Here is a 228,511-nt window from a genome sequence, read left to right as displayed (position 1 = left end):
CGAGAGGCCGGCACTGTGCTTCGCTCCCCCGGCGGTCGGCAGCGTGTGGTTGGTCCCCGCCATGCCCTTGTCCGAGTACGCGACCGTGCTCCAGTGCCCGAGGAAGAGCGATCCGTAGTTCGTGAGGGTGTCGTGATACCAGGCGTCGTCGGCGGTCTGGACCTCGAGGTGCTCCGGGGCGAATTCGTCCATGACGGCGACGGCGTCCTCGCGTGATCCCACGAGCACGACGGAACCGAAGTCGCGCCAGGCCGGGCCGCAGATCTCGCGCGTCGAGAGTGTCTCGAGCTGACGGTCGACGGCCTCGATCACGGCGAGTCCGAGCGCCTCGGATGTCGTCACGAGCGCCGCCGGGGAGTTGGGGCCGTGTTCGGCCTGCCCGAGCAGGTCCGCCGCCACGATCTCCGCGTCGGCGGTGTCGTCCGCGATGACCGCGACCTCCGACGGACCCGCCAGCAGGTCGATCGCGACACGGCCGAAGAGCTGCCGCTTGGCCTCGGCGACGAACGCGTTGCCCGCGCCGACGAGCATGTCGACGGGCTGCTCTCCGAGCAGCCCGAAGGCCATCGCGGCAAGGGCCTGCACGCCGCCCAGAGTGTAGAGGTGGTCGACACCCGACAGGGAGGCCGCGTAGGCCACGGCGTCGTTGGGGCGGCCATCCGGTCCGGGAGGCGTGCAACCGATCACCGTGGGAACGCCGGCGACCTTCGCGACCCCCACGGTCATGAACGCGCTCGCCGTGAGCGGGAAGCGACCGGCGGGGAGGTAGGCGCCGACGCGCGAGACGGGGACGTAGCGCTGACCGGTCACGAGGCCCGGCACGAGCTCGGCCTCGAAATCACCGAGGTGCTCGCGCTGGAGTCGGGCGAACTGCTTCGTGCGCTCCGACCCGAGTTCGATGGCTTCGCGCAAGGCCGGGTCGAGGCGGTCGCCGCTCGACGCGAGCCGCTCACGCGTCATCTCGAAGTCCACGTCCTCGAATCGGTCGAGCTCGCGAGCGTAGCGACGCACGGCGTCGATCCCGCCCGCTTCGATGTCCGACAGCATCTCCGACACGCGGGCACGGACCGCGGGATCCGCCTGCGCCGGCGGCGCGTCCACGGCGGGGGCCTTGAGGTGGCGGAGGCGACTGTCGTATTCGGAGAGGAATCGGGTGCTCAATTTCATGGTCTTCACCCTGTCAAGGCACCTCCCCCCAGACAACACCGAATTGGTCTCGGCATCCCATAGGTTTGACCTATGGCGACGACCCCGATGACACTCAACCAGCTGCGTGCGTTCCTCGCCGTTGCGGACCTCGGCACGTTCACCGCGGCGGCCGCTCACCTGCACATGTCGCAACCGTCGGTCTCGGAACTCGTCAAACGGATCGAGCAGGTCTACGGGGTCCAACTCTTCACGCGCGGTCCACGGAAACTCGCCGTGACCAGCGCCGGAGCCGAACTCCTCCCGTTCGCCCGCGAAGCGGTCGCGGCCGTCGACGGCGCCGACGCCGCCTTGCGATCGTCTACCTCGCTGCTCGGCGGCGTCGCGACCTTCGGCCTCCTCCGCAATGCGAACTTCTACTTCCTCAGTCAGCTCCTCGAGACGTTCCACGAGCGATACCCACGCGTCCGGCTCCGCATCATCGGTCAGAACTCCGTCGAGGTCGCGGACGCCGTCGCGTCGGGCGATCTGGAGGCGGGGCTCGTGGTCCTGCCGATCGAGAACGAGGGCCTCACGGTCACCCCCCTCATGCGCGACGAAGTCGTCTTCGCATCCGCCGACCCCGCGAAGACGGCGCGGCCCGTGACCATCGCGGACCTCGGAGCGACCGACCTCGTCCTGTACGACGCCCACTACGGCTGGCGGGACCCCACCCGTCGGCAGCTCGCGACCCGCGCGCACCTCGACGGCGTCGACCTCACGCCGATGCTCGAGGTCGAGCACGTCGAATCCGCGCTCAGCATCGTCGCCCGGGGCGGCGGCGACACGATCGTGTCACGTGCCGTCGCGGCGAGCCGTGTCTTCCCCGAGAACGTGCATACGGTGGGTTTCGCCGAACCGCTCTGGGACGTCATCGCGATGGTGCAGCGGCGGGACACGGTCCTTTCACCCGCCACACGCGAGATCGCGAGGCTCGCTCGCCGCATGCTGCTCGAGCACTGACCGGAGCCGACTCTCGGTCAGCGTTCGACGGGAGCGTTCCAGACCCGGATGGCGGGGCGGCCGTGTTCGAAGCCGAGTTCGCTCAGAGTGGAGGTCGAGAGCGCGAAGATCGTGCCGGCGCTCGGTGGCAGCGCGACCCACGCGATCGCGATCGCGCGCAGCATGTGGCCGTGGGCGAACAGGATGACATCGCCGTGCGGGAACGCGGCGCGGGCACGGTCGAGGACGCGATTCGCGCGCTCGCGGACGTCTGCGGCGCTTTCCCCCGGCGTCGTCCCCGACGGGACGCCCTCGTGCCAGAGATCCCACTGCCGTCCGAGTTCGGCGCTGATGTCGGCCGTCGTGCGGCCCTCATAGGCACCGTAGTCCCACTCGATGAGGTCCGGTTCCACGACGGCCTCGGGGAAGCCGGCGAGCTCCGCCGTCCGGCGCGCGCGGACCAGCGGGCTCGAGAGGGCGAGGCCGAAGTCGCCGGCGTCGAGCACCGTTCCGAGCAGGACCGCCTGCTGCTCCCCCACCTCCGTCAGCGGAAGGTCGGTGGAGCCGGTGTGCTGACCCGAGCGGCTCCACTCCGTCTCCCCGTGACGGACGAGGACGATGCGCCCGGTCCGCTCAGCCGGGGGGACGGCGCTGGTGTCGGTGCCGCGGTCGGTGCTCGTGTCGGTGCCGCGGTCGGTGCTGGTGTCGGTGCTGTCGTTCGTGGGAATCGTCACCCCTCCATCTTGGGCCACAAAGGCGCCGTCGTCGCCCGCTTGCCCTCCGCCTCCTGACGGCCATAGCCGCTCGGCGCCCGGCGCGCCATCCCCGCCGCCCGACCCGTCGTCCTTCCGTCGGCCGCGCTAGCCTCGCTGTTCACGGATGAATCGCGAGGAGTCGCACGATGACGGACAAGAACCTCCTGGGCAAGCCGGATCCCGACCAGCTGGGTCCGGAAGGCGAGCTCCGGCACGATCGACGCCTCGGCTCGCAAGAGCTGACCGACTGGCGCACACCTCTCGGCCGGTTCTTCGCCGTCGTCTTCCACCGGATCAGTCGTGCGCTCGGGCCGAACAAGACGCTCGTGCTCCTCCTCGTGATCGGGGCTGCGATCGCGACGGTCCTCACCTACATCGTCTCCGAGGTCTACGAGGCCGTCACGGAGACGGATGGCGTCGCGCTTCTCGACCAGCCCCTCCTCGATGCCGCGATCGCGGTCAGATCGCCGTGGCTCGACGGGGCGGTGACGCACTTCACCGACATCGCCGGCGTCATCGGGATGCCGGTCCTCGCCGTCGTGACGATGCTCGTCCTCGCGCTCCGACGCCGCTCGTGGACGCCGGTGATCCTCATCTCGGCCGCCGGCGTCGGCTCGCTCCTCATGACCGTGGCCGGCAAGGAACTGATCGGGCGCGCGCGTCCGGAGATCGAGGACGCCGTGCCGCCGTACGAGACGTCGCCGTCCTTCCCGTCCGGACACACTCTCAACGCGACGGTGATCGCCGGAGTCATCGTGTACCTCCTCATCCTGCGTCAATCGAGCGTCGTCGCCCGCGTGCTCACGATCACCGTCGCTGCGGTGTTCGTCATCACGATCGGCGCGAGTCGTGTCTTCCTCGGTCACCACTGGTTCACCGACGTCCTCGCGGCGTGGATCCTGGGACTCGCGTGGCTCGCCGTCGTGATCACGGCACACCGTCTGTACCTGACGACGCGGGAGCGAGACGCGGCGGGAGTCGATCCCGCCCCGACGCGGCGGCGGCGGGCCGACCGCCGCCCGTGAGGCCGACACCGATCCGCTGACCCGCCGTCCTCGAGCGCCCCGCCGTCCTCGAGCGCCGCCCCGCCGTCCTCGAGCGCCCCGCCGTCCTCGGTGATCCGATCGTGATCAGCCCCGCCGAGCCACGCGATAGGCGGGTTCGCGGAGTGCTCGCGTCCATCCGTAGGTCTGCGCTCCGGGCGGAGGTGAGAGCACCGGATCGAACCGGACGTCGGGGCTGTCGACGCGTGCATCGGCGGCGTGCGCCGGATCGTCTTCACCCATGCGCGCGGTGGCGAGCGACACCGTGGCGAAGGGGCGCCAGCGCCCCGTCGGCGTCGCCCACATCAACTCCATCACCCAGGGTGTACGCGCGAGTTCGATGGCGATCCCCCTCGCCGACGCCGACGCCGGCGCCCCGGCGAGTGTGCGGGCGCCGACGAGAACGGGGCCGTCGGGAGAGCGGTACGGCATCACCGTGGTGAAGCGCGCGCCGTGCGGGGAGAGCCGGGGAACGGGGACGAAGCGCCACGGGACACCGAGGTTTCCCACCGAGGAGACGAGGATGTCGCCGAGACCCCCTCCGGTATCGTCCGATCCGTCGCGGAGACGGAGGGCGAGCCCCCAGACGTCCGGCATCGGCACGGGCGTGCCGATGCCGCGCGAGAGCCGTCCGCCGACCTCGAGGCGTCGCGGCCCGTCGATCCAGTCGATCCCGCTCCGCACCGTGCGCTGCAGGATCGGGTCGAGGGTCCCGCCCAGGAGGACACCCGTCGGATGGATCGGCCGCGGTGACCGGACGAGGCGGACTGCTCGGACGAGGGCCGCGATCGACCAGCCGGCCGAGCGAGCCACGAGACCGCCATTCTCGGAGTTCTCCCCGCCCATGTCAGGACCCGAGACTTCCCTCGCGAGCGTCCTTCCACAAGTCGACGCCCCCGTCGGTCGCGTACTGGTCGATCTCCTCGAGCTCGTCGGCGCTGAACGACAGGTTGTCGAGCGCGCCGACGTTCTGCTCGAGCTGCTCCACCGAAGACGCGCCGATGACGAGCGACGTGACGCGCTCGTCACGCAGCGCCCATGCGAGTGCGAGTTGTGAGAGCGACTGCCCACGGCGCTCGGCGATCGCTCCGAGCGCCCTTACGTTTGCGAGCACCTCGTCGGTGAGCACGTCCGCCGAGAACGAGGTCCCCTGCGATGCACGCGACCCCTCGGGCACGCCGTCGAGGTATTTCCCGGTCAGAAGTCCCTGCGCGAGCGCCGTGAATCCGATGACGCCGGCGCCGACCTCCGCGGCCGCGTCGAGTAGTCCTTCGGTCTCGATCCAGCGATTGAGCATCGAGTACGACGGCTGGTGGATGAGCAGCGGAGTGCCGAGCTCGCGCAGTAGACCGGCGAGCGCGCGGGTGTCGTCGGCTCCGTAGGACGAGATGCCCACGTAGAGCGCCTTGCCCTGCCGCACCGCCGTGTCGAGGGCGGACGCGGTCTCCGCGAGCGGCGTAGACGGGTCGAATCGGTGCGAGTAGAAGATGTCCACGTAGTCGAGTCCCAGCCGCCCGAGCGACTGGTCGAGGGACGCGAGCACGTACTTGCGTCCTCCGCCACCCTGACCGTAGGGCCCCGGCCACATGTCCCAGCCAGCCTTCGACGAGATGACGAGCTCGTCCCGGTACGGCGCGAGATCCGATGCGAGCAGGCGCCCGAAGTTGGATTCCGCAGCACCGTACGGCGGGCCGTAGTTGTTGGCGAGGTCGAAGTGGGTGATGCCGAGGTCGAACGCCCGACGGACGATCGCCCGCTGGGTCTCGAGCGGGCGGTCGTCCCCGAAGTTGTGCCAGAGGCCGAGCGACAGCAGCGGCAGGTCGAGCCCGGATCGACCCGTACGACGGTACTGCATGGTCCCGTCGTAACGAGAGGGGGCGGCGACGTAGGTCATTCGTTGTCCTTCCGAAAAGAAAGCACGGGCGGTGGAGCGCGCGCTCCGGCGACGTGTCCCGCGCTCCTCTCTACTCTGGCCGTCCGGCGGGGCCGTCGTCCAGCCGTCGCCCGTTCGAGCGGACCCCTTGCCGCACGGGGGCCGACCTGTAAAGGCCCCGGCGTCCGCTCGTCACGCGGCTATCGTCGCTCACGACACGAAGGAGAACACCCATGGAGAGTCGCACCATCGGAAACCGCACGGTCAGCGCGATCGGACTCGGCGGCATGCCGATGTCGATCGAGGGCCGCCCGGAACGGGAACGGTCGATCGACACCATCCACGCAGCCCTCGACGCCGGGGTGACGTTCATCGACACCGCTGATGCCTATCACCTCGAGGCCGGCGAAGTGGGCCACAACGAAGAGCTCATCGCGGAGGCACTCGGGAGCTACGGGCACGACACCTCCCACGTCCTCGTCGCGACGAAGGGCGGACATCTCCGCCCGGGCGACGGGTCGTGGACGTTGAACGGGGATCCCGAATATCTGAAGGAGGCGGCGAAGGCCTCGCTCGCCCGGCTCGGGGGCGACGCGATCGGGCTGTACCAGTTCCACCGCCCCGACCCGGCCGTCCCCTACGCCGACTCGATCGGTGCCCTCAAAGACCTGCTCGACGAGGGAGTCCTCGAGCTCGCCGGCATTTCGAACGCCTCGATCGCCCAGATCGACGAAGCCCACGAGATCCTGGGCGGATCGCTCGTGTCGGTGCAGAACCAGTTCTCGCCCCGATTCCTGTCGAGCCGGTCGGAACTCGAGCACTCGGCCGCCCTCGGCTTGGCCTTCCTTCCGTGGAGCCCGCTCGGAGGCATCTCGAACGCCGGGGAGCTCGCTTCGAGCCACGCGGCTTTCGCCGAGGTGGCCGAGTCGCGCGGAGTGAGCCCCTACCAGGTGACCCTCGCGTGGGAGTTGTCGCTCGCGCCGAGCGTCATCCCCATCCCCGGCGCGTCGCGACCGGCGTCGATCACCGACAGCGCCAAGGCCGCGGACCTGCAGTTGACCCCGGAGGACATCGCGACGATCGAGGCGTCGCTCGTCGGTTCCTGATCCACGCTGGGCATCAGTACCGACCCAACGCTGGGCATCAGTACCGACCCATGGGGGACGGGGCCTCGATAGCGCCGGAGCGCCGGACCGCCGAAGGGCACAGCGTTGCGCGACGTTGCGGCGTTCTCGGGAGGGTCTACGCGGCAGCCGCGTGCGTCACCGTCTGGGTGAGCTCGAGCTGCTCGTCGATCACCACCCAGTCGCACTCGTCATTCGCGCAACGCGTGACCGCGACGGAGGTCTCGATACCGGGCCAGAAGGCGAGACCGGCGTTCATCGTGTCGTCGCCGCATTCGGGGCAATTCCTGATGTCCATGTCTCAACGGTAGATCGCACCACCGACATCGCCGGGATCACCAGCGGCGAGCCTCTTCGCGCGACCCTGTTCCCCTCGCAACCCGTATCCCCGATCGTCATGGCCGGGGAGAATGGGGTCATGCTCGCCGTCGACGCCCTCAACGAGATCGGGTTCTGGCTCGAGCGGTCCTCGGCCCCGTCCTTCAAGGTCGCCGCTTTCCGCACGGCCGCGAAGATCATCGCCCCGTTGTCCGAGGACGAGCTGGCCGAGCGCGCCCGGAGCGGTCGACTCACCTCGATGAAGGGGATCGGCGGCCGGACCGCCGAGGTCATCACTCAGGCCGTCGCGGGTGACGTCCCCGACTACCTCATCGGCCTGCGGGAGCGGAACACCGAACCGCTCACAACCGAGGGAGCGGGTCTGCTCGCCCGGCTCCGCGGCGACCTGCACGCGCACAGCGAGTGGTCGGACGGTTCGACCACGATCGAGCAGATGCTCCACGGTGCCGAGTTGCTCGGCCGCGAGTACCTCGCCCTCACCGACCATTCGCCGAACCTCACGATCGCGAACGGGCTGAGCGTCGAGCGGCTCACCGAGCAACTCGACGTCGTCACAGAGATCAACGCCACCGGCGGCCCCGTCCGACTCCTGTCCGGCATCGAGGTCGACATCCTCGAGAGCGGCGAACTCGACCAGACGCCGGAGATGCTCGACCGTCTCGACGTCGTGGTCGCGAGTGTGCACTCGAAGCTCCGCTCCGATCGAGAGACCATGACCGCGCGCATGCTCGGCGCGATCCGAACTCCGCGCACCAACGTCCTCGGCCACTGCACCGGTCGGCTCGTCCAAGGCTCGCGCGGGACGCGCCCTCAATCGATGTTCGACGCCGAGACGATCTTCGCCGCGTGCGCGGAGAACGACGTGGCGGTCGAGATCAACTCACGCCCCGAGCGTCAGGACCCACCCGACGATCTGATGAGGCTCGCGCTCGAGGCCGGGTGCCTCTTCAGCATCGACACCGACGCGCATGCCCCCGGCCAGCTCGACTACCTCGCGTACGGCGCCGAGCGCGCCGAACGGAACGGGGTGCCGCCCGAGCGCGTCATCACGACGTGGCCCGTCGAGCGCCTCCTCGAGTGGACGAGAGGCTGAGCGGCTCGTCCGACGGCGTGATTCCTGCGCTTGTGCCCCCGCCCGCCGCCCGCCGCCCGCGCCGACCATCAGCCGAGCAGTCGAGAGAGGTCGGCCGCGAGGCGCAGCGTCGCTTCTTCGAGTCCGCGACGGTCGGGACCCACGGCGTCGGCCCCGCACGTGAGGCACGCCGCCCCGACCACCAAGCCGCTCGCGTCGCGGATCGGCGCGGACACCGAGAGCAGCCCGGCCTCCTCGATCGACTCGATCGAGATGACGCCGTCACGGGCGACGGTCTCCATCCGCGAGAGGAGGGCGTCGAACTCGTGCCGCGCGTGCCGCTTCCCGAGCAGTCTCGCGAGGTCGTCCGGTGCGAAGTCCATGACGAGTGTCGGTCCGCCGTCCGACCCGATGATGGGGTGCGGGCGCCCGAGCCACGGCATCATCACGAGACCGCCGTCCGGGTCGCCGAGTTCCTCGACCACCGTGAAGCTGCGGATGCCGCGCAGGATCGTGATGAAGCCGTAGGTGCCGGTGTCCGCGGCTGCGCGGGCGACGTACTGCCGCCCGCGGGTCGTGAGAGTCGGTCCCGTCGCCGCTCGATGCCAGCCGTGCACGCCCCAGGTGAGCGCCCACGCTCCGCGACCAGCCCATGACTCGACGACTCCCGCGCGGGCGCAGGAGTCGAGGAGTCGGACGACGCGGTCGGCGCGGATGCCCGTCCCTCGCGCGACGCCCGTGACGGAGTCGGGAGTTGCGGCGAGATGCTGCAGGACGCGCACCGTCGCCTCCAACGCGGTCGTGCGTTCGGCACTGTCACTGGTGCCCGATCCCGGATCGGGATCGGCGGCGGGCCCACCTGCCGCGGAGGCGTCGGCCAGGACCGCCTCGATCCGACGCCGCGCGGCCTCGACAGCACGACGCGCGCGCGGCACTCCGCCGCGCGAACGGTTGACCGGCAGCCGGATGGCGACGACCGCGATGCCCTCGCCGTCCGGACCCAGCACCGCGGTCGCGACCTCGATGCATTTCCCCGCGGTCGACTCGACGATCCTCCCGGTCGAATCGCTCGCATCGGTCGTCTCTCCCCTCGAAACGTCCGCCGTGCGGCCCGCCCTCGCGATCGCGCTCCCCTCCGTGATGCGCTCCCCGAGGTCGGCCGGCGCGTGCAGCGTCCACTCGGATCCGACCGTCGCCACGATGTGCATGTGCTCGCCGGAGCGGGCAGCGAGACACGCGGTCTCCCCCGTGTACTGGGCGGCGATCGTGAGCGCGTACCGCACGGCATGGGCGACGGGCGCGGCCGACCGTCCCGAGAGCCTCACGGCCGCGGGCCCGAGCCGGAACGACCCGTATGCCCCGCCCTCCTCGAGGAGCCGAAGACCGACGAGTTCGGCGCACAGTCGCGAGGCGCTGCTCGGCGAGACGCCGAGCGAGCGCGCGATGGCACCCGAGCCGATCGGGGCGGTGGGGTCGGTCCGCTCCGCGACGATCCGGACGGCGCGGAGTCCGGCCTCGACGCGGGCGGTCATCGCGTCGACCTCCTCAGCCGACGGAGATCCCGCAATTCGAGGGACGACGAATTGCACATGACGAGCACTGTAACAGCCGGGCATCACTCGCTGTCTAGAGTGACGACACCCCGCGCGAGGATCGACCGACCGGGGGTGAAACGCCGCTCCGCCCTGCCCGCCCGTTCATCCGGGCGAGTGACAGAGATCCGCCCCTCCCCCTCCATCTGCCCCGCCATTCCGCTCGAGGAGACACCCCATGACCGTCCTCCCCCCGCCCCAGCACCGCCTCTCGCACCCTGCTCTCAGACCACTCCGGTCCGTGGCCGCCTTCGTCGCCACGGCCGGCGTCGTGGCGGTCCTCGCCGGCTGCGCCTCCGACACCGGCGGCACCGGCACCGAGGGCTCCAGCGGCGGCGCCGAGCCGGCGCCCGTCGAGACCATCGGCTCCGACTTCATCGCCGGAACGTTCGACCAGGAGGCGGCGGATCTCCTCCCGGCGGACATCGCCGAGGCCGGCGTCATCCACGCAGCGGGCGGGCCCGGGTACGCACCGCACTTCCTCCTCGCGGACGACGGCACCACGCTCACGGGCAACGACATCGAGCTCCTGCTCGCGGTCGGCGACGTGCTCGGCGTGACGGTCGAGCACGAGGACGTCGGATTCGACGCCATGATCCCGTCGCTGCAGTCCGAGCGCGTCGACATGGCCAACGGCGCCATGAGCGTCACGGACGAGCGCCTCGCCGTCGTGGACTATGTGACCTACTTCGCGGGAGGCACATCGCTCATCGTGCCGACAGGCAATCCCCTCGGGATCGACCTCGAGTCGATGTGCGGCCGTCGGATCGCCGTGCAGCAGGGCACCGTCTACGCCGACAACTACATGCCGGAGTTCCAGAGCGCCTGCGAGGAAGCCGGCGAGGAGCCGATCGACGTCTCGGTCTTCCCGACGCAGCCGGATGCCACTCTCGCGCTCACCTCCGGCCGGGCCGACGCGAGCATGTCCGACTACGGCCCGCTCACGTACGTCGCCGAGCGATCGAGCGGCGCGCTCGAGGTCCTCGAGGAGACCTACGACCCGAGCACGTGGGGCTTCACCTTCCCGCAGGGCTCAGACCTGACCCCCGCGATCGCCGCCGCCGTCAACGTCCTCATCGAGGACGGCACCTACGAGGAGATCCTCTCGAAGTGGGGCGTCACGAGCGGCGCAATCGAGGAGTCCGAGATGCTCACGGCGGACGGCGCGTGATGAGCGGTACGACCGGATCGGACGGGGACGCCGTGCGTGTCGTCCCCGTCCGGCGCTACGGGCAGCGGCTCGCGACCACTGTCGTGCTCGTCGTCGTGGCCCTGATCGTGATCTCCCTGGTCACCAACCCGCGTTACCAGTGGAGCCTCGTCTTCAGCTACGTGTTCAACGCGCAGATCCTCGAGGGCCTCGCGACGACGTTGTACCTCACCGTGATCGCGATGGTGGTGGGCGTCGTGATCGGCGTCGTCATGGCCCTTGCCCGCGAGTCGAGCAACCCCGTCGTCTCGGTGGCGGCCTCCGGCTACATCGCCTTCTTCCGCGGAACGCCGTTGCTCGTCCAGCTCATCTTCTGGTTCAACCTCGCGGCCCTCTACCCGGTGATGTCCCTCGGCATCCCCTTCGGGCCGACGCTGTTCAGTGAGAGCACGAACGTGCTCATCACCCCGTTCCTCGCGGCCGTCCTGGGCCTGGGACTCAACGAGGGCGCGTACATGTCGGAGATCGTGCGCGCGGGACTGCAGTCGGTCGACTCGGGTCAGACCGACGCGGCCCATGCCCTCGGGATGCGGAAGTCGCAGACGTTCCGACGCATCGTGCTCCCCCAGGCGATGCGCGTCATCATCCCGCCGACGGGCAATGAGACCATCTCGATGCTCAAGACGACGTCGCTCGTGAGCGTCATCGCCATTCCCGAGCTGCTCTGGCAGGCGCAGGCGATCTACTCGCGGACCTACCAGGTGATCCCGCTCCTCATCACCGTGAGCCTCTGGTACCTCCTCGTGACCACGGTTTTGAGCATCGGCCAGTACTACCTCGAGCGACATTTCACCCGTGGCGACACCGGTCGACCCGAGCGATCCCTGCTCGGCACGGTCGCGCGTGGGATCGTGCCGAGGCATTCGTCCGTGACCGTGTCGTCCCCGAGCGCAGTGACACCCGGCGAAAGGAGCCGATCGTGACCGGTCACGCCAGACTCGAGACCGCACCCGTGCTCGTCGAGGCGAAGGGTGTGCACAAGCGCTACGGCGGCAACCTCGTCGTCCGCGGCATCGATATGACCGTGCGCACGGGTGAGGTGATGTGCCTTCTCGGCCCGTCGGGATCCGGCAAGAGCACCTTCCTCCGGTGCATCAACCACCTCGAGAAGATCGACGCCGGCACCATCAGCGTCGCTGGCGAACTCGTCGGCTACCGAAGGCAGGGCGATCGACTGCACGAGCTGCGCGACGCGGAGATCGCCGAGCGCCGCAGCGAGATCGGCATGGTGTTCCAGCAGTTCAACCTCTTCCCCCACATGACGGTGCTCGAGAACCTCGTCGAGGCACCGGTCCAGGTGCGGCGGGAGAGCGCGAAGTCGGCGCGGGAGCGCGCGAGGGAGATGCTCGACGTCGTGGGACTCGCCGAGAAGGCCGGCGCGTACCCGCGCTCCCTCTCGGGCGGGCAGCAGCAGCGCGTCGCGATCGCTCGCGCCCTCACGATGCGTCCGAAGCTCATGCTCTTCGACGAGCCGACGTCGGCGCTCGATCCCGAACTCGTCGGCGAGGTGCTCGACGTCATGCGCGGCCTCGCCGATGACGGCATGACGATGATCGTCGTGACCCACGAGATCGGATTCGCCCGCGAGGTCGCGGACACCGTGACCTTCATGGACGGCGGTGTGGTCGTCGAGAGCGGTCCCCCCGATCAGGTCCTCCGTGACCCTCGGCACGAGCGGACGCGTTCCTTCCTCGCGAAGGTCCTCTGAACCCCGCCCCCTCCTCTCCGTTTCCACTCCACGTTTCCACTCCACGTTTCCGCTCCACGTTTCCACTCCACGTTTCCACTCCACGTTTCCGCTCCACGTTTCCACTCCACGTTTCCACTCCACGTTTCCACTCCACGTTTCCACTCCACGCAGACCAGCCACCCGAGCCACCAGCCGAACCACCGCCCCGACCCACGAACGAAGGACACGCACCACATGGAGACATTCGACGTCGCCGTCGTCGGACTCGGCGCTCTCGGAAGCGCCGCCGCCTACCACCTCGCCCGGAAGGGGGTGTCCGTCGTCGCCTTCGAGCAGTTCGACCTCGGCCACGTCCGGGGAGCGTCTCACGACACCTCACGCATCGTGCGGACCTCGTACGGCGCCCCCGAGTACGTCCGGCTCGCGCAATCGGCCTACCGCGATTGGGCGGATCTCGAGGCCGTCACGGGCGAGCGGTTGCTCGACATCACCGGTGGGATCGTCTTCTTCCCGGACGACGGTCCCCACTCGATCGATGACTTCGTCGGGAGCCTCACGGCGTCCGGCGTACCGTTCGAGATCCTCGACGACGTCGCGGTGCACGCGCGCTTCCCCCAGTTCACCATCGCCACCGATGTGCGCGCCATCTACACCGCCGACTCGGGGGTCGCCCACGCCGCTCGTACCGTCGCGACGCTCCAGCTGCACGCGCGGATGAACGGGGCCGAGCTGCGCGACCGGACCGCCGTCGAGCGCATCGACCCCGACGCGGACGGTGTCGTCGTGCACACGTCCCGTGGCGACGTGCGTGCGCGGAAGGTCGTGCTCGCCGCCGACGCGTGGACCAACCGCCTGCTCGAACCGCTCGGTGCCGCGATCCCCCTCACCGTGATGCAGGAGCAGGTGTCCTATTTCGCTCCCGCCGATCCGCAGTTCTTCGACCGCCGCCGCTTCCCCGTGTGGATCTGGGAGGACGTGCAGTGCTACTACGGCTTCCCCACCTACGGCGAGCCGACCATCAAAGCCGCTCGCGACGTCTCGAACAACGTGATGGCGCCCGAGGACCGAACGTTCGTCCCCTCCCCTGCCCTCATCGCACAGCTCGCGAGCTTCATGGCGGGAACGATCCCGGCGAGCGGCGAGGTGCTGCGCACCGTCACCTGTCAGTACGCGCTCACCGAGGACCGCCGCTTCCTCATCGGCGCGCTCGACGAGCACCCGGATGTCATTGTCGCGCTCGGCGCCGGACACGCGTTCAAGTTCACTCCCACCATCGGTCGCGTCCTCGCCGAGCTCGCGGTGGACGGTACGACGAGCGAGGACATCGCGAGGTTCACCGTGACGGCGCCCGTCGACGGAGCGGTGCCCTTCCCCGTCGGCTGACGGAGAACGAGCAGGCGCGGACGGCGGATTCTCAGCGGAGGGAGGACCCGCCGTCCATGAGGAGTTCGGCGCCGACGAAGTAGGACGACTCGTCCGAGAGGAGGAAGAACACGGCCGCGGCGACCTCCTCGGGCGTCGCGAACCGCCCCAACACGGTGTCCTTCTTCCACCTCTCGTGCATGTGCGCCTTCAGGTGGTTGAGCGGCGTGTCGACGTAGCCGGGCGAAACGGCGTTGACGCGGACGCCGCGTGGACCCCACTCCACGGCGAGGGATCGGGTGAGGGCACTCACAGCGGCCTTCGACGAGTTGTACGCGCTCTGCTTCTGCGGCGCGTTGACGATCGCGTTCCCGCTCATCGACGCGATGTTCACGATCGCGCCGCCGCCTCGAGCGAGCAGTTCGCGGCCGAACGCCTGACAGGTGAGGAAGACGCCGCGGATGTTGACGTTGTACACCGCGTCGAACTGGGACGCTGACATCTCCTCCGCGGCGACGTCGTCCTCGACGATCCCCGCGCTCGTGACGAGGTGAACAGGCCGGTCGTCCGTCGCGTACAGCCCGGCGACGACACCCGCGATCGACTCGGGGGACGTCAGGTCCACCCGGTGGCGCGTCACGGCGTCCGGAAGGGCGTCGAGTCCCGCGACGTCGAGCGCCGCGATCTCCGCGCCCTCCGCGAGCAAGCGGTGCACGATCGCCGTGCCGATGCCGCCGCCGGCTCCCGTGACGGCCACTCTCCGTCCGGTCAATGCGTCACTCATGAGTCCCCTCGTTCCTCGGTGGTCCCCGTCGCCGCCGTCGCGCTCGTCGGAACGATCACGGCCTTGATGCACGAGCTGTCGGCGACCGCGGCGAGTGCGTCGGCGTAGTGCTCGAGATCGAAGCGGTGCGTGATCATTCCGCTCGTGTCGACGCGTCCGCCGCGAAGCGCCGCGAGGGACCGGTCGAACGCGAATTGCTGCGCGAACGACCCCTTGATCACGAGCTCGCGCCGGAACACCTCGTACGGCGGGATCGACCAGCGCGCGTTCTCGGCCGCCATCCCGTACACGAGCATCGTGCCGCCGACGCGGAGGAGCGAGATCGTCTGATCGAGGACGCCGACCGATCCCGTCGCGTCGATCACGACGTCGAAGCCGTCGCCGGCCACGGCGCGGAGTCGATCCCCCGATGACCACGGATCCGAACGCTCGATGAGCACGACGTGGTCCGCCCCGCGGGCCGCCGCGAGATCGAGCTTGGCCTGCGTCGGCGCCGCGACCGTGACGTCACCTGCTCCCGAGGCTCTCAGCAGTTGTGCGAGCACGAGACCCGTCGGGCCGGCACCGAAGAGGAGGACCCGGTCGCCGGGCTGCATCGCGAGCACGTCGAGGCCGTGCACGACGCACGCGACGGGCTCCGCGAAGACGGCGACCTCAGGATCGAGGTCACTCACGACGAAGCACCGGTCGGCGTCCGTGAGGACGTACTCGGCGAACCCGCCGGGCGCGTTCACGCCTTGCGCGAGGATGTGATGGCAGAAGGCCGGGCGCCCCCTGCGGCACTCGGGGCAGCGCCCGCACGATGCGGTGTTGTCGAACACGACCCGGTCGCCGACGGCCGGGGTCGACACACCCGCGCCCACCGCGGCGATCACCCCCGAGACCTCGTGACCGGGCGTGAGCGGGTAGGTCGGGCCGAACTCCCCCTCGTGCAGGTGCGCATCCGTCCCGCACACCCCGGCGACGAGGACCTTCACGAGAACCTCCCCCTGACCGGGCTCGGGGACGGGAAGCTCGGCGAGCTCGAAGTGGCGGGGACGGTCGTAGACGATGGCCTTCATCGTCGCGGCGGTCGCGCGTGTCGTGATGGTCACAGTGCTCCTCATCGAGCGGTCGTGGTGAGTGTCAGTGGAATCGGTGGAATCGGTGGAATCGGTGGAATCGGTGGAGATCGGTGATGCGCGTTCAGATGGTGCTGACCTCGAGTCCGAGGACCCCGCCGACGACGCCGAGCCGTCGGGTCAGGTCACCCACGGCGAGGACGGCATGGTGTGACGGCAGATTCTCGACGTAGCGGTACCCGTCCTCCACGCGGAGGATCGCCCCGTTGAGGCAGTCGGAGTCCGCGTACTGCTCGTAGTTCTCGAGCAGCGCCGGAGTGACGGTGAGCGAATCCATCGTGCTCGCGATCTTCACGATCGTGAGGTCACCGAGTGGGAACCGTGCGTCGATCGCGTTCGCATTGGCGTCGACGATCGCGAGCACCGGTTCCCGCAGCGCCCACTCCGTCGACCACGACTGCGGCACGACGCCGAAGAACCCGCAGTGCGCCGTGAGGATGTGGTCCTGAGGCTTCTCGACGGCGGGGAAGTACGGGATCCGCTCGTGCGCGAGCGCCGCCTGCCCCATGAGGAAGGGGTACAGGTTCGTCATCATCGCCGGCGCGCGGAGCGTATTCCACGTGAGGTATTGCGTGATCATCGAGGTGAGGTCGGCCTCGCAGCCCCAGATGAGTTCGCGCTCCTCGAAGAGGAGATTCCAGGCGAGGCACGGTGTCGTCGTCGAGGTCGTGGACTCGTTGAGACAGTTGATGCCGGCGGCGATCACCCCGGGCGTCTCGTCGAGGTCATCCGAGAGCGCGAGTTTCAGCCGCACGGCGTCGAGCCGAGCGCGGGATTGCAACCCGACCATCGGCACCGGGCCCGAGATGCGCACGAGCTCGTCGGCGACCCGTGCGTCCGGGATCGCGAGTGCACGCGCCCACAGGTCCCTGTAGCTGCGGCGATCGACGGTCACGCCGAACGCCGACTGCAGGTCATCGACGCACTCCTCCTCCCACCAGTAGAAGCGCTTGAAGATGTCGGGCTGTTGGCCGGCACCGAGATCATCGAGATAGGCGAGCATGGTGGACTCCCGCAGCGTTCGTTTCACTCCGAGCGCGCGGCAGAGGTCATGGAACTCCTGCAAGGACGTGGGCGCCACGGTGTCGACGCCGCGACGCCGCAGGTAGTCGCGGATCTCCCAGTCCCACATCGACACGGTACCGAACTCGCTCGTGACGACGAGGATCGGCTTCTCGATCAGGCGGAACTCCTCGAGTGACCGGTATGCGAGACCGCTCATGTCCGGGACGATGACGGCGTCCGCCGGGACTCCGGGCACGGCGGAGACGTGCACCGCCGTCAGCCACTCGACGAGCGCCCCGGCGTGCTTCTTCATCGCGTCCATCTGGCGGGTGAACGACGGCTGCGGCGAGTCCTCGAGGTACACGGGGAGCAGGCGCGCCGGAGCCACTGTCCCTGAACCGGGGATCGTCATGATCCGGTCGCGTCCGGGTCGTCAGCGAGCGGCCCCCCGAGGAACCCGGCGAGCCAGCGACCGCTCGTCTTGGGCGTCCGCGCCTGCGTCTCGTAGTCGACGTGCACGATCCCGAATCGTCGGCTGTGGCCCCACGCCCATTCGAAGTTGTCGATGAGCGACCAGACGAAATAGCCGCCGAGCGGGAGGCCGCGCTCGATCGCATCGCGGCATGCAGCGATGTGCTGACGCAGGTACGCGGTGCGCTCGGGGTCATCGACCGAGCCGCCCTCTCCGACGACGTCCTCGTACGCGGATCCGTTCTCGGTGATGTGGAGGGGAAGCTCCGGGGCGATCGCGTGCGCCATCTCGAGGACGTCGACGAGGCCGTCCGGATGGATCTCCCACCCCATGAACGTCTTCTCAGCGCCTGTGTCGACGAACTCCACCGACTCGCTGCCGGGGTAGGCGCTCGCTGCGCCGTCGGCAGCCGGGTGCATGGCCCCACCCGCTCGCAGCGTGTGACGGCTGTAGTAGTTGATGCCGAGAAAGTCGAGAGGGGCCGAGATCGAGGCGAGGTCCGCCGGTGCAGCGTTCTCCGCGAACCAGGCCTCCTCATCGAGGTCGGCGAGGACGTCGGACGGGTACGCCCCCCGCAGGACGGGGTCGAGAAAGAACCTGTTCCCGAGGCCGTCGATCCGGCGAGCCGCATCGATGTCCTCCCCACGGTCGGTGGCGGCGCGGATGGAGTACAGGTTGAGCGTGATGCCGACGTTCGCGTCGGGGACCGCGCGCCGCAGTTCCGGGACCGCGAGGCCATGGCCGAGGAGCAGGTGATGCGCGGCGCGCGCCGCACGTGACCCCTCCTGGCGCCCGGGGGCGTGCGCGCCGCTCGCGTAGCCGAGGAAGGACGAGCACCACGGCTCGTTGAGCGTGATCCAGTTGGTGATCACGTCGCCGAGATTCTCGGCCACGGTGGCCGAGTACTCCGCGAAGCGGAAGGCGGTGTCCCGTTCGAGCCATCCGCCTCGATCCTCGAGCGCCTGCGGGAGGTCCCAGTGGTAGAGGGTCGCCCACGGGGTGATGCCGCGTTCGAGGAGCCCCTCGGCGAGCCGCCGGTAGAAGTCGAGTCCGGCGGGATTCGCGGCCCCCCTCCCGTCGGCCTGGATACGCGGCCACGCGATCGAGAACCGGTACGCGTCGAGGCCGAGGCCCGCCATGAGCGCGACGTCCTCCTCCCAGCGGTGGTAGTGGTCGTCGGCGATGTCTCCGTTCGTTGCATCCGCGATCGCGCCGGGTCGTCGTGTGAGCGTGTCCCAGATGCTCGGCCCCCGGCCGTCCTCGGTCACGGCGCCCTCGATCTGATACGACGCCGTCGCGGATCCCCAGACGAAGGAGTCGGGGAAGTCACTGCGCTGCACGTCACGCCTCCTTCGAGGGGGCGAGCCAGTCGCCGTCCCCGTTCTCGCTCAGCGCGATGAGGATGTCGTCGCGCTTGATCCCGAGTTCGGCGAGACGATCGACGACGAGGGTGGCTCCGCGCTGCTTCACTTCGGGCGAGTAGCCCGTGTACACGAGGATCTGGATGAAGACGATGTCGCTGCGGTCGGCGTCCGGGAAGGTGCGGCTGTAGAAGAGGTCGCCCTTCTCATGGAGCCGGAAGATTTGGAAGAGGTCGTCGGCCGGCATCTCCCACCCCTCGACGAGCGCACTGTGGATGGCGGTGCTCATGGCGGGACGGAGGTCGGCGAGATGATCGTGGATGTCCACGCGGACGAGAGGCATGGTGTGCTCGGTTTCTGTGGTCTGTGGGTATGGTTTGTGGTTCGTTGTCGCGTCGTCGCGGTGGTGTCCCGGTGCGCGCCTGAACTCGGCGACGTCAGCTCGTCGCGTCGAGCCAGTTCTCGGGTGCCGGAACGAGCTCCTCGAGTTCCGCCCAGATGTCTTCGGGCAGTTCGGCGGTCGCGGCGGCGATCGTCGACTCGATGCGCGCGGGTTTGCTGATGCCGACAATCGTCGTGGCGATGCGCGGCTCGCGTGTCGAAAAGCGGATCGCGGCGGTGGCGAGGTCCGTGTCGTACTCCGCACACACCGCACGCATGCCGGTGATGGCCGCGAGGGTCTCCGGCGGCGCCGTCCGGTACCCGTACTGCGTGTTGGTCCCGGTCGTGTCGGCGAGGATCCCGCCACCGAGGACGGCGGCGTTCACGACCGCCATGCCCCGTTCCGTCGCAGCCTCGATGAGTGCGCCGGCGCTGCGATCGACGAGGGTCCACCGATTGTGCACGAGCAGGACGTCGAAGACGCCGAACTCGAGGTAGCGCGCCATCTCCCGCACGTCTCCCCCGGCGAGACCGATGTGCCCGACCTCACCGCGCTCCCGCGCCGCGACGAGTGCGTCGACGGCACCCCCGGGTGCGGTGATCGCGGCGAAGTCGTGGAACTCGGGATCGTGCAGATGCACGACGGGTAACGGCTCGATGCCGAGCCGTGAGCGGCTCTCCTCGAGCGAGCGCCGGACGCGGTCGCCGCTGTAGTCGCCGTCCTTCTGATCGACCTTCGTGATGACGAGCACGTCGTCCGGGAGACCCCCGTATTCGGCGATGCCACGACCGATCCGTTCCTCACTGCGACCCGCCGAGTAACCGTTCGCCGTGTCGATCGTGCGGATGTCACTGTCGAGGACGGCGCGGACGAGCTCGATCGCGTCGCGCTCGGACACCTCATAGCCGAAGTTCTCCGGCATGCTCCCGAGCGGGCCGCCTCCCAGGGTGACCGGGCTGACCTCGAGGCCCGTCCTCCCGAGCGGCCGGAGGTCCCAACGCGTCGTCATGCCGGCGTCACCGTGTGCACGAGGCCGTCCGGGTCGGCGAAGAACTCGACCCCGGCGACGTCGCCGACACGATGCGCCTGACCGGGGGCGCCGCCGTCGAACTCGACGGCGAGGAAGCCGGGAGCGTCGAGCTGCGGCTCACGGTGCGTCTTCTCCGCCTTCTCGTAGGTGAAGATCTCGAGGGAGCTGTCACCATCGCGCAGGAAGTTGATCTCGAAGCCGCGGGAATCGCTCGGCTGGTGGATGCCCGACATGAGCGAGTAGCCGAGCTCGCCGTAGTAGCTCGTCGTGACCTCGAGGTCCTCGACCGTCTCGGCGACGTGGTCGAATCGCGGGCGGGCGGGATCCCCCAGTCCCCAGTCGCGTTCGACCGCGTCCCGATCGTAGACCTCGTGGTACTGCAGCGGTCCCTCGACGAGTTCGAGAACGGTCCCGTCGGGATCGTAGAAGAAGGTGATGCGGACATCACCCTCCGCGTGGATCGGCTCGAGCTGGAAGGGCACCGCCGCCGCGTGCAGCGCCTCGACGCGGGCATCGAGATCCGAGACCTTGAAGCCGACGTGGCGGAAGCCCGCCTGCAGGTCGTCCGCGATCCACGTCGAGGACGCCGAGGCGTCGATGCGTCGGAGTCGAATCGTGGCGGTCACGGCATCGAGCACGGCGTGGTCGGCGTCGACGCTGACGGTCTCGACGTCGAGGAAGCGGGAGTAGAAGTCGGCCGATCGAGCGATGTCGGTGACGTTGATCAAGACGGAGCGAATGGCCACGGTGTGCCAGTCCTTTCAGGTGGGGCGGGCCCGGTGGCCCGCGAGTGGTGCGGAGTCGCGTCCCCGGACGGGAGACCGCGACGGGAGGCTGGGATGCGTCGGCGGAGGTGCGGTGTTCTGCTGTCCTCCCTCAGACCGTCGCCGGACTGTCGGCGCGGACGCTCGTGCGCTCGATCCGCGTGTGCGGAGTGAGGACGTGCTGGAGGGCGAGGGTCGCCGCACCGACGGCCGACGTGTCGAGCCCCGGGTCGGAGAGCTCCACGGTGACGCCGTGCACGGCTCGCGTGCGGGCGGCCCGCCCCACGAGATCGCGGATGGCCGCGACGTAGATCGCTCCCGCGTCGGCGAAGCCGGGTCCGGCGAGGTACAGCCGATCGAGGTCGAGGAGGTTGACGACGGAGAGCACGGCGGCCGCGACGTACCGTGCCGATCGCTCGATGAGCGCGACGCAGCGATCGTCGCCCCGACTCGCGGCGCGGGCGATCGCGTCGAAATCCTGGCGCAGTCGCTCGTCGTCGCCTACGAGCCCGAGCTCGGCGGCGAGGCCGCCGTCCGCGATCGCCTGCGCGATGACCGCGCGAGGCGCGGCGAGCATCTCGAGGCAGCCGCGCGAGCCGCACCAGCAATCGGGGCCGTCGATGTCGACGACCAGGTGGCCGATCTCCCCGACGTTCGAGGACGATCCCCGACTCACCCCGCCGCCCGTCATGAGCCCGAGCCCGAAGCCGCGTGCCATGTACAGCGTCGCGAAGTCCTGCGTGGCGGGGATGCGCCCGACCCAGAACTGACCGAGCGCTGCGCACGCCGCGTCGTTGTCGCGTACGACGGGCAACCCGACGAGCGACTCGAGGGTCTCCTGTACCGGGAAGGCGTCCCACTCGTCGGCGGTGAGGGACAACCGATCCCCCGCCCCGAGGTCGAGGCCGGCTCCGGCGACTCCCACACCCACGACGTCCTCCGTCGGGATGTCGAGCTGGCGGAAGATCTGCTCGAGCTCGTCGGCGATCCGGACGATCTCCGTTCCGGGCGCCGCCTGGCCGATGCCCGGCGAGACGAGTTGCCCGACGACGTTGCCCGCGAGATCCGTCACGACGTAGGTGAGGCGGGCGTCGCCGAGCGAGAGCCCCACGGCGTAGCGCGCATGCGGATTGATCTGCAGAAGGCTGCGGCGTTTGCCGCCCGTCGAGTCGCCGAATCCGGTCTCGGCGACGAGACGGTCGTCGATGAGGGATTTGACGACGCGTGTGATAGAGGTCGCGGTGAGTCCCGACATCTCGGCGAGCTCGATACGGCTCACCGTGCCGCTCGACCGGATCAGATCGAGGATCGCGCTCCGCGTGTTCTCCGACGAGGGCCCGATGCGTCTCTTGGTGCTCATGCCGTCTCCCCCACCACGACGAACGGGCGCGGCGCCCGGTCGTGCGTCCGGTCGTCACCGGCGATGGCGCCGAGGATGCGCTCGCCGAGCAGGACGCCGATCTCGCTGCCCCGTCGGTCGATCGCCGTGATGGACCGACTGGCGCTCTGGCACAGTGCCGAATTCGTCCAGGACACGATCGACACGTCCTTCGGGACCTCGAGCCCCTGCGACCGGAACATCGACAGCGCGGCAGCGGCGTGGACGTCGCTGTCGAAGACGAGGGTCGCCGGCCCGTCGGCCACGGCCGTTGACGCCGCCGCCGTCGCCGCGTCCACCGAGTGCTCGACGTACACGACCTCGAAGAGGCCCCCGAGCGCCGCGTTCTCCGCGGCGACCGTGCGGGCCGAGGTGGTCGATCCCTCCTCGACGGCACTGATGTAGAGGGTCCGGCGTGCCGGACGCTCCGCGAGGAAGGTGCGCAATACGTCGATCGCCGCATCGAAGTCCACCACCACGGCGGGGAAGTCAGCCTCGACGGAGGAGTCGATCACCGCGGCGATCGGGAAGCCGAGCGTCCGCAGCCGCACGATCCGGGCGTCGTCGGGGCGCACCCCGAGGAGGGCGACCCCGGACACGCCCCCGACCTGCGCCCAGTGCTCGTACAGTCGGCGCTCCTCGTCGTCGTCACGGACGACCTTCGTGACGAGGGTCACCCCGTCGCGGATCAGGGGGTCCGGGAGGGCATTCAGCAGCGCCACGACGAAGCGGTCGTCGATCCTGCTCGCGGGGATCGCGAGTCCGATCGCCCGCACCTCTCTCTCACTCATGTCCCGTCCCTTCTCTCGTCCTCGGTCCCGACGGCCCTACTTGATCGCCCCGGCCGCCATGCCGCGCTCGAACTGCTTCTGCAGAGCGATGTAGGCAACGATGGTCGGGATCGCGGTGACGACGGCGGCAGCCAGGATCTTCGGCGTGTCGTCGTTGTACTGCCGGCGGAAGAACTCCGGAAGCAGCGTCACGACGCCCATGTCCTCGCTCGTCAGGAACACCTTGGGCAGGAGATAGGCGTTCCAGGCGTTGATGAGCACGAGCACGATGAGAGCGACCGCCATGGGCCGCGCGAGCGGTACGAGGATCGACCAGAACATCCGCCAGGTGTTGGCTCCGTCGAGTCGAGCCGCCTCGAACAGCGTGTCGGGGATGCCGTCGACGTAGCCGCGGGTGATGAGCACGGTGAATGGGATCTGAAGGGCGGCGATCGGCAGGATGACCGACCAGAACGTGCCCAGGAGGTCGAGTTGCACGGCGGTCGCGTAGAGCGGCGCGATGAGCACGACCTCCGGAAGGGTGAGCGCCGCCATCATCATCCAGAAGTACACCTCTTTGCGGCGCACGCGAAGCTTCGAGAAGCCGAACGCGGCCATCATGGTGGCGATGTAGATGATGATGATCGATCCCCCGGCGACGATCGCCGAGTTGAGGAAGAACCTCGCGAACCCGGGTACCGAGATGACGGCGGCGTAATTGCCCCAGCCCGCGCCCGAGAACGAACGCGAGACCATCGCGTAGATCGGGATCAGGAACGGGACGACGGCGATCGTGACGATGAGCTGCAGAAGGACGCGCGACCGCACGGAACGGGTCTCAAACACGGGGAAGCTCCTCACTGTTGGCGACGCGCTCTCGGCTGCGCGACTGGATGACGACCGACGTGACGACGGCGATGAGCATGAGGATCACGGACAGCGCTGCGGCGTAGCCGAGGTTGCGTGACGATCCGGCCGTCTCGGCGTAGATCATGGTTCCGAGGAACTCCGAAGAATGCGCCGGGCCGCCCTGGGTGATGAGCCAGACGTTGTCGAAGAGTTTGAGCGCCGTGATGAAGTTGAGGATCGCGAGCGAGATGGTGATGGGTTTGAGGTTCGGCAGCACGATCGAGAACAGGATCCGGAGATTGCCCGCCCCGTCGATGCGGGCGGCTTCGAGCATCTCGGGATCGATCTGGGCCATGCCGGCGAAGTAGAGGATGAAGCCGAAGCCGATCGATCCCCAGCAACCGACGAGCGTGACGACGAGCAACGACGTCGTCGACTGGCCGAGCCACCCCTGCACGAGGAAGCCGAACCCGATCGACTCGAGGATCTGGTTGAACGTCCCGTTCGTCTGCCAGACCTGGAGGTGGGCGGGGGCGAGAGTGGCGGGAGCCACGACCACCGGGATGATGATGATGACCTTGTAGACGTTCGCGAAGAGGATCTTCGAGTGCATCGCGGCCGAGAACAGCACGCCGCCGAGCACCTGCACGACGAAAACGGCGACGAAGTAGATGACGGTGTTGCGGACGGCCGTCCAGAACACGGGGTTCGTGAGCGCCTCGACGTAGTTATCGAAGCCCACCGGGATCATCCGGGACCGACCGCCCGCCCAATCGAAGAAGGAGAGGTAGCCGGAGTAGACGATGCTGTAGTAGATCAGCCCGACGGAGATGATGAGGCCCGGGAGGATCCAGACGAACCCTCCGGGAATGAGGCGGGAGGCCGGCTTGCGCCGGGTCCTCCCGCCCGCTCGTGTTTCATCGAGCGAACCCACCGGACGCAGCTCAGGAGGAGCGGTCACGGTCATGATCGAGTCCCCGTCCGTCAGTCGAGGCCGATGTCGGTCGGCTCGGCACCGGCCTGCATCTCGGCGGCGATGTCCTCGACGGACTTGTCGATCGTCGGGTCGAGGATCTGCTGGATGGCGAGCACGATCATGTCGAGGGTGGTCTCACTCGTCTGCCACTGACGCGACTGACCCGCCGCCGCGCTCTCGCTGATGAGTTGCTCGATCGCCGGCCGTTGCACCTCGGTGTCCACGAGTTCGATCGTGTCCCAGTCCGGCGTGACACCCTGGAGCGCGGGGAGGAGGTCGAGCGCGTTTGCGACGTTCTGCTGCCCTGTCTCCGACATGGTCATCCACTGCACGAAGGTCTTCGCCGCACCGATGTTCGGCGAGTCGGCGTTGATGGCGAGACCGTAGTCCGCTTCCCCGAAGTACGCCGACCCGTTGCCCTTCCCTGCGACGTCCGGGAACGCGGCGGGCATCTGCACGAAGCACGTCGGGTCACTCACGCCGGCGGCCTCCATAGCCGCCTTGCAGGATTCGGCTCCCGAGTACTGCGTGTACCAGAAGCCCATCTGGACCATCGCGGCGTCGCCCTTCATGAACTCCTCGTTCGCGAGCGGGTACTGCGTCCCGTCGAGGGCGTTCGTGGCGATGATGCCGTCGTCCTTCATGTCCTGGATGATCTGGAGCGTCTCGACTCCGGCCGGGTCGTCCCACGCAGCCTGGCCCGTCGCCGCTTCGATGAAGAAGTCCGGGTCGACCGAGTTCGCGATCGCGTGGTACATCTCCGTCGGGAACGTGTCCTCGCCGCCGGCGCCCATCGTGAAGCAGGTCTTGCCGATCGCCGTCACCTTCTCGCACGTGGCGACCCAGGAGTCGTAATCGGTCGGCACCTCGGCGCCGGCCTCGTCGAGGATGTCCTGGTTGATCCAGAGGAATCCCGCCGCCATGCCACCGAGCGGGAGGGAGACGAACCGCCCCTCGGAGTCCGTGAGCTGTTCGACGTAGCCGTCGCCGAGCTTCGACTGCCAATCGGAACCGAGCGTTTCCTCCGCGAGGGGCGCGAGGTCGATCGCGTAGGGACCCCACAAGTCGGGCGACCCGCCCGCCGGGGACAGGTCGAAGACGTCGGGGCCCTCGCCGGAGTCGAGTGCCGGCGTGATCGTCGTACGGTAGTCGACGTTCTCGAAGTTCTTGTAGGTGATCTCGATGTCTGGGTACTCCTTGTTGAACTCCTCGATGTAGCGCTCGGCCACCGGGGTGTCGGGCGTCCAACCCCACCAGGTGACTTCGCCGGAGTCCGCCGGCTCGGCCTCTGCATCGCCCGCGCCTCCCGAGCTGCCGCTGCAGCCGGCGAGAACGAGGGCGGCTGCGACGGCGAGCCCCGCGGCCGCCATGTGCCTGTGCGTGGTCATAGTCGTTCCTCTCATCACTTCGTTGTGGTGCGACTCCGGGCGACCGCGCCGGTGAGGGTCGCGGGCCGAGTGCGTCCGACGGAGTGGAAACGCGCCGGATGCTGTGACAGTACTGCCGATCGAAGACTGACGCTAGTACTTACACACGTTTTGTTAGTAAGTTTTCGAGGGACACGGCGCGGTGTGGCAAGGCGCTCCACCGCTCACGGGTGCGCCTTTTCCAGCGAGGCTCACGCGGGTGCAACGGGTTGGCGAAGGATCGTGCGCAGCTTCTCGGGCACCACCCGGCGCGCATCATTGAGGTAGATCTCGTGATGCTTCCCGGCCGGTCGCAGGCCGTGTTCCGGGAGGAATCGCTCGTGAAGCGCTGCGAGCACTCCCGCCTCCTCGTCGTACGAGCCGATGTGGAGGGTCTGCACGCACGCGCGCTCCTCGAGGACATCGAGGCGGACATCGCGGATCCGGGAGGGCTTCTTCCGGGCGGCGACGTCCTCGATCGCCTCGGAGAACAGGGAGGCGGTGACGGCGTCGGGCATCAGGATCATGGCCGTCCACCTCCATCGAGTCTTGTCGCGGCGCGTGGTGAAGGCGCTCATGTCGTCCGACCACCACAGGGCCTCGAGCGGCATGACGACGAAGTCGTCGCCGGCCTCCCGGCGTACCGCGGCCTTGAGCGCGTAGGCGACGGGGAAGAGCGCGGCGATCGCATCGGCGTAGAGCGGCGAGGTGTTGGGGTCGCCCTGCCCGTCGACCATGAGGTATCGGCGCGCCGGCACCTCGACGACCCGGAACTCGCCGCGTCGCGCGCGGTAGTCGTCGAGCGTCTTCTTCCGGTCGATCGCCATACCGTCACCCTGCCACTCGCGATCAGGTGAGGCAACGACCGGCGCGGTCCGTCACCGCGGTGCGTTCGAGCGGCCGCCGTCGTCCGACCGTCCCGCTTCCGCACTTCCCGATCGCAGCGCCTCGGCGAGAGCGGCGATCGCATGCCGGCGCTCCCCTCCACGCCGGACGGCGAGCGAGACGACCCACTCGGGCATGCGGTCGGAAAGCGGGACGACTCGACACCCGACGGCGTCGATGACATCGGGAACGACGGCCACACCGATCCCCGCGGCGACGAAGGGGCCGACGCTCGGCAGGTCCGCGACCTCCGCACTCAGGCGTCGCGTGATCCCCTCTTCGCGGAGCCGGGCGTCGACCTGCACGCGGTTGCCGAATCCCGGGAGGACGTCCACCCAGTCCTCGCCCGCGAGATCCGCGAACGACAGCGTCCGGCGGGTCGCGAGGGCGTGCGACTCCGGGACGACGGCCACGAAAGGCCTTCTGACGACCGCTTCCGCCGCGACCCCGGCGGGCACGGGGAGAGCGACGAACGCGAGATCGAGTCTGCCCTTCACGAGGTCGCCGATGAGGCCCGTCGAGCCGGTCGCCGACGTCACGAGTTGCACGTCGACGCCGGGGTGCTCGAGGCGGAAACGACCGAGGACGCCGGGGAGGTCGAAGACCCTGAGCGCTGCGAACGTGCCGACGCGGACGCGACCGCGCAGCCCGCTCCCCGCCTCCCGGGCCGTCGAGCGCATCGTGTCGAGACCGTCGAGCACGTCGCGGGCGATCGGGAGCAGGTCCTGGCCAGCAGGCAGGAGCGACACCGACTTCGTATCGCGGTCGAAGAGGCGGACGCCGAGCTCCGTCTCGAGGCTCCGCAGACCCGCTGACACCGTCGATTGCGCCACGAAGAGCCGCCCAGCCGCTCGTGTCAGGTTCCGCTCGTCCGCGACCGCGACGAAATACTCCAGCATGCGCGTGTCCATGACGCGATCATAGACCGCCTCGATCGTCATGATCGAGAACATGCGCTTCCATCGATGAATCGGCGAGAGCATGATCGACGCATGACCACCACCGCCTCTCCGTCCGTCGCCCCACACGGTCCTACCGGGACCCGACGCGCCGCGCTCCCCCGAGTTCCCCGCGTCCCCCACCGCGCGGGCTTCTGGATCACCGCCGTCGCCTTCCTCGTCATGATGGCCTTCAACACGGTTCCGACGCCGCTCTACGCTCTCTATGCCGCTCGTGATCACTTCCCGACGGTCGTCGTCACGGTGGTCTTCGCCGCCTACTCGATCGGCGTGATGATCGCGCTGTACCTCGTCGGCCACATCAGCGACCGCGTCGGCCGCCGCCGCATGATCCTCTCCGCCGTCGTGCTCGAGACCGTCTCGGCCGTCCTTTTCCTCGTGTGGTCGACGACACCCGGCCTCATCGTCGCGCGCCTCGTCGCCGGGTTCGGTATCGGCATGCTGACGGCCGCCGCGACCGCGCACCTCGCCGACCTCCGCCGCATCACCCACCCCGCCGCGACGGTCGGCTTCGCCGCCACGATCGCCGGCGTCGCGAACATGGGCGGTCTCGCCATCGGCCCCCTCGTCGGTGGCGCTTTCGCCGAGTGGGCGGACGCCCCGCTCGTCACGCCCTTCGTCGTCTTCCTCGCCGCCCTCGTCGCGATCGGCTTCGCCTATGCCTTCGTGCCGGAGACCGTCGCGAAGCCCGCAGCTCCATCCGCGTACCGCCCCCAGAAGGTGCGCGTCCCCGCGGAGAGCCGCTCGACCTACTGGGCCGCCGGGATCGGGGCGTTCGCGGCGTTCGCGATCACAGGGCTGTTCGGCTCCATCGCCCCGACGTTCCTCGCCCGGATGCTGCACGAGCCCGACCACCTGCTCGCGGGCGTCGTCGCCTTCTCGGTGTTCGGAGCGGCGGCCGCGTCGCAACTCGTCTTCGCCCGGATGGCCGCGCGCCCGCAACTCGTCCTCGGGGTGTCCGCGATGGTCATGGGACTCCTCGTCCTCGGCGCGGCCGACGTGTTCGTGTCCGCCGCGTCCTTCGTGATCGGCGGGGTCGTCGCCGGAGCGGGCGTCGGACTCGTCTTCCGTGGGGCGCTCGCGACCGCGGGGACCCTCGCAGTCGACGGCAACCGCGGCGAGGTCACCTCGGGTATCTTCCTCCTGGCCTTCGCCGGCATGACGATCCCGCCGCTGCTCGTCGGCGCGGCGCTCCTCGTCCTCCCGCTCGTCCCGGTCTTCGGAGGTTTCGTGGTTCTCGTCCTCGCACTCATCGCCTGGGCGGGTCCGCGCATGATCCGCACCACCGCCTGATCACCTGATCCGGCCGACGGCGTGACCGGCCGGACGCTTGACCGCGGACCCTCTGTCCCCGCTCACGCGTCGAGCTGCTCGTGGAGCCAGGTCGCGATCCGCTCCCGCAAGTCGTCGTCGAGGATCGCGAGCGCGTGCCCCGATCCCGCGACCGGCACGAACTCGACCTCGATCCCGGCCTTCTCCAGGCGGGCCACGAAGGCCTCGGCCTGCTCGACGGGGATGAACTCGTCCGTCGAGTGGGCCACGAAGAACGGCGCATCGCTCGCATCGACGCTCGTGACGGGTGAGGCGTCAGCGGCGATCCCGCAGTCGTCGTAGGTGGCGCACCCGAGGTAGTCGAGCTGCACGCGCTGGAAGTCGCTGCCCAGCCCGCCGAGCGCCGTGCCCGCCAGGGTCAGGTCGATCGGTGCGCTCAACTCGACGACCGCGTCGACGCGGGACCCCACCGTGCGTGGTCCCTCACCGCGGGTCCCGAGCAGGGAGACGAGGTTGCCTCCGGCGGAATCGCCGAACGCGCCGAGCCGTGCGGGATCGTGTCCGAATCGCTCGACCTGCGCGGTCTGCCGCGCCCAGTGAACGGCTCGCGACACGTCCTCGATCGCCGCGGGGTACGGGTGGTCGGGAGCGAGGCGGTAGTTCGGTTGGAAGACCACGAAGCCCTCACTCGCGAGCCACGCGCACGTGTCGCGCCACGGCCGCTGCGCCTTGTCGCCCTGGCGCCACCCACCGCCGTGGACGGACACGACGGCGGGCGCGTCCGCCTCGACGTCGTCGGGCAGGCAGACGTCGAGTCGGACTCCCTGCGGAGCTCCGAAGTCCAGGTCGTCGACGAACGTCACGCCGGCGTAGTCGGACGACGGCGGCACGATCCCGGCGACCGACGGGTCCGCGGCGCAGCCCGTGAGCGCCGCGAAGCAGACGGCGGCGCCGGCCGCGACTCGGCGGCCGACGCTCCCGTCGACCGCGGCCCGGCGGGTCCTCACCCGACGTCCTCGAGGTGGGGAGCGAGTCGCGCGGAGAGCGCGCCCGCGAGGGTCTGCGAGAACGTCGCCGTGAGGTGGTGCTCGTCGGAGTAGACGAGAGTCGATCCGATGACGGCTGGACACGTCGACGTGTTGCACAGGTAGTCCGTCAGGTCGACCACGGCTCCGCCGCGGTCGGCGGCCACCGTCCGTTGCGCCTCCCGGATCGCGGGGTTGAGCGCGTCGGAGCGCTCGACCGCGCACACGTCGGCGGCGTCGAGGTGCGACGAGAGGCACAGCACGGGTGAAGCCGCGAACTCGGGTGAGTCCGCGAGGGTGATGACGCGGCTCGAGGCGGGCAACCGGTCGTACAGCTGCGAGAGCCCGTCCACCCAGTCGGCGCTCTGGACCGACGGGTCCTTGCCCGGCGTCGGGCCGAGGTGGTTCGCGAGCACGACGACGTCGGGTGCGTCGGCCGTGATGCGCGCGACCGCGGCCTCCCGCCACGCCGAGCAGGAGTCGTTCTTCGACGACTCCCACGCCGCGGCGGTCTCCTCGGACCGGCACCCCGACTTCGTGTAGGTGTCGAGGCGGTAGCCGAGCGCCGTCGCGGCCCGTTCGAGGGCGGGGAACCACCGCCCGGCGTGGGAGTCGCCGAAGAGGGCCATCGTGCGCGGGGAGTCGAGCGCCCCGAAGGAACACGTCAGCACGGTCGACTCACGCAGGTTCTGCTGACATCCGTTCGTGTAGATCTCCCCGGTGTCGGCTATCGCCCGGTCGAGGGTCGGCGAGAGGTTGGCGGGAACGAACGGCGTCCCGGTGGGGAGCTCACCCGCGGAGCGCTCGGGTTCCGTGCGCGAGGAGGTGAGCGGCAGCACCGACGCTGCCGCGCTCCCGGCGACGAGCCCCGTCACGACCACGAGGGTCGCGGCCGTGGAGGCGACGAGGACGCGACGAGACGGCCCGCGCCAACTGCGTATCGGCGTTTCGACGACCGTGTAGAGCACCCACGCGACAGGAACGGCGGCCGCCGCAATCACGAGACCCACGGGAAGAGCGAGCGGCGAGTCGATGCCGAGGTGCTCGTGCGTCAGGACGAGCATCGGCCAGTGCACGAGGTAGAGCGAGTACGAGATCGCGCCGACGACCTGCAGCGGCCGCGCGGAGAGCGCTCGACCGACTTCCCCTCGCGCCCCGAAGGCGACGACGAGCGCCGCTCCCCCGACCGGCACCAGTGCGGCGACCCCCGGGTAGGCGATGTCCGCCGAGTAGAACGCGCCCGCCAGGAGGATCGTGAGGAGCCCGGCCCAGCCGAGCACGCCGGCGACCACCCCGGGGACACGCGCGAGAGCGGCACCGCACCCCGCGAGGAGCGCGCCGACGCCGAACTCCCACGCCCGTGTGTGCGGCGAGAAGAACGCGAGGAACTCGGACACGGGCGTCGTGAGCACGCTTGCGGCGAACGAGGCGACGGTGACGACGGCGATGGCCGCGAGGAGCACCGAGCGGGACCGCCGACCGACCAGGTACGCGACGAGGAGCAGGACGGGCCACACGATGTAGAACTGCTCCTCGACACCGAGCGACCAGAAGTGCTGGAACGGCGACGGCGCCGTGCCCGCGAGGTAGTCGGTCTCCCGCACGGCGAAGACGATATTCGGGACGTACAGGGCCGACGCGAGGGCGTCGTGCACGATGTCGACGACCCGCAGCGGCGACACGACGAGGAAGCTCGCGATCGTGGTGAGGACGATCGTCACGAGGGCCGCGGGCAGGATGCGGCGGGCGCGTGCGGCATAGAAGCGGGCGAGATCGATGCGTCCCGTCCTGTGCAGGCCCTCGAGCAGGTGACCTGTGATGAGGAACCCCGAGATGACGAAGAAGACGTCGACGCCGACGTAACCGCCGCCGAGGAGCGGAACCCCGGCGTGATCGAGCACCACGAGTCCGACGGCGATGGCCCGGAGCCCCTGGATGTCCGCACGGAACGGTCGACGCGGCGCGCGCTCGGCCGGCGCGCGCGTGTTCAGCCGGTCCTCGACGGTCGTCACCTTCCCACTGTGAGCGACGGAGGCGAACGGCCGGTGAACGGGCTAGCGAGGAGTGCCGCGCCAGGCACCACGACGACCGTCGGATCGCTCCGCGGGGCTCGGATCGCGGCGTGCCGCGCTGACCGGCCGGAGGTCGGGACGACGAGGGACCCGAGGAGTAATTCGGCCTGGAAACACAACATCCCGCCCACGCGCTGCGTGAACGGGATTCTCGGTGGACCTAGGGGGATTCGAACCCCCGACCTCTTCATTGCGAACGAAGCGCGCTACCAACTGCGCCATAGGCCCGAGTGCCTTAAGACACTATCACGATCGGAACGGCCGCTCGGACCGCCCGACGGCTCCCGCCGGGCTCGCCCGAGTCGCACCGACCGACGCGGTGGACGGCCGCTCAGCCGACGAGACGACGACGGCCGAGGAGGTCGGCGGCCGAGATCTCGGACTCGTCGACGACACCCATCCGAGCGAAGCGCGAGTCGACCACTGGCGCCTCCTCGATGGGCGTCGACGCGACAGCCGGGCGCGACTCCGGGGCGGGAGCCTCACGGACGGGAAAGCGCGTCACGGGCGGGGCGAGCTCGGCGGCGCGCTGCGCCATCGCCTCGACGAGGGCTGCGGCACGGAGCCGCTCGTGGGCGTCGGCCTCCGCGATGACGCTCGCGGCGGTCGATCCCTGGGAGAGATGGAGGGGCTTCGGAAGCGCGACCGGCGTCCACGTCGACTCGGGGAAGAGCTCGGCCTCGTACTCGACGAGCTCGGCCGTCGTGTGCACCGCCGTCGTCGCCGGAACGGCCGCAGCCGGGCGAGCGGCTCGCGTCGTGACGCGAGCCATCCGGACGAGCAGCGCGACACACGCGATCGCGGTGGATCCACCCACAGCGAGCACCGGCCACGAGCCGATGGCCGCAAACAGGACGCCGCCCACCGCTGTGACGGCGAGCGACACGAGGAGGACGAGGGTCGTCGTGAGCCGGGCGCGTCGGCGCGACCGCGCGAGCAGCGCGGCGGTTGCCTCCGCGGACCGGACGCGCGACTCGGTCTTGAGCTTGCGAGCGAGCGCCTCGGCCTCCGCCTTCGCGACGGCGGCCTGCTCGGCACGGTGCCTCTTGAGGACGCGCTGCTGCTCGGCCACGCCGCGGGCGTTCGCCTCGATACGGATCTCGTCGGGCACCTGCGCCGTCTCGGCGAGGATGCGCAGGGTCTGCTGGAGACGGACGGCATTGCGTTCGGTCGCGATGAATTCGCTCCGGCGACGCCACGTCGGGATCAGATAGAGGATCCAGAGCGCAGCGGCGATCGCGAACACCACACCACCACTCAGAATTCCACCACCGGCCATGTCCCTAAGGTAAGGGTTGAAGGTTCCCGAAGCCTGACGATGTGATGGGTGTGTTGCGGCGGATCCGGCCGATCAGCCCTCGGGAGTGACGAGAGGGCTCTCGGCGGCTGCACGATCGGCCTCGGGGATCACGGTGGCGCCGCGAGGGACGCGGCCGTCCTTCCACCGCGCGAGCACTCCCCCGGGCACCTCTTCCCGCACGAGGGCGAAGCTGAAGTGGTCTGCCCACGAGCCGTTGATGTGAATGAAACGGCGACGCAGCCCCTCGTAGCGGAAGCCGAGCTTCTCGACGACACGCAGGCTCGCCGCGTTCTCGGGCCGGATGCAGATCTCCATGCGGTGGAGCCCCATCGTGAAGAACACGTGATCGGTCGCGAGCGCCACGCTCGTCGGTGTGATGCCGTGGCCCGCGAATCGCTCCGCGACCCAATAGCCGAGCGTCGCGCTCGAGACCGAGCCGTAGACGATCCCCGAGACGTTGAGTTGCCCCGCGATCTCGCCGCGGTACTCCATGACGAACGGGAGCCCCGTTCCCTGTCGGGCCTGAGACAGCAGGGAGCGGATGCTCCCCCGCATGTCCCACGGCCCGAGCGGCGCGTAGGGATTCGTCGCCTCCCACTTCCGCAGCCAGGGACGGTTCTCCATCAGTTCGCGCTCGACGGCCTTCGCGTCGCGCAATCGGATGGAGCGCATCGAGATGTCCCCATCACGCAGGACGGGAAGCGGCGCCGCCATGGCAGTCCTTCCGCCGGGCCGAGCCGGTGATCAGTCGAGGTTGCCCGCGAAGTCCTTGAGCCACGGGCCGAGGTCGGCGCCGAGGTCCTCACGGTCGAGCGCGAGCTGCACGATCGCCTTGATGTAGTCGAGGCGGTCGCCCGTATCGTAGCGACGGCCGCGGAAGATCACACCGTAGACGCCGCCGGCGATCTCGTCGTCGGCCGCGAGCACCTGGAGCGCGTCGGTCAGTTGGATCTCGTTGCCCTTGCCGGGCTCGGTCTCCTCGAGGACGTCGAAGACCTCGGGTCGCAGAACGTAGCGGCCGATGATCGCGAGGTTCGAAGGCGCGTCCTCCTTGGCCGGCTTCTCCACGAGACCCTTGACCTTGACGACGTCGGGGTCGTCGGTCGCCTCGACTTCGGCCGCGCCGTAAAGGTGGATCGAGTCCGGGTCGACCTCGAGGAGGGCGATGATGGTCGCGTTGCGGCTCTCCTGCTCGTCGAGCATGCGCGTGAGCAGCGGGTCGCGCTCGTCGATGAGGTCGTCTCCGAGGAGGACGGCGAAGGGGTTGTCGCCCACGTGGCTCCGCGCGCGGAGCACCGCGTGCCCGAGGCCCTTCGGGTCTCCCTGACGCAGGAAGTGGATGTCGGCGAGGTCCGTCGACTCCATCACGCGGGCGAGCTTCTTCTCGTCACCCTTGGCGAGGAGATTGTGTTCGAGTTCCGCGACGCGATCGAAGTGGTTCGCGATCATGTTCTTGTTGCGGCCGATGATCATGAGGACGTCGTCGAGTCCGGCGCCCACCGCTTCCTCGACGACGTACTGGATGGCCGGCTTGTCGACGACCGGCAGCATCTCCTTCGGCATCGCCTTGGTCGCCGGAAGGAACCGCGTCCCCAGGCCCGCAGCAGGAATGACGGCCTTTTGCACTCTCTGTCCCATGGTGCCAGCGTATCCGCAAACGGCCAGTCGGCCCCACGCAACTCACAAGGGACACGCCGACGAGACGCCCGAACTAGAATGTCGCCATGACGACCGACACGGAGAACCGCAAACGCGCCCTCCGGGCCGAACTGCGCGAAGGCCGCCGGAACCTCACATCCTCCGAGCAGGAACACGCGTCCGCCGGGCTCACCGAGAACCTGCAGTCCCTCACGCTCGGGCTGAGCGCGCGATCCGTCGCATGCTACCTCTCCGCACCGTCGGAGCCCGATACCCGCCCCTACCTCGCGTGGGCGCGGGCGCAGGGCGTCCGGGTCCTCTTCCCCGTCAGCCGCGAGGACGGCCTGCTCGACTGGACGGTCGGCGAGGACGGTCAGGAGCTCGTCGGCCTGTTCGGGATGCCCGAGCCGTCGGGAGAGCTGCTCAGCCCACTCGCGATCAACGACGTCGACCTGATCCTCGTGCCCGCCGCCGCCATCGGCCGCGACGGCATGAGGATGGGCTGGGGCAAGGGATACTTCGACAAGACCCTCGGCTCGATGGAGAAGTGCCCGCCCGTGTACGCGGTCGTCTACGACTCCGAGTTCGTCGACGAGGTCCCGCGCGAGCGACACGACCAGCCCGTGAACGGCGTCGTCACACCCGATCGCATCATCGACTTCTGACGCTCCGGGCCCACTACGACGACGTCGGTCTCGAGTGGTCACGCCCGCAGCCATGCCCACCAGCACCATTACCAGTACCAGCACCACCGGACGAAAGACACGAATGCCCACCTACGCCTACCGCTGCGCCGAGTGCGGAAACGCCTTCGACATGTACCAGTCCTTCAGCGACGACGCCCTCACCGAGTGCCCCGTCTGCGGCGGTCGACTGCGCAAGGTCTACGGCTCGATCGGCGTGACGTTCAACGGCAGCGGCTTCTACCGCACCGACTCACGCAACGGCACGTCGTCGAGCACAGCCGCCGCGGCTTCGTCCGGCTCCGGGAGCGACTCGGGGTCGAGCTCGTCCTCCGATTCGTCCGCCGGGTCGTCGGGATCGTCCGGTTCGTCCGGTTCGTCCGGCTCGTCCGGCTCGGGTTCGTCCGGCTCGGGTTCGTCGGGTTCGTCCGGCTCCGGTTCGTCCGGCTCGGGTCCGTCCGGCTCCGGGGGCGGCTCGGGTACAACGTCACACTGATCGCCGACCGGCGTTGAGTCCACTCGCGTCAGGGAACGAGGGAACACACATGATCACGGGCTTCAAGGAGTTCATCCTCCGCGGGAACGTCATCGACCTCGCGGTCGCCGTCGTCATCGGTGCCGCCTTCACGGCCGTCGTGACGGCCATCGTCGAGAACCTGTTCAACCCGATCATCGGGGCGATCTTCAACGCTCAGAGCCTGGAGAAGGCTCTACCGGTCGTCATCCCCACCATGAGCGGTGGAGAGTCGATCATGTACGTCGGAGCGATCATCGGCGCGATCCTCAACTTCCTGATCGTCGCCGCGGTCGTCTACTTCGCGTTCGTCCTGCCGATCAACACCCTCAAGAAGCGAGCGGACGACCTTCTCGCCAAGAACCGCCCCGTGGGCGACAACCAGGCCCCGCTCGCTCCCACCGAGGTCGAGCTCCTCGCCGAGATCCGTGATCTGCTCAGCAAGCGCAACGATGAGACCCCGCAGGTGAGGCCGCGACCCGAGGCCTGACCGAGCGAGAAGCCGGGAAACAGAAATCGGGATTCAGGCGACGAGCGACCGGACGGCCCACGCCCGCGAGCGGAGCCGGATCGAGCCGTCCTCGCCGATCGGCAGCTGGCGGTACACCGCCGTCCGAAGGGCGTCGACGGCCGCCGGTTCGAGCGAAGCGACGTACGACGGCGCCGGCCCCTGCCCGCCGAGCAACGGCGACCAGTAGTCGATGAAGTCCCGGAAGGGAGTCTCGATCTCGATCTCGGTGAGTTCGACGTTCGAGAGCCCGGCGGCGCGGAACCGACGGGCGACCTCGTCGGGGCCCCACGAGGCGAAGCGCCGACCCTCATGAAGGCGTCGGGCGACCGGGTCGAGCAGGATGGCGGTATCCCAGAAGAGGCGCATCGCCGACAGTTCGTTCGAGTAGTCCCAGACGTATGCCGCGACGGTCCCCCCGCGGCGCGTCACCCGCCGGCACTCCGCGAGGGCGACGACGGGATCGGCGAGCACGTTGAGGAGCAGGCCCGAGACCGCGGCGTCAACGGATCCATCGGGAAGCCCGACCGACTCCGCTCGTTCGAGGACGAAGTCGACGGTGGCGTCGGGGAGGAGCGTTCGGGCGTACTCGAGGTAGCCGCTCGACGTGTCCGACGCGCGGACGCGGGACGGCCGGGCCTCCGCGACGATCGCCGACGTGAGCGCTCCCGTCCCGCAGCCCGTCTCGAGCCACATCGCCGCCGGGGCGATGTCGAGCCATCGCACGAAGTGCGGAGCGACCCGCCGACTCCAGCGACCGATGTACGGCTCGTAGTGCTCGGCGTTCGTCCACGAGACGGTGGGCGGTGAATGCTGCATCGAACGCGCCTCTCGGGGATGTTCACGTGTGGTCGCCCGTCCCTCACCGGCCGCTGCGCTGTGGGCTGCCCGTGGTGGGCTGCGTCGTAGGCTGCGCGGTTACGACGCACTCACTGTATACACCCGCTCACCAATGCGGGGGAACATCTCGTCGCAAGCGCTCGTCGTTCTCGCCCCGCGGCGCCACTGCGTCGGACGGCGGCGGCGCCTCATCACGCGTGGGGACATCGGGTGAGGGGTCCGTGCCGGGCGCCGGGTCGAGGCGGGCGCGGCGGGAGCCCGCGAGCCGCCGGATGCGCTGGCGTGGAGCGCGAGGATCGTCCGGTACCTGGTCAGGACGCGGCGGCACCCGGGGTCGAGCCTTCCGGGACGGGTGCGCCGAGAATCGACATGATGTTGCGCGCGACGGCCTCGGGGTCCGCGAACAGGTCGAAGCTGTGCACGCGGACGTAGTGCCAACCCAGCCGGCGAAGGACGTCCGGTCGCAGACGGAGGGATTCCCGCAGCGACTCGAGTCCCACCTCGGGGTCAGACTCGATCGCGACCGCCTTCGATCCGTACGCCGCGACCAGGGCGATCGAGCCGCGGTAGCCGATCTCGACGTTCAGGCCGTACCGGTAAAGACGCTCAGCGAGGTCGATGAGCATCGGCTGCGCCCCGTCGGTCGCCGGCGGGCGGGGATCGCGCCGTGGCGGCTCCCGCAGGATCTGCGCGAGAGCGACGATGCCGTACTGCATACGCTCCGGGTCGATGTCGTCCGGCCGGATGCACGAGACGATCACCATCGACCGCCGCGCACGCGTCATACCGACCGCGAGCAGCCGGTCGCCGCCGGGACGGCCGAGCGCGCCGAACGTCGACAGCACACGACCGTGGGGCGTGACTCCGAAACCGAGCGAGAAGATGACACGATCCCGGCTCTCCGCCTCGGACTGCTCGAGCGTCAGCACAGTGAAGGGCTCGGCTCGCTCCCGCAGGATGAACTCCGACAGGTCGCTTCGCCGCGCGAAGGCGTCGAGCACCGCCTGGTGCACCCGGGCGGCGTGCTTCTCGCTCGCGGTCACCACCATCAGGGACTCACGCGGGCGGTTCGTCGCATGCTCGAGCACGAGGCTCACGACGCGGGCGACCTCGGGGTCGACCGACTCGACGGTGCCCGTGACCGGGTCCGGCATGCCGTGCCCGTTCGCGACGTAGTCGAGGGTGAGGGAACCGTGGCCGAGGAACGATCCGGCCCAGGGCATCGAGTCGATCTCCCCGCCGTAGAAGCGCTGGTTGACGAGCTCGGCGAGGTCCTCGCCGCCCGCCCGGTAACTGCGTGTGAGGCCGAGTCCCGGCAGGAGTTCGCCGAGTCGGGCGAACGCGGAACGGGCGGCGAGCTCGTCGACGTCGACGTCGGGCTCGCGCGCTTCGCCGTCGCGCGCCCCGACGGCGATCTGGAACGGCGTGGGGCTCTGCGTCACCGGGTCGCCGAACACGACGACCTGCTTCGCCCGTCGGATGGCCCCGACGTTCTCGGAGAGGAGCGTCGCTCCCCCGTCGAGGAGGAAGACCGCGTCGAAACGGAGCGAGTCCGGAAGCGACGGCACGTCGTACGGCGACATCGCCCAGATGGGCGAGAGCGACCGCGCGAGGTGCGGGGCCGCCCGCTCGACGTCGGCGGGAGTGACCGTGCGGTCGCCGCGGAGCAGCGTGCGCAAGGCGTGAGCCTCGTCCGGCCAGTCCACGAGCCCGATCTTCCACATGTCCGCGAGCATGCCCGCGAGGATCGCTCCCGATGCGGAGGCGTGGGCCTCGTCCACGAGCCGGAAGTCGGACTCGAGCCGGTCGATGACCTGCGTGTTCGCCCCGAGGAGTGCCTTGTCGGTCGAGAGAGCGTTCTCGAGGACCGACTGCCACCACGCGAGCTCGAGTTCATCGGCGACGAGATGCTCGGGCACGTGACGGCTCGAGAGGTCGACCAGGAGGTCGTGCAGACCCTTCTCGCGCAGCTCGGCGATGAGGGTCGTGCGCTCCTGGAGATTGTCCATGACCTGCGACTCTGCCGCGAGACCGGACATCATCCGCACGAGTTCCCGGACCGGAGCAGCCACGAGGCGATCCGACTCGGCTTCCCGCCCGAGGGGAGCGTCGAGCGCGCCGAGGTCGGCGACGACGCGCTGGTAGGCGACCTGGACATCGGCGATGCCGAGGGGAACCTCTGGAGTGACGCCCGCGTCGACATAGCGCTGCCACAGGATGCGCTGCTGCTGGACTCGACGGAGCGCAGCGTTGAGGTCGGAGATGTGCACCCCCGGTCGCACGTACTCCTTCGCGAGCTTCTTGAGTCGCCGGCGGTTCGCCGTCGACATCCCCGGCGACTCTCGCCGCGAATCCGTCGCGGCGATGAGCTCCGCGAGGGACCGGTCGAAGACGGACGGGACGAACTTGTCGAGGGTCTCGCGCACGTCGAGGAGCAGACGCAAGTAGATGCCGAGTTCCTCGAGTGTCTCGAACGGTCGCATGCGCGTCTGCCCGATGAGTTCGTAGCCGCGCTCGAGCAGCCGCGGCAGATCGCTGCGGTTGAGCTTCTTCGCGAGTTCGTGCGTCGCCTTCGCCTCCGCCGTGGTCGCGAAATGCGCGCCGTACCAGGGCGAGTCGCCGGGTCCGTACTGGAATTCGCCGAGGGCAGCGGCGTGTGCGAGGGCCCGAGCCGTCTCGTCACGGCCGTGCGCGAGCCGGACAATGGAGTCCATGCTCAGTCGCGCGGCCGTCGACGGCGGTTCGGGCTTGTTCGCGAGCGCCGTGAGCGCGTCGAGCGCATCGACGACCGAGACGCCGAGCAGGTGGTCGATCGAGACGAGGGACGAGCGGTAGTCGAGCAGGACCTTCCGCAGCCGCACGAGCGCGTCGTCGACGTCGGAGACGCGCGGGGTCTTCGCTTTCTCGTTGCGGGAGATGGCCGTGACGAGGTCGCGGCGCAGCGTCGCCGGATGAGCCGCGAGCCCCGGCAGGCCGACGCCCGTGAACCGGTGCCGCATGCCGTCGAGGCTCGAGCGGCGCGGGCTCACGACGAGCACACGCTTGTGCTTCGAGACGAGTTCACCGAGCGCGTTCACGATCGTCTGGGTACCGCCCGTCCCCGGGAGGGTCCTGACGACGATCGACTGCCCCGCCACGATCTGCGCGATCACGTTCTCCTGCTCGGAGTCGGCGTCGAGGAGGAGCGTGTCGGTCGTCGGGGGTCGCTCGTCCTGCGGGACCGGGTCGACGGGAGAGCTCATGCCCTCGATGAGACGGCGGGAACCGGGATTCCCCGCGAGGGCGTCGAGCACGGGGTGGTCGAGCGAGCGAGCGTCCTGGATGAGGCCGGCGCTCGCGTCCGCGAATGATGAGACGACGAGTCGCGGCTGGACGTTGAACCAGTCGAGGTGGGAGGTGAGGCCGCGCAAGCGGTCGATGACCGGTTGCGGCTTGAAGACGTCTCCCGCGTGGGCGAGGGCCTCGAAGGCCGTCGCGTCGAGCGTGATGCCGAACTGCTCCCGGAGAGACCGCGCGAGTTCCGGGTTCAGGACGGTCGTGCCAGTGAGCTTCAGCTCGAAGTCGTTCCCGTACCGGCGAATGGCGAGGGGGCGCAGGAGGACGGGTGCGCAGAAGTCCTCGCCGTCGTTGCGCCAGTGCGCGAGACCGACAGCGAGGTGCACGGCGTCGATGCCGCGGACGCTGCGCAGCTCGATCCCCTTCGCCGTGATGAGATCCGCGGAGACCTTCGCTCGGCGCAACGCGACCTCGTCGCGGATGAGGTTCGACAGGAGCGTGGACTTGCCGGTGATGAATTGCGGCAGGCCGCCGGGGTGGGTCGCACTCAACTCGATCGCGGTGTGCGCGGCGTCCACGAAATGCAGGAGCGGCGAGCGCCCACCCACCTCGGCGAGTTCGGCTCGCCACTGCTCACGCGTCCGGTCTGCGACATTCGCGACGGTCACCGATGGGTCACCGATGGAGAGGTCGTGCGGCTGGGTCGTGTTGGGACCGAGCACGCCGTCTCCGACGGGGTCCTCGTTCTCGAGCACGCCGTCATCGTTTCGTCGATCTAGCCTCCACACACGGCCACAATAGGCGTGTACTCCTCCGAATCCCGGTAATCCGCGCCGACGCGCGGCCGATTGGGGTCCGGATCAGAGCTCGACGGCGCCGAGAAGGTGCTGAACTCGCGGGGCGACCTCGGAGCCGTACAACTCGATGCTGTGCATGAGGTTCTCGTGCGGCATGGTGCCGTTCGCGTACTTGAGGTCGAAGCGGTCGAGCTCGAGGAGCTTCGCGGCGCGTGCGATCTTCGTCGCGACGGTCTCGGGAGAGCCCACGTAGAGCGCGCCCTCGGGTCCGGCCTCGGCCTCGAAGCGGTCACGCGTGATGGGCGGCCAGCCCCGCTCGCGTCCGATGCGGTCGAGCAGGACGCGGTAATGCGGCCACAATTCGTCCTTCGCCTGCTCGTCGGTGTCGGAGACATGCCCGGGCGAGTGCACGCCGATCGGCTGGAGCGGCTGCCCGAACTGCTCGAGTGCCTGCTTGTAGAGACGTACGAACGGAGCGAAACGGTGCGGTTCGCCGCCGATGATCGCGAGCATGAGAGGGAAACCGTAGTGGGCGGCGCGGACGACCGACTCCGGGCTCCCGCCGACGCCGATCCAGGTCTTCAGGAGCCGGTTCTCGAGCGGCGGGTACACCGATTGGTTCGACAGTGGAGCGCGGGTGTTGCCGGTCCAGGTGATGGGTTCCTGCTTGCGAACCTCGGCGAAGAGTTGGAGCTTCTCCTCGAACAGTTCCTCGTACTGCGACAGCTCGAAGCCGAAGAGCGGGAAGGACTCGGTGAAGGAGCCGCGCCCGAGGATGACCTCGGCGCGACCGTTCGAGACCGCGTCGAGCGTCGCGAAGCGCTGGAAGACGCGGAGGGGGTCGTCGGAGCTCAGCACGGTCACGGCGGTGCCGAGGTGGATGTGCTTGGTCTGCGCCGCGATCGCGGCGAGCAGCACCTCGGGTGCCGACACGGCGAAGTCCACCCGGTGGTGCTCTCCGATTCCGAAGTAGTCGAGGCCGAGGCTGTCCGCGAGCCTCGCCTGTTCGACGAGGTTGCGGAGCACCTGGGCGTGCGGCAACGTCTCACCCGCCGCGTCGACGCTCACGTCTCCGAACGTGTCCAGACCCAGTTCGAGCGTTGTCGTCATCGTCCTCATCCTCTTCCCCGCGCTGGTCGCTGTCCGGCGACCGCGCAAACCTATTCACTTGAATCTATCTGACGGCCACAACCCGGCTCGCACCCACGGTATTCCTCCTGTTTGCTCCTGCTGCCCCCGAGCCCGCGCCGACCTCCGTCACGCGAAGGTCATCCCGCCGTCACCTCCCGTCCTCCTCACGATCACTCCCCCGTCGCACCGACGGCGCATCGTCGAAGCATGCGGATCGCGATCGTCGCCGAATCCTTCCTCCCTCACATGAACGGGGTGACCCACTCGCTGCTGCGCGTGATGGAGCACCTCACCGAACGCGGTGACGAGATGATCGTCATCGCCGCTCGCAGCGGGCATCTGACGCCCGAGGAACACGCCGGAGTGCGCGTCGACCAGGTGCCGTCGTTCACGCTTCCGCGTTATCCGAGTGTGCGCGTCGCCCCCGGCGGGTCGCGTCGCCTCATGACGACCCTCGATCGCTTCCGGCCGGACGTGGTCCACCTCGCGTCGCCCTTCGTCCTCGGATGGCGCGGGCTGCTCGCGGCGCAGACCCTCGGCGTTCCGACCGTCGCGGTGTACCAGACGGAGATCCCCGCCTACGCCGCCCGATACGGCATCCCCTACGCCGAGGAGCTGCTGTGGCAGCACGTCGACCGCATCCACACGCAGTCGACCCTCACGCTCGCACCATCGAGCGCCGCCATCCGGCAGCTCGAGGAGCGCAACATCGATCGCGTCCGGCTCTGGGTACGCGGCGTCGACTCCGAGCGGTTCGATCCCGCACGGCGTTCGGAGAACTGGCGGCGGTCGGTCGCACCGAACGGCGAGCGCCTCGTCGGCTACGTCGGCCGCCTCGCCGCGGAGAAGCAGCTCGAGGACCTCGCGGCGCTCTCCGACGTCCCGGGCACGCGACTCGTGATCGTCGGGGACGGTCCGGTCGGGCCCTCGCTCCGTCGCCTCCTGCCCAACGCGCACTTCACCGGGTTCCTCGGCGGTGACGACCTCGCGACCGTCATGGCGAGCCTCGACGTCTTCGTGCACCCCGGCGAGTCCGAAACGTTCTGCCAGACCATCCAGGAAGCCATGGCGTCGGGGGTGCCGGTCGTGGCGACGGGCCGCGGCGGGCCTGTCGATCTCGTCGACTCGAGCCGCACGGGATGGCTCTACACTCCGGGAGATCTCGCGGAGATGGCGTCTGCCGTCCGGGACCTCGTCGGCGACGACGGGAAGCGGGCGGCCTTCGGTCGAGCCGCGCGCGAGGCCGTTCGCACGCGCACCTGGAAGAGCGTCACGGGCGCTCTCGTGGGTCACTACAGCGACGCGATCGAGTCGGCGTCGGGGTCCCCCGTCCGGATGCCGAAGCGCCGGCGGTCCGGGCGCGCGTAGCTCGGCCCGGGGTCGCGCCGTTTCGTCGGCGCTCCTCCGGGCTGGAAGACTGAACGGATGCGTATCCGTTCGTTCCAGCGTTCCGACACGGAGACCGTCGTGGCCCTGTGGGAGGCGTGCGGGCTCACCCGACCGTGGAACGACCCTCATCGCGACATCGAACGGAAACTCACCGTCCAGCCGGAACTCTTCCTCGTCGGTGAGATCGACTCGGAGAACGGCGCTGGACGGGTCGTGGGAAGCCTCATGGCGGGGTACGAGGGACACCGCGGCTGGCTCAACTATCTGGCCGTCGCTCCGCTCCACCGTGGTCGCGGCTTCGGCCGCCTCCTCGTCGCTGAAGCGGAGACGATGCTCGAGGAACTCGGCTGCCCCAAGGTGAACCTGCAGGTGCGCGCCGACAACACCGAGGCCATGCGCTTCTACGAATCCCTCGGCTACGCGCCCGACGGCTCCGTGAGCATGGGTAAGCGCATGATCCCGGACTGACACCGGCACACACGACTCCTTCATCCGGTTGCCGGAAGCGGTGGTCGTGCCCGTGACTTCGTGACATGCGTCCACTCGTGGTGCCCCGGTCCGCGGACATGGGGGACTCCGTTCGGCATACTGATCCGCCACGGCCCGGAGTCGATGTTCTGGTGGTGTCCCCAACACAAGAGGACGCCGTTGTCGACGTGGGTTCGGCCGCCGTCTCGATAGGGGATCACATGGTGCACTTCGCACCATCCGGCGGGGATGGAGCAACCGGGGATGATGCACCCGCCGTCGCGTCCGATGATCGCCCGACGCTGGGTCCCGTTGAAGCACCGCTGCACCGAACTGAGCGAGAGGATGCGTCCGGTGGGCCCGAAGGTCTCGAGCTGGAAGCCCCCGGTGTCGATCATCCGCTCGATGGTCGCGACGGGGACCGGGGTGTCGAGGCCGTCGATCGATCCGACACCGTTCGGGTCGGCGAGATCGGCCGCCGTGACCGTGACGATGACCGCGGGTGCGGCACCGCCGAGCTCGGGTGCATCGGCGACGCGGGCGGCGGCGTTGATGATTGACGCGAAGATGTCGTGGCGTTTCTGGTCGATGGTGCGCACATCGGAATGGTCCCTGAACGACGCCTCCGGGTCGGCGTCCGGGTCGCTGAACGCCGGGCTGCGCAGATGGGCGTCAATGAGACGCTTCAGTCCGGCGCCGACTTCTGCCTTGAGGTCTCCGCTGATCGGAATGAGGCCGTCCGCCGTCTCCTTCCCGATGTGGAGCTTGCGATGCTTCCGGGCGCGCTCCTCCTTCGGGCGGGCCCCGTCCGGGTCGATGCGGGCGATGAACAGCGCCGCCTGCGCGCGGACGAGGTCGACGCACAGCGGAGGGTGTTCGTCGGCCCCGGCGGCGAGAAGCACGAGGCCGCGTTCTGCTTCCTCGAGGACCTCGGGTGAGACGCGTCCGGCGACGCTGTCGAGTTCGCGGACCAGCAACTCGGCGGCCTCGACACCCAGATGCCCACGAGCCACGGCGTCGGCGATGTGGCGATGGCGTGGGGGGAGTTCGGCGCCGGTGAGGGCGATCGTGGGTGTGATCGCTTCGCCGATGCGGATGCGTCTCTTTGCAGCGACGACGGACACTCCGGTGGCCGCGGCGAGACCGTCCGCCGGTGTGGCGTGTCCGAGCTGGACGAAGGTGTCGATGGGGCCGCCGGAGCGAGACCCGGCGTCGGCGGCGAGCCGGTGTCGGAGCCCGTCTACGAGGCGGCCGAGATCTTCCGCTTCGCGGAGAAGTGTGAGGTAGTCGTCGCCTGACAGGCGAGCGGGGACGAGGGCGTCGAGAGGCTCCGTGAGGTCACCGATCGCGTGTGCGATCGCCGACCTGAGTGCTGTCTCGTGTTCCCCCATAGGAGCAGTGAACACCATGCCACCGACATTCGATCCGGGCGGTGAGTGGCAGTGGAGAACCTGGTGGATGGCGGTTTTGTGGACGACGGGTTGCGTTCTCGAAATGACGCCCTTCGACACGTTGAGGAACCGCCCTTCGACAGGCTCAGGGACCGACATCGGTCGGGTCGCGATCTGCGCGCATGACGTACCGAATTGCATGACACGGTGTTATAGTTGACTGTTGCCAACTATTGACGGGAGTCAGATGTCACGCGGGGATGAGAGCGCGAAGCGCAGTACGAACACACCGGCCACGAGCACCGCGGCCGAGGGCTCGCCCGACGGATCCATGAACCATCGCCAGGTGCTGCAGGCCCTCTCCGGCCTCCTCCTCGGCATGTTCGTGTCGATCCTCGCGGGAACGGTCGTGTCGACGTCGCTGCCGCTCATCATCTCCGAGCTCAAGGGCGATCAGTCCGCATACACCTGGGTCGTCACCGCGACACTGCTCGCCACGACGGTGTCCACGCCGCTGTGGGGCAAGTTCGCCGACCTCTTCAACCGCAAGCTCCTCATCCAGCTCGCCCTCGGGCTTTTCGTGCTCGGCTCGGCGGCCGCCGGGTTCGCCCAGAACACCGACTGGCTCATCGTCTTCCGTGTCTTCCAGGGCCTCGGCGGCGGCGGACTCGCGGCGCTCAGCCAGATCATCATGGCCGACATCATCAGCCCGCGTGAGCGTGGACGCTACGCCGGCCTCTTCGGCGGCGTCATGGCCGTCGGCACCGTCGGCGGCCCGCTCCTCGGTGGGCTCATCACGGACGCGTTCGGCTGGCGGTGGAACTTCTTCGTCGCTCTCCCCGTCGCGATCGTCGCCATCATCATGCTCCAGGCCACGCTGCACCTCCCCAAGCGGGCGAAGCGCAAGGTCACGATCGACTACGCGGGCGCCGTCCTCATCGCCGGCGGCGTCTCCCTCTTCCTCATCTGGATGTCGATGGCCGGCAAGCAGTTCGAGTGGATGTCGCTCGAGACGCTCATCATGGTGACCGGGGCGATCGTGCTCCTCGTCGCCGCGGTCATCGTCGAACTGAAGGCCACGGAGCCGATCATCCCGCTCTCGATGTTCCGCAACCGCACCTTCACGCTCGCGGTCATCGCGAGCATCTCGGTCGGCGTCTCGATGTTCGGAACCGCCGTCTTCCTCGCCCAGTACATGCAGTTGGCCCGCGGAGCGACGCCGACGCAGTCAGGCCTCCTCACCATCCCGATGATGGCGGGCCTCCTCATCGCGTCGGCGGTGTTCGGAGCGATCATCAGCAAGCGCGGGCGATGGAAGGCCATCATGGTGACCGGCGGCGCACTGTCCGTGGTCGGGACCGCCCTGTTGAGCACCCTCCACTACGACACCCCCTTCGTGCTCGTGGCCATCTACATGTTCGTACTCGGCGCGGGACTCGGCATGCTCATGCAGAATCTCGTGCTCGTCGTGCAGAACTCGATCGAGGTGCGGAACCTCGGCGTCGCGACGAGCGCCGTCACGTTCTTCCGCAGTCTCGGCGGCACGGTCGGCGTCTCCGTCCTCGGCTCGATCCTCGGAACGGTCGTCGCCGATGGGATCAAGGACGGCATCGCCGACCTCGCTCCCGAGCAGCAGGCGGTGGCCGCGCAGGCGCTCGGCAGCGGCACGATCCCGCAGGTCAACCAGCTCCCGGAAGCGATCCGCGTCGTCGTCGAGAGCGCTTACGGCACGGGCGTCGGCCAGGTGTTCTTCTACAGTGTCCCGCTCGCGATCATCACCCTGATCGCCGTCGCATTCCTTCCGAACGCCCGTCTCGGTACCATGAATGCGGTGCAGCGACACGGCGCTTCCGAGAACACGGAGGCCGAGAGCGAGTTCGCGGTCGCGGAGGACGCACTCATCGACGCCTCGACCGCTTCGGTCGCCCTCCCCCCGGTCGGCACCTCGCACCCCGACGGTCGGCGGTCCGACGACGAGAGTACTGACGGAGGCCGATCGCGATGATGTTCCCCGAGGTCGACGGCGGCACAAGCCGGGCGGAGCAAGCGGCATCCCCGATCCACGAGGTCGAGGAGCAGATGAGCGTGCTCGCCGGCAAGATCCGCGCGAGCATCCGCAACGCGGCCGCCGCCGTCGACCCGTCGCTCCAGCCGTTCGGGCTCAAGATGCTGCGCATCCTCGAACGCCACGGACCCGTGCACGCGGGAGCGGCGGCGGAGATGCTCTCGGTCGACCGCACCGCCATCAGCCGGCAGTCGCGCCAGCTCGAGGATCTCGGACTCGTCGCGACGCGGTCCGACCCGGAGGACCGTCGGGCGCGCTTCATCGAACTCACCGACCACGGCCGCGAACGGCTCCGGAACGCGGGTCCGACAGGCTTCAACTCCCTCCAGCGTGTTCTCGGCGAATGGAGCGACGACGACCTCCGCCAGTTCGCCGCCTACCTCGCCCGCTGGGTCGAGGGCTGGGACGCCCTCGACGCGGAGTGACGAGGCATCAGCCCCGGAGCGCAGCGGGTGCAGCGGGCGCCAGGCCCCGCCTCAGCTGACCGACTCGATGAGCTCCAGCAGCGCTTCGCCGTACGCCTCGGCGGCGTGGTCGCTCGAGTAGGTGCGCTCCTCGCCATCGATCCGCGCCGTGACCCTGTAGACGGTTCGACCCCGGAGTCCCTCCTGCACGCGCGCGAGTGAGACGAAGGCGCCTCGCAGCAGCTCGCGGAGCTGGTCCTCCCGCGGCAGCCACAATGCGTCGTCGAGGGAGACCGAGTCGAGTGCCCACTCCGTCGTCCCGTTGAAGCCGAGGATCGTGCCGCTCGGATAGTGGTGCGGCTCGATCGTCATGTCGCTGACCGTGAAGACGTCGCCTTCGAAGTCTTCACGGGCGATCTGGAACGCGTCGCCCGACGAGGGCGCCCACGTGAGGCCGGCGGTGCGGAGGCGGGAAGCGAGGGCGGTGGAGATCATTACCCCATCCTGTCGCGTGCCGCGGGGATTCCGCTGAGTCGGCGGTGCGACGCCGACCCAGCGGAAGATCCAGACCCTCACCGAGCCGACGTCGCCGCCCCGAGATCGTCGAAGACGGCCGTGTTCGCGTCGAACGCCGCTCGCGCCTCAGCGACGAGGACCTTGCGCTCCGTCGCGTCGAGCTCCATGGCGTCGAGCGCCTCGCGGTAGCCGCGCTTGTAGGGCACGAGGGGGCCGAGATCATCGAAGCGGAAGAACGACAACTGCTGCTCGGTAGCTCCGTAGTGCCGCCGCAGCATGGTCGCCATGACCTGGCCACCGGACAAGTCGCCGAGGTAACGCGTGTAGTGGTGGGCGACGAGCCGGATCGGTTCGTTTCGGGCGATCGTCCGCAGGTGATCCGCGTACGCGACCGATGCCGGCAGCGCCGGGACCCGCTCGCGCCAGTCTGCGGCACCGAGAGCGGCGAGATCATCATCGATCGCCGACGCCCGGTGGAGTCGGCGGTCCTGGAGCACGGCGGGGTCCGAGGGCACCACGGCTCGCGATTCGAGAGCCGCATAGATCCGTGCGAACTGGCCGAGATAGAGCGTGTAGGCGGCGAGATCGAGTTTCCCGCCCATGAGAGCTGTCATGAACGGACGGGACTCAGCGGCGCGATGCTGCGCGTCGGTGGCCTCACGAAGAAGGGCGGCCACACCAAGCGAGGGAAGCTCGGCGACGAAAGCGGTCCGGGTGTCCATGTCGCCACTCTACGGCAAAGGGTAGGTTTACCTAAGTACTCAATCTCATTAGGGTGGGCATACCTTCCTTCCCTTCCCCGTTCGAGAGATCAGCACCGACGTGACCGCCCTTCGCCGTTCCCCGTTCCTCCCCGTCATCGCCTCTCTCGCCCTCCTGCTCACGGGGCCGGTCCTCGCCGGATGCACGTCCGCGACGGCCGGCGACGATTCCTCCGGGGCGGCCACGCCGCGCCTGGCCGAGGTGACCCCCCTCGACGATCCACGAGCCTGGGAGGGCCCGAGTTCCGCCGTCGCCCCCTCCTCCCCCGTCGACCCCGTCTCGGAGGGCGAGCAGTCCCTCCCCGTAACAGTGACGGACCGGCAGGGCACGACCGTCGCGATCGACGACACCTCCCGCATCCTCGCCCTCGACATCTACGGCTCGCTGTCGCGCACCGTGTTCGAGCTCGGATTCGGCGACCAGGTCGTCGGCCGGGACGTCTCGAGCGACTTCGCCGAGATCGCCGACCGGCCGCTCGTGACGCAGAACGGTCACGACCTGAACGCGGAGGCGATCCTCGAGCTCGCGCCCACGCTCATCATCACCGACACGGGCCTCGGCCCCTGGGACACGGTCCTGCAGATGCGCGACGCGGGAGTCGACGTCGTCGTCGTCGACTCCCACCGCGCGATCGACTCGATCGGCTCGCTCGTCGGAGACGTCGCCGCGGCGCTCGGCGTCCCCGAGCGGGGCGCGCTGCTGGCGGAACGCATCTCGGCGGCGGTCGACGAGACCGTCGCCGAGATCGCGGGCATCACGCCGGCCGACGGCGAGAAACTCCGGATGATCTTCCTGTACGTGCGGGGACAATCGGGCGTCTACTACATGTTCGGTGAGGAATCCGGGGCCGATGCCCTCATCACGGCTCTCGGCGGAGTCGACGTCTCATCGGAGATCGGCTGGTCGGGGATGCGACCGATCACCGACGAGGGACTCGTGGCGGCGAACCCCGATCTCGTCCTCGTCATGACGGGCGGACTGGAATCGGTGGACGGGGTCGACGGCCTGCTCGACGCCGTCCCCGCCCTCCAGCAGACCCCCGCCGGCGAGCACCGTCGCGTCGTCGACATGGCGGACTCCCAGATCCTGAGCTTCGGACCCGACACCGCTCGTGTCCTCGAGGCGCTCGCCGTCGCGGTCTACGCGCCGGACGCGGCAGCCGCCGGCGCCGCGGGATGAGCGCCGCCGCCACCGCACTCGGACCCGCGCGGTCGAGCGCGCCGGTCCGGGTCCACTCGGCCGGTCCGCGGCGAGTGCTCGTGCTGACGCTCGGCGTGGCCACGGTCGTCCTCGCGGTCGTGTCGGCGGGGCTCGGTCAACTGGCGATCTCCGTTCCGGAGATCCTCGGTTCGCTCGCGGCGCACACGAACGACGCGCTCGCCTCGATCGGTTGGTCGGCGGTCGTGCTGCCGGAGGCGGCCACACCGGCACACCCGAACGCCGATGCGACCCTCTGGATGATCCGCTTCCCCCGCATCGCCATGGCTCTCGTCGTCGGAGCGGCACTCGCCGTGGGGGGCGCTCTCATGCAGGGCGTCTTCCGGAACCCGCTCGCGGAGCCCGGTGTCGTCGGAGTGTCGTCGGGCGGGGCCGTCGCGGCCTCGATCGCGATCCTCACGGGGGCCTCCTTCGCCGGGCCCCTCACCTCGCCCCTGTTCGCCTTCGTCGGAGGGCTCGCCGCGACCTTCCTCGTCTACTTCGCCGCGCGTTCCGGCGGTCGCACCGAGGTCGTCACGCTCGTCCTCACCGGTATCGCCGTCAACGCGGTGTGCGGGGCGGGGATCGCGCTCGCGACCTTCCTCTCGACGACGCAGCAGCGGGAGCAGATCGTGTTCTGGCAGCTGGGCTCGCTCAACGGCACGCGCTGGCAGGACGTCGCGATCGTGCTGCCCATCACGATCGTCGGGATCATCGGCGCGCTCACGCTCTCCCACCGCCTCGACCTCCTCGCCCTCGGCGAGCGCCAGGCGCACCACCTCGGCGTCTCGATCGAGAGCACGCGCGTGATCGCGATCGTGCTCGTCGCGGTGCTGACAGCCGCGGCGGTGTCGCTCTGCGGCATCATCGCGTTCGTGGGACTCGTCGTCCCGCACCTCGTCCGTCTCGTCCTCGGGCCGGCACACCGCGCGCTCCTCGCCGTGAGCGCTCTCGGCGGCGCCTTCCTGCTCCTCGCCGCCGACACCGTCGCGCGCACGGCCGTCCCGTACGCGGATCTCCCGATCGGCATGCTCACCGCGCTGGTCGGCGGCCCCTTCTTCTTCTGGCTGCTGCGTCGCGCTCGCGTGCGGTCGGGAGGCTGGGCATGAGCGCCGTCCTCGAGGCCCGCGGTCTCCACGTCCGCTACGGCGAGCGCGAGGTGCTCGCGGGAGTGGACGTCGCGATCGTGCCCGGCGAACTCGTCGCGCTCGTCGGACCGAACGGAGCGGGGAAGTCGACCCTCCTGCACGCGCTCTCGGGCGACATCGACCCGTCCTCCGGAACCGTGGAGCTCGACGGACGGCCGCTCGGGACCGTCCGGGCTCTCGACCTCGCGCGTCGCCGCGCCGTGCTCACGCAGTCGAACGAGGTGTCCTTCCCGTTCACCACCCTCGAGGTCGTCGAGATGGGCCGCGCCCCCTGGCGCGGCCGCCCCGAGTCGGACGAGGACGACGCACGGATCGCCGCGGCCGTCGAGGAGGCCGAGATCGGTACCTTCCTCGAACGCCGTGTCACGGAGCTCTCCGGCGGTGAGCGCGCTCGCGTCGCCTTCGCCCGTGTCCGGGCGCAGGCCTGCGAGGTGATCCTCCTCGACGAACCGACGGTGAGCCTCGACATCCGTCACCAGGAACGCGTCCTCCTCCGCCTCGCCGAGCACGCGCGGTCCGGAGGGGCCGTGATCGTCGTCCTGCACGACCTCGACCTCGCGGCGGCTTACGCCGACCGGGTCGTCGTCCTCGACGGAGGGCGGGTGCGTGCGGCCGGCCCTCCGTCGGAGGCCTTCTCGTCCGAGCTCCTCTCCGACGTCTACCGTCATCCGCTCTCCGTGCGGGTCGTCGACGGCGACGTCCACGTCCGTCCCCTCCGCCCCGTCTCCCGCTCTCGAAAGGAGCACTCGGCGCATGCCTGACCGCCTCCCCCTCGGCCCCCGATCACACCGTCGCGTCGCGCTTCGTCGCGTCGTGCTTCGCCGGCCCGTCGGGCTCCTCCTGGCCGCCCTCCTGGGGTCGAGCGCCCTCGCGCTCTCGCCGCTCTCCGCCGGTCCGGCGTCGGCCGCCGCGCGCGTCACGATCGAGGGGGCCGCGAACGCCTCCCCCGACGCCGCGACGCCGGTGACCGTCTCGGGCTCGGGCTTCCAATCGATCACCGGGGGCTTCGGCGGCGTCTACGTCCTCTTCGGCTGGGTCGCGGACGCCTCGTCCTGGCGCCCGAGCAACGGCGGCGAGGTCGGGAGCGACTACCGGTACGTGCCCGACCAGGAGTCGAAGGAGAACCACGGCTTTCAGCGTTTCCTCGCGTTCCCCGGCAGCGACACTGAGGACGCGGCGAACGCGGTCATGGGAACCGACGGCTCGTGGCGCGTCGACATGGTCGTGCCCGGAGCGACCTTCGAGAGCCAGGACCGCGACGGCGGTGTCAGCGAGGTCGACTGTCTCGAGGTGACGTGCGGGATCATCACGATCGGCGCCCACGGCGTCAAGAACGCCAACAACGAGACGTTCACGCCGATCGAGTTCGCCTCGGCCCCCGCCACGGTCGGCGGCGAGGCGGCGGGCGGAGCCGTGGACGAGGGCGACGGCGCGGTGACGACCACGGGCACCGCCGCGGCCGCTGCACGAGTCGGCTACACGACGACGACCGCCATCCCGGGCCACGCGCTCAGCTTCACGGGCCAGGGATTCTCGCCGGGCGAACTCGTCGTCGCGACGCTCGACGACGGCGTCTCGGCCGTCGGTCCCCTCACTGCCGGGCCGTCCGGTGAGATCGCCGGGGTCCTTCCCCTTCCGGGAGACCTCCGGGTCGGTACGCACCTGCTCACGCTCACGGGCGCGGCGTCGGGAGCGGTCGCCGAGAGCGACGTGACCGTGACCGCGGATCCCGCGAGCGTGGCGACCACGGCGACGGCCGTCGCCCCTCCGACGTGGCCGTACGTGGTGCTCGGGGTGTCGATCCTCGTGGCCCTCGTGCTCGTGCTCCTCAGCATCGTGACGTCGATCCGGCGCGCACACCGCCGGCGGGCGCTGCGTGGCACGGAGGTGGCGGCGTGAAGCGGCGCGGTACGGGCCGGCGCACGCTGTCCCGGCTCGTGGCGGCCCTCGTCGTCGCGGGGACCGTCGCCGTCGCGACGGCGCTCTCCGCGGGCACGGCCGTCGTCGCGTCGACGGATCCCGACGACGACGGCGTCCCCATCGACGTCCGGGTGCCGGAGGCGACCGAGCCGCCGACGCCCGGCGACGCGACGGTCGACGACGCGCAACTGCGTTGGGGGTTGAGCCGCGAGGCGAGCGGCGGCGCGTTCGCGGGCGGCTGCAACTTCCTCTCCGCCGGCGTCGCGGGCGATTCCGGCGGAGCCCGCGTGTGGGGCGCCGACGACGGACTCTACGCCTCGCGCTCCGGTGACGTCACGATCGTGAAGGCGACGTCCGGCGGCGAGTGGGAGGAGGCGTCGTTCGCGACGAAGTGCCTCGACGCCGCCGGCAACACCGTGACGGCGGCGTCGCTGACCTCGTCGACCGATTCCCAGGTCGTCTTCTCGGGCGGCACCGGCACGATCGGCGACGACCGAGTGGACCTGCGCTGGACCGGTGCGTTCACCGTCGCCTTCTACGGCGGGATGACCTACTGGAGCGCGAGCGACCCGATCCTCACGGTGGACGCGGAGGGCACGGGCCGACTCACGGCGACCCTCAGCGGCTACGGCACGAGCATGGAGGACATGTCGAAGTGGGAGCCGATCCCCGGCCGCACCGTCGTGCTCGCCGAGCTCCGCGACGTGCCCCTCGCCGACGGCGGCTTCCAGATCCTGCCCGAGTACCTCGGCGTGGCGGCCCCCGGAGCCGGGCAGGTCGAGCGCACCGACGCCAACGCACCCTTCTGGGGGTCGTTCCCGGCGAGCTTCCTCGGCTTCCAGAAGCTCACGGGGCAGACGGGCTACTGGCTGACCTCGGGCGGGCAACGCGACCCCGCCAAGCCGGCCACCCTCCTCACCATCAACGCGGATGCGAGGGCTCCGGCGATCGTCCCGACGACGGGAGGCTCGGGGGGAGGCAGCGGGACGACGAGCGGCGGAACGACGACTCCACGGAACGGTGCGACCATCGCCCCGGCCGCAACGACGGGCGCTCCGGAGGCGGTGGCACTCGGTCCGGCGCAGGCGCCGTCGACGGTGCAGCGGTCAGGAGCCGCACTCGTGCCCGCCGCGACCGACCCGCTCGTCCCGCTCGTGCTCCCGCTCGGCGGCAGCGTCCTCGCGGTACTCGTGAGCATCCTCGCGTCCCTCCACCTCGGTGGTCGGCTGCGGTTCCCCTGGTCGCTCGCCTGAGCCGGAACTGCCCGCGCGGCGTGCGCTGAGGACGCCCCCAGACGATCGAGCGCTACCGATGCAGCCGAGCGCGCCACGAAAACGTGGCGCGCTCGGCTGAGGGTGTAACGCTCGAGGCCCGGTCAGACGGCGGAACGGGAGCGGCGGGAACGGCGGACGAGGAGGACGGTCGCGAGAGCGACGAACGCCAGTCCGGCCAGGACGAGCAGCGTCGCGACGGGGACCGCGGCGGTCCCGAACGGCGCGACGACCGTGTCGAGCTGCGCGGCACCGATGCCGACGCTCGTCGGGATCACCGTGATGGCGCCGCCGAGCCACGCGAGGGCCGCGACGCCGTCGAGCAACTGGCGCACCTCCACGGTGGATCCCGGCAGCACCTCGGGAAGCTGTTCCGCGCCCGTCGTCACGGGCGCCACCCCGAACGGGCCGTGCACCGTGCTCGCGCCGACCGCGGCCACGCGGGTGTCACCGGTGTTCTCGAGCGTGTACGAGATCTCGAGTCGGCCGAGCGCGAGTGGATTCCACATCCCCTCGAAGGAGACGGTCGGGTCGGAGACGGTCACGGACGGCGCGAGCTCCCCCGCCACCCGCACGTAGAGCCGGCTGCCGAGCCGACGATCCACCTGCACCTGGGCTTCGGCATCCTCCGATAGCAGCGATGTGACGATCCCGGCCGGGTGGTCTCCCGGCCGGGCATCCGTCGGCACGGTGAGGGTGAAGGGGACGAGGACCGTCTCCCCGGGTTCGATGCTCACATCGGACCGGTCGAGCTCGACCCAGGTGCCCGAATCGACCGACTGCTCGCTCGCGGGGAGGAGGTCGATCGTCCCCTCACGCGTCGTGAACGCGTCGGCCGCGTACACGCGGAGGGTCAGTGCCCGGGCGCCGTCGTTGCGCACGGCGAACGCGTCCTCGACGGTCGCGCCGGGATCGAGCTCGTACTCGAAGAACGGTCGTCCACTCCTGCGGGGGCCGTCGGCGGGACCGGCGCTCCAGCTCGCACCGTCGGTGGCGGCGATCGGCGCGACGGTCCCGGAGATGCCGGCGAGCGTCGACGCCGACGCGAGGGCAGGACCCGAGGGAAGCAGGACGGCCGCGACGAGAGCCGCCGCGGGAAGGACGAGGGAAAGGAGCGGGCGGGCCATGACGGGTTCCTCGGGACGGGCGTTCGATCGGATGGGGGCTGGGCAGATGGGGGCTGGGCAGATGGGGGCTGGGCAGATGGGGGCTGGGCAGATGGGAGGCTGAGCAGATGGGAGGCTGAGCGGATGGGAGGCGCGGAGGAGTCAGCGCGGGGCACGCCGCGCCCGGAGACGCGACGAGGCGGTACCGGGCTCGAGGCCCGGTACCACCTGGGGATCACGCGAGGATCAGCCGAGCGCGGTCACCGTGAGGGTCGCACGGTAGTCGCCGGTCGGGGTGTCGCTCGGGATGACGAGCTCGAGCCCGGCGTCGATGTTCGCGCTCGCCGCGGCGGTGCTCGACGCGAGGGTCGCGGACGTGCCGAGCCCGGCACCGCCCGAGAGTGTCGAGGAGACGGGTGCGCCTGCTGTGACGCCGGCTCCCGCGTCCGACACGCTCGGCGTCCAGCCGAGGTAGCCGGCCGAGAAGTCGGCGGCTCCGGAGCTGAACTCCGAGATGCTGCCCGAGATGCTCCAGGTGTACGCTGCGGCGCCGCCGGACCGCGTGTCGGTCACGGCGATCGTGTTGAGGCTGCCGTCGGCCGTAAAGGTGCTGCCGGCCTGGACGGCGGTGCCGAGGTTCACGGCGTCGGCCGAGGTGAAGGCCCAGCCGAAGCTGCCCGTCTCGGGCTCGGGCGCCGCGGGCACCGTCACGTCGATGTCCTGCTGACCCTCGCCGGGCTCCTCCTCGCCCGGGTCGGTGCCCGGGTCCGTGCCGGGGTTGGTCGCGAGTGCGTACGAGACCGTCAGCGGAGTCGTCGGCTTCGCCGCGTCACGCGAGCCTCCCGAGCTGTACCAGTAGCTGCTCTGACCCGTGAGCTGCTGGAAGTCGACGAAGCTCTGCGGGAAGGATCCCCACGTCGCACCCGTCGTCGTCTGCGGCGTTCCCGACGTCGTCACCGTCTCGCCGAGGTAGTCGGGGGTGACGGTGAAGCCGTCGTCGTCCGCGTCGGCTCCCGAGATATCGGCGAGCACGATCTCGCGGCCGGCCACGGGGACCCACTGGGTCATGTCCTCCATGCTCGTGCCGTATCCGGAGGCGGTCGCGGTGAGCTGTCCGTTGCCCGCGGCGTCGAGGGTCAGCACGGGATCCGTCGCCGACCAGTAGGTGAGCCCGCCGTAGAAGGCGACCGTGAAGGAGCCGGTCCACGCGATCTCCGTCGAACCGTCGGCCGCGACGGTGCCCTCTCCACCGTCGAAGACGACGGCGTTCTTCGAGAGCGACGTCGTGGAGGCCGCGGAGACGGGCGTCCCCTGAGGAGTCTGGCACCTCGTGGCCCACGTCGGCCGCGCGAGGGTGCCGTCGGCGGTCGGCTTCACGATCGTGACGTTGCCGGCGGACGTGGAGTAGAAGCCGTCGGCCTCCGTCCACAGCCGCGAGCTGCCCGTGTTCCCCGCCGTTCCGGCGCTCAGGAAGTTGCAACCGCCGAAGAAGGCGCCGCCACCCGCTTCGCCGCTGAGACCCCACGTGAACGAGGCGTCGGTGATCTGCCCGGCCTGGGGGGCGGCGGTCGCGGCGGTCGTCGTGCCGAGAGCGGCGCCGAGCGAGAGCGCCGCTGCGGCGACGATCGCGGCGGTGCGACGGGCGGCTGAGCCGCCCCGGCGCGGTACTGCTGAATCCACGGGTTGTCCTTTCGATTGCGAGACCCCCTCGAGCGGGCGCGGCTGTGCCGGGTCCGAATCGAGGTGGTTAGGTAATCCTTAACTTACTTAGGACAGGCTTACCTTTGCAATCATCACTTTCCGTGGACGACGACGGCCGCGAGGAAGTCCTCGACGGAGAGGGTCGAGACGCGATCGGCGACGGCCGCGGCGAGCGCCGCGTCCGACACCACGAGGACGTCCGCCTGGAGCATCGCGACGGCCACGTACTCGGCGGAGCCGATGTCCGCCCAATCGAGCTCCGCCGCGATACGCCAGGCCGTCGCCCGGGAGACGCGATCGCCGAGCAGCCGGATCTTCACGGCCGTCACGGCGTCGAGCAGCTCGCGCGTCTCCGCCTCGGAGCGGCGGCCCGCCCGCACGTCGCGGTAGAGGATCGACAGCGCCTGCGAGCGGAGCACGTTGGGCGCGACGAGCGGGTGACCCGTCGCCACGGGCGCACCCCGTTCGACGAGTTCGATGACGGAGGGGGCGTCGACGGCGAAACGGGTCATGCGACCAGTGTCGTCCGTGCGACGCCCCCGCACAGAGTGCGCGAGCGGTCACTCCCGCACGCGACTCCCCGCCTCCCCCACCACGCCCGGAAGGCGCTCGGCCTCGGCTTCGAACTGCTGCACGAGCGACGACTCACGACCCATCTCGCGCTCGAGCTCGTGGGCGAGGGAGTCGAGTTCCGCTCCGCCCGCCATGAGGCTCGTGAGCTGCCCGAGCGTGATCTCCTTCTTCTCGAAGTTTCCGAGACTGCTGCCGCGGTTGAGCAGCAGGAACCGATCGCCGACCGGGTAGGCGTGGTGGGGATTGTGGGTGATGAACACGACGCCGAGTCCACGATCACGCGACCGGGCGATGTACTTGAGCACGACGCCCGACTGCTTCACGCCGAGAGCGGCCGTCGGCTCGTCGAGGATGAGGACGCGAGCGCCGAAGTAGACGGCGCGGGCGATCGCGACGCACTGCCGCTCACCGCCCGAGAGCGTACCGATCGGCTGGTCGACGTCGCGGAGATCGATGCCCATGTTGTCGAGCTCGGTGTACGTGATCCGCTTCATCTCCTTCACGTCGAGGCGCCGGAGCGGCCCGACGCCGCGCGTGAGCTCGGACCCGAGGAAGAAGTTCCGCCACACGGGCATGAGGGGCACGACCGCGAGGTCCTGGTAGACCGTCGCGATCCCGGCGTCGAGCGCGGCGCGCGGCGACGAGAACCGGACGGGTTCCCCGTCGAGCAGGAGCTCCCCCTCGCTCGGCGTGTGCACCCCCGCGAGGATCTTGATGAAGGTGGACTTGCCGGCTCCGTTGTCGCCGAGCACGCACGTCACCTCGCCGGTGTTCACGGTCGTGGAGACGCCCGAGAGGGCGTTAACGGGACCGTAGCTCTTGCCGATCTCGCGCACCTCCACGATCGGCGTGGTCGATCGTGCGGTACCCGTCGTCTTGTTCGTCGCGCTCATCGGGCGCCTCCTGCCCTGGTTCGAACGAAGTGGTTGAGGAAGACGGCGAGCAGGAGCATCGCGCCGAGGAACGTGCGCAGCCAGTTCGTGTCCCACTGGGCGAACGTGATGCCCTGGAAGACCATGCCGTAGATGAGGGCGCCGAGGGCTGCACCGATCGCGGACCCGTAGCCTCCTGTGAGGAGGCACCCGCCGACGACGGCGCAGATGATGTAGATGAACTCCTGCCCGACACCCGTGTTCGCCTGGACCGTCGAGGTGCGGAAGAGCGAGATCATGCCGACGAGCCAGGCGGCGCCCGCCGTCGTCATGAAGAGTCCGACCTTCGTCTTGAGGACGGGGACGCCGACCTGCCGTGACGAGTTCAACTGACCGCCCACCGCGAAGATCCAGTTCCCCGCCCGCGTGCGCAGCAGCACCCACGTCGCGAGGATCGTGGCGGCGAACCACCACAGCACGGAGACGTAGAACGTGCCGCCACCGATCTGGATCGATGACCCGAAGAGCGGCTGCACCGAGTCGTAGAACGGCACCCGGGTCATGCCCTGGATGGCGACCTGGCCGGTGATGAGCTTCGTGACGGCGAGGTCGATGCCCGCGAGGACGAAGAAGGTCCCGAGGGTCACGATGAAGCTCGGCAGTCCCGTCCGCATCACGAGGAAGCCGTTGAGCGCTCCGACGGCGAGGGCCGCGACGAGCGAGATGAGCACGGCGACCCAGATGTTGAGGCCGTAGTGGCTCGTGAGCACGCCGACGATGAGGGCGGTGAACCCCGTCATGACCCCGGCGGAGAGGTCGAACTCGCCGCCGATCATCAGGAGGGCGACGGCGACGGCCATGATGCCGAAGGTCGAGGCCGACTCGAGCCAGACGCCCGCGCCCGAGAGCGTCATGAAGTTTGACGTGTAGACGGAGAAGAACAGCATCACGGCGAGGGCGGCGACGAGGGCGCCGATCTCGGGTCGGGCGAAGATCTTGCGGAGGGGCCGTCGTTCGAGCCGCGGACGGTTCCCGACCGTCACGATGTCGGTCGTGGTCATCGCGGGCTCCGCCCCTTCCGTCGCGTGGGAGTGAGCTTCGTCATCGTTGCTTCCTTTCGTGCCGATGGTGGGGCGAACGCGTCGCCCCACCATCGAGCGTCGGTGACTAGCGGGTGCCGTTCTTGGCGTACTCGGCCACCTCGGCGGCGTTCTCCTCGGTGACGAATGCCGGACCGGAGTAGACGGGCTGGCCGCCGCCGATCTGGTTGCCGTTGATCGAGTCGAGGTAGAGCGCCGTGACGCCGAGGAAGCCCTGAACGTACGGCTGCTGGTCGACGGCGAAGAGAATCGTGCCCTCCTCGATGTTGCTGACGACGTCCTCGGAGAGGTCGAACGTCGCGACGGTGGCCTCGCTGCCCGATTCGTCGACGGCGCCGACGGCGTCGATCGCGTACTGGCCGCCGAGGGTCAGGATCCCGTCGATCGACGAGTCCGCCTGCAGCTTCGACTTGATCGTCGCCTTCACCTCGGCGTCGTTCGTCCCGTCGACCTGGAGGTTCTCCATGGAGCCCGTGAAGGTGGACGCCGCGGAGCCGCAGCGCTCCTCGAGGCCGACGTTGCCGGCCTCCTGGATCACGCACAGCACGTTCGTGAGTCCCTCGTCGCTCAGGCGGTCGCCGACGGCCTCGCCGGCCACCGTCTCGCTCTGACCGATGTGGGTGAGGGCGCCGAACTCGGCCGAGCGCTCGATGCCCGAGTTGATCGTGACGACCGGGACGCCCGCGGCGACGGCCTTCTCGATGCTCGACTGGAGGCCGTCGGGGTTCGCCATCGAGACGACGATCCCGTCGACCTCCTGCGCCACGGCGTTGTCGATGAGCTGCGACTGCTTCGCCGGGTCCGGGTCGGCGTTGTACGTCACGTTCACGCCGTAGTCGGATCCGGCGCGTTCGGCTCCCGACTTGACGCGGTCCCAGAAGGCGTCGCCCGGTCCCGAGTGGGTGACGACGGCGTAGGTGAGGTCGAGCGAGGCGGAGTCGGAGCCGCCGCCGGAACTGGCCTGGGGCTCCTGCCCCGTTCCGGAGCAGGCGCTGAGGAGAAGAGCCGCAGTGGCGGCGATTCCGAGCCCCACGAGGAGTTTCTTCGTCATTGAGGGTTCCCTTCGGTGCGGATCGTCTCGTCGTCGAGTCGTCCGGGGTGACGTCGGTGTCGAGTCGAGTTTCCGCCACCGGAGAGGGTTTGTCAATACATTCTGTCATCCGTTATATTCGAGAGCACTCAGCGCCGAGGAAGGGCACGTCATGCCAGCACAGCAGCACATCGGAGTTGGACTCGTCTCGGTCGGGTGGATGGGTCGCGTGCACGCCCGCGCCTACGGGGCCGTCCGCGTGCACTACCCTGACTCCCCCGCCGTCGCCCGCCTCGTCTCCGCGGCGGACGTGAGCGACGACGCGCGCGCCTACGCATCGGAGGCCCTCGGCTTCGCCCGGACGACCGCGGACTGGCGCGAGGTGATCGCGGATCCGGAGGTCGACGTGGTGTCGATCTGCACGCCGAACTTCCTGCACCGGGAGGTCGCCCTCGCTGCCGCCGCGGCCGGCAAGCCCTTCTGGATCGAGAAGCCCATGGGACGAGGCGCGACCGAGTCCGCGGAGATCGCCCGAGCGGCGACCGAGGCGGGCATCGTGACCTCGGTCGGCTTCAACTACCGGCACGCACCGGCCGTCGCCCGAGCGCGAGAGCTCGTCCGCAGCGGCGCGCTCGGCCCGATCACGAACGTGCGGGTCTCCCTGCTCGCGGACTACTCCGCCGATCCGCGCGGAGCCCTCACGTGGCGGTTCCAGACGGGGCTCGCGGGGTCCGGCGTCCTCGGCGACCTCCTCTCGCACGGCGCGGACCTCGCCCAGTACACCGTCGGCTCCATCGAGGAGGTCTCGGCCCTCACCGAACGGTTCATCCGGGAGCGCCCGCTGCCCACGGACGCCGCCGCCGGCCACTTCTCCCTGGGCGCCGAGTCCGGCCCGACGGGGACCGTCGAGAACGAGGACTACGCCGCCCTGCTCGTGCGCTTCGCCTCGGGGGCCGTCGGGGTCATGGACTCGAGCCGCGTCGCCGTCGGCCCCCACGCCGAGTACGCCCTCGAGATCTACGGCACGCTCGGTTCCGTGCGGTGGGACTTCCAGCGGCTCAACGAACCGCAGATCGCCAACTCGCGCGAGGGCTACCGGACCGTCATGGCGGGACCGGACTTCGGCGACTTCTCGAGGTTCCAGCCCGGTCAGGGCACGAGCATGGGCTTCGACGACCTCAAGACGATCGAAGCGCAGCTCTTCCTGCGGTCCGTGGTCGAGGGGCGCCAGCTCGCACCGTCCGCGTCGGACGCCTGGAGCGCGGCCGAGATCGTCTCCGCCGCGCTCCGCAGCGACGAGTCCCGGTCCTGGGAGAGCGTCGCCCGGGTCGAGGGGTCCACCACCCTCGACCTCTGAGGCGGCGACCGAGCCGGGCCTCGGAGCCGCCCTCCGACCGGCCGTCCGAGCGCGATGCGACGGGACGCTCAGCCCGTGAACGCGGCCCGGAAGGCGGCGAGCGCCGCGTCGTCGTCGCCGCTCGCCCAGGCCTCGAGTCCGACGACACCGTCGTAGCCGAGCACCCGCAGTTCCGCCGCGATCGCCTCGAAGCGGATCTCGCCGGTCCCGGGTTCGCACCGCCCGGGCACGTCGGCGACCTGGATCTCCCCCACCCAGGGCAGCGCGTCGCGGACGAGTTCGACGAGGTTCCCCTCGCCGATCTGGGCGTGATAGAGGTCGAGGTTCAGCCGGAGGCCCGGATCGTCGACCGCGCGAACGAGCGCGAGCGTGTCGGCCGCCCGGGCGAACGGTGTCCCCGGGTGGTCGACCGCGGTGTTGAGGTTCTCGAGCGTGAAGACGCGCCCGGCGCGGCGCCCGAGGTCCGCGAGGCGCGCGAGGGTGTCCCGTGCCCGCAGCCAGTCGTCGCCCTCGACGACTCCGCGGGGGCGGACGGGCAGCCCGTCGGGGTCGAGTCCCGTCCCGTGGAGGTTGAGCCGCGGGGAGTCGATGACCTCGGCGGCCCGCAACGACTCCTCCGCCGTGGAGAGGAGCGCCGCGATCCCGTCGAGCGTCGTGAGATCGCCACGCAGGTAGCCCGTCATCGACGAGAACCTCGCGTCCGTGGCGGCGAGGGCGGGAAGGTCTTTCGACGACCAGTCCCAGATCTCGACCTCGAACCCGAGCTCGTCGATCCGGCGGACGCGATCGACGACGGGGAGGTGCCGGTAGAGCATCTCCGCCGAGGCGGCGAGGCGGTAGGCCATGGCCGGACTCAGCCGAGTTCCACGGCGACGGCGACGTGTTCGGTCGCCGAGCGCTGAGCGGCGTCGGCCAGCAGGAGGGCGGCCCGCCCGTCCTCGAAGGTCGGACTCGTCGAGGGTTCGCCTCGGACGAGGCGCACGAACTCGCGCAGCTCCGCCGCGTACGCCTCCGCGTACCGCTCGAGGAAGAAGTCCTGGTAGGGCGGCCGTCCCTCGACGACGGTCGCGGTCGAGAGGCTCACGAGGCTCGTCGGCGCGTTGGCCACCTGGAGGATGCCGCGCGGCCCGAAGGCCTCGAGCCGCTGGTCGTAGCCGATCGCGCTGTGCCGCGAGTTCGAGATCGAGACGATGGCCCCCGACGAGGCGCGCAGCGTCGTCACGGCCGTGTCGAAGTCGCCGTGCTGCCGGGCGCCGGGATCGAACACCGTCGACCCCATCGCCGACACCTCGACGATGTCGGGCAGGAAGAAGCGCGCCATGTCGAGATCGTGGATCGTCATGTCGCGGAAGATCCCGCCCGAGACGGCGATGTAGGCGGCCGGTGGCGCGGCCGGATCCCGACTCACGATGCTGAGGTGCTCGAGGTCCCCGATCTCCCCCGCGGCCACGCGAGCGCGCACGCTCGCGAACGCCGGATCGAAGCGTCGGTTGAATCCGAGCGCGATGGGCACACCCGATGACCGGACCGTCGGCAGCAGCGCGTCGACGCGCGCGATGTCGAGGTCGATGGGCTTCTCGCAGAGCGCCGGGATGCCGGCCTCGATCGCCGCGGCGATGAGGTCGACGTGCGTCGCCGTCGGAGACGCGATGAGGACCGCGTCGACCTCTCCCGAGGCGAACACGGCGCTTGCGTCGTCGGTCACGGTGCCGCCGAAGCGATCCGCCACGGCGCGGGCGCCCTCGACGAACGGATCGCACACCCATGCGAGCGTCGTGTCGGGGTCGGCGGCCATGCTCGCGGCGTGGACCTGGCCGATGCGGCCGGTCCCGATGAGGCCGAAGCGGAGGGGCTGAGTGGTCACGATCGTTCCTGTCTTCTCTGACGGCGGGTGGTGGGGGCGGTCGGGCCGTGGGAGGCGGCCAGGGTCAGACCCAGGCGCTCAACGCGTCCCGGTTCCGCCGCTGGTCGTCGGCTCGTTGGGAGCGGAAATCGGCGATGGACACGTCGTCGCCGTTGAGCACGTCCTGCTCCACGACGATCCAGCCGTCGAAACCGCTCGCGTCGATCGCGGTCATGATGGCCGACAGGTCGATGTCGCCGCGCCCGAAGGCGACGAACGCACCGGACGACCACACCTCCCGCATCCCGCCGCCGGCGGCGAGCACCCGCCGGAGCTCGGCGAGGTCGACGTCCTTCAGGTGCACGTGATTGGTGCGGTCGCCCCATCGTCCGACAGCCGCGAGTGGATCGCCGCCCGCGATGAAGAGGTGCCCGGTGTCGAGCGTGAGGTCGACGTCGACGTTCGCGAGGAAGCGGTCGATCTCGTCGGGCGACTCGATGAACGTCCCGGCGTGATGGTGGAAGGTCGGCTCGAACCCCGCGGCGCGGATACGCTCGGCGGCGCGCTCGGTGTTGCGGAGCAGTCGGCCCCACCCGCCGTCGTCCAGCGGGTCCTCGGTGGCGCCCCGCCCCGGCGCCGAGCGGCGGAGCGCTGATCCGTCGTCGGCGAGCGTCGGGAGCGGGAGCCGGGCCGGCGCGGCCTCCGCGGCCTCCGAGAAGACGCGGAGGGCGGCGTCGAGCGACGGCAGCGCCACCTCGAAGCCCGCGTCGTCGCTCAGCGGCAACTGCACCCAGCCGCCCGCGAGTTCCAACTCGAACCGCTCGAGTCGCCGGCGGAGCTCCCTCCCCTCCCCGAGGAACCCGAGCGGACCGAGGTCGACGCCGCGATAGCCCGCCTCGGCGAGGATCTCCAGCATGTCGTCGGGAGCCACCGTCTCGGCGCCCTCGGGGGTCAGCTCGAAGACGCCGAAGCTCACGGGGGCACCCGCGATCGAGGCCTTCACCGGTCGTTCCCACCGAGGAGGGGACGCTGGGCGGTGCGCTGCCGCTCGTACTCCGCGCGGGCGCGGCGGGTCGACTCGAGCGTCGACTCCTCCGCGACGGGTACGTCCCACCATCCTTCGCCGTCGGGCCCGTAGAGGAGCGGATCGCTCTCGATGTGGATCACGGTGGACCGGTCGGAACGCTTCGCCGCCGCGACGGCCTCCCCCAACCGGACGGTCACGTCGGGGCCGGGAGCGATCTCGACGACGTCGAGCCCGTAGCTGCGCGCGTTCATCGCGAGATCGATCGGAAGGCGCTGCTCTCCCTGGAAGTTTCCCTTCTCCGGATCGAGCGCGCGGTACTGCGTGCCGAAGCGGTCGGAGCCCACCGTCTCCGAGAGGTGGCCGATGCTCGCGAAGCCGTGATTCTGGATGAGCACGACGACGATCTTGATGCCCTCCGCGACGGCGGTCACGAGCTCGGAGTGCATCATGAGGTAGGAGCCGTCCCCGATCATGACGACGACGTCTCGGTCGTCGCCCGCGGCGTCGAAGGCCCTCTTCGCGCCGAGCCCGCCGGGGATCTCGTAGCCCATCGTCGAGTACGCGTACTCGACGTGGTACCCGAGCGGGTCGCGCACGCGCCACAGCTTGTGAAGGTCGCCGGGCAACGAGCCGGCCGCCTGGACGACGACATCGACCGGGTCGGTCGCCGCCTGCACGGCACCGATGATCTCGGACTGGCCGGGCAGATCGCGCCCGGACGGGGCGAGTGCCGCATCGACCGTCGCGTCCCACTCCGTTTTCTCGCGGTCGATGCGCTCGGCGTAACCGGGGGCGACGTGGAAACGTCCGAGCCCGGCGGCGAGCGCCGTGAGCGCCTCGCGCGCGTCGGCGATGACGGGCGACGACGTGCCGTGCTTGTAGGCGTCGAAGGCCGCGACGTTGATGTTGACGAACCGCACGTCCGGATTCTGGAATGCCGTGCGGGACGCCGTGGTGAAGTCGCTGTAGCGGGTTCCGATTCCGATGACGACGTCGGCCTCCGCCGCGAGGCGATTGCCTGCCGTGGACCCCGTCGCGCCGACGCCACCGACGTACTGCGGGTGGTCCCACGCGAGAGCACCCCCACCGGCCTGCGTCGTGCCGACGGGGATGCCCGTCGCCTCGACGAGAGAGCGGAGAGCGTCCTCGGCGCTCGAGTAGAGCACGCCGCCGCCCGCGACGATGAACGGGCGCTCCGCCGAGCGGATCGCCGCGAGTGCACGCTCGAGCGCGCCCCGTTCCGGGAGGGGGCGCCGGATGTGCCACTCGCGATCGCCGAGGAACTCCTCGGGTACGTCGAGCGCCTCGGCCTGGACGTCCTCGGGCAGCGCGATCGTGACGGCGCCCGTCTCCGCCGGGTCGAGGAGCACCCGCATCGCCGACAGGGCGATCGAGTAGAGCTGTTCCGGCCGCTGCACGCGGTCGAAGAACCGCGACAGCGGACGGAAGGCGTCGTTGACGGTGAGGCCGATGTCCCACGGCTGCTCGAGCTGCTGGAGCACCGGGTCGGCGACGCGGGTCGCGAACGTGTCGCTCGGCAGGAGGAGCGCCGGAAGCCGGTTGGTAGTCGCGAGGGCGGCTCCCGTGAGCATGTTCGTGGCTCCCGGGCCGACCGACGCGGCCGACGCGTACGTCGCCCGGCGCCGCCGCATCCGGGCGAAGCCGACCGACTGGTGCACCATGGCCTGCTCGTTGCGCGCCTGCAGATAGGGCATCGCTCGGGAACCGTCGGCGTCGAGCTGCGCGAGCGCTTGCCCGATCCCGGCGACGTTGCCATGACCGAAGATGCCGAACATCCCCGGGATGGTGCGTTCGCGGTGGTCGCCGTCGACCGTCCACTGGTGGGCGAGGAACTCCACGAGCGCCTGGCTGACCGTCATCCGTCTCGTCGCCATCAGTTACGTTCCTTCCGTCGGGTAGGGCAGTCGGGGATCCATCCCCTGCTCCGCCCAGTCGTTCCGCACCCAGGCGTGCCGGGGGTCGTCGGTGATCCGCCATGCGCGTTCCGGGTCCGGGCCCGCCATGACGTTGAGGTAGTAGAGGTCGTAGCCCGGTGCGGCGACGGCGGGGCCGTGGTAGCCGAACGGGACGAGGGCGATGTCGCCGGTGTGCACCATCGCGTTGATGTCGATGTCACCCGCGGGAGAGGAGTAGGTGCTGAAGACGCCGAACGCCGCGTCGGGGTCGACGTCGGGGCCGCTCCCGCTCACCGGCGCCGCCTCGAAGTAGTAGATCTCCTCGAGGCGCGACTCGGTGCCCTCGACGTGCTCGTCGTGCTTGTGCGGCGGGTAGGACGACCAGTTCCCCGCGGGCGTGACGACCTCGCACACGATGAATCGGGCGGCGTCGAGGGCGTCGGGGGTGCCGAAGTTGTGCACCTGTCGGCTTGCCGCTCCCCCGCCGCGAAGCTCGACCGGGGTCTCGGACGCCGCGATGCGACGCGTTGGGAACACGTCCGTCGTGGGCGACGAGGCGACCGCCACACGAGCGGAGCTGTCGCCGGTCGCCGTGATCTCGATCGTCGCGGTCGACGACACGTAGAGGACGTCGCTCGGACCCGAGAACACGGAGGCTCGCCCCTCGAGCGAGAGGACCTCGCGCGTTTCCGCTCCGTCGACCATCACGTCGATGGCTCCGAAGAGCGGTACGACGAGCCTCTCCTCCCCCGCCTCCCCCAGCGCGAGCGTCTCACCGGGAGCGAGCTGCGCGACGCGCAGGCCCGTGTGCGACCAGCCCGGCAGGGTCGCGTCGACGACGCTCTCCCAGCCGTCGCGGGACAGCTCCCCCCGGCGGCGGAACCAGCGTCCTTCGTCGTTGCTCACAGTCGTTTCCTCGTTCCGCGGCGAGCGCCGCTGCTCAACTCCATCGTGCCGTGCCGTGCCATCTCGTGTCGTGTCGTGTCGGGCAGTGTCGTCCTGGATCAGGACGTCGACCCGGCGTGGACGAGTCCAGCCGCGATGTCGACGGCCGCGACCACATCACCGTCCGGCGGGTACAGCAGCGTGCGTCCCACGGTGAGTCCGCGCACACCCGGAAGCGCGAGGGCGTCCTGCCACGAGGCGAACGTGTCGTCCGGGTCTGCTCCCGAATCGCCGCCGAGCAACAGCGTCGGGAGTGTCGTCGCCGCCATGACCCGCGCCATGTCCTCGACGACCGGGAGCTTCATCCAGGTCGAGGCACTGCTCGCTCCGAGGCCCGAGGCGATCGCGACGGAGAGGACGACGGCGTCGGTCGACAGGTCGTTGACGACGCGCCCGTCCGCCCAGCGGCTCATGAACGGCTCGAGCATGATCGGTAGCCCTGCTCGAGCCGCGTCGGTGACGGCGCGAGCCGTCGTCTCGAGCGTCGCGGCCGTGCCGGCGTCGTCGAGATTGACCCTCATGAGGGTCTTCGCGAAGTCGATCCCCGACTCCACCATGGTGGGAACGTCGTATGCCGTGAAGCGGTCGTCCATCTCGAAGCGCGCGCCGCGCAGACCGCCCCGGTTCATCGACCCGACGACGATCTTGTCGTCGAGCAGCCCGAGGAGGGCGAGGTCGTCGATGATGTCCGGCGTGCCGAGCACGCCGTCGACACCCGGGCGGCTGAGCGCGATGGCGAGGCGCCGGAGGAGCTCGTCGCGGTTCGCCATGGCGGTCGGTTCCTGCCCGACGGCGAGCGCTCCGCGTGCTGGGTGGTCGGCCGCGACGATGAAGAGGCGTCCATCCCCGCGCAGCACCTCACGGCGTCGTCGCCCGGCGAGCGCCGCGCGGATGGCGCCCGGCGCCTCCGCCCGCACTCGACGGAGGCGAGCGAGGTCGTCGACGCCCAGGCCACTCGTGGCGGTCATGCCGTTGTCCTTCCCGCCAGCAGGCCGTCGACCTCGGTGGAGGTCGGCATGGCCGTCGAGCACTCGCGACGCGACGCCACGATGGCTCCGGCGACGTTCGCGAACCGCAGGATGTGGTCGAGGTCCCACCCGGAGAGGAGGCCATGGCACAGTGCGCCTCCGAAGGCGTCGCCGGCGCCGAGGCCGTTGACCACCTCCACGGGGAACGGCGGGACCTCGACACGCTCCGAGCGCGTCTTGGCGAGCACACCCTTCGGCCCTTGCTTCACGATCGCGAGCTCGACGCCGCGGTCGAGCAGCGCGTCCGCGGCGCGATCCGGATCCGTCTCGCCGACGGCGATCTCGCACTCCTCGCGATTGCCGACCGCGACCGTCGCGAATTCGAGGGCCGCACTCGCGTGCGCGGTCGCCTCAGCGGGCGACGCCCAGAACATGGGCCGGTAGTCGAGGTCGAAGACGGTGATGTGCCGTCGAGCGCGGATCGCCAGCGCGGCTTCATGGGTGGACCGGGTCGGCTCGGCGCTCAGGCCCGTCGCGGTGAACCAGAAGACCCGGGCGTCGCGGATGGCGTCGGCGTCGAGGTCGTCCGCCTCGATGTTGAGGTCCGGCGCCTTCGGCTCCCGGTAGAAGTAGAGCGGGAAGTCGTCCGGCGGGAAGATCTCGCAGAACGTGATCGGCGTCTTCAGGACAGGGTCGGCGGGCACGAAGCGCGCATCGACGCCGAGGCGCTCGAGTTCCCGCGTGAGGTAGAGCCCGAACGGGTCGTCACCGACGCGAGAGATGAGCCCTGACCGACGCCCGTGTCGAGCGGCGGCCACGGCGACGTTCGCCGCGCTTCCCCCGAGGTACTTGCCGAACGTCGAGACGTCCTCGAGACCGACGCCGTCCTGCAGCGGATAGAGGTCGACTCCGAGTCGGCCGACGGCGAGCACGTCGAGTGGGGTGTTATCGGTCATACGTCTCTGTACAACTTTCTGGAGGCGGACCGGCGCGGTTCCGCGCCATGTCCTGACAATATCACAAGGTCGACACCGCGAACCGGACGTGACATCGCTCTCGGCAGGTCATATTGTCGTCACATGGCGCACGCCGCGCTCGGAGGGAGACACGTGGCCGACGATCGCACCTATTGGCCGGACGAGCTCTTCGCGGACCTCGACCGCACCGGTCCCGTTCCGCTCTACTTCCAAGTGTCGAGCCGACTCGAGGCCGCCATCCAGTCCGGCGCCATTCCCCCGGGTGCCCGGCTCGAGAACGAGATCTCGATCGCGAGCCGCTTGGGGCTGTCTCGACCCACCGTCCGCCGGGCGATCCAGGAGCTCGTCGATCGTGGACTGCTCGTGCGGCGCCGGGGCATCGGGACGCAAGTCGTCCAGGGCCAGGTCACGCGACCCGTCGAGCTCAGCAGCCTCTTCGAGGACCTGCAGAGCACGGGGCACGAGCCCGGGACCGTCATCCTCGCGCACGAGGTCGTGCGTGCCGACGAGAATCTCGCCGGCCACCTCGGCGTCGCCGTGGGAGACGAGATCGTCCGGCTCCGCCGACAGCGCACCACGGACGGCGTGCCGGTCGCCGTGCTCGAGAATTTCCTGCCCGCGGAGTTCGCCGACATCACGAGCGGGCAGCTCGAGAGCGCCGGCCTGTATCAGGTGCTGCGCGCCCGAGGGGTCGCAATCCGCATCGCGAAGCAGAAGATCGGCGCCCGACGGGTGCAGGGCGACGAGAGCGACCTGCTCGGGATCGACCGCGGGCACCCTGTGCTCACCGTCGAGCGCGTCGCCTTCGACAACTCGGGCCGCGTCGTCGAGTTCGGACACCACTGCTACCGCCCCGACATGTACAGCTTCGAGACGACCCTCGTCGCGAAATAGCGGTGCAGCCGCCGGGCGGACAGGCGGAGGAACAGCCGACCCTCGTCAAGGGCCTCGCACGAGACCCGCTCAGGTGATCGAATAGTGCTCGACGATCGAGGGATGGTTCTGTGAACGAAGAGATGTCGGACGACGTCCAGTTGGAAACCGGTTCGAGCAACGGGATCGAGGCGGAAGCCGAGACCGAAGCAGCGGAGATCACCTACGACGAACAGCGCTACCCCGCACGGCCGCGACGGTTGCGCCCGCGCACCAATCTGCGCAGTGGGAGTCTGCGGCGCTCCTTCTCGGACCCGCGGGCGGCGAACGGCCAGAACCCGGCGTACGTCGAGTGGCTCGTGCGTCACTCGATGCTGAAGGACGCCGATGTGCTGAGCCGCCAGCTCTCGGGGCAACCGAGCATGTGGCGCCACCCGTACGCGCGCCCTGACGCGCGCCGTGCCGTCTCTACCGCAGATGTGTGGTTCACCGCCTATCCCATCTCCGTCATCACGCGCGAGCACGAGACGTACATCGGTGCCCTGGCCGATCCCGCCCTGTGGAGCGCCTTCCAGGCCATTGGCATCAACGGCGTGCACACAGGACCCGTCAAGCGCGCGGGCGGCATCTCGGGGTGGTCGGAGACGCCGAGCGTCGACGGTCACTTCGACCGCATCAGCACCCAGATCGACCCCGTCTTCGGCAACGAGGAGACGTTCCTGCGGATGGCGGACGTCGCCGAGGAGCACGGCGGCAGCATCATCGACGACATCGTGCCCGGCCACACCGGCAAGGGGGCCGACTTCCGCCTCGCGGAGATGGCGTTCAAGGACTACCCCGGCATCTACCACATGGTCGAGATCCCGCCGGAGGAGTGGGACCTCCTGCCGACCGTCCCGGGCAACCGCGATTCGATCAACCTCGACGCCGCGACCGAGGCTGCTCTCTCGGAGCGGGGCTACATCATTGGCGAGCTGCAGCGCGTCATTTTCTACTCCCCCGGTGTGAAGGAGACGAACTGGAGCGTCACGGCTCCCGTCGTGGGCGTCGACGGCGTCACGCGCCGCTGGGTGTACCTCCACTACTTCAAGGAGGGCCAGCCGTCTGTCAACTGGCTCGACCCGACCTTCGCCGGGATGCGCCTCGTCATCGGCGACGCCCTGCACTCGCTCGGCGACCTCGGGGCGAGCGCCCTGCGGCTCGACGCGAACGGTTTCCTCGGCGTCGAGAAGAGCGCGGAGGGCCTGCCCGCGTGGTCCGAGGGCCACCCGCTCTCGCAAGCGGCGAACCACATCATCGCGGGAATGGTCCGCAAGGTCGGCGGCTTCACGTTCCAGGAACTCAATCTCACGGTCGACGACATCCGCGACACCGGCGCCGTCGGCGCCGACCTGTCGTACGACTTCATCAACCGGCCCGCCTACCAGCACGCTCTCGCGACGGGCGACACGGAGTTCCTGCGGCTGACGCTCCGCACCTCGCTCGAGTTCGGCGTCGAGCCCGTGAGCCTCGTGCACGGCATGCAGAATCACGACGAGCTCACGTACGAGCTCGTGCACTGGTCGACGCTCCACCGCGATGACGTCTACACGTATCGGGGCGTCGAGACCAACGGCCTCGCGATCGCCGACTCGATCCGCGCGGAACTCACCTACGTGCTCACCGAGATCGCCGACTACAACCTCGTGTTCACTCAGAACGGCATCGCGTGCACGACGACGTCGCTCATCGCCGCGTCGCGCGGGCACCAGACGCTCGACTCCATCCGTGACGCAGACATCCCGGACATCCGCGAGGCGCACCTCGTGCTCGCCGCGTTCAACGCGTGGCAGCCGGGCGTGTTCGCGCTCTCCGGGTGGGACCTCACGGGAGCACTCACCATCCCGAAGGAGCAGGTCGCCGACCTCATCGCCGACGGCGACACGCGCTGGATCGAGCGTGGGGCGCACGACCTCGTCGGCTCAGCCCCGGAGGCGACGCGCTCGGCCTCCGGTATGCCGCGAGCCCGGTCTCTCTACGGGACGCTGCCCGACCAGCTCGAGCGGCCCGACTCGTTTGCGAGCCTCCTGCGCGACATGCTCAGGATCCGGGCAGACAACGGCATCGCGACGGCCCGCCAGGTCGACATCCCCAACGTCGCGCAACGCAGCATGCTCGTCATGGTGCACGAGATCGACGACGACGAGGGCGAGGAGCCCGTCACACAAGTGACGGTACTGAACTTCTCCGGCGAGCCGATCGACGGCGCCGTCCTGTCCGAGGCCATCCCGCCGCGTGCTTCGGTCGTCGATGTCGCCTCGGGCGAGACGATCGCGAAGGTGGACGACCTCCACAGCTTCCCGATCCACCTCGAGCCCTACGGTCGGGCCTTCCTCATGCTCGAGCCCGGACCGCCCGAGCCCCCGACGGCGACGACCGCGATCCCCATCATCACGAGTGCGATGCCCATCATCCAGCCGTAGGTCGTGTGACCGATGGGCGAGGCGGTCACCGAGACGAGTGCGGCGAACGAGAGGGTCGTTGTGTCGCTGTTGTCGAAGATGGCCGGATGAGCAGGGGCCGACCGTAACCCAGCCGGCCCCTCCTGGCCACCCCGTGCGACACGCCGCCCGGTTGCAGGACAGTGAAGGACATGATCGCGCACTCCGAGGATTCCTCGCCCGGTCGTTCGAGCGGCGTCGTGGTCGTCGGACAGGCCGCGCGGGACCTCGTCCTCCGCACCGAGCACCTCCCCGAGCCGAACGGCGATGCGGCGGTGGCCGAGACGATCGAGACGCTCGGCGGGAAGGGCGCGAACCAGTCCGTGGGACTACGCCAACTGGGCGCGTCCGTGCGGCTCCTCGCCGTCCTCGGCACCGACGCAGCGGGAGACGACGCGGCACGGACGGCGACGTCGGACGGGATCGACCTGGACTGGCTCGTCCGACGCGGGACGACCGCACTCCTCGTCGACGTGGTCGACGCAGACGCATCCCGCTTCCTGCTCGAGCGTGTCCCGGACGACTCGCTCGTCGTCGAGGACGATGTCCGTGCGGCGGTCGCCGCCGGCGTACTGGACGGCTGCGACACAGTGGTCCTCCAACTTCAACAGCCTCCCACGACGGTGCTCGAGGCGGCGCGGGCGGCACGGGAGCGGGGGCTCCGTGTCGTGATCGACGGCGGCCTCGAAGGTGGTGCTCGAGACGAGGCGCTCGGGCTCGCCGACGTCGTGCGCGCCGACGCGACGGAGGCGCGCATGCTGACGGGCACGTCGCTCTCCTCCCCCGATGAGGCCCGCGCGGCCGCAGCGTCGATCCTGTCGGCCGGGGTCTCGGTCGTCGCACTCACCGTCGAAGGAGAGGGAGATCTGGTCGCCTGGCCGGACGGCGACGCGTTCTTCGCCTTCGGCGATGCGCACGTCGTCGATCCGACCGGAGCGGGCGACGCCTTCGTCGCGGGTCTCGTGACGGGCCTGCGACTCGAGCTGCACCCGGGAGCGGCCGGCGAACTCGCTCACCGCGCAGCCGCTGCGACGGTCGGACGCGTCGGTGGTCGCCCCGATCTGCGCCACATCGCGCCGGGAGCCTGAGAAGCGTCGGTTGCCCGACCGACTCGTCACCGACAAGGGGTTGCCGCCCGTCGGCCCGGTTTCGTTGACTCGAGACATGAGTAGCGTTGCGATCTTCGCGCCGTCACCCACGTTGACGGTCACGGTCGAGGAACACGAGTCCGGTGACGAGATCCACATCCACGCGGGCGGACAGGGCGTCTGGCAAGCACGCATGCTCCGGACGCTCGGCGTCGACGTGACACTGTGCTGCGTGATCACCGGCGAGAGCGGTTCAGTGCTCCGACACATCCTCGAGGACGAGGGCGTCGATGTCGCAGTGGTCGAACGTGCGGGGCGGGGAGCGGCCTACGTCCAGGACCGCCGCGAGGGCCACCGCGAGGTCCTGGCGGAGGAAGACGGCGATGCACTCGACCGCCACGAACTCGACGAGCTCTACAGCCTGACGCTCCGCGAGGGACTCACTGCCGGACTCGCGATACTGAGCGGGCCGAACGCGGATTCGGTGCTCGACGCGGACACGTATCGTCGACTCGCCTCGGACCTCCGCGCGGGCGGCGCCCGAGTCGTCGTCGATCTCGCGGGCGACCGGTTGCGCTCCGCGCTCGAGGGCCGAGTTGACGTGCTGAAGCTCAGCGACGAAGAGCTCGTCGCGGACGGATTCGCCGCCGACGACGAGGTCGCCTCGATCCGCGCCGCGATGCGCCGCCTCCGGGAGGACGGCGCCGACACCGTCATCGTGACACGGGCGCCCGAGCCGTCGCTGCTGCTCGACGCCGACGGATTCCTCGAGGTCACGCCGCCGTCACTCGAGACCGTCGACACGCGAGGCGCGGGCGACTCGCTCACGGCCGGTGTCGTGTCCGCGATGACGCGCGGCGAGAGTGCCCGGGAGGCGATCACGCTCGGCGCGGCCGCCGGCGCGCTCAACGTCACCCGGCACGGACTCGGGACGGGCGACGGCGAGGCGATCCGGCTACTGCGCGAGACCGTGTCGGTGAGTTTGCTCCCGGACGCCGATGAGGGCGTCTCGAATGAGGAGGACGGCCGATGACGCGCATTCTGGTCACGAACGACGACGGGATCGACGCCCCCGGCTTGCACGCGCTCGCCCGCGCGGTCCGCGACGCGGGCCACGACGTGACGATCGCGGCGCCCGCGCTTCAGTCGAGCGGATCGAGCGCCTCGATCATGGCGGCGGAGGACGACGGCGGGATAGCCGTCGAGCGCCGCGCCGTCGACGGGCTCGACGACGTCCCGTCGTTCGCGGTCTCCGGAGGGCCGGGGCTCATCGCCCTCATCGGTGCCCGTGGGGCGTTCGGCGCACCGGCGGAGGTCGTGTTCTCCGGCATCAACCACGGAGCCAATGTCGGTCGGGCGATCCTTCACTCCGGCACCGTCGGTGCGGCGCTCACCGCGGGGCTCAACGGCGCGCGCGCCGCGGCCATCTCGCTCGATGTCGGCTTCCACCCCGCGGAGTTCCACTGGGACGCTGCCGCCCGGGCGGCTCTGTCGCAGCTCGAGCTGCTCCTGAGTCACGGCGCAGGAACGGTCATCAATCTCAACGTGCCGAACACGCCGGCGCATCGCGGCGTCATCGAGGCATCGCTTGCGCCGTTCGGCATCGTCCAGACGACGCTCGGCGAAAGCGACGAGCATCACGTGCGTCTCGCCGTCGAGGACCTGCCGAACACTCCGGACCCCGGGACGGACGCCGCCTACCTCGCCGAGGGGTGGGTGACGATCACCCGCCTCGACCCCGTGTCGCACATCCCACTCGAGTCTCCGCCGCGCTGACGCTCTCCGACTAGCGCCGGAGCTGGGCGAGCAGTTCGTCGTCGGTCGAGCCGGTGTACTCGGTGATGCGCCCGTTCGCCACGCGGTAGATGCCGAACTCGGCGACATTGGCGTGTGCGCGTTTCGCGGGGATTCCGCGGAACTCACCGACGTGCGTGCCGCTTCCCCGCAGATGCGCGGCGATCCGGTCGTCCTCGACGACGAGTTGGATGCGCCGCCACCGCCAGTCGGGGAACGCCTCGAAGAGCGTGGCGAGGTCCGCGATCCACGCCTCGACGCCTCCCGGCAGGTGCGCGCGCTTCACGCGCTCGTCGACGAACTCGCGGATCGCCGCGAGGTCGTGCCGGTTGAGCGCGTCGAGGTAGTCCCCGAACCACCCGTGCACCTCCCACGACTCCACCGGTCCATTATCGCGTGTGGTGGCGGGTGAGACCTCGGGTCGCCGACGTCGGCGCTCCTGGGAACCCTCGCGGGTGTCAGTCAGTGGGGCGCTTTCGCAGCTGCTTCGTCTGGCTGCGCTTCTGGTTCGCCACGACCCGTCGCTTCTGCGCGCCTTTGCTGGGCTTGGTGGGTCGGCGCGGTGCCGCGGGCGGTCTCAGCGCCTCGGCGACCACCGTCGCGAGCCGGGTGAGTGCGGCCTCCCGGTTGCGGAGCTGCGCGCGCTGCTCCGAAGCGGCGATCGTGAGCACGCCGTCCGCGAGCCGGCCGCTCAGCCGCTCGAGGACACGCTCCTTCTGGACGGGGGCCAGTGCGCTCGATGCGGCGACATCCCACACCAGCTCAACGCGTGAATCCGTCGTGTTCACACCCTGCCCACCCGGCCCGGACGACCGCGAGAACCGCCACGACAGCTCGGTGTCGGGGATCGTGACCCCCGACGTCACGCGGAGGCCGGGGCGGTGAGGGGTGGCCATGGATCGATCATCCCGCATATCACCCCGCAGGTGGATGCCGGGAAGGGTCGCAGCGGATGGCGGCCGGACCACGGACACGGGTGTTCCGCGCCGCGGTCCGACCGCCCTCGACTAGCGCACCGACGGGTCGAGCGTGAATGTGACGGTCGTGGCATTGCCCGCCACGTCGTACACCACGAGCGTGTTCGCGCCCGCGACTGCACCGAACGCGCCCGGTTTCACCGCGTTCAGATCCGACCACGCGTTGTCCGTCAGATCCTTCACGACCCCGTTGAGGGTGAGCCGGTCGATCTTCTGCGCATCGTGCAGCTTGAACGAGACCTTGCTGTAGACGCCGTCGCGACCCACGGTGAACTGCTCGCCCGTCTTCACCGTCACCGCGGGAGCGGCAGCATCGAGCGTGAACGTGACGGTGGTGGCGTTGCCCGCCACGTCGAACACCACGAGCGTGTTCACCCCCGCGACCGCACCGAACGCGCCCGGTTTCACCGCGTTCAGATCCGACCACGCATTGTCGGTCAGATCCTTCACGACCCCGTTGAGGGTGAGCCGGTCGATCTTCTGCGCATCGTGCAGCGTGAACGAGACCTTGCTGTAGACGCCGTCGCGACCCACGGTGAACTGCTCGCCCGTCTTCACCGTCACCGCGGGAGCGGTGACGTCGGCGGCGGTGGCCGTGGCGGTGAGGTCGCGGAGCCGACCGATGTTGTCGAACGAGCCGAAGCCCACTCTGCCGTCGCCGAACGTGTCGTCGTTCGCCGTCATCAACGGGGTGTCGAGACCATCCACGTAGACGGCGATGTCGCCGCTGTCCGCACATCGCACGACGCGCACATCGTGCCATTCCTCATCGGTCACCGCCGGAGGTGCGCCCACCGCTCCGTCCCACTGGTCGTCGATCCGCTCGCGGTCCGCGCCGTTCACCTTGAAGATCCCGTTGTGGGCGTAGATCGTGTTGTCCTGGGACAGGTGGGCGTAGTAGTACTCGGTGTCGGACTGCCAACCGAACACGATGATGACGTCCCTGTTGTTCACCGATGCCGGTTCGTCGAGCCGGACCTGCGCCTCGAGGTCGAACGAACTCAGCTCCGGCCCCTCGGTGAGCACCGCGTACTCGAACGGCCGACGGATACCGTCGTCCGGGTTCGTGCCCGCTTCGCTCAGCACGACCTCGTCGCCCGGGAACTCCCACTTGGACGGCGTCCGAGGCGCCCAGTCATCCGACGCCATGACGTCGGTGACGACCGTACCCGACGGTGTGCACGACGGCGGTGCGGGATCCTCCGGCGGGACGGACCCGAACAGCCCGTACTGGGCGGCGATCTGCTCCGCCGTCGGAGCGACGTCGAGAATCATCACGTCATCCATCCGCCCGTTGAAGGGGTTGGCTTCACGCGTGTTCTGCGGGTAGCTGCCGCCGATCTTGATCCCTGCCGGTAGGGAGGGAGACGTCGCCCCCTCTCCCCAGGGGTTCGCCGCCGTGTAGTCGCCCTCGAGCTCCTCGCCGTTCATGAACAGGCGCATCTCGCCGCCCGCGAAGTCGAACGTCGCCGCGAGGTGGACCCAGCGTCCCTTCTGGAGGATCTCCTGCCAGGGCAGGTCGGCGGCGAACGTCCACGAGGCCCCGCCGTCGACGCGGCGGGCGAGGGCGACGAGCTTCAGCTCGCCGTCCACCGTGATGACCTCGAGCAACGCTCGCACGGCGTGGCCGTCCGAGGTGCCCGTGAGGACCCCGGCCAGACCGATCGCGTTGTACTCGTCGTCCGGGTTCGCGGTTGCCGAGTTCGGCGCGGGGTGGTCGCCGGTCGGTTTGAACCAGCCCATCACCGCCGTCTCATCCGTGTCCGCGAGCGGCCGCAGGGAGTCCACGCCGGAGGAGTCGTACACACCGGCCTTCCAGTCGTCGTTCGACGCGGTTCGCGGACTCATCTGTTGGGTCTGGAGCGCCTCACCCGCACCGGGGTACGCCCGATCGGCGACGCGCATCTCGACCCCGCCGTTCACGAGCGAGATGTCCGTCCCTGACCAGCCTTGGTCCACCTCCGTGGTCGCGTCGCCCGACGCCGGGTGATCGAAGTCGTAGTGTGCCACGAGGCTCGGCGCGAGCTCCGGGAGCGCGAACGGCGACGAGGCGGCGACGTACCGCGCGCCCGTCACCTTCCAGATCTTTCCGTTGGCCTTGGCGACGAGGTAGAGCTCCCCATCGGCGTCGGAGCCGAACCTCAGGTCCACGCGGGCATCACCCACGAGTTCCTGGAACGTCGTCTCCGACCCGTCGTGGAACACACGGAGCTCCTCGATGGGTGCCAGGTCCTCCACGTCACCGTCGCCCCGAACCATCCGGTCGGCCTCCGTCGACAGTACCCAACCGCGAACGAGATCGGTGAACAGATAGCGCCCGCGGAGTTCGGGGATGTCGCCCCGGTAGACGAAGCCACCGTTGACGGCGACACCGGCGTCACCCGTCTGACCCGGGTCGCGGTTGTGGTCGTACGCCGCCACCGGGTAGGTGAATCCGAGTTCGGCGTCGTTCTCCGGAAGAGGGAAGATCTGGCGATTGTCGGCGAGGAAGGGACCTTCGCGCTCGGACCAGCCGAAGTTGTCGCCGGGCTCGACGGCGTAGATGGACTCGACCTGCCATTCGCCGATATGAGCGAGATACATCGTGTGGTCCCCTGCCGGGTCCCAGCTGATGCGATGCGGGTCCCGCAGACCGACGGCGTAGATCTCCGGCAGCGCCCCGGCCTCGTCGACGAACGGATTGTCGGTCGGCACGCCGTACGCGCCGTTCGCGCTGTCGTCGCCGGTCGGATCGATCCGCAGGATCTTTCCTTGCGGTGTCGCGAGATCCTGCGGGTTCCCGTTGCCCACGCCGTTGCCTCCGTCGCCGACGAGGACGTAGAGGTTGCCGTAGTCGTCGTCTCCCGGCGCCACCGTCGGGTTGAAGGCGATCTGCTGCACCGTGTGCACACGCCCCGCGAAGGGGATGCGGGCGATCTCCCGGTGCGAGCCCGCGAAGGTCTCGGCCGATGGATCGTCGGCCGTCCATTCGGTGATCACGCTATGGAACGCCGTGTTCCCGAACGCCGGGAAGTCGGGGGTGTCCTCGGTGAGGGCCGTGCCGGCCTCCGTGTGAACGGTGTAGAAGAGCCCGTTCTCGCCGAAATCGGGGTGGAACTCCGCCGCCCCGAGACCCGTGCCGAGTCCCGCACTGTTGTGAAAGTTGTCGATGAACTCGTCGCGGACATTGAGATAGGAGACGTACTCACCCGTCTCCTTGGAGACGAGATAGAGAATGTCGTTGTTGTCGGGAACCATCAGTCGACCCGAGGAGTCCGGCACCTCGTCGAGGTGGGTGATCCTGTTGTGCCGCACGAGACGCTGATCCTGCGTCGCGGGTGTCGTCTGCGACTCGGGCAGCTGAGCGAGTTCGGTCACCTCGATCCCGAGCGCAGAGCGAGGCGGGTCGGGAAGCGGGTTGATGAGCGGCTCGTCGGCCGTTGCACCGGGAGCGCAATCTCCGGGGTTGCCGGTCGCGATGGCGAGGTTCTCCCCGCTGTTGTCGACGGCGACGTCGTCGAGCATGAGCCGCCCCGCACTGGACGCTCCGTTCTTCCAGAAGAAGCGGTCGAGGGCACCGTTCACCGCCTGACGGAAGCCGAACTCCTGCTCGGCGCCGTCGGGAAGTCGGGTGAGCTGCGTGTACGGGCCGCCTTGACTGTAGACGGATACCCGGTCGTCGGCGTTGTCGGCAACGATCCAGACGCATTGCCAGGCGTCGCGGGACCAGGTGCCGATGGGCGTGAACGATCCGGCGTCGCGGACGAGCATGACATCGCTGTTCTGGTTGTTGACGTACGCGCGGCTGTTCGGGTAGTCCGACGGCGCATCCACGTCCGTGAGCCCGAAGGAGGTGTCGACGCTCCCGGTGCGCAGAAAACGGAAGAAGAGCGTTCCCGTGTCGCCGTCTGCGATCTCCGGGATCGCCCGGAACGACTGTTCTCCACCGCCGACGGATTCGACCACTTGATTGTTCCCGTTGAGGGGATCGGCGATCACGCGGGGCGCGGCGGAGGAAGTCCAGCCGTCCTGTCCGTCGAGCGCGGTCCGCTCGTATTGTTCGAAGTCGATGACCTCGGTGAAGGGTTCGGCCGCCGAGGCGGGACCCGCCGTCAGTAGACCGGCCAGGACGGCCGAGGCGGCGACCACCGCCGTGGTGCGCCGTCGGCCCGGAGAGCCGGCGCGAGCCGGCCTCTGCTCGTCGGCGGTTCTCATCCTTGGCATGGTTCGTGCGTGCATCAGATACCTCTCAACGTCGTCGTTGGTGGTGTCGTGCCGATGGAAAAGGTCGTGCCCTCGTCCCGGGGCGGCACTGCAGCGGGGAGGTGTGAGGAGCGGATCGCGGAGACGTAAGCGCTTTCGTAATCGCTTTCGTCAGAATACCGCGGGGCGGAGGACGGGGCAAGAGATGGGACACCTGCCGACGGTCACTTGCCCGACGGGATCCGTCGGAGGGACGGCGAGACGGCGGCGGTGAAGGCGTCCACCGTCCGTTGCACGACGTTCTCGGGTGAGTCCGCCCAGATCTCGGCGTTGAAGATCTCGACCTCGATGTCACCCTCGTAGCCCGTGGCGACGACCGCCGACGCCAGACCGGCGAGATCGATGACGCCCTCTCCGGGATAATGGCGGCTCAGAAGCACGTCGGCCGGAAGCGGCGTCTTCCAATCACACACCTGGAACGTCGCGATCCGACCGTCGCGACCGGCCCGGGCGATCTGAGTGAGGACGTCGGGATCCCAGAAGATGTGGAAGGTGTCGACGGCCGCGCCGACGACGGCGGCATCGAAGTCCGCGGCGATGTCGAGCGCCTGACCGAGTGTGGAGACGACGCAGCGGTCCGTGGCATACATCGGATGCAACGGCTCGATCGCGAGCGTCACTCCGGCCGCCGCGGCCGAGGGAGCCAGGTCGGCGATCGCGTCGCGAACACGCTCACGCGCCCCGGAGATGTCCCGCGATCCCGCGGGAAGCCCTCCGGCGACGAGAACGAGCACAGCAGTCGACCCGGGTGCTCCCGCCGCCGCGAGCGCTGCCGTCTCCTCGATCGCGGCGCGATTGTCGTCCATCGCCGCTCGGCGGGCATCGCCGTCGGGAACCGTGAAGAACCCACCGCGACAGTGCGTCGTGAAGCGTAGACCCGAATCCGCGAGCATCGACGTCGCGGTGGCGAGCCCCACGGCGTTGACCGGCTCACGCCACAGCCCGATGGCCTCCACGCCCGCCCCGCGCGTGACGTCGAGCGCCGTGCGCAGGTCCGCTCTCCTGATCGTCGCCTGGTTGATCGACAGACGGGGGTCCGGCGCGCTCATACGTCGACGCCGTTCACGCGGAGCAACGCGTGCCAGCGCTCGGCGGCGAGCTCCGGCCGCTCGAGCGCTCCGCACGCATTGGCCAATTCGACGATGCGCGACAGATGCGGCAGGCTCCGCGCCGAGTGCAGGCCACCCACGAGCTGAAAGGCGCGCTGGTGACCGTTCAGCCACGCCATGAAGGCCACGCCGGTCTTGTAGTAGAAGGTCGGCGCGGCGAAGATGTGTCGACTCAGTTCCTCCGTGGGAGCGAGGATCTCGAGGTACCGATCGGAGTCGCCGGCGTCGAGGGCCTGGATCGCCGCGGAGGCCACCGTCGTGAGGGCGGCGAAGGCGCCGAGGAGCGCGTCCGAATGCTGTCGAGTGGACGTCGGGTCGCGCTCGGGCTGCGGAGCGCTCGGGACGTCAGCTCCTCCGATGAGTCCGACGTAGTTGAAGTCGTCACCCGTGAACATCCGCACACCGTCCGGCAGGCGCTCGCGGACCGAGACCTCCGCCGCCGCGTCGAGCAGGCTCATCTTCACGCCCGCGACCTTGTCGGCGTTCTCGCCGATGATCTCGACGAGGACCTCCGCCGCCGCTCGCCAGTCCGTCGACCCGAAGTACCCCTCGAGCGCCGGGTCGAACGCCGTGCCGAGCCAGTGCAGCACGACGGGCGTCGTGGCGGCGCTCAGCACGTCGCGGTAGACACGCCGGTAGTCCTCGGCCGTCGACGCAGCGCGGGACAGATGACGCGACGCCATCAGAACGGGCCCGGCCCCCTGATCCTCCGTGAAGTGGAGCTGCGCCTTGTACGCGTCCGTCACGGCCCCGATCGAGATCCGCTCGTCCTCGACGTGGTCGGTGTTGACCCCCACGACGACGGAGCCGCCCTCCTCGCGAGCGACCTCCGCGGACCGCTCGATCAACTGACGCGTCGCGGCAGCGTCGAGGCCCATGTTCCGCTGCGCGGTGTCCATCGCGTCCGCGACTCCCAACCCCCACGAATACGCGTGGCGTCGGAAGGCGAGGGTCGAATCCCAGTCGATCACTGCGGGACTGCCCGGGGTGTTGTCGGCCGAGATCGTCGGCACGACGTGCGCTGCGGCGTACGCGACGCGACTGCGCAACGCCCCGTCCGGCCGGGAATGTCCAGGGGCGTCGGCGAGATCGACGGCCGATGTGCTGCCGTCGGGCGAGAGGAGGGTGAGGCGAGTGAGGCGCGACATGGCGACTCAGTCCAGCGAGAGCGGAGCGAGTGCGATCTTCCGCCCCTCGCGCGCCGAGCGCAGCCCCGCTTCGGCCAGTTGCATCCCCCGGGCACCGGCGAGGAGATCGTACTCGTACTCGGTTCCGAGCACGCACGACGCGAGGAACTCCTCCCACTGCTGCCGGAAGCCGTTCAGGAACACATCGTTCGACGGCACCGGAGCCCAGTCGGCCTCGTAGTCGTGATCGTCGGCGAGGTCGGGATTCCACACCGGCTTCGGTGTGGCGTTCCGGTGCTGGATCTTCGCACCGAACAGTCCCACCACGGCTGAGCCGAGGGTGCCGTCGACGTGGAACTGCACCAGTTCGTCGCGATCCACCCGAACGGTCCACGACGAGTTGATCTGCGCGACCACGCCGCCCTCGAGCTCGAAGATGCCGTATGCGGCGTCCTCCGCGGTGGCCGCGTACGGTTCACCGTTCTCGTCCCAGCGCGTGGGGATGTGCGTCGACGCGTGGGCGTAGACCGTCTCGACCGCACCGAACAGGCCCTCGAGCACATAGTTCCAGTGCGGGAACATGTCGACGATGATCCCGCCGCCGTCCTCGGCACGGTAGTTCCAGCTGGGCCGTTGCGACGGCTGCCAGTCGCCCTCGAACACCCAATAGCCGAATTCTCCGCGAACACTGAGGATCCGGCCGAAGAAGCCGGAATCGACGAGTCTCTTGAGCTTCTGCAGGCCTGGGAGGTACAGCTTGTCGTGCACGACCCCCGTCTTGACCCCGGCGTCGCGGGCGAGACGGGCGAGTTCGAGAGACTCCTCGAGCGATTCGGCCGTCGGCTTTTCTGTGTAGATCGTCTTGCCCGCTGCGATCGCCTTGCGGATCGCAGCGGCTCTCGCCTTCGTGAGAAGGAAGTCTGCGTAGATGTCCCAACGTGGGTCGGCGAGAGCCGCGTCGAGGTCCGTGGTGTAGTCCTCGATGCCGTGTCTTTCGGCGAGTTCGGCGAGCTTCGTCTCGTTCCGTCCCACGAGCAGTGGTGTGACGGTGACCTTCGTTCCGTCGGCGAGTTCGAATCCGCCCTGGTCGCGGATCGCGAGGATCGATCGCACGAGGTGCTGGCGGTAGCCCATGCGGCCCGAGACGCCGTTCATGATGATGCCGAGCTCGCGCGTGGCGGGAGTCGTAGCCTCGGTCGAGGCGATGGTGGGGAGGGACATCTTCGTTCCGTTCTTCCGTCTGTGTGATCGATGGTGCGGCAGCGTCCGCGCGGCTCAGGAGCGCGTCGACGCGTCCGTGCCGGAGGAGGGCTGACCGCCCAGATAGAGGTCGGCGAGAGTCGGATCCGCGAGCAGTTCCGCAGCCGGGCCGGAGATGTGCACGCGACCGAGGTCGAGCACGCAGCCGATGTCGGCCGTCTCCAGGGCACGCCGTGCATTCTGTTCCACGAGGAGTACCGCCGTTCCGGCGTCGCGCATCCGCGCCACCTGCTCGAAGACCTTCGCCGTCGTCTTGGGGTCGAGACCCATCGAGGGTTCGTCGAGCAGTACGACCTTGGGACTGACCATGAGGGATCTGGCGAACTCGACCTGCTTCTGCTGGCCGCCCGAGAGCAGGCCGGCCAGCTGCTTCCACCGCTCCCCCACGATGGGGAAGAGGTTCTGGACGAACTCGACGCGTTCCCGCACGACCTTCTCATCGGAGACGGTGAAGGCACCGAGCATGACGTTCTCACCCACGGTCATCTCCCGGAAGACGCTGTGTCCCTGGAGGACGTGCGCCAACCCGTTCTGCAGCATCCGTTGCGGCCCGTCCCCGGTGACGTCCCGCCCGTCGATGCGGATGCTGCCCGACCGCGGAACGAGCATCCCGCTCGCCACCTTCAGCACCGTCGACTTGCCCGCGCCGTTGGGCCCCACGAGGCACACGACGGAGGACGGCGGCACGACGACGGACAGACCGCGGAGGACGAGGGCTGCGCGCCCGTATCCGGCCTCGATGTCGTGCAGTTCGAGGAGGTTCTTCGATTCAGACTCCAAGGTAGGCCTCCAGGACTCGCGGGTCGCGTTGAATGATCTCGGGAGCGCCCTCGGCGATCGGTCGACCACGATCGAAGACCACGACGTGGTCGCAGAGACTCATGACCATCTCCATGTTGTGCTCGACGATGATGAAGGTCTTGCCCTCCGCATTGAGCTCCCGCACGAGGGTCGAGATGCGCCCGATGAGCGCGGGGTTCACGCCGCCGGCCGGTTCGTCGAGCATGATCGTGTCGGGCTCGCCCATGAGGACTCCCGCGAGTTCGAGGAGCTTCTGCTGGCCGTAACTCAGGTTGCGCGCCTCAGCGTGTTCGAGGTGGTCGATGCCGACCCGACGGAGCCAGCCGCGTGCGCGCTCCAGTTCCTCCTCGTCCCGGGCCGAGCGCAACTGCCGCCCGATGCTCGTGTGGCGGACGGCGACGAGCAGGTTCTCCATGACCGTCATCCGCGGGAACACCCGGCACAACTGGAAGCTCCGGCCGATCCCGGCACGCGCGATGCGGTCGGGGGACTGACGCGTGATCGTCTTGTCCCGGTAGAGGACGCTTCCCGAATCCGGTTTGATCATGCCGGTCACGCAATTGAAGAAGGTCGTCTTGCCCGACCCGTTCGGGCCGATCAGCCCGTTGACCTTGCCCTCCTGGAATTGCACGGAGGCACCGTCGACGGCGGTGACGCCTCCGAAGGTCTTGGTCATGTCGACCGTGCGAAGGTTGTCCACCGCGGTCGCGCCGTGGTCTCGCTGGGCGTTCATGGGGTCTCCTCTCCGGACGCGTCCGGACGTCGTGGTGGAACCGTCTCCGCACTTCGCGCCCGGTTCTCTTCGAGCAGTTCTCCGGCGGTGACCTCTCGGATCGACGCCTGGTTCGACGACCGGGTGAAGAGCGCCTTGACCGCGGGGATGATGCCGTCCGGCATGAAGAGCACGACGACGCCGAGCAGGATTCCGGTGGCGATGAGATGGAACTGTGTGTCTCCGAACTCGAGCTTGAAGTACTCGAGGGCGGAACCGACGACGACGGCGCCGAGCAGCGGGCCGAACAGGTTGCGGACCCCTCCGAGGAGCGCCATGAGCACCATGTAGGAGCCGATGAGGATCGAGAACTGGAAGATCGGGTCGAGGTCGCCGAACCAGAGCGCGTACAGCCCGCCACCGAAGGAGACGAAGACGGCGGACAGGACGTAGGCGATGAGTTTGTACTGGGTCGTCGGGACGCCCAGGGACTGGGACTTGTCCTCGTCCTCTCGGATCGATTTGAGCGCCGTCCCGAATTTCGATCGGTCGATGATCCACCAGACGGCGAGCGCGACGGCGAGCAGTGCCGCGAACAGGTAGTAGAACACGCGGTGGTGCTCGGGCCTCAGAAGGTCGGGGAACGGGCGCGGAACGGTCAATCCCTCGGAGCCCCCGGTCACGTCACGCCAGCTCTGGAAGACCAGGAGCAGGATGAGGACGAAGGCGATCGACACGATCACGAACGACGCACCGCGGACCCGGAGAGCGGCGATCCCGACGGGGATCGCGATGATCGCCACGAGCAGGGCCGCCACGAACCAGGCCAGGAAGCTCGGCAGCGCGAAGTTCCTGATCAGCAACGCGGTGCCGTATGCGCCGAGCCCGAAGTAGGCGGCGTGCCCGAGGGAGATGTACCCCGTGAAACCGCCCATGAAGTTCCATCCCGTGGACAGCACGGCGTAGTTCAGGATCACGACGCCGGCGGACAGGATGTACGGGTTCGGCGCGATCGTCGGGAAGGCGAGCACGAGCGCTGCTCCCACGACCAGAAGTGTGATGCGGACCCACTTCGACCACGACGGGCGGACGGGGGCGGACGGGGCGACCACGATCGTCTCGGTGATCACGGGGCCGGGGTTAGAAGCGCTTGGCAAGTCGACCTCCGAAGAATCCCTGCGGGCGGAACATGAGGGTGAGGAACAGAGCGATGTAGAACACGGTCTGCGCCCACGTCGGACCCATCGGAAGCTGCAGGAGACTCTGGGCGACGCCGAGGACGAGCGCCGCGATGGCTGCTCCCGGGATGCTGCCGAGTCCGCCGACGACGATGATCGCCATGAGCGGTCCGATCCAGTGCCAGTGCAGCGACGGATAGATCGTGGCGTCGAGCGAGAGCGCGGTGCCACCGATCGCCGCGGTGGCGAGCCCCAACCCGAAGCCGTAGCCCGCGACGCGGTCGGTGTTGATTCCGACGAGCCGGGCGGCTTCGGGATGCTGGATCGTGGCACGCAGCGCCTGACCGAACCGCGTGTACTTCAGCAGGAGGAACAGCAATGCGAGCGACAGCGCCGCCAGACCGAAGGCGATCAGTTTCACCACCGGCACCTGCGCGCCGAAGAGGTTGAGACTGTCGCTGGCATAGGAGAGCGGGATTCGGCGCTGGGTGCCGGTGAAGAGGAAGCCGAGTCCTCCCTCGATCACGAGGGCGACGGCGAAGGTGAGGAGCACCGACATCATCGTCAGGGTGAGGGGCTTCAGACGCGAGACGAGCAGTCGCTGTATCAGCACCCCGATGACGAAGAAGAGCGGGACGGTGACGACGAGGGAGAGGAGAGGATCGATGCCCATCTCACGATTGATCCACCACGCGAGGTAAGCGGCGAGGACGAGGAAGGCGGCGTGCGCGATCATCACGACGCGCATGATCCCGAAGTAGAGCGTGAGGCCCGCCGCCAGGAGGGCGTAGAGCCCTCCCAGCAGCACGCCGAGGATGACTGCCTGCAGCAGGAGCGATGCACTCACGATGGGCGGATCACCACGCCGGCTTCGGGAAGAGGAAGTCGGCCTCCTTGACGTCCTCGGGGAGGACGATCAGGATCTCCCCGCCGATCCACTGCTGGATCAGGTGCGCGCCGGTGGGCTTTCCCGTCTCGTCCCAGCTGAGGGGTCCGACGACCGTGTCGACCGTGTTGTCTCGCAGCCAGTCGATGAGCTCCTGCTGGCATTCGCCCTGCTCGGCACAACCGACGGCCTCCACGGCGGCGGCGACGACCTGACCGGTCGTGTACGCGTTCGCCTCGTCCTCCGACGGCGGGTTGCCGTGCATCTCCGTGTACTTCTCGACGAACTCGACGTTGCTCTCGAACTCCGACTGTGGCGAATAGCCGGTGGGAGCGAGGATGCCCTCTGTCGCGTCTCCGATGGCTGCGGCGAACTCGGGGTTCGTGGGGGCGGTGGAGAACGCGGCGAGCTCCGGCTGGTAGTCGAGCTGCTGGAGCGCGATGATCAGGTTGACCGCGTCCTGATACTGGGTGCCGCCGATCACGATGTCGGCGTCCGCTTGCGCGATCTTCGCCGCAATGGTGGAGAAGTCGGTGGTATTGGGCGGGTAGACCTCATTGACGAGCACCTCGACACCGCCCGCTTCGAGCTTGTCCCTCAGACCGTAGGCGGTTCCCTGGGCGAACGGATCGTCCATTGACGCGACGGCGGCGGTCTCCGGGCGGTCCTCAGCCGGGAGAGCGAGCAAGTAGTCGGCGAGATTGTTGTAGTGGTCGTTGGCGACCGCGGGGGCCGCGTAGAAGAGGTTGTCGAACCCCTGCTCGAAGACTTCGGCGGCGGCGCCGGCCGGTTCGACGAACAGCATCCCGTACTCCTGCGCGACGCGGGCCGACGGCACCACGAGGCGGGTGGAGAACGGGCCGAACACGAGGTCGACGCCGTCCTGGGCGATGAGCGACTCGTAGTCCGAGACGACTCGGTCGGAATTGGACTGGTCGTCGAGGATCTTCAACTCGACCTGTCGGCCCAACAGTCCGCCGTTCTCGTTGACGATGTCGCGCCACGCCTCGTAGCCGCGCTCCACGCCCTTCCCGGGCTCGGAGAAGTCTCCGGTCAGGGGGAGCGAGATGCCGATGACGATCGGATCGTCCGATCCTCCCCCGCCCTGGCCGCCACCGCCTCCCGAGCAACCCGAGATAGTGATGGCGGCGATGGATGCCATCGCTATCGCCCCGACGATCCGTGAACCGTACTGTGGTGCAGGCATCGTTGCCCTCCTACGTCATCGTAGCGGAAGCGCTTTCGTAAGCGCTTCCGCCACTATAGTGGGAGGTCTGGAACGAGAGCAACAGGAAGCGCAACTGCAGCTGCGACTCTGTTCGGCGGGCGGAGGAGAGCATGAAGCGAGCAGGTCTGCCGCGACTCGTCGATGTGGCCGAGGCCGCCGGGGTCTCCCTCGCGAGCGCGTCGCGCGCGATCAGCGGAGGTTCGGGTATCTCCCCCGATGTCGCCGCCCATGTCCGCCGCGTCGCACAGCAGCTCGGGTACGAACCCAACATGCATGCGCGTGGGCTTGCTGGCGGGCTTGTGCCGACGATCGGCCTCGTCGTGCACGAGATCGGTGATCCGTATTTCGCCGACATCGCCAGCGGCGTGATCCGCAGCGCCTCCCTCGAAGGCCGCTCCGTTCAGATCGCACAGGCGGAGCGCACCCCGGAGAACGAACTCGCCCAGGTACAGGCGCTGCTGCGGCAGAGGATCGGCGCGATCATCATCGCCGGCTCCGGGTACGCCGACACGACTCGCGAGGCCACCATGGCGGAGACTCTGGCGGAGTTCACCCTCGGGGGCGGTCGGGCCGCCGTGATCGGACGCCACCACCTCCCCGTGGATTCCGTGCTCCCCGACAACCACGGTGCCGGCGTGACGATGGGACGTCACCTCGCCGAACTCGGGCACCGCCGTGTCGGCGTCGTCGCCGGCCCGCTCGACCTCAACACCGTGGCCGATCGCGTCGCCGGTCTCCGCGCGGGCCTGAGCGACGCGGGCGCGACGCTGACCGTGGTCTCCCACCCATTCACGAGGGAAGGGGGAATCGCCGGCGCGCGCGATCTCCTCGACCAGGACGTCACGGCGATCGTCGGACTGAACGATGCGATGGCCATCGGGATCCTCGGCGAACTCCGGAACAACAGGATCCGCGTGCCCGAGGACATGTCGGTCGTCGGATTCGACGACATCGCCGTCGCCGCGGACGTCGCCCCGGCGCTCACGACGGCGCGCATCCCGATGTTCGAGATGGGACGGCACGCCGTCGCCCTGATCCTGCGGCCGCCGATCGACGAGCCGCGAACCATCGCCACGACGCACGAGCTCATCGTCCGAGCGTCATCGGGCCCGCCGCCCGCGTCCTGACCACGGGCTACGGGAGCCTCGTCGGCGGGATTGCGCGGAGCGACGCCCACATTCGGCTCTGGGTTCTCGAGACGAACATTTGGTGCCCCTGGAGGGACTCGAACCCCCAACCAACTCCTTAGGACGGAGGTGCTCTTCCATTGAGCTACAGAGGCCGGCGTCCTCGAGTCTATCGGACGCGTTCCTCGCCACCATAAGTCCGCGGTCGCTCGCGCGCCGCCGTCCTCGGTAGTCACTTTGAGCGGTTTGCGTCGCGTCTACGAGGCGTAAACCGCTCAAAGTGACTACCTCACATGGCGGCAGAGCCGCGGATCGAGCGCGCACGCCCGGATGATCCCCTCCACGTACCCGGCGTTCACCCACGGGACAGGTGCGGGCGCGACGCGGGTCACGCGGGGTTCACGGCGAGCCGGAAGCGTTGGCACGTTCCCATCGGGAGCGCTCACCTCCACTCGACACACTCCGAAGGACACCCCTGTGCATTCATCCCCCTCCGCCCACGTGGGCGGATCCGGTCGACGCCGGCTCGCGGCTCGCGGAACCGCGGCAGCGGCCGCTGGCGCGGTCGCGCTGAGCCTCTTCGCCGCGGCCCCCGGCACCCCCGCCGTCGCCGCTCCGGAAGACCTCGCGTCGCGCTTCACGTTCGCCGTGCTTCCCGACACGCAGTTCTACTCGCGCTACTCCTCCGACCAGTTCGTGCCCCGCTACGGCACCGACCCGTTCCGTGTGCAGACCGAGTTCCTCGCGGAGAACGCCGACGCGCTCAACATCCCGTTCGTCGCGCACCTCGGCGACGTCGTCGACCGCGTCGGCACGACGCGTGAGTGGGAGGCAGCCGACGTCGCGATGCGCACGCTCGACGAGGCTCCGCTCCCCTACTCGATCCTCCCGGGCAACCACGACGTCCGGAACTCGAACGACCAGTTGAGCGACGTCGACTACGACCTCGCCAACGAGCCGTTCCTCGACTGGTTCGGGCCGGACCGCGCCGCGGGCGTCTCGACGTTCGAGGGCAGCGACCCGACGGGACTCAGCCAGTACCACGTGTTCGAGGCCGAGGGCCAGGAGTTCATGGTGCTCGCCATGACGTGGCGTGCGTCCGAGCAGACCTTCCAGTGGGCGCGTGATGCGATGGCGGCGCACCCCGACGTGCCGGTCATCCTCACGACCCACTCGCTCCTCAACATCGACGCCGACCAGGAGACGCCGCGCGACACCGAGTACGGCGACAAGCTCTGGACGGACCTCATCGCACCGAGTGACCAGATCTTCCTCACGCTCAACGGCCACTTCCACGGCGCGACGAAGCAGACGAAGATGAACAACGCCGGTCACCCCGTCACTCAGGTCCTCATGGACTACCAGATGGCGTACGAGGGCGGGAACGGCTACCTCGGGCTCATGGAGTTCGACCTCACGGGCAACGCGATCAACGTGCAGACGGCCTCGCCGTGGGTCGTCGCGAAGCCGCAGGAGACCCTGACGAGCTACGACCAGCCCTTCCTCGAGGCGCCGGGTCAGCAGTTCACGATCGACATCGACTTCGCGGAGCGTTTCGCCGCGTTCGACCCCTCCTTCACTGCGGGTGAGCCGACGCAGCCGAAGCTCACGCAGGTCGCGCGGGACATCCTCCTCGACGGTTTCGAGGGCCCGGACCCCGTCTCCACGGAACTCCCGGGCAACTCCCTCGACTACCTCGAGGCCGACGGCACCGTCGCGCACTGGCGCATGGGCTCGCTCGACGAGGGCGTGCTGCCCGAGGGCGGCGTCGTCCCCGACGTCGCGAACGGCAACGACCTCACCCGGGCGACCCTCGAGGAGTCCGGCTCCACGACCGCCGAGGTCGGCGACGTCACGATCGTGAAGGACGACGTGCACGGGTACTCGTCGGACGGAGCGGCGATGTGCTTCTCGAACGCCGACCAGGCCGCCGGTCGCTTCAGCTACCTCGAGACGGCCGTCGACGCCCCCGCGAACGATGAGACCTTCGAGGACGGCTACACCCTCGAGACCTTCCTCAAGCTCGACGACAGCTGGACCGCCGACAAGAACGGCTGGTCGAAGGCCATTGTCCGCTCGGGCAACCGCTCCGAGCTCCCCGGCATGCCGTGGTCGCAGTGGGATTTGACCGCGTCCCCCGCCGCGCTCGGCATCTCGAACCTCCGCGAGTTCCAGTACACCGAGGTCCCCGTCGAGACGACGAAGGGCGACCGCACCGCGTGGTCCGGCGAGATCATGACGGAGAGCTGGGCTCACGTCGCGATCGTCAACGACCCCGGCACGAGCACCACGACGATGTACGTCGACGGCGCCCCCGTGCTCCGCAACGCCACCGACACGCTCGGACAGTCGATCAACGAGAACACGACGTGGCTCTTCGGCGCCGACTTCGTCGACAACGCCGCCCGCAACGGCTGGAACGGCTGCATCGGCGAGACGCGCGTCCTCGACCACGCGACCGGCCCGGCCGAGTGGCTCACTCAGCGCGCCGATCTCAGCACCCTGAGCGTCGACGCGCCCACGGGCACCCTGCCGTGGGATACGGAGCTGACGGAGCTCTCGGGCACCGGTTTCCCGGGCGCCGAGGTCACGATCGCTGACGCTCCCGTCGACGCCGCGGCCCGCGCCGCCGGCGACCTCATGGGTTCGACGACGGTCGCTGAGGACGGGACCTGGACGGTCTCGTTCGCCGGCCCTCTCGCCGCCGGAGACTACGACGGTTCCGTGTTCCAGGCACTCGGTGCGCGCGCATCGGACGCCGTCGCGCTCGACTTCGCGATCGCCGCGGCGCCCGCCGAGCCGACACCGGAGCCGTCTCTCCCGGGAACGGGTCCGGACGGCCCGACAATTCCGGGAGACTCGGACGGCGACTCCCCCGCCGACGGTGACGACGCGGCCGGAGACTCCGCCGGCGACGACCTCGCCGTCACCGGAGCGACCGTCGCGCCCTGGCTCGTCGGCTCCGCGATCGCCCTCCTCCTCGCAGGAGCGGTCATCGTGATCGCTCGCGCACGTCGCGAGCACACCACGGACTGACGTCCCGCACACGAACGCCCCGCCCAGCCCCGGGCGGGGCGTTCGTCGCGTCAGGCGGCGAAGCCGACGTCGAGGTAGCGGTCCCAGACGGGAGTCGTCCGTTCGACGCCGCGCACGGCCCACGTCGGCCCGTGCGGCGTCTTCGGCGTCAGTCGCAGCTGCCACCCCATCTCGGCCGGAGTCCGGTCGCTCTTGAGGTTGTTGCATTTGAGGCAGCACGCGACGAGGTTCTCCCACGAGTCCTCGCCCCCGCGGGAGCGCGGCAGGATGTGGTCGATCGTGGTCGCCGTCTTGCCGCAGTAGCCGCAGTGATTCCCGTCCCGGCGGAGGACGCCGCGTCGCGTGACCGGCACGCGCCGGGCGTGCGGGATGCGCACGTAGCGCGTCAGGACGATCACGCTCGGCCGATCCCACGACCCGGAGGCCGCCCACACCGGGTGACCGGTGTCGACCTCCACGACGGTCGCCTTGTCGTTCATCACGAGCATGAGGGCCCGCTTGAACGACACCACGGCGAGTGGTTCGTATCCTGCATTCAGCACCAGTGTGCGCATCGGTTGTTCCTCTCGAACGGCCGCTTGGGTTTCCGGTAATTCGAACTGCACCGACACGAGACGAGGGGACGGGGATTTCAGGCAACAGAAAAGGGCACCGTCACGTAGACGGCGCCCTTCATTCGCTCGGCTCGAGACCGAGGCACAGTTGGCTGAAATGCTTCAGGACGTACAGGCCGCGCGCATCCGTGGGGTGGATACCCGTGACCCTGTCCATTCGGCTCCCCTTCTCCTCGAGAAGTGTCAGAGCATCAGAGTACCCCCGAGGGGGACGGAAACCGAACGGAACCCGTCGAACGTCGACGTGTCGTCACGCAGTGTTCACGGGGTCCGCGCGACCGCACGCGCGTCAACCGGCGATACGGACGATCGAGTAGTCACTCGTCCAGATGGGGCGCATCTGGACGACCTTGCCCGGCCGCGGCGCGTCGAGGATCATTCCGTTCCCGGCGTAGAACCCGTCGTGGCCCGACATCATCACGAGGTCGCCCGGGCGCGCCTCCGACAGTGGGATGCGCGTGCCCACCGCGGCCTGACCGCTCACCGAGTGCGGCAGGCTGATGCCGAACTTCGCGTAGACGTACATCACGAACCCGGAGCAGTCGAAGCCCGAGGGCGTCGAGCCGCCGAAGACGTACGGAGTGCCCCGATACTGCAGGGCAGCCTGGAACACCGCGTCGAGGCTGAAGGACGGCGTGGGCACGGAGCCACTCGCGACGGATCCGGAACCCGTCGAAGCGGACCCAGACGAGGACGACGCCGCAGCCGCGGCGGCCGCCTGGGCGGCGGCTTCGGCGGCTTCGGCGGCTTGCTCGGCCTCAGCGGCCGCCCGTGCCGCGGCGAGCTCTTCCGTGCTCGTGGCGCCGTAGCCTCCCGCGTCGGCTCCGGCGAGATCGGCGCCGCCATCGAGCGTGAGCGACTGCGTCTCGAGGCGCGCCGACTCGAACGTCGTCGGCGTCTCAGGCCCTGGGCCCGTCGCGAAGGCGGGAAGCGCCGTCGTACTGAACATTCCGGCGACGATGGCCGCACTGATGGCGCGGGCGCGGAGCTTCTTCACTCGCGATGCTGCCCGGAACCGGCGCTCGACGTCTCGACGAGCCGCGCGTGAATCGGCGAGCGGCGGCACCGGGCGGCGGGAACGGTGGGAGTCGGAAAGGCTCACGAGTGATTCTCCACTGCCCGCCCGGAGCGGCTCGAGCCGACCGCCTCGTTGTGTGGTTCTCGGGTCGATCACCGGGACGAGGAACGGGCACCCGGGTCGCGGTTCGCGCGTCGGGAGGCGCGCGAACTCGATCAACCTTAGGCGCCGACCACGGCCGCGTCGAATTGTCGAGCGTGATTGGTCACGAAACCGTAACGATTCTCAGCAATCATGAAGACTCGCGAGACGATCGGCGACGCCGTCGCGCCGGACTGGGTCAGGCCGCGCCGTTCGCGCGGAGCCAGGCCATCGGGTCGACGAGCGAGCCGTTGATCTTCACCTCGAGGTGGAGGTGGTTGGCCGTCGATCGACCGGTGCTTCCGACCTGTCCGATGATCTGGCCGGCACTGACCTTCTGACCGACCTGGACGGCGCGCGTGCCATAGGTCATGTGAGCGTAGAGGGTGCTGACCGTCTGCCCGTTGATGACGTGGTCGATGACGACGGCGACTCCATACCCGAAGTAGCTCTCCGTCGAGATGCGGACGGTTCCGTCGGCGATCGCGCCGATGGCCGTGCCCCCAGGGCACAACATGTCGACACCGTTGTGAGCGCCGCCGCGCGAACCGAAACCGTCGCCGATGGTCGCCGTGACGGCAAGCGGGTAGCGCACCTGGCCTGAGCCGGCGATCGCGCCGAAGATGGCCGAGCCTCCGGAGCCACCGGAGCCACCGGAACCGCTCGTGAGGCCGGCCTCCGCGGCGGCCTTGCGCGCGGCCTCGGCCGCCGCAGCCGCCTTCTTGGCCTCTTCGGCCGCCTTCATCGCCGCGATCTCCTCAGGGGTCGTAGCGCCGTAGACGTCGCGATTCACGGTGAGTGTCTGCGCTGCCGACGAGACGACGAGGGTCTGCGCCGATTGCTGCGCGTACGAGTGCACGCTCTCGGTCGTCGCAGCGTCGGGGGCGACCGCGTACGCGGGAAGGGCCACGGTGGCGAACAAGCCGGGGACGACGAGGGCAACGATGGCCGTCGAGCGGAACGACTTGCGCGCCGGGCTCTGCTTCACGGCCGAGGCGGGAGCGGTGCGGGCGGGGACACGCCCAGAGGCGCCCGAGCCGGCCGGAGCCGACGCTCGCGCGTTCACCGACGGGACCGAGGGGGCGGAGCGCTGCTGCCGGGTCGACGTGGTCGCGGGGACGTCACGACGCAACGAGCGACGCGAGGGGAGCTCCGGAGCATCACGGTCGTTGCGAATCGCGTCGTCCGGGTTGCCTGGCGTCGAGGGAGCTGACAGGACCAATAGGGTGACCTCCGGCGTCCCGAGCCCGTGAAGGGCAGCTCTCGTCACGACCAAGGTGGTGGCTTCTCCCCACGAGGTGACGAGTCTCGGGACGACTCGCAGGGGGTCCGTCGGTCGGCTTCTGACCTTTGGACTTCACCGAGAATACGCGACGATCAGCGGAAACGCACGTCCTCCCGGACACCATTAACGCGAAGGTAACGGAAAGATAACAACGAATCTCGCCGTGACCAGGGCTTATTCGGCCGTGATGGGTGAGAGGACCGCGACGTAGATGTGGCCGGCCACCTCGGCGGGGAGCTCGAGGCCGTCTCCGTGCCCCTCCACCCGGACGAGGACGTAGGAGCCCGACGGCGAGAAGGTGGCGGTGGCCCCCGGCGTGACTCCGGCCTGCTTGAGCTGGAGGAGGAGTTCCGGCTCGAACTGCACCGGCTCGGCGAGACGCCGGACCGTCGCGAGAACGGGACCGGTGGCCGAGCGCACGACGTCGACGACGTTCGAGAGACCCTCGGTGAAGACGGCCGCTCGCGGGCCTCCGAGCTCCTCGAGTCCCGGGATCGGGTTGCCGTACGGCGACTCCGTCGGGTGGTCGAGGACCTCGAGGAGCTTGCGCTCCACTTGCTCGCTCATGACGTGCTCCCAGCGGCAGGCCTCCTCGTGCACGAACTCCCACTCGAGCCCGATCACGTCGCTCAGGAGCCGCTCGGCGAGGCGGTGTTTGCGCATCACGTGCACCGCGCGTCGGCGCCCCTGCTCGGTCAGTTCGAGGTGGCGGTCGCCCGAGACGACGACGAGGCCGTCGCGCTCCATCCGACCGACGGTCTGCGAGACGGTCGGTCCCGAGTGACCGAGACGCTCCGAGATGCGCGCGCGCAGGGGGACGATGTTCTCCTCCTCGAGATCGAGGATCGTGCGGAGATACATCTCCGTTGTGTCAATAAGGTCGGTCATCGACATCCCCTTCGAATTCACGCATGCGACCCCCAGCCTACTGTTTCGACGGGCCGCTCCTGCGCACGTCACGAACCGCGACGCACAGCGCCTCGGCCCTAGAATCGAGCCATGCCTGAGCTCGTGATCCCCCGTGACCTCCTGCCCGCCGACGGACGATTCGGCTGCGGCCCCTCGAAGGTCCGCCCGGAGCAGATCGCCGCGCTGCAGGACGCGGGCACGCTGCTCCTTGGCACGTCGCACCGCCAGGCGCCGGTCAAGTCGCTCGTCGGTGACGTGCGTCGGGGGCTCGCGGACCTCTTCCGCCTCCCCGACGGCTACGAGATCCTCCTCGCGAACGGCGGCTCGACGTCGTTCTGGGACGCCGCGGCCTTCTCGCTCATCGAGCGTCGGAGCCAGAACCTCGCGTTCGGTGAGTTCGGCCAGAAGTTCGCGACCGCCGCCGCCGCTCCGTGGCTCGAGGCCCCCGACGTCCGGAAGGTCCCGGGCGGGAGCCTCGTGGCCTCCGAGCCGGTCGAGGGTGTCGACGTCTACGCCTGGCCGCACAACGAGACGTCGACGGGCGTCATGGCACCCGTCCGCCGAGTGAACGGCGATGCCGGCGCGCTCACGGTCGTCGACGCGACGAGCGCCGCGGGTGGTCTGTCCGTCGACATCGCCGAGACCGACGTCTACTACTTCGCGCCGCAGAAGAACTTCGCCTCCGACGGCGGCCTCTGGTTCGCCGCCGTATCCCCCGGGGCGATCGATCGCATCGAACGGATCGCGGCGAGTGACCGATACATCCCCGAGACCCTGTCGCTCGCGAACGCGGTCTCCAACTCCCGTCTCGAACAGACCCTCAACACGCCCGCGATCGCGACGCTCGTCATGCTGCGGGCGCAACTCGAGTGGATCAACGGCAACGGCGGGCTGCCGTGGGCGAGCGAGCGCACGGCGACGTCCGCGGCGACGCTCTACGACTGGGCCGAGCGGACCGCTTACACGACGCCGTTCGTCGAGGAGCCCGCTGCGCGCTCGAACGTGGTCGTCACGATCGACTTCGACGAGTCGGTCGATGCCTCGGCGGTCGCGAAGGCGCTGCGTGCGAACGGGATCGTGGACACCGAGCCCTATCGGAAACTCGGGCGCAACCAGCTGCGCGTCGCCACGTTCGTCGCGATCGAGCCTTCGGACGTCGAGCAGCTCGTGCGTTCGATCGAGTTCGTCGTCGACGCCCTCTGAGCATGGGGGAATGAGAACGGGCCGGTCGCATCGCGGCCGGCCCGTTCCGCATCCTCAGCGTCAGCGTCGACGACCGTCGTACTCCTCGGTGTCGTCATCGTCATCGTCATCGTCATCGTCGGTGTCGTCATCGTCATCGTCATCGTCGTCGTCATCGTCGTCGTCGTCGTCCGAATCCGCGTCGTCGATGTCCACCTCGTCGATGTCGAGATCATCGTCGGCCACGAGATCGGACTCGTCTACCTCGTCGTCGTCTACCTCGTCGTCGTCCGCCTCGTCGCTCTCGCCGATCGCCTCATCGGAGACCGCAGGCTCTTCCTGCGAGGCGCGCCAGTCGGCGAGTCGCTCGGACCACGGGACCCAATCGGGAGCGACGAGAGCGCCCTCCCCTGGCAGCAGCGACACCTCGAGCACGGTCGGATCCGCGTCATCCACTCGGGCGATCGTGACGGTCCAGAACCAGCCGACGTAGCCGTCGAGCCTGCTCGCGAACCGCACCGAGAGCACATGCTCGGCCTCGACGATGTGTCCGGCGTCCTCTCCGACCGTCTGCTCCGGCGTCGTCTCGATGAGTGCGGCGCGAGCCAGCGCGCGCGCACCGACGAGCACCTCGTCGGCGACGATCTCGCGCGACCCGAGTGCGTCCTCCGTGGCCGACTCCGAGGGCGCCTCCCCCGCGGCCGCCGTGTCGGCGTCAGACATCGAGCTCGTCGGCGACGCGGCGGAGCACCGCCGCGACCTTGCGCGCGTGGGGACCGTCGGGGTACCGCCCCTTGCGGAGACCGGCTCCGAGGCCATCGAGAAGCTTCACGAGGTCCTCGACGATGATCGCCATGTCGTCCGCGGACTTGCGCTTCATCTTCGCGAGGCGCGGCGGAGCTTCGAGAAGGCGGACGGAGAGTGCTTGCGCTCCCCGCTTGCCGTCGGCGATGCCGTACTCGAGTCGCGTCCCCGTCTTGACGCTCGTGACGTCGGCGGGCAGAGCCGACGCGTGGAGGAAGACCTCGTTTCCGTCGTCTCCGGCGATGAAGCCGAAGCCTTTGTCGTCGTCGTAGAACTTGACCTTGCCGGTGGGCATGGGGGAACCTCGCTGTGGATCGAAACGCCGATCGTGTCGGCGTCGGGGGGTGTCACCCCTGGATCATCCCAGGAGCGGACGACGCTCACGCCGCCCTCCCAGTTTAGTCGGGCGGTGGCCCGAAGTCCCGCGGTCGCACGCGACGCGATGGGGAGGTCGGCCCCCGAGCCGGACGCGTTGGGCATATCCTGACAGCGTGACCCCTCCGACGACGCCGAGCCCGACGCGTTTCGAACGCATCCTGACGTTCATGCTCGTCGGCGTCTCCCTCGTCTCCGTCGTCTGCCTCGTCGTCGTGCTCATCGCCACGTGGGTCGGGACCACCGATTTCGGCGGCAGCGTCTGGCCCGTCGTCGCCATGACGCCGTACTTCGGACTCCCGGTCGCCTTCCTCATCCTGTTGACCCTGCTCATCGTCGCGACGGTTCGCCGGGCCCGAACGGCGCGTCAAGCGGACAGCGAGCGGAGTTGACCATGCGTGTGCCGGCGAGCAGGCCGGAGTGACCGACACTCTCGCGCTCGCGGGCGCACTCCGCCGCTGGGACGACGACAGACTCTCCGCCCTCCTGGCCGCTCGCGGCGTCCCGGACGACGCGCACATCTCCGACCTGTTCGATCTCGCCGAGTACCTCCTCGACCGGTCCCGACTGGAAGCCACCGTCCGGCGCCTCGACCGCCGAACCCTCGTGGTACTCACCGCCGCCGCCGAACTGGCGCGCCCCTTCGCGTTCGAGGAACTCATCGCCCTCGTGGATCGACGAGGGGGTGACGTGCAGTGGGACGCCGACGACCTCGCGGCGGCTCGGTCGCGAGCCGAGACCGCCGGCCTTCTCCTCGTCGAGGACCTGGACGTCCCGATCGATGCAGTGGGGGCAGCCCTGCACGCCGTCGACGACGGCTCCCTGGCCCTCGACGCGCTCCTCTCCGCGCCCCGACCGAGCGCGATCTCGCCGACCGCCGATGCGGCGACCGTCTCCGCGGTCGCCGTGGAACGAGCGTTCCTCGCCTCGGCGCGAACCGGCGACCTCCTCGATGCCCTACTGCGCCACCCCGCCCGCGAACTCGGGCGGGGTGGACTCTCCCTCCCGGACGCTCGATATCTGTCCACGGTGATCGGGGCGGACGTCGACGCGGTCGGACGTCTCATCGAGCTCGCCGGCGCAGCGGGCCTCGTCGCGCTCGAGGACCGCTCGTGGCTCGTCACCAGGACCGGTCTCGAGTGGCTCCGTCTCGGGATCGGCGAGCGCTGGCGGACGCTCGCCGAATCGTGGCTCTCGAGCATCTCCCCCGAGATCCTCGCCGTCATGACCTCGACGCGGCATGGTCAGCTCGGAGAACGGCTCGAGGCGTTCGCGCGGTGGTGGTTCCCCGCAGGCGGCGACTGGCTCGCGAGCCGCGTCGAGCGACTCGCTGCCCGTTCCGACATCCTCGGGCTCACCGTCGGTGGCGTGTGGAGCCCTGTCGCGATCGCTCTCCTCACCCGCGGAGTCGGCGCGGCGACGGCCGTCCTCGCGCCGGACCTGCCCGGCGAGGTCGACAAGGTGTACGTCCAGAACGACCTCACGATCATCGCGCCGGGCCCACTCGTCGCGGGACTCGACCGAACACTCCGGACGATGACCGACCTGGAGTCACGCTCACACGCCTCGACCTACCGGTTGTCGCCGCAGAGCGTCGGTCGGGCCCTCTCAAACGGTTCCACCCGGGACGAGATCCTCGGATTCCTCCGTTCCGTCTCCCTCTCGGGAGTCCCTCAGCCCGTCGAGTACGTCGTGTCGGAGGCCGCGTCGCGTCACGGTCTCATCCGCGTGGGTCCGTTCTCGCCCCATGATGGCGCGAATGCGACCGGGACGTCCTACGTCCGCTCGTCCGATCGCGACTACCTCGCCGCCATCGGCGTCGATCAGGCGCTCTCACCCCTCGCACTCCGGACCCCGTCTCCCGGGGTGACGGATCGCCTCGAGACGACGTTGCCACCGGACGTCGTGTTCTGGGCGCTCCAGGACGCCCGCTACCCCGTTGCTCCGGAGAGCCTCGACGGCTCGATCGTCCTGCTCGGCCGGGAGCGACTCGCGACGGAACGGTCGAGGACGTCCGCGGAAACGGGCGGCCTTCTCGAACGCTTGCGATCGTCGAGGGGCGCCGAGGGCGAGGCCACCGACGCCGCGTGGCTCTCGCGGCAACTCGACGAGGCCGTGAAGCGACGCAGCACCATCACGGTCGTCGTCCGCTTCCCGGACGGGTCCGATCGTGAGTTCCGACTCGAGGCCACGGGACTGTCAGGGGGTCGCTTGCGGGGGCGGGACGCGAAGGCCGATGTGGAGCGCACCGTTCCCGTGCGCAGCATCGTCTCGGTTCTCCCGAACTGACCGTCGAGGTGTGTACGACCACACCCCTCCACCGGCCGCTCGGCCACTCCCGTGCACCCACGACCCGCAACGCCGCCTAGACTTGACCCTCATGTCCGACGGCCCGCTCATCGTCCAAAGCGACCGCACCGTACTGCTCGAGGTCGCCCACCCCCAGGCAGACGATGTGCGCCACGAACTCGCTGTCTTCGCCGAGCTGGAACGCGCGCCGGAGCACGTCCACACCTACCGGATCACCCGGTTGGGGCTGTGGAACGCACGCGCGGCGGGACACGAGGCCGCCGACATGATCGCCACCCTCGAGCGCTTCTCGAAGTTCCCGTTGCCGCAGAGCGTCGTGATCGACATCGAGGACACCGTGTCCCGTTATGGCCGCCTGGTCATCGAGCGCGGCGACGACGGAGCTCTCGTCCTCCGCTCGACGGATGAGGCCGTACTCGCCGAAGTCTCACGCGCCAAGCGCATCGCCCCGCTCCTGATCGGGCACCCCGCGCCCAACGTCTTCCTCGTCGACGCGTGGGCCCGCGGCCAGCTCAAGCAAGAGCTCGTGAAGCTCGGATGGCCCGCGGAGGACCTCGCCGGCTACACGCCGGGGACTCCGCACGCGATCGACCTCGCGGAGTCGGGGTGGTCGATGCGCGACTACCAGTCGCAAGCGGTGTCGAGTTTCTTCGACGGAGGCTCCGGAGTCGTCGTGCTGCCGTGCGGCGCCGGCAAGACGATCGTGGGAGCCGGTGCCATGGCGACGGCCGCCACGACCACGCTCATCCTCGTCACGAACACCGTGTCGGCTCGACAGTGGCGCGACGAGTTGCTCCGTCGTACGAGCCTCACCCCCGAGGAGATCGGCGAGTACTCGGGGGAGACCAAGGAGGTGCGACCGGTGACGATCGCTACCTACCAGATCCTCACCGCCAAGCGGAAGGGCGAGTACGCCCACCTCGCTCTCCTCGACGCCCTCGACTGGGGCCTCGTGATCTATGACGAGGTGCACTTGCTCCCCGCCCCGGTGTTCAAGCTGACGGCCGAACTACAGGCCCGCCGACGACTCGGCCTGACCGCGACGCTCGTGCGCGAGGACGGCCGGGAGGGCGACGTGTTCAGCCTCATCGGGCCCAAGCGCTTCGATGCGCCCTGGAAGGAGATCGAGGCCCAGGGCTACATCTCGCCGGCCACGTGCTACGAGGTCCGGGTCGATCTGCCCGCGAGCGACCGGATGAGTTACGCCGCGTCCGCCGACGACGAGCGATACCGGCTCGCCGCGACCGCTCCTGCGAAGCTCGACGTCGTGCGGCGCCTCATCGACCGGCACGACGGCGAGCGCATCCTCGTGATCGGCCAGTACCTCGATCAGATCGACGAGATCGCGCAGACGCTCGGTGCGCCGAGCATCACCGGCTCGACCCCCATCGACGAGCGGGAGCGGCTCTACCAGGCCTTCCGGGTCGGGGAGGAGAAGATTCTCGTCGTCTCGAAGGTCGCGAACTTCTCAGTCGATCTACCGGAGGCCACGGTCGCGATCCAGGTCTCGGGATCGTTCGGGTCCCGCCAAGAGGAGGCGCAGCGTCTCGGCCGACTCCTGCGGCCGAAGGAGTCGGGCATCCCCGCGAGTTTCTACACCCTCGTCGCGCGCGACACGGTCGATCAGGACTTCGCCCAGAACCGACAGCGATTCCTCGCCGAGCAGGGCTACAGCTACACGATCCTCGACGCGGACACGATCGCCGCCTGACAGACCGGTTGGCCGTGGTCGTGGCCCGGGTCAGGATCCGGAGCGGACGTAACGCAGGAGCAGTGCTCCGTCCGCCTCGACGACGTGGGCGAGCCTCAGCGCCCGCGGCACGTCGGGCACAGCGCCCGACGCGATGCGGCCGGCATCGCCTCCCGCGAGCAGCGGCGTCACGGTGAGACAGACCTCGTCGACGGCGTCGCTGCGGATCAGTTCGCCGAACAGCGCGGGGCCGCCCTCCGAATGGATGCGACGGAGGTCGCGCGCCCACAAAGCACGACGCAACTCCGCTCCATCGACGTTCTCGTCCCCGCATTCGATCACGTCGGCGACGCGCTCGAGTGCGATGGCCTTTCCCCGGTCCGCGGCCCGCGACGTCAGGACCAACGGGCGTACGGGGGCGTCGCGGAAGATGCGGTCGTCAGGATCGAGATCGAGCGAGTTCGAGACGATGCCGAAGCGCGGCTGAGCCGCGAATCCGAGCGATGTACGCAGGCGCGAATGGTGATCGTCGACGACGAGGGGGCCGTAGCCCTCGGCACGGACCGTTCCGGCCGCGACGACGACGACATCGCACGCCACCCGCAGGAGATCGAAGACGCGCCGATCGGCGGCGGACCCGAGGCCGCCCGAGAGGCCGTCGACCGTCACGGCACCATCGACGCTCGAGACGAAGTTCACCCGCAGCCAGGGAGCGCCGTCCGTCGGAACCCGTTCCTCGTACCAGCCGAGCACGTCGTGGTCGCCCGTGTCCCGCCCGATCGAGCCGCCCGGAGACCAGACCCGGTCGAGAGCCGCCTCACTCATTGGCGTCTCCCGTGTTGTGCCGCAGCACCGCCGGTTCCCGGAACCCGAGGATCGCCTCGGTCATCCTCACGGCCGCGACGGCCTCGGCGACGTTGTGCATGCGGACGATCCGGGCTCCCTGGGCGATGCACAGCACCATCGCGGCGAGGGAGCCCTCGAGCCGTTCGCTCTTCGGCGCGTCGATGCTCTCCCCGACGAAGTCCTTGTTCGACACGGCGACAAGTGTCGGCAGCCCGATCGCGGTGATCTCAGCGAGCCGGCGAGTGAGCTCGAGACTGTGCAGCGTGTTCTTGTTGAGGTCGTGCCCGGGATCGATGACGAGCCGCTCCTCCGGCATCCCGCCGGTCATCGCTCGGTCCACGCGGTGCTCGAGGAACGCCGCGACCTCGCGCACCACGTCGTCGTAGCGGGGGCGGGGGTACACGGTGCGCGGCGCGGCGAGGCTGTGGGTGATGACGAGCGTCGCGGCGCTGTCGGCGACGACCGGCACGATCTCGGGGTGGTACAGACCCGTCGTGTCGTTGATGACGTCGGCACCCGCCGCGATACACGCACGAGCGACCGCGGGAAGGAACGTATCGACCGAGATCACGACGTCCGATCGCTCGCGGACGGCCGTGACGACCGGAAGGACCCTGTCGAGTTCGTCCTCAGCGGACAGCGGCGGACCGGGTGCGAAGGGGACACCACCGATGTCGATCCAGTCGGCGCCCGCCGCGACGGCCGCCTCGCACGCGTCGACGGCGCTCTCGAGCCCGAAGGTGCGGCCGCGATCGTAGAAGGAGTCGGGGGTGCGGTTGACCACCGCCATGACGGCCACGCTCGACGAGAAGTCGAACGTCCGGGCGCCGATCCGGCGGACGGGAGCGCGACGAGCGGCCCCCTCCGCGAGCGACGAGAGAGCTGCGGACGCGGAGGGCATGGGGCCATTCTGCCGCCCTCGGCACCACGCGCGTTGCGGCGGCCGCGCCCATTCAGGAAGGTTCCAGGGAACGTGCAGATAATGGCCTCATGACCGGCCCACGCATCCTGATCGTCGACGACGAACCCAACATTCGCGACCTCCTCACGACGAGTCTCCGTTTCGCGGGATTCGCCGTGCGCGCCGTCGGAAACGGCGCCCAGACCATCTCCGCCGTCCTCGAGGAAGAGCCGGACCTCATCATCCTCGACGTGATGCTTCCCGACATGAACGGCTTCGGCGTCACCAAGCGACTGCGTTCCGCCGGATACACCGCCCCCATCCTCTTCCTGACCGCCAAGGACGACACGGAGGATAAGATCACCGGCCTCACCGTCGGCGGCGACGACTACGTCACGAAGCCGTTCAGCCTCGACGAGATCGTCGCCCGCATCAAAGCGATCCTCCGTCGCACGATGCAGGCCGACGAGGACGCCGTGATCCGCGCTGGCGAACTCACGATGGATCAGGACACGCACGAGGTCCTCGTCGGGACGACGCCGGTCGAGTTGAGCCCCACCGAGTTCAAGCTCCTGCGCTACCTCATGCTCAACCCCAACCGAGTGCTCAGCAAGGCGCAGATCCTCGACCACGTCTGGGAGTACGACTTCAACGGCGACGCCGGCATCGTCGAGAGCTATATCTCCTACCTGCGCCGCAAGCTCGACCAGTTCTCGGCCGAGCCGCTCATCCAGACCAAGCGCGGCTTCGGTTACATGCTGAAGACCGCAGCGGCGAAGCCCTGAATCGCGGCCCCGGCGTGACGGAGGCCACCCCCAAGCGCGACTCCTGGACGGCTCTCGTCGAGAAGTCCGGTGACTGGTGGAACGGCATCTCACTCCGCACGAAGATTACCGGCGTCACGGTGCTCGTCCTGACCTTCGGCCTCCTGATCGCCGGCATCGGCACGATGGCGATCCTGAAGCCCGCTCTCGTGACACAAGTCGAAGCGCAACTCAGCACGATGACCGAGAGCAAGGTCAGCGCTTACATCGACGGCGACTCGAGCGCATTCGCTATGGCGTCCCAGAACGACCTCTACATGGCGCTCTACTCGTCGGACGGCACCCTCGTCGACCGGTCCTGGAGCAGCGACGACCGTCTGGCCCCGCGTATCTGGGACCGGATCCAGTTCGACAAGGCGCTCGCGAGCGCCGACGCGGGCACGATCGTGACGACGCCGAGCGCCGTCGGCAGCGGCACCGAGTTCCGCGGCCGCTTCGTCTCCGTCTACGCCCCAGGCTGCGACTCGTGCGCCCTCGTCTACGTGGCGGCGTCGATGCGTGGCACGGACACCATCGTCGCGACCTACCTCACGATCTTCTTCGGGCTCGGACTCGGGGTCATCGTCCTCGGGGCGCTCCTCACGCGCGTCCTCGTGACGAACACCTTCCTGCCACTGCGCGAGGTCGAGCACACCGCCGCTCGCATCGCCGACGGCGACTTCAGCCAGCGTCTCTCCGGGGCGACGCCGAACACCGAGGTCGGCCGGCTCAACCGCTCCCTCAACACGATGCTCGCGCGCATCGATCGGGCCTTCCGCGATCGAGCACGCGCGAACGAGCAGATGCGCCGCTTCGTGGGCGACGCGAGTCACGAGCTGCGCACGCCGCTCGTCACGGTCCGCGGCTACGCCGAGCTGTACCGCATGGGCGCGCTCCAGAAGCCCGACGACGTCGCACAAGCGATGGAGCGCATCGAGAAGGAGGCCATCCGGATGGGCGGGCTCGTCGAGGACCTTCTCGAACTCGCCCGCCTCGATGAGACCAAGCCCTTGCGCCTCGAACGCGTCGACCTGACACCGATCGCGCGAGACGCCGTCATGGACGCTCGCGCGGCGTCGCCCGGGCGTGACATCCGCGTCGTCATCGACTCCCCTCCCCCGCGGATCTCACCCGCCCGATCGCCCGAGGCCACCCCCATCCAGGCGCCGCCGCCTCCGACGATCGCCAAGCCGCGCAACGGCACGTCGACCGCCACGGGGCCGATGGCCCTCGCTGCCGGCACCCTTGCCCGGCTGCGCTCACGACGCCCGCGGAAGGGGCAGGAGGACGACGAGCAGCAGCTGACCCTGAACCCGACCGTGCACTTCACGGGGCCCACCCCGGACGTTCCGGCCATCGTCTTCGCCGAGGAGAACAAGCTGCGTCAGGTCGTCGCGAACCTCATGGGCAATGCTCTCCGCTTCACTCCCCCCGACTCGCCCCTCGAGGTCGGCGTCTCGGCGGATCCGATCCTGGGCCGGGCGACGATCGCCGTCATCGACCACGGGGAGGGGATCCCGCTCCAGATCCGGGACAAGATCTTCCAGCGCTTCTGGAGAGCGGATTCATCGCGTACCCGCGAGACGGGCGGCAGCGGTCTGGGGCTCTCGATCGTCGCGTCCATCATCGCAGCGCACCACGGCACGGTCACGGTCGTCGAGACGCCGGGTGGAGGTGCGACGTTCCGCGTCGAGCTCCCCCTCGCTCCGCCGCCGCTGCCCGATGACGGTCCCCTCGCCGTTCCCGTCCACGATGCCTCGGCGGACGCCCAGCGCTCGGACGAGGACTAGGCGACCCCAGCCCTCCGTTTCGCTCACTCGTCCACACAGCAGCCCCTGGACCGCCCCGCGCGCGTGAGACGGACCTACCGTCGGCGTGTGCATGCACGTCGCATGCACACAACCGAAAGGGGTGTCATGACGAGGTTCCAGGTCGACAGCGAGGCCGCAGCCAGGGTCGCAGCGAGCATGCGCGGCACGATCGAGCGGGTGCGCTCGGAGTGTGCATCGCTCCATGCGCAACTCTCCGAGCTTCAGTCGTCGTGGACGGGCTCCGCCTCGGCGGCGTTCCAGGGCGTCGTCGGCGAGTGGCGCTCGACGCAGCAGCGCGTCGAGGAGTCGCTCACGAGCATCAACACGGCGCTCGATCGCTCCGTGCAGAGCTACGTCGACGTCGAGCAGCAGAACGCCGCACTCTTCCGCTGAGGCGCGCGAAAAGACGGCGGGGCGCCTCCCGAAGGAGACGCCCCGCCGTCGTGCGTGGTGCGGTGTGCCCTGACTCGCAGAGCGTTCGGACTAGAAGTCCATGCCACCCGTGGGGTCGGCCGGGGCCGGAGCGTTCTTCTCCGGCTTCTCGGCGACGACGGCCTCGGTCGTGAGGAAGAGGCCGGCGATCGACGCGGCGTTGAGCAGCGCGGAGCGCGTGACCTTCACCGGGTCGTTGATGCCCGTCGCGAGCATGTCGACGTACTCACCGGTCGCGGCGTTGAGGCCCTGACCCGAGGGCAGGTCGCGCACCTTGGCGGCGACGACGCCCGGCTCGAGGCCAGCGTTGAGGGCGATCTGCTTGAGCGGGGCCTCGATGGCCACGCGCACGATGTTCGCGCCCGTCGCCTCGTCACCCGTGAGCTCGAGCTTCTCGAACGCGGTCTTGCCGGCCTGGATCAGGGCGACGCCACCACCGGCGACGATGCCCTCTTCGACGGCGGCCTTCGCGTTGCGAACCGCGTCCTCGATGCGGTGCTTGCGCTCCTTGAGCTCGACCTCGGTCGCGGCACCCGCCTTGATGACGGCGACGCCGCCGGCGAGCTTCGCGAGGCGCTCCTGGAGCTTCTCACGGTCGTAGTCGCTGTCGGTGTTCTCGATCTCCTTGCGGATCTGAGCGACACGGCCGTCGATCTGCTCCTTGGTACCGGCGCCCTCGACGATGGTCGTCTCGTCCTTCGTGATGACGACCTTGCGAGCACGACCGAGCAGGTCGAGCGTGACGTTCTCGAGCTTGAGTCCGACCTCTTCCGAGATGACCTGTCCACCCGTGAGGATGGCGATGTCCTGGAGCTGAGCCTTGCGGCGGTCTCCGAAGCCGGGGGCCTTGACGGCGACCGACTTGAAGATGCCACGGATCTTGTTGAGGACGAGGGTCGCGAGAGCCTCGCCGTCGACGTCCTCGGCGATGATGAGGAGCGGCTTGCCCGAATCGATGACGAGCCCGGCGATCGCCTGGATGTCCTTGATGTTCGAGATCTTGGAGTTGGCGATGAGGATGTAGGGGTCCTCGAACACCGTCTCCTGACGGTCCGTGTCCGTGACGAAGTACGCCGACAGGTAGCCCTTGTCGAAGCGCATGCCCTCGGTGAGTTCGAGCTCGGTGCCGAAGGTGTTCGACTCCTCGACCGTGACGACGCCTTCCTTGCCGACCTTGTCGATCGCGTCCGCGATGATCTCGCCGATCTGGATGTCGGCGGCGGAGATGGCGGCGGTGGCCGCGATCTCCTCACGGGTCTCGATCTCCTTGGCGGAGGAGAGCAGCTCGGCGCTGACCGCGGCGACGGCCTTCTCGATGCCCTTCTTGAGGCTGATCGGGTCTGCACCGGCCGCGACGTTGCGCAGGCCCTCGCGGACGAGCGCCTGAGCGAGGACGACCGACGTGGTCGTGCCGTCACCGGCGACGTCGTCGGTCTTCTTGGCGACCTCCTTGACCAGCTCGGCGCCGATCTTCTCGTACGGGTCGTCGAGTTCGATCTCCTTGGCGATGGACACACCATCGTTGGTGATCGTGGGGGCGCCCCACTTCTTCTCGAGGACCACGTTGCGGCCGCGCGGGCCCAGCGTGACCTTGACGGCGTCAGCGAGCTGGTTGAGTCCACGCTCGAGGCCGCGTCGGGCCTCTTCGTCGAAAGCAATGATCTTTGCCATGCGGTTTTTCGTCCCTCCCGGACGTTGTGAACGTTTTTAGCACTCAGATAACGCGAGTGCTAACACGATTCTGGCACTCTCGATCGGCGAGTGCAAGCCAGCGTGGAGGGTGATCGCCGCGCCGCGTGGCGCGCCGGAAACGACGAACGCCGCCGATCGGGGTCGGCGGCGTTCCGGGACGTGAGCCCCGTCAGTGTCTACGCGAGACGGACCGACTCGGCCTGGGGACCCTTCGCGCCCGTCCCCACCTCGAAGACGACCTGCTGGCCCTCCTCGAGGACCTTGTAGCCGCTCATGTCGATCGCGGAGTAGTGGACGAAGACGTCCTGCCCTCCGCCGTCCACGGTGATGAAACCGTAGCCCTTCTCAGCGTTGAACCACTTCACGGTTCCGTTCGCCATGCCTTACTCCCATGTTGCTGTGTCTCACGGCACGCGACTGTTGCCTCTGCCGGGTCTGCCGCCGAGCGACGATCATGCGTGCGGCGCCGTCGTCGAACGGGGATGCAGCATGTGCGACCACTTCCAGATAGTAGCCATCGAGGGTCTCCGCGTACACGAGAAATCCGAAATGGTTACAGAGGCTCAGCACCCCGGAAACGTGCGGGAAACACGGGGCGACGGATGGCCGGTCGAGCGTCGTCCTCCGAACCTGGTCAGAGCCGACGCCGAGCTCAGCCGGCGTCCGGCGGAGTGTAGTCGGCGCCGAGGACGACGACGAGTTGGAGGATCGGCTCCTCCCCCTCTCCGACCGGGATGGTGAACTCGTCGGAGAGGGTGATGCTGCCGACCCCGAGACCCTCGGCGAGCCCGCGGGCGGCACCCTCTTGCGACGGGTCCTGGTAGTAGACGGTCGTGGTCTCGACCGTGTCGTCATCCGCGTTGCTCACGGCGATGTTCTGCGACCACCCCGCCGCGGCGAGTTGCTCCACGGCCTGAGCGGCGAGGCCGCTCGTCGACGTCCCGTTGAGCACTGTCACGAGGGCGTCCGGATCGACGGCGGCGGGCGACGGGGCCGCAGTGGACGGAGCGTCCGAGGCTTGCGCGTCCCCTTGCTGCGGGAACACGGCGTCGAGGTCCAGCCGGTTCGTGATGAGTTGGAGCCCGACGATGCCCACGACCACGAGGACGACCGTCGCGGCGGCCGCCCACGCGAAGGCCCGCCAACCCCGACCGGCGGGCTCGGGTGCGCGATGCGCACCGATGCGCGCGGGTCCCGAGGGACCCTTCACGTCGAAGCGGTCCTGGGGGTGGTTGCGGCTCATTGCGTTGGCGACATCTTCCGGTTCTTCGTCCTCGGGCCGTCAGCTCGAGGAACGGGGAGTGGAGCGTGCTGCTCGGGCGGCGGATCGCGCGTCACGCAGACGCTGAAGTCTCTTCACGAGCATCGGATCGTATACGAGGGCCTCGCGCCGGTCGATGAGCGCACCGAGCACCTGATAGTACCGGGCGGACGACAGGGAGAACTCTGAACGGATCGCGTCTTCCTTCGCCCCCGCGTGCTTCCACCACTGCCGTTCGAAGTCGAGGATGGCCCGCTCGCGATCGTCGAGAGCGCCGGCGCCGTGCTTCTCACCCCGTCCGTCGGACGTCCCCCTGGCTGCCATGACACCCCTCCTCTCGGCCACATCCTAACCAGGCGACGTGTCCGGCAGGTTTCCTCCCCGCGGCCCGTCGCCGACCCCGCGTCATCCTGCGACCTCCGGGGAACAACACGGCGTCGGTGCGGTTGAATGGAGGAGGACACGATGGAAGGACTTCCGATGGCGCATGACGTGAAGAAGAGCGACGCCGAGTGGCGAGCGGAACTGAGCCCCGAACAATACGCGGTGCTCCGCGAGGCCGCGACCGAGCGTGCCTGGACGGGTGAGCTGCTCGACGAGAGCCGCGCCGGCCTCTACACCTGCGCGGCGTGCGGCGCCGAACTGTTCAAGAGCGGTACGAAGTTCGACTCCGGCTGCGGGTGGCCGAGCTTCTACGAGTCGGTGGACCCCGAGGCCGTGACCCTGATCGAGGACACCTCGCTCGGGATGGTGCGCACCGAGGTCCGATGTGCCGCATGCGACTCCCACCTCGGGCACGTCTTCGACGACGGGTTCGGCACTCCGACCGGCGACCGCTACTGCATGAACTCCCTCGCGCTCGGCTTCACGCCCGCCGAGTGAGCACTCCGCCGGACGACTCGACGCGCGAGCACCGCACGGCGCGGTTCGAGACCGTCCTCGAGGCCGTCGCGTCACGGCGGTCGTGGTCGAGCGTGACCGACGACGCCCCCACGCACGAGGAGCTCGCCCGGATGGTGGCGGCCGCCGGTCGTGTCGCCGACCACGGGTCGCTGCGACCATGGCGCCTCATCGAGATGCGCGGCGACGCCCGGCGCCGCCTCGGCACGGCCATCGCGAAGGCCTCGAAGGATCGGAAGCCCTCGGACAAGCCGCTTCGGGCACCTCTCCTCATCGCCGTCGTCGTGATCGAGCAGAAGTCGCACAAGGTCCCCCGCTGGGAGCAGGAGGCCGTCGCCTCCGGCGTCGCGCACAGTCTGAGCCTGCTGCTCGACGCCGCGGGCTGGGGTGTCTTCTGGCGGACCGGTTGGTACACACGGAGCAAGGCGATGCGGAAGGCGCACGGTCTCGCGAAGAACGAGGAGCTCCTCGGCTGGCTCTACGTCGGAGGCATCCCGGAGCGGAAGCGCTCCGGCTCGAGACGGCCCATCGACCCCGACCCGTTCCTCACGGTCCTCTGACGTCGATCCGGGTCCCGTTCACGAGACCGGATTCCGTCAGTGACGACGAATGCTCGCGACCGCGACGGCGACGAGGGCGAGAGCCGCTCCCGCAATCGTCGTCCAGTGCACTCCCCCTGCTCCCGGCACCACGATGTCGAGCACCACCGCACCCACGAGCTGACCGGCGACCGTGCCCAGTCCGAGGACGAGCAGCCCGGTATGCGCGACGAGGAAGGCGGAGACCCCGATGAAGACACACCCGATCGCTCCGCCGACGTAGAGGACCGGGTCGGTCGGAAGGGTATCGGGGAGACCGGCCGCGACGAAGTGGACGAGCATCGCCACGACGAGCACGGCCGTTCCGACGCTGAAGTTGATGAACGTCGCGGTGAGGGCGCTCGACGACAACTGACGCACGCGGCCGTTCACGGCTTGCTGCCAGCCGATCCCGATGCCGCCGAGCAGCGGCATGATGAGAAGGAGGACGGGCTTGTCGCCGCCGAACTCGGTCGAGACGGCCCAACCGACGGCCACGAGGGCGAGCACCGATCCGATCACCCGGGCGGGCTCGAAGGGGACCACCCCGTGAGGTCCGAACCCGATGCGGTCGAGCAGGAGCGACGAGAGGGTCTGGCCCGCGACGATCGCCACCGTGAACAGCGCCACCCCGAGGGCCGCCGCCGCGAGGCCCTGGGAGAGGACGAGGAAGGCCCCCGCCGCGCCGCCGGCCACGGTCCACCAGGGCACGGTCCGGTCGCGCAGCCCCTCGACGACACGAGCGAGCCCGCGCCGTCCGTGTCGCGAGAAGACCATGATCACCGAGAGGATCACGAGACCGGACCCGAATGACACCGCGGCCGCAGCGAATCCATCGTCGAGGGCGGTCCCGAGGGACCCGTTGATGCGTGCCTGGACGGCGACGAACGTACCCGTGATGACGGCGAGGACGAGGCCCAGCCACTGCGGGAACGCCCGCTTCACACCGTCGGCCATGCGTCGACCGCCCGTCCTTTCCTCATGAGCACGCTCCGGCTCGCGACCGCGGCCGTGCGTCAGACCACGGGAGCGCGCAGCTCTCCCAGCAGGCGCTCGACGCGGGCCTTGATGTCATCACGGATCGCCCGCACGTCCTCGAGGGGCTTGCCCTTCGGGTCCGCGAGTTCCCAGTCCTCGTAGCGCTTGCCCGGGAAGATCGGGCACACGTCCCCGCATCCCATCGTGATGACGGCGTCCGACTCCTTGACCTGCTCCGTCGTCATGAGCTGCGGGACGGCTTGCGAAATATCGATCCCCACCTCCGCCATCGCGGCGACGGCGACGGGGTTGATGCTGTCCCCCGGCTCGGATCCTCCCGAACGGACCTCGACGGCCCCGCCCGACAACTCGCGCATGTAGCCTGCGGCCATCTGCGACCGCCCGGCGTTGTGGATGCAGACGAAGAGGACGACGGGCTTCTCGGGCATCGTGCTGATCCTCACTCGAAGGGGTCCGCGATCGGACATGGAGCCGACTGCGGGACTCGAACCCGCAACCTACGCTTTACAAGAGCGTTGCGCTACCAATTGCGCCAAGTCGGCCGACGACCACCCATCCTAGCCACTGCCGGGTGGGTGGGACGAACGCCGGATCAGCCCTCCTGCTCCTCGGACGGCGCCTCGGCGGGTGCCGACTCCGTCTCCGTGGGCGTCGGCGTCGACGTCGAGTACGACTCGCTCGACGCCTGGAGCACGAACGCCCGGAACTCCTCGGTGTCCTCGAGAGCACCCGTGTACCGGCGCTCGTTCACGAGGATCGTGGGTGTCTCGGTGACCTTCGGGATGCTCGCATTCGGCAAGGGACCGGTCGTGGCGCGGTCGGTCGCCGACTGCACCCAGCCGGCGAAGTCCTGGTCCTCGATGCAGTCCTCGACGTCGGCGGCGCCGGCGGACTCCGCGAGTCCGATGAGTTCGTCGTCGGTGAGGCCCGGCGTGCCTTCGGCGGGCTGGTCCGCGAAGAGGGCCGAGTTGAAGGCCCAGAAGCTGTCGGGAGCGGAGTCGGCGACACACGCGGCCGCGTTGGCGGCGCGCAACGAGTACTGCGTGCCGGCGGAACGGCCCGCGAGGATCGCGATGGGGTGGATCTCGATCGTCGCGGCGCCCGACTCGAGGAGCGACTCGATCTGATCGGCGTTCGCGCGCTCAAAATCGCCGCAGAACGGGCAGAGGTAATCGACGTAGACGCGGATCTGCGCGACGGACGGGTCTTCCGCGGTCGGGACGGGGTCGGCACCCGCGGCGAGCGCCGCGGTCGGCTGGGCGGCGAGGCCCTGGCCGATGACGATACCATCGCTCGCCATGTTCGCGGGGCCGTTGGACGGCGGACGGATCGACGACACGACGATCGTCGCCACGACGGCGACGACCGCGAGCACGGCGACGATGATGCCGCCCTGCAGCAGGACGCGGTTGCGGATCTCCTTCCGGCGCTGGGCGGCGCGGAGCTCCTTCGCCTTCTCGCGTGCGGCTTCGCGGCGATCGTTCTTGCTCAGGGCTGTATCGGGACCGGCAGGTTCTCCGGTGGTCATGGATCCTCGCTTTGACGGCGTGACAGAGATGCGCGCCGATGCCATTCCGGACCCGACGCTCCTCTCGATAGTAGGCCCGTGTCCTGAGTGCCGGCCACGTCGTCCCTGGGCGACCGCTCGGTTCGCGGAGGCCGGCGCGTCCACCGTGACGGCATCGTGTCCCCTCACCGGGGGAAGCGTGACATACTGGGTTCGCGTGTCGAAGACGACGCGTGCGTTGCCGTACCCGGTCCGAAGTTCACGCTCCGCCGGAGGTCGCGCTTCCATTCACTCGGATCGTCCGGCACGTACCTGCCGGTGAAGGAGAAGACAGAACATGTCATCAGTCACGTTCGACAACGCCACCCGGTTGTACCCCGGTGGCACCCGCCCAGCCGTCGACAAGCTCAACCTCGACATCGCGGACGGTGAGTTCCTCGTCCTCGTCGGCCCCTCCGGCTGCGGAAAGTCCACGTCGCTGCGCATGCTCGCGGGTCTCGAAGAGGTCAACGACGGCCGTATCCTCATCGGCGACCGTGACGTGACGGACGTCCCGCCGAAGGACCGCGACATCGCGATGGTGTTCCAGAACTACGCGCTCTACCCGCACATGACCGTCGCCGAGAACATGGGCTTCGCCCTGAAGATCGCGGGTGTCGGCAAGGAGGAGCGTGCGACGCGCGTCCTCGAGGCCGCGAAGCTCCTCGACCTCGAGCAGTACCTCACGCGTAAGCCGAAGGCGCTCTCCGGTGGTCAGCGTCAGCGTGTCGCCATGGGTCGCGCGATCGTCCGCCAGCCCCAGGTCTTCCTGATGGACGAGCCGCTGTCGAACCTCGACGCCAAGCTCCGCGTTCAGACCCGTACCCAGATCGCGTCGCTCCAGCGCCGTCTCGGCGTCACGACGGTCTACGTCACCCACGACCAGACCGAGGCCCTCACGATGGGCGACCGGATCGCCGTACTCAAGGACGGCCTCCTCCAGCAGGTCGGAACGCCCCGCGACCTGTACGAGGCGCCGCAGAACGTCTTCGTTGCCGGCTTCATCGGCTCCCCCGCGATGAACCTCTTCACGGCGGACCTGACCGAGGGCGGCGTGACGTTCGGCGCGAGCGTCGTGCCCGTCGACCGCGAGGTCCTCAGCTCCGCCTCCGGCAAGCAGGTCACCGTCGGTGTGCGCCCCGAGGACATCGTGGTCTCGACCGACCCCGGTGCCGGCCTCGAGGTCGTCGTCGACCTCGTCGAGGAGCTCGGCGCGGACGGTTACCTCTACGGCCACTCCGAGGTCGACGGCAAGCGCACGGACGTCGTCGCCCGTGTCGACGGCCGTCTGCACCCGTCGATCGGCGACAGGGTGCACCTCATCCCGGCGCACGACCACATCCACGCGTTCGACGTGGAGTCGGGCGAGCGCCTCAACAAGGCCATCGTCACCGCCTGACGCTAGGCTGTACGGAACGACGCCGGTCGGCGCGGCTCAGGCCCGCCGACCGGCGTTCTCCGTTTCCCGACGTCCGTCCCTGTACTCCACGAAAGCGACGCCCTGGCCATGAGCGCATCCCTCAGCATCACCTCCGCGACCGTCGACCCCGCGCTCCTCGACCTGCCGTGGAACCTCCCGCTCGACGAGTGGCCGAGTGAGACGATCGCCTCGCTGCCGAAAGGCATCTCTCGCCACCTCGTGCGATTCGCCTACCTCTCCGGCTATGTGATCGCCGTGAAGGAGACGACCACCGAGATGGCCAAGGGCGAATACGACATGCTGCGCACGCTGCAGCGGCTCGACGTACCCTGCGTCGATCCCGTCGCGGTCGTCGCCGGCCGCATGGATGACGACGGCGACTCCCTCGCATCCGTGCTCGTGACGCGCCATCTCAGGTTCTCGCTCCCCTACCGCGCGCTCTTCTCGCAGATGCTCCGACCGGACACCGCGACACGGCTCGTGGACGCCCTCGCCGTCCTGCTCGTCCGGCTGCACATCGTGGGGTTCTTCTGGGGCGACGTCTCCCTCACGAACACGCTGTTCCGTCGTGACGCCGGCGCCTTCGCCCCGTACCTCGTCGACGCTGAGACCGGCAAGCTCTTCGACGGCGGTCTCTCCAACGGCCAGCGAGAGAACGATCTGGAGATCGCCCGCGTGAACATCGCCGGCGAGCTCATGGACCTCCAGGCCGGCGGCCGCGTCGAGGACGAACTCGACCCCGTCGAGGTCTCGAACGGCATCGTCGCGTCGTACCGGTCGTTGTGGAAGGAACTCACGGGCTCCGAGGTCTTCGCCTCCACGGAGCGGTGGCGCATCAACGAGCGGGTGCAGCGGCTCAACGAGTTGGGATTCGACATCGAGGAGCTCGCCATCCGCACCGACGAGGGAGGGACCACGGTCAGGATCCAGCCCAAGGTCGTCGACGCGGGACACCACCAGCGCCGTCTCATCCGGCTCACGGGTCTCGACACGGGCGAGAACCAGGCCCGGCGTCTACTCAACGACCTCGACTCCTACTCCGCGACCGTGGCGCGCGACGGCCAGGAGGTCGACGAGGAGCAGGTGGCGCACGAGTGGCTGATCCGCGTCTTCGAACCCGTCGTCACGTCGATCCCGCGGGATCTGCGAGGAAAGCTGGAGCCCGCCGAGGTCTTCCACCAGCTCCTCGAGCACCGCTGGTTCATGTCGCAGCGCGAGCAGCGCGACGTCCCGCTCGCGGAAGCGCTCACGTCCTACGTGAACGACGTCCTCCGTCACCGTCGCGACGAGGCCACCGTCATCAACCCGCCGACGGAGTCCATCACCTTGCCGGTCGACGTCGTCGACGACGAGGACGACGTCGACTGGCGCGAGCGCGTCTGACCTCGACGACGAATCGCCCGGGCACTCGATCATCGAGAACCCGGCCGATTCGTCGCTTTCGAGAAGTACTCAGCCGGCGGCGCGAGCGCGAGCCGTCGAGATCTCGTAGAGGGTGACGGACGCGGCGATGCCCGCGTTGAGCGACTCCGTGTCGGCGCCGATCGGGATCGAGACGATCGCGTCGCAGGTCTCGGTGACGAGCCGTGACAGTCCCTTGCCTTCGCTCCCGACCACCACGACGAGCGGGCGGTCCGCGAGGTCGAGACCCGGCAGGTCCACATCGCCACCCCCGTCGAGCCCGACGACGAAGACACCCGCCTCCTTGAAGGCCTTGAGCGTCTGCGTGAGGTTCGTCGCCATCGCGACGGGCACCCGCGCCGCGGCACCCGCCGACGTCTTCCACGCCGACGCCGTGACGCCGACCGAGCGGCGCTGCGGGACGATGACACCCTGACCACCGAACGCCGCGGTCGAGCGAATGATCGCGCCGAGGTTGCGCGGGTCGGTGATGCCGTCGAGCGCGACGAAGAGCGGCGTGCGTCCGGAGTCGATGACACTCTCGAGGAGGTCGACGGGGTGCGCGTACTCGTACGGCGGGACCTTGAGCGCCACACCCTGGTGAACACCGTCGGGGCCGGCGAGTCGGTCGAGCTCGGGTCTCATGACCTCGAGGATCGGGATCCCGCGCTTCGTCGCGATCTGGAGGATCTCCTTGACGCGATCGTCCACCTCGATGCGAGCGGCGACGTGGAGCGCGGTCGCGGGGATCTTGGCGCGCAGCGCCTCGACAACGGCGTTGCGCCCGGTCACGATCTCGACGTCGTCCTGCTTGCGCGCCTTGCGCTGCTGGTCCTGGCGGCGCGACTGGGGTGAGTTCGTCGCCGAACCCGCTCCCCGTGCGGCACCACCGCGGCCGCCGCGCGCTTGCTCGAGACGTTCCTGAGCCGCCTTGCGCTTGCCCGCGGGGTGGTAGGGCCGGTCCACGGCCTTCGGCGTCGGCTTCTTGCCCTCGAGAGCCTGCCGGCCGTTGCCACCCGTGCCCTTGAGAGGGCCCTTCTTCGTCTTCCGCACAGCACCTGCGCGGTTCTTACCTGCTGCCATCGATGCTCCAGTGTGTGCCTGAGGGGGTGTCTTCGATCACGATGCCGACGGCGGACAGATCGTTGCGGATCCGATCGGCCGTGGCGAAGTCCTTGTTGTTCCGCGCGGCGCGGCGTTCCTCGACGAGACGCATGACGAGGGCGTCGAGCGCCCGCTCCGTCGAACCGTCACCGCTCGCCCCTCGCCACTCGGGCGCGTGCGGGTCTATCCCGAGCACGGCGGTCATCGCACGCACTTCGGCCTCGGCGACCGCGGCGGCGTGGACGTCGTCGGCGTCGATCGCCTGATTGCCGGCCCGTATGGTGTCGTGGAGCACGGCGAGTGCTTGCGGCACTCCGAGGTCGTCGTCGAGCGCGTCGGCGAAGGCCTGCGGCACCGCGGGGAGGACGCTCCCCTCGAAGCGTGTGCCGGCGACGCGTCGCTCGGCCCGCTCGAGAAAGCTCTCGATGCGGTCGATCGCCGCCTCCGCGTCGGCGAGGGCGCCGTCGTGGAAGTCGATCGTCGAGCGGTAGTGCGCCGCGCCGAGGGCGTAGCGCACGGCGATCGGGCGAGCGGAACCGAGGAGGTCAGCAGCGAAGACCGAGTTGCCGAGGGATTTCGACATCTTCTGACCGCCGACGTTGACGAGCCCGTTGTGCACCCAGTACCGCGCAAATGCGAATCCCGCCGCCGTCGACTGGGCGAGCTCGTTCTCGTGATGCGGGAAACGGAGGTCGAGTCCGCCGCCGTGGATGTCGAACTCGTCGCCGAGGTAACGACGCGACATCGCCGAGCACTCGATGTGCCAGCCCGGGCGGCCGTCGCCCCACGGGCTCGACCAGGTCGCGGAGGCCGGCTCGCCCTGCTTCGCGCCCTTCCAGAGGGCGAAGTCGTGCGGATCGCGCTTGCCACGCGGGTCGGCGTCGGTCGCGGCCTCCATGGCTTCGACACGCTGCCGGGTCAGCTCGCCGTACGCCGACCAGCTCGTGACGTCGAAGTAGACGTCTCCGGAGCCGTCACTCGCCGGGTACGCGTGCCCGCGTTCGACGAGTCGCGCGATGATCTCGTGCATCTCGGGGATGCTCGCGGTCGCTCGCGGCTCGTAGGTGGGGGGAAGGATTCCGAGCGCTCGGTAGGAGGCGGAGAACTCGAGCTCCATCCGATAGGCGAGCGCCCACCACTCCTCGGACTCGCTCGCGTTCTGCAGGACCTTGTCGTCGATGTCCGTGACGTTCCGCACGAGGGTCACGGCGTAGCCGGAGGCGCTCAACCAGCGACGCAGCAGGTCGTAGACGAGCGCGGAGCGCAAATGCCCGATGTGGGGTGAGGACTGCACGGTGGGTCCGCACACGTACATCCCGACCGAGCCGGGGACGAGCGGGACGAAGTCGCGCAGCGTCGCCGTGCGCGAGTCGTGGAGTCGGAGTGTCACGACCCCAGCCTATTCGAGGACGCCGCCGCGCTGTGATCGGACGAGCGCCGACGCGATCGCCATGACGCCCTCACCACGACCGGTGAAGCCGAGTCCGTCCGTCGTCGTGGCCGTGATGCTGACGGGCGCACCGACCATGGCGGACATCGCGCGTTCGGCTTCGGTACGGCGGCTCGCGAATCGCGGGCGATTGCCGATGAGCTGCACGGAGACGTTCACCGGCGCGAACCCCGCCCGTCCGAGGGCGTCGACGGCACCCCGCACGAAAACGCCGCCGTCCGCACCGGCGAGCGCCGGATCGTCGGTGCCGAACATCGCGCCGATGTCTCCGAGCCCGGCGGCCCCGAGAAGGGCATCGACCACTGCGTGCGCGACGGCGTCCCCGTCGCTGTGGCCCGAGAGCGCGGGTTCGCCCGGCCACTCGAGTCCCGCAAGCCGCAGGGTCCCCCCGTTCCCGACGGCGTGGACGTCGACCCCGACTCCCGTCCGCGTCCCGGCGGCACCGAGCAGCAGCTCGGCGCGGCGGAGGTCCCACGGCGTGGTGATCTTGAACGCCCGCTCGTCGCCCGACACGATGCGAACGGCACCCCCGACGGCCGCGACCGTCGCCGCGTCGTCGGTGCGTTCGGCCACGTCGTCGGCATAGGCGCGTTCGAGCAGGCCGCGCGGGAACCCCTGCGGGGTCTGGACGGAGCGGAGGCGGTCGCGATCGACGGTGCCGAGTACGAGGTCGTCACCGCTCACGTCCTTCATGGTGTCGACCACCGGGAGCCCCGGGATGACGGCGTCGCCCGTCGCTTCCACCGCCTCGACGACGGATTGGATCAGGGACACGGGAGTGAGTGGCCGGGCCGCATCGTGCACGAGCACCGTCGCGACACTCGGCAGCAGCGCCTCGAGCCCGGCGCGCACCGAGGCCGTCCGCGACCCTCCACCGGCGACGACCACGAGCGCGTCGATCGCCGCGCCGACGGCACGTTCGGCGCTCTCCCGCGTCTCCCCCACATGCGCCGGTGGCGCCACGACCACGATCTGCGCGGGGCGAGGGAGTGACAAGACGCCGTGCAGGGCCCGTTCGAGGATCGTCGGCCCGGCGAGCGGGACGAGAGCCTTGGGACGCCCGGCGGCGAGGCGCGTGCCGTCTCCCGCGGCGACGATGACGACGGCGATATCCGGCTCGAAGCTCATGGTCCGACAGTACTCGCGCGCCGGGTCCGGCCATCCCCAGAGGCCGGGCCTCGCCGAGCCGGGCACGACCGCACGATGTGACCGGTTAAACGCCATCGCCGCCGGCGAACCGGCGGCGATGAGGAGGTCAGGAGGCGAGGACCTCGTCGAGAACGGTCGAGGCCTTCTCTTCGTCGGTCTTCTCCGCGAGAGCGAGCTCCGACACGAGGATCTGCCGCGCCTTCGCGAGCATGCGCTTCTCGCCCGCGGACAACCCGCGATCCTGGTCGCGGCGCCACAGGTCACGCACGACCTCGCTCACCTTGATGACATCGCCGGACGCGAGCTTCTCGAGGTTCGCCTTGTAGCGCCTCGACCAGTTCGTGGGCTCCTCGGTGAACGGCGCCCGCAGCACGTCGAAGACGCGCTCGAGACCCTCCTTGCCGATGACGTCTCGCACGCCGACGAGGTCGACGTTCTCGGCCGGAACCTCGATGACGAGGTCACCCTGCGTGACGTGGAGCTTCAGATAGAGCTTCTCCTCGCCCTTGATGACCCGAGTCTTCACTTCCGCGATCGTCGCGGCTCCGTGGTGGGGGTAAACGACGGTTTCGCCAACCTCAAAAAGCATGGAATAGTATCCCTTCAGCGTCTACCAGGATACCACAGGCGCCTCGGGGTAAGGTCCGCCTAACCGCCGTCGCCGCGCGGCGACGGTAGGCTGTGTCCAGAACCGATCCTGCAGCGCGCCGGCCCGTCCCGCGCTGCGTCCCTTCCGCTGGAGGCCCCCTGTGAGAACTCGCGCCCGCGTCGTCGCGTCGATCGTCCTCGCGGCGGCCGTCGCCCTCGGCACCACGTCGTGCAACCTCTTCGCCCCGCAGGCGACGCTCAAGGTCTACGACCCGAGCGACGGCGTGAGCGCGACCGTCGGCGACATCGCCGTGCGCAACGCGATCGTCTTCGCCGACGGCGAGGACACCGGCTTCCTGCTCGCGACCGTCATCAACAAGGGCGACTCGGCCCACGTCGTCTCGATCCAGGTGGGATCCGGCGAGGACCGCCAGGAGTTCACGGTCACGGTCGACGGCGGGACGACGACGACGTTCAGCGCCGGTGACGAACAGCGACTCGAGCTCGACCCGCTCGGCGTCGAGCCGGGCGCAGTCGTCCCCGTGTTCTTCACCTACGGGCGCGAGGAGGGTGACGAGGCCGCGGTTCCGGTCCTCGATCAGGACACCTTCTCGGAGTACGCGACGCTCACCCCGTCGCCCGCACCCTCGGAGTAGTCGGCCCTCATCACACGGCGGGGATGGTGCGCGTCTTCACGCATACCATCCCCGTCGTCGTTCCCGGGCCCGTCCCGATCAGGGCTCGAAGCGGTAGCCCAACCCACGCACCGTGACGAGCATGACCGGCTCGGAGGGCGTCTCCTCGATGCGCGAGCGGATGCGCTTGATGTGCACGTCGAGGGTCTTCGTGTCGCCGAAGTAGTCGCTCCCCCAGACGCGATCGATGAGTTGACCACGAGTGAGCACGCGGCCGGCGTTGCGAAGCAGGAGCTCGAGGAGTTCGAACTCCTTGAGCGGCATCGAGACCTCCTGACCACGGACGGTCACGGTGTGCCGGTCGACGTCCATCTGGACACTCCCCGCCTCGAGGACGGACTCGGTTTCGTCGATGTCGGGACCACGCCGACGGAGCACGGCGCGCACCCGCGCCAGCAGTTCCCGCGTCGAGTACGGCTTCGTGACGTAGTCGTCCGCTCCGAGCTCGAGACCCACGACGATGTCCACTTCGGAGTCCTTGGCGGTCAGCATGATGATCGGGACCGACGAGACCGCGCGGATCTGCCGGCACACCTCCGTGCCCGGGATGCCGGGAAGCATGAGGTCGAGGAGCACGAGGTCCGCACCGTGCGTGACGAACTCGTCGACCGCCGTCGGGCCGTCCGCCGCCACCCGCACCTCGTAGCCCTCGCGGCCGAGCAGATACGCCAGGGGTTCGCTGAGGGATTCTTCGTCCTCGACGAGCAGGATGCTGGTCATCGCGACACCTTTCTCTTGGATCGTCCGCCGGAGACGGTGGGCTCCTGCGGGGCTTGCGGCAGGCGGATGGTGAAAGTCGATCCGCGACCGAGCTGCGACCACACCTTCACCTCGCCCCCGTGGTTCTGGACGGTGTGCTTGACGATCGCGAGACCGAGGCCCGTGCCGCCGGTGCGCCGCGATCGCGCCTCGTCGACGCGGAAGAACCGCTCGAAGACCCGCTCCTTGTCCTCGTCGGCGATACCGATGCCCTGATCGGTGACCGCGATCTCGACGGCGCCATCGACACCGCGAGCCCCCACGCCGACGCGCCCGCCCGGCGACGAGTACGCGATCGCGTTGGTGATCAGGTTGTGCACCGCGACGATGAGCAACGGCTCGTCGCCGTACACGGCGAGACCCTTCGCACGCGCACCGACGAGTTCGATCCCCGACGACTCCGCGAGGACCCTGCTCTGGTCGATGGCGGCCGCGAGGATGTGATCGACGTCGATGAGTTCGGGCCGGGCCAGGGCGTCGGCTGCCTGCAGACGGGACAACTCGATGATCTCGGCGGTGATCTTCGCGAGCCGCGCCGCCTCCGCGCTCATCTTCGTCGCGAAACGGCGGACCTGGTCGGGATCGTCCGCGGCGGACTGCAACGCCTCGGCGAGCAGCCCGACGGCGCCGATCGGCGTCTTGAGCTCATGACTGATGTTGGCGATGAAGTCGCGGCGCACCTCGTCGAGTCGCTTCGCCTCCGTGATGTCCTCCGCGAGGACGAGGATGAACCGGGTCCCGAGTCGAGCCGCTCGAACCCGGATGGTCGCGTTCGCCTCGCCGAACCGCCCCTTGCCGAGTTCGAGCTCGACGACGGCCCGCTCCCCCGTCGATCGGACGGAGATCGCCAGACGATCGATCTCCTCGTGGACGAGCACGCCACCACGGACGAGGCCCATCGCGACGGCGCCCGGAGACGCCTTCACGACGTTGGCCGAGGGATCGAGCACGATGCCCGCGCTCTCGAGAGCATCGAGGATCTGGTCGACCCCGTCGGGGACTTTCGGTGATGCGACGTTCGCAACGCGTTCACTCCGGCGGAACGCCAGGTACACGAAGCTCGTGAAGGCTGCGCCCATGAGGGCTCCCAGAGCCACTGCGGCGAGCACCACCCAGGGGGACTCCATGAGACTAGATTAGAGGCACGCCGAGACGGCGGTCGGACCACGGCCCCCGGAATTGCGAGGGCCGTCCTGGAGTGTTCATCGTCCCGGCACCGTCCGTTAACCTTCCGACGGCATCGTTGAGACGACGGCGTGGCCGACGATTCGAGCGTCAGCGCCCGCACCCGAACGAGAGAGTGATCCTTTTAATGCGCGAAGTGTTCCAGCAGGAGCTGCACGAAGTCCAGCACCGCCTCGTCGAGATCGCGGAGCTCGTGGCCATCTCGATCGAAGGCGCCGTCCACGCCTTCAACGAGTCCGACGTCGCGCGAGCCGAAGAGGTCATCGAGAACGACAGCCGCATCGACGGCCTGACGGTCGAGCTCGACGAGCTCGCCATCACGATCCTCGCTCGTCAGCAGCCGGTGGCCCGCGACCTCCGGATCGTCGTGAGCGCGCTGCGCATCAGTGCGTCCCTCGAGCGCATGGGAGACATGGCCGAGCACATCGCCCAGCTCGCCCGTTCCCGTTTCCCGGAGCGCGCCGTTCCGCGCGGTCTCCGCTCGACCTTCGCCGAGATGGGCCGGCTCGACGTGGAGATCGCACGCAAGCTCGCGGAGCTCCTGCGCACGGAGGACACCCGCATCGCCGAGGAGATCCGCGACGAGGACGACCTCATCGACGACCTGCACTTGAGCGTCTTCGACAAGGTGCTCGGCGAGACGTGGAAGGGCGAGACCGCCGCGACGGTCGACGCCACGCTCGCGTCGCGCTACCACGAGCGATTCGCCGACCACGCCGTGTCGATCGCCAAGAAGGTGCAATACCTCGCGACTGGCGATTGGGCTCCGGAGAGCACGGCACCGACGCACGCCTGACACGTCAGACCACACGTGCGGGCTTCGGTCCTCTCCCCGATGGGATGAGGGACCGAAGCCCGCACTTTCGCGTTGTGGGAGCGGCTACTTCTTGCCCTGGGCGGCGACGGCCGCGGCGCCGGCGGCGGCGGCCTCCGGGTCGAGGTATCGGCCGGCGCCGATGGGACGGAAGTCGGCGTCGAGCGTGTAGACGAGCGGGATGCCCGTGGGGATGTTGAGCTCGGAGATCTCATCGTCCGAGATGTCGTCGAGGTGCTTGACGAGCGCACGCAGCGAGTTGCCGTGAGCCGTGACGAGCACGGTCTTGCCGGCCGCGAGATCGACGGTGATGTCGGACTCCCAGTACGGCAGCATGCGGGCGATGACATCCTTCAGGCACTCCGTCGCCGGGACCTCGCCGTCGATGCCGACGTAGCGCGGGTCGTTCGCCTGGGAGTACTCGTCATCGCCGGCGATCGGGGGCGGTGGGACGTCGAACGAGCGACGCCACGTCATGAACTGCTCCTGGCCGTACTCGGCGAGGGTTTGGGCCTTGTCCTTGCCCTGCAGTGCACCGTAGTGACGCTCGTTGAGGCGCCATGAGCGCTTCACGGGGATCCAGAGCCGGTCGGCGACCTCGAGCGCGAGGTTGGCCGTCTGGATCGCGCGGGTGAGCACGGACGTGTAGAGAACGTCGGCCTCGATGCCCGCCTCGACGAGCAGGTCGCCGGCGCGCTTCGCCTCGGCGACGCCCTGGTCGCTCAAGCGGACGTCGACCCATCCCGTGAAGAGGTTCTTCTGGTTCCAGTCGCTGTTACCGTGCCGCAGCAGCACGAGGGTGTAGGGCTCAGACATGGCTCAAGCCTAGCGGTGGAGGCCTCGGGAATCGCGCCCGTAGAGCGGCTCCGGTCGGCGGCCTGAGAGAATGGGCACATGCCCATCGGGGAGATCACGCGCGGGACGACCAACACGAATCGTCTCCGCCGCGTCGATCGCTTCATCGCTCGGCACCGGTCGTTCACGCGAGCCGCAGCCCCCCTCGTCGTCGACCTCGGTTTCGGCGCGAGCGGGGTCACCGCGTTCGAACTGGCCGCCCGACTGCGCCGCGCGCGTGCCGACGTCAGGGTCCACGGACTCGAGATCGATCCTGCACGCGTCGCGACGGCGCGCGCGCAGCTCGCTGAGGTGCGTTCCGGCGGGACGTCGTTCCCGTCGGACCTCGCAGTGACGATCGGTCTCGGCGGGTTCGAGACGCCGACGCCCGACGGCTCGCCGCCCGACGTCATTCGCGCATTCAACGTCCTACGGCAATACGACGAGGCCGACGTGACGGACGCATGGCGGCGGATGTCCGCGCGCCTCTCGCCCGCGGGAGCGCTGATGGAGGGCACGTGCGACGAGCTGGGACGGATCGCCAGCTGGGTGACGATCCCCCGGGACGGGCACGCGACGTTCTCGCTGTCACTGCGGCTGACGGGGCTCGAGCGGCCGTCGATCGTCGCCGAGCGGCTCCCCAAGGCGCTCATTCACCGGAACGTCCCCGGCGAGCCGGTGCACGCTCTGTTGGAGGAGCTCGACCGACAGTGGCTGCGAAACGCTCCTCTCGGCACCTACGGTCCAGTGCAGCGGTTCGTCGCAGCGATCGACGGACTGCGCTCCTCGGGTCGCACCGTGATCGGCGGGCGAGACCGGTGGAGACTCGGGGAGTTGACCGTGCCGTGGGCCGACGTCGCGCCCGTCGACGGCGCACGGCTCCCCTGACCCTCACTCGTCAGGTCGGCGGCAGCAGTTCCTGCGCCTCCCGGAGCGGAAGCCCCGTCGCGACGAGCAGATCCACGATGAGGGGCCGGACCGCGATCACGACGGATTGCTCCGACACGGACTCGCGCGCCCCGACGACCTCCTCGGGACGGACGTGGCGCGCGAGTTCCTCGAGCGCACGGCGCGCGATCGGGAGCTGCTCGATGTCGTCGAGGCTCGCGGACAGCAGCGTCACCGCGGTCACGACGCGAGCGAGCACGTCGGCGATCCCCGGGCGTCGGCTTCCGTCTCGACTGAGGTAGTCGATGCGACGCGCGATCACTCGGAGGTTCCGCGTCGCCAGATCCATCCCCTCGAGCATGGCCGCCTGCCGCTCGAGCTCTCCGCGATGCCGCCTGACGAGCGGAGAGACGCGCACGATCGCTCGCGCCGACTCGAGCGATGTGGTCCAGGCGTCGAGGAGCGGCTGCGTCCCTCGAGCGCGGGCGAGGGCACGGTCCGCTTCGGTCCGGTCCCCGAACCGCGCGGCCGTCACGAGCGAGGCGGTGACGGCGAGGAACTCGTCGAAGACCGCTCGCGCCTCCCGCACGGCGGTCCGGCGGGGGTCACGCGGGATCACTGCGGTCGCGAGCAGCGCCACCGCACCACCGACGACCCCGTCGACGACGCGGATGAAGGGGCCCCCGTCGGGAGCGGGCAGGAGCACCACGAGGATCGACTGGATCGCCGCAGCGATCGCGAAGGCTCCCGCGGGCGAGAGCGCTCGTGCGACGACGAGCGTCACGGCGAGGACCACGGCGAGCTGCAGCACTCCCTGACCAAAGGTCAGCACGATGACCTCGGCGACCGCGATGCCGAGCGTCATGCCGATCGCGGTCTCGAGGACGCGCGCCGGCCGTGCGTCGCGCACGAAGCCGAGACTCGAGAGGGAGACGGTCACCGCGAGCAGCGGGACGTCGTGCCCGAGGACCTCTCGCGCGAAAACGTATGCCGCGACCGCCGCGAGAATGATCTGCAGGATCGCGGGGAGCGACGTGCCCGCTCGGCGGAGCGAGACCGTCGACGTGATGCGGGTCCGCACGCGCGCGCGACGCCCGCGCGGATGCGCTCCCTCACCGGTGGGAGCGCGACGGTCCCTCATGGGGTCAGCGACCGAGCCGGGGCAAGCGGGCAACGTCGGCCGTGGCACCGGCGCCTTGCGGCACGATCGTCTGCTGCGCGGCTGCGACCACCGTGTCGTCGGCGCGGATCGACAGGACGAGCTCGGACGGCACGGCCCGCTTGATCACGGCGAGCGCTACGGGCCCGAGGTCGTGGTGGATGGCGGAGGACGTCACATGACCGACCTCGCGCTCCACTCCGTCGCGCTCCGCGGTGACGACGGCGCCGTGGGGCGGAAGCACGGCGTCGCTCCCGTCGAGGTGCAGCATGACGACCCGGCGCGGCGGGTGGCCGAGGTTGTGGACCTTCGCGACCGTCTCCTGGCCGCGGTAGCACCCCTTCTCGAGATGGACGGCGGTGCGCAACCAGTCGAGCTCGTGCGGGATCGTGCGTTCGTCCGCCTCGGCGATCTGGCGGGGACGCCATGCCGCGATGCGGAGCGCCTCGGCCGCGAGTGACCCCGAGGCGGCGACAACGCCGGCGTCGACGAGCGCGACGACCTCGGGGAGCCGGTCGCGCTCGACGATCGACTCGATCCATGTGCGCTGCGCGCCGGGATGATCGGAGACCGCGTACTGCCAGCCGCCCGCGACGACGGCGGCCCACGGGTCGTGCCAGTCGAGGCGCACACCCGACGGGGCGGCGACCGGCAGGTCGTCGATCACGCGCGTCGACGCCACGACCGCGTATTCCGACGTGCGATCGGTGACCTCGACGCGCAGCATGAAGCGCATCCGGTCGAGCCACGCGGCGAGCGGCGCGGCGTAGCCCGGGTCGAGGATCAACCAGGTCGTCTCGCCGTCGTCGAGCACTCGTGCGGCGTACTCGACGCGTCCGTGAGGATCCAGGACGAGCGTCTCGGCAGACGCGCCCGGAGCGAGCCGCGCCAGGTCCTGCGACGTGAGGGAGTGCAGAAGCTGGAGTCGGTCGTCGCCTGCGAGCGACACGATCCCGAGATCGGATTCGTCGACGACGGCGCGACCGCCCTCGAGTGCGCGCTGCTCCCGGATCGGGTCGCCGTAGTGGAAGGGGACGCGGACGACGTCGGGCCGGTCGTCGACGGACTCGGGGAGGACGGCCCCCGGGAGGGAGGAGAAGACGGAGTCCGCCATCAGTCGACCTTCGCGAGTCGCGCGGACGCATGCGTGCGCAGGTCCTGCCCGAGCGCGGCGACGTCCCACGCCCACAACAGGTGCGCGTCGACGAGGCCGTAGAGACGCGTCGCGGCCGCGTACGGCTTCGACCCGGCGGTTCGCATGACCGCGTCGGTCGCGAGGTCGATGCGGGGGCCCTTGACCTGCCCGAGGTACAGCTCGCTCACGCCACCCGGGTGCACGAGCGCCACCTCGAGATCGAAGCCGCCGTCGGAGTTCCGCAACGTCTCGACGGACTCAGCCGTGGTGAAGGGCCTCGGGGCGGTCGGCGGGAGCATCGCGGGGCCGGGGTCGCCCTCGAGTTGCGAGCGATGCAACCGCCAATAGCCACTCTCGGCGACGAGCGGAGTGCGGTCCTCGTCGTCGAGCCACGTGTACGACGTGTAATTGAGGTACGGCAGGCCGTCGTGGCTGAACGAGATGCGCTGCCCGAACTCGCGGGAGACGGACCCGTCACCGATGGCGTAGTCGATGACTCCGGAGCCCTCCCAGACGCCGATGAGCCAGGACAGCGGGACGAGTTCGGCCGGGAGGCCGACCGGGATCTCGATCACGATGCGAGGACCGTCAGCGCTGACCGCGGTAGAGGTTGTAGATGACCACGCCGGAGACGTAGGCGATCGCGAGGCTGGCGAGACCGAGAAGACCGAGGTAGAAGAGTTCGAGCGCGAGCATGCGTCGAGTCTACCCGCCGTACCGCCCCGGACGGCCGCCGAACCCGCGTTCAGCGGCGATCAGCCGGAGGATCCGAGTGCACTCTCGGAATGCGGTCGCGGAGAGCGGCCTCAGCGGGCGAACAGAGAGGCGATCGCGATCACGATCGAGCTCAGCACGAGGACGACGACGGTACCGCTCACACTGATCGAGACGCGTGTGAGGTAACCGGCCGTGATGCCGCCCGCGAGTTGGATGCCGAACGTCAGGAGCACACTTCCGGCGAGGGCGACCCCGAGCCAGGCGAATTGCGTGTCGGGTTCGGCGAGGACCCCGATCGCGATGGAGGCGACGAGAGCCGTGACCCAGACCGCGACGACGCCGATCCAGGATCGATCCTGCACGTCCATCGACCGCTCGCTCATGCCTCCATGATGCCTGATGGCACGGGCGGCCGTGACCACTGGCATAGTATTGTCGCAGTCACGATCCGGAGGACACGCTTGGCGCAGCTACTCATCCTGACATCGGCCGTCGGCGCGGAGGTGCTCCCGTCGCTCGGACTGCTCAGTCACCGGGTCCGCCAGATCCCCGCACAGCCCGCCCAACTCGTCAACGCTCCGGGCAGCGACCTCATCCTCGTCGACGCCCGCCGGGACCTCGCTGCCGCGAAGTCGCTCTGCAAGATCCTCACGACCACAGGGATCGCGGTGCCGCTCCTTCTCATCCTCACCGAGGGCGGACTCACAGCGGTGAGCGCCGATTGGGGGGTCGACGACGTCGTGCTCGATTCGGCGGGTCCCGCCGAGGTGGACGCCCGCATCCGGCTCGCGATCGGACGGCAGGCGCAAGAGCAGTCCGCGAGCAAGATCCAGACCTCGGGCGTCGTCATCGACGAGGCGAGCTACTCCGCGAAGGTCCAGGGTCGTCCCCTCGACCTCACGTTCAAGGAGTTCGAGCTCTTGCGTTTCCTCGCGACGCACCCCTCCCGCGTCTTCACGCGGGAGCAGCTCCTCAGCGAGGTGTGGGGGTACGACTACTTCGGGGGGACGCGGACGGTCGACGTACACGTCCGTCGACTCCGCGCGAAGCTCGGCGATCTCGAGCAGCTCATCGGCACGGTGCGCAACGTGGGGTACCGCTTCAACGTGTACGAGGACGACAACGCCCCCGCCCCCACCCCGAGTCCGTGACCTGAACGAGGACGATGATGCGCCGGCTCCGACTCCGAGTACGCGATCTGAACGATCCCGAGGTCGCGGAAGACGTCCGCACGCTCGAGAGGCGGGCGCAGTCCGTCGACGGCCAGCCGCCGTTCAACGACCAGGCCCGGCTCGATGCCCGATCGGGCTCCCGGACGTTCATCGCGGCGATCGCCCCGAGCGACGAGGACGACTCGGAGACGATGATCGGAGCCGCGATCCTCGGGCAGGGCGAACTCGAGTTCACGATCGACCCCGAATGGCGGTCGTACGGGTACGGAGACGCGGCCATCACGGCCCTCGTCGGGAGCGCTCCTCCGAACCTGTCGGCGTGGGCGCACGGCGACCATCCGGCGGCCTCCGCCCTCGCGTCGCGCCACGGCTTCGATCGCGTCCGGACTCTCCTCCAGCTCCGGATGCCTCTCGACGGACGCATCAGGTCGACGGCTCCTCGCCGCTCCGACGTCGTGATCACGCCGTTCGTCCCCGGCCACGACGAGGCCGACTGGGTGGCCCTCAACGCGCTCGCGTTCGCGACGCACCCGGAGCAGGGCAGACTCACGATCGACGATGTGCTCGCACGTGAGCGAGAGCCCTGGTTCGACGCGGAGGACCTGCTCCTCGCCCGGGACGATAATGGCGACCTCGTCGGCTCCATCTGGCTCAAGGTCGACGGGGGCGTCGGCGAGGTGTACGCCGTGGGCGTGCATCCAGATCATGCCGGCCGGGGCCTCGGTCGCACCCTCATGGAGGCCGGCCTCGACCGGCTCGAGCGGTCCGGAGTCGAGACGGCGGCGCTCTACGTCGAGGCGGACAACGAGCGCGCGACACGGCTCTACCGGTCGTTGGGCTTCGCCGATCACACGGTCGACGTACAGTACCGGCGCCGGGCGCGTTAAGGGGAAGTTCACCGCCTCGGTCGAATCCGGTGCGGCGCTGATGACAAGATGTGGGGATGGTTCCCGAGACATTCGCCACCGACGCCGGCCTCGACCGCGACGACGACGACTTCGACCCCGTCTTCGAGGAGGAGGACCCGGCTCTTCCCGATCACCGCTACCTCGACCGTGAGCTGAGCTGGCTCGCCTTCAACAAGCGCGTGCTCGAACTCGCCGAGGACGACTCGTTGCCCGTCCTCGAACGAGCCAACTTCCTCGCGATCTTCGCCTCGAACCTCGACGAGTTCTTCATGGTGCGCGTCGCGGGCCTCAAGCGCCGCATCGCGACGGGCATCGCCGTGCCGACGAACAACGGGGTGTCGCCGAGCGACGCCCTCGATGACATCCTCGTGGCCGCCCACGAGCTGCAGTCACGGCACGCCGCCGTCTGGCACGATCTGGTGGCCCCCTCGCTCGCCGACGCCGGCATCACCGTCGTCACGTGGGACACCCTGGCCGACGACGTCAAGGCCGACCTCGGAGAGTACTTCTCGTCGCAGATCTTCCCCGTGCTCATGCCCCTCGCGGTCGACCCGGCGCACCCGTTCCCCTACATCTCCGGGCTCTCCCTCAATCTGTCGATCCGCGTTCGCAACACGAAGACCGGCCGCGAGGAGTTCGCCCGCCTCAAGGTGCCCCAGATGCTGCCGCGGTTCGTGCCCGTCGACACCGCGAAGTCGCCGGAGGCCGTCCGCTACATCACCCTCGAGGACCTCATCGCCGAGCACCTCGACTATCTGTTCCCCGGCATGGAGATCCTCGAACACCACGTCTTCCGCGTCACACGGAACGAGGACATGGAGATCGAGGAGGACGAGTCGGAGAACCTCATCCAGGCCCTCGAGCGCGAGCTCCTCCGTCGCCGCTTCGGACCGCCCATCCGGCTCGAGATCACCGAGGACATGGACGACGTGACGCTCGGATTGCTCGTGCGCGAGCTCGACATCACCGATCGGGAGGTCTACCGGCTCCAGGGGCCCCTCGACCTCGGCGGCCTCTTCTCGCTGTCGGCGCTCGACCGCCCGGACCTGCGCTACCCGAAGCACGTCCCCTCGACGGCGTTGCAGCTGCAGCCGAACGAGCCGAACGGCAAGGCGGACATCTTCCAGGCCGTCTCGAAGCGCGACGTGCTCGTCCACCACCCGTACGAGTCCTTCGCGACGAGCGTGCAGGCGTTCCTCGAGCAGGCGGCGGCCGATCCGAACGTCCTCGCGATCAAGCAGACCCTCTACCGCACCTCCGGCGACTCCCCCATCATCGAGGCGCTCATCGACGCCGCCGAGGCCGGCAAGCAGGTCCTGGCCCTCGTCGAGATCAAGGCGCGCTTCGACGAGGCGAACAACATCACGTGGGCGCGCAAGCTCGAGAAGGCCGGCGTTCACGTGGTCTACGGCCTCGTCGGGCTCAAGACGCACTGCAAGCTCGCGCTCGTGATCCGTCAGGAGGGCAACACCCTCCGGCACTACTCCCACATCGGCACGGGCAACTACAATCCGAAGACGAGCCGCATCTACGAGGACTTCGGCCTGTTCACCGCAGACGATCAGGTGGGCAAGGACCTCACGCGCCTCTTCAACGAGCTGTCCGGCTATGCGATCGAGAAGAAGTTCAAGCGCCTGCTCGTCGCGCCCCTCCACCTCCGCAAGGGCCTGCTCAAGGCCATCGACACCGAGCGGCGCAACGCCGAGGCCGGTCGGCCGTCGGGGATCCGCATCAAGGTCAACTCCATCGTCGACGAGGCCATCATCGACGGCCTGTACCGCGCGAGCCAAGCGGGCGTCCCGATCGACATCTGGGTGCGCGGAATCTGCAGTCTGAAGCCGGGCGTGCCCGGAATGAGCGAGACGATCCGGGTCCGGTCCGTGCTCGGCCGCTATCTCGAGCACTCCCGGATCTTCAGCTTCGTGGGCGACGGCGAGCAGAAGACGTACATCGGCAGCGCCGACATGATGCACCGCAACCTCGATCGCCGCGTCGAGGCTCTCGTGCGCCTCACGGATCCCAACCACTTGGCCGAGATCGAGGGGCTCTTCGACCTCGCGATGGACGAGGGCACCATGTCCTGGTACCTCGATGCAGACGGCACGTGGACGAGGCACGCCGTCGACGGCGACGGGCGCCGCCTCGTCGACGTGCAGGAGAAGGTCATGCGAAGCGTCGCCACGCGACGCCGATCACGGTCGCGCCGATGAGCCACGACCACTCCGCAATCTATGCCGCGGGCGCGGTCTGCTGGCGGGTCGTCGACGGCAAGGTCATGGTGCTGCTTGTGCACCGCACGGCCTACGGCGACGTCACGATCCCGAAGGGCAAAGTCGATCCGGGCGAGAGTCTTCCGCAGACGGCTGTGCGGGAGATCAAGGAGGAGACCGGTCTCTCGGTCTGGCTCGGCGTCCCGCTCGGGGCGGCGCAGTACCGCGTGCACTCCGGTCGCGAGAAGATCGTCCACTACTGGGCCGCCGAGGTGACGGAAGCGGCGGTGCTCGCCTCGACTTTCGTGCCGAACGCCGAGATCGCCGCGCTCGAGTGGGTGTCCGTGAAGCGGGCCCTCGCCTATGCGAGTTATGACCAGGACGTCGAGATCCTCCGCCACTTCGCCAAGCTCCTCGACGAGGGCGTCACGTCGACGTTCCCGATCATCGTCCTCCGGCACGCCAAGGCGACGGCCCACAGCGAGTGGAGCGGCTCCGACGCCTCCCGTCCCCTCACCGCCCGCGGCGTCTCCCAAGCGGCGTCGATCGTGCCGTCGCTCCTCGCGTGGGGACCTCGCCGCATCGTCTCAAGTTCCGCGACGCGGTGCATCACGACCGTCGCCCCGCTCGCGGCGGCCCTCGGACGGAAGGCGCGAGTGACCGACGATTTGAGCCAAAACGCCTACGAGGCCGGTGAGGCGGACGTGCGCGCGGTCATCGGCAAGAGAATCGCGTCGGGCAAGCCGGCCGTGCTCTGCAGCCACGGTCCTCTGCTGCCGCTCATCCTCCGTGAGATCGCCCTCGCGACCGCGACCCCGGCCGGATCGTACCTCTCGAGCGCCGCCGATCTCGATCCCGCCGCGTTCTCCGTCGTGCATGTCTCCGCGACGGCGCCGGCCTCCGGCATCATCTCGATCGAGACGCACGAACCTCGCGTCTGAGCGCCGTCGCCCGCGCGTCCGCGGGAGGGATGCGGAGCGGACAGGAGCCGTTCACCTGTTGTTTACCAACGTGATGGAGGCTCGTAAGGCCTCGGACCTAGCGTGAGGGCGGGCCATGCACCGGCCCTCCCCCATCCCGAAGAAACGGACATCACGTGAAGTTCAACACGTTCGGTCGCACCGCGGCCGTCACAGCACTCGCAGCACTCGCCCTGTCCGGGTGTGCCGCGAACGAAGGCGGAACCGCTGGTGGAGACAGCTCGGAGAGCGCGAGCGAGCTCACCGGCACGCTCGTCGGCGCCGGCGCGTCGTCGCAGCAGTCGGCCCAGGAGGCGTGGACCACCGCCTTCCAGACGGCCAACCCCGACGTCACCGTCGAGTATGACCCCGCCGGTTCCGGCGCGGGCCGCGACACCTTCATCGCCGGCGGATCGGCGTTCGCCGGCTCTGACCGCGCGTTCAACGACGAAGAGGTCGCCGCCGGCGAGTTCGGTTCCTGCGCGACCGAGAACATCATCGAGATCCCCGCCTACATCTCCCCGATCGCCGTGGTGTTCAACCTCGAGGGCATCGATTCCCTCAACCTCGACGCCGCGACCATCGCGAGCATCTTCCGCGGGGACATCACGATGTGGAACGACGAGGCCATCGCTTCGCAGAACCCCGACGTCGAACTCCCGGACACGACGATCACGGCCGTGCACCGTCAGGACGACTCGGGCACGACCGAGAACTTCACGGAGTACCTCAACGCCGCCGCTCCCGACGTCTGGACGGACGAGGCCGACGGCGTGTGGCCGCTCGAGGGTGGCGAGGCCGCGTCGCAGACCTCCGGCATGATCGACGCGCTCACCGGCGGCACCGGCACCATCGGTTACGCCGACGCATCGCGCGCCGGTGACCTCGGTACCGTCGCCGTCATGGTCGGCGACGAGTACGTGCCGTACTCCGCCGAGGCTGCTGCCGCCATCGTCGACGCTTCGCCGCTCGTCGAGGGCCGTGGCGAGGGCGACCTCGCCCTCGAGCTCGACCGCACCTCGGAAGAGGCCGGCGTCTACCCCGTCGTCCTCGTGAGCTACCTCATCGCGTGCGAGGAGTACACGGACCCGGCGAGCGCCGAGCTCGTCAAGGCGTACTTCACCTACATCGTGAGCGAAGAGGGACAGCAGGAGGCCGCTGACGCCGCTGGCTCCGCCCCGATCTCCTCCGATCTGTTCGACAAGGCCTCGGCCGCGATCGAGATGATCAAGTAGTTCCCCCAGAGGGTGTGTCCGGTGGTTTCTCACGAAGCCACCGGACACACCCTCGTCCCACGCTCCGCCCCGACCCGACCGAGAGAGCCCGTTCATGACCGCTCCAGCCACCACCGCGCTGATACCCGCGAAACAGCGGCCCGGTGACCGCATCTTCTCCGGCAGTGCGCTCGTGGCCGGCTCCCTCATCCTCGCGGTACTCGCAGCGGTCGCCGCCTTCCTGGTACTTCAGAGCGTCCCTGCCGTCACGACGGACCCGGAGGACATCTCGATCCTCCGCGGCGAGAACCTGCTCGAGTACGTCTGGCCCCTCGTCTTCGGCACGCTGTGGTCGGCGACGATCGCCCTCATCCTCGCGGTGCCCGTCGCCATCGGCATCGCACTCTTCATCAGCCACTACGCGCCCCGCCGCCTCGCCCAGGGCCTCGGTTACGTCATCGACCTCCTCGCGGCCGTCCCATCGGTGGTCTTCGGTCTCTGGGGCGGCAACGTCCTCGCCCCGGCCGTCCAGCCCTTCTACACGTGGCTCGAGCAGAACTTCGGGTGGTTCCCGCTCTTCGCCGGTCCCGCTTCGGGCACGGGCCGCACGATCCTCACCGCGTCCGTCGTCCTCGCCGTCATGATCCTCCCGATCATCACCGCCATCTGCCGCGAGGTGTTCCTCCAGACGCCCGTCCTCCACGAAGAGGCGGCACTCGCCCTCGGAGCGACGCGCTGGGAGATGATCCGTATGGCCGTGCTTCCCTTCGGCCGCGCCGGCATCGTCTCGGCCGCCATGCTCGGCCTCGGACGTGCGCTCGGCGAGACGATGGCGGTCGCCATGGTGCTCTCCGCCTCCGGGGGCGTCACCTTCAACCTCATCAGTTCGAGCAACCCGAGCACGATCGCGGCGAACATCGCGTTGAGCTTCCCCGAGGCCTACGGCGTGAATGTGAATGTACTCATCGCCACGGGCCTCATCCTCTTCGCGATCACCCTGCTCGTGAACACGATCGCGCGCATCGTCGTGAACCGCCGCAAAGACTTCTCTGGAGCGAACTGATGTCCCAGCTCACCGCACCTCCGAAGACAGACGCTCCCGCGGGAGCGATGCCGAACTCGTACGCGACCGGCCGGCTCCCCCGCTTCGTCCCGTGGACGATCCTCGGCGGCTCGTTCATCATCATGATCGCCGTCTTCGCACTCTTCGCATCGGCGGACCCCGAGGGCGGCTTCAACGCGCCGGGCACCGTTTTCCTGTCCGTCGTGCTCTACGGGATCGTGATCTACTTCGTGGCCCGCATGATCGAGGGCCCACGCCGGGCCAAGGACCGCCTCGTGACGACACTCGTCACGCTGGCCTTCGTGATCGCCCTGCTCCCCCTCGTCTCACTGCTCTCGACGGTCGTGCTGAACGGTACGGCGCGTCTCGATGTGACCTTCTTCACCAACTCGATGCGCAACGTCGTGGGTGAGGGCGGCGGCGCGCTGCACGCCATCACGGGCACACTCCTCATGACCGGTGCCGCCGCGATCATCTCGATCCCGATCGGACTCCTCACGTCGATCTACCTCGTCGAGTACGGCCGCGGCCGCCTCGCCCAGGCGATCACCTTCTTCGTCGACGTGATGACCGGTATCCCGTCGATCGTCGCCGGTCTGTTCGCCTACACGCTCTTCGTCATCATCTTCGGTCCGGGCATCCGCCTCGGCATCGCCGGCGCGATCGCCCTCGCCGTACTCATGATCCCCGTGGTCGTGCGCTCGAGCGAGGAGATGCTGCGACTCGTGCCGAACGAGCTCCGGGAAGCGGCCTTCGCTCTCGGCGTGCCGAAGTGGCTCGTCGTCCTGAAGGTGGTCCTGCCCACCTCGATCGCCGGACTCACGACAGGCATCATGCTCTCGATCTCCCGCGTCATCGGTGAGACCGCTCCCCTGCTGGTCGCCGCCGGGTACACGAACAACATGAACTACGACCTCCTCGAGGGCCGGATGCAGAGCCTCCCCGTCTTCGTCTACAGCTCGTACGTCAGTCAGGGCACCGAGGCGCAGGCCTACCTCGACCGCGCGTGGACCGGAGCGCTCACCCTCATCCTCATCGTCATGGCACTCAACCTGCTGGCTCGCTTCATCGCCCGCGCGTTCTCGCCGAAGCTCAGCCGCTAACCCGACCCGAAAGACCACACACGTGTCCAAGCGCATCGAAGTCAACGACCTCAACGTCTACTACTCCAAGTTCCTCGCCGTGGAGGGCGTGAGCCTCACGATCGAACCCCGCAGCGTGACCGCCTTCATCGGCCCGTCCGGCTGCGGCAAGTCCACGTTCCTCCGCACGCTCAACCGCATGCACGAGGTCATCCCCGGCGCTCGCGTCGAAGGCGAGGTCCTCGTCGATGGGGACGACCTGTACGGTGCGGGTGTCGACCCGGTCCTCGTCCGTCGCCAGGTGGGCATGGTCTTCCAGCGACCGAACCCCTTTCCGACGATGTCGATCCGTGAGAACGTCCTCGCTGGCGTGACGCTCAACAACCGGCGCATGTCGCGCTCGGAGGCGGACGAGCTCGTCGAGAGTTCCCTTCAGGGCGCGAACCTCTGGAACGAGGTGAAGGACCGCCTCGACCGACCGGGGTCCGGCCTGTCCGGCGGCCAGCAGCAGCGTCTCTGCATCGCTCGTGCGATCGCCGTCTCCCCCGACATCCTCCTCATGGACGAGCCCTGCTCGGCTCTCGACCCGATCTCGACGCTCGCGATCGAGGACCTCATCGAGGAGCTGAAGAAGGAGTACACGATCGTCATCGTGACCCACAACATGCAGCAGGCGAGCCGCGTGAGCGACCGCACCGCCTTCTTCAACATCGCGGGCACGGGCAAGCCGGGCAAGCTCATCGAGTACGACGACACGAACACGATCTTCACGCAGCCGTCCGTCCAGGCGACCGAGGACTACGTCTCGGGTCGCTTCGGCTGATCCCACTCCGAACCGGGGAAAGATGCAAGCCGCGCCTCTGTTCGAGGCGCGGCTTGCGTCTTTCCCGGCCCGCCGCACCGTGGGAGGACCTCCCGATACGAGAATCCCCCGATCGGATACGAATCGTCGTATCCGGTCGAGGGATTCTCGATCAGTCGGAGAAGCGTCAGGCCGGTTCCACCACGAGGACCGGGTCCGTCGTCGGGGTTCCCCCCGAGCCGCCGGACTTCTCGATCGTGACGGCGACGACGTCGCCCGCATCCATTCCGCCGGCGAGTACGCCCCAGCCGGTGCCGTCGGCACCGGTGTCGAAGATACCGGCCGAGACCGGTCCCGCCTCATCGATGTACCAGAGCTCGTAGGTCTTGTCGCTCGGCAGCTGCGGGAGTCCGTTGACCACGAGTACCGACTTGCCGAGTGTCCCCGACCAGACGAGGGTCGCCGTTCCCCCCTCGCCATCGACCTCTACCGTCGTGCGCTGCACGTCCGAGGCGGAGTTCACCTCGGCGAGGGCGACAGCCTGCGGGAGCTGGTTGCCGTTCTCCACGAGGCCGACGAACATGCTGGACCCGACGATGACGGCGCCGACGGCCGCCGCCGCCACGGCGTAGGAGAGCGGCTTCGAGTACCACCGGCGGTTGGCGCGCTCTTGCGCCTTCCGGATCTGACCGGGCGTGAGCTGGGAGCGCCGATCCGTCGTCTCGGCGACGGGCGCGGCGTCCTCGTCGCCCGACGGCACGGTCGTGAGCACCGGGGCCGGGGCCTGGGGTGCTGGACCACTCGAGGAGCCGACGGCGTGGCGCGAGCTCGGCTCCGCAGACTGCTGCGGGGTCACCGCGATCCGCGCCATGAGAGCAGCCTTCAGATGGGCGGGCGGCTCGACGGGTTCGAGACCGAGACCGAGAGCCGCAGAGACATCCTCGAACGACTCCAACTGCTCACGAGCGGCCGGAGACGTCTCCAGCTCCGTTTCGAACGCGGCCGATTCGTCGGCGTCGAGTCCCCCAGCGGCATACAGGCTCGCGTCGAACCCGGGATCGTTCGAGCTGCTCATGATGCCACCCCCATTTCGTCTCTCAGACGGATCATTCCGTCGCGTATTCGTGTCTTCACGGTGCCGAGCGGCACTCCGAGCATGTCGGAGACCTCGCTGTGGCTGTACCCGCCGTAGTAGGCGAGGGTGACGGCCTGGCGCTGCAGGTCCGTGAGGTTGTGGAGCGCACGCTCTACCCGTTCGTTCTCCAGGCGGAGCTCGGCGGCCTCGGCCACGCTGTCGTAATCGACCGCGTGGTCACGGATCCCCACACGGAGGTCCCGCTCCCTGCTGGCTTGCGAGGCCCGCACACGGTCGACGGCACGACGGTGCGCGATCGTCATGACCCACGTGGTCACTCCACCCTTGTTCGGAGCGTAACGCGGAGCGGTTTGCCAGAGTTCGACGAAGATCTCCTGCATGACCTCCTCCGATTGGGAGGGATCGACGAGCACACGGCGGACGATCGCGAACACCCGGGGAGCGAGCCGGTCATAGAATGCGCCGAAAGCAAGTTGGTCGCCGGCGGCGATCCGGGAGACGAGGAGCTGCAGCTCCGCCGCGGCCGTATCGGCCGTCTGCTTCTGCTGGGCTCGCGCCTCGGTGCTCGTGTCTTCGCTTGCCACGGACTCAAGCATGCCAAACAATCCGGAGAACTCCGGCATCCACTCGCCCGTGGGGGCGGCACCGTTACGCGAACGTGGCGGAGCGATGTCCGTCCTCAGCATCGTCCCTGTCCTTCCGAGCGCCGTTCTCATCGGGTGCGCTCCACGCCGCATCGGTTCAGCCGATCGTCCGCGGGTCGACGACGCCATCGAGAACGGTTCGAGACGGTGCCACGATCGGGTTGGTCCCACGGCGACCCGCTCGGCCTTCTGCCGCCGCCACCTCACGGATTCGATCCGATTCGAACTTTCTGCATATAGAGGGACGACCGCAGCGTCCCGGAGCCGATATTGCAAGAAAGTCCAATCCCCTCCCGTCGAGGTTCCGAATGCCCCATCGAGAGCCGCGGTACAGCGGCCACGCACGCCGACTGACGTCGGCCTCACAATCACAAGGAGTGTTCTCATGCGAGTGAAGAAGCGCAATCTCATGGCTGTCCTGTCCCTCAGTGCCGTTGCGACGTTCGGCCTCGCGGCCTGTTCGACGGGCACCTCGTCCGGCGACGCTGCGAGCGAGGGGCCCTCGATGACCGAGGAGACGACGATGCCGCGCACCGACACAATGGACCCGGCGGCGAACCTCGTCGGCCCCGGTTGCGCCGACTACGCCGAGGCCGTCCCGGACGGCGACGGATCGGTCGCCGGCATGGCTGAGGACCCGGTGGCCGTCGCCGCCTCGAACAACCCCCTGCTCACGCAGCTCACGGCAGCCGTCTCCGGCCAGCTGAACCCCGACGTCGACCTCGTCGACACGCTCAACGGCGGAGAGTTCACCGTCTTCGCTCCCGTCGACGACGCCTTCGCCGCGCTCGACGCCGCGACCGTCACCGCTCTTCAGGGCGACGCGGACCTGCTGACGAGCATCCTCACCTACCACGTGGTCCCCGGCCAGCTGGCTCCCGACGCGGTCGCCGGCGAGCACGCCACCGTGCAGGGCGGCATGGTCGAGGTGACCGGCGAGGGTGACTCGCTCATGGTCAACGACGCGAGCGTCATCTGCGGCGGCGTCACCACCGCGAACGCGACGGTCTACCTCATCGACGGCATCCTCATGCCGCCGACCGAGTAATCTCGCATCATCCCCGAACGCGCTCCGGCGCGATCACCACGAAGCGGTCATGGTTCACGCCATGGCCGCTTCGTCGTGTCCGCATGGTCGCATGTCGCCGTGCACCGCGCAAGCGCTGAGGACTGCTCAACTTGGTCCTAGCCATGTCCCCCGTGCGGGGGACATACTGTCAAGAATGAGTGTTCCTCGGAACACGCATTTCCCGGACCATCCCGCCTCCTCTCGATGACCGCCGACAGCCCCGCGCGAGATTCGACCGAGCGAGGCTCGGACATGAAAGCAGCCGATGAGCAGCTCTGCACGACACCTGGCCCCGAGACGCCTCCTCTCCCCGCAACGACTCCTCGCCGCGATCGGCCTCGTCGGCCTGATAACCGCATCAGCCCTGACGACCACCGTGGCGACCGCCGCCCCCGACGCCTGCTCATCCATGCGGCAGGACGTCTTCCAAGCCGTCAATCCCGACTCGAGCCAGTCGATCCTCACGCTGAGCGAGCGTGAGACCGTCGTCGCGGCCGACAAGTGGGGCTTCGACAAGGCCCGCGGCGCCGTCTTCGAGGCTTCTCCGAAGCAGAAGGACGGACTCGTTCCCGTCTACCGTCTCTACAACGATGAGCGCTTCGTCTGGATCCCCGAGAAGCGCGGCTTCGACGAGATCGAGCGGGCGCAGTCGGTCCACGGCTGGGACCTGCAGAAGATCGACTTCTGGGCGTCGCCCACCGCCATCGATTGCGGTGTCGGTGTTCACCGACTGTGGAACGAGGAGCTCCAGACGTTCCGGATGGAGACCGACCAGGGGCGCATCGGCTCCCTCGTCGACGCGGGCTGGCTCGATCAGGGGCCCCGCTTCTGGGCCGCCCCGAACGACGACGGCTCGGGCGCGCCCACGGCACCCTCGCCGTCGCCCTCACCGTCCGAGCCGGCGCCCTCTCCGAGCCCATCCGAGCCCGAACCGACACCGACACCCGCACCCGCACCGACACCGACACCGACACCGACACCGACACCGACACCGACGGAGCCTTCTCCGCCGCAGATGCCAGCTCCGGTCCCGCCCGGCGAGTCCCCCGAGGATGCCGACGGCACCTTCTCCATGGCCATCATCCCCGACACGCAAATGGAGATGGGCAACACGACTCGCTTCGCCCAGCGCAACGGATGGCTCGTCGAGAACAAGGACGAGTTCGACCTCCGGTACGCCCTCCACACGGGGGATGTCACCAACTGGGGCGAGAAGGATCCCGCCCAGTACGAGGTCGCATCCGACGCCATGAAGGTGCTCGACGACGGCGGCATCCCCGCGGCGATCGCGATCGGCAACCATGACACGAGCGCAGTCTGCCCCGGGGGCTCGGCATGCCCGGGCAAGAACCCGTCGATCACCGTCCGGGACACGCCCGTCTTCAACGAGACGTTCCCCGCCACGCGCTACACGAACATCTCTGCGGTCTACGAGACGGGCCGAGTGGACAATCAGGTGCAGTTGTTCTCGGCGGGCGGCGCCGACTTCCTCATCCTCACCCTCGAGCTGTGGCCGCGGGCGGAGGTCGTCGAGTGGGCGAAGGAGATCGTCGCGTCCCACCCCGACCACAACGTCATCGTGAACACGCACTCGTACCTCGAGGGCGACGGATCGATCATGCGGAGCAACGGCGGGTACGGTGCGACCTCGCCGCAGTACCTCTACGACGAGCTGATCTCGCAGTACGCGAACGTGAAGATGGTTTTCTCCGGCCACGTGGGCATGTCGAACCAACGTACGGACGTGGGCGTGAACGGCAACACGATCGCCTCGTTCCTCGGCGGTTTCCACAGCCCGCTCAACCCGGTCAAGCTCGTCGAGGTCGACGTCGACGCCGGAACGCTCACGGCCGAGGTCTTCATCCCGCAGACGAAGCAGCACGAGTCGCAGTACGACGTGACGATCGACGGGATCGACTTCATCGAGTGATGTGGTGAAGCAGCGGCCCGCCTGCGCTCCCGAGCGCAGGCGGGCCGCTGCTTGTGCAGTGTGGACATCCGCCGCTCGCGAGCGGGCATGAAAAGGGCCGGGCCGCAGAACGCCTCTCGGCGCGAGGCCGCTCGGAGCGGCTAAATGTGGAGCCCGGGGTTACTGCGGCCCGGCCGTGATCCAGTGTAACGGGGTCCCGGACCGGTTCATTCCGTGTTTGCGCTGCGCGAACACGGGGTGACGCGCGCGGGTGCCGTCGCTACCCTCCGGCTGCTGAGGCGGCGCCGTCGAGTGGCGCCGGCCGAGTGACGTGTCAGTTCAGTGGTGCGTCAGTCGAGGGACTCGGCGCGCCACAAGCGCGCGCACGACGTGAGTTCCCCGGCGATGCTCGAGTAGCGCAAGGCGCGGCGGGTGAGCTCCGTGGAACGCTGCGGCTCCGTGACGTCGAGGTCATCCGCGACCGACGTGCAGCCGGATCCTGTGACGCGGCAGAACGCGGCGGCACGATCGAGCGCCACCGCGAAGTCGCCCTCGAAGAGCCCGCGCAGGATCTGGTCGGCGAGCGCCGTGATCTCGTCAGGTCCCGTCGGGGCCTCAGCGCCGGCGACGATCGGGTCGATCGTCGAGCTGACGGCGACGCCGCGCTCGAAGTAGAACGACGTCGAGACGGGGTCCTGCCGGATGAGGACGCGCAGCAGGTAGATCCGCCAGAGCGCACCGGGGAGGCTGCGAGGGCTTGCCCGCGACCACAGTTCCGCGATCGCGTCGATGCCGTGCTCGTCCGTGTAGGCGACGAGGCGGTCGACGATGTCGGCATCCGGGTCCGCGCGGACCCGGGACAGCAGGGCGTGCGACGTCTCGTGAGCGATGCGGCTCGACTCGGCGGGGTCGACGCCGCCCTGGTACGCCTCGAAGACGGCACTCGGGAACATCGTCGGCTTGTGGAACTCCTCGGCCATCGCTTCGCCCTCTCGACTCGCACGACACGTACCCATCAACGCTACCCCCGCTCGCGCGGCGTTCTCCCCGTGGGCCTCGCACGGTATCCTTCCCGGTGGTCACCACGTCGAAGGCTGGGAGCCCGCGAAAGGGCCAGTCGGGGCAAGGATGTGGAGTCTCTGCAATTGAGAGGAGCGTCTGCGGTGCGGACCAGGAGGACGGCAGCTCTGCTCGGGACGGCAAGCGTAGTCGGTGTGCTACCCATCGCTAGCGGAGTTTGGTGGGCCGTCACCGTGACCCAGGCCGGACAGCTCGCCGACGAGTCGTCGATCGGTGGCAGTCCACGTGACTTCGAGCGTCTAGAGGCGCTGGGAGTGCAGGCCGATTGGCTCGCTGCGGTCACCGTGGCTTGCCTTCTTCTCGCAGCGGTCCTGATCTTTCAGATTCTGAAGCGCGCGAACCGCGGTGGCTGACGCACGGGAGAGCCGTGCCGACAAAGCGGCTCTCCCGCGCGTCGTCGCCAACCTCACGAGCGGCGCACCGGCTCCTCCCGGTGCAGAGCGGGTCGACCGCACGGTAGATTAGGTGCTCGCGGGCCTCTAGCTCAGTCGGTAGAGCAGCGGACTTTTAATCCGTAGGTCGTGGGTTCGAGCCCCACGGGGCCCACCGTCCACTCCCCCGAAATCACGCGGGCGACACCCGATCACCGGGCGTCCGTGGCAACGCGGTGGCAACAACGGCCGACCGAGCAGCCTGATCCAACGCCGTGGCAACAGCGTCGAGGTCGTCGTCGAACAGGTCCGCATACGTGTCGAGCGTCATCGCCGCGGACGCGTGACCCAGCATCCGTTGCACGGCTTTCACGTTGGCGCCCGAGCTGACCGCGAGCGACGCCGTCGTATGTCTCAAATCATGAGGTGTCATCGGTTCGAGCCCGCTCACCTTCGCCATCGTGTTGATCGGGCTCATTGTCTGGTTCAGCATCCTCTGGGCCGTGATCCGGAGCTCCGTCCTCTCTGCGCTCGCAAGCACTCGGAAGAGCAGCGAACAACTGGACGGGGGATCGGGTGACCGCCACGAGGAAGACGCGACACGCGGTCTAGCGAGGACGTGCAGATATTCGTCATTCACGGCACAGTTAGAAGTAGAAGCTGGAACAACCAGCCCGAAAACGCCCCCGACCCGCTTTTCCGGTTCGGGGGCGTTTCGGTGCTCGTCACAGCTGAATGATCCACTTCTGCAAGGGCTGCTCCGAATCGTCGAGGAAGCGCCATGAAACGGTGAGCTTGCGGGCGCGAATACTAAGGCGACTAACCGCCATGAAGTCGAAGGAATCGCCTGTCTCGTAGACCCCGTTCTCCGGACCGCTAACGCGCACAACTTCACCGCCTCGTCGGGTTCGACGTCGAGGCTGTCGATGAAGATCGTGCGGCCGGACGAGTTGATCACGGAGTACAAGTCGCCCGACACGTGACGAGGGGCAGACCACGTCGGCGAGGCCAACTCGGCTTCTTTCAGAGCGTTGGCCCGCTCCTGGGCCACAGCCTGTCGTCGGAACGCCTCGTTAGCTTCAGTCGCAAGTCGGACGCTCTCGTCACGGGCCTCCCGTGACTCGTTCCGCGCAGTGGCGGCTTCTCTTCCGCTAGGGGGCGTACGACTGGGTTGCCGACAGAAAATCAACATCGCCGGGAGCTGAGATAAAGCCGGATCGAAAGCGTTGGTGGCGCGGGAAGTAGGTTTGCAAGGACGCGCACAACTCGAATGAGCGGGGACGGCTCAGAGTTCTCCGACCAGCCCCCGCCTGCCTATCGCCAGAGTTGGTCATTGTTGGCACTCTGATGGGGGATGCCATCGTGCGTTCGTACATCGATACGGTCGGATCGTCTGCTGACGAGGGGATCGATGTGCGGAGACTCGTTGGGCTGGCCATGACGGCGGGCATCGTACTCGCTGGCCTAGTGGGAACGCCTGCCGCAGCTGCGGAAGCAGCACCGACCCTCACGATTGCCGTCAACTCGTTCGACAGGGACTTGCGAACCGGCCAAGTGGCAATCGATATGTCGATTGTGGGGACGAAGATCTTCTCCGGTTCGGGCTACATCTGCCGAGGCTCATACTGCGAACTCGAGGTGGAGTCGTCGGGGTCTCAGATCCACTCGATCTACATTCAGGATCACCCTCGGGACGCCGCGGGCGGTCTCAACATGAACCTCTCTTTCGAGACCACTTCGATCGTGAGTGAGGTTCGCAGCCTCCGCGTATACATACGGAACGGGCTCTACACCTCACCGATGGGCATCGTCAGCAACGACGTCTTCATCGATGACACGTCCTACCCAGCAGGTCCGTATCTATCCGCTGCTGTTGACACATTCTTGCGGTCTCAGGACGGGTCTCGCATCACATTCGACCTCACAATTCTCGCTCGGTACCATCAGTGGCCCGGAGCTCAGTGCTCAGGCAACTGCACAGTTCGCGTAGAGGCAAGAACTAAGGGCACCAACGCCGTCACCAGCTTGCCGAGCTCAAGCGTCAATGCCAACACAGGCGCTCTTCCCCTCACGGCGCGGGTCAGCGGCGAGTTGCAGTTACAAGCGACAGGACCCGGCGTTGACGCTCTTCGCGTTGTTGCGGACCCGTATAGCGTGTTCGGCTCGAACACCTACGGGGCGTGGATCCCAGTGTCGATGGACATCTCCGGCGGCTACAGCATCGACGAATCGGTTACCGCCCTGGTGCTCGCACTGGCTTCCTCGCCAGCACCCTGCATCGAGCTTTTCCCCGTCGGGACGCACACGAATCCCTCAAGCCTCAACGATCAGCAACTCGAGTGCACCGCTGCTATGCAGAACGGGAAATCGCTTGGAGCGTTCGTTCGTGCCTTCATCGAGGTCAACGGAGCGAGTCAGCTCGCGACGATGTTCGTCGGCGCCGGTCTCGCGCAGGATAAGACCACATTGCAGCGCTACCCGTGGTCGAGCTCGGAGGCGGAGATAAACGAGATCATTCAGAACCCGCCGAACGGATTGGTGTGCAAACACGTACCAGTGCTGTCTTTCAGCTGCGTTCGTGAAGCAGAGGAGCCGGATGTCTTTCGTCTCCCCTCGGCGCCCCCACCCTCAAACCCCACGTGGGAGCGAAACCAAATCGAGAAGATCCGCCAGGCCGACCCCAAGCCCAAGCTGCCGCCAATACCCGCACCGGTCGCGGAACCCGGGCCGTGGACCGGCGCGTCGGAAGATGACTACATCAGGACCATTCTTCGGCAGTGCCAGAAACAGATTGTGTTGGCTCCGGAGGCTGGACTGCCGAAGGACGCGTGCAGCACTATGCCGATCTTCGCGACGGGCAGTGATGTTAAGCAAGCGACTGATCATGACATGGCGGCACTCAAGTCGCATCCGACTTGGCTTGTGCTGACATATGCGAGCAACGCGGAAAAGCTCGCGGACGGATTCACACGCTCATGGTGGAGTTCCACTCATCCGTGCGCAACTGGCCCCGTGGGGAATTCTTGCGACGAGTTCCCGTACTTCGCAACCGATCAGGGGGGCGCCAACGGGCAGAGCGCAATGCAGCCGTCCCTTAGGTCCATCTCGAGCGCGCACAACTCCTTGCAGGGCACCCACTACGGGAACTTCGCGACGAAGAAGTGCAAGCTCGGGTCCGACCCGCGTGGCGCTCCGGAACGGGATTTTTTGGTCGTTCCTGTGCCCTACATGACGACGAGCTACTGGTGCGGTGACTGAGTGTTTGATTACGTCGACACGCCTTGGGGGCCGTCGGTTGTGGATGCAGGGCCCGGCTTGCTGGCTGAGCTACTGCCGCAGTACGAGGACGAACTGATCGCACGACTCCCAGAGCCTTCGCTTGTTCAACGCCCTGGAACGGCTCGCGCCAAGACGGCCGCTCTTCTTCGTGACGTCGGTCTAGGCGCTCCCGACGAACTCCTTGTGTGGTTCGAGTGGACGGAGGGGGAACCCCACGTCACGCCCGCTCGTCCATACCCATTCATGAGTCCCGTGTCGGCCGCATGGACGACGGAGTCATACGCACTTCTACGAGCCGGTGATGCTGAAGCGGCAGCCCAGCTCTCAGAACTGACTGAGGAGGAGTGGGGCTGGGGAGCGCCGGCCGGGTGGCTCCGTTTAGAGCGCGAGAACACGTCGCTCGCCATGTTCTGTGGTGATGTGCCCGGCAATCCCGCGCCCATGCGATACGCGACTCCGTTTTTCGGCACCAGCGATACTTTCGGATCGAATCAGTTCCTGTCCCTCTCGACGCTGATCGCTTGGAGCATTGATGCCATTCGATCCGGGGCGGCCTGGTGGGCGGAGGATCGGTGGGAGCGAGACCTCAATAAGCTTCCTGCGTCACAGATCGCAGCTGGCATCGTGGGCTAGTGTCTCCGCAGTGTGCTGGAGGGTCTAGCCGCTAGAGCGCCAACGTTTCGGGAGGGCGCTCCAGCTGGTGACGGGACCAGCCCGGCGTGTGTGTGCACTCTCCGTCGGACGACGGAGGCGGGCGGCGGCGGCGATCCCTACGCTGGACACATGACCGATGCCGCTCCCGACTCCGTCGTTCCCGATCCCGCCGTGCCGGAGACTCTCGCACCCTCCCCCGGATCCGCACCGCCGATCGCGGTGCCCGCGCTCGAGATCCGTGGGTTGCGGAAGGCCTTCGGTGCGAAGGTCGCCGTCGACGGACTCGACCTCACCGTGCCGACGGGGTCGTTCTACGGTCTCGTCGGACCCAACGGGGCCGGGAAGACGACGACACTGTCGATGGCGACCGGCTTGCTACGGCCGGACGCCGGCACGATCCACATCCTCGGCACCGACGTGTGGCGCGACACCGTCAAGGCGAAGTCCCTCGTCGGCGTGCTGAGCGACGGCATCGCGCTCTTCGACCGGCTCACGGGTGAGCAACTCATCACGTACCACGGGCTCCTCCACGGGATGGATCGTGAAACCGTCGCGCAACGTACCGGCGAGTTGCTCGACCTCCTCGACCTGCGCTCGGCGGGAGGCACGCTCGTCGTCGACTACTCGGCGGGAATGACGAAGAAGATCGCCCTCGGTGCTGCGCTCGTGCACGCCCCACGCCTCCTCGTGCTCGACGAGCCGTTCGAGTCCGTCGACCCCGTATCGGCGGCGAACATCCGTGACCTGCTCGCCGGATACGTCCACGGCGGCGGCACGGTGATCGTCTCGAGCCACTCGATGGACCTCGTGCAACGCATGTGCGACCACGTCGCGATCATCGGCTCGGGACGCCAGCTCGCGGCGGGGACGACGGACGAGGTCCGGGCGGGCTCGACGCTCGAGGACCGCTTCGTCGAGCTCGTCGGCGGCCGCCACCACTCGGAGGGACCCTCGTGGTTGCGCACCTCCTGAGGCTCCGGTTCCGGCTCCTCCTCAACGGCTTCACCCGCAGTACCTGGACTCTCGTGTCCACCGTGATCGGCGCCGCGTGGGGGCTTTTCGTACTCGTCGGCCTCGTGATCGGCATGATCGCGCTGTCGTTCACGGAGCCGCTGTGGGTATGGACGGTGTCGGTCATCGCCGGTGCCGCCGCGGTGCTCGGCTGGATCGTGATCCCACTGCTCCTGCGGGGGATGGACCAGTCGCTCAGCGTCGAGAAGCTCCGCATCTTCCCCCTCCCGCCCCGTCGCCTGCTCGTCGCCCTCCTCGTCGTGGGACTGCTCGGCGTGCCCGGGCTCGTGACGCTCGTCGCGGGGCTGTCGACGACCCTCAGTTGGATCGGCGAGCCGGTCGCCCTCATCGCCGCTCCGTTCGCCGCCGTCCTCGGCGTCGCGACGTGCGTCACGGCGTCGCGGGCCTTCGAGTCCGTGGGGGCGTCCCTCGCCGCCGGTCGTCGTTACCGCGAGGTCATGGGCGTGCTCGTCTTCGTGCCGCTCATCCTGCTCGGGCCCATCATCGGCATCGCCGGGTCGTCGATCGCGACGCTGTCGGAGGATCTCCCGGGGATCGCACGAGGAGTGTCCTGGACGCCACTCGGCGCCGCGTGGTCCATCCCGGGCGATCTCGCGCTCGAACGCCCGCTCGAGGCGCTCGCGAAGGCCGGCATCGCGGTGGCCACCCTCGCCGTCCTCCTGCTGCTCTGGCGGCACAGCCTCGCGACCCTGCTCGTCACGCCCGCTCGGACGTCGAGCGGATCGGGTTCGGCGAAGGGACTCGGCCCGTTCGCGTGGTACCCGGCGACCCCGACCGGCGCCGTCGCAGCCCGCACGACCGTCTACTGGATGCGGGATCCGCGCTATGGCGGATCCCTCATCATGCTGCCGCTCCTCGCCGTGATCGCGGTCTTCCTCGCATTCACCGGCTCCGACTGGTTCCTGTCGGCACTCGGTCCGATCATCGCCGCGACCCTCGCGATCACCCTCTGCGCCGAAGTGTCCTACGACGGCACCGCGTTCGCCTCGCATCTGTCGAGCGGAGTGAGCGGCGTCGCCGATCGCGCCGGCCGCGTCGTCACGCTCGGACTCATCGCCGTCCCGCTCGTGGTCGTCGCGACCGTGGTCCCGCTCCTCGTGCTCGGGCGTGGCGACGAGATCCCGGCGCTCCTCGGCATCGGGCTCGGCCTCCTGCTCACGGGCTTCGGGGTTTCGAGCATCGCGTCAGCGCGCTTCCTCCTGCCCGTGCCCGCCGCGGGCGAGAGCCCGTTCAAGACCCCGCCGGGATCGACGTTCACGTCGCAACTCGGGATGTACGCGGCGTGGCTCGTGGTCTTCGGGCTCGCCGCACCCGAGCTGGCGCTCGGGATCGCGGCCGTCGTCACGGGCAACGTGATCCTCGGAGTCGCGGCCCTCGTGGTCGGGATCGTGCTCGGCACCGTGTTCATGCTCGTCGGCATTCGTCAGGGCGGCGCCCTCCTCGAACGCCGTGGCCCGGAGCTGCTCGCGAGCCTCATGCAGGCCCGCGGAGCGTGACGGTGAGCCTTCCTCTCTACCGGGAATCACGTCCCGCCGTAAACGCCGAAAGCGAGCCCTGCTCGCCTTGCCTACGCTCGTGGTCGTGACTGAGGGCGCGGTCGGCTCTGACCCCCTTGTCGTCCCGCCACACCTGAAGCGGCGGAGGGGGTCCGGGAGAGCGCGTCGGGCGCCCTTCGGGACCCCCTGTCACGTCATCGACCGACAGTCACACGGTCATCCCCTCGTGATTGCGTACGCAACGGACGTCCGCGGGTGAGATTCCACCCGCGGATGTCCGTTGCGTACGCAAAGTGCCCGTCCGCGCAGCCCTCACGCGGTTCGGGCCACCACCCGGTGGCGTCAGCCGGCTGACGCGGCGCGAATGCTCGCGTAGAACGTCTCCGGCTCGGCCGTCAACCCGGACTTGATGAACCGCGACCAGTCGTCGACGAGCACTTCGGCCGATCCCGCCTCGATCCCCGCGAGGGCCGCCTCGACGACCTCGCTCGTCGACGACTTGGGGCCGTCGTAGCCGCGCATCATGTCGGTATCGGCCGCACCGAGGTGGATGCCCGTGACGGTGGTGCCCCGACCGGCGAGTTCCCCGCGCACGCTGTTCGTGAGAGCCCACTCGGCGGCCTTGCCCACGTGGTAGGCGCCGGCGCCCGGAGCGGTGAACCATGAGAGCGCCGAGAGCACGTTCGCGATCGCACCGCCGCCGTTCGCGGCGAGCACCGGAGCGAACGCCCGGACCATCGAGAGCGTGCCCCAGAAGTGCGTGTCGAGTTCGAGGCGGATCCTCTCGAGGTCGCCCGAGACGAGGTCGTTCCCTGTCGTGATGCCCGCGTTGTTGATGAGGAGGGTCACGTCGGTCGCGACCGCCGCCGCCGCGGCGACGCTGTCGGGATCGGTGATGTCGAGCCGGAGCGGCCGGGCACCCTCGAGGTCGATCGACTCAGGGCGACGCGCGGTGGCGTACACGGTGGCGCCGCGTTCGACGAGCACGCGGGCGAACTCGCGACCGATACCGCGGTTGGCTCCCGTGACGAGGGCGACGGAAGTGCTGATGTCCATGACATGGGTCCTTTCGAAGACTGACTCCCCTACGGTAGAAGCTGACACCAGTGTCAGGGTCAAGTGAGGAGCAGGATGCGCATCGGAGAGCTCTCGGAACGGACGGGCGCGAGCGTCCGCTCCCTCCGCTACTACGAGGCGCAAGGACTCCTGCGGTCGGAGCGCACGCCGAGCGGCCAGCGCCTCTACACGGAGGACGCCCTCGACTATGTGCACCTCATCCGCGTCTTCCTGGCCGCCGGACTCTCGAGTCGCCGCATCCTCGAGATGATGCCGTGTATGCGCTCCGGAACGACGACGCGAGAGCAGCGCGAGATGCTCGACGGCGAGCGCCGGCGGATCGACGAGCAGATCGCAGAACTGACGACCGCACGGAATCGACTGTCCCTCGTGATCGAGGACGCGGTCCGGCGCGGCGAATCGCGTGCCGCGTCCGTCGAACGGGCGGCGTAGCCCGCCGAGGAGCAGGGCCGGCGAGTCGTCGGCCCCCGCGAGCCGGGGGTGAGGGATGCTCGGTGACGCCGAGTCCGGGCGCGCGGGTGGTTGCTGGACGCCATCAGGGTGAGATCCCCGTCGACTTCGCAGAGCGCTTCGGCGGCGAATCCAAGGCGAGCCTCGTCCAGGGATTCCGCTTCCTCATGCAACTCGCGATGCTGCGCTTCGGCCGACTTTTCTCGGCGATCGCCTCGGAGCGGAGCGACGCCGTCGAACCGGAGCGGCTCGCGAGCTGACCGCGTTCGGCGGAACGCCTCACGACGCGGCGGCCGCCGGCTCCGCGATTCCGCGCGCTCGACGGTTGCTGAGAACCGCCCCGGCGCTCGCGATCACGACGAGCCCGATCGCGACGAGCTGCAGCGGGCCGAGCCGCTGACCGAGGATGAGAAGCCCGGCTGTCGCGGCGATCGCCGGGGCGAGACTCATGAGGATCGAGAACGCCGCGGCGGGCAGCGAGCGCAATGCGCGGAGCTCGAGGGCGTACGGGATGGTCGAGGACAGCAGCGCGACCGCGAGACCCAAGCCGAGGACCGACGGCTGGAGGAGAACCGCGCCGGCGCTCGCCACACCGAACGGCACGACGAGAACGGCGCCGACCGACATCGCGATCGCGAGTCCGTCGAGGCGGGCGAAGGCGCGTGACGTCCGCGCCGACAGCAGGATGTACGCCGCCCACATCGCGCCGGCCCCGGCCGCGAAGACGACCCCGAGGGGATCGAGCTCGGTCAGCCCTCCTCGCCCGAGCAGCACGACTCCCACGAGGGCGAGCACCGCCCACACCCAGCCGCTCGCGCGTCGCCCGACGACGACCGAGAGGATGAGCGGTCCGACGACCTCGATCGTGACTGCCGCCCCGAGAGGCAACCGCTCGAGCGCCTCGTAGAACAGGAGGTTCATCGCGGCGAGCGCGACGCCGAACCCCAGGACCGTGATCCAGGCACCGTGGGCGTGCCCCCGCCAGCGGGGACGGCAGAGCACGAGCAGCACCGCGGCGGAGAGGACGAGCCGGAGGGTGACCATGCCGGCAGCGCCCGTCTGCGGGAACAGCAACACCGCGATCGATGCGCCGACCTCCTGCAGGGCGAGCCCGAGCAGCACGAGGCCCGCTGCAGCGACGGGCGATCCGACGGGCTGAGTCGCATCGGAGGTGGCCACATGCCGACGATAGGGCCGCCGGCCGGAGTGACGAAATCGGGGCGGGAGCGTGGACGTCCTCGAGTCCAGCCGGTGCGTCGCGAAGGACTCTCTGGGAGACTCGATACATGTCCACGCCGAACGATCCCTCCGACCCGAACCCGTCGACGCCCGAGTCCCCGGACGGCGCACCGCGGAACGAACAGCCCGGCCCGGCGGAGCCGTTCGCGACTCCCGGCCCGTCGGCCCCGCCGCCGTATGGATCGCAGCCCTACGGATCCCCTCCCGGGTACGGAGCTCAGCCCGGGTACGGAGCTCAGCCCGGGTACGGGGCTCAGCCCGGGTACGGAGCGCAGCCCGGGTACGGGTCCCCCTCCTCGTCCGGTTCCGGGTCGCAGCCGCCGTATCCGCCGAGCGGCGCCGACACGAACGGAGCGCCCGGGAAGAACGGCTTCGGGCTCGCCGCCCTCATCGTCGGCGGCGTCGCGCTCGTCCTCTCCTTCGTCCCCGTCGTCAACTACGGCAGCGGGATCATCGCTCTCGTCGGTCTCGTCCTCGGCATCGTCGGACTCGTGCTCAAGAACCGGACGAAGGGCCTCGCGATCGCCGGGACCATCGTCTCCGCGATCGCCCTCGTGCTGTCCGTGGTCCTCGCCGTGGTCTACACGATCGGCTTCACCAGCTGGATCGTCAACGACGTGACCGAGCGGTTCCCCGACTCCTCCGCCTTCCCGTCGGACGGCTCGAGTGAACAGCGCGACGTCGAGGTCGTCTACGAGGTCTCGGGCGACGGCACGGACGTCTCGATCGTCTACTTCACCTTCTCCGACGGCGCCGACAGCGATGTCCAGACGAGCGAGGGAGAGACGCTCCCCTGGACCGAGGAGTTCGGTGCGACGATCGGCGGAGACTTCGACTTCTCCACCTTCAGCGTCACAGCGACGAACGGCGCGGAGGACACCGGAGAGATCTCCTGCACGATCACGGTGGACGGTGAGGTCGTCGCCGAGGACACGTCGGACGGCGAGTTCGGCACGGTGACGTGCCTCGCGAGCAACGTGCTCGACTAGGGGCACCGTCGCCCCGCGGATCATGACGCTCGGATCACGACGCTCGACAGGAAAGACGCCCACGCCATGACCTCCCCCGACGAGGACGCCTTCACCACCCGCCCCACTCTCCGCGGTTCCTTCGGGATGGTGGCCTCGACGCACTGGCTCGCCACGGCGAGCGGACAGGCCGTCCTCGAGCGCGGCGGTAACGCGGCCGATGCCGCCGTCGCAGCGGGATTCGTCCTCCACCTCGTCGAGCCGCATCTGAACGGCCCGGGCGGCGACATGAACGCCATCGTCGCCGTCGCCGACCAGGAGCCGCGTGTCCTCGTGGGGCAGGGCCCCGCTCCGAAAGGGGCGACGATCGAGCACTACGTCGGCGAGGGTCTCGCAGAGGTGCCCGGCGCCGGCGCCCTCGCCGCAGCAGTGCCCGGGTCGGTCATGGCGTGGCTTCGGCTGCTCGAGGACCACGGCTCGATGGAGCTCACCGACGTGCTCTCGTTCGCGTTGCACTACGCGCGCACCGGCCACGCCATCAGTGCCACGGCGGCGCGCACCATCGACCGGATGAGCGGGCACTTCCGGGAGCACTGGGCGGGGTCGGCGGCGCTTTGGCTGCGCGGCGGTCGGGCGCCCCGCGCGGGCGAGGTCATCACGTATGCCGCGTGGGCGGACGTGCTCGAGCGCCTCATTGCCGCAGGAGGGGCGGCGACGACGCGAGACGGCCGCATCCAGGCGGCCCGTCGAGAATGGGCGCAGGGCTTCGTCGCGGAATCGATCGCCCGATTCGTCGAGACGCCGCATCGGCACTCGAGCGGCACGGACCACGCCGGGGTCCTCACCGTCGCCGACCTCGCCGCCTTCGATGCGGGCTACGAGGCTCCCACGGTGTTCCGCTTCCGCGGCGTGGACGTCGCGAAGACGGGGCCGTGGGCGCAAGGTCCCGTCCTCTTGCAGGCCCTCGCGATCCTCGACGGGTTCCCCGACGAGCGGCTCGATCCGGACACGGCCGAGGGCGTGCACACGATCGCGGAGGCGTTGAAGCTCGCCCTCGCCGACCGCGACGCCTGGTACGGCGACCCCGCCGAGGCCGGGACCGTGCCGCTCGATCGTCTGCTCTCCCCCGAGTACGCTGCCGAACGCCGTGCCCTCATCACGGATTCCGCATCACACGACCTGCGTCCGGGCGCGGTCCCCGGACGCTCCGCATGGGTGGTGCCGTCCGTGACGGCTGCCCCTGAGAGCGCCCGAGCGGCGGGAACGGGCGAGCCGACGGTGCGCTCGGACGACGCGATCGTGCCGGACGAGGATGCATCCGGCTACACTCGCGGCGACACGTGTCACATCGACGTGGTCGACCGCTGGGGCGGCCTCGTCTCGGCGACGCCGTCGGGCGGCTGGCTGCAGTCCTCGCCGACCATCCCGGAGCTCGGCTTCTGCCTCGGCACGCGCCTCCAGATGACGTGGCTCGACGACGCATCGCCGTCCGCGCTGCGTCCCGGACGGCGCCCGCGGTCGACGCTGTCGCCGACGATGCTGCTGCGGGACGGCGCGGGCGTCGAGGCGCTCGGCACACCGGGCGGCGACCAGCAGGACCAGTGGCAGTTGCTCTACCTGCTCCGGACCATCGTCTTCGGTTACAGCCAGCAGCGGGCCATCGACGCCCCGGCTTTCCACACGACCTCGCACGTCAGTTCCTTCTGGCCACGCGTGTGGGAGCCGGGCGGCCTCGTCGTCGAGGATCGTATTCCGGACGATCTCGTGGACGACCTGCGGTCGCGCGGGCACATCGTCTCTCGGGTCGGAGGGTGGTCGCTCGGGCGGTTGTCGAGCGTACGCCGGGATCCCGACACCGGCGAACTCTCCGCCGCCGCCAATCCCCGCGGCATGCAGGGCTACGCCGCCGGTCGCTGACCGGATGCCGTGGCACGGGTGCCACGTCGTGCGCGACCCCCTCGGCACCGTCGCTCGTGCGACGTAGGATCGCGCCATGGCTACCTTCGCAATCGCGGGCGGACACGGCAAGATCGCCCTGCTCCTCTCCCGCACGCTGTCCAGCGCCGGCCACGACGTCCGCGGCATCATCCGCAATCCGGACCAGCGCACCGACCTGCACGCCCACGGGGCGACCGACATCCTGCTCGACCTCGAAAAGACCGACGTCGACACGCTCGCCGAGGCCCTCAAGGGCGTCGACGGCGTCGTCTTCGCCGCCGGCGCCGGGCCGGGCAGCGGCGCCGACCGCAAGCTCACCGTCGATCGCGACGCCGCCGTTCTGCTCGGGAAGGCCGCCGTCGCGGCGGGCGTGCGTCGCTACGTCCTCATCTCCTCCATCGGAGTCACCACTCCACTCGACGAGGTGGAGGACGAGGTGTTCCGGGTGTATCTCGAGGCGAAGCGTCAAGCGGAGGAGGGCGTCCGCGGACTCGACCTCGACTGGACGATCATCCGCCCCGGCAGCCTCACCGACGACGCGGGCTCCGGGTCCGTCACCCTCCCTCTCGAGGACACCCGCGGGCCGATCCCCCGAGGCGACGTCGCGAACGTCATCGCGGCGGTGCTCGACCGCGGCGACCTCGCGGGAGTCACGTTCACGGCCCTGTCCGGCGAGACGGCGATCGACGCGGCGCTCGACGCCCTCGCACGATAGCCGGAGAAATCCGAGAAAAAAGTTCCTCCGGCCGTCGATCCGCGTCCACTACGTTCGACGCAGAGGTGAGGGCCCACGTCGGGCCTCATCGACGAAGGAGAACACCATGAAGTACATGCTCATCATGCGGTCGGACGATGCAGCGGTCGAGGCCTTTAAGGACATCCCGTTCGAAGAGGTCATCGAGCGCATGGGCCGCTACAACGAGTCGCTCATCGACGCCGGCGTCATGGCAGGGGGCGAAGGGCTCACCGACGCGTCCGAGGGGGTCGTCGTGGACTTCTCGTCGCAGCCCCCGGTCGTGACCGACGGCCCGTACGGTGAGACGAAGGAACTCTTCAACGGATTCTGGATCCTGCAGGTCTCCAGTAAGGAGGAGGCGATCGAGTGGGCGAGCCGATGCCCTCTCGGACCCGGCTCCAAGCTCGAAGTGCGTCGTGTGACCGAGCTCGAGGACTTTCCGCAGGACAACGAGTGGATCCAGAAAGAGGCCCAGTGGATCGCCGACGCCGAGGCGGCGAAGAAGGCCGAGTCGGCCAAGAAGGGCGACTAGGCCCTCCGGGGCGAGCGAGACGACGGACGATGGACGACGCGGAGGCGGTGAGCCGCCGGGTGGCGGCGGTCTGGCGGATCGAGTCCGCTCGGATCGTCGCGACCCTCGCCCGATACGTCGGCGATGTCGGCCTCGCCGAGGACCTCGCCCAGGAGGCCCTGGTCGACGCGCTCCGGCAATGGCCGGCCCAGGGCGTGCCCGCGAATCCGGGCGCGTGGCTCACGGCCGTCGGAAAGCGCACGGCGATCGACGCGTGGCGTCGTCGGGAGCGACTCGACCACCGCTACGCGGCGATCGCGCACGACCTGGAGAACGGACTCGATCCGGACGCGGCCCCGTGGGACCCCGACACGATCGACGACGACGTGTTACGGCTGATCTTCATCTCCTGCCACCCCGTCCTCGCCCGCGAACAACACGTGGCGCTAACTCTGCGCGTCGTCGGGGGCCTCACCTCCGAGGAGATCGCGCGCGCCTTCCTCGTGCCCACGGCGACGGTGCAGCAGCGGATCGTCCGTGCGAAGAAGACGCTGAGCGCCGCCCGCGTCCCGTTCGAGGTGCCGGAGCGCGCCGAATTCCCCGAGCGCCTCTCCTCCGTTCTCGGGGTGCTGTACCTGATCTTCAATGAAGGCTACGCCGCGAGCGCCGGTGAAGAGTGGATGCGACCGGAACTCGCGCTGGAGGCGCTCCGGCTCGCTCGGTCGCTCGCCTCGTTGGTGCCGCGCGAACCCGAGGTACACGGGATCGTGGCCTTGTTCGAGTTCCAGGCGTCGCGCTTCGGTGCGCGGACGACGCCGGCCGGCGAGCCGATCCTCCTCCCTGACCAGGACAGATCGCGATGGGACCACACGTTGATCACGCGCGGGTCGGCGGCCCTCGCCCGCCAGGACGCGCTCGGTCGAGGGCGCGGCTACTACGGCCTGCAGGCGGCGATCGCGCAGTGCCATGCGACGGCTCTCCGCGCGGAGGACACGGATTGGGAGCGCATCTCGGTCCTGTACGAAGCTCTCGGCCGACTCGCCCCTTCACCGGTCGTCGAGCTCAATCGCGCGGTCGCCGTGTCGATGTCGGAGGGACCGGCCACCGCTCTTCGGATCGTCGATGGTCTCGTCGCCTCCGGCGCCCTTGCGGGATATCACGTGCTGCCGAGTGTGCGGGGCGAGCTGCTCCATCGGCTCGGTCGGACGGAGGAGGCGAGGTCGGAGTTCGTCGCGGCCGCGCGCCTTGCCGGGAACGATCGGGAGCGCGCCGTGCTCCGGCGGAAGATCGATGACGTGGACGCCGCGAGCTGACGGTGAAGGGTGCGACACCGAAGGCGGCAGTTCGGTGTCGAGGGCGGGAGGAGGACATGGCGCCCTCGTGCGGGTGTAGCTCTGTGGGTCAGTGGATGTCGGGTCAGTGGAAGTCGCGGGAGGTGGTGCGTGCGGCCATCGTGAGCCACTCCATCCGGTCGGCCACGACGTTGATGACGCCGTCGGGCGAGCGTTCGAGCACACCCCGCACGATCATCGCCGGGGCCTCCCGGGCGACACGACGGTACCGCCCCCAGACGCCGACGCTGCACACGACGTTCACGAGCCCCGACTCGTCTTCGAGGTTCATGAACGTGATGCCGCTCGCGGTCGCGGGGCGCTGCCGGTGCGTCACGACCCCAGCGACCTCGATCCTCCGGCCGGGCTCTGCGGTACGGAGGGCTTCGACCGGGAGTACGCCGCGTTCGTCGAGCGGCGAGCGCAGATGCCGCATGGGGTGGTCGTCAGGAGAGACCCCCGTCGACCACAGGTCGGCGACGAGGCGCTCCGCGTCGGTCATCATGCCGAACAGCGGCGGTTGCACCGTGACCTGTGTGCCCGCGAGCTGATCGGGACGCTCGGCGGCGGCGTGCGCGGCACCCCACATCGACGAGCGCCGAGACTCGCCGAATCCCTCGAAGGCACCGGCGGCGGCGAGAGCCTCGAGCTGCGGCGTCGTGAGTCCCACCCGGCGGGCGAGATCCGACATGTCGAGGAACGGGCCACCCCGTTCACGTTCCGCGACGATCTGCGCCGCCTTGCGCTTCCCGAGCGACCCCACCTCCGCGAGACCGAGCCGGACGGCGTGGTGACCGTCACGCCGGTGGTCACGCGTGTCGAACGGGGCGTCCCGGTCGAAGGGACCGACCGGGGGCTGCTCGCCACTGACGCACGTATCGGGTCCCGTATGACCGACGACATCGGGATCGAGCGGTTCGAGCCCCGCCTCGACCCCCGAGAGCAGGATGTCGGGGCGCAGCACCGTCACGCCGTGCGCGCGTGCGTCGGCGACGAGGCTCTGCGGCGAGTAGAAGCCCATCGGCTGCGCTCGGAGGAGGGCGGCGAGGAACGCAGCCGGGTAGTGCAGCCGCATCCACGAACTCGCGTAGACGAGCAGGGCGAAGCTGATCGAGTGGCTCTCCGCGAAGCCGAAGTTCGCGAACGCCTGGATCTTCGAGTAGATGGTGTCGGCGTCGTCCCCGACGATGCCGTTGCCGGCCATCCCGACGTAGAGCTTCTCGCGCAGGGTCTCGATCTTCTCCTGGCCGCGCTTCGACCCCATCGCCCGGCGGAGCAGGTCCGCGTCCTCACCCGTGCACCCGCCGACCGTCATCGCCATCTGCATGAGCTGCTCCTGGAAGAGCGGGACCCCGAGGGTGCGCTCGAGCACCGGTTCGAGCAGCGGGTGCAGGTAGGCGACGGCCTCCTCCCCCGTGCGACGCCGGATGTACGGGTGCACGGCGCCGCCCTGGATGGGGCCGGGGCGTACGAGCGCGACCTCGATCACGAGGTCGTAGAACCGCCGCGGCAGCAGTCGCGGCAGTGTGCCCATCTGGGCGCGGCTCTCCACCTGGAAGACGCCGATCGAGTCGGCGCGGCACAACTGGTCGTAGACGCCCGGCTCCTCCTTCGGCATCGTCTGGAGGTCCCAGCGCTCCCCGCAGTGATCGGCGGCGAGGTCGAACGAGTACTGCAGGGCCGCGAGCATCCCGAGGCCGAGGAGGTCGAACTTCACGAGTCCCATCCACGCGCAGTCGTCCTTGTCCCACTGCAGGACGGTGCGCTTCTCCATGCGTGCGTTCTCGATGGGGCACACCTCGCCGACCGGACGATCGGTGAGCACCATGCCGCCCGAGTGGATACCGAGGTGCCGGGGGAAGCCCATGACCTCGTGCGCGAGACCGATCACGGCGTCCGGGATGTCGTGGTCCTCCGTCGAGGTGAGGGCTCCCCACCGTTCGACCTGGCGGGACCACGCGTCCTGCTGGCCGGGACTGTGCCCGAGCGCTTTCGCCATGTCGCGTACGGCGCCCTTCGGGCGGTAGGTGATGACGTTCGCGACTTGCGCGGCGTTGAAGCGGCCGTACTTCTCGTAGACGTACTGGATGACCTCCTCGCGGCGGTCGGAGTCGAAGTCGACGTCGATGTCGGGCTCCTCGTCGCGCATGCTCGAGAGGAAGCGTTCGAACGGCAGTCCGTAGCGGATCGAGTCGACGGCCGTGATGTCGATGAGGTAGCAGACCGCGGAGTTCGCCGCCGATCCCCGGCCCTGGCAGAGGATGCCGCGCTTCCGGGCGAACTGCACGATGTCGTGCACGATGAGGAAGTAGCCCGGGAAGTCCTTCTCCTCGATCACCTGGAGCTCACGTTCGATGCGGATGCGCTTCGCCTCGTCCATGTCCGGATAGAGCCGCTCGGCCCCGCGCCAGGTGAGCTCACGCAACCAACTCATGGGGGTGTGGCCGGTGGGGACCTCCTGCTTCGGCAGTCCGGGTTTGAGGCTGCGCAAGCGGAAGCCGAGCTCGGCGGCGTAGTCGACGGTGCGCTCGACGGCGCCCGGGTAGCGCGCGAACCGCGCGGCCATCTCCGCTCCGCTGCGGACGTGCGCCGTGGGGGCCGCCGGCAACCACCCGTCGAGTTCGTCGAGGCTGCGCCGTGCCCGCACGGCGGCGAGCGCCGTCGCGACCGGGAACTCGCGCGGGGTCGCGTAGTGCACGTTGCCCGTCGCGAGGACGGGGAGCCGCAATCGGGCCGCGATCCGCGCGAGCGCATCGTTCGCGGTGCTGTCGACGGGGTTGCCGTGGTCGATGAGCTCGACGGCGACGTTGTCGCGACCGAAGAGGTCGAGCAGCGTGCGGACCTCACGCTCGGCGCCCTCCGGTCCCTCCGTCTGAAGCGCGTGCCGGACGGCGCCCTTGCGGCAGCCGGTGAGGATCTGCCACGTGCCGTCGGATGCCGAGGCGAGATCGTCGAGGTCGTACACAGGACGCCCCTTCTCCGCTCCCCCCGCGAGCTGCGCCGACGTGATGGCCGCGGCGAGCCGGTGATAACCTTCCTGCCCGCGTGCGAGCACGAGCAGGTGCCGCCCCTCCGGATCGGGTACCCCGTTCTGCGGGGCGCCGAGACCGAGCGACAGTTCCGCCCCGAACACCGTGCCGAGTTCCGGGGCGTCTCCGCGCGCGGCGTTGTGCGCCTCCGCCGCCTCCGCGAGTCTCACGACCCCGTAGAGCCCGTCGTGATCGGTGAGCCCGATCGCATCGAGGCGCAGCCGCGCGGCCTCCTCGACGAGCTTCTCGGGAGGCGATGCGCCGTCGAGGAAACTGAACGTCGAGTGCGCGTGCAGCTCGGCATAGGGGATGCGTGGGCCGGCGGGTTCGAGCGGCTGCGGCTCGTCGGGGACGTACGGCGAGCGCTTCCTCGACCATGCCGGAGCGTCGCCGCCATCCGCTCCGACGGGCGGCGTGCCGGGGCGGCGGTCCGACAGTTGCTTCTCGAACTCCGACCACGGGATCGGCGGGTTGCTGTAGCCCATCAGTCGTACACCGCCTCGGCCCACCAGCGGTGGGCGACGAGCACGAGCAGCCACGCCCGGCCGGCCTCGTCGACGAGTTGCACGCGCTGCAGGCTCCGCGCCGCGCTGTCCCACCACCGCTCCGAGACGGGCCAGGGACCGGCCCACGCGCTCACGGGTGATGTGCGCTCCGGCTTCTCGCCGATCCCGAAACGCACGGGCGGCGTGGTGAAGGCGCCACGATCGTCGACCTCGACGGAGAGACCGTCCGGCCCGATGACGACGACGGGGCGAGGTTCGGGGAAGACGACACTCGGAGCCGGCCCCGGGATCGCCCCCGGCCACGGCAGCGTCACCGACTCGGCGACGGCCTTCTCCCCACCCGGCGGGCGGTCGCCCCACGGCACGAGCACCTGACGCTGCCCGGGCATGCGGCCCCCCGTGAGGCGCGCGGTGAGCACACCGTCGTGACCGACCATGCTCTGCACACGCGAGAGCCCGTGATGCACACGCTCGTCGGAGCCCGTGCCCCAGAGCCCCTGCTCGTGACGCGACATGGCGTCGACGCTCTCGGGCTCGACGCGGATGCTCTCGACCGCCGCTTCGAGTCCCTCCGTTCGTCCGTTGCCCTGGATCTGCCAGCGCACCCGGTCGACGATGTCGGACGCCGTGAACCAGCGCGGGTGCAGCCAGGACCGCTCGCGCACCCCCACGTCCTCGAGTCCGATCTCGACGCGGATCGCCGTCGTGACGAGCGTCGCGGCGCGCAAGCGGCCGACGATGTCGTCGGCGACCTGGCGGAAGGCGAACGCGATCTGGTCGACCCGGTCGAGGGCGGTCTCGAAGACGATCTCGCCCCCGAGGTCCGGCGGCGGGGTCCGCGTCTCGACGTCGCGCGGGTCCCGACCGGACGAGAGTGCGTGCAGCCGCTCGCCGTCCTCGCCGAAGCGATCACGCACCTCGACCGCGTCGAGGGCGGCGAAGTGCCCGAGCGTGTCGATTCCGAGGCGACGGAGCACCGTCGTGAGCTCGGGGCGCTCGAGCACCGAGAGCGGCAACGGCGCGAGGAACTCGCGCGTGCGACCGGGTGGGACGACGCGCACGACGTCTTCCGGACCACGCATGCGCGCCTTCGCGAGCTGCTCGGCGGCGAAGAGGGAGTCCGCGACGCCCACGCGCGCGATCACCCCCGGCGGCACGACGCCGTCGGCGCCGTCGGTCCTTTGTCCTGCCGGGTGAGCGGCGGCCACGACATCGAGCACTGCTTCCGCGGCCTCCACCTCGCCGCCGTAGTACCGGCTCGGACCGCGCGCCTTGACCGCGAGGGTGCCGGGGCGCACGAGCTGGGCGCCGGGCACGATCGCCTCGACCGCCGAGATGACCGGTTCGAAGGCGCGGTGGTCGAGGTCGGCGTCGTACGGGAGCACCATGAGTCCCGGGCAGCGCGCTTGCGCCTCTCGCACCCGGAGCCCGCGCGCGACGCCCTCCCGCCGCGCCGATGCCGAGCACGCGAAGATCTCGCCCTTCACGACGAGGGCGAGCGGAGCGGACGGCGGCAGCCCGGCGGCCTCCGCCGCCGCGATCACGGGCCAATCCGGGCACCACAGGAGGAGGACCCGCGGGGGAACAGCCGCCGGCGCGCTTCCCGACGATGTCGCGGATCGACCCCGCGCCATCAGGCCACCTCGCACATCAGGCCACCTCGACCGGGCGCAGGTGCCGAGGCGGACGAGGGGGCTCAGCGTCGGAGCGGTCGGACACGGAGCGCTCGGCCACGGAGTGGTCGAGCGGCGAGACGGCGGCCGGCTGGGCGGCGGCGCTGATCCCGGCCGTCGCGTCGGGCAGCCAGAGGGTCGCGCTGAGGGGACGGCCTGTGCCCCGGACCTCCGACGTCACGGTGACCTGGCGAGCGGCGAGGTGCCCGTGGCCGTGGCCGATCCCCTCCCAGGACGCTCCGGACACGCGCAAAGTCGCCTCGCTCTGCGGCCAGTCCCCGAGGACGACGAGAGCGGCACCGCGCTGCCGGAGCCGCGCCGTGAGCCGTGCGAGGTCTCCCGGGTTCACGCGGCCGGGCGGACGGGTGAGGACGACCGTGACGACGTCGGCCATCGCGGCGGTGACGGCGAGCCACTGCTCCCCCGGATCCGGCACGAGGACGAGGCGGTCGAGGTCGATGCCGAGACCCGCAGCGGCCTCGGCGCCGAACGTCGGCATCCCGACGACGGCACACCATGACCCCGCGGCGCTCGGCCCCGCGAGCAGAGCGAGCGCGAGCAGAGCGGACCGGTGCACGGCGTAGCTCGACCCCGCCCGTAGCGCCCCGCCGGGGAGGAGCGGGCTGAGTGCCGACACGGTCGGCAGGGCGCGGGCGTCGAGCTTCGTCTCCTGCATGCCGGTGATGCGCGCTTGCAGTTCGAGGATGCGATCGAGGGACGCCCGCGCATCCGCGACGGCGTCACCCCCCGTGACGGAGGAACCCCCGAAGACAGCGGGGCTGTCGGGCACAGCGTCGGAGGCCGACCCCATACTGGAGTCGCTCGAGATCGCCGCCCATGCCATGGGTTAAATATTCGAACACATGTTCGAATGTGTCAATCCGGCTGCGGCGCGTCGCGAACCCGCCCTCAGCCCATCCGCCTCACTCCGCGAGGAGGGCCAGGGCGTCTTCGGCCTGCCCGAAATACAGCCCCTGGTCGACGAGCGCGGCGGGGTCCTCCGTCGATGCCTGCAGCGAGATCACGTAGGCCTCATCGCCCGTTTCGACGTACCAGCTGCCGGCGAGCACGCCGACGGAACTGCCGCCCTTGAACGCGACGTAATCCCAGCCTTCGACGACGGAGGGCGCGAAACCGGGGTTCGCCGAGAGGATGTCCCGGACCGGCTCCCCCGCTTCGGTCTCGGCGAGACCCTGCAACGCGAGGTGCGCCGCGACGAGGTCGTCGGGCGTCGCGAACCAGTCGATGCCCTCCGTCCACACGGCGCCGACGAGGTCCGTCGCCTCGACCTCGATCGGGCCGCCGGGGAGAGCATCGAGGATCGCGCGGCGTTCGTCCGGTGAGCCCGAGCTCCACGGCTCCCGCAGAGCGCCGTCGTCGCCCCACCCGATCTGGAAGAGCGCGCGCGTCGAGGGGAACGGCGTGTTGAGGGCGGGCTCCGAGTGCCCCATGTCGACGAGAGCGTGTTCGGCGGCCTCGCGACCGACGGCGGCCATGAGCATGTCGGTCGCCGTGTTGTCGCTGATCGCGATCATCTTCTCCGCGGCATCCCGCACCGTCACGGTCGTGCCGTCCTCCTCGTTCTGAAGCTCGCCGGAGGGGAGGCTCTTAAGGTCGGCGGTGATCTCGAGCTCGTCGTCCCACGTGAGCCGATCCTCGTCGATCGCGGTCACGACCGCCCCGAGCACGTAGAGCTTGAAGATCGAGCCGAGGGGCTGGGCGCCGTCGTCACCGACGGCGAGCACGACGTCGCCCGCCGTCCCATCGCTCACGTCCGTCACCTGCAGGCTCGTGGGTGCGTCGAGGGCCGCGACGTTCTCCTCGAGCTCGTCCCAGTCGGCGGCCGGCGTGCGCTCGGCGGGAGTGGGGGTGAAGAGAAGCCCGGAGAGGAGGCCGTCCCCGTCGACCGATGCCTGGACGTCGAGCGAACCCTGCGAGCCGCTCTCGATCGTCGCGGCAGCCTGTGTGTCGGTACCCTCGTACGCGGTCGGCACCCAGGGCTTTCCGGCCCCGAGCTGGTCGAGGATGTCGACGAGTTGCTCCCCCGACACCGCGTCGAGCATGTCGGCGTTGAGCCGCTCCTCGACATCCGCTGCGGTCACCTCGACCTCGCCGTTGAGCGCGTCGACCGTCCAGGAGATGTGCTCACCCACGACCGTGTCGGCGATCACGACGGGCGTCGCGGTGTCGTCGGGCGCTGGGGTCGCTCCCGAACCGCACGCGGAGAGCAACAGCGCGGTCGCGGCGGCGAGCGCCCCGGCCACGGAGAGCCGCCGGGATCGCTGCGAGAGGCGGGCGCTACCCGAACGGGCGTCGGTCGATGGTCCGGCTGCGAGGGACGTCATGCTTCCATCGCACCAGGAGGACCGTTCCGGCGCATCCGCCACCCGACGGACATTCTCCCGTCCTCCCTCTCCCCCTCGCGGAGGTGGGAGGAGAGGGGAGGCCGGACCGGCTCAGAAGCCCTCGGGGTCGCGCGGCACGTACATCGCCTCGAGCGCCGCGATCTCCGCCTCGGTGAGCTCGATGTCGACGGACGCGACGGCGTCCTCCAGGTGGCCGAGCTTCGTGGCCCCGACGATGGGAGAGGTCACGGCGCGCTGCTGTCGCACCCACGCGAGTGCGACCTGCGCGCGCGAGACCCCGCGCTCCTCGGCGACCCACGCGACGGCCTCCGAGACGGCACGATCGCTCTCCTCGCGCTGGCCATAGAGGCTGCGGCCGAAGACGTCGGTCTCACTGCGGCTGGTGGAGTCGTCCCAGTCACGGGTGAGCCGACCGCGAGCGAGCGGCGACCACGGAAGCACCCCGACGCCCTGGTCCAGGCAGAGTGGGTGCATCTCGCGCTCCTCCTCACGGTTGATGAGGTTGTACTGGTCCTGCATCGACACGAAGCGCGTGAATCCGCCGAGATCGGCGGTGTACTGAGCCTTCGAGAACTGCCACGCCCACATCGACGACGCCCCGATGTAGCGCGCCTTCCCGGCGCGGACGACGTCGTGGAGCGCCTCCATGGTCTCCTCGATGGGCGTCTCCGGGTCCCAGCGGTGGATCTGGTAGAGGTCGACGTAGTCGGTTCCGAGACGCCGCAGGCTCGCATCGATCGCGGACAGGATGTGGGCCCGCGAGAGCCCGCCCCCGTTGGGGCTCTCGCGCATTCGCCCGTGGACCTTCGTCGCGATGACGACGTCCTCGCGCTCGGCGAACTCGCCGAGCGCGCGACCGAGGATCTCCTCGCTCGTGCCGTCGCTGTAGACGTCCGCGGTGTCGAAGGTCGTGATGCCGAGTTCGAGGGCCCGCCTGATGAACGGACGACTCTCGTCCTCCGGGAGGCTCCACTCGTGCGAACCGCGACCGGGTTCGCCGTAGCTCATGCACCCGAGTGTCACCGCGGACACCTTCAGCCCGCTCCGACCCAGCCGGACATACTCCATGGCCACTCCTCGCCTCCGATGCGTCGATCGCCCCGATCGACACACTCAGTATCGCCCCTCCGAGAAGTCAGCGGATGGGGAAGACGGGGCGTGCGGCCTCCGGACGCGCCGACTCGAACCAGGCGGTCGCTCGCAGCACCCCGAGGTCGTCGTGGCGGCGGCCAGCGATCTGCAGACCGATCGTGCGCCCGTCCCGTGTGAAACCGCTGTTGATGCTCGACGCGGGCTGACCGGTCATGTTGTAGGGCACGCAGTACGCGATGTGCGCCATCCCTTCGTCGTCATCGCCGAACGGCATGGGCCATTCAGCAGGGAAGGCCGCGACCGGTGAGACGGGCGAGAGGACGAGGTCGAACGGCTGCGTCGCCGCCACCGTCTCCGCTCGCATCGACTGAATCGTGTCGTACGCCTCGAGCACCCTCCGACCGGCCACGTCGGCGCCGCCGGAGCACCACTGCACGATGAACGGCAGTACCCGTTGCCGATCCGCGACGGAGAGTTTCGAGTAGGTGTTCCAGAAGCGCACGCGCCAGAAGAGGTCGACCGCGTCGAGCATCTCGGGAGTGAGCGCGGGGGCGAGCTCGACGACCTCGGCACCGGCGGAGGCGAAGAGGTCAGCCGCGGCCCGCACAGAAGCTGTCACCTCCGGGTCGACCGCCATGCCCGCCCCCGGATCGAGCTGCAGAGCGACGCGCAGGCCCCGCACCTCTCCGTCGAGTGCGGTCCAGGGCACGTCTTCCGCGGGGAGCGAGGTGTAGTCGCGCCAGTCCGGGCGGGCGACGGCGGTCATGGCGAGGGCGACGTCGGCGACGGTTCGCCCGAGAGGTCCGAGGGAACGCCCGAAGTACGGCGTGTCGTGCGGGATGCGCCCATCGCTCGGCTTGAGCGCGACGAGGCCGGCCCACGTCGCCGGGAGACGCACCGAGCCTCCGATGTCACTTCCGATATGGATCGGTCCGAACCCGGCGGCAGCGGCGGCTCCGGCACCACCGCTCGACCCGCCGACGGTCCAGGCCGGATTCCACGGGCTGCGGGTGATGCCGTGGAGACTCGACACTCCCGAGGACAGCATGCCCCAGTCGGGCATGGTCGTCGAGCCGACGATGACGGCACCGGCCTCGAGCAAGCGCTCGACGGCCGGGTTGTCCGACACCGGGAACTCCGGCGTCCCGGCCGCCGTTCCCGATCGATACGCCACACCACGGCGGTGCATGTTCTCCTTCACCGTGACGGGTACGCCGTCGAGGGGACCGAGTTCGGCACCGGCCGCCCACCGGCCGGCACTCGCCTCCGCGTCGGCGACGACCTCGGCGGGCGCATACGAGGCGAAGACGTTGAGCTCCTCGTTCCGCGCCTCGACCGCATCGATCACGTCTCGTGCGACGTCGACGGGGGTGAACGCGCCCTCCCGGTAGCCGGCGACGATGTCGGCGGCGGCGAGCGCTCCGAGTCGAGTGGTGGTCGAGGCTTTCACGCGTGCTCCAATGTGTGCTGAAGGGTCGGTGTCGCGAGGACGAGTTGACGGGTGTAGTCGTGCGTCGGGGACTCGTAGAGCCGTTTCGTCGGCCCCGTCTCGACGATCTCCCCGTCGCGCATCACAGCGACCCGATCGCACAGGTGGCGGACGACCCCGAGGTCGTGGGACACGAACACGAGGGTGAGCCCGTATTCGTCGACGAGGTCGGCGAGCAGGTTGAGGACCTGAGCACGGACCGAGACGTCGAGGGCGCTCACGGGCTCGTCGGCGACGAGGACCCGCGGTCGGCAGACGAGGGCACGAGCGATGGAGATGCGCTGCCGCTGTCCACCCGAGAACTCGTGGGGGAAGCGCTCGACGGAGGTCGCGGGCAGACCGACGTGGTCGAGCATCTCGGCTACCAGCCGTCGGCGTTCTGCGGGGGACGCCGCGAGGCCGGAGCGCAGGTTGGCGGGATTGAGAAGGGGCTCCGCGACGATGTCGCCGACGCTCATCCGCGGGTCCAGCGATCCCATCGGATCCTGGAAGACGATCTGCAGGGCCCGCCGCAGCTCACCAAGGTCCTTCTCCTTCGCCCCGCGGAGGGACGTCCCGACGACGTTCACCTCGCCCGAAGTCGGCTGGTCGAGACCGGAGAGGATGCGCAGAAGCGTCGACTTACCGGATCCGGACTCTCCCACGATGCCGAAGCGCTCCCCCTCGTGGATGTCGAAGTCGAGACCACGGAGGGCATCGACACGCGCGGCTCGACCGAACAGACCGCTGCGGGAGCGGACGTAGGTCTTCGTCAGTCCCCGCACGCTCACGATGGGAGCGGGTGAGGCCGCCGACTCGGTCGTCGGTCGATCCGGAGCGGGAGCGGCGACGCCGAGCACAGCCGGCTGCTCGTCGACGCCCGGTTCCGACGCGCTCAATCGCGACGGGTCGTATCCCGCAGCCGTCGCGATCGTGAACAACCGGCCGTCGGCATCCGTCGCGGTGAGGTCGGACGCCGCGAGCAGGCCACGGGTGTACGGGTGCTTCGGCCGGGTGAAGACGGTCTCGATGGGGCCCTCCTCGACGACGACTCCGCGGTTCATGACGAGGACCCGCTCGCACACACTCGCGACGACGGCGAGGTCGTGCGTGATGAACAGGAGCCCCGTCCCGCGCTGCGTCACGGAGCGGAGGACGAGATCGAGCACCTGCTTCTGCACGGTCACATCGAGCGCCGTCGTGGGTTCGTCGCACACGAGCAACGCGGGATCGTTGGCGAGGGCCATCGCGAGCATCACGCGTTGTCTCTGACCGCCGGACAGCTGGTGAGGATAGGCCATGGCCGACTCGGCGGGATTCGGGAGGCCGACGTCGGCGAGGAGCTCCACGGCGCGACGGCCTGCCTCGGAAGCAGACGCGGTGCCGTGGATCGTCATGATCTCCGCCACCTGCCGCCCCACGCGCATGAGCGGGTTGAGCGCCGTCATCGGTTCCTGGAACACCATGGACATGGCGGATCCGCGGAGCTTGGCGAGGCGCGCGTCGCTACGGCCGAGGAGATTGTCGTCGGAGCCCGCGACGGTCACGCTGCCGCTCGTCGTCAGGGTGTCGGGCAGTAGGCCCATGACGGCCGTCGACGTCACCGACTTGCCGGAACCGGACTCGCCGATGAGGCCCACCTTCTCACCGGGGGCGATGCGGAAGGTCACGTCGTCGACGAGGGTGGTCGCTCCGGCGGCGACCGTGAGGCCGCGGACGTCGACCGCGAAATCGGTGGAGGTCATCGGTTGCTCCTCATCTTGGGGTCGAAGCGGTCGCGGAGGCCGTCTCCGAGGAGATTGAAACCGAGCACCGCGACGGCGATGGCGATTCCGGGGGCCATCGCCAGGTAATCGTGCGAACCGAGGAACTGCTGCGACTCCTGCAGCATCCGACCCCATGACGGGGTGGGCGGCATGGTGCCGAGCCCGAGGAAGGACAGTCCGGCCTCGGCGAGCACGGCGATCCCGAAGTTGACGGAGCACTGGACGACGATCATCCCGCTGATGTTCGGGAGGACGTGCCGCAACGCGATCCGGAACTCCGAGCGATTCGCGGCGCGCGCGGCGAAGACGTAGTCCGTCTTCATGACCTGGAGGGTACCGCTGCGTGCCACACGGGCGAACGCGGGAATCGAACCGATGCCGAGCGCGACCATCGCTGTGACGGTTCCGGCTCCGAACACGGCGCCGAAGACGATCGCGAGGAGGAGACCGGGGAACGCCAGGAGGATGTCGTTGCCCCGCATGACGAGGTTCCCGAGCCGTCCGGGCCGCATCCCCGCGAGGATACCGAGTGGCACCCCGATGACGACCGCGATCCCCACGGCGATGAAGCCGACGATGAGCGTGATCTGCGATCCGACCATCACGGCGGAGAACACGTCGCGACCGAAACGGTCGGTGCCGAACCAGTGCGCTGCGCTCGGGAACTGGAGCCGATCGGAGGCGACCGTCGCCACCGGGTCGTACGGCGTCCACACGAGAGAGACGAGTGCGACGAGTGCGACGAGAGCGATCAGGGCCGCTCCGACGATGAGCTGGGTCCCGGGACGGTTCCGGCGGCGGCCGCCTCCCGGGACCGACGGGGCGGGCACGGGCATACCTACGGAGTCGGTGGTGTCGAGGGATGTCACCATCGTCACGCCGCCTTTCTCAGCCGGGGGTCGAGCACGGTGTACGCGAGGTCGACGAGGAGGTTGATCACGATGACGAGCAGGACGAGTACGGCGACGATCGCCTGGACCGCGAGGAGATCCCGATTCCCGACGGAGTCGACGAGGAGGCTCCCGAGGCCCGGGATCACGAAGACCCGCTCGATCACGACGGAACCGATGAGCATGGCCGCGAGTTGGACGCCGACGATCGTCACGACGGGCACTCCGGCGTTCCGCAGGCCGTGCCGGACGAGTGCGGCCCCCTTCGTGAGCCCCTTCGCACGCGCGGTGCGCAGGAAGTCCTCGCGCATGATCTCGAGAACGGCCGAGCGGACGTATCGGGTGATGATCGCGGCCTGGACGCTTCCCAACGCGATCACGGGCAGCACGAGGCGCCGCAGGAACTGGACGGGGTCGTCGGACGGCGCGACCCATCCGCCCGACGGGAACCATCCGAGGTGCACGGCGAAGACCGCGACGAGGAGGACGCCGACGAGGAAGTTCGGGACCGCCACGCCCACTTGTGAGATCCCGGAGAGGACGACGCCGGACGGGTACCGATGCCGGACGGCCGCGAGAACGCCGAGCGGAACGGCGACGAGGAGCGCGACCACCATCGAGAGGCCCACGAGGATGAGCGTCACCTGGACACGGTCGGCGATCAGGGGCGACAGGTCCTGCGACGTCACGTAGGACGTGCCGAAGTCGCCACGGACGAGTCCCCCCATCCACTGCAGGTACTGCAGAGCCAGGGATTGGTCGGTACCGTACTCCGTCCGCCACTGCGCGAGGGCTTCGGGGGTCGCGTTGATGCCGAGCGCCACGACGGCCGGGTCACCCGGCATCACTCGCAGCATCACGAAGATGAGCGCGGTCGCGACGAGCAGTGTGGCGAGGAACTGTCCGAGGCTGCTGAGCAGTCGTCGTGCCATTCTCGCTCTCCTTGTCTCTCGGGGGTCGTACATCGGTCGTCCGAGGTGCCCGGACGGGGGCGGGCCGCCTTCGATCAGTCGGTCCAGGTCAGCCCGGACAGCACGAGCGATTCGGTCACCGCGTTCGCGGCGATCCCGCCGAGTTCCGCCTTGGCGACGACGAGGTTCGGGAACAGGAACAGCACGTCCGAGGCGGCGTCCTCGGTGATCGTGCGGACGACCTCCTTCATGCCGCTCACGTACTCCTCAGGGGTGCCCGAGTCGGCCGCGATGACCTGATCGGCGATCTTCGCGTTGTCGTAGCCGATGTAGTAGTCGGGGTTGTTGAAGGTCGCGAGTACGTCGCGCGCTTCGACCGCCAGGATGACCGACATCTGGTAGTCGGCCTGCGTGAAGACCTTGTCGAGCCAGACGGCGGGGAACTCGGACGACTGGATGGACGCGTCGATGCCGACCTCGGCGAGCTGCGACACGACGATCTCGGAGACGGCCGTGGCATAGGGGCGCGTGGGCACGTCGAAGGTGATCGAGATGTTCTCGGCGCCGGCCTCCGCTAGGAGCTCACGAGCCTTCTCCGGATCGTACGGGTACAGGTCGGTGAGATCCTCGTAGTACGGGTCGGTCGGGGCGACCATGGCACCGATCTCGGTGCCGTAGCCGGCCCAGGCCGCGTCGATGACGGCCTGACGGTCGATGGCATACATGACGGCCTGACGTACCCGGACGTCGTCGAAGGGAGCGACCTTGTTGTTCATCGAGAGCAGGATCTCCCCGTTCGACGTGCCCTCGATGACCTGGAAGGCCTCGTCGGACTCGAACTGGCCCATCAGGTCGGGCGCCTGCATGTTGTAGACCATGTCGACGTCCCCGGAACGGAGCGCGTTCGTACTCGCGACGGCGTCGGCGAAGTAGCGGAGCGTGACGTCGGTGATGTCCGGCTCCTCGCCCCAGTAGTCGTCCCGGCCGGCGAGAGTGATGCGGTCGCCGCTCACGAAGCTCTCGACCGTGTACGGGCCGGTGCCGATGGGCTCCGTGGCCAGGTCGTCGACACCCGTCTCGGAGAACATCGCACCGACGTAGGTGCCCATGTCGAAGAGCCATGCGTTACTCGGACGGCTGAGGGTCACGCGCACCTCCGTGTCGGAGACCGCCTCGACGGAATCGACGACGTCCATCTTGGACTTGGTGCCGTTCAGCCAGGCGTCGCTCTGGACGCGCTCGATGCTGAAGACGACGTCGTCCGCCGTGAAGTCCTCGCCGTCGGAGAACAGCACGCCGTCCTGCAGGACGAAATCGTAGACGGTACCGCCCTCGCTCACCTCCCAGCTCTCGGCGAGTTGGGGTTGGAGCTCCCCGTCCTGGTCGATCGTGACGAGCCCCTCGTAGACGTTGTTCATCACGACCTGAGGAATGGCGGCACCCGATGTCGTCGTGAAATCGAGGTTCACGGGTTCTCCGGTGAGACCGATGACGACGGCATCCGACGTGGCGCTCCCTCCCCCGGACGAGCTTCCGGCCGAACAGGCGGACAGGGCGAGGATGGAGGCCGCAGCGACGGCTGTCGCCGCGACGAGGCGATGGGGGATGCGGGCGTTCATGGAACTCCTTCGGGAGTCGGGGGAGAGTCGAGGAGACCGGCAGGGAACGGGCGCCGGGTTACTGGTCAGGCCAGTAAACGACACGCTAGGCTGACGCCGAAGAGAGCGTCAAGCACGGAAACAAAGATGTAACAGTTTCCCCGATCCTCCTCCCCCTCCAACCGCCGGCGCCACCGAGAGGCAGAGCGATGAGCTTCACCCCCGTCCAGAAGATCAACGCCTACGAGATCATCGTCGATCAGGTCGAGCAGGCCATCTCCGATGGCACCTATGGCGCCGGAGACAGGCTCCCGAGCGAACGCCAGCTCATGGCGGATTTCGGCGTGAGCCGGGCGACCGTGCGGGAAGCGATGCGTGTGCTCCAGGCGACCGGGGTCATCGAATCGCGGCCGGGCGACCCACGCGGTCCCGTGGTGACCGCGTTCTCCCCCCGAGTGCTCGAGAAATCGATGGCGAAGCTCGCCCAGCTCGACTCGGTGTCGCGAGTCGAGCTCCTGCAGTTCCGCCTGTTGCTCGAGGGGCACGCGAGCCTCCTCGCCGCGACGGAGCGCACAGACGACGAACTCGCCGAGATCGCGCGGCGCGGGGAGGACATCGCGGACCTCGCCGACCAGCCCGACGTCCGATTCGGCGAGCGCGTCAATCGGTTCCATCAGGCCATCCGCCGGGCCTCGCACAATCAGATGCTCGAGATCTGCGGGAACGTCGTCGGTGGGGTGATGGCCGAGATGATCGATCGCCGGCTCACGAGCGAGACGGACCGCAGCTCGCGGGTGCGCACAAGCGCCCACGACGCTCGCGCGCTCGTCGCCGCGATTCGCGACGGTCGCGCCCAGGAGGCGGCCGCGATCTCCACCGGGAACATCTACCGCTACTACGCCGACGACCTGTCGTCGGAGGAGACGAGACGTCTCGCGACGATGATGGAGTCGTACGGGGCGCAGATGTGACCGGACCCCGCACGACCCCGCGGGTCCCGCGTCAGTCGAGCGTGACGGCGGTGACGGTGCCGCCCGTGAGGCGGACGAGGTCGTCGAACGTCGTCGGGAACACCGTGTGCGCGTGGCCGGCCGCCGCCCAGATCACCGGGAACGCGGCGAGAGCCGTGTCGACCCAGGTGCGGAGCGGCGCGGGATGCCCGACGGGGGCGACGCCCCCGATGACCTGACCCGTCGCCGCTTTCACGGTGTCGGCGTCGGCACGTTTCAGTCGACCACCGATCCGTTTCCCGAGGAACGCCGTGTCGACGCGGTGCGCCCCGCTCGTCATCACGAGCACCGGCTCGCCGTCGAGCGTGAAGACGAGTGAATTCGCGATCGCGCCGACGGGGCAGTCGAGCGCGGTGGCCGCTGCGACGGCCGTGTGTGCACCCTCGTCGAACCAGACGACCTCGACGGGGGTGCCGGCCGCGGCGAGCGCCGCCTCGACCCGCTCGACCGACGGGTGGCTCCGCCGCACGCTCACGACGACCTACGCTCTCTCGGCCGATTGCACGACGTTCGAGACGAGGAGCGCCCGCGTCATCGGACCGACTCCGCCCGGGTTCGGTGACAGCCAGCCCGCGACCTCGGCGACGCCGGGGTCGACGTCGCCCGAGAGCTTCGCCTTGCCGCTCTCCGTCGTGCCGACGCGGGTCACTCCGACGTCGACGACGGCGGCGCCCGGCTTGATCCAGTCGGCGGTCACGAGGTGGGGCACGCCGACCGCGGCGACCACCACGTCGGCACGCCGGACCTCGGCGGCGATGTCGGGCGTTCGCGAGTGCGTGAGGGTGACCGTCGCGTCGATGCCCTTCCGGGTGAGGAGCAGCCCGAGCGGACGGCCGACCGTGAGGCCGCGACCGATCACCGTGACGTGCTTGCCGGCGAGTGCGACGTCGTTCCGCCGCAGCAGCTCGACGATGCCGGCCGGCGTGCACGGCAGCGGCGACGTGAGCTCGCCCGCCACACCCAGGACGAGTCGACCGAGGTTGGTCGGGTGGAGGCCGTCGGCGTCCTTGTCCGGGTCGATGGCCTCGAGGATCTCGTTCTCGTCGATGCCCGCGGGGAGCGGGAGCTGCACGATGTACCCGGTCACCTCGGAAGCGGAGTTGAGGTCACGCACCGCGGCGAGGACGTCCTCCCGCGACGCCGTCGCCGGGAGGTCCACGCGGATGGACTCGATGCCCACCTCCGCGCAGTCCCGGTGCTTGCCCGCGACGTAGCTGCGCGACGCGGGGTCGTCTCCGACGAGCAGCGTCCCGAGGCCGGGGACGACGCCCCGCTCCCGGAGGACGTCCACGCGGTCGCGGAGTTCGGACTTGATGGCGGAGGCGGCCGCGAGGCCGTCGAGCTTGAGAGCCGTCATGCCGGCGCCTACTGCTGGAGGCCGGGGTAGAGCGGGAACGCGTCGGCGAGAGCCGCGACACGGCCGCGCAGGGCCTCGACGTCGGCGCCCGGGCGCAGCGCGAGCGCGATGACGTCGGCGACCTCGGTGAACTCGGTCTCGCCGAAGCCGCGGGTCGCGAGCGCCGGGGTTCCGATCCGCAGTCCCGACGTGACCATCGGCGGACGCGGGTCGAACGGCACGGAGTTGCGGTTCACGGTGATGCGGACCTCGTGCAGCACGTCCTCCGCCTGCTTGCCGTCCAGCTCCGAGTTGCGGAGGTCGGCGAGCACGAGGTGCACGTCCGTTCCGCCCGTGAGGACGTCGAGGCCCGTGGCCTTCGAGTCGTCGGCCGTGAGGCGTTCCGCGAGGATCTGCGCGCCGCGGATGGTGCGCGCCTGGCGGTCCTTGAAGTCGTCGGAGGCCGCGAGCTTGAAGGCCGTCGCCTTCGCCGCGATCACGTGCATGAGCGGCCCGCCCTGCTGGCCGGGGAAGACGTTCGAGTTGAGCTTCTTGGCGAGGTCCGGCTCGTTCGTGAGGATGAAGCCGGAGCGCGGGCCGCCGATCGTCTTGTGCACGGTCGACGAGACGACGTGCGCGTGTGGGACGGGCGACGGGTGGAGGCCGGCGGCGACGAGACCGGCGAAGTGCGCCATGTCGACCCAGAGCGTCGCGCCGACCTCGTCGGCGATCTCGCGGAAGAGGGCGAAGTCGAGCTGGCGAGGGTACGCGGACCAGCCGGCGATGATGACGCGCGGCTTGTGCTCACGGGCCTTCGCGCGCACGTCCTCCATGTCGACGAGCATCGTGTCGGCGTCGACACCGTACGCGACGGCGTTGTAGAGCTTGCCGGAGAAGTTGAGCTTCATGCCATGCGTGAGGTGGCCGCCGTGAGAGAGCTCGAGGCCGAGGATCGTGTCGCCGGGCTGGGCGATCGCGGAGAGAACGGCGGCGTTGGCGCTCGCGCCGGAGTGCGGCTGGACGTTCGCGTACGCGGCACCGAAGAGGCTTTTCGCGCGCTCGATCGCGAGCGACTCGGCGACGTCGACGAACTCGCAGCCGCCGTAGTAGCGGCGGCCGGGGTAGCCCTCGGCGTACTTGTTCGTGAGTACGGAGCCCTGCGACTGCAGGACGGAGACGGGGACGAAGTTCTCGCTCGCGATCATTTCGAGATAGTCGCGCTGACGGCCGAGCTCCTGCTCGAGGACGGCGGCGATCTCGGGGTCGACTTCGCTGAGCGGGGCGTTGAAGAGATCCTGGGACGTGGTCATGAGGCTGACTCCTTCTGACAGCGGCGGACGTGAGGGTGCTCCGTATCGGCCCAGGCGTACGGCCGAATCCGTGTCAGTCGCTCCCCGATGGTGACCATCTTCAGTCGGATGCAGAGCATCCGTCATACGCCAGTTGCGACGCGGTCAGCATATCAGGGAGGAGACGCCGGATCACTCGATCCGGACGCCGAGGGCCGCGGCGAACAGCGGACCGAACTCCGCGAGCTGGTGCTCGCCGATGATCGCGCCGCGGAGGCTGTCGAGTCCCCGGACAACGGAGAACTCCCCGCCGCGGAGGTCGACCTCGGTCAGCGTCGCGCGTGTCACGTCGAGGGTCCCGATCCGGCAGTCGACGAGGCGCAATCGCGTCGCCGTCGCTCCCCCGAGGTCGAGTTCCTCGATCGAGCAGCCCTCGATGAGGAGGTCGGTGACACGCGCGCCACGGACGTTGAGGTAGCCGAGCTTGCTCTCGGTGATCCGCACCGCTCGCAACTCGGCGTCGTAGAGGTCGGCCGAACCCGAGCGGGAGGAGCGGATCTCGATGTCGCGCCAGAACGTCGAGGGGGCATCGATCACCGGCGCCTCGAGAGCCGTGATGACGCAGTCCATGAGCCGGGCCCCCCGCAGCGCCAGAGCGTCCGTGCGTATCCTCTCGAACCCGCAGCCCGAGAACTGGACGTCGGCCAGGTCGATGCCCGAGGTATCGAGATCGGCGAATCGAGCGGCATCGTGGTAGTCCGCGCTGCGCAGGTCCTCGATCGTTCCGTCATGGAGGCCCGCGAGCCGCACGGGAGTGACGCGAGGGGCCGGGGAGGACGACGAGGGGCGCTGTCGCGGGGAGCGGGGCATGCCCCCAAGTGTGCCGCAGGGCACCGACGGGGCCCGTCCGGTAGGCTGGCACCCTCGGTTTTGCACGGGTTGTTCACCTATCGAAGGGCGCCGATGACGACTCTCGACGGAGCAACCGGAACCGACCCCGGGACCGCAGCGGCCGAGCCGCTCGGACTCGTGTGGGCCGGCGGCCCCGAGACCGCGCGGGAGGCGTACGCGCGCCCGGACGGGATCGAGTGGTCATGAGGGACGCGACGATCATCCACTCCGCTCGCCTGATCGACGCGGGTCGGGAGACGCTCGACGCCTGGGTGCTCCTGGCGGACGGAGTCGTCCTTGAGCGCGGCACGGGCACCTCGTGGGAGCGACTCGTGGGCGGGGACGACGGGACGCGCGTCGTCGACGCGACCGGCGGTGTCCTCACACCCGGATTCATCGACCTCCACGGACACGGTGGCGGCGGAGCCTCCTTCGATGACGGTCCCGACGCGGTCAGGACGGCTCTCGCGACGCACCGCGCTCACGGCACGACCCGGAGCGTCATCTCCCTCGTCTCCACCCCCGTCGACCGGCTCGTCGAAAACCTCGCGATCGTGGCGCGACTCGCCGATGAGGACCCGACCGTGCTCGGGGCCCACCTCGAGGGCCCTTTCCTCTCGCCGGACAATCGTGGCGCGCACGACCCCGCAGCCCTCACGACCCCCACGGCCTCGGACGTCGAGCGCCTCGTGACGGCGGGGCGCGGTCGCCTCGTCCAGATCACGATCGCGCCGGAGCTGCCCGGCGCTCTCGAGGCGATCCGAGCGTTCCGACGAGCCGGTGTCGTCGTCGCGATCGGCCACACGGTCTCCGACTTCGCGGGGGCAGCCGAAGCATTCGCCGCGGGCGCGACGCTCCTCACCCACGCCTTCAACGCGATGCCGGGTATCCACCACCGCTCTCCTGGTCCCATCGTCGCGGCGATGAGCGAGCCGTCGGTCGTGCTCGAACTCATCGCCGACGGCGTCCACGTGGATCCGGCCGTCCTCGCCCTCGCCTTCGCGGGCGCCCCGGGTCGCATCGCCCTCGTCACGGACGCCATGGCCGCCGCGGGGTTCGGCGACGGCGCCTACGAACTGGGCGGGCTCGCGGTGAGCGTCGACCGGGGCGTCGCCCGGCTCACGGACTCGGGCGTCATCGCCGGTTCCACCCTCACTCAGGACGCCGCCCTCAGCACCGTCGTCACCGCGGGCGTCCCGCTCGCCGATGGCGTCCGTGCTCTGACGGAGACACCGGCCCGGGTCGTCGGGCGACCCGAGCTCGGGTCGCTCGGGGTGGGAGCGGTCGCCGACGCCGTCCTCTTCCGCGACGGCCTCGACGTGTCCGAGGTGTGGATCGGCGGGGCGTCGCTCGGATAGCGCGTAGCTCCCGCTCAGTCCGTCTCGTGCGCCCCGTCGTCACCGCCGCCGAGGCGGTCGTCGTCCCGCCGGTCGGATCGCCGCGAGGATCGCTCGTCGGCGCGACTGACGGCGTCGGCGAGCTCGTCCGTCACGAGCAGGTCGCGCCGCAGATGATCTCCGCGGTAGGCCGCCCTGCCCACCATGTGCGCGGAGATCGGCGCCGTGAGCCCCTGGAAGAAGAGGATCGCGATCGCGAACGCGATCGTGGCGAGACTGATGTTCGACACGGCGACGTCGACGACGATGAGCCCGAGTCCGAGGATCTGCGGCTTCGTCGCGGCGTGGAGCCGTGACAGGACGTCGGGGAAGCGCAAGAGGCCGATGCCCGCGGCACCGCACAGGAACGCCGCGATGACGATGAAGGTCGCGGTGAACGCCTCGCTCCATTCGGCACTCATGTCGAATCCTGCTTCGCCATGAATCGCGCGATGCTCACGGAGCCGATGATGCCGAACATCCCGAGGACGAGCATCACGGGCAGGGTGTCGGTGTGGTGGTTGACGGCCATCTCGGCTCCGATGACGCACATGATCGTCACGACGAGCACGTCGGAGGCGATCACCCGGTCGAGCAGGCTCGGCCCGGTGACGATCCGGTAGACGGCCGCGAGCGCGCCGATCCCGAACATGACGCCGGCGACGACGAGGGCGATCTGCATCAGCGGTCTCCTTCTGTTCCGGGTGGAGTGGGGTCGGCTGCGGGAGGCTGTGCCGTTCCTTGCACGAGGGCGAGGTCGTGCGCCGATCCGAAACCGCGGACGATGCGCTCCTCAGTCGCGAGGACACGCGATCGCGCCGCCTCGACGTCGCGATCGTGGTCGGTGTCGAGGACGTGCAGGTAGAGGATCGACTCGCCGCGGTCGAGGTCGACGACGATCGAACCGGGGACGAGCGAGAGGGATTCGGCCACCCACATCGTGATGAGGTCCGAACGTGTCCGCAACTGCACCGCGACGATCGAGTTCTGCGGGACGACACCCGGGCGCAGCACGATCCAGGCGACCTGGAACGACGCGATGACGATGTCGAGGAGCAGTCGGAGGAAGAAGTAGACCGTGCGCACGGGGTCGAGCCGCCGCGAGAACTGGATCGCCGGCAGGTAGAAGACCAGCGTCACGATGGTCGCGATCGCGACCCCCGTGAGGAGCGACAGGACCGTGAACTGCCCCCAGAGCATCGCCCACAGCAGGACGAGGCCGAGGAAGAGCAGAATCCGACTGCCGAGACTCGCGTGCTCGCGCTGCTGCATCAGGGCACCTCCACGGGGAAGACGGCCCTGACGTAGGTCGAGGGGTCCTCGATGTTCACGGCCGCCCGGTCGGCGAGCGCGAAGAGCGGTCCGGCGAAGACCGTGAGAGCGACGGTCAGGACGACGAGGCCCGCCGTCGCCGACACCATGAGCGGCGAGACGGTCTTCAAGGAGACGCGGCCGTCGTCCTCCGGGTTCTCGCTCAACGACGCGAGCAACGATGAGGAGTAGCCCTCGACCTCGCGCCGACCACGCCAGAACGCCATGTTCCAGACCCGGGCGAGGGCGTAGAGGGTGACGAGCGACGTCGCCGCTCCCGCCCCGATCACGACGAAGTCGAGCGGAGTGCCCGACTCGACGCCGGCCCGGAAGAGGCCGACCTTTCCGAGGAAGCCGGAGAACGGCGGGATCCCGCCGAGGTTCAACGCGCCGATGAAATACAGCACCGCGACGATCGGCGCCGCCGACAGGAGGCCGCCCAATCGGCTGATGGAGGTCGAGCCCCCGACGCGCTCGATCAGACCGGCGACGAGGAACAGGGCCGTCTGCACGACGATGTGGTGCACGACGTAGTAGATGGTCGACGTGGTCGCCGCCTCGCTGCCGATCGCGATGCCGAAGACCATGTAGCCGATGTGGCTGACAAGCGTGAACGAGAGCAGCCGCTTGATGTCCGCTTGGGCGACGGCGCCCAGGATGCCGACGATCATCGTCACCGCCGCCACGATGAGCAACGGAGTCTGGAGCGGCACGTCGATGAAGAGCACCGTGTCGGTGCGGATGATCGCGTAGATGCCGACCTTCGTCAGGAGTCCGGCGAAGACGGCGGTGACGGGCGCCGGTGCCGTGGGGTACGAGTCGGGAAGCCAGAACGACAGCGGGAAGAGTGCGGCCTTCACGCTGAAGCCGACGAGGAGGGCGAGACACAGCACGAGCTGTACGTCGGGCGGGAGGTCGCGGACTCGCTCGGACACGAGCGCGATCGTCACCGTGCCGGTCGCTCCGTAGATGAGCGCGATCGACGCGACGAAGATGATCGACGACATGAGGCTCACGACGATGTACGTGACCCCGGCCCGGATGCGCGCGCCCGTCCCGCCGAGGGTCAGGAGAACGTAGCTCGCCGCGAGCAGCATCTCGAATGCGACGTAGAGGTTGAAGAGGTCCCCGGCGACGAAGGCGTCGAACACCCCGGCGGCGAGCACGAGGTAGGTCGGGTGGAAGATCGACACCGGCGGCGGGTTGCTGTCCCGGTCCGCGATGCCCTGCCCGACCGCGAAGAGGAGGACCCCGAGAAGCATGAGCGACGACACGACGAGCATGATCGCGGCGAGCCGGTCGGCGACGAGCACGATCCCCCAGGGCGCGTCCCAGCCGCCGACGTGCACGACCACCGGTCCCGTCGAGTCGACGTGGATGAGGAGAGCGATCGACAGCGCTGCGACGACGGCGAGCACCATCGTGCTCACGGCGATCTGGATCTGCGGGTACTTGCCGAGCGTGAGGGCGACCGCGGCTCCGAGGAGCGGCAGCATCACGACGAGGGGAACGAGTGCGGTCATCCGCGGTCCTCCCCGGTCGTATCGTGCGTCCTGTCGTTCGGTGTCGTGCGGTGCGAGCCGCCGGGCGCCGAGGACTCGTCGTCGCCGGGTCGCTCGTCGCTCGCCCGCAGCACCTCCTGGACGGCGGCGTCGTCGAGGTCGAGAGGGTCGAAGCTCGACTCGGTCTCGGCCTCCGTCTCGCCCTCGTGCTCGTCGGGAAGGGTGTCCCCCTCCTCGCCCAGTTGTGCCAGCCACCAGGAGCGGTAGATGAGCGCGAGGAGGAAGGCCGTGATCCCGAAGTTGATGACGATGGCGGTCAACATGAGCACTTGCGGGACGGGATCGACCATCGAGTCGTCCGCCTCCGTTCCGGTCACGAGCGGTGGCGACCCGTTGCCTCCGCTCATGAGGAAGATGAGGATGTTGGTCGCGTTGCCGACGAGAAGGAAGCCGATGAGCACACGGGTCAGGCTGCGCTCGAGCATCACGTAGATCCCGACGGCGTACATCGCCCCCATGAGGACGACGAGGGTGAGGGACGCGCTCATCGACCCGCCCCCACCGTCGAGAAGTCGTCGTGGGCGTCGGGATCGAGCTCGGCGTCCTCCTGCTGCCGATCGATCTCGCCGCCGAGACTCCGGAGGATGTCGACCGTCAGTCCCACGACGACGAGGTAGACACCGAGGTCGAAGATCGTCGAGGTTCCGATCGAGAGGTGTCCGAGGACCGGCACGTCGGCCTCGAGATAAGCGGACGTGAGCGCGTCGGCGCCGAAGAGCAACGAGCCGGTCGCCGTCCCCACCGCGAGGAGGATGCCGGAGCCGAGGAGCTTCCCGGCGTCGATCGGAACGGCCTCGGCGAGTTCATATCGGCCGCCCGCGAGGTAGCGTGCCACGAGGGCCAGCCCTGCGAGCAGACCCCCGGCGAATCCGCCGCCCGGCGTGTTGTGGCCCGTGAAGAGCAGGAAGACCGACACCACGATCGCGGGGTGGAACAGCAGCCGGACGAGGACCTCGAGCAGGAGCGAACGGTTCTCGTCCCGGATCGTGCGACCCGCGAGGAGCCAGGACTGCCGCGCGCCCGACGCGAGTCGTTCCTCGGGGGTCGCGGTGTGGGCGGCGGAGGGCTCGTGGGCCTCGGCCTCGGACAACTGCGGATGAGAGCCCGTGTCGTCGTGCGCCTCCTCGGCGGCCGAAGCGTCCTCGCTCGCGATCGTGGCGGGCGACTCTTCTCGAGCGCTGAGCCCCGTCGACGCGCGCACGTCGGCGGGCACGGCCCGCCGGTTCGCGCGCTGTCGTCGCGCTCCGGGCAATCGCTGCGGCGTGCCCGAGCGGCCCGACACGAAGAGCAGACTCGCGATGCCGGTGGCGACGACGACGAGCACCGCGATCTCGTTCATCGTGTCCCAGGCACGGATGTCGACGAGCATGACGTTCACGATGTTGCGGCCGTGCCCCTCCTCGAAGGACAGCCGAGGCAGCTCCGTCGCGATGCTCTCCGCTTCACGAGCGGACAGGGCGACCGCAGCGGCGACCGAAATCGAGACTCCGAAGAGGACGCCGATGACCGCCCGCCGCACCTTCCGGACGGGTTTGTTGTGCTGAGCGATGGCTTGCGGCAGACGACGCAAGACGAGGATGAAGGTCACGATCGTCGCGAGCTCGACGAGCGCCTGGGTGAGCGCAAGGTCCGGAGCGCCGTGCAGGGCGAACAGTGCGACGAGCCCGAAGCCTGTGACGCCCGCGAGCAGGACGGCCGTCATCCGCTGCCGCGCCCGCGCGGCCACGATCGAGGCGACGATCATGCACGCGGCGATCACGACCTGGAGGGGATAGTCGAACAGCCGGATGTCGGTCGGCCACGTCCCGGTCAGCAGGAGCGTCCCGCCCACGGCGATCACGAACACGACGACGATCGTCATGAGGTACTGGGGCAGTCCTCCGCGCTGCGCGAAGAGCGTGAGGTGCGCCGCGGCGCGGTCGACGGCGTTCACGGTCGTCCAGTAACCCCGCGACGCGTCGATGAGGGACGGCACCGTCGACTGCGCGCGGGCGACCGCTCGCCGAGCCGCGAAGAGCACGACCCCGAGGGCGATGACGACCGTCGAGAGGAAGAGCGCCGGCTCGAGTCCGTGCCAGAGTGCGAGGTGGTACTCCCCGTCACCCAGGGTGTCGGCGTAGGCGGCGAGGAGCGGATCGATGAGCGGCACCCCGATCCCGAGGACGATGCCGGCGATGGCGAGAAGGAGCGGAGCCGCGACGATGGCTCCGCTGTCCGCATGGACGGACACGGGTTCCGTCGTCGACCTCCGGGCGAAGGCCCCCCAGAGGAACCGCGCACTGTACGCGACCGTGAGGACCGAACCGACGGCCGTTCCGACGAGGGCGATCCACGCCCAGAGATCTCCGTGGAGCCCCTCCTCGATGAAGGCGGTGAAAACGGCCTCCTTGCCGACGAACCCGATGAGCGGGATGACCCCCGCCATCGACGCCGTCGACAATGCGGCCGCGACCGCGAGGACCGGCATCGCCCGGCCGAGACCGGACAGCCTCCGCCAGTCGCGAGTTCCGGTCCGATGATCGATGATGCCGACCGTGAGGAAGAGCCCCGCCTTGTAGATCGCATGCGCGAGAAGCATCGCCGCACCGGCCAGCGCCGCGTCACGTGTTCCGAACCCGACGATCACGAAGAGGAACCCGAGTTGGCTGACGGTCCCGTACGCCAGGACCAGCTTGAGATCGTACTGACGGAGCGACCTCCATGCCCCGACGAGCATCGTCAGCACCCCGAAGCCGACGACGACGGGGGTCCAGGCGGGCGAGTCGGCGAACCCGGGGGCGAACCGCGCAACGAGGTAGATTCCCGCCTTCACCATCGCGGCGGCATGGAGGTACGCGCTCACGGGGGTCGGTGCCGCCATGGCGGCGGGAAGCCAGAAGTGGAAGGGGACGATGGCCGACTTCGACATCGCCCCGACGAGGACGAGGACGATCGCGACGGCCGGGAGCACACCCTCGTGGGGAGCGGCGATGAGTTCCGAGATGCGGGTCGTCCCGGCGTCCACGCTCAGCATGACCACGCCCACGAGCATGACGAGGCCACCGAGGGTCGTGACGAGGAGGGCCTGGAGCGCCGCTCCCCTGCTCTCCTTCCGTCCGGTGTAGTGGCCGATGAGGAGATACGACAGCACGCTCGTGATCTCCCAGTACATGAACATGACCATGACGTCGTCGGACGTCACGAGACCGTACATTGTTCCGGCGAAGCCGAGCAGCAGACCCGCGAACCTCCCAAGGGAGGGCTCGTCGTCGTCGAAGTACGACGCGCAGTACAGGAGGACCAGCGCGCCGACCCCCGTCACGACGAGCGCGAGCAGCCATGCGAGGGCGTCCATCCGGAACGCGAGGGCCAGGTCGAGTTGCGATATCCACACCCACGACTCGGTCGCAGCGCCGTCGGCTTCGGCGATGAGACCGGTGTAGGCGAGGGTGTGCACGAAGGCGGCGAGGGGCACGAGCGCCAGCAGGAGGAACGCGCGGCGTCCGAGGAGTCGGACGAGGAGTGGGGCGGCGAAGGACAGCGCAGCGAAGAGCACCGTCATGATCGCCATGGGGTCTCCCGGGGGGTGGTCGGCCTCTGTCCCTATTAATCTATCAGCCGTTTGCGGCACGTCGTCGTGGATGCAGCGCCGGGGACCCCTGCATGCCCGAGGCGGCATGCGTATCGACGCGCATGCTCGCTCGATGCGGGGCTCTCGCGGCGATGGCGACGGAGAGTGCGGGTGCGGACTCCCCCGAGTCCGCACCCGGCGTGAACCGCGCCTCCGCTGATCGCGTCCCCGAGGCCCGGGTCCTGCGTCCCCGACAGGGACTGCGCAGGTGTCTGTGCCGGCGAGGCCGAATGGTGCCGGCAACCGTCGTCGCGAATGCACGAACTCAACGACGGCCATCGCCCGCACCCGCGGGAGCGGAGGTGCAATGGCGATGTCATGGTGAGAGAGCCGCGTCGCAGCGGATCATGACGCCGCTTCGCGAAAATCGTTCCCTGCTCGTTCCGACGGGTTCTCCACAGATCACACGGGGCCCCCCACGACGGAGACGCAGGAGAGGAAGATCACGAAGAGGCGTCATGAACCACGTCTCCGTGCATCTCTCAACTCGAAGCCATCACACCCCCAGCGAAACCGGAGAAGCCGTGCACGACGAGAGCGCCGAGCCGAACACCCGCCCCAGCGATCCCCTGGCGAGCCAGGGCGGAGTCCCGTCCTCTTCACCGCCGTCCGGATGGGACGACGCGTCGGACGCCGATCTGATCATGTTCACTCGAGCGGGCGACGGAGCGGCTTACGGCGAGTTGTGGCGCCGGCATTCCCGAGCCGCCCGCACCGTCGCGCGCTCGTTCACCTCGTCACTCGATCCGGATGATCTCGTCCAGGAGTCGTTCGCGAAGATCTATCAGGCGTTGCAGAAGGGCGGAGGGCCGACCGGCGCGTTCCGTCCCTACCTGTTCACGACCGTCCGCAACACCGCCTCCGCGTGGGGGCGCGCCCGGCGTGAAGCGTCCATCGACACGCTCGAGTCGTTCGAGGACCCGGCCTCGCGCGACGAGGAGACCATGGCGGCTCTCGATCGGAGCCTCACCGCTACGGCCTTCCGGAGTCTTCCGACCCGGTGGCAGGAGGTGCTGTGGTACTGCGAGGTCGAGCGGATGACACCCCAACAGGTCGCTCCGCTCCTCGCGATGAAGCCCAACGCTGTCGCAGCGCTCGCGTATCGAGCACGCGAGGGCCTACGTCAGGCCTGGATCCAGGCCCACATCGCGGCGGTTCCGGAGGACTCCGAGCATCGCTGGACGATCGAGCGCATCGGCACCTACACCCGCGGTTCGCTCGGCAAGCGCGACGCCGCCAAGCTCGAAGCCCATCTCGACTCCTGCGCCCGGTGTACCATCGTCGCCGCCGAGGCTCGAGAGGTCGGCTCGCGCATCGCTCTCGTCCTGCTTCCTCTCGCGGCCGGGACCGCTGGAGCCACGGGTTACCTGGCCTGGATGCAGACGGGCGCCCACACCGCTGTCGCCACGGCAGCCATGCCCGCCGCCGTCCTCGGCGGCCACGGCATGGGAATCGGCGCGGGCATCGACCCGTCGGTCGTCGCGTCGCTCGTGTCGGCGGGAGCGGGATCCGGAGGGGTTGCGACCGGCGCGGCAGGGTCGGGGGCGGGCGCGACGACATCGGCTGGTGTGGCCTCGGCCGGAGCCGCGACGAGCGCCGGCGCGACGGCGGGCGCCGCGTCCGCGGGGATCGTGACGACGGGGCTCGTCTCCGGAGCGATCGCCCTCGTCGCGGCGTCAGCCGTAGCGGCGACCCTCGCCCTCGGGCCGACCTTCGTCGCTCCGACGCCCACGAACATCGTCGTGGCGGAATCCGCGCAGGAATCCGAGGCCCCGTCCACGCCTCAGCCCGGGCCCACGACCATCCCGACGCCTCCTGCTCCCGAGAGCACGGAGACCGCGCCGGTTCCGGAAGCGACGGAGCCCGATCCCGTACGGGGTCCGACGCCGACGAGCGCGCCGGTCTCCCCACCCGCGTCCCAGCCGGCGCCTCTTCCCCCGACCCAGCCGCAGCAGCCCGTCGACCCGCAGCAGCCCGAGGAACCGCAGCAGCCCGAGGAACCGCAGCAGCCCGAGGAACCGCAGCAGCCCGAGGAACCACAAGAACCACAGGAGCCCGAGAAGCCGTCGCAACCCCTCGCGTACACGTTCGACCAGGGCGGATACGGCCAGCTGTACCCGATCGTCTCGGGAGTGGCCGTGCCCGGAGCAACCGTGACGTTCTTGCGGGACGGTCGGATTCTTGCGGAGACACTCGCCGATGACCGGGGTCGGTGGTCTTCACCGATGCTGATGGACACACCGGTGGGCTCCAGCACCGTGACGATCCGCCAGACCACCCCGACGGGTGTCGTGGAGGAGCGCACGGAGCCCGTGCACCTCGCGGCTCCTCCGACGATCGTGTCGCCGACGGACGGCGCCACCGTGTCGGCATTCGATCTGAGCATCGAGCTCGAGGCGATCCCCGGCACTCAGATCCACGGGCGGATCGACGGGGTTCCCGCGTTCCTCTGTGACATCGCGACCGGGAGCGGTGACGTCGCGTGCGAGTGGATCACCGACTGGACGAGCTTCGGCCTGGGTGAGCACACCGTTGAGGTGTCCTACGGGGAGCAGGGCGGCCTCGAGCTCGAAGCGCCCTCCCGCTCCATCCGGGTCACAGTCGTCCTGGCTCCCGTCGCACCGGCTGTCCAACCGTCTGTCGACGACCGCCGAGGATCTCCGTCGGACGCGGCCCTCACCCGTGAATCGTCGACGGCTGAAGCCGCGGCCGGGCAGTCAGGCGAAGCGGACGATGTTCGGGCCGACGACGAATCCGCACCGGTCGCTCCGGCGGCCGACACCCCCGAGCGGATCGACCCCGAGTGGATCAACCCCGAGCCCACCAAAACAGAGCCCACCGAAACCGAGCCCACCGAGATCGAATTGACCGCGCCGACCGAGACCGAGCCGACCGATGGAGCGCCTCTCCCGAACGTGTCCATGGGATCGACAGGGCCCGACGGCACCGACGCCGGCAGGGCGGGCGCAGTTACGACGCCGGAATCCCCTGCTCAAGAGGCATGAGGACGAGAGTCCGCGCCCGGGCGCTCACCGACCGTACGTTCGGTGCTTCCATCACCCGGCGGATCGCGCGGCGCGGCGTCCCACGAGGAAGACGATGACGGCGCTCAGCGTCATGAGCACGATCTGCGTCGGGGGCAGGGATCCGAGGCCGCCATTGTCGAGAAGCCAGGCGCCGACGAGCGCACCACCCCCGATTCCGACATTGAAGGCGGTCGTGTAGAACGCCGCGGCGGTGTCGCGGATTCGAGGACTCGCGAATTGCAGGACGCGCGTCTGCAGCAGGGGTGGGATCATGCCGAACGCGATCCCCCAGAGGATCACGGCGACGATCGCGACCACGACGCTGCCGGAGGAGAGCGACGCGATCGAGACGAAGACGGCGGAGCCGGCGAGTGCGACCACGAGCCCTGCGCCCGGACGGCGGGCGAAGACGGTTCCCGTCAGCACGAGACCGATAGCGCCCGCGACGCCGTACGCGAAGAGCACGACGCTGAACCAGGCCGTCGGCACGCCGATCCGTTCGACGAGGAAGGGGGCGATGAACGTGTAGAGCGCGTAGTGGCCGATCATGGCGATCGCCGTCGTGATGCACACGAGCGCGACCGGGAGGGTCGACGGGTCGACGGACCGTCGGCCGCTCACCCCCCGCTCGGGCGGCCGACGGTCCACCGGCGGGACGGCGGGCAGGAGGATCCCGACGGCCACGACACCGACCGCGAAGGCGCCCGCCACGGCCGCGAAGCCCCAGCGCCAGCCGATCGCGGCGCCGAGCGCCGTCCCGAGCGGCACTCCGAGGACGAACGCGAGGGTTCCCCCGGCGATGGTGATCGAGACGGCGCGAGCGATGAGTGCCGGGGAGACCAGGCGAGCGGCGTACGCCGGCACCGTCGCCCAGAACAGACCGTGCGCCACTCCGCCGAGGATCCGGCTCGCGACGACGAGCGAGTAGTCGGGAGCGAGCGCCGTGAGGAGGTTCGAGAATCCGAGGACGGCGATGACACCGAGGAGGAACGGCTTCCGCGGGATCCGCAGCGTCAGCGCGGTGAGGGGTGCGCTCGAGACGACGACGGTGAAGGCGAAGACCGTCACGAGCAGCCCCACCGCTGCAGGAGTCACGCCGAGATCGGCACTCATCTGCGGCAGGAGCCCCGTCGGCATCATCTCGCTCGTCACGGAGAGGAACGTCGCCACGGACAGCGCGATCATCCCCCACCAGGGGAAGCGGGCAGGGGAGGCGATCGGCCCGGTCGCGGGCAGGGAACGGTCGGGGGACAGGGTCATGGCAGCGCACACACAATCGAGGAGCTCGCGGGCGGACGACCGCACGGCGCGAGGAGGACGGACTCGAGCATCATCGGGAGACGGGATCGTCGGCGTTCACTCGACTCGGGCGACACGCTCGCGAGCGGAGTTCGGCTGCGCGCCGATGTGCGCGCCCAGGGCCGGAGCGGACCTCACGACCACGGGCAGTTTATCGCACCGGGTGGCAATACCCTAGGACGGTGAACGTCGCCATTCCGACCCGCAACCACTGGGTCCTCTCCATCGTCTGCCCCGACCAGCCCGGTATCGTGCACGCCGTGAGCGGCGCCGTCGTCGCGGCCGACGGCAACATCACCGAGAGCCAGCAGTTCTCGAGCGCCGACACGGGGCGCTTCTTCATGCGGCTCCAGGTCGAGTCGTCGGTCGATCGCGAGGCGTTCTCGGCGGCGCTCGCGCCCGTCGTCGACACCTACGGGATGCAGTGGCGGCTGGATGTCGTGGGCCGTCCCCTCAAGACACTCGTCCTCGCCTCGACGGCCGCCCACTGCCTCAACGATCTGCTGTTCCGCCAGCGCGCCGGCCAACTCGCCGTCGACATCCCCCTGGTCCTCGCCAACCACGGCTCCCTCCGTGACCTCGCGAACTTCTATGGCGTGCCCTTCGAGTCCGCACCGGTCACGAACGCGGAGGAGAAGGCGGCGTTCGAGCGTCGCATCGTCGCCGCCGTCGAGGAGCATGACATCGAGCTCGTCGTCCTCGCCCGCTACATGCAGATCCTCTCTCCCGAGTTGTGCGAGCTGCTCGCGGGCAAGGCCATCAACATCCACCACTCGTTCCTCCCCGGATTCAAGGGCGCGAATCCCTACCGCCAGGCACACGCTCGCGGCGTCAAGCTCATCGGCGCCACCGCCCATTTCGTCACGAGCGACCTCGACGAGGGCCCGATCATCGAGCAGAACGTCGTTCGCGTGGACCATTCCCGCTCCCCCGCCGAGCTCGTCGCCATCGGTCAGGACGAGGAGAGCCGGACCCTCACTCAAGCCGTGAAATGGTTCTCCGAGGACCGCGTCCTCCTCGACGGAGCGCGGACGATCATCTTCCGCTGACGTCGGCGGCGGCGCTCCCCCGCGGCGTCGACGCGTAAAATCGAGGAGTGACCGCTTCAACGACCTCCCGCACCATCGGTGTCAACGACGTCCTCCGGCTCGTCCTCGAGCTCTTCGCCTTCGTGACGCTCGGGGTCTGGGGATTCGTGGCGTTCGCCTTCCCGCTCAACATCGCCGTCGGCATCGGCGCGCCGATGCTCGCGATCCTCTTGTGGGGGCTCTTTCGCTCGCCACGCGCCGTGTTCTCGGTCGACGTCTACGGCAAGTCGCTCGTCGAACTGCTCGTCGTCGCGGCGGCGACGCTCGCGTGGCTCGATCTCGGACAGCCGATCGTCGCGGCCGTGTACGCCGTCGTAGCCGTGGTGAGCGGAGTCATCGCCGGTCGCCGGGAACTCGCTCGATGACCGCTCCGGCGGGTCCTGCCGACGGGTCCGCCGTGGTCTCCGCGCTCCGCGAGGCCCTCGGCGACGCCGTGGTGACGACCTCGGCGCGACTCGAGGCGGTGCGCGCGGACAAGTCGGGGCACCGCTCCGCGAGTCGTCCGCTCGCGATCGTCGACGCCCGTTCGGTCGAGGACGTCCAAGCGACGATGCGGATCGCGACGTCCACGAGGACCCCCGTCGTGACCCGTGGTGCCGGAACCGGTCTCGCGGGAGCCGCGATGGCCGGGGCCGGGGAGATCGTCCTCTCAACCCTCATGATGGACCGTGTCCTCGAGATCGATGAGGACGACCTCCTCGCCGTCGTCCAACCGGGCATCCTGAACGGCGTCTTCAACGACCTGCTGGCCGACCGCGGCCTATGGTTCGCCCCCGACCCCGCGTCGCGGGCGATCTCGACCGTCGGAGGCAACATCGCCACCGGTGCCGGCGGACTGCTCTGTGCGAAGTACGGCGTCACCCGCGACGCCGTCCTCGGGCTCACGGTCGTCCTCGCCGACGGACGCGTCATCCGGACCGGTCACCGCAGTGTGAAGGGCGTCACGGGCCTCGATCTCACCGCACTGATGGTCGGCTCCGAGGGTCTCCTCGGCGTCGTCGTCGAGGCGATCGTCCGGATCCGACGCCGCGTCGCGGGCACGGTCGCGACCGTCGCGTGCTTCTTCCCCGACGCGGCGAGCGCCGCTCGCGCATCCTCGGCGATCACGGCGGCCGGAGTGCAGCCGGCCGTCATGGAACTCATGGACGCCGCGTCGCTCCGCGCCGTGGATGCGCTGCTCGGCACCTCGATGGGCGGAGCGGGAGCGGCGCACCTCGTGGTGCAGACCGACGGCCCGGCCGCCGGCGAGGAGGCCGCAGCGGCCCTCGACATCGTGCGATCACTCGGCGGCACGGCAGAGCTCACGACCGACCTCACCGAGGGCGAACGCCTCCTCGCGGTGCGACGCGCGATGCATCCCGCGATGGAGCGACTCGGCACGGCGCTCATCGAGGACGTCTCCGTCCCGCGGAGCGCGCTCCCCGCGATGTTCGCCGCGATCGCCGAGATCGAGGAGCGCTTCGGCATCACGATCCCGACGGTCGCGCACGCCGGGGACGGGAACCTCCATCCGAACTTCGTCGTCGAGGGGGATTCCGTCCCGCCGCACATCTGGGATGCCGCGGATGCGCTCTTCACGGCGGCGCTCACCCTCGGCGGGACCCTCACGGGAGAGCACGGCATCGGGGTCCTCAAGCGACGCTGGCTCGCCGACGAACTCGGTGACGACCAGGTCGAGCTCCAGCGCGGCGTCAAGGCGGTTTTCGATCCCCTCGGGATCCTCAACCCTGGGAAGGTCTTCGATCCCCTCGTCGTCGCGTGACCCGTACCGCCCGCTCCGTGGCGTGTCCCGGAGAGCAGCCGACGGAATAGAGGATAAACTCCTTACAAATTGGACCACACACTGATCCGACACGCGCTCGTCGTCGACGGCACCGGAGCACCGGGCCGTGCGGCGGACGTCGTCGTGCAGGGCGATCGCATCGCGTCAATCACCCCCGCCACGTCCCTCGCCACCTCCCCCGGCTCGATCGACGGCTCGGGCCTCGTCCTCGCACCGGGATTCATCGACATGCATGCGCATTCCGACCTGGAGATCCTGCGCGAGGGCACGCACGATGCGAAGCTCCTCCAGGGGGTCACGACCGAGGTGATCGGTCAGGACGGTCTCGGATACGCCCCCGTCGACGACGGCGTGCTCGCCGACATCCGTACCCGCATCGCCGGATGGAACGGCGACCTGAGCGACGATGACTTCTCGTGGCGCGACGTCGCGGGGTACCTCGGCCGCATCGACGGCGGTACTCCGACGAACGCCGCGTTCCTGGTCCCGCAGGGCAACCTGCGCATGATGACGGTCGGGCACGACGCGCGGGCCGCCACCGCCGCGGAGCTCGATCGGATGCAGGGACTGCTGGCGGACGGGATGCGAGCGGGCGCCTTCGGCATGTCCAGCGGATTGACGTACGCACCGGGACTTCACGCGACGACCGACGAACTGGCCGCATTGTGTCGCGTCGTCGCGGCACACGGCGGCTATTGGTCCCCCCACACCCGCGGTTACGGCGGCGGCGCGCTCGACGCGTATCGCGAGGTCATCGAGATCTCGCGACGAACCCACTGCCCGGTGCACCTCACCCATGCGACGATGAATTTCCCGTCCAACCGCGGCCGTGCCGGGGAACTGCTCGAATTGGTCGATGCGGCCGTCGCCGAGGGCGTGGACGTCACGCTCGACGCCTACCCGTACCTCGCCGGCGCCACGACCCTCGCCGCACTGCTGCCGAGTTGGGCGTCCGCGGGCGGGATGGACGCCACGCTCGAGCGGCTCGCTGACCACGTCGAGCTCGGCGGTATCCGTGAGGCGCTCGAGGTGACCGGCTCGGACGGCTCCCACGGTGAACGTATCGACTGGTCGACGATCACGATCGCCGGAGTCAGCGATCCCGCGCTCGAGCCCTGCGTCGGGCGTCTCGTCTCGGACCTCGTCGGGCTGCCGGCTCTCGGCGGGCCGGCGACGGCTTTCGACGCCGCGGTCGCGATCCTGCGGCGGGACCGGCTCCGCACGAGCATCCTGATGCACGTCGGCGACGAATCGAACGTCCGCCGGATTCTCGCACACCCGCGGCACATGGGCGGGAGCGACGGCATCCTCGTCGGTAGCCGGCCCCACCCCAGAGGATGGGGCACGTTCCCCCGCTACCTCGCCGCCTACGGCGACCTCATGCCGCTCGAGGAATGGGTGCGTCACCTGACGGGGTCGCCCGCTTCGCGACTCGGGCTCGAGGATCGAGGTGTGCTCCGTGAAGGCGCTGTCGCCGACCTCGTCCTGTTCGACGCGACCCGCATCGCCGACGCATCGAGCTACGAGCGCCCGCGCACGACGCCCCGCGGCATCAGTGATGTCTGGATCCGCGGCGAGCGCGTGGTCGCCGCGGGCGTTCCGACGGGAGCACGCGCGGGTCGCGCGCTCCGTCACCCCGGCTGACGCGGGAGGCTCTCAGAAGATCGTCGTCACGAAATCCACGACGGCGGCGTCGGGCGACGAGCCGTCGGTCACGATCGGGATCAGCCGCCACTTGTCGAACGCGGTGCAGGGATGGCTGAGTGCCAGCCGCACCCGGTCCCCGACGGCGAGCGGCAACTCCGCATCGGCGCGGACGTAGGCATGCTGGTCATCGACCGCGGTGACCCGCAGCGGCGAGACGCGCTCTCCTCCCACCTGGTCGATGACGGGCAGATGCTGGTCGTACGGCACATCGCGGCGCCCTGCGTCGAGGATCGCGAGCCCGGGTTCCGGGCGCGCGAGCACGTGCGCCCACACGTGGATCGCCGGGTGCAGCTCCTCGGTGGTGCCGACGAGGGGCGACAGCTCACGGTAAAAGCCGGAGTCGTGGGTCTGAACCGCGCCGGGCCGGAGCAGCACGGTCGCCTCTCCCACCAACGGCGCCAGTTCCGCTGCGACGACGTCGAAGTAGAGGCTGCCGGACGCCGTGACGATCGGGGCTCCATCCGCGGCGAAGAGGCCCGCGGCAACCGCCTCCTCGAACACCCTCGTCAGTTGTCCCGTCCACGAGCGGACCGCGTCGATCGACGCCGAGTTCCGATCATGGGCCAACGCACCCTCGTACCCGCCGACACCGCGGAGCTCCAGATGTGGATCGTTCGCGACGGCGCTCGCCAGTGCGAACGCCTCGTCCCCACTGCGGACGCCCGCGCGGCCGCCGGCACCGCCGAGGTCCACGATCACACCGAGCCGTGCGCCCGCCCGCCGGGCGGCCGTAGATGCCCGGGTGGCCCCCTCCACCGAGTCGACGAAGAAGACCACGTCTGGCGCGGTCTCGGCGAGAGCGTCGAGCGCCACCGGATCGATGATCTCGTTCGCCACGAGGATCCGTTCGACACCGGCCGCGCGAGCGACCAGCGCCTGCCATCCGGTCGCGACCGTGATTCCCCACGCGCCGGCGTCGAGTGCGCGCCGCCACAGCTCAGGAGACATCGTGGTCTTCCCGTGCGGGGCCCACGAGACTCCGCGCGCAGCCATCCACCGTTGCATCGTCCCGGTGTTGTGCTGCAGTGCGGCCTCGTCGATGACGAGCACCGGCGTGGCGAGGTCGGTCAGCCGGATGCCCCGCGTGCCGGCCTCGGCGATCGTCGAACCCCACAGTTGCGGCGGAATCGACTTGTGCTGCGGACCGATCGTGACTGACGAGTCGGGCACGGTCGCGCTCACGCCAGCACGGCGCGTCGCTCGAGCAGCCGGCGCAACGGCACCAGCTTGCCGACGGCGTCGTCGAGCCCGCCCGGGCGTGATCGACGCAACCACAGCGTGCGCTGCTCGGCGAGGAGCACGTCGAGCCGATCGCGCAGGCGCAGCGCGGTCTCGGGGTCGAGCTCGGCGAGTGCGCCGTGGCCCAGGTCGAGGACGTCGGCGGCGAGGAGCGCGAACCGGATGGCGTGGTCGAGCTCGGAGACGGCCAGCTCGCCATCGGCGGCTTCGGGCTCGGCACCGACGAGCAGCGCACGTGCAGTCTCGAGCTTCGCTCGTGCGGCCGCGACGCCGGACGGTGTCGGCCACGATCCCGGCGGGATCTCGCCGGCCCGCCACAGCACGGTGAAGAGCTGGCTCGCGTTGAGCAGTGGCGATCCGAGCGCATGGGCGGCGCCTCCGGCCTCGACGGTCGCGCGACCGATCCGGCCGGTGCGGTCGAGCAGCGCGACCGTGTCGACGAGGGTCGCGAGGTCGAGATCGGCGTTGGAGTCCAGGCACCAGGAGACGGCACCTCCGAGCAGCAGCGGGCCGAAGCTGACGACCGGCGGCTCGAGCGAGCCGTGGTCGCCCCATTGAGTGTTGACGTAGCCGCGGGCGCCCGTGTCGAGCCCGGTCCTCGCGACGTCGACGAGGTTGTCGACGGCGTTGTCGGTGCGACCGACGAAGGACTGCCAGGTGCTCGTGCCGGGCGCGAGCCAGAACGGCTCGCCGGACTCGATGAGCGCTGCGGCACGACCGCGCGCACCCTGCCGCGTCGCCTCGACGTCGAAAGCGATCGCCTCCCATTTCGCGCGCAACTCGTCGTCGGCGCCGTCGATCACGGCGGCGCTCAGGACCGGACCGTCGTACTGCCACACGACCGGGACGGCCCCCTGGGGCACGCGGCCCATGAGTTCCGGGTGCTCGGCGAAGATGTCGGCCCAGAACTCGACCTGGTAGCCACGCTCAGTGAGCCGCTCGAGCAGGTGGCGGACGTACTCGAAGTACACCTCGCCGCGTCCTCGCTCGGCGACGGCATCGGCTGAGGCGCCCTGACCGAGCTCGAACGGCTCGTCGGCACCGATGTTGATCTTGCCGCTCGACGTCGTCTCGGCGATCTCGAGCAGAAGCCCGAGGGTGAAGTCGGCGTTCTCCCGCGTCGGCTCGAGGGTCGCGGCGGCACGATTCTCGAAGCCCCAGACGTAGCCGTCGGGGGTTTCGGAGCGGTCCTTGTACGCCGGGTGCTTGAGCCAGCGCTCCATGTGACCGAGGCAATTCACCGACGGCACGAAGTCGATGCCGCGGGCGACGCACTCCGCGTCGAACCATCGCAGGTCCGCGACCGTGAAGGGCGAAGCGTCCTGCCAGACCAGGTCGTGACCCTCGTACGCGAACGTGTGCTCGATGTAGAGCTCGAAGTGGTTCAGCCGCGCCCGCTCAGCGAGGTCGAGATAGCGCAGCAGGGTCGCCCGCGTCGGCACGCGGTCGCGGCTCACGTCGAGCATGTAGCCGCGGACGGCGAAATCGGGGTGGTCCTCGATGTCGACGACCGACGTCGTGAAGTCGGGGTGAGCGCGGAGCTGATCGAGCGTCGCGAGGGCGTAACGCAGGCCACGGGCGTCGGCGTACCGCACCTCGATCCCCGAGGCATCCGCACGGAGCCGAAATCCTTCGGCAGGCAGCGTGTCGTCCAGCGACGTGCGAGGTGCCGCACCGCGGCTCGGGCCCTCGCCCGTCGTGATCGTCGCCACCCGTGGCCGCGGGAAAAGGGATCCCAGCAGGTCGGTCATCGTGCTCCTCTGTCTGGACGGGGACGCAGCCCGTTCAATTTGTATGGACTCCTGCCATACTAGGGAAATGTCCGGTCCCACGGAAGTCTCCGTCGACATCGATCCCGCAGCCCACGCCCGGTTCGACCATGCACGGCTCGGCATGTTCATCCAGTGGGGGCCGTACGCAGTCGCCGCGCGCCACGAACAGGTCATGCTGCGGGCGACGATGGCACCGGAGCACTACGAACGCTACGGCGACTACTTCGACGCCGACCTCTTCGACGCAAACGCAGACGCACTCGCCGACGCCGCGTGGAACGCGGGGATGCGATACGCCGTTCTGACCGCGAAGCACCACGACGGATACTGCCTCTGGCCATCCGCGCTCACGGACTGGAGCGTCTCACGCACCCTCGGCGGCCGCGACCTTGTACGCGAGTTCGTGAACGCGTTCCGGGCGCGCGGGCTCCGGATCGGACTGTATTACTCGCTGCTCGACTGGCACCACCCCGACTTCACCATCGACGGGGTTCACCCGCAGCGCGGCAGCGACGTCGATGCGCTGAACATCGGGCGCGACATCGCACGCTACCGCGCCTACCTCCACGGGCAGGTCGAGGAGCTTCCGACCGGTTGAGGTCTGTCAGACACTGTCGGGCAGTTGGGGGTCCGGTCGTCCACGATGGTCGCGGTGAACGGATCGGTGCGCAACAGACCCGGGGCGTCACCGACGAGCTTGGTGTCGACGTGCGCGCAGAACATGAGGGTGGGGCCTCCGCCGACCCCCGGTATCCGGGCGATCAGGCTCGGCCGGCCCCGGACCGGCTCCATGATCGTGCGCTCGGTGAACCCGTCTCGTTCCAGCACTCCGTCGAGATGGGCGATGATCGCCCGCTCGTCGCCGAACGGCGGGATCTGACTGTCGATGCCGATGAGCCGCTCCGTCAGGGCGAGCAGCGCATCGTCGTGACGGTCGAGGTAGTCGTCCGTGCCGGTCATACCGCGCCCAGGCGCGCGGCACCGCGCGCCGGCAGGTCCGCGACGTCGGGCACGAGACCGACCCGCTCCGGCATCCGCAGTGCAAGGAGGAAGGGCGAGTCGCGCTCGCCCTTCGCGACAGCGTCGAGGACGGCGTCCAGGAGGGGGGTACCGACGCTGGCGAGCCCGCCCATGAGGAAGATGCGCTCGGGGTCCATCGACAGCGTGACGAACCGGATCGCCACCGCGAGCGCTTCCGCTACGGTGTCGACGATGTGCCGCGCGGTCGCGTCGCCGGCGGTCGCGGCGGCGAAGATCTGCTTCATGCGGGGCGGCGGCGAACCCGGACCGAGCATGCGGGCGATCGCCGTGCCCGACGCGTAGAGCTCGAGGCATCCGCGCTGGCCGCACTTGCAGATCGGCCCTGTCGGGTCGACCGAGATGTGCCCGATCTCGCCAGCGGCGCCGCGATGCCCGCGCCACAGCCGCCCCTCCACCACGAAACCCGCGGCAAGGCCGGTGCCCGAAGAGATCACCGCAACCGAGTTCGACCGCAGCCCGAGCGCCTCGGCCACTCCGAGGGCTGCAGCATTGACGTCGTTCTCGAGGTGCACCCGTCCGTGGACGCCGAGACGGTCACCGAGGGCGCTGGCGATATCGAACGGGTCGTGGATACCGAGATTCACTGCGTGGGAGATGACACCCGCGGCGGGGTCGACGACGCCGGGGACGCCGAGACCGACCCGTTCGACCGCTGCGATGTCGATCGCAGCGTCGGCGACCAGGTCGTCGACGACGGAGCCGATGGTGTGAAGCACGCCATCCACGCCGGCGCGGGTGCGCTTCCGGGCGCCCGCCACGATCGTGCCGTCGGCGTCGGTCACGACGCCGCGGACCTTGGTGCCTCCGACGTCGAGGCCGATAGAGAAGGAGGCGTGCGAGGCGGAAGCCGCAGGTCGCCCCGCGGCGGTAGTGAGATCGACCATCAGCCCTTGACCGCGCCCCCGACGAGCCCCGTCGCCATCCGCCCCTGCACGATGAGGAACACGATGATGACGGGGATCGCGATGAGCGCGGAGCCCGCCATGATCCCGCCCCAATCGGTCGCCTCGTAGCTGACGTTGAACCGACGCAGCCACAGCGGCAGCGTCGCGAAGGCGTTGTCCTTCATGATCACGAGCGCGAGGGTGTACTCATTCCAGGAGGACAGGAACGCGAAGATGCTGGATGCCACCAGCCCCGGCGCCAGCAGGGGAAGCGTGATGTGGCGGAACGCGCCGAAGTGCGAGAGCCCGTCCACCTGACCGGCCTCTTCGAGCTCGTACGGCACGCCGTCGATGAAGCCCTTCAGCATCCAGATGGTGATCGGGATGCTGTGACCGGCGTACAGCAATGCCAGGCCGAGCGCACTGTTGATGAGGTCCCAGCTGTCCATCATCCGGTACTGCGAGATGAACATCGCCTCGGCGGGGATCATCTGGATCACGAGGATCACGAGGATGACGGCACCCCTGCTGCGGAACCGGAATCGGCTCACCGCGGCGGCGGCCGCGATCGCGGTGAGCACCGCGACGACGACCGCCAGTGCGGTGACGGTCGCGGACATGCCCATCGCTCTCCAGAACGACTGGTCGGCGATGACGCGCTCGAAGTTCCCGGTGAACAGGTCGGTGGGGAAGAGCGTGAGCCCCGAGCCGTAGAGCTGCTCGTCGGTCTGCAAAGACGAGTTGAGCATCCAGTAGATGGGGAACACCCACACGAGGGCGAGGGCGACGCCGATCACCGCGAAAACGGACGTCGATCTTGTCGATCGGCGGCGGCGGGGCTCGGTGGTACGGCCTCGAGTGACGACGGTCTTCGGTGGTGCGGAGGTCGTGGTCATGACTGATTCGCATTCTTGAGCAGCTGTCGCACGTACCCAGCGGTGAGCACGAGGGTGAGCACGAGCATGATCATCGCGATCGCCGAGCCCTGACCGTAATCACCCTGCCCGAGACCGATCTGATAGATGTACGTGCCGAGCACGTTGGTGTCGCTCGTCACACCGCCAGCATCCTGCAGTACCGAGATCTGGGTGAACACGCGAAGATCCCAGATGATCTGCAGCATGCCGACGAGGAACAGCACCGGCGCGATGATCGGCATCGTGACCGAGAAGAAGCGGCGGAACGGGCCTGCGCCGTCGAGCTGGGCGGCCTCCATGATCGACTCGTCGACCTGCGTCACCGAGGCGTACACCATGAACATCACGAGGGGCACGGAGCCCCAGATGACGACGGCACCGGCGATGACGAAGAAGGACGCGGGATCGAGCAGCCACGCGTATCCGCGGAACTGCTCGAAGCCGAGAGCGACGAGGACGGTGTTGACGACGCCGTTCCGGGTATTGAACAGCCACTGCCAAACCGTGAGCGATGACAAGTGCGGCATCGCCCAGGCGAGAAGCATCGAGACCTGGAGGGCGACACGGATGACGGTGGGAAGCTTGGTCATCAGGAGCGCGGCGAGGACGCCGATCACCATCGTCAGCCCGGCGACGACCGCACCGAACACGACCGAGCGGACCATGACCCCCCAGAAGACGGGGTCGGTCATCACTCGGATGTAGTTGTCGAGACCGATCCACTCGGCGGGCTGGCCGAACTGCTGGGCGAGGCCGAACTCTTGGAACGACATGATGATCTGCGTCACGAGCGGATAACCCTGCGTGACGATGACGACGATGATGGCAGGCAGACCCAGCCACAGTGGAGCGGCACGACGGAGCACGGATGCCCGGCGAGGCGGCAGCGGGCGGGCGCCCGTCGCCGGTGGAGCGTCGACGGTGAGCACCATGTCAGCTTTCCCTTCTGGAGCCGTCACCGGTGACGGACCGTGTGGTCCGTCACCGGTGGTGGGTGATCATTCGTTGAGCAGCGACGTGATGATGGCGTCGTACTCCTCGGCGAGCGCAGTGACGTCGCCGCCCTGGGCCACCTCGGTGAAGAGGTTCCGCATGACGTCGTTGCTCTCGATGACCCCCCAGCCGGGAGCGAGCGGCGTCATCATCGAGTTCTCGACCGCGGCGACCTGCGCCTCGGCCGCCGGGTTGCCTTCAGCGGGCACCGAGTACTCCGTATTTCCGGGCACCCACCCGCCCTCCGTCGCGAAGTACTCCTGGAACTCGGGTTCGAACATCATCGCGAGCAACTCGCGCGAGTGCTCCTGGTTCGGCGACGCCGCCGCGATGCCGATGTTGGAACCGCCGGCCAACGCGTGGCCGATGTCGCCGGCATCGGTCCCGGGGAGCGCGAAGGCCCCCGTATCCTCCTGCAACTCGGGCGAGATCTCGTCCCACGCGTTCGGGAGCGACGAGAACATCGCGGCGCGGCCCTCGTTGTAGGGGACGTACGGGGTGCGGGTCTCGTCGACGGTCGCCGTGGCGGCTGTCGACATGCCCTCGGTGTAGATCCGCTGCAGTGCCTCGAGCGCCTCGATTCCCTCGGGGGTCGAAAGCGTGCCGACCCACTGGTCGCCATCCTGTTCGGCGATCGGCGTGCCGTAGGTGAAGAGCCAACCGAGGTTCGAGCCGAGGTCCTTGGCCGCGGTGAAGATGCCTTCGAAGTTGGCGACGTCGCTGTTCGCCTCCTTCAGCGCGACGGCGGCGTCTCCGAGTTCGTCGATCGTCTCGGGCACCTCGATGCCGGCCTCTTCGAGCATCGACTCACGGTAGAAGACCACCCTCGAGCCGGCGAAGAAGGGAGCGGCGTACAGCGTCTCGTCGATCGAGCCCGCCTCGACGAGCGAAGGGATCAGCGTGTCGCCCCCGATCTCCTCCTGCAGGTCGGAGATGTCCGACAGGGCCCCGACGCTCGTGAAAGTGCGCACCTGCGTGTTGCCGAACTCCACGACGTCGGGGGTCTGCGACTCGCTGGCGAGCGAGGTCTGGAGCTTGGTGACGATGCCGTCCCAGTCCTGGATCTCGATCGTGAGTTCTGCGCCGTCGTTGCGCTCGGCCCACTCGCTGGCCAACCACTCCTGCGCCGCGTCGGGCACGTCGCCGCGCATGAACCACACCGTGAGGTTCGGGTCCGATTCCTCCGCCGACGACTGACCGCCGCCCGAAGCACATGCCGACAGTGCGAACGCTCCGACGAGGAGCGTGCCAACGGCCAGCCACCTGTTCATTCTCATTGCTCTTCCCTTTTCCATCCTTCGTCGCGCTGCACGACGATTTCGACGCTGAATCAATGTGTGGGGGTACTTCGTGAGTACTTCATTATGGTGTTATGCATATGCTCCACACAAACTTCTTGCCCCGTCAGTCTGTGGGCGGAATGTTTCGACCGCATGTCGGGCACGAAAAATCAAGGTACGAATGACGACGGATCTCGTGGTCATGCTGGCGGCTAGGCGTTTAGGTATAGGTTGTTAACAAATCTGCCATTCACGCGTCCTGGGGAGATGACATGCCTTCCGACACCGCCCGATTCACACCCCGCGGCCCGGTCGACGTCGACCGTCCCGACGACCTCGATGCCTTCTGGAACGAGGCGCTCGCCTACCTGGAACACACGGCGCCCGCTGCCGCGTTCGTCCTCGATGAGACGATGTCCGGCGACGGTGTCGACGTCTTCGCGGTCACGTACTCGTCCGCGGGAGGCGTCCGCGTCGGCGCGTGGTACACCCTGCCTGAAGGCGCCGCGCCGGACGCCGACCTTCCCGGCATCCTCTTGATCCCGGGATACATCTCCGATCCGACGGTCGCGAAGTCGTGGTCGTTGCGCGGGTACGCCGTCCTCAGCGTCGCTCCGCGTGGAAAGGTGCGGGCGCGCGACCAGATCGACCCGGGATACCCCGGTCTGCTGGTCGACGGTGCCAACGACGCCCGCTCAGCCACGTACCTCGGCTTCTACCTCGACGTCGTCCGCGGGCTCGACCTCCTTGCGGACCGCGACGAGGTCGACCGGACTCGCATCGGCGTGCACGGCTCGAGCCAGGGCGGCGGCCTCGCCGTGGCCACCGCAGCGCTTCGACCGGACCTGGTCCGCTGCATCAGCGCGGGCGCCCCGTACCTGTGCGGCATCATGTCGAGCGTCCGGCTCACGCTGACGTACCCGTACCAGGAGATCCGCGAGTACCTCCATATCCACCCGGAGCAGCGGACGGCGCTCGAGACCGCCTACTCGTATCTCGACGTGCTCAACATCAGCGAGCGCGTCGCGTGTCCCGCGCAGGTCTACATCGGACTCGGTGACGACGTCTGCCCACCCGAGACGGGCTTCGCGCTCGTGGAGCGCCTCCCCCACGTCGAGCAGTTCCTGACCTACCAGGGGTGCGCGCACGGCGCGGGACTCCCCTGGGTGAATGAGGAGATCGACGCGTTCCTCGAGCGGCACCTCTCCCCTTCGCCGGCGGCGGCGCGCGAGCACGACCTCATCGGAGGCAACGCATGACCGTGGACTATTGGGACGACCTCGACGCCGACCTCGCGACGGTGCCGACGAACCTCGTCCTCACGCCGGAGCCCTCGCGGACGACGCCCGACTGGACGTTCTCCACCATCACCTTCTCGTCCATCGGCCACCGCGGCTCGAGCCGCTATCGTGCCGCCGGCTATCTCAGCATTCCCACCCGGCCCGGCCCGCACCCCGGCGTGCTCGAGATCCCGCGGCACGGAAGTGTCAATCACACCCCGCACAGCAACGACCGCGCCCGCTACGCGATCCTCACGCTGATGCACCGAGGCCAGCGACTCGCCGACGCACCGTACCGCGCCCCCTATCCCGGCCTCCTCATCGACGGCATCGTCGACGCTTCCGAATACGTCTACCGTGGCGTCGTCGCGGACTGCCTCCGGGCGGCCGAGATCCTTCACTCACACCCGGGTGTCGACAGCGCCCGTCTCGCCGCCGTCGGCGAAGACCTCGGGGTGCTGACCGCCGCACGCCGCCCGTTTTTCCGTGCGCTCCGGGTCGACGGCCTGCTGCTCACCGATCCCTGGCGACGTGCCGAGTCCACCCGCGCGTACCCGTTGGAGAGCCTCAACGACTTCCGCCGCCACAGCACCGACGACGAACTCGCCGCCGCCCGGTCGACGACGGCGCTGTACGACCCGCTCGCGCTCGCCGGTGACGTCACGGCCGCCGCACTCGTCAGCGACGGCTCTGCCTCGGGTGCCGCGCTCGCCTCGAGGCTCGGAGGCACGACGGATACCCTCGTCCCGACCGGTCATGACCGCATCGACGACGACGCGCGCGACGCCTGGCTCGCCGCGCAGCTCGGCGCACCCGCGATGAGCCGGTACGTCGACGCGATGATCCCGCTGCCCGGGGAATGACGCCGTGATCGTCAACGCGGCAGCGACACTCACGGCGCTCGGCGGCTCCATCATGCCGGCGCCCGTTGTGGCGGCGATGCTCCATGCCGCACAGTCGTGGGTCGATCTCCCACACGCGTACGACGAAGCGGGCGCCCGCATCGCCGCGCTCACCGGCAACGAAGCGGCCGCAGTGACGACCGGGGCGGCCGCCGGTCTCACCCTGACCGTGGCATCGCTCCTCACCGGACCCGAGCCGCCGTCGCTCGAAGTCTTCCCGCTCGTACAGCCACGACACCTCGTGATGTTCCGTGGGCAGCGCAACGGCTACGACTATGCGATGCGACTGCTCGGTGTGCGGATCGACGACGTCGCCCACGACGAGATGGCGCTCGACCGTGCGCTCGCGTCGGATCCGCTCGCGGTCGTGTGGTTCGCCGGAACCCAGTATCCGGTCACCGAGGTCTCGCTGCAGCGGGTGATCGAACGTGCGCACGCCGGGAATGTGCCGGTCATCGTCGATGCGGCTGCGCAGATCCCTCCCGTCGCGTCGATGTGGGACTTCACTCGCGGCCTCGGTGCCGACGTGGTCGTCTTCTCGGGAGGAAAGGGGCTCGGCGGCCCGCAGGACAGCGGCCTCGTCCTCGGGCGCCGCGACATCGTTCGCGGCGTCCGAGCCCACGCCGCCCCGCATCAGGGGATCGGCCGAGGGATGAAGGTCACCAAGGAGTCGCTCGCGGGGATCGTCGCCGCTGTGGAACACGCGCTCAGCATCGACGAACCGGCAGTGCTCGCTCGCTACGAGTCGGTCGTCACCGCGTGGATCGATCAGGCCAGGGCCGCGGGGCTCCCCGCCGACCGCGGGTTTCCGAGCGAGGCGGGACAACCTCACAGCCGCGCGCTGGTCGGTCTGGGTTCGGTGACACGCGCCACCGAGGTCCGCGACGCGATGTGGAGGCAGGAACCACGCGTCGCCGTACTCGTCGCCGGAAGCGCCGTCGCCCTCAATCCACAACCCGTCCGCCCCGGCGAAGAAGATGTCGTCATCGCAGCGCTTCTGCGTGCGTGTGACATCATGTAGTCGGGTGGCCCCATGACTCACGCCCGCATCGGGGAAGGACGGAGTTTGGCGATGGTTCTGCCGGACCCGTGGACTCGCTCCGACTCGAAGAAGCTGCTGCCGACCGACGCCCGTGCACACAACCGCACCCTCGTCCTGCGCACGGTCCTGCGCACACCCGACGTGAGTCGCGCCGACGTCGCGCGCATCACGGGGCTCTCGCGCATCACGGTGTCGGACCTCGTCGGCGGTCTCGTCGGAGACGGCCTCCTCATCGAGACCGGCGCCCGCGAGTCGAAGGGCCGTCCGGGAAAGCCCGCCACTCCCCTGCAGGTCAATCCGCTCGCGTTCGCCATCATCGCCATCGACCTGAGCCAGCCCCACCGCTTCCACGGCGCCGTGCTCTCCATCACCGGGGAGATCCTGCACCGAGCCGAGGTCCGCGGCGATCTGACGGGCGGAGGGGCGCTGACCGCCGTCGTGAACCTGATAGCCCGTCTGCAATCCGCCACAGCCCCCCGGATCGGCGGGATCGGCATCGGCTCCCCCGGCATCGTCGACGGCAGCGGAACGGTCGTCGAGTCCACCAATCTCGGGTGGCGACGGCTACCGCTCGCGACCCAGGTTTCCGAGCGATTCGGTGTGCCGACGATCGTCGAGAATGACGCGAACGCTGCGGTCACCGCCGAATTGAATGTGGACGGCAGTGAGGATCTGCTCCTCGTGCGCATCGGCACCGGCCTCGGAGGCGCCGCCATCGTGAACGGTCATCTCGTCCGCGGTGCGAACAACGCAGCCGGCGAGCTCGGCCACATCACCATGCCCGGTCCGGGTGACTCTCCCGTGACGGTGGAGGCGACGATCCAGCACCTGCTCGAGCAGGGGGGCGACCTTGGCCTCCTGCAGAGGGTCGGCGCGGTGCTCGGCGAGCAGCTCGCCCCCGTGGTCGCGATGCTCGACGTGCCCGAGATCGTCATCGAGGGGCCACACGACCTGGACGTCGCGGCGATCGCCGCCGCCGCGGAGACGGCGATCGCCGGTCTCCGACGAATCGGAACCGGGCACCCGTGCCGAGTGCGTCCGGGCTCGCACGATGAGGACGTCGTCCTCATCGGCATGGCCGATCTCCTCCTCAGCCGGACGATCGCGACGATCTGATCGGCGAGCGGCCTCGCCGAGCGGGAGGGCCCTTCGGATCGTGCCGCCTTTCACGATTGCGTATGGCGCAACGCCTGTTGCAGTGTCCGCTCATTCCCCCTACGATTGTCGAGTGTCCGACCCGACTCCCCACCCCGCTCCGGTGTGCGCATGAGCCAATCGCTCGAGCGCTCCCTCGACGCCTTGGACCTCGTCGCTGAGGGTTGCGGTTCCCTCGACGAGCTCGCCGCGAGGCTCGAGGTGCACAAAACGACGGTGCTCCGCCTGCTGCGGGTGCTCGAGGCGCGAGGCTACGTCACGCGCGACAGCCAGCACCGCTATCGCATCGGCCCGACGCTGTACCGCTTCTCGCACAACGCCCCCGAGACGGACGACGTCCGCGAGGCTGCTGCGCCGCACATGCGGGCGCTGGCTCGGCAGATCGGGCAGACGGTGCACCTGGCGGAGTACCGCGACGGCGTGGTCACCTACGTCGACAAGGTCGACTCCGGGCACAAGCTGCGCATGTACTCTCGAGTCGGACTTCCCGCCCCACTCCATGCCACCGCCGTCGCGAAAGTGCTGCTCGGCGACATTGATGACGACGAGCGTCGTCATGTACTGGGAGCGCACGATTTCACCGCCTACACGGGGCGCACCGTGCGGGAACGACAGACGCTGGAGGCGGCCATCGCCGAGGCCGCCGAGCGCGGGTGGGCCGTCGACCACGAAGAGCACGAGACGTTCATGAATTGCATCGCGGCGCCGGTGCGTGCGGCAGACGGCCGAATCGCGGCCGCCATGTCGGTGTCGGTGCCGAACATCCTGCTTTCCTACGACGAGGTGCTCGGTCTGCTCCCGGAACTTCTCGACACGGTCGCCGCCGTCTCCGCCGATCTCGGTTTCCACAGCCCGCAGACGTTCATCCCCCCGACCCCCGACGAAAGCGAAACCGTATGACCGACCGTACCGCCATCTCCACCGCCGACGCCCCCGCTCCCGCACACACCTTCTCGCAGGGCGTGCGCCGCGGCCCCTTCGTACAGGTGTCGGGTCAAGGCCCCGTCGACCCGGCCACCGGCGAGTACCTGCACCGCGGCGACGTCGCGGCCCAGACCGTGCGCACCCTGCTCAACGTCGAGGCCATCCTCACCGCCGCGGGCGCGAGCTTCGACGACGTCATGATCCTGCGCGTCTACCTCACGACCCGCGATGACTTCGCGGCGATGAATGACGCCTACGGGTCGTTCGTGTCGGACCGCTGCCCCTCGGGCGTGCTGCCGTCCCGCACGACGGTGTTCACCGGGCTCCCTCGCGAGGAGATGCTGGTGGAGATCGACGCGCTCGCCGTCACGGGCTGATGCTGCCCCTGCCCTCGCACCGGCTGGTGCCGCTGGCCTCCATCGGCGACCCCGACCACATCGACGCGATCGGCGACGGCCTGACCGCGGGCGGGCTGCCGGTCGTGGAGGTCGCGCTGCGAGGTGCCCACGGCATGCCCGCCGTGAAGCGCCTCGCGGCCCGCGGCGATCTGCACGTCGGAGCGGGTACCGTGCTCAGCGTCGACCTCGCGCGCCGGGCTCTCGACGCCGGCGCCACGTTCGTCGTGACCCCGGGCCTCGATCCCGAGGTCGTCGGCTACGTCAGCGATGCCGGCTTCCCGGTGATCCCCGGAGTGCTCACCCCCACCGAGGTACAGGCTGCCATGGCTCTGGGTCTCGACCGACTGAAGCTCTTTCCCGCCGGCGTCTTCGACGGCCTCGCACTGCTGGACGCCTACGGTGATGTCTATCGCGGCGTGCGGTTCATGCCGTCGGGTGGCGTGCGCCCGCAGAACCTCGCCGCACACCTCGCGCATCCCGCGGTGTTCGCCGTGAGCGGCAGCTGGATCACCGCCGCGGCACCGCAGGGCGCCGGCGCCGTCGCGTCCGCCGTACGCGCGGCCCTCGGCATCGCCGATGGGCGTAATGCGGCGTGAAGCGCGAACTGGACGTGCTGTCGATCGGTGAGAGCCTCGGGCTGCTGGTCACGACCCGCAACGGTCGCCTCGCTCATGCCCGCGACATGCGGCTCGGCTTCGGCGGCGCCGAGAGCAACGTCGCCATCGGGGTCGCCCGCCTCGGCGGCACGGCCGGATGGATCGGCAAGGTCGGCGCTGACGGCGTGGGGGACCTCATCGTCCGCGAGCTGCGCGCCGAGCGCGTCGAGACCCATCCGCTGGTCGATGCGCATGCCGCCACCGCCCTGATGCTGAAGGAACGGCCGACGCCCGGCACGAGTCGCATCACCTACTACCGCAGAGACCACGCAGGCAGCCACTTGGTGCCCGACGAGATCGCACCCGGACTCGTCGAGCGCGCGCGGGTGCTGCACATCACCGGCATCTCGGCCGGCCTCGGCGGCTCGCTGCTGACCGCGGTGCACGCTGCGATCACCCGAGCACACGCCTCCGGCGTGGTCGTGTCGTTCGACGTCAACCACCGCAGTGCCCTCTGGGCGGACGGCACGGGCGCCGCCGTCGCCTACCGCGCCCTCGCAGAGCGGGCCGACGTCATCTTCGCCGGCGTCGACGAGGCCGAGATCCTCACGAACGAGACCGCTCCGGCGCGCCAGCTCGACGCGCTACGGCGCCTCGGACCGCGCTGCGCGGTGGTCAAGCGCGGTGCCCTCGGCTCACTCGCGGAGGACGACAGCGGGCGCGCCGACCGAGAGGCCCTGCGTGTGGACGTCGTCGACACGGTCGGTGCGGGGGACGCGTTCGTCGCGGGATGGTTGGCCGAGACGGTGCGCGGGTCGTCACTTGAGGACCGCTTGCGTGTCGCCACGGAGTGCGGGGCCTTCGCGTGCACCGTCGACGGTGATTGGGAGGCCGCACCCACTCGCGAGGATCTCCGCCGTCTCCACCTCCCCGCGCACGAGCCGGTGCAGCGGTGAGTCGCCTTCTCACCGCTGCCGACGCGATGAGTCATCGAGCCGGTGACTCGTTCGGGCGCCCCGGTCGGGCCGCGCCAGCCCCCTGGCGCGCTCGCCGCCCGCTGTTAGGGTCGGGGACGTTGCTCACTCACAGAACGGGGACCCCATGACCATCACCACCTCCCTGCGCGCGCGACGCGCCGTCGTCGGCCTCGTGGCGGCCGGCGCCCTGCTCCTGACCGGCTGCACGGCCGGACAGTCGAAGGACGAAGCCTGCACGCAGCTCAACGAGGAACTCACCGCGGCGAGTGAGGAGCTCAACTCGAGCATCTCCACTCTCGCGACCGACCCCGAGGGCGCCGTGGAGGCGCTCGAAAGCTTCCGCGACACGTTCGGCGAGACGGTCGACGGCATCAGCAACGAGGAAATCAAGGCCCTCGCCGAGGACACCGAGGATTCCCTCGGCACCTACGTCGACGAGGTGTCCGCGGCCGCCGGCGACCCCGCGAACGCCGACAGCGAATCCGTGATGGCGTCGGTCACCGACTTCCAGGAGAAGGCCGCGGCCATCCAGGAGGCGTGCGGCTGATCCGCCTCCGCGCACGGAACGGCCCCGCATGATCCGTCATGCGGGGCCGTTCCGTCTGGTGGGCCTGCTGCTAGAAGATGACCACGACGAGCCGCTTGGGGCTGGTCGCCGCCTCGTGCGTGGCGTCACCCTCGTAGGCTGCTCGCACCGTGTGCACTCCCGAGCCGAGCTTCGGCAGCTTCACGGTGGCGGTCCCGTTCGCATCGAGCACGGCCTCGACCGACTTCCCTCCGGCCGTGATGACGACAGTCCCGGTTCCGGGGGCGTCCGAGTCGCTCGTCACCCTGACCGTTGCGGTGCGGGTCGACCAGCTGAACCCGACCGTCGGCGAGACCGAGAGCGAGACCTTCGAGACGAACGCGACGACGACTCCCGCCGACGTGGCGGCGCCCGGAGCCAGACCCTCGGCCGTCGCCGTCACGACGACGGTGATGGTCTTGCCCTGGTCGGCCCTCTTCACCTTGTAGGTCGCCTTCGTGGCTCCCGGGATGTCGACGCCGTCCGCCTGCCACTGATAGGCGAACGCGACCCCCTCGGTGTCCCACTCCCCTGGGTCCGCCGTCAGCTTCTCGCCCACCTCGGGCGTTCCGCCGATGGTCGGGGGAGTCGTGTTGACGGGAGAGTCGGGAGCGGGCGCCTCTCCGCTCGCGACGGACACCACCGTCGCCTCCCCTGTGTCGCCGTACACGATGACACCGACGTAGTCCGAGAGCGGTGCGAGGCCGGTCCACGAGACGGTGTAGGCGATCGGCTCGCCCTGCACGCCCTCGAGCTCGGTCGGATCGACCGCGAAGCCGCCCTCACCCGCCCCGGGGACCACGGAGGCCGTCTTCACGTCGAACGCCGTCGTACCGCTGTAGACACTCGCGACGACGAGGTAGTCGCCCGCCTCCGGCGCCCAGATGTCGACCTGCTCGTCGGCCGATCCGGTCGCCGACTGCCATCCCGCGACCGGCTCACCGGCCGCATCGAGTTGATAGACGACCAGATCGAGGTCGGCCGTCTTGTCGACGGCGATGAGCGAGAATCGCGCGAAAGACGCCCCGTCGGCCACCGAGACGGGGTAGGTGAACTCGTCACCACCCGATCCGGACCCCGTGTGGCCCTCCGCCGAACCGTCGCCCTCCACGAGGATCGCCGGCGCGAGGCCCTGAGCCGAGAGCGGAATCGCACCCGAACCGCCCGGGGTCACCTCGATCTCGACGGAGCCCGAGACGCCCTCACCCGCGACCTCGTCGGGAGCGACGATCGTGACCGGCTGCACCGCGATCGGCGAGCGCACCGTGGTGCCGTCGTCACCCTCCCAGACGAGCGACCCGGTCGCGAACTCGTCGAGGGGAGCGTCCGTCCGCGTGAACGTCACGGTGTACGAGACGGACTCGCCCTCCGCGACGGTGAACGACGACGGCGTCACCTCGGCCGTGATGCCCGGGATGTCGATCGGCCGAGCCGTGTACGTCCCCGCCGTGGTCGCGGTCACCGTCCGGGTGACCGTCTCCGGAGCGGTGAGCGCTCCGATCGCGATCGAGGCCAGATTGAGGCTCGACGGATCGATCGGTTCGACATCGGGTGACAACTCGAAGCCGACGCCCTCGATGTAGGACTCCCAGTCGTCGACACCGTTGAGGTACAGCAGACCGGTGTCGAGGAACGATCCGGGCTCGACCTGCCCGGCACCCTGGACGAAGGGATCGCTCACGTCGTGACCCGCCGCATCGACGGTGTCCGACGCGGTCGTCATGAGCGCCGACTTGATCTCGGCGGGAGCGGCGGTGGGGTGCACGCCGAGATAGAGCGCACCGAGGCCCGCGACGTGCGGTGCCGCCATCGACGTCCCCGACAGGAACTTGAAGGTGGGCTCCGCGCCTTCGGCGTTCGCCCCTCCCGCGAGGATCGCGACGCCCGGAGCGGAGACGTCCGGCTTCAGAATGTCGCTTCCGTCCGCGAGCACGGGTCCGCGGCTCGAGAAGCCCGCGACCTGCGGGGTCGGCGGTGACGGGTAGTCGGACACGTTGTCCGGCAGGAAGGTCGCCGTGGCTCCCTCGGTCTGCGCGTACGCGACGATCGCGTCGCGGAACTGCACGTCGACGTGGACCGTGGGCACGCTGTGCTCGTCGAGATCGATCGAGCCTGCGACGGGGTTGACGAGAAGCATGCCGATGCCCCCGGCCCGTGCGACCTCTGCCGACTTCGCCGTGCGATCGTACGTTCCGCGATCACACACGACGATCATGCCCTCGACGGCGGCGGGATCGAGCGAACCCGGGCCGCAGAGGTTGGCGTCCGCGACTCCCTCCGCGGCGACGTCGTCGGCCCAGACGAGCGGCCCGGTGAAGGGTGTCGCCCCCTCGGAGCGGTCGACCGTGATGGAGGCGCCGGGGTAGGCGGAACCGTCACCCAACTCGACGGTGGCCTCGTAGCTCGGGATGGTGGAGGCCGCGACCGTCGTGATCCACGGCGACGCATTGTCGAGGGTCGATTCCCCGGGGCCGTCGTTCCCGGCCGAGGCCGAGACGAAGATCCCCGCCGCCGCGGCACCGAAGAACGCGTAGTCGGTCGCGGAGACGGTCGTCTCCGCGGCGCCGCCGCCGATGGAGTAGTTGATGACGTCGACGCCATCGGTCACGGCCTGCTCGATGCCGGCCAGGAGGTCGGTCGTCGCGCAGCCGTCGTCGGTCGTCACGGCGGGATCCGGCCCCGACCAGCAGACCTTGTACGCCGCGATCTTCGCCGCCGGGGCGACCCCGGAGATCTGCCCGTAGCCGACTCCCCCGACGCTCGCGTCGACGGCGTGGTTGCCGGCCGCCGTGCTCGCGGTGTGGGAGCCGTGGCCGTCGCCGTCACGCGGCGACACGTACTCGCCGACGCTCGCGTCGCCGATGCGGTCGGCGCCGAAGCCGTCGACGTAGTACCGCGCGCCGATCACCTTCGTGCTGCACGAGGAGGCGGCGAACTGCTCGCCCTCCTCGCACACGCCTCGGAATGTGCCGCCGTCGCCCTTCGAGAACACGATCTCCTCGCCGTCGAGGAAGGGTGCGTCTCCCGGGGTCGTTCCGAGCGACTCACCGGCGAACGAGGGGTTCTCGGGTGCGATGCCCGTGTCGAGGACGCCGACGACGACGCCGGCACCGGCCGCATCGACTCCGCCGACGCTCTCCCACACGCCGCCGTCGCCCGAGAGGCCGAGGAAGTCCGTCGAGGACTGGGCGGTCGTGTGCAGGATCTCCTCCTCCTCGAGGGAGATGACGCGCTTGTCGGCGGCGAGCGCGCTCGCCTGTTCGCTCGAGAGGTCGGCGGCGAAGCCGTTCACCGTGAGCGTGTAGGAGTAGTCGATCGTCGCGTCGACCTCGGCCGCGACGTCCTCCTGCTCGGCGGCGAGGTAGTCCGTGTATTCCGTGACGTCCGTCGCGCCGGGGTTCAACCGACCCCCCGGGTCCGGCTTCGTGGCATCGAAACCCGAGACGCCGCCGTCGTAGGTGGCGGCCGGGTCGTCGGCGAGGGTCACGACGTAGCGCCCCGCGTCGAACGTCGTCTTGCCGCTTTGCGCGAACGGCGTGGGAGCGGCCGTCGCGGTGCCGCCGGTGAATGCGATCGCGGAGATCGCGAGTGTTGCGGTGACTGAAGCGGAGAGCACTCGGCGTGCCCCCGCTCCGCGTGCGTCGCCCCGTGGGCCACGCGGAATGGAATATCTCACGGATACCTTCCCCGTCTCGTGAACTGACGACGCCGATCAATACGGCCTCGTATTGCGCGGGCTTCGGGTACCCGGGAACGAAACTAGCGCACAAGTGGCCCCCGAGCGAGGGCCACGTGTAAACGTCGCGTTACGGCCGTTCGTGTGTCGGGTGAATGGCGGACACGCTCTCGGAACGCACAACGACGCGCGAAAAAGGCCGGATGACGCTCCACTTCGGCGCGGGGACACGAATGGCGCGACGATCGCCCACGGCGAACGTGAAATCTGGCACTCGGCCCACGAGAGTGCTAATCTGATCTCAGGTTGAGCGAACCCCACTCAACTCTGGAGAACCGTACATCCGGCCGCCCAGCGGCCCCGACGAAGGAGAAATCGATGGCCATGAACTTCGACCCATTCCGCGAGCTCGACCGCGTCGCCGGTGCGTTCCTCGACACCCGACGGGGACCCCGCCTCATGCCGATGGACCTCTACCGCGACGGCGACCACTACGTGATGGCCGCAGACCTGCCCGGCATCGACCCCGGCTCCGTCGACATCGACATCGACGGCCAGCTCCTCACCATCCGCGCCGAGCGCACCCTCACGCAAGGCGAGGGCGTCGCGTGGCTCGCCAAGGAGCGCGAGTCCGGTTCCTTCCTCCGCCAGCTGAACCTCGGCCAGGGCGTCGACACCGAGAACATCACCGCGAACTATGCGAACGGCGTGCTCTCCGTGACGATCCCCGTGAGCGAGAAGGCCAAGCCGCGGAAGATCGCCGTCGGCTCCGGAGCCGAGCAGTCCGACCAGGGCCAGGCTCTCGACCAGAGCTCCACGCTTCAGGTCAACGAAGCGTCCTGATCGGCATGACGCACGAAGCCCCTCCCCGCATCAGCGGGGAGGGGCTTCGTGCGTCATGCCGAGGATCAGGCGCCGGCCATGCGCTCCTGCAGGTTCGCGTCGAGCGTCGCGAGGAACTCCTCCGTCGTCTGGTACGGCTGCTCGGGGCCGACGAGGAGCGCGAGGTCCTTCGTCATCTTGCCCGACTCGACCGTCTTGATGACGACGTCCTCGAGGGTCGCCGCGAAGTCGATGAGTTCCTGGTTGCCGTCGAGCTTGCCGCGGTGCGCGAGTCCCCGTGTCCACGCGTAGATCGAGGCGATCGGGTTCGTCGACGTGGGTTTGCCGGCCTGGTGCTGGCGGTAGTGCCGCGTGACCGTGCCGTGGGCGGCCTCCGCCTCGACGACCTTGCCGTCCGGGGTGGAGAGCACGCTCGTCATGAGGCCGAGCGAGCCGAAGCCCTGAGCGACGGTGTCCGACTGGACATCACCGTCGTAGTTCTTCGTGGCCCAGACGTAGCCACCCTCCCACTTGAGCGCCGACGCGACCATGTCGTCGATGAGGCGGTGCTCGTACGTGAGGCCGGCGTCGTCGAACTGCTGCTTGAACTCGGCCTCGAAGACCTCCTGGAAGATGTCCTTGAAGCGGCCGTCGTACGCCTTGAGGATCGTGTTCTTCGTCGAGAGGTAGACCGGGTAGTTCCGGGCGAGACCGTAGTTGAGCGAGGCACGGGCGAAGTCGCGGATCGACTCGTCGAGGTTGTACATCCCCATTGCGACGCCGGAACCGGGCGACTGGAAGACCTCGAACTGCTGCGGCTCCGAACCGTCCTTCGGCGTGAAGGTCATCGTGAGCGTGCCCTCGCCCTCGAAGCGGAAGTCGGTCGCGCGGTACTGGTCACCGAAGGCGTGGCGACCGACGATGATCGGCTTGTTCCAGCCCGGGACCAGGCGCGGGATGTTCGAGATGATGATGGGCTCGCGGAAGATGACACCGCCGAGGATGTTCCGGATCGTGCCGTTCGGCGACCGCCACATCTTCTTGAGGCCGAACTCCTCGACGCGGGCCTCGTCCGGTGTGATGGTCGCGCACTTCACACCGACGCCGTGCTTCTTGATGGCCTCGGCCGCGTCGATCGTGATCTGGTCGTCGGTCTCGTCCCGCTTCTCGATACCGAGGTCGTAGTACTCGAGGTTCACGTCGAGGTACGGGTGGATGAGGGTGTCCTTGATGGCCTGCCAGATGATGCGGGTCATCTCGTCGCCGTCGAGCTCGACGACCGTGCCTTCAACCTTGATTTTCGACAAAACAACTCCTGTAGGGAATACGGGCGGATCTCGCCGCACCAGCTTACCGCGCGCCCCAGTTGTCTCGACGTCGAGACAACTGCGGGTGATGCCGCCCGCGGGGGCTCCATCCTTCCCTGCCGACCGCCTCGACCGGTAGCCTGTTGACATGGCTGAGCTGAGACTCGAGGAACTGTCGGCGTCCACAATCGTCGCGGTCAACACGCTCACGCTCAAACCGGGCCAGGAGCAGTTCGTCGCCCCCGTCTCATACGCCGTCGCCGCAGCGGTCGTCGACCCGACGACGAGCTGGCAACGCGTCATCCTCGACGGCGATGAGGTCGTCGGCTTCATTCAGGGCAACTTCGACCCGAACGCCGAGCAGGAGGAGTTCCGCAGCATCCTCTGGCGGATCAACGTCGACGCCGACGACCAGGGCCGCGGCATCGGCACCTTCGCTGTCGAGGCGCTCCGGTCCGAGGCGCGGGACCGAGGGTTCAACCACCTCGATGTGATCTACGAGCCCGGTGAGAGCGGTCCAGAGGCATTCTTCCTCCGCGTGGGATTCGTGCCCGTCGGCGAGACCTCGTACGGCGAGACCGTCGCAGAGCTCGCCCTCTGAACCGATGCGGGTCGATTCGTCCCAGTCGCGGGACGGCGAGCCGAGCGGTCCTCCCACCGGTGACGACTTCGTCGAGGAGGTCCTCGCAGTCGCCGCGGCGATCCCTCCCGGTCATGTCATGAGCTACGGCTCCATCGCCGCGGCGCTCGGGTCGCGGTCGGCCCGCGGAGTGGGCCGCGTCATGGCCCATGCCGGGCACTCCGTTCCCTGGTGGCGGGTGGTGCGCTCGGGCGGACTCCCGCCCATCGGCCTCGAGGTCACGGCTCGGCCCCACTACGAGGAGGAGGGCACTCCGCTCGTCGACACGCCGACCGGCTACCGGATCGCCCGCTCCGCGTGGATCTGACCACCCGCGACCCGCGAGTCGTGCTGCAGGATGAGACGGTTCCCTCCGCAGGCTGACGACGTGGCACCGCGATCCCGTGAGGCTTGGTTCATGGTCTCCCGCCCCGTCCGTCTCACGGCCTTCGTCGCTCTCGCGGTCCTCGCCGCCCCGTTGCTCGCGTCGTGCTCCAGCCTCCAGCTGGCGTTCGGATCGACGACAAGCGCGGCCTACGGCAGCATTGACGAGTTCCGCACCGACACCACACTCCCCGCGCCCTCGTGGGTACCGGATGACGCGACCGACATTCGGTACACGACCGACCTCGCCGACGACTCGTCGATCCTGACCTACCGCTCGGCCTCGCACTTCGCGAGCGGAGCTTGCGACACCGACGCCCGGACGCCGAACGTCTCGGAGTCGGAAATCGTTGCGGAGGCTCCCCTCGAGGACACCTGGTGGCCCGAGACCCTCCCCGCCACGCTCGTCACGTGCGACGCCGGGTGGACCGCCTTCGTCGACGGCGACGTCGTTTACGGCTTCACCCCCGGAGCCTCCGATTCCCCGACGCAGGGATCCTCCGGCGTCGGCGCGACGTCCGAGAACCCGCCATCCCTCCCCTGAGAGACGGCGGGGTGCCGGAGGACTTCGGTCCCCCGGCACCTCGGCGTCACGAGCGCGGCAGGTCAGACGAGGGAGTCCCTCCACGCCGCGTGCATGCGCGCAAAGCGACCCGACCCGCTAATGAGGTCGGCGGGGGTGCCGTCCTCGACGATTCGACCGTGCTCCATCACGAGCACACGGTCGGCGATCGCGACCGTCGAGAGTCGGTGCGCGATGATCACGGCGGTGCGGTCGGCGAGAAGCGTCTGCAACGCCTCCTGGACGAGCCGCTCGCTCGGGATGTCGAGCGACGCCGTCGCTTCGTCGAGAATCAGCACCGACGGGTCGGCGAGGAACGCCCGCGCGAACGAGATCAACTGGCGTTGACCCGCCGAGACGCGACCGCCGCGCTTGTTGACGTCGGTGTCGTAGCCCTTCGGCAACGCGTCGATGAACGTGTCCGCTCCCACCGCTTGCGCGGCACGCTCGATCTCGTCTCGACTCGCTCCGGGCTTGCCGAGCGCGATGTTGTCCGCGACCGTGCCGGAGAACAGGTACGCCTCCTGCGTGACCATCACGATCGCACGCCGCAGATCCTTCGGATGCAGCTTCCGGAGGTCGACGCCGTCGAGGAGGACGCGCCCGTCGGTCGGATCGTAGAAGCGCGAGATGAGCTTCGCGAGCGTCGATTTCCCCGCCCCCGTCGTCCCGACCAGAGCGATCGTCTGCCCGGCAGGGATGTCGAGCGTGAAGCTCGGCAGCACGACGCTGTCATGGTTGTAGGCGAAGCGCACGCCCTCGAACGAGACGTGCCCCCTCGCCTGCCACAGATCGATCGGGCTCGTCGGATCCGGCACACTCGGTCGCTCCTCGAGCACCCCGGAGATCTTCTCGAGCGCTGCCGCCGCCGACTGGTAGGAGTTGTAGAACATCGCCATCTCCTCCATCGGGTCGAAGAAGCGACGCGTGTAGAGCACGGCGGCGAGGAGCGCACCGATCTCGATCGCGCCGTCGACGACACGGAATCCCCCGACGAGCAGGACGGCGGCGACCGTGACGTTCCCGATCAGCACGAGCCCGGGATCGAAGAACCCGAACAAGCGGATTGCCCGGGCGTTCGCGTCGCGGTAGTCCTCGACGAGAGCACCGTACGTCGCCTCGTTCCGCTTCTCCTTTCGGAACGCCTTCACCGCCCGGATTCCCGTCATCGTCTCCACGAATTGCACGATGACCCGCGCGGACGTGACACGCGTCTCGCGGAACACGGACTGCGACCGCTTCTGGAACCACCGGGTGAGGATGAGCAGCGGGATGAGCGAGACGAGCAGGACGAGCCCGCTCGTCCAATCGAGGAGGAAGAGGGCGATGCCCGTGAAGGTCATGTAGAGGAAGCCCGAGACGAGCTGATTGATCCCCGAGTCGAGAAGCTCCTTGATGGAGTCGAGGTCGCTCGTCTGGCGCGAGATGATGCGGCCTGAGGTGTAGCTCTCATGGAACTCGAGACTGAGCCTCTGCGTCTGGAGGAACACGCGCTTCCGCAGGTCGATGAGGATCGCCTGACTGATGCGCGCGCTCAGGACCGTGTACCACGCGATGAGGACCGCACCGATGAGACCCGTCACGAGATAGATCGCGACGATGAGGACGATCGGCATCCAATCGGCTCGTTCGAGCACCGCCGGGAGGCCCGTGTCGATCCCGAACGCAATGAGGGCCGGCCCCGCGACCTGCGCGGCCGTCGAGACGACGACCACGAGCATCGTCCAGAACACGCGGACCTTGAGCGGACCGAGCAGCGAACCGAGAAGGCGAAGCGAGCGCCGGCGGATCTGCCGCGATTCCTCCTTCGAGAAGTCGTCGCGCTCCTCACCGCTCACGCCGAGGACGGATGCCGAGCTCATGAGGTAACCTCCTGTCGTCCGTCGCCCTCGGTGGGGACGAGCGGGTCGTCGTCGTCGAGGCTCGAGATGACGAATCGGTAGTGCTCACTCGACGCGAGCAGTTCGCTGTGGGTGCCGACGGCCGTGATGCGGCCGCGCTCGAGGAGTGCGACACGATCGGCGAGCATGACCGTCGACGGGCGGTGCGCCACGATGAGCGCCGTCGTGCTCGCGAGCACGCGGCGCAAGGCGGCCTCCACGAGCGCCTCCGTGTCGACGTCGAGCGCGGAGAGCGGATCGTCGAGCACGAGGACCGCGGGCCTCGCGGCCACGGCACGTGCCAGCGCGAGTCGCTGTCTCTGCCCGCCCGAGAGGCTCAGCCCCTCCTCCCCGACGGTCGTCTCGATGCCGTCCGGCAGCTCGCGCGCGAACCCCGCTTGCGCGATGTCGAGGGCCTCCTCGAGAGCTGCGTCCGCCTCGGGCGAGTGCAGATCGATGTCGTCGCGGCCGAGGAGCACGTTCTCCCGGATCGTCGCCGAGAAGAGCGTCGCGTCCTCGAACGCCATCGCGATGTGCCGACGGAGTTCGAGCCGTGAGAGGTCCCGGACGTCGACACCGTCGATCGTGATGCGTCCCCCGGTGACCTCGTAGAGCCGAGTGGTCAGCGCCGTGAGAGTGGATTTGCCGGACCCCGTGATCCCGATGAGCGCCATGGTCTCGCCCGGCAACAGTTCGAGCGAGACCCCGTCGAGCAGGTCGGGCTGACCCTCCGCGGTGTCCTGGAACCGGAAGTGCACGTCGTCGAACACGAGGCGTCCCCGCGGCTCGTCGACGCTCGCGGGCTGCGCGGGATCGGTGATGGTGTTGACCTCGTCCATCACCTCGAAGAACCGGTCCGTCGCGGTCCGCGTGTCGAAGGTCATCGCGAGCAGGAACCCGATCGACTCGATCGGCCAGCGGAGGATCGCCGCCGTCGCGAAGAACGCGAAGAGCTGCGCGACCGTGAGTTCGCCCGACGCCGCAAGCCACACCCCGCCGAAGAGGCACAACGCGAACGCGATGTCGGGGAGGAGGAGGAGCCAGTACCAGATCCCGGCGATGGCCTTCGCCTTCTCGATCTCGGTCCCGCGCAGGCTCTCGGCCTGCGAAGCGAAATTCTCGAGCGCGTGCTTGCCCCGACCGAACGCCTTGAGGACACGGATCCCGTGCACCGACTCCTCGACCGCCGTCGCGAGGTCTCCGGCCTGGTCCTGGCTCCTCCGGGCGATCCGCGAGTACTTCTTCTCGAAGACGAAGCCGTAGATCCAGATCGGGACGGCGCAGACGATGAAGATCGCGCCGAGCAGGGGGCTCCACGTGAACAGGACGACTCCGCCGACGACGATCGTCACGGTGTTGACGACGAAGAGGACGAGACCGAAGGAGAGCCACCGGCGGATGAGGCTGAGGTCGCTCATCGCACGTGACAGGAGCTGACCGGACTGCCAGCGATCATGGAAGGCGACGGGGAGGTCCTGCAGCTTCGCGTAGAAGGAATTGCGCAGTCGCGCTTCGACGTGGGTCCCCGGCGTCAGCACGAACCAGCGGCGGAGCGCGATCATCACGGCCTCGAGTACTCCGAGGCCGAGGACGAGGAGCACCGCCGGCCAGATGTTGGCGGACTCGCCCGTCTCGAGCGCGTTGTCGACGAGGTTCTCGAGGACGAGCGGGATCGACAGGGCGACGAGTGCAGCGACGAGAGCTGCGACCATGCCGAGGGCGATGCTCGGGATGGCCGGCTTCGCCCACGGATAGATGCGCCAGAGCGCCGCAGCCGTGCTGAGCCGGCGGGGCGGAGTCGAGGGGGAACGGTCAGGCATGAGGAGCTTCCTTGCGCGTGCGGACGGCGCGGAGTCGCGACGGAGACGTCGACGAGAGTCAAGCGGAGGAGCCGGTGCGGCCCGTCGCTGAGTGAGAGGAGCGGGGGCGGCGATCCGCACGGGGCGGCGAGGCAGGGGCGTGAGGGTGCGGTCGGCAGGTCTACCCGACGAGCGACGCGCTCGAGACGGAGCGGAACCCGCCGGCCGGGTCCGTCGGCATGCCCAGTCCCGTTTTCGGCGCGATGACTGTGTTCATGTGACCCTCCCCTGTATCGACGACTCGTGAGCCGCGCGGGGTGACGAGATCACGACGCACGCAGCCTTTCAGGATATTCACAGAGCAGCGCGCGGTGCAAGAGCGATGTCGACGTCCGTCGGTGAACATGTCGCGACGGAGCGACGCGGTCGACCGAGTCGGGCCGACGAGGACTCAACCGAGTCGGACCGACAAGCAGGTGACGCAGCCCTCGAGCTTCTCGAACTCGGAGATGTCCACGGTGACCACGTCGTACCCGAGCTCTCGAAGCAGCTCGGCCGTCTCGGGGGCGGCCGCCGACATGAGGAGCGTCTCGGGGTCGAGAGCCACGACGGCGACGCCCTCCCTCTCGGGCACCGGGAGGAACCGCGCGAAGAGGCGCGGCTCGTCGACGAGGTCATCGCGACCGATGACCGTTCCGTCGGGAAGGGCCGTGACGGTCGACTTCAAGTGGAGGGCCCTCGTCACCGGCACTGCGACGACCTCGAAGCCGCGCGCAACGAGCAGGGCGCGGAACTGGGCGATCCCGTCGGCGTTGGTGCGGCTCGACCGGCCGACGTAGACCGTCTTCCCCACGACGAGCACGTCGCCGCCGTCGAGTGTCCCCGGGTTCGAGATGCGCTCGATGTCCAGGCCGCGGGCGGTGAGCACCTCTTCGACTCCATCGGTCTCGCCCCGCCGCGCCTCGCTTCCCGACCGTGCGATGATCGCGAGGTCGTCGATCACGACGACGGCGTCCTCGACGAAGACCGAGTCCGCAAGCCGCTCGGCGTACGGCACTTCCTGCGTCGTCCAGCCGTGCTCCGTGAAGGCGGCGACATACGCGTCCCACTGCGAGTCGGCCAGGTCCGTGTCGATCGGGGACCGTTCGAGATGCGTCGTCTGCCCGTCGGCGAGGTTCTTCGCCGGCAGCCGCACGAGCGCCACGCGCGTGGGGGCCTCGTCGGTGCCGCCCCCGCCGACGACGGCGCGGTACACGAGGCGGCCGACCGTCGATACGACGGCGACGGCCGCGACGAGGAAGCCGAAGTTGACGGTGAGCAGCGTCGCGGCGATCGAGGGCACGAACGTGTCATCGATCGGTACGCCTTGCGTGACCACCTGGAGCGAGGTCCCCGCGAGCGGCGCGATGATCCCCGCGGCGACTCCCGCGACGAGCGCTCCCCACCAGCGGTCGAGGAGACCGAAGACCCCGAACGCGAACACGACGACGAACGCGATGAGCGACGCGCTCAGGAAGTACTGGTGCGCCGCCCCGATGATCGCCGGGTTCGAACTGTCGGCGATCCAGAAGGCCACGAGCATGGCGAGGTGGACGAGACCGGCCGATGCGACACCACTGAGGACGGAGGCGAGGAGGCGACGGCCCCAGGATACGGACATGGCTTCGAGCCTATCCGAGAGGGACACCCACCCGAACCGAGACGCACACCCACCCGAGCGAGGCGAGTCCCCGTGCGGCCGGACCTCGCCTCGCTCGGACGGTGCAGACTCGCGCTCAGTGGAAGAAGTGCCGCTCCCCCGTCGTGTACATCGTGACGTTCGCCGCGCGCGCCGCGGCGAAGACCTCCTCGTCGCGCACCGACCCCCCGGGCTGCACGACAGCGCGGACGCCGCCGTCGATGAGCACCTGGAGGCCGTCAGCGAAGGGGAAGAACGCGTCGGAGGCCGCGACGGAGCCCGTCGCGCGGTCACCGGC

Annotated in this window: 206 protein-coding genes, 4 tRNA genes and 1 riboswitch (2 of these 211 only partly in view); of the genes, 86 read left to right on the top strand and 124 right to left on the bottom strand. The window is 69.2% G+C overall.

All coding sequences use genetic code 11. From position 1 onward, the window contains the following. Positions 1-1,167: the 5' portion of a histidinol dehydrogenase gene (gene hisD, locus ELQ92_RS07510; RefSeq protein WP_128498368.1), read on the bottom strand. Its footprint begins 153 nt before the window's first position; 1,167 of the gene's 1,320 nt are visible here — the first part of the coding sequence; its start codon is at positions 1,165-1,167; its stop codon lies off the left edge, out of view. A 72-nt stretch (positions 1,168-1,239) separates the two neighbouring features. Between hisD and ELQ92_RS07505 the strand changes: the two genes are divergently transcribed. After that, the gene (locus ELQ92_RS07505) at positions 1,240-2,148 is read left to right on the top strand and encodes a LysR family transcriptional regulator (protein WP_128498367.1); all 909 of its coding nucleotides are present in this window, start codon (positions 1,240-1,242) and stop codon (positions 2,146-2,148) included. Between the two features lie 17 nt (positions 2,149-2,165). Here ELQ92_RS07505 and ELQ92_RS07500 read toward each other — a convergent pair whose 3' ends face one another. Next, positions 2,166-2,861, bottom strand: coding sequence for a histidine phosphatase family protein (locus ELQ92_RS07500; protein ID WP_243694918.1), 696 nt, complete (start codon positions 2,859-2,861; stop codon positions 2,166-2,168). 167 nt (positions 2,862-3,028) lie between these two features. Here ELQ92_RS07500 and ELQ92_RS07495 point away from each other — a divergent pair, with 167 nt between their 5' ends. Further along, a complete protein-coding gene (locus tag ELQ92_RS07495; RefSeq protein WP_128498366.1) occupies positions 3,029-3,907 on the top strand; it encodes a phosphatase PAP2 family protein in 879 nt (292 codons plus the stop codon). A 105-nt stretch (positions 3,908-4,012) separates the two neighbouring features. Here the strand turns inward: ELQ92_RS07495 and ELQ92_RS07490 are convergent, their stop codons facing one another. Then, a complete protein-coding gene (locus tag ELQ92_RS07490) occupies positions 4,013-4,771 on the bottom strand; it encodes a hypothetical protein (RefSeq protein WP_128498365.1) in 759 nt (252 codons plus the stop codon). Position 4,772: 1 nt separating this feature from the next. Continuing rightward, positions 4,773-5,819, bottom strand: a complete 1,047-nt coding sequence (gene mgrA, locus ELQ92_RS07485; RefSeq protein ID WP_128498364.1) for an L-glyceraldehyde 3-phosphate reductase — start codon at positions 5,817-5,819, stop codon at positions 4,773-4,775. Positions 5,820-6,031: 212 nt separating this feature from the next. On the opposite strand from mgrA, the gene ELQ92_RS07480 reads away from it, so the two are divergent. Further along, positions 6,032-6,904 (top strand): aldo/keto reductase, encoded by an 873-nt coding sequence (locus ELQ92_RS07480; protein ID WP_128498363.1) that lies wholly within the window; start codon positions 6,032-6,034, stop codon positions 6,902-6,904. Between the two features lie 136 nt (positions 6,905-7,040). On the opposite strand, the gene ELQ92_RS07475 is transcribed toward ELQ92_RS07480, so the two are convergent. Beyond that, a complete protein-coding gene (locus ELQ92_RS07475) occupies positions 7,041-7,220 on the bottom strand; it encodes a hypothetical protein (protein ID WP_128498362.1) in 180 nt (59 codons plus the stop codon). 120 nt (positions 7,221-7,340) lie between these two features. On the opposite strand from ELQ92_RS07475, the gene ELQ92_RS07470 reads away from it, so the two are divergent. Then, a complete protein-coding gene (locus ELQ92_RS07470) occupies positions 7,341-8,354 on the top strand; it encodes a PHP domain-containing protein (protein ID WP_128498361.1) in 1,014 nt (337 codons plus the stop codon). 68 nt (positions 8,355-8,422) lie between these two features. On the opposite strand, the gene ELQ92_RS07465 is transcribed toward ELQ92_RS07470, so the two are convergent. Next, positions 8,423-9,865, bottom strand: coding sequence for an IclR family transcriptional regulator (locus ELQ92_RS07465; RefSeq protein WP_166426733.1), 1,443 nt, complete (start codon positions 9,863-9,865; stop codon positions 8,423-8,425). A 238-nt stretch (positions 9,866-10,103) separates the two neighbouring features. Between ELQ92_RS07465 and ELQ92_RS07460 the strand changes: the two genes are divergently transcribed. From ELQ92_RS07460 to solA, 4 genes are all read left to right on the top strand, one after another. Continuing rightward, positions 10,104-11,096: an ABC transporter substrate-binding protein gene (locus tag ELQ92_RS07460; RefSeq protein ID WP_128498359.1), complete on the top strand. Its 993-nt coding sequence runs from the start codon at positions 10,104-10,106 to the stop codon at positions 11,094-11,096. Next, positions 11,096-12,058, top strand: a complete 963-nt coding sequence (locus ELQ92_RS07455) for an amino acid ABC transporter permease (RefSeq protein ID WP_128498358.1) — start codon at positions 11,096-11,098, stop codon at positions 12,056-12,058. The genes ELQ92_RS07460 and ELQ92_RS07455 overlap by 1 nt, the downstream gene beginning before the upstream one ends. Further along, positions 12,055-12,843, top strand: coding sequence for an amino acid ABC transporter ATP-binding protein (locus ELQ92_RS07450; RefSeq protein WP_279432159.1), 789 nt, complete (start codon positions 12,055-12,057; stop codon positions 12,841-12,843). The genes ELQ92_RS07455 and ELQ92_RS07450 overlap by 4 nt, the downstream gene beginning before the upstream one ends. A 216-nt stretch (positions 12,844-13,059) precedes the next feature. Next, positions 13,060-14,208 (top strand): N-methyl-L-tryptophan oxidase, encoded by a 1,149-nt coding sequence (solA, locus tag ELQ92_RS07445; protein WP_128498357.1) that lies wholly within the window; start codon positions 13,060-13,062, stop codon positions 14,206-14,208. Positions 14,209-14,239: 31 nt separating this feature from the next. Here the strand turns inward: solA and ELQ92_RS07440 are convergent, their stop codons facing one another. The 14 genes from ELQ92_RS07440 to ELQ92_RS07375 all read right to left on the bottom strand — a co-directional run bounded on the left by ELQ92_RS07440 (position 14,240) and on the right by ELQ92_RS07375 (position 28,281). Continuing rightward, a complete protein-coding gene (locus ELQ92_RS07440; protein ID WP_128498356.1) occupies positions 14,240-14,971 on the bottom strand; it encodes an SDR family NAD(P)-dependent oxidoreductase in 732 nt (243 codons plus the stop codon). Then, a complete protein-coding gene (locus ELQ92_RS07435) occupies positions 14,968-16,065 on the bottom strand; it encodes a zinc-dependent alcohol dehydrogenase family protein (protein ID WP_208004269.1) in 1,098 nt (365 codons plus the stop codon). Before ELQ92_RS07435 ends, ELQ92_RS07440 begins: the two co-directional genes overlap by 4 nt. A 91-nt stretch (positions 16,066-16,156) precedes the next feature. Beyond that, the gene (locus ELQ92_RS07430; protein WP_128498355.1) at positions 16,157-17,509 is read right to left on the bottom strand and encodes a hypothetical protein; all 1,353 of its coding nucleotides are present in this window, start codon (positions 17,507-17,509) and stop codon (positions 16,157-16,159) included. Next, positions 17,506-18,909, bottom strand: coding sequence for a GH1 family beta-glucosidase (locus ELQ92_RS07425; protein ID WP_128498354.1), 1,404 nt, complete (start codon positions 18,907-18,909; stop codon positions 17,506-17,508). The genes ELQ92_RS07430 and ELQ92_RS07425 overlap by 4 nt, the downstream gene beginning before the upstream one ends. A gap of 1 nt (position 18,910) precedes the next feature. Further along, entirely contained in the window at positions 18,911-19,273 is a 363-nt protein-coding gene (locus ELQ92_RS07420; protein ID WP_128498353.1) for a tautomerase family protein, read from the bottom strand. A gap of 94 nt (positions 19,274-19,367) precedes the next feature. Further along, positions 19,368-20,321, bottom strand: coding sequence for an aldo/keto reductase (locus ELQ92_RS07415; RefSeq protein WP_128498352.1), 954 nt, complete (start codon positions 20,319-20,321; stop codon positions 19,368-19,370). After that, on the bottom strand, positions 20,318-21,088 hold the full coding sequence (locus tag ELQ92_RS07410) for a VOC family protein (protein WP_128498351.1): 771 nt from the start codon (positions 21,086-21,088) through the stop codon (positions 20,318-20,320). Before ELQ92_RS07410 ends, ELQ92_RS07415 begins: the two co-directional genes overlap by 4 nt. Positions 21,089-21,218: 130 nt before the next feature. Continuing rightward, positions 21,219-22,466 (bottom strand): ROK family transcriptional regulator, encoded by a 1,248-nt coding sequence (locus tag ELQ92_RS07405; RefSeq protein ID WP_128498350.1) that lies wholly within the window; start codon positions 22,464-22,466, stop codon positions 21,219-21,221. Next, the gene (locus ELQ92_RS07400; protein WP_128498349.1) at positions 22,463-23,275 is read right to left on the bottom strand and encodes a substrate-binding domain-containing protein; all 813 of its coding nucleotides are present in this window, start codon (positions 23,273-23,275) and stop codon (positions 22,463-22,465) included. The genes ELQ92_RS07405 and ELQ92_RS07400 overlap by 4 nt, the downstream gene beginning before the upstream one ends. Positions 23,276-23,311: 36 nt before the next feature. After that, entirely contained in the window at positions 23,312-24,100 is a 789-nt protein-coding gene (locus tag ELQ92_RS07395; RefSeq protein ID WP_128498348.1) for a carbohydrate ABC transporter permease, read from the bottom strand. After that, positions 24,093-25,070, bottom strand: coding sequence for a carbohydrate ABC transporter permease (locus ELQ92_RS07390; RefSeq protein ID WP_128498347.1), 978 nt, complete (start codon positions 25,068-25,070; stop codon positions 24,093-24,095). The genes ELQ92_RS07395 and ELQ92_RS07390 overlap by 8 nt, the downstream gene beginning before the upstream one ends. 17 nt (positions 25,071-25,087) lie before the next feature. Next, positions 25,088-26,467, bottom strand: coding sequence for an ABC transporter substrate-binding protein (locus ELQ92_RS07385; protein WP_128498346.1), 1,380 nt, complete (start codon positions 26,465-26,467; stop codon positions 25,088-25,090). 230 nt (positions 26,468-26,697) lie between these two features. After that, positions 26,698-27,312: a GyrI-like domain-containing protein gene (locus ELQ92_RS07380; RefSeq protein WP_128498345.1), complete on the bottom strand. Its 615-nt coding sequence runs from the start codon at positions 27,310-27,312 to the stop codon at positions 26,698-26,700. 51 nt (positions 27,313-27,363) lie between these two features. Further along, positions 27,364-28,281, bottom strand: a complete 918-nt coding sequence (locus ELQ92_RS07375) for a LysR family transcriptional regulator (protein ID WP_166426732.1) — start codon at positions 28,279-28,281, stop codon at positions 27,364-27,366. Between the two features lie 81 nt (positions 28,282-28,362). Here ELQ92_RS07375 and ELQ92_RS07370 point away from each other — a divergent pair, with 81 nt between their 5' ends. After that, entirely contained in the window at positions 28,363-29,622 is a 1,260-nt protein-coding gene (locus tag ELQ92_RS07370; RefSeq protein WP_128498343.1) for an MFS transporter, read from the top strand. Between the two features lie 62 nt (positions 29,623-29,684). Here the strand turns inward: ELQ92_RS07370 and ELQ92_RS07365 are convergent, their stop codons facing one another. From ELQ92_RS07365 to galU, 6 genes are all read right to left on the bottom strand, one after another. Further along, positions 29,685-30,608 carry an alpha/beta hydrolase gene (locus ELQ92_RS07365; protein WP_128498342.1) on the bottom strand — a complete coding sequence of 308 codons (924 nt, stop codon included), beginning with the start codon at positions 30,606-30,608 and terminating at the stop codon, positions 29,685-29,687. Beyond that, the gene (locus tag ELQ92_RS07360) at positions 30,605-32,638 is read right to left on the bottom strand and encodes an acyltransferase family protein (protein WP_128498341.1); all 2,034 of its coding nucleotides are present in this window, start codon (positions 32,636-32,638) and stop codon (positions 30,605-30,607) included. Before ELQ92_RS07360 ends, ELQ92_RS07365 begins: the two co-directional genes overlap by 4 nt. Before the next feature lie 215 nt (positions 32,639-32,853). Next, a tRNA-Ala gene (locus ELQ92_RS07355) sits at positions 32,854-32,926 on the bottom strand. A gap of 103 nt (positions 32,927-33,029) precedes the next feature. Further along, positions 33,030-33,977, bottom strand: coding sequence for a hypothetical protein (locus tag ELQ92_RS07350; protein ID WP_128498340.1), 948 nt, complete (start codon positions 33,975-33,977; stop codon positions 33,030-33,032). Between the two features lie 72 nt (positions 33,978-34,049). Then, positions 34,050-34,712, bottom strand: coding sequence for a GNAT family N-acetyltransferase (locus tag ELQ92_RS07345; RefSeq protein WP_128498339.1), 663 nt, complete (start codon positions 34,710-34,712; stop codon positions 34,050-34,052). Positions 34,713-34,742: 30 nt separating this feature from the next. Beyond that, positions 34,743-35,636, bottom strand: coding sequence for a UTP--glucose-1-phosphate uridylyltransferase GalU (gene galU, locus ELQ92_RS07340; protein ID WP_128498338.1), 894 nt, complete (start codon positions 35,634-35,636; stop codon positions 34,743-34,745). 86 nt (positions 35,637-35,722) lie between these two features. Between galU and ELQ92_RS07335 the strand changes: the two genes are divergently transcribed. The 3 genes from ELQ92_RS07335 to mscL all read left to right on the top strand — a co-directional run bounded on the left by ELQ92_RS07335 (position 35,723) and on the right by mscL (position 37,323). Next, positions 35,723-36,301 carry a 5-formyltetrahydrofolate cyclo-ligase gene (locus ELQ92_RS07335; RefSeq protein WP_128498337.1) on the top strand — a complete coding sequence of 193 codons (579 nt, stop codon included), beginning with the start codon at positions 35,723-35,725 and terminating at the stop codon, positions 36,299-36,301. A gap of 103 nt (positions 36,302-36,404) precedes the next feature. Continuing rightward, positions 36,405-36,815, top strand: coding sequence for an FmdB family zinc ribbon protein (locus ELQ92_RS07330; RefSeq protein ID WP_128498336.1), 411 nt, complete (start codon positions 36,405-36,407; stop codon positions 36,813-36,815). Between the two features lie 49 nt (positions 36,816-36,864). After that, positions 36,865-37,323, top strand: a complete 459-nt coding sequence (gene mscL / locus ELQ92_RS07325) for a large conductance mechanosensitive channel protein MscL (RefSeq protein ID WP_128498335.1) — start codon at positions 36,865-36,867, stop codon at positions 37,321-37,323. A gap of 33 nt (positions 37,324-37,356) precedes the next feature. On the opposite strand, the gene ELQ92_RS07320 is transcribed toward mscL, so the two are convergent. From ELQ92_RS07320 to ELQ92_RS07305, 3 genes are all read right to left on the bottom strand, one after another. Further along, positions 37,357-38,160: a class I SAM-dependent methyltransferase gene (locus ELQ92_RS07320; RefSeq protein WP_128498334.1), complete on the bottom strand. Its 804-nt coding sequence runs from the start codon at positions 38,158-38,160 to the stop codon at positions 37,357-37,359. 332 nt (positions 38,161-38,492) lie between these two features. Next, entirely contained in the window at positions 38,493-42,212 is a 3,720-nt protein-coding gene (locus ELQ92_RS07310) for an AAA family ATPase (protein ID WP_243694917.1), read from the bottom strand. Between the two features lie 105 nt (positions 42,213-42,317). Further along, positions 42,318-43,364: an LLM class flavin-dependent oxidoreductase gene (locus ELQ92_RS07305; RefSeq protein ID WP_128498332.1), complete on the bottom strand. Its 1,047-nt coding sequence runs from the start codon at positions 43,362-43,364 to the stop codon at positions 42,318-42,320. Positions 43,365-43,592: 228 nt separating this feature from the next. Between ELQ92_RS07305 and ELQ92_RS07300 the strand changes: the two genes are divergently transcribed. Both ELQ92_RS07300 and ELQ92_RS07295 read left to right on the top strand, forming a co-directional pair. Further along, complete coding sequence (locus ELQ92_RS07300; protein WP_128498331.1) at positions 43,593-44,753, top strand: glycosyltransferase family 4 protein; 1,161 nt, start codon at positions 43,593-43,595, stop codon at positions 44,751-44,753. Between the two features lie 57 nt (positions 44,754-44,810). Beyond that, a complete protein-coding gene (locus ELQ92_RS07295; RefSeq protein WP_128498330.1) occupies positions 44,811-45,242 on the top strand; it encodes a GNAT family acetyltransferase in 432 nt (143 codons plus the stop codon). Positions 45,243-45,262: 20 nt separating this feature from the next. On the opposite strand, the gene ELQ92_RS07290 is transcribed toward ELQ92_RS07295, so the two are convergent. Beyond that, a complete protein-coding gene (locus ELQ92_RS07290) occupies positions 45,263-46,633 on the bottom strand; it encodes an HNH endonuclease signature motif containing protein (protein ID WP_166426731.1) in 1,371 nt (456 codons plus the stop codon). Positions 46,634-46,964: 331 nt separating this feature from the next. Between ELQ92_RS07290 and ELQ92_RS07285 the strand changes: the two genes are divergently transcribed. Both ELQ92_RS07285 and ELQ92_RS07280 read left to right on the top strand, forming a co-directional pair. Next, positions 46,965-48,638: an MDR family MFS transporter gene (locus ELQ92_RS07285; RefSeq protein ID WP_128498328.1), complete on the top strand. Its 1,674-nt coding sequence runs from the start codon at positions 46,965-46,967 to the stop codon at positions 48,636-48,638. Next, on the top strand, positions 48,635-49,123 hold the full coding sequence (locus tag ELQ92_RS07280; RefSeq protein WP_243694916.1) for a MarR family winged helix-turn-helix transcriptional regulator: 489 nt from the start codon (positions 48,635-48,637) through the stop codon (positions 49,121-49,123). Before ELQ92_RS07285 ends, ELQ92_RS07280 begins: the two co-directional genes overlap by 4 nt. 51 nt (positions 49,124-49,174) lie before the next feature. On the opposite strand, the gene ELQ92_RS07275 is transcribed toward ELQ92_RS07280, so the two are convergent. Together ELQ92_RS07275 and ELQ92_RS07270 are read right to left on the bottom strand one after the other, a co-directional pair. Then, the gene (locus ELQ92_RS07275; protein WP_128498327.1) at positions 49,175-49,597 is read right to left on the bottom strand and encodes a hypothetical protein; all 423 of its coding nucleotides are present in this window, start codon (positions 49,595-49,597) and stop codon (positions 49,175-49,177) included. A gap of 77 nt (positions 49,598-49,674) precedes the next feature. Further along, positions 49,675-50,340, bottom strand: a complete 666-nt coding sequence (locus tag ELQ92_RS07270; RefSeq protein WP_128498326.1) for a biliverdin-producing heme oxygenase — start codon at positions 50,338-50,340, stop codon at positions 49,675-49,677. A 100-nt stretch (positions 50,341-50,440) separates the two neighbouring features. Between ELQ92_RS07270 and ELQ92_RS07265 the strand changes: the two genes are divergently transcribed. Genes ELQ92_RS07265 through ELQ92_RS07245 form a run of 5 tightly spaced genes read left to right on the top strand, consistent with a single transcriptional unit; the run spans position 50,441 to position 55,898 of the window. Next, the gene (locus tag ELQ92_RS07265; protein WP_243694915.1) at positions 50,441-51,559 is read left to right on the top strand and encodes a heme/hemin ABC transporter substrate-binding protein; all 1,119 of its coding nucleotides are present in this window, start codon (positions 50,441-50,443) and stop codon (positions 51,557-51,559) included. Beyond that, positions 51,556-52,686, top strand: a complete 1,131-nt coding sequence (locus tag ELQ92_RS07260) for a FecCD family ABC transporter permease (protein ID WP_128498325.1) — start codon at positions 51,556-51,558, stop codon at positions 52,684-52,686. The genes ELQ92_RS07265 and ELQ92_RS07260 overlap by 4 nt, the downstream gene beginning before the upstream one ends. Continuing rightward, on the top strand, positions 52,683-53,486 hold the full coding sequence (locus ELQ92_RS07255; protein ID WP_128498324.1) for a heme ABC transporter ATP-binding protein: 804 nt from the start codon (positions 52,683-52,685) through the stop codon (positions 53,484-53,486). Before ELQ92_RS07260 ends, ELQ92_RS07255 begins: the two co-directional genes overlap by 4 nt. Then, positions 53,479-54,624: a hypothetical protein gene (locus ELQ92_RS07250; RefSeq protein WP_128498323.1), complete on the top strand. Its 1,146-nt coding sequence runs from the start codon at positions 53,479-53,481 to the stop codon at positions 54,622-54,624. Before ELQ92_RS07255 ends, ELQ92_RS07250 begins: the two co-directional genes overlap by 8 nt. After that, entirely contained in the window at positions 54,621-55,898 is a 1,278-nt protein-coding gene (locus tag ELQ92_RS07245) for a hypothetical protein (protein WP_128498322.1), read from the top strand. Before ELQ92_RS07250 ends, ELQ92_RS07245 begins: the two co-directional genes overlap by 4 nt. Before the next feature lie 122 nt (positions 55,899-56,020). Here ELQ92_RS07245 and ELQ92_RS07240 read toward each other — a convergent pair whose 3' ends face one another. The 6 genes from ELQ92_RS07240 to ELQ92_RS07215 form a co-directional block, all read right to left on the bottom strand. Further along, a complete protein-coding gene (locus ELQ92_RS07240) occupies positions 56,021-57,043 on the bottom strand; it encodes a WxL protein peptidoglycan domain-containing protein (protein ID WP_128498321.1) in 1,023 nt (340 codons plus the stop codon). Positions 57,044-57,268: 225 nt separating this feature from the next. Further along, complete coding sequence (locus tag ELQ92_RS07235; RefSeq protein ID WP_128498320.1) at positions 57,269-58,702, bottom strand: hypothetical protein; 1,434 nt, start codon at positions 58,700-58,702, stop codon at positions 57,269-57,271. A gap of 113 nt (positions 58,703-58,815) precedes the next feature. Continuing rightward, positions 58,816-59,235, bottom strand: a complete 420-nt coding sequence (locus ELQ92_RS07230) for a PIN domain-containing protein (RefSeq protein WP_128498319.1) — start codon at positions 59,233-59,235, stop codon at positions 58,816-58,818. A gap of 48 nt (positions 59,236-59,283) precedes the next feature. After that, complete coding sequence (locus ELQ92_RS07225) at positions 59,284-60,189, bottom strand: ATP-binding cassette domain-containing protein (RefSeq protein ID WP_128498318.1); 906 nt, start codon at positions 60,187-60,189, stop codon at positions 59,284-59,286. Then, positions 60,186-61,229, bottom strand: a complete 1,044-nt coding sequence (locus ELQ92_RS07220) for an ABC transporter permease (protein ID WP_128498317.1) — start codon at positions 61,227-61,229, stop codon at positions 60,186-60,188. The genes ELQ92_RS07225 and ELQ92_RS07220 overlap by 4 nt, the downstream gene beginning before the upstream one ends. 106 nt (positions 61,230-61,335) lie before the next feature. Next, entirely contained in the window at positions 61,336-62,319 is a 984-nt protein-coding gene (locus tag ELQ92_RS07215) for a sugar ABC transporter substrate-binding protein (protein WP_128498316.1), read from the bottom strand. A 151-nt stretch (positions 62,320-62,470) separates the two neighbouring features. On the opposite strand from ELQ92_RS07215, the gene ELQ92_RS07210 reads away from it, so the two are divergent. Next, positions 62,471-63,655, top strand: coding sequence for a Gfo/Idh/MocA family protein (locus tag ELQ92_RS07210; protein ID WP_128498315.1), 1,185 nt, complete (start codon positions 62,471-62,473; stop codon positions 63,653-63,655). Positions 63,656-63,723: 68 nt separating this feature from the next. On the opposite strand, the gene ELQ92_RS07205 is transcribed toward ELQ92_RS07210, so the two are convergent. From ELQ92_RS07205 to iolC, 7 genes are all read right to left on the bottom strand, one after another. After that, a complete protein-coding gene (locus tag ELQ92_RS07205) occupies positions 63,724-64,500 on the bottom strand; it encodes a TIM barrel protein (protein WP_128498314.1) in 777 nt (258 codons plus the stop codon). Between the two features lie 8 nt (positions 64,501-64,508). Continuing rightward, entirely contained in the window at positions 64,509-65,519 is a 1,011-nt protein-coding gene (iolG, locus tag ELQ92_RS07200; RefSeq protein ID WP_128498313.1) for an inositol 2-dehydrogenase, read from the bottom strand. A 64-nt stretch (positions 65,520-65,583) separates the two neighbouring features. Then, positions 65,584-66,501, bottom strand: a complete 918-nt coding sequence (locus ELQ92_RS07195) for a TIM barrel protein (RefSeq protein ID WP_128498312.1) — start codon at positions 66,499-66,501, stop codon at positions 65,584-65,586. Beyond that, a complete protein-coding gene (gene iolD / locus ELQ92_RS07190) occupies positions 66,498-68,420 on the bottom strand; it encodes a 3D-(3,5/4)-trihydroxycyclohexane-1,2-dione acylhydrolase (decyclizing) (protein WP_208004268.1) in 1,923 nt (640 codons plus the stop codon). Before iolD ends, ELQ92_RS07195 begins: the two co-directional genes overlap by 4 nt. A 3-nt stretch (positions 68,421-68,423) precedes the next feature. Further along, complete coding sequence (gene iolB / locus ELQ92_RS07185; RefSeq protein WP_128498310.1) at positions 68,424-69,347, bottom strand: 5-deoxy-glucuronate isomerase; 924 nt, start codon at positions 69,345-69,347, stop codon at positions 68,424-68,426. A 98-nt stretch (positions 69,348-69,445) separates the two neighbouring features. Beyond that, complete coding sequence (locus ELQ92_RS07180; protein ID WP_128498309.1) at positions 69,446-70,354, bottom strand: class I fructose-bisphosphate aldolase; 909 nt, start codon at positions 70,352-70,354, stop codon at positions 69,446-69,448. Continuing rightward, positions 70,351-71,310, bottom strand: a complete 960-nt coding sequence (gene iolC / locus ELQ92_RS07175; RefSeq protein WP_128498308.1) for a 5-dehydro-2-deoxygluconokinase — start codon at positions 71,308-71,310, stop codon at positions 70,351-70,353. The genes ELQ92_RS07180 and iolC overlap by 4 nt, the downstream gene beginning before the upstream one ends. A gap of 123 nt (positions 71,311-71,433) precedes the next feature. Here iolC and ELQ92_RS07170 point away from each other — a divergent pair, with 123 nt between their 5' ends. The 5 genes from ELQ92_RS07170 to surE all read left to right on the top strand — a co-directional run bounded on the left by ELQ92_RS07170 (position 71,434) and on the right by surE (position 77,548). Further along, positions 71,434-72,225, top strand: a complete 792-nt coding sequence (locus ELQ92_RS07170; protein ID WP_128498307.1) for a GntR family transcriptional regulator — start codon at positions 71,434-71,436, stop codon at positions 72,223-72,225. 122 nt (positions 72,226-72,347) lie between these two features. Beyond that, positions 72,348-74,666: a maltose alpha-D-glucosyltransferase gene (gene treS / locus ELQ92_RS07165; RefSeq protein WP_128498544.1), complete on the top strand. Its 2,319-nt coding sequence runs from the start codon at positions 72,348-72,350 to the stop codon at positions 74,664-74,666. Between the two features lie 170 nt (positions 74,667-74,836). Beyond that, positions 74,837-75,772 (top strand): PfkB family carbohydrate kinase, encoded by a 936-nt coding sequence (locus ELQ92_RS07160; protein ID WP_128498306.1) that lies wholly within the window; start codon positions 74,837-74,839, stop codon positions 75,770-75,772. A 76-nt stretch (positions 75,773-75,848) separates the two neighbouring features. Further along, on the top strand, positions 75,849-76,805 hold the full coding sequence (locus ELQ92_RS07155) for a 1-phosphofructokinase family hexose kinase (RefSeq protein ID WP_128498305.1): 957 nt from the start codon (positions 75,849-75,851) through the stop codon (positions 76,803-76,805). Further along, a complete protein-coding gene (surE, locus tag ELQ92_RS07150; RefSeq protein WP_128498304.1) occupies positions 76,802-77,548 on the top strand; it encodes a 5'/3'-nucleotidase SurE in 747 nt (248 codons plus the stop codon). The genes ELQ92_RS07155 and surE overlap by 4 nt, the downstream gene beginning before the upstream one ends. Before the next feature lie 10 nt (positions 77,549-77,558). Here the strand turns inward: surE and ELQ92_RS07145 are convergent, their stop codons facing one another. From ELQ92_RS07145 to ELQ92_RS07095, 11 genes are all read right to left on the bottom strand, one after another. Continuing rightward, positions 77,559-77,948 carry an ester cyclase gene (locus tag ELQ92_RS07145; RefSeq protein WP_128498303.1) on the bottom strand — a complete coding sequence of 130 codons (390 nt, stop codon included), beginning with the start codon at positions 77,946-77,948 and terminating at the stop codon, positions 77,559-77,561. Between the two features lie 76 nt (positions 77,949-78,024). Then, entirely contained in the window at positions 78,025-78,462 is a 438-nt protein-coding gene (arfB, locus tag ELQ92_RS07140) for an alternative ribosome rescue aminoacyl-tRNA hydrolase ArfB (RefSeq protein ID WP_128498302.1), read from the bottom strand. A gap of 111 nt (positions 78,463-78,573) precedes the next feature. Continuing rightward, positions 78,574-82,737, bottom strand: coding sequence for a PQQ-dependent sugar dehydrogenase (locus ELQ92_RS07135; RefSeq protein ID WP_243694914.1), 4,164 nt, complete (start codon positions 82,735-82,737; stop codon positions 78,574-78,576). A gap of 212 nt (positions 82,738-82,949) precedes the next feature. Next, a complete protein-coding gene (locus ELQ92_RS07130; protein ID WP_128498300.1) occupies positions 82,950-83,834 on the bottom strand; it encodes a sugar phosphate isomerase/epimerase family protein in 885 nt (294 codons plus the stop codon). Continuing rightward, on the bottom strand, positions 83,831-85,042 hold the full coding sequence (locus tag ELQ92_RS07125; RefSeq protein ID WP_128498299.1) for a dihydrodipicolinate synthase family protein: 1,212 nt from the start codon (positions 85,040-85,042) through the stop codon (positions 83,831-83,833). Before ELQ92_RS07125 ends, ELQ92_RS07130 begins: the two co-directional genes overlap by 4 nt. Before the next feature lie 6 nt (positions 85,043-85,048). Further along, positions 85,049-86,242, bottom strand: a complete 1,194-nt coding sequence (locus tag ELQ92_RS07120) for a Gfo/Idh/MocA family protein (protein WP_128498298.1) — start codon at positions 86,240-86,242, stop codon at positions 85,049-85,051. A 54-nt stretch (positions 86,243-86,296) separates the two neighbouring features. Continuing rightward, positions 86,297-87,061 carry an ABC transporter ATP-binding protein gene (locus ELQ92_RS07115; protein ID WP_128498297.1) on the bottom strand — a complete coding sequence of 255 codons (765 nt, stop codon included), beginning with the start codon at positions 87,059-87,061 and terminating at the stop codon, positions 86,297-86,299. After that, on the bottom strand, positions 87,051-87,815 hold the full coding sequence (locus ELQ92_RS07110) for an ABC transporter ATP-binding protein (RefSeq protein ID WP_208004267.1): 765 nt from the start codon (positions 87,813-87,815) through the stop codon (positions 87,051-87,053). Before ELQ92_RS07110 ends, ELQ92_RS07115 begins: the two co-directional genes overlap by 11 nt. Further along, positions 87,812-88,951, bottom strand: a complete 1,140-nt coding sequence (locus ELQ92_RS07105; protein WP_243694913.1) for a branched-chain amino acid ABC transporter permease — start codon at positions 88,949-88,951, stop codon at positions 87,812-87,814. Before ELQ92_RS07105 ends, ELQ92_RS07110 begins: the two co-directional genes overlap by 4 nt. Next, the gene (locus ELQ92_RS07100) at positions 88,935-89,819 is read right to left on the bottom strand and encodes a branched-chain amino acid ABC transporter permease (RefSeq protein WP_128498296.1); all 885 of its coding nucleotides are present in this window, start codon (positions 89,817-89,819) and stop codon (positions 88,935-88,937) included. The genes ELQ92_RS07105 and ELQ92_RS07100 overlap by 17 nt, the downstream gene beginning before the upstream one ends. 10 nt (positions 89,820-89,829) lie before the next feature. Next, entirely contained in the window at positions 89,830-91,065 is a 1,236-nt protein-coding gene (locus tag ELQ92_RS07095) for an amino acid ABC transporter substrate-binding protein (protein ID WP_208004266.1), read from the bottom strand. Between the two features lie 131 nt (positions 91,066-91,196). On the opposite strand from ELQ92_RS07095, the gene ELQ92_RS07090 reads away from it, so the two are divergent. Further along, entirely contained in the window at positions 91,197-92,213 is a 1,017-nt protein-coding gene (locus ELQ92_RS07090) for a LacI family DNA-binding transcriptional regulator (protein ID WP_128498295.1), read from the top strand. A gap of 80 nt (positions 92,214-92,293) precedes the next feature. Here the strand turns inward: ELQ92_RS07090 and ELQ92_RS07085 are convergent. Next, a tRNA-Arg gene (locus tag ELQ92_RS07085) sits at positions 92,294-92,368 on the bottom strand. A 322-nt stretch (positions 92,369-92,690) separates the two neighbouring features. On the opposite strand from ELQ92_RS07085, the gene ELQ92_RS07080 reads away from it, so the two are divergent. Next, positions 92,691-95,249, top strand: a complete 2,559-nt coding sequence (locus tag ELQ92_RS07080; protein ID WP_208004265.1) for a LamG-like jellyroll fold domain-containing protein — start codon at positions 92,691-92,693, stop codon at positions 95,247-95,249. 50 nt (positions 95,250-95,299) lie between these two features. On the opposite strand, the gene ELQ92_RS07075 is transcribed toward ELQ92_RS07080, so the two are convergent. The 4 genes from ELQ92_RS07075 to ELQ92_RS07060 form a co-directional block, all read right to left on the bottom strand. Further along, positions 95,300-95,803 carry an HNH endonuclease gene (locus ELQ92_RS07075; RefSeq protein WP_128498293.1) on the bottom strand — a complete coding sequence of 168 codons (504 nt, stop codon included), beginning with the start codon at positions 95,801-95,803 and terminating at the stop codon, positions 95,300-95,302. Between the two features lie 349 nt (positions 95,804-96,152). Then, entirely contained in the window at positions 96,153-96,965 is an 813-nt protein-coding gene (locus ELQ92_RS07070) for a C40 family peptidase (RefSeq protein WP_128498292.1), read from the bottom strand. Between the two features lie 256 nt (positions 96,966-97,221). Continuing rightward, entirely contained in the window at positions 97,222-98,292 is a 1,071-nt protein-coding gene (locus ELQ92_RS16250; RefSeq protein ID WP_243694912.1) for a M23 family metallopeptidase, read from the bottom strand. 189 nt (positions 98,293-98,481) lie between these two features. Then, on the bottom strand, positions 98,482-99,195 hold the full coding sequence (locus tag ELQ92_RS07060; RefSeq protein ID WP_128498291.1) for an iron-dependent transcriptional repressor DtxR: 714 nt from the start codon (positions 99,193-99,195) through the stop codon (positions 98,482-98,484). A 111-nt stretch (positions 99,196-99,306) separates the two neighbouring features. On the opposite strand from ELQ92_RS07060, the gene serC reads away from it, so the two are divergent. Continuing rightward, complete coding sequence (gene serC / locus ELQ92_RS07055; RefSeq protein WP_128498290.1) at positions 99,307-100,419, top strand: phosphoserine transaminase; 1,113 nt, start codon at positions 99,307-99,309, stop codon at positions 100,417-100,419. A 60-nt stretch (positions 100,420-100,479) separates the two neighbouring features. Here the strand turns inward: serC and ELQ92_RS07050 are convergent, their stop codons facing one another. Both ELQ92_RS07050 and ELQ92_RS07045 read right to left on the bottom strand, forming a co-directional pair. Continuing rightward, a complete protein-coding gene (locus ELQ92_RS07050; RefSeq protein ID WP_128498289.1) occupies positions 100,480-101,121 on the bottom strand; it encodes a DUF3027 domain-containing protein in 642 nt (213 codons plus the stop codon). After that, positions 101,114-101,497, bottom strand: coding sequence for a cold-shock protein (locus ELQ92_RS07045; RefSeq protein WP_128498288.1), 384 nt, complete (start codon positions 101,495-101,497; stop codon positions 101,114-101,116). Before ELQ92_RS07045 ends, ELQ92_RS07050 begins: the two co-directional genes overlap by 8 nt. A 196-nt stretch (positions 101,498-101,693) precedes the next feature. Here ELQ92_RS07045 and ELQ92_RS07040 point away from each other — a divergent pair, with 196 nt between their 5' ends. From ELQ92_RS07040 to ELQ92_RS07030, 3 genes are all read left to right on the top strand, one after another. Further along, positions 101,694-101,969: a multidrug ABC transporter ATPase gene (locus tag ELQ92_RS07040; RefSeq protein WP_128498287.1), complete on the top strand. Its 276-nt coding sequence runs from the start codon at positions 101,694-101,696 to the stop codon at positions 101,967-101,969. Between the two features lie 28 nt (positions 101,970-101,997). Continuing rightward, positions 101,998-103,866, top strand: a complete 1,869-nt coding sequence (locus ELQ92_RS07035; RefSeq protein ID WP_128498286.1) for a helicase-associated domain-containing protein — start codon at positions 101,998-102,000, stop codon at positions 103,864-103,866. A gap of 91 nt (positions 103,867-103,957) precedes the next feature. Beyond that, positions 103,958-105,598, top strand: a complete 1,641-nt coding sequence (locus ELQ92_RS07030) for a DNA repair helicase XPB (protein ID WP_128498285.1) — start codon at positions 103,958-103,960, stop codon at positions 105,596-105,598. 30 nt (positions 105,599-105,628) lie between these two features. On the opposite strand, the gene ELQ92_RS07025 is transcribed toward ELQ92_RS07030, so the two are convergent. Together ELQ92_RS07025 and folP are read right to left on the bottom strand one after the other, a co-directional pair. After that, positions 105,629-106,402, bottom strand: coding sequence for a pyrimidine reductase family protein (locus tag ELQ92_RS07025; protein ID WP_128498284.1), 774 nt, complete (start codon positions 106,400-106,402; stop codon positions 105,629-105,631). After that, positions 106,395-107,324, bottom strand: coding sequence for a dihydropteroate synthase (gene folP / locus ELQ92_RS07020; protein ID WP_128498283.1), 930 nt, complete (start codon positions 107,322-107,324; stop codon positions 106,395-106,397). Before folP ends, ELQ92_RS07025 begins: the two co-directional genes overlap by 8 nt. Before the next feature lie 89 nt (positions 107,325-107,413). Here folP and ELQ92_RS07015 point away from each other — a divergent pair, with 89 nt between their 5' ends. From ELQ92_RS07015 to ELQ92_RS07005, 3 genes are all read left to right on the top strand, one after another. Then, positions 107,414-108,109, top strand: coding sequence for a response regulator transcription factor (locus ELQ92_RS07015; RefSeq protein ID WP_128498282.1), 696 nt, complete (start codon positions 107,414-107,416; stop codon positions 108,107-108,109). 14 nt (positions 108,110-108,123) lie between these two features. After that, positions 108,124-109,917: a sensor histidine kinase gene (locus tag ELQ92_RS07010; RefSeq protein ID WP_128498281.1), complete on the top strand. Its 1,794-nt coding sequence runs from the start codon at positions 108,124-108,126 to the stop codon at positions 109,915-109,917. 126 nt (positions 109,918-110,043) lie between these two features. Continuing rightward, positions 110,044-110,331 (top strand): WXG100 family type VII secretion target, encoded by a 288-nt coding sequence (locus ELQ92_RS07005; RefSeq protein WP_128498280.1) that lies wholly within the window; start codon positions 110,044-110,046, stop codon positions 110,329-110,331. A gap of 90 nt (positions 110,332-110,421) precedes the next feature. On the opposite strand, the gene groL is transcribed toward ELQ92_RS07005, so the two are convergent. The 4 genes from groL to ELQ92_RS06985 all read right to left on the bottom strand — a co-directional run bounded on the left by groL (position 110,422) and on the right by ELQ92_RS06985 (position 113,647). After that, the gene (groL, locus tag ELQ92_RS07000; RefSeq protein WP_128498279.1) at positions 110,422-112,041 is read right to left on the bottom strand and encodes a chaperonin GroEL; all 1,620 of its coding nucleotides are present in this window, start codon (positions 112,039-112,041) and stop codon (positions 110,422-110,424) included. Between the two features lie 197 nt (positions 112,042-112,238). Then, complete coding sequence (locus ELQ92_RS06995; RefSeq protein ID WP_128495292.1) at positions 112,239-112,442, bottom strand: cold-shock protein; 204 nt, start codon at positions 112,440-112,442, stop codon at positions 112,239-112,241. Positions 112,443-112,714: 272 nt separating this feature from the next. Next, the gene (locus ELQ92_RS06990) at positions 112,715-113,305 is read right to left on the bottom strand and encodes a LytR C-terminal domain-containing protein (protein WP_128498278.1); all 591 of its coding nucleotides are present in this window, start codon (positions 113,303-113,305) and stop codon (positions 112,715-112,717) included. Positions 113,306-113,344: 39 nt separating this feature from the next. Next, a complete protein-coding gene (locus ELQ92_RS06985) occupies positions 113,345-113,647 on the bottom strand; it encodes a DUF3263 domain-containing protein (protein ID WP_128498277.1) in 303 nt (100 codons plus the stop codon). A 156-nt stretch (positions 113,648-113,803) separates the two neighbouring features. Here ELQ92_RS06985 and msrB point away from each other — a divergent pair, with 156 nt between their 5' ends. Together msrB and ELQ92_RS06975 are read left to right on the top strand one after the other, a co-directional pair. Continuing rightward, a complete protein-coding gene (gene msrB / locus ELQ92_RS06980; protein ID WP_128498539.1) occupies positions 113,804-114,205 on the top strand; it encodes a peptide-methionine (R)-S-oxide reductase MsrB in 402 nt (133 codons plus the stop codon). Further along, positions 114,202-114,783 carry a nitroreductase family protein gene (locus ELQ92_RS06975; RefSeq protein WP_243694911.1) on the top strand — a complete coding sequence of 194 codons (582 nt, stop codon included), beginning with the start codon at positions 114,202-114,204 and terminating at the stop codon, positions 114,781-114,783. Before msrB ends, ELQ92_RS06975 begins: the two co-directional genes overlap by 4 nt. A gap of 36 nt (positions 114,784-114,819) precedes the next feature. Here ELQ92_RS06975 and ELQ92_RS06970 read toward each other — a convergent pair whose 3' ends face one another. The 4 genes from ELQ92_RS06970 to ELQ92_RS06955 form a co-directional block, all read right to left on the bottom strand. Continuing rightward, a complete protein-coding gene (locus ELQ92_RS06970) occupies positions 114,820-115,758 on the bottom strand; it encodes a DMT family transporter (RefSeq protein WP_128498275.1) in 939 nt (312 codons plus the stop codon). 59 nt (positions 115,759-115,817) lie between these two features. After that, positions 115,818-116,228 (bottom strand): arsenate reductase ArsC, encoded by a 411-nt coding sequence (locus ELQ92_RS06965; protein ID WP_128498274.1) that lies wholly within the window; start codon positions 116,226-116,228, stop codon positions 115,818-115,820. Between the two features lie 38 nt (positions 116,229-116,266). Then, a tRNA-Thr gene (locus ELQ92_RS06960) sits at positions 116,267-116,342 on the bottom strand. Positions 116,343-116,392: 50 nt separating this feature from the next. After that, positions 116,393-117,328 (bottom strand): DsbA family protein, encoded by a 936-nt coding sequence (locus ELQ92_RS06955; protein WP_128498273.1) that lies wholly within the window; start codon positions 117,326-117,328, stop codon positions 116,393-116,395. A 316-nt stretch (positions 117,329-117,644) separates the two neighbouring features. Here ELQ92_RS06955 and ELQ92_RS06950 point away from each other — a divergent pair, with 316 nt between their 5' ends. Both ELQ92_RS06950 and ELQ92_RS06945 read left to right on the top strand, forming a co-directional pair. After that, on the top strand, positions 117,645-118,745 hold the full coding sequence (locus ELQ92_RS06950) for an ABC transporter ATP-binding protein (protein ID WP_128498272.1): 1,101 nt from the start codon (positions 117,645-117,647) through the stop codon (positions 118,743-118,745). Positions 118,746-118,853: 108 nt separating this feature from the next. Further along, a complete protein-coding gene (locus tag ELQ92_RS06945; protein WP_128498271.1) occupies positions 118,854-120,149 on the top strand; it encodes a DUF4032 domain-containing protein in 1,296 nt (431 codons plus the stop codon). Between the two features lie 69 nt (positions 120,150-120,218). Here ELQ92_RS06945 and rlmB read toward each other — a convergent pair whose 3' ends face one another. The 4 genes from rlmB to ELQ92_RS06925 form a co-directional block, all read right to left on the bottom strand. Further along, entirely contained in the window at positions 120,219-121,250 is a 1,032-nt protein-coding gene (rlmB, locus tag ELQ92_RS06940) for a 23S rRNA (guanosine(2251)-2'-O)-methyltransferase RlmB (protein ID WP_128498270.1), read from the bottom strand. Next, the gene (gene cysS, locus ELQ92_RS06935; RefSeq protein ID WP_128498269.1) at positions 121,237-122,661 is read right to left on the bottom strand and encodes a cysteine--tRNA ligase; all 1,425 of its coding nucleotides are present in this window, start codon (positions 122,659-122,661) and stop codon (positions 121,237-121,239) included. Before cysS ends, rlmB begins: the two co-directional genes overlap by 14 nt. A 9-nt stretch (positions 122,662-122,670) precedes the next feature. Beyond that, positions 122,671-123,849: a 2-C-methyl-D-erythritol 4-phosphate cytidylyltransferase gene (gene ispD / locus ELQ92_RS06930; protein WP_128498268.1), complete on the bottom strand. Its 1,179-nt coding sequence runs from the start codon at positions 123,847-123,849 to the stop codon at positions 122,671-122,673. A gap of 127 nt (positions 123,850-123,976) precedes the next feature. Then, positions 123,977-124,459 carry a CarD family transcriptional regulator gene (locus tag ELQ92_RS06925; protein WP_128495304.1) on the bottom strand — a complete coding sequence of 161 codons (483 nt, stop codon included), beginning with the start codon at positions 124,457-124,459 and terminating at the stop codon, positions 123,977-123,979. A gap of 160 nt (positions 124,460-124,619) precedes the next feature. Here ELQ92_RS06925 and ELQ92_RS06920 point away from each other — a divergent pair, with 160 nt between their 5' ends. Continuing rightward, positions 124,620-125,114 carry a hypothetical protein gene (locus ELQ92_RS06920; protein ID WP_128498267.1) on the top strand — a complete coding sequence of 165 codons (495 nt, stop codon included), beginning with the start codon at positions 124,620-124,622 and terminating at the stop codon, positions 125,112-125,114. A gap of 78 nt (positions 125,115-125,192) precedes the next feature. On the opposite strand, the gene ELQ92_RS06915 is transcribed toward ELQ92_RS06920, so the two are convergent. Next, entirely contained in the window at positions 125,193-125,873 is a 681-nt protein-coding gene (locus ELQ92_RS06915; protein WP_128498266.1) for a response regulator transcription factor, read from the bottom strand. Then, entirely contained in the window at positions 125,870-127,039 is a 1,170-nt protein-coding gene (locus ELQ92_RS06910; RefSeq protein WP_128498265.1) for a sensor histidine kinase, read from the bottom strand. The genes ELQ92_RS06915 and ELQ92_RS06910 overlap by 4 nt, the downstream gene beginning before the upstream one ends. Positions 127,040-127,224: 185 nt before the next feature. Between ELQ92_RS06910 and phoU the strand changes: the two genes are divergently transcribed. After that, positions 127,225-127,893: a phosphate signaling complex protein PhoU gene (phoU, locus tag ELQ92_RS06905; protein WP_128498264.1), complete on the top strand. Its 669-nt coding sequence runs from the start codon at positions 127,225-127,227 to the stop codon at positions 127,891-127,893. Positions 127,894-127,977: 84 nt separating this feature from the next. Here the strand turns inward: phoU and ELQ92_RS06900 are convergent, their stop codons facing one another. Then, positions 127,978-128,727, bottom strand: a complete 750-nt coding sequence (locus ELQ92_RS06900) for a phosphoglyceromutase (RefSeq protein WP_128498263.1) — start codon at positions 128,725-128,727, stop codon at positions 127,978-127,980. A gap of 78 nt (positions 128,728-128,805) precedes the next feature. Between ELQ92_RS06900 and ELQ92_RS06895 the strand changes: the two genes are divergently transcribed. After that, positions 128,806-129,633, top strand: coding sequence for a class I SAM-dependent methyltransferase (locus ELQ92_RS06895; RefSeq protein WP_128498262.1), 828 nt, complete (start codon positions 128,806-128,808; stop codon positions 129,631-129,633). 10 nt (positions 129,634-129,643) lie between these two features. Here ELQ92_RS06895 and ELQ92_RS06890 read toward each other — a convergent pair whose 3' ends face one another. From ELQ92_RS06890 to ELQ92_RS06875, 4 genes are all read right to left on the bottom strand, one after another. Further along, positions 129,644-130,774, bottom strand: a complete 1,131-nt coding sequence (locus ELQ92_RS06890; RefSeq protein ID WP_243694910.1) for an FUSC family protein — start codon at positions 130,772-130,774, stop codon at positions 129,644-129,646. 4 nt (positions 130,775-130,778) lie between these two features. After that, the gene (ygfZ, locus tag ELQ92_RS06885; RefSeq protein WP_128498261.1) at positions 130,779-131,906 is read right to left on the bottom strand and encodes a CAF17-like 4Fe-4S cluster assembly/insertion protein YgfZ; all 1,128 of its coding nucleotides are present in this window, start codon (positions 131,904-131,906) and stop codon (positions 130,779-130,781) included. Further along, positions 131,906-132,502, bottom strand: a complete 597-nt coding sequence (locus tag ELQ92_RS06880) for a nitrobindin family protein (RefSeq protein WP_128498260.1) — start codon at positions 132,500-132,502, stop codon at positions 131,906-131,908. Before ELQ92_RS06880 ends, ygfZ begins: the two co-directional genes overlap by 1 nt. A gap of 231 nt (positions 132,503-132,733) precedes the next feature. Continuing rightward, positions 132,734-133,027, bottom strand: a complete 294-nt coding sequence (locus tag ELQ92_RS06875; protein WP_128498259.1) for a hypothetical protein — start codon at positions 133,025-133,027, stop codon at positions 132,734-132,736. Positions 133,028-133,105: 78 nt separating this feature from the next. Here ELQ92_RS06875 and ELQ92_RS06870 point away from each other — a divergent pair, with 78 nt between their 5' ends. From ELQ92_RS06870 to pstB, 8 genes are all read left to right on the top strand, one after another. After that, positions 133,106-133,795 (top strand): response regulator transcription factor, encoded by a 690-nt coding sequence (locus ELQ92_RS06870; RefSeq protein ID WP_208004264.1) that lies wholly within the window; start codon positions 133,106-133,108, stop codon positions 133,793-133,795. 14 nt (positions 133,796-133,809) lie between these two features. Next, on the top strand, positions 133,810-134,703 hold the full coding sequence (gene mshD, locus ELQ92_RS06865; RefSeq protein ID WP_128498258.1) for a mycothiol synthase: 894 nt from the start codon (positions 133,810-133,812) through the stop codon (positions 134,701-134,703). Positions 134,704-134,759: 56 nt separating this feature from the next. Further along, complete coding sequence (locus ELQ92_RS06860; protein ID WP_128498257.1) at positions 134,760-136,934, top strand: RNA degradosome polyphosphate kinase; 2,175 nt, start codon at positions 134,760-134,762, stop codon at positions 136,932-136,934. Continuing rightward, positions 136,931-137,875, top strand: a complete 945-nt coding sequence (locus ELQ92_RS06855) for an NUDIX hydrolase (protein ID WP_128498256.1) — start codon at positions 136,931-136,933, stop codon at positions 137,873-137,875. The genes ELQ92_RS06860 and ELQ92_RS06855 overlap by 4 nt, the downstream gene beginning before the upstream one ends. 155 nt (positions 137,876-138,030) lie before the next feature. Beyond that, complete coding sequence (locus tag ELQ92_RS06850; protein WP_128498255.1) at positions 138,031-139,128, top strand: phosphate ABC transporter substrate-binding protein PstS; 1,098 nt, start codon at positions 138,031-138,033, stop codon at positions 139,126-139,128. A gap of 94 nt (positions 139,129-139,222) precedes the next feature. Continuing rightward, positions 139,223-140,170, top strand: a complete 948-nt coding sequence (gene pstC / locus ELQ92_RS06845; protein WP_128498254.1) for a phosphate ABC transporter permease subunit PstC — start codon at positions 139,223-139,225, stop codon at positions 140,168-140,170. Beyond that, positions 140,170-141,273 carry a phosphate ABC transporter permease PstA gene (gene pstA, locus ELQ92_RS06840; RefSeq protein WP_128498253.1) on the top strand — a complete coding sequence of 368 codons (1,104 nt, stop codon included), beginning with the start codon at positions 140,170-140,172 and terminating at the stop codon, positions 141,271-141,273. The genes pstC and pstA overlap by 1 nt, the downstream gene beginning before the upstream one ends. A 22-nt stretch (positions 141,274-141,295) precedes the next feature. Further along, complete coding sequence (gene pstB / locus ELQ92_RS06835; RefSeq protein WP_128498252.1) at positions 141,296-142,075, top strand: phosphate ABC transporter ATP-binding protein PstB; 780 nt, start codon at positions 141,296-141,298, stop codon at positions 142,073-142,075. A gap of 166 nt (positions 142,076-142,241) precedes the next feature. Here the strand turns inward: pstB and ELQ92_RS06830 are convergent, their stop codons facing one another. Further along, the gene (locus tag ELQ92_RS06830) at positions 142,242-143,129 is read right to left on the bottom strand and encodes an anti-sigma factor (protein ID WP_128498251.1); all 888 of its coding nucleotides are present in this window, start codon (positions 143,127-143,129) and stop codon (positions 142,242-142,244) included. Further along, positions 143,126-143,734: an ECF RNA polymerase sigma factor SigK gene (sigK, locus tag ELQ92_RS06825; RefSeq protein WP_279432158.1), complete on the bottom strand. Its 609-nt coding sequence runs from the start codon at positions 143,732-143,734 to the stop codon at positions 143,126-143,128. The genes ELQ92_RS06830 and sigK overlap by 4 nt, the downstream gene beginning before the upstream one ends. Positions 143,735-144,179: 445 nt before the next feature. Between sigK and ELQ92_RS06820 the strand changes: the two genes are divergently transcribed. Further along, a complete protein-coding gene (locus ELQ92_RS06820) occupies positions 144,180-144,842 on the top strand; it encodes a fasciclin domain-containing protein (RefSeq protein ID WP_128498250.1) in 663 nt (220 codons plus the stop codon). Positions 144,843-145,128: 286 nt separating this feature from the next. Next, positions 145,129-146,793, top strand: a complete 1,665-nt coding sequence (locus ELQ92_RS06815) for a metallophosphoesterase (protein ID WP_128498249.1) — start codon at positions 145,129-145,131, stop codon at positions 146,791-146,793. A gap of 329 nt (positions 146,794-147,122) precedes the next feature. On the opposite strand, the gene ELQ92_RS06810 is transcribed toward ELQ92_RS06815, so the two are convergent. Further along, positions 147,123-147,752, bottom strand: a complete 630-nt coding sequence (locus ELQ92_RS06810) for a DNA-directed RNA polymerase subunit beta (RefSeq protein ID WP_128498248.1) — start codon at positions 147,750-147,752, stop codon at positions 147,123-147,125. Positions 147,753-148,325: 573 nt separating this feature from the next. On the opposite strand from ELQ92_RS06810, the gene ELQ92_RS06800 reads away from it, so the two are divergent. After that, positions 148,326-148,398, top strand: a tRNA-Lys gene (locus tag ELQ92_RS06800). Between the two features lie 18 nt (positions 148,399-148,416). Here the strand turns inward: ELQ92_RS06800 and ELQ92_RS16715 are convergent. Then, complete coding sequence (locus tag ELQ92_RS16715; RefSeq protein ID WP_279432157.1) at positions 148,417-149,415, bottom strand: tyrosine-type recombinase/integrase; 999 nt, start codon at positions 149,413-149,415, stop codon at positions 148,417-148,419. A gap of 170 nt (positions 149,416-149,585) precedes the next feature. On the opposite strand from ELQ92_RS16715, the gene ELQ92_RS06790 reads away from it, so the two are divergent. From ELQ92_RS06790 to ELQ92_RS06780, 3 genes are all read left to right on the top strand, one after another. Next, positions 149,586-151,481, top strand: coding sequence for a NucA/NucB deoxyribonuclease domain-containing protein (locus ELQ92_RS06790; RefSeq protein WP_128498246.1), 1,896 nt, complete (start codon positions 149,586-149,588; stop codon positions 151,479-151,481). An 804-nt stretch (positions 151,482-152,285) separates the two neighbouring features. Next, positions 152,286-153,128 carry an ABC transporter ATP-binding protein gene (locus tag ELQ92_RS06785; protein WP_128498245.1) on the top strand — a complete coding sequence of 281 codons (843 nt, stop codon included), beginning with the start codon at positions 152,286-152,288 and terminating at the stop codon, positions 153,126-153,128. After that, complete coding sequence (locus tag ELQ92_RS06780; RefSeq protein WP_128498244.1) at positions 153,110-154,684, top strand: transporter; 1,575 nt, start codon at positions 153,110-153,112, stop codon at positions 154,682-154,684. The genes ELQ92_RS06785 and ELQ92_RS06780 overlap by 19 nt, the downstream gene beginning before the upstream one ends. 342 nt (positions 154,685-155,026) lie before the next feature. Here the strand turns inward: ELQ92_RS06780 and ELQ92_RS06775 are convergent, their stop codons facing one another. Further along, complete coding sequence (locus ELQ92_RS06775) at positions 155,027-155,740, bottom strand: SDR family oxidoreductase (protein WP_128498243.1); 714 nt, start codon at positions 155,738-155,740, stop codon at positions 155,027-155,029. Between the two features lie 75 nt (positions 155,741-155,815). Here ELQ92_RS06775 and ELQ92_RS06770 point away from each other — a divergent pair, with 75 nt between their 5' ends. Together ELQ92_RS06770 and ELQ92_RS06765 are read left to right on the top strand one after the other, a co-directional pair. After that, positions 155,816-156,193 carry a MerR family transcriptional regulator gene (locus tag ELQ92_RS06770; RefSeq protein ID WP_128498242.1) on the top strand — a complete coding sequence of 126 codons (378 nt, stop codon included), beginning with the start codon at positions 155,816-155,818 and terminating at the stop codon, positions 156,191-156,193. A 62-nt stretch (positions 156,194-156,255) separates the two neighbouring features. Beyond that, on the top strand, positions 156,256-156,471 hold the full coding sequence (locus ELQ92_RS06765) for a hypothetical protein (protein WP_128498241.1): 216 nt from the start codon (positions 156,256-156,258) through the stop codon (positions 156,469-156,471). A 19-nt stretch (positions 156,472-156,490) separates the two neighbouring features. Here the strand turns inward: ELQ92_RS06765 and ELQ92_RS06760 are convergent, their stop codons facing one another. After that, entirely contained in the window at positions 156,491-157,390 is a 900-nt protein-coding gene (locus ELQ92_RS06760) for an EamA family transporter (RefSeq protein WP_243694909.1), read from the bottom strand. 107 nt (positions 157,391-157,497) lie between these two features. Between ELQ92_RS06760 and ELQ92_RS06755 the strand changes: the two genes are divergently transcribed. The 5 genes from ELQ92_RS06755 (at position 157,498) to ELQ92_RS06735 (ending at position 162,916) form a co-directional block, all read left to right on the top strand. Continuing rightward, positions 157,498-158,439 (top strand): MmpS family transport accessory protein, encoded by a 942-nt coding sequence (locus tag ELQ92_RS06755; RefSeq protein WP_128498240.1) that lies wholly within the window; start codon positions 157,498-157,500, stop codon positions 158,437-158,439. 66 nt (positions 158,440-158,505) lie between these two features. Then, on the top strand, positions 158,506-160,335 hold the full coding sequence (locus tag ELQ92_RS06750; RefSeq protein ID WP_128498239.1) for a gamma-glutamyltransferase family protein: 1,830 nt from the start codon (positions 158,506-158,508) through the stop codon (positions 160,333-160,335). Positions 160,336-160,411: 76 nt separating this feature from the next. After that, positions 160,412-161,071 carry an SDR family oxidoreductase gene (locus ELQ92_RS06745; RefSeq protein ID WP_128498238.1) on the top strand — a complete coding sequence of 220 codons (660 nt, stop codon included), beginning with the start codon at positions 160,412-160,414 and terminating at the stop codon, positions 161,069-161,071. A gap of 106 nt (positions 161,072-161,177) precedes the next feature. After that, positions 161,178-161,624 carry a YciI family protein gene (locus tag ELQ92_RS06740; RefSeq protein ID WP_128498237.1) on the top strand — a complete coding sequence of 149 codons (447 nt, stop codon included), beginning with the start codon at positions 161,178-161,180 and terminating at the stop codon, positions 161,622-161,624. Between the two features lie 29 nt (positions 161,625-161,653). After that, positions 161,654-162,916: an RNA polymerase sigma factor gene (locus tag ELQ92_RS06735; protein ID WP_128498236.1), complete on the top strand. Its 1,263-nt coding sequence runs from the start codon at positions 161,654-161,656 to the stop codon at positions 162,914-162,916. Between the two features lie 103 nt (positions 162,917-163,019). Here the strand turns inward: ELQ92_RS06735 and ELQ92_RS06730 are convergent, their stop codons facing one another. The 10 genes from ELQ92_RS06730 to ELQ92_RS06685 form a co-directional block, all read right to left on the bottom strand. Further along, positions 163,020-166,448: an error-prone DNA polymerase gene (locus ELQ92_RS06730; RefSeq protein ID WP_128498235.1), complete on the bottom strand. Its 3,429-nt coding sequence runs from the start codon at positions 166,446-166,448 to the stop codon at positions 163,020-163,022. Continuing rightward, positions 166,448-168,013: a DNA polymerase Y family protein gene (locus ELQ92_RS06725; protein WP_341811091.1), complete on the bottom strand. Its 1,566-nt coding sequence runs from the start codon at positions 168,011-168,013 to the stop codon at positions 166,448-166,450. The genes ELQ92_RS06730 and ELQ92_RS06725 overlap by 1 nt, the downstream gene beginning before the upstream one ends. A 106-nt stretch (positions 168,014-168,119) precedes the next feature. Continuing rightward, on the bottom strand, positions 168,120-168,986 hold the full coding sequence (locus tag ELQ92_RS06720) for a hypothetical protein (protein WP_208004262.1): 867 nt from the start codon (positions 168,984-168,986) through the stop codon (positions 168,120-168,122). A 79-nt stretch (positions 168,987-169,065) separates the two neighbouring features. Further along, positions 169,066-170,487: a serine hydrolase gene (locus tag ELQ92_RS06715; protein ID WP_128498233.1), complete on the bottom strand. Its 1,422-nt coding sequence runs from the start codon at positions 170,485-170,487 to the stop codon at positions 169,066-169,068. A gap of 111 nt (positions 170,488-170,598) precedes the next feature. Continuing rightward, positions 170,599-171,576, bottom strand: a complete 978-nt coding sequence (locus ELQ92_RS06710; RefSeq protein WP_128498232.1) for an aldo/keto reductase — start codon at positions 171,574-171,576, stop codon at positions 170,599-170,601. A 67-nt stretch (positions 171,577-171,643) separates the two neighbouring features. Beyond that, positions 171,644-173,050, bottom strand: a complete 1,407-nt coding sequence (locus ELQ92_RS06705; RefSeq protein ID WP_128498231.1) for an amidase — start codon at positions 173,048-173,050, stop codon at positions 171,644-171,646. After that, positions 173,047-174,813, bottom strand: a complete 1,767-nt coding sequence (locus tag ELQ92_RS06700) for a dipeptide ABC transporter ATP-binding protein (RefSeq protein WP_128498230.1) — start codon at positions 174,811-174,813, stop codon at positions 173,047-173,049. Before ELQ92_RS06700 ends, ELQ92_RS06705 begins: the two co-directional genes overlap by 4 nt. Beyond that, positions 174,810-175,706 carry an ABC transporter permease gene (locus tag ELQ92_RS06695; RefSeq protein ID WP_481808273.1) on the bottom strand — a complete coding sequence of 299 codons (897 nt, stop codon included), beginning with the start codon at positions 175,704-175,706 and terminating at the stop codon, positions 174,810-174,812. Before ELQ92_RS06695 ends, ELQ92_RS06700 begins: the two co-directional genes overlap by 4 nt. A gap of 2 nt (positions 175,707-175,708) precedes the next feature. Further along, positions 175,709-176,656 (bottom strand): ABC transporter permease, encoded by a 948-nt coding sequence (locus ELQ92_RS06690; protein ID WP_128498229.1) that lies wholly within the window; start codon positions 176,654-176,656, stop codon positions 175,709-175,711. A gap of 74 nt (positions 176,657-176,730) precedes the next feature. Next, positions 176,731-178,254, bottom strand: a complete 1,524-nt coding sequence (locus tag ELQ92_RS06685) for an ABC transporter substrate-binding protein (protein ID WP_128498228.1) — start codon at positions 178,252-178,254, stop codon at positions 176,731-176,733. Between the two features lie 188 nt (positions 178,255-178,442). On the opposite strand from ELQ92_RS06685, the gene ELQ92_RS06680 reads away from it, so the two are divergent. After that, complete coding sequence (locus ELQ92_RS06680; protein ID WP_128498227.1) at positions 178,443-179,204, top strand: FadR/GntR family transcriptional regulator; 762 nt, start codon at positions 178,443-178,445, stop codon at positions 179,202-179,204. A gap of 31 nt (positions 179,205-179,235) precedes the next feature. On the opposite strand, the gene ELQ92_RS06675 is transcribed toward ELQ92_RS06680, so the two are convergent. The 4 genes from ELQ92_RS06675 to ELQ92_RS06660 all read right to left on the bottom strand — a co-directional run bounded on the left by ELQ92_RS06675 (position 179,236) and on the right by ELQ92_RS06660 (position 182,738). After that, entirely contained in the window at positions 179,236-179,718 is a 483-nt protein-coding gene (locus ELQ92_RS06675; RefSeq protein WP_424979827.1) for a YbaK/EbsC family protein, read from the bottom strand. A gap of 6 nt (positions 179,719-179,724) precedes the next feature. Then, positions 179,725-180,600 carry a bifunctional methylenetetrahydrofolate dehydrogenase/methenyltetrahydrofolate cyclohydrolase gene (locus tag ELQ92_RS06670; RefSeq protein ID WP_128498226.1) on the bottom strand — a complete coding sequence of 292 codons (876 nt, stop codon included), beginning with the start codon at positions 180,598-180,600 and terminating at the stop codon, positions 179,725-179,727. Between the two features lie 8 nt (positions 180,601-180,608). Further along, on the bottom strand, positions 180,609-181,889 hold the full coding sequence (gene glyA / locus ELQ92_RS06665) for a serine hydroxymethyltransferase (RefSeq protein WP_128498225.1): 1,281 nt from the start codon (positions 181,887-181,889) through the stop codon (positions 180,609-180,611). Between the two features lie 41 nt (positions 181,890-181,930). Continuing rightward, a riboswitch (ZMP/ZTP riboswitch) is annotated at positions 181,931-182,036 on the bottom strand. A 24-nt stretch (positions 182,037-182,060) separates the two neighbouring features. Next, complete coding sequence (locus tag ELQ92_RS06660; protein ID WP_128498224.1) at positions 182,061-182,738, bottom strand: pentapeptide repeat-containing protein; 678 nt, start codon at positions 182,736-182,738, stop codon at positions 182,061-182,063. A 93-nt stretch (positions 182,739-182,831) separates the two neighbouring features. Here ELQ92_RS06660 and ELQ92_RS16710 point away from each other — a divergent pair, with 93 nt between their 5' ends. Further along, positions 182,832-182,966, top strand: a complete 135-nt coding sequence (locus tag ELQ92_RS16710) for a hypothetical protein (RefSeq protein ID WP_279432156.1) — start codon at positions 182,832-182,834, stop codon at positions 182,964-182,966. Then, entirely contained in the window at positions 182,963-184,117 is a 1,155-nt protein-coding gene (locus ELQ92_RS06655; protein ID WP_128498223.1) for an N-acetylglucosamine-6-phosphate deacetylase, read from the top strand. Before ELQ92_RS16710 ends, ELQ92_RS06655 begins: the two co-directional genes overlap by 4 nt. A 14-nt stretch (positions 184,118-184,131) precedes the next feature. Here ELQ92_RS06655 and mnhG read toward each other — a convergent pair whose 3' ends face one another. Genes mnhG through ELQ92_RS06625 form a run of 6 tightly spaced genes read right to left on the bottom strand, consistent with a single transcriptional unit; the run spans position 184,132 to position 190,558 of the window. Beyond that, positions 184,132-184,557: a monovalent cation/H(+) antiporter subunit G gene (gene mnhG, locus ELQ92_RS06650; protein WP_128498222.1), complete on the bottom strand. Its 426-nt coding sequence runs from the start codon at positions 184,555-184,557 to the stop codon at positions 184,132-184,134. Continuing rightward, positions 184,554-184,817: an MrpF/PhaF family protein gene (locus ELQ92_RS06645; RefSeq protein ID WP_128498221.1), complete on the bottom strand. Its 264-nt coding sequence runs from the start codon at positions 184,815-184,817 to the stop codon at positions 184,554-184,556. Before ELQ92_RS06645 ends, mnhG begins: the two co-directional genes overlap by 4 nt. After that, complete coding sequence (locus tag ELQ92_RS06640) at positions 184,817-185,407, bottom strand: Na+/H+ antiporter subunit E (protein WP_128498220.1); 591 nt, start codon at positions 185,405-185,407, stop codon at positions 184,817-184,819. Before ELQ92_RS06640 ends, ELQ92_RS06645 begins: the two co-directional genes overlap by 1 nt. After that, positions 185,407-186,969 carry a Na+/H+ antiporter subunit D gene (locus ELQ92_RS06635; RefSeq protein ID WP_128498219.1) on the bottom strand — a complete coding sequence of 521 codons (1,563 nt, stop codon included), beginning with the start codon at positions 186,967-186,969 and terminating at the stop codon, positions 185,407-185,409. The genes ELQ92_RS06640 and ELQ92_RS06635 overlap by 1 nt, the downstream gene beginning before the upstream one ends. Beyond that, positions 186,966-187,496 carry a sodium:proton antiporter gene (locus tag ELQ92_RS06630; RefSeq protein WP_128498218.1) on the bottom strand — a complete coding sequence of 177 codons (531 nt, stop codon included), beginning with the start codon at positions 187,494-187,496 and terminating at the stop codon, positions 186,966-186,968. The genes ELQ92_RS06635 and ELQ92_RS06630 overlap by 4 nt, the downstream gene beginning before the upstream one ends. Then, positions 187,493-190,558 (bottom strand): Na+/H+ antiporter subunit A, encoded by a 3,066-nt coding sequence (locus tag ELQ92_RS06625; protein ID WP_128498217.1) that lies wholly within the window; start codon positions 190,556-190,558, stop codon positions 187,493-187,495. The genes ELQ92_RS06630 and ELQ92_RS06625 overlap by 4 nt, the downstream gene beginning before the upstream one ends. 584 nt (positions 190,559-191,142) lie before the next feature. Here ELQ92_RS06625 and ELQ92_RS06620 point away from each other — a divergent pair. Beyond that, positions 191,143-193,623: a sigma-70 family RNA polymerase sigma factor gene (locus ELQ92_RS06620; RefSeq protein WP_166426730.1), complete on the top strand. Its 2,481-nt coding sequence runs from the start codon at positions 191,143-191,145 to the stop codon at positions 193,621-193,623. Positions 193,624-193,674: 51 nt separating this feature from the next. On the opposite strand, the gene ELQ92_RS06615 is transcribed toward ELQ92_RS06620, so the two are convergent. Further along, entirely contained in the window at positions 193,675-194,904 is a 1,230-nt protein-coding gene (locus ELQ92_RS06615) for an MFS transporter (RefSeq protein WP_128498215.1), read from the bottom strand. A 233-nt stretch (positions 194,905-195,137) separates the two neighbouring features. Between ELQ92_RS06615 and purU the strand changes: the two genes are divergently transcribed. From purU to ELQ92_RS06595, 4 genes are all read left to right on the top strand, one after another. Continuing rightward, the gene (gene purU / locus ELQ92_RS06610; protein WP_128498532.1) at positions 195,138-195,992 is read left to right on the top strand and encodes a formyltetrahydrofolate deformylase; all 855 of its coding nucleotides are present in this window, start codon (positions 195,138-195,140) and stop codon (positions 195,990-195,992) included. A gap of 47 nt (positions 195,993-196,039) precedes the next feature. Continuing rightward, on the top strand, positions 196,040-196,396 hold the full coding sequence (locus ELQ92_RS06605; protein WP_128498214.1) for a YrdB family protein: 357 nt from the start codon (positions 196,040-196,042) through the stop codon (positions 196,394-196,396). After that, positions 196,393-197,793 carry an FAD-binding oxidoreductase gene (locus tag ELQ92_RS06600; protein WP_128498213.1) on the top strand — a complete coding sequence of 467 codons (1,401 nt, stop codon included), beginning with the start codon at positions 196,393-196,395 and terminating at the stop codon, positions 197,791-197,793. The genes ELQ92_RS06605 and ELQ92_RS06600 overlap by 4 nt, the downstream gene beginning before the upstream one ends. Positions 197,794-197,862: 69 nt before the next feature. Then, positions 197,863-199,458 carry an N-acyl-D-amino-acid deacylase family protein gene (locus ELQ92_RS06595; protein WP_128498212.1) on the top strand — a complete coding sequence of 532 codons (1,596 nt, stop codon included), beginning with the start codon at positions 197,863-197,865 and terminating at the stop codon, positions 199,456-199,458. Between the two features lie 12 nt (positions 199,459-199,470). Here ELQ92_RS06595 and ELQ92_RS06590 read toward each other — a convergent pair whose 3' ends face one another. Both ELQ92_RS06590 and ELQ92_RS06585 read right to left on the bottom strand, forming a co-directional pair. Continuing rightward, entirely contained in the window at positions 199,471-200,691 is a 1,221-nt protein-coding gene (locus ELQ92_RS06590; protein ID WP_208004260.1) for an alanine racemase, read from the bottom strand. A gap of 8 nt (positions 200,692-200,699) precedes the next feature. After that, positions 200,700-202,610 carry a glycoside hydrolase family 20 zincin-like fold domain-containing protein gene (locus tag ELQ92_RS06585; protein WP_128498210.1) on the bottom strand — a complete coding sequence of 637 codons (1,911 nt, stop codon included), beginning with the start codon at positions 202,608-202,610 and terminating at the stop codon, positions 200,700-200,702. Here ELQ92_RS06585 and ELQ92_RS06580 point away from each other — a divergent pair. Beyond that, positions 202,579-203,130: an alpha-L-fucosidase gene (locus ELQ92_RS06580; protein ID WP_128498209.1), complete on the top strand. Its 552-nt coding sequence runs from the start codon at positions 202,579-202,581 to the stop codon at positions 203,128-203,130. The two genes, ELQ92_RS06585 and ELQ92_RS06580, sit on opposite strands and share 32 nt — an antisense overlap. Here ELQ92_RS06580 and ELQ92_RS06575 read toward each other — a convergent pair. The 5 genes from ELQ92_RS06575 to ELQ92_RS06555 all read right to left on the bottom strand — a co-directional run bounded on the left by ELQ92_RS06575 (position 203,091) and on the right by ELQ92_RS06555 (position 207,644). Further along, the gene (locus tag ELQ92_RS06575) at positions 203,091-203,492 is read right to left on the bottom strand and encodes a zinc-binding metallopeptidase family protein (protein WP_128498208.1); all 402 of its coding nucleotides are present in this window, start codon (positions 203,490-203,492) and stop codon (positions 203,091-203,093) included. The genes ELQ92_RS06580 and ELQ92_RS06575 overlap by 40 nt on opposite strands. Next, positions 203,489-204,457 (bottom strand): ROK family protein, encoded by a 969-nt coding sequence (locus ELQ92_RS06570; protein ID WP_128498207.1) that lies wholly within the window; start codon positions 204,455-204,457, stop codon positions 203,489-203,491. The genes ELQ92_RS06575 and ELQ92_RS06570 overlap by 4 nt, the downstream gene beginning before the upstream one ends. After that, the gene (locus ELQ92_RS06565; protein ID WP_128498206.1) at positions 204,457-205,353 is read right to left on the bottom strand and encodes a carbohydrate ABC transporter permease; all 897 of its coding nucleotides are present in this window, start codon (positions 205,351-205,353) and stop codon (positions 204,457-204,459) included. Before ELQ92_RS06565 ends, ELQ92_RS06570 begins: the two co-directional genes overlap by 1 nt. Continuing rightward, entirely contained in the window at positions 205,350-206,306 is a 957-nt protein-coding gene (locus tag ELQ92_RS06560) for a carbohydrate ABC transporter permease (protein WP_208004256.1), read from the bottom strand. Before ELQ92_RS06560 ends, ELQ92_RS06565 begins: the two co-directional genes overlap by 4 nt. A gap of 66 nt (positions 206,307-206,372) precedes the next feature. Beyond that, positions 206,373-207,644 carry an extracellular solute-binding protein gene (locus tag ELQ92_RS06555; RefSeq protein ID WP_166426729.1) on the bottom strand — a complete coding sequence of 424 codons (1,272 nt, stop codon included), beginning with the start codon at positions 207,642-207,644 and terminating at the stop codon, positions 206,373-206,375. A gap of 275 nt (positions 207,645-207,919) precedes the next feature. On the opposite strand from ELQ92_RS06555, the gene ELQ92_RS06550 reads away from it, so the two are divergent. The 9 genes from ELQ92_RS06550 (at position 207,920) to ELQ92_RS06510 (ending at position 215,468) form a co-directional block, all read left to right on the top strand. After that, positions 207,920-208,906: an acetylxylan esterase gene (locus tag ELQ92_RS06550; RefSeq protein WP_128498204.1), complete on the top strand. Its 987-nt coding sequence runs from the start codon at positions 207,920-207,922 to the stop codon at positions 208,904-208,906. After that, a complete protein-coding gene (locus ELQ92_RS06545) occupies positions 208,903-209,790 on the top strand; it encodes an acetylxylan esterase (RefSeq protein WP_128498203.1) in 888 nt (295 codons plus the stop codon). Before ELQ92_RS06550 ends, ELQ92_RS06545 begins: the two co-directional genes overlap by 4 nt. A 4-nt stretch (positions 209,791-209,794) precedes the next feature. Then, positions 209,795-210,850, top strand: coding sequence for a PLP-dependent transferase (locus ELQ92_RS06540; protein ID WP_128498202.1), 1,056 nt, complete (start codon positions 209,795-209,797; stop codon positions 210,848-210,850). A 51-nt stretch (positions 210,851-210,901) separates the two neighbouring features. Further along, positions 210,902-211,987 (top strand): ROK family transcriptional regulator, encoded by a 1,086-nt coding sequence (locus ELQ92_RS06535; RefSeq protein ID WP_166426728.1) that lies wholly within the window; start codon positions 210,902-210,904, stop codon positions 211,985-211,987. Between the two features lie 150 nt (positions 211,988-212,137). Beyond that, positions 212,138-212,926: an IclR family transcriptional regulator gene (locus ELQ92_RS06530; protein ID WP_128498200.1), complete on the top strand. Its 789-nt coding sequence runs from the start codon at positions 212,138-212,140 to the stop codon at positions 212,924-212,926. Further along, positions 212,923-213,327, top strand: a complete 405-nt coding sequence (locus tag ELQ92_RS06525) for a RidA family protein (protein WP_128498199.1) — start codon at positions 212,923-212,925, stop codon at positions 213,325-213,327. The genes ELQ92_RS06530 and ELQ92_RS06525 overlap by 4 nt, the downstream gene beginning before the upstream one ends. Before the next feature lie 26 nt (positions 213,328-213,353). Beyond that, positions 213,354-213,944, top strand: coding sequence for a bifunctional 4-hydroxy-2-oxoglutarate aldolase/2-dehydro-3-deoxy-phosphogluconate aldolase (locus tag ELQ92_RS06520; protein WP_243694907.1), 591 nt, complete (start codon positions 213,354-213,356; stop codon positions 213,942-213,944). Then, positions 213,941-214,900, top strand: a complete 960-nt coding sequence (locus ELQ92_RS06515; RefSeq protein ID WP_128498197.1) for a sugar kinase — start codon at positions 213,941-213,943, stop codon at positions 214,898-214,900. The genes ELQ92_RS06520 and ELQ92_RS06515 overlap by 4 nt, the downstream gene beginning before the upstream one ends. Before the next feature lie 145 nt (positions 214,901-215,045). Further along, on the top strand, positions 215,046-215,468 hold the full coding sequence (locus tag ELQ92_RS06510; protein WP_128498196.1) for a hypothetical protein: 423 nt from the start codon (positions 215,046-215,048) through the stop codon (positions 215,466-215,468). A 70-nt stretch (positions 215,469-215,538) separates the two neighbouring features. Here ELQ92_RS06510 and ELQ92_RS06505 read toward each other — a convergent pair whose 3' ends face one another. Further along, positions 215,539-219,102, bottom strand: a complete 3,564-nt coding sequence (locus tag ELQ92_RS06505; RefSeq protein ID WP_243694906.1) for a S8 family serine peptidase — start codon at positions 219,100-219,102, stop codon at positions 215,539-215,541. A 438-nt stretch (positions 219,103-219,540) separates the two neighbouring features. Between ELQ92_RS06505 and ELQ92_RS06500 the strand changes: the two genes are divergently transcribed. Beyond that, positions 219,541-220,005, top strand: coding sequence for an Hsp20/alpha crystallin family protein (locus ELQ92_RS06500; protein WP_128498195.1), 465 nt, complete (start codon positions 219,541-219,543; stop codon positions 220,003-220,005). Between the two features lie 65 nt (positions 220,006-220,070). On the opposite strand, the gene ELQ92_RS06495 is transcribed toward ELQ92_RS06500, so the two are convergent. Continuing rightward, entirely contained in the window at positions 220,071-221,291 is a 1,221-nt protein-coding gene (locus ELQ92_RS06495; RefSeq protein WP_128498194.1) for an NADP-dependent isocitrate dehydrogenase, read from the bottom strand. 148 nt (positions 221,292-221,439) lie between these two features. Between ELQ92_RS06495 and ELQ92_RS06490 the strand changes: the two genes are divergently transcribed. The 3 genes from ELQ92_RS06490 to ELQ92_RS06480 all read left to right on the top strand — a co-directional run bounded on the left by ELQ92_RS06490 (position 221,440) and on the right by ELQ92_RS06480 (position 222,838). Next, complete coding sequence (locus ELQ92_RS06490; protein WP_128498193.1) at positions 221,440-221,892, top strand: GNAT family N-acetyltransferase; 453 nt, start codon at positions 221,440-221,442, stop codon at positions 221,890-221,892. 4 nt (positions 221,893-221,896) lie between these two features. Continuing rightward, the gene (locus tag ELQ92_RS06485; protein WP_128498192.1) at positions 221,897-222,238 is read left to right on the top strand and encodes an MGMT family protein; all 342 of its coding nucleotides are present in this window, start codon (positions 221,897-221,899) and stop codon (positions 222,236-222,238) included. A gap of 90 nt (positions 222,239-222,328) precedes the next feature. Then, positions 222,329-222,838, top strand: coding sequence for a hypothetical protein (locus ELQ92_RS06480; RefSeq protein ID WP_128498191.1), 510 nt, complete (start codon positions 222,329-222,331; stop codon positions 222,836-222,838). 62 nt (positions 222,839-222,900) lie between these two features. Here the strand turns inward: ELQ92_RS06480 and ELQ92_RS06475 are convergent, their stop codons facing one another. The 4 genes from ELQ92_RS06475 to purH form a co-directional block, all read right to left on the bottom strand. Next, positions 222,901-224,718 (bottom strand): ABC transporter ATP-binding protein, encoded by a 1,818-nt coding sequence (locus ELQ92_RS06475; RefSeq protein ID WP_128498190.1) that lies wholly within the window; start codon positions 224,716-224,718, stop codon positions 222,901-222,903. Further along, positions 224,715-226,556, bottom strand: a complete 1,842-nt coding sequence (locus tag ELQ92_RS06470; protein WP_128498189.1) for an ABC transporter ATP-binding protein — start codon at positions 226,554-226,556, stop codon at positions 224,715-224,717. Before ELQ92_RS06470 ends, ELQ92_RS06475 begins: the two co-directional genes overlap by 4 nt. 430 nt (positions 226,557-226,986) lie before the next feature. After that, positions 226,987-228,195, bottom strand: coding sequence for a dimethylargininase (ddaH, locus tag ELQ92_RS06465; RefSeq protein ID WP_128498188.1), 1,209 nt, complete (start codon positions 228,193-228,195; stop codon positions 226,987-226,989). Between the two features lie 115 nt (positions 228,196-228,310). After that, positions 228,311-228,511: the final stretch of a bifunctional phosphoribosylaminoimidazolecarboxamide formyltransferase/IMP cyclohydrolase gene (purH, locus tag ELQ92_RS06460; protein ID WP_128498187.1), read on the bottom strand. It continues 1,401 nt past the right edge of the window; 201 of the gene's 1,602 nt are visible here — the last part of the coding sequence; its start codon lies off the right edge, out of view; its stop codon occupies positions 228,311-228,313.

This window comes from Labedella populi, from assembly GCF_004078655.1.
Classification (GTDB): domain Bacteria; phylum Actinomycetota; class Actinomycetes; order Actinomycetales; family Microbacteriaceae; genus Labedella; species Labedella populi.
This window is presented reverse-complemented; position numbering and strand designations above follow the sequence as displayed.

Excerpts from the sequence above, each read along its gene's own strand:
- ELQ92_RS06910 (WP_128498265.1), bottom strand. The coding sequence starts at position 127,039 with ATGGAGTCCCCCTGGGTGGTGCTCGCCGCAGTGGCTCTGGGAGCCCTC.
- ELQ92_RS07370 (WP_128498343.1), top strand. The coding sequence starts at position 28,363 with ATGACCACCACCGCCTCTCCGTCCGTCGCCCCACACGGTCCTACCGGG.
- ELQ92_RS06635 (WP_128498219.1), bottom strand. The coding sequence starts at position 186,969 with ATGACCGCACTCGTTCCCCTCGTCGTGATGCTGCCGCTCCTCGGAGCC.
- ELQ92_RS06565 (WP_128498206.1), bottom strand. The coding sequence starts at position 205,353 with ATGACCACGACCTCCGCACCACCGAAGACCGTCGTCACTCGAGGCCGT.
- ELQ92_RS06820 (WP_128498250.1), top strand. The coding sequence starts at position 144,180 with ATGCGAGTGAAGAAGCGCAATCTCATGGCTGTCCTGTCCCTCAGTGCC.
- ELQ92_RS07460 (WP_128498359.1), top strand. The coding sequence starts at position 10,104 with ATGACCGTCCTCCCCCCGCCCCAGCACCGCCTCTCGCACCCTGCTCTC.
- ELQ92_RS07300 (WP_128498331.1), top strand. The coding sequence starts at position 43,593 with ATGCGGATCGCGATCGTCGCCGAATCCTTCCTCCCTCACATGAACGGG.
- ELQ92_RS07480 (WP_128498363.1), top strand. The coding sequence starts at position 6,032 with ATGGAGAGTCGCACCATCGGAAACCGCACGGTCAGCGCGATCGGACTC.
- ELQ92_RS06860 (WP_128498257.1), top strand. The coding sequence starts at position 134,760 with ATGGTTCCCGAGACATTCGCCACCGACGCCGGCCTCGACCGCGACGAC.
- ELQ92_RS06660 (WP_128498224.1), bottom strand. The coding sequence starts at position 182,738 with ATGCCCCGCTCCCCGCGACAGCGCCCCTCGTCGTCCTCCCCGGCCCCT.
- ELQ92_RS07440 (WP_128498356.1), bottom strand. The coding sequence starts at position 14,971 with ATGAGTGACGCATTGACCGGACGGAGAGTGGCCGTCACGGGAGCCGGC.
- ELQ92_RS07495 (WP_128498366.1), top strand. The coding sequence starts at position 3,029 with ATGACGGACAAGAACCTCCTGGGCAAGCCGGATCCCGACCAGCTGGGT.
- ELQ92_RS07045 (WP_128498288.1), bottom strand. The coding sequence starts at position 101,497 with ATGCCCACCGGCAAGGTCAAGTTCTACGACGACGACAAAGGCTTCGGC.
- ELQ92_RS07330 (WP_128498336.1), top strand. The coding sequence starts at position 36,405 with ATGCCCACCTACGCCTACCGCTGCGCCGAGTGCGGAAACGCCTTCGAC.
- ELQ92_RS07120 (WP_128498298.1), bottom strand. The coding sequence starts at position 86,242 with ATGTCCCTCCCCACCATCGCCTCGACCGAGGCTACGACTCCCGCCACG.
- groL (WP_128498279.1), bottom strand. The coding sequence starts at position 112,041 with ATGGCAAAGATCATTGCTTTCGACGAAGAGGCCCGACGCGGCCTCGAG.
- ELQ92_RS06965 (WP_128498274.1), bottom strand. The coding sequence starts at position 116,228 with ATGCCCGAGAAGCCCGTCGTCCTCTTCGTCTGCATCCACAACGCCGGG.
- ELQ92_RS07470 (WP_128498361.1), top strand. The coding sequence starts at position 7,341 with ATGCTCGCCGTCGACGCCCTCAACGAGATCGGGTTCTGGCTCGAGCGG.
- ELQ92_RS07060 (WP_128498291.1), bottom strand. The coding sequence starts at position 99,195 with ATGACCGACCTTATTGACACAACGGAGATGTATCTCCGCACGATCCTC.
- ELQ92_RS07030 (WP_128498285.1), top strand. The coding sequence starts at position 103,958 with ATGTCCGACGGCCCGCTCATCGTCCAAAGCGACCGCACCGTACTGCTC.
- ygfZ (WP_128498261.1), bottom strand. The coding sequence starts at position 131,906 with ATGGCGGACTCCGTCTTCTCCTCCCTCCCGGGGGCCGTCCTCCCCGAG.
- ELQ92_RS06740 (WP_128498237.1), top strand. The coding sequence starts at position 161,178 with ATGAAGTACATGCTCATCATGCGGTCGGACGATGCAGCGGTCGAGGCC.
- glyA (WP_128498225.1), bottom strand. The coding sequence starts at position 181,889 with ATGACCACGTCCCAGGATCTCTTCAACGCCCCGCTCAGCGAAGTCGAC.
- ELQ92_RS07155 (WP_128498305.1), top strand. The coding sequence starts at position 75,849 with ATGAGTAGCGTTGCGATCTTCGCGCCGTCACCCACGTTGACGGTCACG.
- ELQ92_RS07275 (WP_128498327.1), bottom strand. The coding sequence starts at position 49,597 with ATGATCTCCACCGCCCTCGCTTCCCGCCTCCGCACCGCCGGCCTCACG.
- ELQ92_RS07475 (WP_128498362.1), bottom strand. The coding sequence starts at position 7,220 with ATGGACATCAGGAATTGCCCCGAATGCGGCGACGACACGATGAACGCC.
- ELQ92_RS07050 (WP_128498289.1), bottom strand. The coding sequence starts at position 101,121 with ATGTCTGACGCCGACACGGCGGCCGCGGGGGAGGCGCCCTCGGAGTCG.
- ELQ92_RS06990 (WP_128498278.1), bottom strand. The coding sequence starts at position 113,305 with ATGAGCCGCAACCACCCCCAGGACCGCTTCGACGTGAAGGGTCCCTCG.
- ELQ92_RS07375 (WP_166426732.1), bottom strand. The coding sequence starts at position 28,281 with ATGGACACGCGCATGCTGGAGTATTTCGTCGCGGTCGCGGACGAGCGG.
- ELQ92_RS06600 (WP_128498213.1), top strand. The coding sequence starts at position 196,393 with ATGACCGCTCCGGCGGGTCCTGCCGACGGGTCCGCCGTGGTCTCCGCG.
- ELQ92_RS06915 (WP_128498266.1), bottom strand. The coding sequence starts at position 125,873 with ATGACCAGCATCCTGCTCGTCGAGGACGAAGAATCCCTCAGCGAACCC.
- ELQ92_RS06525 (WP_128498199.1), top strand. The coding sequence starts at position 212,923 with ATGACCGACCGTACCGCCATCTCCACCGCCGACGCCCCCGCTCCCGCA.
- ELQ92_RS06570 (WP_128498207.1), bottom strand. The coding sequence starts at position 204,457 with ATGGTCGATCTCACTACCGCCGCGGGGCGACCTGCGGCTTCCGCCTCG.
- ELQ92_RS06575 (WP_128498208.1), bottom strand. The coding sequence starts at position 203,492 with ATGACCGGCACGGACGACTACCTCGACCGTCACGACGATGCGCTGCTC.
- ELQ92_RS06770 (WP_128498242.1), top strand. The coding sequence starts at position 155,816 with ATGCGCATCGGAGAGCTCTCGGAACGGACGGGCGCGAGCGTCCGCTCC.
- ELQ92_RS06670 (WP_128498226.1), bottom strand. The coding sequence starts at position 180,600 with ATGACGGCTCTCAAGCTCGACGGCCTCGCGGCCGCCTCCGCCATCAAG.
- ELQ92_RS07205 (WP_128498314.1), bottom strand. The coding sequence starts at position 64,500 with ATGGCCTACCGCCTCGCCGCCTCGGCGGAGATGCTCTACCGGCACCTC.
- ELQ92_RS07215 (WP_128498316.1), bottom strand. The coding sequence starts at position 62,319 with ATGACGAAGAAACTCCTCGTGGGGCTCGGAATCGCCGCCACTGCGGCT.
- ELQ92_RS07180 (WP_128498309.1), bottom strand. The coding sequence starts at position 70,354 with ATGACCGCCACGAGTGGCCTGGGCGTCGACGACCTCGCTCGCCTCCGT.
- ELQ92_RS06700 (WP_128498230.1), bottom strand. The coding sequence starts at position 174,813 with ATGACCTCCACCGATTTCGCGGTCGACGTCCGCGGCCTCACGGTCGCC.
- folP (WP_128498283.1), bottom strand. The coding sequence starts at position 107,324 with ATGCCCTCCGCGTCCGCAGCTCTCTCGTCGCTCGCGGAGGGGGCCGCT.
- ELQ92_RS07135 (WP_243694914.1), bottom strand. The coding sequence starts at position 82,737 with ATGAGAACCGCCGACGAGCAGAGGCCGGCTCGCGCCGGCTCTCCGGGC.
- treS (WP_128498544.1), top strand. The coding sequence starts at position 72,348 with ATGTCGGACGACGTCCAGTTGGAAACCGGTTCGAGCAACGGGATCGAG.
- ELQ92_RS06625 (WP_128498217.1), bottom strand. The coding sequence starts at position 190,558 with ATGGCGATCATGACGGTGCTCTTCGCTGCGCTGTCCTTCGCCGCCCCA.
- ELQ92_RS07490 (WP_128498365.1), bottom strand. The coding sequence starts at position 4,771 with ATGGGCGGGGAGAACTCCGAGAATGGCGGTCTCGTGGCTCGCTCGGCC.
- ELQ92_RS06550 (WP_128498204.1), top strand. The coding sequence starts at position 207,920 with ATGCCTTCCGACACCGCCCGATTCACACCCCGCGGCCCGGTCGACGTC.
- ELQ92_RS06895 (WP_128498262.1), top strand. The coding sequence starts at position 128,806 with ATGCCCATCGGGGAGATCACGCGCGGGACGACCAACACGAATCGTCTC.
- ELQ92_RS06715 (WP_128498233.1), bottom strand. The coding sequence starts at position 170,487 with ATGACGTCCCTCGCAGCCGGACCATCGACCGACGCCCGTTCGGGTAGC.
- ELQ92_RS06730 (WP_128498235.1), bottom strand. The coding sequence starts at position 166,448 with ATGGGCTACAGCAACCCGCCGATCCCGTGGTCGGAGTTCGAGAAGCAA.
- ELQ92_RS07345 (WP_128498339.1), bottom strand. The coding sequence starts at position 34,712 with ATGGCGGCGCCGCTTCCCGTCCTGCGTGATGGGGACATCTCGATGCGC.
- ELQ92_RS07295 (WP_128498330.1), top strand. The coding sequence starts at position 44,811 with ATGCGTATCCGTTCGTTCCAGCGTTCCGACACGGAGACCGTCGTGGCC.
- ELQ92_RS06985 (WP_128498277.1), bottom strand. The coding sequence starts at position 113,647 with ATGGCAGCCAGGGGGACGTCCGACGGACGGGGTGAGAAGCACGGCGCC.
- phoU (WP_128498264.1), top strand. The coding sequence starts at position 127,225 with ATGCGCGAAGTGTTCCAGCAGGAGCTGCACGAAGTCCAGCACCGCCTC.
- ELQ92_RS07220 (WP_128498317.1), bottom strand. The coding sequence starts at position 61,229 with ATGACCACGACCGACATCGTGACGGTCGGGAACCGTCCGCGGCTCGAA.
- ELQ92_RS06750 (WP_128498239.1), top strand. The coding sequence starts at position 158,506 with ATGACCTCCCCCGACGAGGACGCCTTCACCACCCGCCCCACTCTCCGC.
- ELQ92_RS06775 (WP_128498243.1), bottom strand. The coding sequence starts at position 155,740 with ATGGACATCAGCACTTCCGTCGCCCTCGTCACGGGAGCCAACCGCGGT.
- ELQ92_RS07420 (WP_128498353.1), bottom strand. The coding sequence starts at position 19,273 with ATGCCTCTCGTCCGCGTGGACATCCACGATCATCTCGCCGACCTCCGT.
- mgrA (WP_128498364.1), bottom strand. The coding sequence starts at position 5,819 with ATGACCTACGTCGCCGCCCCCTCTCGTTACGACGGGACCATGCAGTAC.
- ELQ92_RS07290 (WP_166426731.1), bottom strand. The coding sequence starts at position 46,633 with ATGGGGGAACACGAGACAGCACTCAGGTCGGCGATCGCACACGCGATC.
- ELQ92_RS06585 (WP_128498210.1), bottom strand. The coding sequence starts at position 202,610 with ATGTCGACGGAGACTTCCGTGGGACCGGACATTTCCCTAGTATGGCAG.
- ELQ92_RS06735 (WP_128498236.1), top strand. The coding sequence starts at position 161,654 with ATGGACGACGCGGAGGCGGTGAGCCGCCGGGTGGCGGCGGTCTGGCGG.
- ELQ92_RS06655 (WP_128498223.1), top strand. The coding sequence starts at position 182,963 with ATGAGGGACGCGACGATCATCCACTCCGCTCGCCTGATCGACGCGGGT.
- ELQ92_RS06615 (WP_128498215.1), bottom strand. The coding sequence starts at position 194,904 with ATGACCCTGTCCCCCGACCGTTCCCTGCCCGCGACCGGGCCGATCGCC.
- ELQ92_RS16715 (WP_279432157.1), bottom strand. The coding sequence starts at position 149,415 with ATGTTGATTTTCTGTCGGCAACCCAGTCGTACGCCCCCTAGCGGAAGA.
- ELQ92_RS06535 (WP_166426728.1), top strand. The coding sequence starts at position 210,902 with ATGGTTCTGCCGGACCCGTGGACTCGCTCCGACTCGAAGAAGCTGCTG.
- ELQ92_RS07250 (WP_128498323.1), top strand. The coding sequence starts at position 53,479 with ATGCCTGACCGCCTCCCCCTCGGCCCCCGATCACACCGTCGCGTCGCG.
- ELQ92_RS07015 (WP_128498282.1), top strand. The coding sequence starts at position 107,414 with ATGACCGGCCCACGCATCCTGATCGTCGACGACGAACCCAACATTCGC.
- ELQ92_RS07125 (WP_128498299.1), bottom strand. The coding sequence starts at position 85,042 with ATGTCGCGCCTCACTCGCCTCACCCTCCTCTCGCCCGACGGCAGCACA.
- ELQ92_RS07075 (WP_128498293.1), bottom strand. The coding sequence starts at position 95,803 with ATGCGCACACTGGTGCTGAATGCAGGATACGAACCACTCGCCGTGGTG.
- ELQ92_RS06630 (WP_128498218.1), bottom strand. The coding sequence starts at position 187,496 with ATGAGCGCGTCCCTCACCCTCGTCGTCCTCATGGGGGCGATGTACGCC.
- ELQ92_RS06475 (WP_128498190.1), bottom strand. The coding sequence starts at position 224,718 with ATGAGCTCGGCATCCGTCCTCGGCGTGAGCGGTGAGGAGCGCGACGAC.
- ELQ92_RS07260 (WP_128498325.1), top strand. The coding sequence starts at position 51,556 with ATGAGCGCCGCCGCCACCGCACTCGGACCCGCGCGGTCGAGCGCGCCG.
- ELQ92_RS06530 (WP_128498200.1), top strand. The coding sequence starts at position 212,138 with ATGAGCCAATCGCTCGAGCGCTCCCTCGACGCCTTGGACCTCGTCGCT.
- ELQ92_RS06490 (WP_128498193.1), top strand. The coding sequence starts at position 221,440 with ATGGCTGAGCTGAGACTCGAGGAACTGTCGGCGTCCACAATCGTCGCG.
- ELQ92_RS07350 (WP_128498340.1), bottom strand. The coding sequence starts at position 33,977 with ATGGCCGGTGGTGGAATTCTGAGTGGTGGTGTGGTGTTCGCGATCGCC.
- mscL (WP_128498335.1), top strand. The coding sequence starts at position 36,865 with ATGATCACGGGCTTCAAGGAGTTCATCCTCCGCGGGAACGTCATCGAC.
- ELQ92_RS07005 (WP_128498280.1), top strand. The coding sequence starts at position 110,044 with ATGACGAGGTTCCAGGTCGACAGCGAGGCCGCAGCCAGGGTCGCAGCG.
- ELQ92_RS07305 (WP_128498332.1), bottom strand. The coding sequence starts at position 43,364 with ATGACGACAACGCTCGAACTGGGTCTGGACACGTTCGGAGACGTGAGC.
- mnhG (WP_128498222.1), bottom strand. The coding sequence starts at position 184,557 with ATGAGTGCCGAATGGAGCGAGGCGTTCACCGCGACCTTCATCGTCATC.
- ELQ92_RS06480 (WP_128498191.1), top strand. The coding sequence starts at position 222,329 with ATGGTCTCCCGCCCCGTCCGTCTCACGGCCTTCGTCGCTCTCGCGGTC.
- ELQ92_RS07415 (WP_128498352.1), bottom strand. The coding sequence starts at position 20,321 with ATGACGACGCGTTGGGACCTCCGGCCGCTCGGGAGGACGGGCCTCGAG.
- ELQ92_RS07095 (WP_208004266.1), bottom strand. The coding sequence starts at position 91,065 with ATGCCTGCACCACAGTACGGTTCACGGATCGTCGGGGCGATAGCGATG.
- ELQ92_RS07405 (WP_128498350.1), bottom strand. The coding sequence starts at position 22,466 with ATGAGCACCAAGAGACGCATCGGGCCCTCGTCGGAGAACACGCGGAGC.
- ELQ92_RS06785 (WP_128498245.1), top strand. The coding sequence starts at position 152,286 with ATGACCGATGCCGCTCCCGACTCCGTCGTTCCCGATCCCGCCGTGCCG.
- ELQ92_RS06555 (WP_166426729.1), bottom strand. The coding sequence starts at position 207,644 with ATGAGAATGAACAGGTGGCTGGCCGTTGGCACGCTCCTCGTCGGAGCG.
- ELQ92_RS06500 (WP_128498195.1), top strand. The coding sequence starts at position 219,541 with ATGGCCATGAACTTCGACCCATTCCGCGAGCTCGACCGCGTCGCCGGT.
- msrB (WP_128498539.1), top strand. The coding sequence starts at position 113,804 with ATGGCGCATGACGTGAAGAAGAGCGACGCCGAGTGGCGAGCGGAACTG.
- ddaH (WP_128498188.1), bottom strand. The coding sequence starts at position 228,195 with ATGTCCGTATCCTGGGGCCGTCGCCTCCTCGCCTCCGTCCTCAGTGGT.
- ELQ92_RS06485 (WP_128498192.1), top strand. The coding sequence starts at position 221,897 with ATGCGGGTCGATTCGTCCCAGTCGCGGGACGGCGAGCCGAGCGGTCCT.
- ELQ92_RS07400 (WP_128498349.1), bottom strand. The coding sequence starts at position 23,275 with ATGAGTGAGAGAGAGGTGCGGGCGATCGGACTCGCGATCCCCGCGAGC.
- ELQ92_RS06970 (WP_128498275.1), bottom strand. The coding sequence starts at position 115,758 with ATGGCCGACGGTGTGAAGCGGGCGTTCCCGCAGTGGCTGGGCCTCGTC.
- ELQ92_RS07430 (WP_128498355.1), bottom strand. The coding sequence starts at position 17,509 with ATGACGATCCCCGGTTCAGGGACAGTGGCTCCGGCGCGCCTGCTCCCC.
- iolD (WP_208004268.1), bottom strand. The coding sequence starts at position 68,420 with ATGGCGACGAGACGGATGACGGTCAGCCAGGCGCTCGTGGAGTTCCTC.
- ELQ92_RS06830 (WP_128498251.1), bottom strand. The coding sequence starts at position 143,129 with ATGAGCAGCTCGAACGATCCCGGGTTCGACGCGAGCCTGTATGCCGCT.
- ELQ92_RS06685 (WP_128498228.1), bottom strand. The coding sequence starts at position 178,254 with ATGAACGCCCGCATCCCCCATCGCCTCGTCGCGGCGACAGCCGTCGCT.
- ELQ92_RS07505 (WP_128498367.1), top strand. The coding sequence starts at position 1,240 with ATGGCGACGACCCCGATGACACTCAACCAGCTGCGTGCGTTCCTCGCC.
- pstC (WP_128498254.1), top strand. The coding sequence starts at position 139,223 with ATGACCGCTCCAGCCACCACCGCGCTGATACCCGCGAAACAGCGGCCC.
- ELQ92_RS06470 (WP_128498189.1), bottom strand. The coding sequence starts at position 226,556 with ATGCCTGACCGTTCCCCCTCGACTCCGCCCCGCCGGCTCAGCACGGCT.
- ELQ92_RS06745 (WP_128498238.1), top strand. The coding sequence starts at position 160,412 with ATGGCTACCTTCGCAATCGCGGGCGGACACGGCAAGATCGCCCTGCTC.
- ELQ92_RS06900 (WP_128498263.1), bottom strand. The coding sequence starts at position 128,727 with ATGTCTGAGCCCTACACCCTCGTGCTGCTGCGGCACGGTAACAGCGAC.
- mshD (WP_128498258.1), top strand. The coding sequence starts at position 133,810 with ATGATGCGCCGGCTCCGACTCCGAGTACGCGATCTGAACGATCCCGAG.
- ELQ92_RS06945 (WP_128498271.1), top strand. The coding sequence starts at position 118,854 with ATGAGCGCATCCCTCAGCATCACCTCCGCGACCGTCGACCCCGCGCTC.
- ELQ92_RS07225 (WP_128498318.1), bottom strand. The coding sequence starts at position 60,189 with ATGAGCGCGACGAACAAGACGACGGGTACCGCACGATCGACCACGCCG.
- pstA (WP_128498253.1), top strand. The coding sequence starts at position 140,170 with ATGTCCCAGCTCACCGCACCTCCGAAGACAGACGCTCCCGCGGGAGCG.
- surE (WP_128498304.1), top strand. The coding sequence starts at position 76,802 with ATGACGCGCATTCTGGTCACGAACGACGACGGGATCGACGCCCCCGGC.
- ELQ92_RS06955 (WP_128498273.1), bottom strand. The coding sequence starts at position 117,328 with ATGACCACCGGAGAACCTGCCGGTCCCGATACAGCCCTGAGCAAGAAC.
- galU (WP_128498338.1), bottom strand. The coding sequence starts at position 35,636 with ATGGGACAGAGAGTGCAAAAGGCCGTCATTCCTGCTGCGGGCCTGGGG.
- ELQ92_RS07090 (WP_128498295.1), top strand. The coding sequence starts at position 91,197 with ATGAAGCGAGCAGGTCTGCCGCGACTCGTCGATGTGGCCGAGGCCGCC.
- ELQ92_RS07465 (WP_166426733.1), bottom strand. The coding sequence starts at position 9,865 with ATGACCGCCCGCGTCGAGGCCGGACTCCGCGCCGTCCGGATCGTCGCG.
- ELQ92_RS07280 (WP_243694916.1), top strand. The coding sequence starts at position 48,635 with ATGATGTTCCCCGAGGTCGACGGCGGCACAAGCCGGGCGGAGCAAGCG.
- ELQ92_RS06855 (WP_128498256.1), top strand. The coding sequence starts at position 136,931 with ATGAGCCACGACCACTCCGCAATCTATGCCGCGGGCGCGGTCTGCTGG.
- ELQ92_RS06690 (WP_128498229.1), bottom strand. The coding sequence starts at position 176,656 with ATGGCACGACGACTGCTCAGCAGCCTCGGACAGTTCCTCGCCACACTG.
- solA (WP_128498357.1), top strand. The coding sequence starts at position 13,060 with ATGGAGACATTCGACGTCGCCGTCGTCGGACTCGGCGCTCTCGGAAGC.
- iolC (WP_128498308.1), bottom strand. The coding sequence starts at position 71,310 with ATGACCGATAACACCCCACTCGACGTGCTCGCCGTCGGCCGACTCGGA.
- rlmB (WP_128498270.1), bottom strand. The coding sequence starts at position 121,250 with ATGGCAGCAGGTAAGAACCGCGCAGGTGCTGTGCGGAAGACGAAGAAG.
- ELQ92_RS06755 (WP_128498240.1), top strand. The coding sequence starts at position 157,498 with ATGTCCACGCCGAACGATCCCTCCGACCCGAACCCGTCGACGCCCGAG.
- ELQ92_RS06640 (WP_128498220.1), bottom strand. The coding sequence starts at position 185,407 with ATGCAGCAGCGCGAGCACGCGAGTCTCGGCAGTCGGATTCTGCTCTTC.
- ELQ92_RS06510 (WP_128498196.1), top strand. The coding sequence starts at position 215,046 with ATGACCATCACCACCTCCCTGCGCGCGCGACGCGCCGTCGTCGGCCTC.
- ELQ92_RS06545 (WP_128498203.1), top strand. The coding sequence starts at position 208,903 with ATGACCGTGGACTATTGGGACGACCTCGACGCCGACCTCGCGACGGTG.
- ELQ92_RS06645 (WP_128498221.1), bottom strand. The coding sequence starts at position 184,817 with ATGCAGATCGCCCTCGTCGTCGCCGGCGTCATGTTCGGGATCGGCGCG.
- serC (WP_128498290.1), top strand. The coding sequence starts at position 99,307 with ATGCCTGAGCTCGTGATCCCCCGTGACCTCCTGCCCGCCGACGGACGA.
- ELQ92_RS07385 (WP_128498346.1), bottom strand. The coding sequence starts at position 26,467 with ATGACCACGCACAGGCACATGGCGGCCGCGGGGCTCGCCGTCGCAGCC.
- ELQ92_RS06815 (WP_128498249.1), top strand. The coding sequence starts at position 145,129 with ATGAGCAGCTCTGCACGACACCTGGCCCCGAGACGCCTCCTCTCCCCG.
- ELQ92_RS06925 (WP_128495304.1), bottom strand. The coding sequence starts at position 124,459 with ATGCTTTTTGAGGTTGGCGAAACCGTCGTTTACCCCCACCACGGAGCC.
- ELQ92_RS06995 (WP_128495292.1), bottom strand. The coding sequence starts at position 112,442 with ATGGCGAACGGAACCGTGAAGTGGTTCAACGCTGAGAAGGGCTACGGT.
- ELQ92_RS07255 (WP_128498324.1), top strand. The coding sequence starts at position 52,683 with ATGAGCGCCGTCCTCGAGGCCCGCGGTCTCCACGTCCGCTACGGCGAG.
- ELQ92_RS07210 (WP_128498315.1), top strand. The coding sequence starts at position 62,471 with ATGCCAGCACAGCAGCACATCGGAGTTGGACTCGTCTCGGTCGGGTGG.
- ELQ92_RS07390 (WP_128498347.1), bottom strand. The coding sequence starts at position 25,070 with ATGACCGTGACCGCTCCTCCTGAGCTGCGTCCGGTGGGTTCGCTCGAT.
- ELQ92_RS07285 (WP_128498328.1), top strand. The coding sequence starts at position 46,965 with ATGAACCATCGCCAGGTGCTGCAGGCCCTCTCCGGCCTCCTCCTCGGC.
- ELQ92_RS06890 (WP_243694910.1), bottom strand. The coding sequence starts at position 130,774 with ATGAGGGACCGTCGCGCTCCCACCGGTGAGGGAGCGCATCCGCGCGGG.
- ELQ92_RS06680 (WP_128498227.1), top strand. The coding sequence starts at position 178,443 with ATGAGCTTCACCCCCGTCCAGAAGATCAACGCCTACGAGATCATCGTC.
- ELQ92_RS06695 (WP_481808273.1), bottom strand. The coding sequence starts at position 175,706 with ATGGTGACATCCCTCGACACCACCGACTCCGTAGGTATGCCCGTGCCC.
- arfB (WP_128498302.1), bottom strand. The coding sequence starts at position 78,462 with ATGGCCACCCCTCACCGCCCCGGCCTCCGCGTGACGTCGGGGGTCACG.
- ELQ92_RS16710 (WP_279432156.1), top strand. The coding sequence starts at position 182,832 with ATGACGACTCTCGACGGAGCAACCGGAACCGACCCCGGGACCGCAGCG.
- ELQ92_RS07270 (WP_128498326.1), bottom strand. The coding sequence starts at position 50,340 with ATGGACACCCGGACCGCTTTCGTCGCCGAGCTTCCCTCGCTTGGTGTG.
- ELQ92_RS07320 (WP_128498334.1), bottom strand. The coding sequence starts at position 38,160 with ATGCAGCATTCACCGCCCACCGTCTCGTGGACGAACGCCGAGCACTAC.
- ELQ92_RS06580 (WP_128498209.1), top strand. The coding sequence starts at position 202,579 with ATGTCCGGTCCCACGGAAGTCTCCGTCGACATCGATCCCGCAGCCCAC.
- ELQ92_RS07170 (WP_128498307.1), top strand. The coding sequence starts at position 71,434 with ATGGCGCACGCCGCGCTCGGAGGGAGACACGTGGCCGACGATCGCACC.
- ELQ92_RS07160 (WP_128498306.1), top strand. The coding sequence starts at position 74,837 with ATGATCGCGCACTCCGAGGATTCCTCGCCCGGTCGTTCGAGCGGCGTC.
- ELQ92_RS07455 (WP_128498358.1), top strand. The coding sequence starts at position 11,096 with ATGAGCGGTACGACCGGATCGGACGGGGACGCCGTGCGTGTCGTCCCC.
- ELQ92_RS06875 (WP_128498259.1), bottom strand. The coding sequence starts at position 133,027 with ATGAGCGAGCGGTCGATGGACGTGCAGGATCGATCCTGGATCGGCGTC.
- ELQ92_RS07335 (WP_128498337.1), top strand. The coding sequence starts at position 35,723 with ATGACGACCGACACGGAGAACCGCAAACGCGCCCTCCGGGCCGAACTG.
- ELQ92_RS07130 (WP_128498300.1), bottom strand. The coding sequence starts at position 83,834 with ATGAGCGCGCCGGACCCCCGTCTGTCGATCAACCAGGCGACGATCAGG.
- ELQ92_RS06810 (WP_128498248.1), bottom strand. The coding sequence starts at position 147,752 with ATGGCCGAGGAGTTCCACAAGCCGACGATGTTCCCGAGTGCCGTCTTC.
- ELQ92_RS07025 (WP_128498284.1), bottom strand. The coding sequence starts at position 106,402 with ATGAGTGAGGCGGCTCTCGACCGGGTCTGGTCTCCGGGCGGCTCGATC.
- ELQ92_RS07380 (WP_128498345.1), bottom strand. The coding sequence starts at position 27,312 with ATGGCGATCGACCGGAAGAAGACGCTCGACGACTACCGCGCGCGACGC.
- ELQ92_RS07240 (WP_128498321.1), bottom strand. The coding sequence starts at position 57,043 with ATGGCCCGCCCGCTCCTTTCCCTCGTCCTTCCCGCGGCGGCTCTCGTC.
- ispD (WP_128498268.1), bottom strand. The coding sequence starts at position 123,849 with ATGAGCTTCGAGCCGGATATCGCCGTCGTCATCGTCGCCGCGGGAGAC.
- ELQ92_RS06720 (WP_208004262.1), bottom strand. The coding sequence starts at position 168,986 with ATGGCATGGGCGGCGATCTCGAGCGACTCCAGTATGGGGTCGGCCTCC.
- ELQ92_RS07230 (WP_128498319.1), bottom strand. The coding sequence starts at position 59,235 with ATGACCCGTTTCGCCGTCGACGCCCCCTCCGTCATCGAACTCGTCGAA.
- ELQ92_RS06950 (WP_128498272.1), top strand. The coding sequence starts at position 117,645 with ATGTCATCAGTCACGTTCGACAACGCCACCCGGTTGTACCCCGGTGGC.
- ELQ92_RS06710 (WP_128498232.1), bottom strand. The coding sequence starts at position 171,576 with ATGGAGTATGTCCGGCTGGGTCGGAGCGGGCTGAAGGTGTCCGCGGTG.
- ELQ92_RS06560 (WP_208004256.1), bottom strand. The coding sequence starts at position 206,306 with ATGGTGCTCACCGTCGACGCTCCACCGGCGACGGGCGCCCGCCCGCTG.
- ELQ92_RS07110 (WP_208004267.1), bottom strand. The coding sequence starts at position 87,815 with ATGAACGCCCAGCGAGACCACGGCGCGACCGCGGTGGACAACCTTCGC.